Genomic DNA, 226,510 nt, shown 5'->3' with positions numbered 1-226,510 from the left:
CGCACGGCTGGCGATGTCGGCGATCGTCGGTCGCTTCACGAGGCCTCCTTGTGAACCGGTTATCTGCCCACACTCTAGGACACGCACACCGTATGACCGGCAGCGATTTCCCAGGGTCGGAGCTGCGGTCAGAACGACTTATCCGGTTCAGGAAAAGTTGTCGTCCGGCGGAGGCATAGCGGGACAGGCCGCATGGCGTCTGAGGGGTGATATCAACCCCTTGGAGGTGGTCGTGGACGCCGTGGACGAGCAAGGCTTCCGCGAGTTCGTCTCTGCGCGCTCTCCCGCCCTGATGCGGCTCGGCTTCCTGCTCACCGGTGGTGACCAGCACGGGGCCGAGGATCTGGTGCAGAGCGCGCTGGCGAAGCTGGCGGTGAAATGGCAGCGGGTCGACGCGCCCGAGGCGTACGCCAGGCAGATCATGTACCGCCAGCAGGTGAGCTGGTGGCGCGCGGCCGGTCGGCGCGGCGAGGTGGTCCAGGCGACCCCGCCCGACCTGCCGGGAGCGGACCGCACGCATCAGAGCGAGCTGCGCATGGTGCTGCGCGGCGCGCTGGCCAAGCTCACCGCGAAGCAGCGCGCGGTGCTCGTGCTTCGCTACTTCGAGGACCTGCCCGACCACGCGGTCGCCCGCGAGCTCGGCTGTTCGGTCGGCACGGTCAGAAGCACCACGCACCGATCGCTCGCCCGGCTCCGGCTGATCGCCCCCGAGTTGGCCATGGAACTGGAGGCCGCCACATGACCCGACTGCTGCGCGACACCCTGGAGGAGTGGGCCTCGGAGGCCCGGGTCCCGCACGACCTGGCGGACCGGGCGCTACGGAGGCGTGCCTGGCTGCCCATCGGCGCGAGTGTGCTGGCGGCCGGGCTGGCGGCGGCCGTCGCGGTGTTCGTCACCGGGCTGCACAGCGAGAACACAACGGTACGGCCCGCGACGGGGGTGAGCGTCCCGGTCAGGCCGACGGCGACCTCGACCGAGTTGCAGGCCGACCCCGACAACGCGCCCCCGAAGAAGCTGGTTGCGGCCGGGAACGTCGCCGTCTCCGCGTACTGGACCACCAAGGTCGAGGAGCTGCCCGACAAGTGGGAGCGATTCCGCCGGACCTGGTCGCTCTACGATCCGCGCACCGGAGGCTACGAGCAGACCTCGTGGGCCTGGGCCGACGTGGCGCCGGGACTCCAGCTCGCCGCGGTGGTCGAGGGCGACCTGATCGGCAAGCGGGTGGGCATCCTCGACATGAACACCCGGCAGGTCCTGGCCTGGATCAGCCTGGAGCACGCCGTCGGGTCGGTCGTCTGGTCGCCTGACGGCACCAAGATCCTGGCCACGGCCTATTCCGCGTATCCGGACGAGCAGGAGAAGCTGGGGATCGGGGGCGGACATCTGCGCGCCAGCCCGCGGACCGGCTACTACATCATCGACGTCGCCACGGGTGAAGCCCACTACCACGCGCTCGCGCCGATAAGCGACGACGCGTCGCCGAGCAACATCAACGCACGTCAGGATCTCGGCTGGAGCCTGGACGGGTCGATGCTCTGGGAGCCCACCGACACCATGCCGGACCGGCTGTGGCTCGATCTCGACGGTAAGCGGCGTGAGGCGCCCACCGGTGATCAGTACGTCGACTACACGGGCAGGTCGAAGGTCTCGCCCGACGGCAAGCTGCTTCTCGGCGGCGACGGCCTGCCGACCAGCATCACCAACCGGTTCGGGGTGGTCGTCGGCAGGCAGAAGGTGCTCCGGCTCCTTGCCTGGGCCGACGACGACAACGTGGTCGCGCTCGGCTGCGCGGGGAAGTGCGGGAACGAGTTCGACAACGGCCTTGTGCTGGTCAGCGTCGACGGCTCGCGGATGACTCAGCTCACCGCCACCCGTGACAGGGGCAACGAGGAATGGAACTGGGTCCTCACACCCAGGAACTGACGTGACGATCAGGACGTCGTGAAATCCTCGACGTTCTCCTTGGTCGCGACCTTCACCGGCACGGCCACGGTCTTGTCGATCTCCTCACCCTTGGCGGCCCTGACCGCGGCGGCCACCGCCTGCTGGCCGATCATCGCGGGCTGCTGGGCGACGGTGGCGTTCAGCGTGCCCGCCTGGACCGCCTTCAGGCCGTCAGGGGTGCCGTCGAAGCCGACGATCTTGACCTCCTTGCCGGCCTTGGCGCCCAGGGCCTTGATCGCGCCCAGGGCCATCTCGTCGTTCTCGGCGAACACGCCGTTGATGCCGGGGTGTGACTGGAGCAGGTTCGTCATGACGTCGAGGCCCTTGGCCCGGTCGAAGTCGGCCGGCTGCTGGGCCACGACCTGGATGTTCGGGAACGCCTTGATCCCCTCGGTGAAGCCCTGACCGCGGTCGCGCGCGGCGGACGTGCCGGCCACGCCCTGCAGCACGACGACCTGGCCCTTCTCGCCGAGTTGCTTGGCCAGTTCCTCAGCCCCCAGCTTGCCGCCCGTCACGTTGTCGGAGGCCACGGTCTGCGTCACCTCGGCCCCGTTGACGCCGCGGTCAGCCGCGATGACCGGGATGTTGGACCGCTGCGCCGCCTTGACCGCGGGCGCCGCCGCGTCGGAGTCGACCGGGTTCAGGATGATCACCTTCATGGCCTGGCTGGCGAAGTTCTGGACCTGGTTCACCTGCTGGGAGGCGTCGTTCTGGGCGTCGGTGACGGTGAGCGTGGCGCCGAGCTTCTGGGCCTCGGCCTGCGCGCCGTCACGGAGCTGGACGAAGTACGGATTGTTCAGCGTCGACACCGACATGCCGATCTTGATGTTGGCCGCCGCCGACGGGGCGGCGGAGCTGGTGGAGCCTGGCTGGCCGGACGAGCCGCAGGCGGTGAGGCCGAGTGCGAGAGCGGCGCCGGCTATGACGATTGCGGGAATCCGCATGATCTATCCCTTTCCTATGACATTCCCCTGCGCCGCAGTGTGTCGACGAGGACCGCGAGCGCGATGACCACGCCGATCACGACCTGCTGCCAGAACGCCGAGACGGAGAGCAGGTTCAGGCCGTTGCGCAGCACGGCCAGGATGAGCGCGCCGACGAACGTGCCGAGCGCCCGGCCCTTGCCGCCGGACAGGCTGGCGCCGCCGATGACCACGGCCGCGATGGCGTCCAGTTCGTAGCCGGCCGCGGCCTGCGGCTGGGCCGAGGCCAGGCGGCTGGCCAGCACGATGCCGGCGACCGTGGCGAACCCGCCGGACAGCGCGTACGTGATGAGCAGCTGCCGGCTGACCTTGATACCCGACAGCCGGGCGGCCTCCTCGTTGCCGCCGATGGCGTACATCGCGCGCCCCGCGTAGGTCCGGTTGAGGATCACGGCCGCGATGACGCCCATGACCAGCATCACGATGACGGGGACCGGCAGGTAGGTGCCGATCGTGTCGCCCAGGTGGGTGACGGCGTCCGGCATCGCGATGGGGCTGCCCTGGGAGATGACGAGGGCCAGGCCGCGGGCGATGCCGAGCATGGCCAGCGTGGCGATGAACGGCGGCAGCTTGCCGTACGCGATGAGCACCGCGTTGACCAGGCCGCACGCGACGCCGACCGCCAGCGAGACCACGGTGGCCAGCGGCCAGGGCAGGTGCGCGACGCTGGCCGTCCACGCCAGGGCGATCGCGGAGAGCGCGGCGACGGAGCCGACCGACAGGTCGATGCCGCCGGTGACGATGACGAACGTCGAGCCGAAGGCGAGGATCGCGGTGACGGCCGCCTGGACGCCCACGTTGAGCAGGTTCGTCACGCTCAGGAAGTCGGACGACAGCAGCGACAGCGCCACGACCAGCACGACGAGCGCCGCCAGCGCGCCGTTCTCGGCCAGCCAGGATCGCCGGAGGAACACGTTACTTGGCACGCGGACCCTCCACCTCGGTGACCGCCAGTGCCATCACGCCGTCCTGCGTGGCCTCGACCGCGGACAGCTCGCCTACCAGCCGGCCGCGCGCCATGATCAGGATCCGGTCGCTCATCCCGAGCACCTCGGGCAGATCGCTGGAGATCATGAGCACCGCGCGCCCCGACGCCGTGAGCTCGTTGATCAGCTGGTAGATCTCGACCTTCGCGCCCACGTCGATGCCGCGGGTCGGCTCGTCGAGGATCAGCACCCCCGCGTCGGCCTCCAGCCACTTGCCGATGACGACCTTCTGCTGGTTGCCGCCGGAGAGCGTGCGAACCTCCTGGCCCAGGCCGGTCATCCGGATGCCGAGCTGTTCCGCGACCTTCGCGGCGTCCCGGAGCTGGCCCTTCCGGTCGACGAACCCGGCGTGGGTGGCCTCGCGCAGGGTGACCAGCCCGAGGTTCTCGGCGATGTCCGCGCCCAGGACCAGCCCTTGGCCCTTGCGGTCCTCGGGGACCAGTCCGAGGCCGGCCTCCATGGCCGCGTGCACGTCCCCCGGCGCCGGGCGCCGGCCGCGCACGGTGACCTCGCCGGTGTCGTACCGGTCGGCGCCGAAGATCGCCCTGGCGACCTCGGTACGGCCGGCGCCCACCAGCCCGGCCAGCCCGACCACCTCGCCGGCCCGTACCTCGAAGGAGATGTCCTCGAACACACCCTTGCGGCCGAGCTTGGTGACCTTGAGCAGCGGCTCGCCCGCCTGACCGCGCTCGCGCGGGAAATGCTGGTCGATCGGGCGGCCCACCATGAGGCGGACCAGCTCGTCCTGCGGGGTGTCGGCGGGCACCTCGGCGACGGACCGGCCGTCGCGCAGCACGGTCACACGGTCGCCGATCGCCGCGATCTCTTCGAGGTGGTGGGTGATGAAGATGATCGCCACGCCCTCCTCGCGGAGCCGGCGGACGATCGAGAACAGCTTCTCGACCTCGCCGGTGGTGAGCACCGCCGTCGGCTCGTCCATGATCAGGACGCGGGCCTGGAGGGCGAGCGCCTTGGCGATCTCCACCATCTGCCTGCGCGCGATGCCCAGCAGGCCGACGGGCGTACGCGGATCGACGTCCACGCCCACGCGCGCCAGCAGCTCCGTGGCCTGCTCGTGCATTTTCTTGGTGTCGACGAAGCCGAACCTGCGCGGCGGCCGGCCCAGCGACAGGTTCTCGGCCACGCTGAGCTCGGGCACCAGGTTGAACTCCTGGTAGATGGTGGCGATGCCGAGCCGTTGGGCGTCGCCGGCGGTGCGGATGTTCACAGGGTGCCCGTCGAGCAGCACGCGGCCCTCGTCAGGGTGGTAGGCGCCGGAGAGCATCTTGATCAGCGTGCTCTTGCCGGCGCCGTTCTCCCCCAGCAGGACGTGTACCTCACCGGAGCGCACGGTCAGGTCGACGCCATCGAGCGCGAGCACGCCCGGGAAGCGTTTACGCAGGCCCTCGGCCCTGAGAAGCTCCACCATCAGATGGTGTCCGTCCGTCGCGCCGATGAACAACCAAAAGCGCAGGTAGAACGGCAGGGCTTTACCAGGAAAGTACCAGTCTGGGGTAAACCGCCCCGGTGGTCAGTCCCGCGCCAGCCTCGGTACGAGCCTGAGTGCGTTTCCCGTGTAGACCTGCTCCAGCACATCACGCGGCAGGTCGAGACCGGAGATCGTCCAGCGCCCCATCAGCGGCGGGTCGTCCGGCGAGTGGGCGAACGCCTCGTCGTCGGTCTCCATGAACCGGAAGTGGGTCCGGTAGACCTCCCGGCCCGGCGGGATCTCGTCGGTGCCGAACAGCACCCGGCTCGGGTGGCGCAGCATCAGCGCCCGCGTCGCCCTGGGCTGGCGGCCCAGCTCGGCGATGCGGGCGGCGATGTCGATGTGGAAGTTCGGGTACGTGTCGAGCAGCCGGCTCGCGAAGGCCAGGTTCTCCGGCCAGCAGCCCGCGTGCACGCCGATGACCGTGGTGGCGGGATGTTTGGCGATCATCGCCTCCATCGCGTCCATCAGCCGCTCGAACGGCGGGAACTCCGGCCCCGAGAAGTTCCAGTCCGGGCGGGCGGTCAGCAGTTCGAGCCGCTCGTTGCGCTCGTCGGCGGGCTCGAAGAAGGCCACCGGGTCGGCGGTGTGCAGCGCGATGGGGATGCCCGCCTCGCCGGCGGCCGCCCATAGCGGGTCCAGCCGCGGGTCGTCGAGCATCACCAGCTCGCCGCGGTCGTCGCGGACCCGCAGGCCGACGTCCTTCCAGACCTTCAGCCCCGCCGCGCCCTCGGCCACCGAGCGGCGTAGCTGCGCGGCCAGCCGCTCGCCGAAGCCCGGTTCGGCGGTCTGTGCCCAGTCGACGTGGCAGAAGGTGGCGAACCTGCCGGGGTGGGCCGCGTCGTAGCGCTCGATGTTCTCGGCCAGTTCGGCGCCCCAGCGGCCGTCGAGGTTGACCATGCCACGCAGGTTGAGCTCGTCCATCAGGTCGATCAGCGCCGGGACGTCCTTGACCATCCAGCCCCCGTCGTCGCTGAGCCACCGGCCCAGGTGGATGTGGGCGTCCACGGCGGGCACGGCGGCGCGGTCGACCTGATGGACCGCGACCCGCAGTTGGGACACTGGCCGGTATCGGGACAGCGGCGGGTCGGCAGGGCACATGGCTGCTCCTCGATCAGTCGCGGATGCCGGCGGGCAGCAGGTCGCCGTGGGCCGCGATCAGCTCGTCCACCAGCTCGCGGACCTTGCGGACCGGCAGTGTGGCGGCGGTGTTCGGGTCGAGCAGCGCGGCCTGGTAGACGTGGTCGCGCCGGCCTTCCAGCGCCGCCTTCACGGTCAGCTCGCTGACGTTCAGCATCGTCCGGTTGAGCGCGGCGACCTGGGCGGGCAGCTCGCCGATCCGCATCGGCTGCACGCCGGCGCGGTCGACGTAGCACGGCACCTCCACGCAGGCCTCCTGCGGCAGGTTGGAGATCAGGCCGCCGTTGCGCACGTTACCGTGGATCATCCTGCCGGTGCCGGTCTCCATGGAGTGGATGGCCAGCGACGCCAGCTCCTCGCCGCGCTCGATCGGGACGCCGGTCCCGGCCGCCAGCGAGCGTTTGTACGACTCGTACTCGTCGAAGCCCTCCGCCAGCCACTCCAGGTAGATGTCGACCGGAATGCGGTAGCGCTCGACCTCTTCCTCGTGGGGCAGGAACCAGGGCAGGTACTCGGATCCATGCTCGCTCGACTCAGTCGGGAAATAACCGAAATTTCGGTACACCTCCACGCGGACGCGGCGGGCCAGCTCGGGATCGCTCTCGATCAGCGCGTCGAGCCGCTGGTACAGGTTCTCCCCGCCGCGCTCGAAGCGCAGCACGAACGCCTGGTGGTTCACCCCCGCCGTGACGAACGAGATCTCCTCCTCCGGCACCCCGACCATGCCCGCCAGCGTCCGCTGGGTGTCGCGCGCCGCGTGGCAGACGCCCACCACGTTGCGGAACGGCGTGCCCGCGTAGACCGCCCACGGGATCATCGACATCGGGTTCGTGTAGTTGAACAGGGTGGCGTCCGGCGCCAGTTCGGCCAGGTCGTTGCCGATGCCGACCATGACCGGGATCGTACGCAGGGCACGGAAGATGCCGCCGATGCCGAGGGTGTCGGCGATGGTCTGCCGTACGCCGTACCGGGCGGGGATCGCGAAGTCACGCTGGACGGCGGCCAGGCCGCCGACGGCGATCTCGTTGATCACGTAGTCGGCGCCGTCGAGCGCGGCCCGGCGGTCGGCGTGCGCCTCGATCTTCGCGCCGATGCCCAGCTCACCGACCATCCAGGTGGCCATGGCCTCGGCGGTGGCCAGCCGGACCTCGTCGATGTCGTGCAGCACGATCGTGGAGGCGGACAGCTCGGGGAAGGTCAGGAGGTCGGACAGGAGATTCTTGGCGAACGTGATGCTGCCGGCGCCGACCAGGACGATGCGGGCCATGGGTTTCTACCTCGATTCCGGGGTGAGCAGGGCTTTTATGGGAAGGGCCTGCCCATGCATGAGCTGGGTGAAAATGTCGGCGCCTTCGTCGAGGGGGTAGCTGTCGACCCAGGTCAGGTCCCATCCGCTGACCAGGTCGATGGCGGCGGCGAAGTCGGTGCCCGTGTAGGCGAAGGAGCCGAGGACGCGTTTCTCGGTGCGTACGAGGTCGGCGGCGTCGAAGGCGGCGGCGGGGTCGGCCAGGCCCAGCCACACCGTCACCCCGCCGGGCCGTAGGTGGGCCACGGACTGCTCGCGGGTGGCCGGCGCGCCGACGGCGTCGAAGATGACGTCGTATTCGCCGGTCAGTTCGGTGCCGGTGGTGGTGGCGCCGAGCCGGGCGGCGGCGGCCAGCCGCTCGGGTGAGCGGTCGGCGACGTGGATGGACGCGGCCTTGCCGGTGTGGGCGGTGTGCAGGCAGGTGAGTCCGATGGCGCCGGCGCCGATGATGGCGACGCGGGCGCCGGCGGGATGGCCGGCCAGGCGCCAGGCGTGCACCGCGTTGGCCAGCGGTTCGATGATGGCGGCCGCGGTGGGGTCGATGCCGCCGGGCAGCGGGATGACCGCGGCGGCGGGGACGGCGACGCGCTCGGCGTAGCCGCCGGGCCGGTGGATGCCGATGATCTGCCGGTTCCGGCAGATGTTGGGTTGTCCCTGGGCGCACAGGTCGCAGGCGCCGCAGGACAGGATCGGGTTGACGACGACGGGTCGCCCGTCGTCCGTGTGGCCGGTGAACTCGTGCCCCATGATCAGCGGCGGTGTCCGGAAGCCGGGTCTCTTGACACCGTGCAGTTCGCTGCCGCAGATGCCGGAGGCGGTCACATGGACGAGCACCTCGCCGGCGCCGACCTCGGGCTCGGGCGCCTCGCGCAGCTCCACCACGCCCGGACCGGTGAACACCAGGGCCTTCACGCGAGCCTGCCGATGGTCGAATGCTGGCGTCTCATAGAGCTCCTGTCTTGATCGCATTCCGTATTACGGAATGTCATTCCGAATCAGCGATAGCAGATCATTGCTGGGAAGGGGATGTCAAGAGGTTGGCGGAGCCGAGAGTGGCTTTTCGCCTGTTTTGGGCTATTCCGAACAATGGAACATCTCACCACAAAGCAGAATCGTGAAACTTTCACCGATATGCCGATACTTTCAAGCGTCAAGCTGCTGAAACGACCCCGAGCTGGAGCGGGTCTTGACCCTGAAGCTGCTGCTCCATAGCGTCCCGATGGATCGAAACTTTCGGGATCGGAGGTTGGGCGCCTGTGTTTGTCTTCAGATCTCTCACCGCGGTGGCGGCGCTGCTCGTCGTGTTCCTGCTGCCGACCACCCCGGCGGACGCGTCGGCGCCGCTGCGCGTGCACGCCGCCAGTCGCGGCAAGTTCATCGGCGCCGCGCTGGCCACCACCCCGCTGGCGAACGAGAGCCAGTACCGCACCATAGCGGCCACCGAGTTCAGCCAGGTCACCGCGGAGAACGCGATGAAATGGGACTCGACCGAGCCGAGCCAGGGCCAGTTCAACTTCTCCGGCGCCGACCAGATCGTCACCTTCGCCACCCAGAACAACCAGCAGGTCCATGGGCACACGCTCGTCTGGCACAGCCAGACGCCCGGCTGGGTGCAGAGCCTCGGCGCGACCGCGATGCGCTCGGCCATGCAGAACCACATCAGCCAGGTCGTCGGCCACTACGCGAACAACGCGACCGTGACCTCCTGGGACGTGGTGAACGAGGTCTTCGACGACAACGGCAACATGCGCACCTCGTTCTGGTACAACACGCTCGGCCAGAGCTACATCGCCGACGCCTTCCGCGCGGCCCGCGCCGCCGACTCCAACGCCCGGCTGTGCATCAACGACTACAACGTCGAGGGGATCAACGCCAAGAGCACCGCGATGTACAACCTGGTTTCGTCGCTGCGCCAGCAGGGCGTGCCGGTCGACTGCGTGGGCTTCCAGGGCCACCTCGCGATCCAGTACGGCTTCCCGAGCCAGGTCCAGCAGAACATGCAGCGCTTCGCCGACCTCGGCGTCCAGGTCAGGGTCACCGAGCTGGACGTCCGGATGATCATGCCCCGCGACGCCACCAAGGACGCCACGCAGGCCACCTACTACCGCGACGTGGTCAACGCCTGCCTCGCCGTCACCGCCTGCGCCGGGATCACGATCTGGGGCTTCACCGACAAGTACTCCTGGGTGCCCGACACCTTCTCCGGCCAGGGCGCCGCGCTGATCTACGATGCCTCCTACCAGCAGAAGCCCGCGTACACCGCCGTGCACGACGCGCTGGCGGGCGGCACGAGCACCGACACCACGCCGCCGACCACGCCCGGCACCCCGGCCGCGTCGAACGTCACCGCCAACTCCGCCACCCTGACCTGGACAGCGTCCACCGACTCCGGCGGCAGCGGCCTGGCCGGCTACAACGTCTACCGCGAGCAGGGCACAACCGATCCACAGCTCGGGCAGAGCACCACCGCCTCCATCACGCTGACCGGGCTGAGCGCCGCCACCCAGTACCAGGTGTACGTACGAGCGCGCGACGGCGCGGGCAACCTGTCCGGCAACTCCGCCCTGGCCACCTTCACCACCACCACCGGAGGGGGCGGCAGCGGGCCGTGCACGGCGACCGGCACCGTGCAGACCCAGTGGGCCGGCGGCTACGTGGTCCAGCCGGTGACCGTCACCAACACCGGCTCCTCGACGATCAACGGCTGGACGGTCACCTTCATCCTGCCCGCCGGCCACACCCTGAGCGGGTCCTGGAACGCCACGCTGACCAGCAGCGGCCAGACCATCACCGCGAAGAACCTGGGCTACAACGGCACCCTCGCCCCGGCCGCCGGCACCACCTTCGGCTTCCAGGTCAGCCGCCCGTCAGGCGACACCGCGACACCGTCCGGCTACACCTGCGCGTCCCCTTGACCGCCTCGATCAGTGACGGGGGAGCGGCCCCTTCGGTGCCGCGCCCCCGTTCGCACCGTCCAGACTCCGGTCAGTGATCCACACCTCGGCGACCTGCCTGTTAGCGTTATCGCGGAGGTGGTGATCCGGATGGCTGGGGGATCGGACGGCAAGGCGCGCACCAGGCCCGCCGTGCTCGGCGACGTGGCCGCGCTGGCGGGCGTCTCGGCGATGACGGTCTCGCGGGTGCTCAACGCGCCCGACCGGGTCCGCGCCGAGACCCGGGAGCGCGTGCTGGCCGCCGTGCGTGAGCTCGACTACTGGCCCAACTCGGCTGCTCGCCAGCTGGTCACGGGCCGTTCGGGCGTGCTCGGCGTGGTCAGCATCGACACCACCCTGTACGGCCCGGCCTCCACCCTCTACTGCATCGAGCAGGCGGCCCGGCTGGCCGGCTACACCGTGAGCATCGCCAGCTTGAGCCTGCTCAACCGCAAGTCGATCGAGGAGGGCGTGCACCGCCTCCGGACCCAGTCCGTCGACGGCGTGGTCATCGTCGCGCCCCACGAGTCGGCGGTCGACGGCCTGCGTTACCTGCCGCCCGATCTGCCGGTGGTGGCCGTCGACGCGGGCAAGGACGTCCCGGTGCCGGTGGTCATGGTCGACCAGCGGGCGGGCGCCGCGCGGGCGACCCGCCACCTGCTGAGCCTCGGCCACGAGACGGTCTGGCACGTGAGCGGGCCGGTCGACTGGATCGACGCCAGCGGCCGGATCGAGGGCTGGCGGGGAGTGCTGGAAGCCGAGGGCCGGCCGGTGCCCGAGCTGTTACGCGGTGACTGGAGTCCCCGCTCGGGCTACCAGCACGGCCGGCGGCTGGCCGCCGACCCGTCGGTCACGGCCGTCTTCGTGGGCAACGACCAGATGGCGCTGGGCGTCCTGCGCGCGATGCGCGAGGCCGGGCGCCGGGTGCCGGAGGAGGTGAGCGTGATCGGCTTCGACGACATTCCGGAGGCCGCCTACTACTGGCCCCCGCTGACCACGGTCCGGCAGGACTTCCGCGAGGTCGGCAGGAGCGCCTTCCACCTGCTCCTCGACCGGATGGCGGGCGCGGAGAAGGAGACCCAGCGGCTGGTGGAGCCCGAGCTCGTGGTCAGGGAGAGCACGGGCGCCAGCCGTACACGGTGATCAGCCGAGGCGGATCACGTTCCATGAGACAGGAGGCAGCAGCACGCGGAGCGGATCGTGCTGGACGTCCGGGTTCGGCCGGGGGGCGACGGTGTCCGGCGCCTCGGCCGTGTTGCGGGCGTAGACGTCGGGGCCCGACAGCGTCGTGGCCTCGACGATGCGGCGACCGCCCAGCGACCGCGCGTCGATCTCCAGCGACAGCGGCTGGTCGGTCGAGCGGTTGACGGCGAAGATCACGGTCTCGTCGCCGGAGTGCGTGGCGACCGCGTGCAGCAGCGGCACCTCTCCATACTCCTTGGTGTCGTGGCTCGGAGAGGTCGCCTCGACGCGGAGCACGTCGCCGGCGGCGTACCGGGACGCCTGCGCGAAGGGGTGGAAGGTGGTCTGCTTCCACGCGGACCCGCCGGGCGAGGTCATGATCGGCGCGATCACGTTGACGAGCTGGGCCAGCGAGGCGGAGGTCACCCGATCGCTGTTGCGCAGGAGGGTGATCAGCAGGCCGCCGAATGCCACCGCGTCCGCCAGGTGGTAGTGGTCCTCCAGCAGCGGCGGCGCGACCGGCCAGTCGCGCGGCGGCTCGGCGGCCTGGAAGCGGGACAGGTACCAGACGTTCCACTCGTCGAACGAGAGGTTGATCTTCTTGCGCGACTTCAGCCGGGCCCCGACGTGGTCGGCGGTGGCCACGACCGAGGAGATGAAGTACTCCATGTCGGTCGAGGAGGCCAGGAAGCTGGCGAGATCGCCGTCCTTCTCCTCGTAGTAGGCATGGCAGGAGACATAGTCGACCACGTCATAGGTCTCCTCCAGCACCGTGGCCTCCCACGCGCCGAAGGTCGGCATCGACGAGCCCGAGCTGCCGCAGGCGACCAGCTCCAGCTCGCCGTCCATCGTGCGCATGGCGCGGGCGGTCTCGGCGGCCAGCCGGCCGTACTCGCGGGCGGTCTTGTGGCCGGTCTGCCACGTGCCGTCCATCTCGTTGCCCAGGCACCACATCCGGATGCCGTGCGGCTCCTTGGCGCCGTTGGCGATGCGCAGGTCCGACAGCGTGGTGCCGGACGGGTGGTTGCAGTATTCGAGCAGGTCCAGGGCCTCGGCGATGCCACGGGTGCCGAGGTTGAGCGCCATCATCGGCTCCACCCCGGCCTTGCGGCACCAGCGGACGAACTCATCCACCCCGACCTCGTTGGTCTCGGTGCTGTGCCAGGCCAGGTCCAGCCGGCGGGGCCGCTCGGCGACCGGCCCGATGCCGTCCTCCCAGCGGTAGCCGGAGACGAAGTTGCCGCCCGGATAGCGGACCGTGGACACGCCCAGCTCGCGGGTCAGGTCGAGGACGTCTCGACGGAAGCCGTCCGCGTCGGCGGTCGGGTGGCCCGGCTCGTAGATGCCGGTGTAGACGCAACGGCCCAGATGCTCCACGAACGTGCCGAAGGTACGGCGGCGTACCGGGGCCACGCGGAAGGCGGGGTCGATGGTGAGATGCGCTTCGTGCACTGTGCAGACTCCTCGAAAGTGATTCCTAAATTGTTAGCGCTCCCATAGCCCGGGTCAAGGGCTCTTGACAGCTCCGGTGTTACCGCAAACACTCGGGTAACCCGAAAAGAGGCTGCTCATGGAAGGTCCCTCATCCGTCTCCCGCCGACATCTCCTCGGCGGCGCCCTCGCTCTTCTCGGTGCCGGCGCGGCCGGCTGCGCGATCCCCATCGGCCTGGGCTCGGCCCAGCGCCGGGTCCGTTACTGGCACTTCCTCGGCGCCAGTGACGGCATCATCATGAACCGGATGGTCGGCGCGTTCGCCAAGGCCAATCCCGACGTCTTCGTCGAGGAGAACGTGCTCGCGTGGGGCGAGCCGTACTACACGAAGATCGCGATGGCTGGAGCGGGCGGGCGCTCGCCCGACCTGGCCACCTTCCACCTGGCCCGCCTGTCCGGGATCGGCGCCGGCCGGATACTCGACCCGATCAACGTCGACCTGCTCGCCAAGAACGGCCTGCGGGCCGCCGACTTCAGCCCGCCCATCTGGGAACGCGCCCACATCGACGGCGAGCTGTACGCCGTGCCGTTCGACGCGCACCCCATGGTCCAGTACTACAACACCGACATCTCCCGAAAGGCCGGCCTGCTCGGCGCCGACGGCAAGCTGAAGCCGACCACCGGGACCGACGAGCTGCTGACCATGCTGCGCACGGCCAAGGACACGCTCGGCGGCAAGCCGCCGCTGGTCTTCGACGCGCTCGGCCTCGGCACCGTGGGCCCGTGGCGGGTGTGGGAGTCCCTGTACGCGCAGAGCGGCGGCACGCTGGTGTCGGACGACGGCGCCCGGATCACCCTCGACGACGCCAAGGCGCTCGACGCGCTGCGGTTCATGCAGCTGCTCGGCAAGGAAGGGCTGTGCAGCTCGCGCACCGACTACGGCGCGTCCGTGGCCGCCTTCACCAACGGCGAGGCGGCCTTCCTGTGGAACGGCGACTGGGAGACCACCGGACTGAAGGAACGCAAGACGCCGTTCAGCATGGCCCGCTTCCCCAGCGTCTTCGGCAGCGGCGCGGCCCAGGCCGACTGCCACTCGTTCGTGCTGCCGCACCAGCGCAGCCGGGATCCGGAGACCGAGGCGGCCACCTACCGGTTCATCGCCTACCTGGTCAAGCACAGTGCCGACTGGGCGGTGGCCGGGCACGTGCCCGCCTACCTGCCCGCGCTGGAGGAGCCCTCCTACCTCGCGCTGCAGCCGCAGTCGGAGTACCGCTCGGTGATCACCGAGGTCGCCCTGGATCCGAAGGTGTGGTTCGCCGGGTCCGCGTCGCGGTTGTGGATCGAGTTCGGCGGCGCGTTCTCGCCGGTCATCAGCGGGTCGAAGACGCCCGAACAGGGTCTGGAGACGGCCAAGCAGGCGCTGCGCCGGCTCATGTCAGCCCCCAACCCCTTCCCCGTCAAGGAGGGATGATGGCCGCCACCGTCGCCGCCCCCGTCGCCACCGCTCCCGTCTCCCAGATTCACGTACGGCGCCGCTGGACCCAGCACGGGCTGCTGTTCGTCGCGCCCTTCCTGCTGATCTACGTCGTCTTCCTGGTGTGGCCGACCGTGCTCGGCTTCCGCATGAGCCTGTCGAGCGTCAACATCGCGGGCGGCAACAACGAGCTCGTCGGGTTCGCCAACTACGCCGAGGCGTTCAGCGACCCCAGGATGTGGCACTCGCTGTGGAACACGTTGGTGTTCACCGTGCTGAGCACCATCCCGCTGGTGCTGCTCGGCCTGGGATTCGCCCTGCTGGTGCACAACCTGCGCTTCCTGCAGTGGCTGTGGCGGCTGTCGTTCTTCGGGCCGTTCCTGCTGCCGTCGGCCGTCATCGCGGTGCTCTGGCTGCAGATGATCTACCCGCCCGACTACGGCCTGCTCAACGGCACGCTGGGCACCCATGTCCTGTGGCTGGGCGACCCGGACGTGGCGATGTGGTCGATGGTGCTGACCACCGTCTGGTGGACGGTCGGCTTCAACTTCCTGCTCTACCTCGCCGCCCTGCAGTCGATCCCCCAGCACCTGTACGACGCCGCCGCGATCGACGGGGCGACGGCCTGGACCAAGCTGCGCTCGATCACGCTGCCGCTGCTCGGCCGGACGACCGGGCTCATCGTGGTGCTGCAGCTCCTGGCGTCGCTGAAGGTCTTCGACCAGATCTACCTGATGACGAACGGCGGCCCCGAGGAGGCCACCCGGCCGATCATCGAGTACGCCTACGAGGTCGGCTTCTCCGGCTACCGCATCGGCTATGCGTCGGCCATCACCTACATCCTCTTCGTCCTGATCGTCATCGTGTCGCTGGGGCAGCTCCGGCTGCTCCGCAAGCGCGAGGAGGCCCTGTCATGACCAAGCGGTTCAGCCCCTCCCAGATCATCCTGCTGGTGATCGCGGCGGCGCTCGCCATCGTCTGGATCGCCCCCATCGCCTGGGCCGTCGCCACCTCGCTGAAGCCCGAGTCCGAGACCACCAAGCTCCCGCTCCAGTGGTTCGGCAGCGAGCTCACCCTGGACGCCTACCGGCTGGTGCTGGCGACCGGCGGCATCGTCAAGTGGGCGATCAACTCGACGGTCACCGCGGTCGTCGTCACCTTCATGACCGTGCTGTTCTCGGCGATGGCCGCGTACGGCTTCGCGCGCACGCAGTTCCGCGGCCAGCGGGTGCTGCTGGCGGTCATCCTGGCCGGGATCATGGTGCCGCCGCAGGTGCTCATCGCGCCGCTGTTCGCCGAGATGGTGTCGTTCGGGCTGGTCGACACCTGGTGGGCGATCATCCTGCCGCAGGTCGCGGCGCCGCTGATCGTGTACATCCTCTACAAGTTCTTCCAGGACGTGCCGCTGGAGCTGGAGCAGGCGGCCTTCGTGGACGGGGCCGGGCGCTGGCGCGTGTTCTTCACGATCGTCCTGCCGCTGTCGCGCCCGGTGCTCGCGGCCGTGTCGATCTTCACCTTCATCACGACGTGGAACAACTTCCTCTGGCCGTTCCTGGTCTCCACGGACCCCAACACGATGACACTCCCGGTCGGCCTGGCCAACGTGGTGCAGGGCACGTTCGGTCTCCGGTACGCCCAGATCATGGCCAGTGTCGTGCTCGCCGGGCTGCCGCTGCTGGTCGTCTTCGTCCTCTTCCAGCGCCAGATCATCCGGGGAGTCGCCCATACCGGCCTCGCCGGTCAGTGACATCATCAGTCCTTATGCGCTTCCAGCATTCGGACCGGATGTGGGCCGACCACCCGGAGCTCGCGGTCGGCGTGGTCTTCGCCACGGGCATCACGCCGGACGCCGAGCCGGGGGTCGGCCGCTACAACGCCGTCGCCGAGGCCCGGCTCGCGACCGGCTCGGAGTCTGAGCTGCCGGAGATCCAGGCGTGGCGGCGGACCTTCTCGAAGATGGGGCTCAAGCCGACCCAATACCGCTGCGCCTCGGAGTCGCTGCTGCGGCGCTTCAGGAAGGAAGGGTCGCTGCCTTCGATCCATCCTCTGATCGACCTCTGCAACGCGGTCTCGCTCGCGTACGCGATTCCGGTGGCCGTGTTCGATGTCGCGGAGGTCTCCGAGAGCCTGGAGGTACGGCACGCGGCCGGCGACGAGCGCTACCTGACGTTCTCGGGTGAGACCGAGCACCCCGAGCCCGGCGAGGTGATCTTCGCCGACGCCGCCGGTCAAGCCCATGCCCGGCGCTGGACGAACCGGCAGAGCGGCCGCTCCGCCGTACGGGACAAGACCACCACCGTGCTGGTCGTCGCCGAGGCGCTGCACGACACGGCGGCGGCGGACGTCCGCGAGCTCACGACCACGATCGCGGACGAGCTGAGCGCCCTGTGGGCCGCGAAACCGGAGTCCGCGCTGCTCAGCCCGTCGTCGCCGAGGTTCGAGTTCGGGGTGTGACGTCGGGCGCGCCCACCATTGACGAGTTGTCAGTAGGGAGTCTGATGACTGAACCCACGCCTGACCTGCGGATCGACCCGTCCACGGCAACCACGGCGCAGGAGTTCATTCGCAAGCTGAACGAACTGCGAACGTGGGCCGGACAACCATCGCTGGAACGGCTACGGTCGATCAGCACCACCCGCGGCACCATGGTCAGCGCGCTTGCCCCGGCCACCACATCGGAGATCCTGAACGGCAAGCGGCTGCCCCGCCTTCCACGCCTGGCCTTCGTCGAGACCTTCGTCCAGGCATGCCTCGCCGTACGCGGGAAGGCGGCATCCGCGATCGCGGCGGAGGTCGAGGAATGGGGCCGCGTGTGGCGCCGGCTGGCGGCCGCCGATCGCGCCACGCGTGACATGGGCGCGAATATGGGTGGGGACCCGGTCTCCGGCGCCGGGCGACCGGCCCCGGCGCAGCACGACGCCCCGCAGCAGTTACCGACGCCGGTGGCGGGGTTCACCGGCCGTGACGGGGAGTTGGCCGAACTCGACCGCCTCTACGCCGGCGCCGCTGATCACCCGGCGCTGGTGGTCGTCTCCGGAACCGCTGGCGTAGGCAAGACCGCGCTGGCGGTGGTCTGGTCCCGGACGATGGCCGGCCGGTTCCCAGGTGGCCAGCTTTATGTGGATCTGCGCGGCTACGATCCGGCGGCGCCGATGTCGGCAGGTGCGGCGATGGAGCACATCCTGCGCTCGCTCGGCGCTGAGAAGCTGCCCGCCGATCCCGACCACCGTGCGAGCCTCTACCAGCGCATGCTCGCTGAGCGTGCGCTGGTGCTCGTGTTCGACAATGCCAAGGTGCCCGGCGCCGTCCGGCCGCTGCTTCCCCGGAGCGGCGGGCACCTGGTCGTGGTCACCAGCCGCGACAGCATGGCGGGCCTGATCGCCCGCGAGGGGGCCCGTCGCCTCCTGCTCGGGCCGCTGTCCGACGGCGCCGCTACCGATCTGCTACGCGGGCTGATCCAGGCCGAGGACGGCACCGTCGGCGAAGCGTCCTGCGCCGAGTTGAACCACCTGTGCGCCGGCCTGCCGCTCACCCTGCGCGTCGCGGCCGAACGCCTGTCCTTCAGCCCGGGCACCACGCTGCTGGACCTGATCGCGCAGCTCCGGAGGGAAGACACCCGGCTGGACCTGCTGGACGCCGGCGGCGACACCGGCGCCGGCCTGCGCGCGGTCCTGAACTGGTCCCTCAAGGCCCTGCCGGCCGCGGCGGCTCGGCTCTTCCGCCTGCTCGGGCTGCTGCCCGGCGCCGACTTCGACGTCCACGCCGCCACCGCACTGGCCGATACGCCGCTCATCGAGACCCGCAGGATTCTGGAGGTTCTGCACAGTGGCCATCTGATCGAGGAGACGAGCCGGGGCCGTTACCGGCTCCACGATCTGCTCCGCATGTACGCCGCCGAGCAGGTCTCCGCCCTGGAGAGCACGTCTGGCCAGGCGGGCGCGCTCACCCGTCTGCTGGATTGGTACGCGCACTCGATTCAGTCCGCGGTCGAGGCGGTGGAGTCGTTCCGTCCCCCTTTTCTCCCGCCCGCCCAGTTCGACCTGCCCGCATCGTCGCTGTCGTTCAGGGCTGCCGACGCCGCGTGGGAGTGGCTGGCGGCCGAGCGCGTCAACCTGGTGGCGGCGGTACGGCTGGCGGCGGCGACAGGCAGGGCGGAGCACGCCTGGCGCATCTGCGACAACCTGGCCTGCTTCTTCTACCTGCAAGGCGGGGACGAGGACTGGATCGACCTCCACCAACGGGCGCTGGCTGCCGCCAGGACAGGCCACGACGCACTCGGCGTCGCCGTCATGACGACCGGCCTGGCCTCCGCGTACGGGATCCAGGGCCAGAGGGAACTGGCGTTGGAGCACCGGCTCCACGCGGTCTCCCTCTACCAGCGGATCGGTTTCCGCCACGGAGAGGCGGTCGCCGAGGTCTTTCTCGCTGACGCCTACTTCCGTCGGGGAAGCCTCGCCGAGGCGGAGAAGCACTGCGTGCGCGCTTACACGCTCGCCAGGACGCATGGCGACTACTTCGCGGAGATCCTCGCGCGATGGGGGCAGGCCAGGGTCCACTCCAGGACCGGCCGTCACGCCCAGGCGTGGACCGTCCAGTTGGAGCTGCTGGAACTCGCCGAGCGCACCGGGGCCGAGCAGAGCCGGGTGGCCACCCAGGTGGAGCTGGCCACGACCTATCTGCTCGCGAGCGAGCTCGCCCAGGCCATGACCCACTTCGACCAGGCGCTGCAGGCCAGCCGGCAGATCGGCGACCGGATCAGTGAGGTGCGCTGCCTGACCGGACTCGGCGCGGTGTGGACGCAGCGCAGAGACCCCGAGCGCGCGGTACGTCTGCACGAGCAGGCTCTGGCGCTGAGCGAGCGGCTCTACCTGACGATGCTGACCGCAGAGGTGCTCCAGGAGCTGGCTCAGGCTCACGATGCCTCGGGCAACCTGCCCGCGGCCGACCTCTGCCGCCGGCGGGCGGAAGAGGTCGCCGAGCACAGCGGATGACGCTGGTGATCGGTTGGCCCACCCTCACATTACCTTCTGCTGGTAGGGGTTGATCTTCCGGAGGAGCGGAGACAAGATCTAGTCGGCGTGGTTTCGCTGGTTCAGCCTGGGAGGTCGGACCGGGAGGTCGGATGGGTCTGCCCAATCTCACACGTGAAGGTGCCCGGCGGCGGGCCGAGCTCTTGGAGATCAAGTCCTACAGGGTCCAACTCGAGCTTGATGAGGGGGATGCAGAGGGATTTGGGTCGGTCGCGGCCATCAGGTTTCGGTGCCGGGAGGCGGGGGCGGCGAGCTGGATCGATCTGGTGGCCGAGGAGGTCGTGGAGGCCGTTCTCAACGGTAAGCCTCTGGACGTGTCGGGATACCGGCCTGAAGAAGGTATTGTGCTGCCTGATCTGGCCGAGGACAACGAGCTGGTGGTTCGGGCGCGCTGCGGCTATTCGGTTGCGGGCGAGGGACTGAACCGGTTCGTAGACCCGGTCGATCAGGCCGTCTACCTCTATACGCATTTTGAGCCCGCATACGCCCAGCGGATGTTCGCTTGTTTCGATCAGCCCGATCTCAAGGCCGAACACGAGCTCACAGTCATAGCGCCAGCGGGCTGGAAAGTGGTCGGCAATACTCCGGTCGAGTTCTCGCAGCCGACGCCGCAAGGCATGACCAGGCATGTTTTCGCCGCTACCCCACGGATCTCCACCTATCTCGTGGCATTGATGGCCGGCCCATGGGCGGAGTGGCACGACACCCATCACGACGAGTCCGCCACGATTCCGCTAGGGCTCTACTGCCGTGCCTCGCTGGCTCCTCACATGGACGCCGAGCGCCTGTTTACCGAGACCAAACAGGGTTTCGCCTTCTTCCATCGCACGATCGGCCTCCCGTACCCGTTCGGCAAGTACGACCAGTGCTTCGTCCCCGAGTTCAGCGCCGGTGGAATGGAGAACGCCGGATGCGTCACGCTGCTCGACGAGCTGGTGTTCCGCAGCCGGGTCGCCGAGGACAGCTACGAGCGCCGCTGCGGTGCGCTGCTCCACGAGATGGCGCACATGTGGTTCGGCGATCTGGTGACCATGCGTTGGTGGGACGACCTGTGGCTGAACGAGTCGTTCGCGACTTTCGCGGGTGTGCTCGCCCAGGCCGAGGCCACCGAGTACCGGCACGCCTGGACGTCTTTCGCCTCCATGGAGAAGGCGTGGGCCTACCGGCAGGATCAGATGCCGTCCACCCATCCCGTGGTTGCCGATGTCCCGGACGTGCGGGCCGTCGAGCTCAACTTCGACGCCATCAGCTACGCCAAAGGCGCGAGTTTGTTACGGCAGCTCGCCGCCTACGTGGGCAGGGAGTCGTTCTTCGCGGGGCTGCGCTCCTACCTCACCGAACACGCATGGGGTAACGCCTCGTTGTCCGACCTTCTCCGTGCTCTGGGTGAGGCCTGTGGCCGGGATCTGTCGTGGTGGAGCGAACAATGGTTGGAGAGCATCGGGCTCACGACGCTGCGGGCCGAGTTCGCCCTCGACGTTGAAGGCCGCTTCATCCGCTTCGCCGTAACGCAGAGCGAAGCCCGGCCCGGCGGCGGCGAACCTCGCTGTCTGCCAGTGGCGATCGGGATCTATGCGGATGACGGCACCGGTGGCCTGGTCTGTACCCACCGGGTCGAAACGGACGTCGCAGGCCCGCGCACCGAGGTGCCCGAAATGGTGGGAGCACCAGGTGGAGGTCTGGTGCTGCTCAACGATGACGAGGTCGCCTACTGCCAGACGCGCCTCGACCCCGGCTCGCTCGCCACTCTCGTCGAGCGGATCGGTGACATCACCGATCCGCTCGCCCGCACGATGTGCTGGTCCACAGCCTGGGAGATGACCCGGGACGCCGAGTTCAGGGCACGTGACTTCGTCAAACTCGTCCGGCATGGGCTGCCCGCCGAAGCCGACCCGGGAACCGTCGGCCTCCTGCTGCAGCGTGCGCACACCGCGCTCGACGCGTATGGCGACCCGGCGCGGGCGAGGCCCGGTTGGCGTGAGCACATCACGTGGCTGATGGACCAGGCCACGGCGGCAGAACCAGGCTCGGACCGCCAACTCGTCCTTGTAGGCGCGATAGCCGTAGCCGTGCTCGACGAGGACCAACTCGCCACGGTGCGAGGCTGGCTGGGCGGTTCATCGCCGCTGCCCGATCTCGCGCTCGACGGCGAGCTGCGCTGGCGGCTCACGCAAGCCCTTGTCGCGCATGACCAGGCAGGAGATCGAGAGATCGGCGCGGAACTGGAGCGCGACGCAACCTCGCTCGGAAGACTCCATGCCGAGCGGACCCGGGCTCTGATGCCCTCGCCGCAGGCCAAGGAGGAGGCCTGGCAGAACGCCTTCCGAGGCGACCTGCCCACCGCGGCCGCCGAGTCCCTCGCCTCCGGCTTCTCCCACCCGGCCCAGCGAAGGCTGCTCGAGCCGTTCGCCCCCCGGTACTTCGCCGAGATCGCAGACGCGTGGACAAGATGGGAGAGCGGCGGTGGGCGCCAGCTGGCGATGCTTCTCTTCCCCTCCTGGGCGGCCTCCACCGAGACGGTCGCGGCGGCCGACACCTGGCTCGCCGAGCATCCCCACCCGCCGTCCCTGCACAGACTGGTAGCCGAGGGCAGAGATCGGATGGTCAGAATGCTCAAGGCCCGCGCTTTCGACCAAACGGCCTGACCGCACCGGAATCAGCCGTGGGCGCCTGCCTCCACCTGGTCGGGATCACCGAGCCAGGTCGACACGCCTTCCTCAAGGGCCTTGAGGTCATGGTCGCCATCCGAGGCCCACGCGACATGACCGTCGGGACGCACCAGCAGCGCCGGCCCGTCCGAAGACTCCGCGTGGATGAGACGCCCGCGCCGCCCCTCGGCGGCCGAGGCCAGAGTGGCCGGGCCTACGAGGACGGCCTGCCCGTGCCGCATCACGTCATCGAGCCTCCCCCCGCCTGCCAGGTCGAGGTCGGGAGCACTGCGGCCGACGAGCGGGTGGTCGCCCGGCAGATCGTACCGCTGTGAGGTACCGGTCAGCTTCGTCACCATGTGGGTGGCTCCGTCCGGGGTGCCGAGCAGATCCCCCATGATCCTCCGCAGGGATTCAGTCCTCGGATCCAGCCGCATCAGCGCGATCTGCGCGCGAGTCCAGTCCAGCACCCACGCACCAACCGGATGCCGCTCCCGCGTGTAGGTGTCGAGCAATCCGCTCGGAGCCCAGCCGCGCACCGTCGCGGCGAGCTTCCAGCCGAGGTTCATCGCGTCGCCGATCCCGAGGTTGAGCCCCTGCCCGCCGAACGGGGAGTGCACATGCGCGGCGTCACCCGCCAGAATGACCCGCCCCTTCACATAGGTGCTCGCCTGACGGGCGTTGTCGGTGAACCGGGTCGCCGTCTCGATCGAGGCCACCGTGATGTCGGTTCCCGAGACTCTCCGCAGGCTGGCTTGGAGCTCCGACGGCGTGATCGGGCTGTGCCGGTCGTCGGGCGGACCGTCCATCTCGACCGTGAGGATCCGGTTGGCCAGCGGGGTGTAGACATAGAAGCCTGTCCCGGTGCGGTTCCAGCCCGCGCGCAGGACCTCCGGGTTCTCGAACTCCGCCAGCGCCTGCCGTCCGGTGATCTCAGGGTCGGTTCCCGGGAAGTCGAAACCGGCGCTCCTGCGCACCATGCTGCGGCCGCCGTCGGCACCCACGAGCCAATCGCAGCGCAGACGCTCGCCAGAGGCGAGACTCACGTCAACGCCGTCCTCGTCCTCGGTGAAGCCCGTCGGCTCCGCCCCCCTGCGGAGATCGACCCCGAGGTCGACGGCGTGTTCGGCCAGGATCCGCTCCAGCGTCTGCTGGCTGAGGGGCAACATGTCGCGCGGCATATCGGGCCCGCCGAAGCGCGGATCGCCGTATTCGACCTGGTCCCTCGGGATGGTAAGCCCCGCGAAATGGCCGGCGGCGTTCGCGAACGCCGGATCGGGCGGTGGCAGCGGGCGGCGTCGGGTGGCCAACGACGCCAGGACGTTCCGTGTGTGGAGTCGCTGCGCCTCGAGCACTCTCGGAAGCAACCCACGCCTGCGCAGGGCTTCCACGGTCGAGATGTGAAGCCCGAATGCCTTGATCGTCTGATCGGTGTCGTATCTGCGTTCGGCGACCATCACCCGCACCCGCGCCAGGGCCAGTTCGCAGGCGACCATGAGGCCGACTGGCCCACCCCCTACGATTATCACGTCAAAATGCTCGGAGAACCGCGCAGCGACCGATTTCATGTTTCCGACGATACTTGCGACACCTTGCCTGCCACAATGCGCAATGGCACAATGGTTCCGCAGGCCACGAAAATACGACATTGACGTGTGCGCTAACCGCGGAGGCCCGATGAGCGCTGATATGGCACTCCACCAGAAGATTATTTCCATGGCGGACCTGGTCACTCCTATGGCGGTGCGAGCAGCGGTCACCCTGCGCATTGCCGACCACGTAGGCACAGGTCAGCTGCCTCTTCAGGAGCTGGCGCGCCTCACTGCCACTATGCCGAGGCCGCTCGAAAAGCTGCTAAAGCACCTGGTGACCCTGAATATCCTGAGCCAAGATGGCGACCTTTATCAGCTCACCGAACTAGGCGCGGCGCTGCGTCGCGAAAATGGCCGTTTCTGGCCGTTCGAATCGCTGGACGTCGAGGGGCTAATGGGCCGGACAGAATTGTCGGCAATTCATCTCCTTCACACTTTGAGGACCGGTGAGTCGGTCTACCACGGTATGTATGGGACCGATCTATGGGCCCATGTCAATGAAGTGGGGAACGTCGAGGACGAGTTGTGGTCGCACGCGGTGCCGCCGGGCTTCGACATCGAGGTGGTCACCAGGCATCCCTGCTGGAAGGAGGCCCGCACGGCGGTGGACGTCGGCGGCCACACCGGCGCTCTGGCGGAGGTGCTGATCTCTGAATACCCGGCGCTGCGGGTGACCGTCTTGGATCTGCCGGTGTTCGCGAACGTGGCACAACGCCGCTTCAGCGCAGCCGGGACCGCCGATCGCGCGACCGCGGTGGGCGGCAGTTTCTTCGACCCGCTGCCCGAGGGCGCCGACGTCTACCTGCTGTCGGCCATCCTGGCCGACTGGGATGACGCCGACGCCGTGCGGTTGCTGCGCAACTGCGCCCAGGCCGCAGGTCCGCAGGGCAGGATTCTCGTGTCCGAGGTCTGCCTGAGCGAACGCGTCCGGGCGGTCGACACCGGTATGGCCCTGTGGCTGGAGGCGGTCATGGCCGATCCCGACAGAACCATCGACGATCTCACCGCACTCGCCGCCGAAGCGGGGCTGGAGACCGGAAGAGTCGATGAGGCGATGACCCGTGTCGCCCTCGAGCTGCGTGTCCGGTAGCACCAGCGTCATCCCGTCACCAGGCTCTGCAGCAGCGCGAGCCCGACCAGAAGCGCGGGTCCGCGGGCCAGCTGGCGCACCAGCCCCACTGGGGTCGGGCCGAAGACTCCGAAGTCGATCAGGCCGCCGCTGTAGTCCATGGGCGGTCTGGTCGCCACCCGGTAGCTCACCGCGACCGCGCCCACGGCCGAGATCACCGCGGCGATCGGAGGGATCCCCGAGATCACGGCGGTCACCGTCACCCAGATCACCGCGCCCGCCGCCGGGACCACCAGATGGGCGGCGGTGAGCAGCCGGTCCGATCCGCCGAGCGTCCGGCGGATCGCGGGCGAGCGTGAGACGATCCGCAGCCCTCCGGCGAGCCGGTCGACGGCCAGGAACGCGATGATGACCTGCAGGGCCGACAGAAGATCGGACACCCCGCTCATATGCGCCGCGTAGGGGACCGCGATCAGCGCCGCCCAGATGAACAGACCGGTACGGCCGCGGCGCACCCGGGCAAGATCGGCCCGCACCAACGCACCGAACCGGCCTCCCCTGATCGGCGCCGGACGCACCCTGGCCACCCTGCGCGCCCGCCGCTCAAGCACGACAGGCCAGAACAGGGTGGCGTCGAGTGACATGATCGACGCCCGGGTGGCGTTCGCCAGCTCCACCCCGGACGACAGGGTCGACCGCGAGACCGAGCCGAGGCCGCGCCGACCGAGGACGACCACGACCAGGAGCAGGACGACGACCATCAGCAGCGCACAGGCCTGGTACACCACGGAATCGAGCCGCTCAGGGCCCGGCAGCGGATCACCGGGGTGCGCGATCAGCGCGACCACCCCGGCACCGAAGATCGCGCATGCCACGGCGTTGAGCCACTGCTGCACCCGGGCGACCGACCGCAGCCGGGCCTGTGCCCAGACGCACACGCACGTCACGGACGAGCCGATGGTGGCCCACGACACGAGCCACGGCACGGCCGGGACGGGAAGCCCGGCCGCCGCGGCAAAGGCGACGCCCAGCAAGGTGCTGGCAATGGCGCCGACCGCCGTCGCGAGAGCGAAGCGGCCGAGGAGGAGCCGCCCCCGGTCGACCGGTGTGCTGAACAGCCAGGTGCGCTCGGGCGCATCGACATGCAGTGGCCCGAACGCCAGCAGCGCCTTCGCCAGGAACACGAGGCACAACGCCATGACGACGACCGCCATCGACCGCACAATCTCGATCGAGGCGAGCGGCTCCTTGCCCGCCGTCCCAAGCCCGGCGCCAACCAGCCGGACAGCGACAGTCCCGGGGACCATGAGGTAGAGGAGCCGCTCGAACAACAACGACGCCGTGAACGCCGTAGGCGGTCGCGTCCTCCTGGCCCGGACCCATCCGCGTAGTTCGGCCGCGCTCGGCGTCGCCCGCATGGTTTCGGTGACCCTCATTGCACGACTTCGATGATCCGGTCCGCGACGGCGTCGATCAGCTCGCGGTCATGGGAGGCGAACAGAATGCCCACGCCCGCGGCCTTCTCCGCACGCAGCCGGTCGGCCAGCCAGGCCCGGCCCTGGGCGTCCAGCCGCTGTTCGGGCTCGTCCAGGACGAGGACGCGGCGCGGTCGCACCATGCAGGAGGCCAGGCCCAGCCGGTGCCGCTGGCCGCTCGAGAGAGTGGCAGGCAACTGATCGGCTGCCCGGGCCAAGTCGAGGTCTGCCAGGATCGCCTCGACCTCAGCCTCAGGGTCAGCCGTTCCGTGCGCCCACGCGTAGAGTCGAAGATGATCGACCACCGACAGGTCGGGGAAGTAGTCGACGTCATCGAGCAGGCAGGCCATCGCCGCCCGCACCACGGGATCTGACTCGAAGAGCTCTTCCCCGTCCAGTGTGATCTGGCCTTCGTCGATGTCCTCGCAGCCGGCGACGCACTTCAGCAGCGTCGACTTCCCCGAACCGTTCGGCCCGGCGACGGCCAGCGCCTCGCCGGGACGCAGTGAGAAGCCCACCCCACGCAGGATGGGCATCCCACCGTAGGACTTGCTCAGCCCTGTGACCTTGAGAACCTCCGTCTGCCCTGCACTCTCACCGAGATCTTCGCCGGATTTCTGAACGGCTTTCACAGTGCTCACCTCGTCACGGTTTCACAGCCCTCAGCAGCAGGCGTAGGAACACGTGAACACCTCACTGCACGTGGTGAACGTCAGCATGAAAATGGGGACGCCACCGGCCTGGCGGCGCATCGTCTGCGCGAGCTGGAGCAGCCGCTGACGCTCGACCGAACTGCCGCCGATCTCGCCGGTGAAGAACGACATCATCCCGTCGACGGCCGCGTCGATGTCGACTTCCTCGCCTTTGACGAACGCCGCACCCGCTCCGATGAACTGGTCGATGCCGAGAATTCCGGCCATTGAACGCTCGAGCTGGGCCATGAGTTCCGGCAGGTCGGGCCTCTGCTTTTCCTTCTCAGACTCCACGGGGTGATGTCTCCTCTACGGAAGCGAGGCCGGACGCCTCAGGACGGTGCGGGAGCGGTAACAGCGGCGACACGATCGCCGGATCGAGCCTGCGCAGCGCGCTGTGCGCTACCCCGGCCGCGCCGAGCATGAGTCCATGCCCCGCAGGCCAGGTCAGATCGTCGTGGTAGGCCATGAGCGAGTGGTGGGTAAGCTCCCGGGCCATCCGATCGCGGTCCGGCGACGCGAACTCCGCAGGGAAGAGCGACAGCGCGTCGGCGATACCGGCCGCTCCGTGGCAGAGGCAGCTGTCGTAGATGAGCTGCGGAAACGATTCTCCGATGCGTGCCGTCTTGGCGAAGGCGATCCGGGCGTCCTGGACCACCTCGGCGGGCGCCTTGTCGCCGGGCAGAAGCAGAGCCGTGCGGGCGAGCCCGATCCCGGGAGCCCCATAGCACCAGTCGTGCCGGTAGACGTCCGGTTCCAGACGCGGATCACCGTTCTTGCCGCGTTCCTGGAGGGAGCGGACGTCTCGCCAGTCGCCCTCGGTCTGGTCGAACCAGTGCCTCTCGTAGCGGAACGCGCGCTCGGCGGCGTCGAGGAAGCGCTGTTCTCCCAGCACGCGGCCCGCCTCGCCCAGCGCGAGCCCGCAGCCGGAGGCTCCGTGGGCAAACCCGATGAAGCCCATCTCGTCGCCGCGGAGCGCGTCGAGCCAGCAGAGCCCGTCCGCCGCGTCCTCAGTGCCCAGGCGAACGAGCAGGTCGCCCAGGCGGCCGACCAGATCTTGGCCCCCGAGCGCATCGGCGCCCAGCACCGCGATCAGCGCACCGGCCACGCCCTCCACCACATCAGGGGAGACAGGGCCGTTGGCCGCGAGCAGCCGCTGCGCCGACTGGATGACCAGCGCGCAGCCGTCCTGGGCCAGATCGGAGTCGCCGAGGGCCTTCCCTGCCAGCACCACCGCCAGGCCAGCGCCTGAGACACCGCTGTACAGACCTTCGCCAGGCAGGCCGGCCGCAATGTCCAGCGTCTGGCGTGAGGCTGCCAGAGCGAGCTCGGCATGAGACCGGTCGCCCGTTTTGTCTGCGAGATGGGCGAAGAACAACGCCATCCCGGCGGTACCGCCGTAGAGGTCGGCCTCCATGGGCGTCCAGACGCTCCGGCCGCCCTCGTCCTGATGGGGCTTCAGCCAGGTGCACCGATCGCCCTGGACCAGCGCGCCGCGGGCGATCCGGGCGGCGATGCGATCCACCTGACCGAGAAGGTCGTAGTCGGACGGAGCAGCGGGCGCGACCGACCTTTGCGCCGGGACGGCCGTCAGCTCGCCGACGACCGTCTCCAGCACCGCCTCGCTCGCGTAGGGCGTGTCCAGCGACCTGCCTGCGTCGGCGAACCAGTTCGCGACGTACTCCAGCCGCTCAGCAGGTTCGGTGCGGCCCTCGACGAGCGCTCGGATCGCACCGCCCGCGATCGCCTCGCAGACGAACATGCCGTAGCTGTTGCCGCCGCCGGGGTCCTCGGCCAGCGCCAGGCCGAGGCCGACCTTGCGGGTCAGCGCGGGGACGTAGGGCCGCATGTTCGGCAGCAACCGGGCATGGATCTCCCGCAACTTCGACCAGGCCCGCACCAGGTCCAGATGGCCCATATAGAGGACGGCCGTGTCCGCGCGATCGAGGTATTGCGCGTCGGCATGTATGACCTTGAACTCGTAGCAGAGCCCAAGCTCACCCAGTTCCCGCGAGAGCAAGGAGACGAGTCCGATCGCTCCGCCTGCGGTCACGTTCCAATAGAGGCGGACGAGCCGCTGCCCGTCGGCGGACGGCGGGCCTGCGGGGCCGCGAAACAGCACGAAGCCAGGCGACTTGGTGATGGAGATGTACGGTCGGCGCACTTCGATCGTGTCAGGCGGAGAGCCGTCCAGATCCATCCGCACCAGCACGCCGTCAAGGTCGATCGCCGGCTCGCCGCGGAACTCGCCCACGGGCCGCGTGACCACCCGGGGCGGGACGTCACCCGCCGCGTAGACCGCCGCGTTGATGAACCTGGCGGACCGGCTCGACGGGAGGCCCTCCAGCATGGACTCGCGGAACGCCGCTAAATCCTTGCGCGGCCACCCGAACAGGTAGAAGCCCCGGTAGAGGAGCCGGCTGAGGAACGCGCCGGCCGCCTCCCGCATCATCTCCGCTTCTGGCAACGGGCGGATCGTGTCCACCACGTCGCCGAACCAGGCCAGCTCATAACCGCTGGAGACGGTTCCGGCTGCGAGTGCGGCCCCGGCCGCATTTCGGTACTCAGCCGACATCGCTCAACGCCAATCCGAAGAAGGTCCGGGCGGCGACCTCGGGGTTCTGGTGGAAGTTCGCCGCCATCTGCATCAGTTGCCGTGCGGTCACCTGCGGCGTGTTGCGCTGGTGGGTGTTCTCGATAGCGAAGTGCACCAGCCTCGCGGCGCACCAGGTCATCAGGTCCGACAACCCGGCCTTGTGCAGATCGAGGGAACCGGTGAGCGCCACGAGATAGCCGCCGAGGAAGACGTGGGCGAAGTCCCTGATCTCCCGCATGCCCGCGACCGCGGCCTCGTTGGGGACGACCTGCTCATTCCACGGCACCCAGAGGTCGGGGTCGGTCAGCCACCACACCAGGCGTTCGGAGAGCAGACCCGCGATATCCCAGCGCCGGTCGCCCCAGCCGCCCATCTCCCAGTCGATCAACACGGGCTCGTCGTCATCACGGAGAAGGATGTTGTCTCCGCGCAGGTCGTTGTGGGTGACCACCTCGGGGGTCCAGCGTTCCGTCACCGTAGCGAGCAACGACATCAGGGTGTCGTTCGCCTGGACAGTGCGGATGACCTCCAGCGACGCCGGGCTGTGGAACTCCACGGAGTCCAGCGTCGGATAGCCGCAGCGCAGGATCGGGGGCGGCGGCTTGTCGTCCAGGCCGAGGTCGCCCTCCAACCGGTGCAGACGGGCCAGGACGGTGCCGATGCCCAGCGCGAGGGCCGTCCGGCGTTCTGGCTCGTCCCCGTTCACCTCTCGCGGGGACTTGCTTTCGACGAACTCGGTGACGAGCAGACCGGTCTCCTCTTCATAGGCGAGGAACCCCGGCAGGTGCGGAGTGAAGGCGGTCGGCTGTAGAGCGCGGTAGACCGCCGCCTCCTGGCGCATCGACTCGCGCGACTCGGCCGTCGTGCCCTGCTTCACCACCCATCCGGCGCTACCCAGCCGGACGATCAGGCACCGGCAGCGGCGGGACTCATCGGTGATCGTGAGACGCGGGTCCGCCGCCTGCTCAGGGCGCAGCGCCCCGCACGAGATGAGGATGCGGATCGCGGCCACCTCGTCGAGCACAGGTAGCCCAGCCGTGAAAGCGGTCTTGCGGGGGACGTCGTGTTCAGGATGGACTAATACTGTCAAAACGACCCCTCAGCAACAGGCTAAAGAACAGCTGAAACCGGCTGTACATGCTGAAACGCTGACCGTGATAGCAACGAATCCGCACTGGGCCTCCACCGCCTGTGCCAGTTCGACAATTCGCTTGCGCTCGTCCGCGCCGCCATATCCGTCACCGTGCAGGAAACGCATCATCACCGCGGCGGCCTCGTCCAACTCCAGGTCCCCACGGATGAATCCTCGCGCAGCCGATACAAAGTCGGCCATTCCGTCAATGGACTCGAGTTCCTGTTTGATCTGCTCGAGTAGATCCGGGGCTTGATGGATTTTCTGTTCAGAAGACATCAGCCGACATTCCCCAGGTGATGATTGCGAAACCGAGGGATCCGCCCTGATAAATTCCGGAGCGGATCCCGGCCCGTCGTCATGGTCATACGGCGGGGTGCTGTTCATGCCCCTAGCAGCAGGCCCATGAGCAGCTGAAAGCGGGCGTACAGGCGGTCACGGTGGTGACCACGGACACCCAGCTGCACTTGGCCTCAATGGTCTGGCCCAGCTGGATAATCCGCTCCCGCTCTTCTGCGCTCTGGCAGATGTCGCCTTGAAGGAACGGGGTCATCACTTCCATCGCCTGCTCAAGGCAGAACTCACCCTTGATGAATCCTTCGGCGGCGGCAGTGAATTCGGAGAAGCCGTCGATGCCCTGCAGGGCATCGGCGAGTTCCCTCACGGTCGGTGGTTCGGACGACTGGTCGACGACGGGGGACGGCTCGTTCGTAACGGAAATCGACATTACTCACCTCCGCTGCCTAACCAATCATTGCTGCCTGTCAAAAGTCAATCGATACTGCCTATCAAAAACCATTCGATCTTGAGCCGATTTTCGCTCATGGCCACCTTGGGACACCAGGGCCACGGTCGGCAACAGTCGCATTACCGCTGGTAAGAAATCCCTGAGTTCCCTGACGGGTTGAGGGTATGCGGAAGGTCTCTTCAGATACCAGAACATGCATGGATCCAAAGACGAGCGGCGGCTTTCTGCAACGTCAGCGCACATCTCTCCGTGTATTTACTTATGGGCCCTTCAGTGCTTCAGTGGAAGTCGGTGGAATCCACGATTGCACCTTATGGCGGAATCTGGTAAATTCCGCCACCCCGATTTCGGACCTAACGCGTAACCGTCCAATGACAGCCAGTCGGCGAGCAACTCCGTTTGCTCGGGTCCACGTTCAGGAGGATGACACTCCTCTCCGGGGACCGCACGGCGCCGTCGCCGGCCTGGACCAGATGGCTGATGAAGCCCTCGGCCACCTGCCCGCGTCGTCCCCGCTCGAACAGGCCCTGGAGGAAGGACCTGAAGCGCGTCGCCAGCACGAGCCCGGCTGACGTGGCCGCGGAACCGTTGGCGGCGTACGCCTGGAACAGCGGAATGATCGCTTCCCGCCCGGCTTCCGACTCGCCCATCACATGCGCCGAGAAGGGCACCGCGAATGCCTCGATGAAGTCGACGGGCGGTCGTCGCATGCCGTCGAGCAGTTCGGAAAGGCAACGCTTCCGGTTCGCTGCTCACATGCCGAATGACAACACCGGTCTCGTTCGATTGCCATCCGCCGAATGAAACCGAATGAAACCGAAGAACCTCGAATTTGAACTGTGTGGTTAATGGCGCGAGACCGCCCTGTCCGGCCCGGCGCAGGCGGCTACGTGGCACTGGTTCGGCCCCTATGGCGCGGTCGAATGCCAGTACCGCGCGCAGCACGGCCGGCCCGCCATCCCCACCGGCAAGCTCATCCTGGACGCACTGGCCGGCATCCGGCTGATCCCGGGCACCGGCCAGTCACCCCCCGACCCACCGACCTCCAACCATCTCCTGGACATCGATCCACGAGACCTCCGCTGAAGAACACTCATATGCGGACCACGGGGCTAGCGGGGATGGCGGTCAAAGCAGCTTGTCGAGGGTGATCGGCAGGTCGCGGACGCGCTTGCCGGTGGCGTGGTGCACGGCGCTCGCGATGGCCCCCGCGACGCCCGTGATGCTCACCTCGCCGATGCCGAGCAGGCCCAGGGGCATGGTCGGGTCGGGATCGTCCAGGTAGTGGATGTCGATCGGCGGGATGTCGGCGTGCACGGGGACGTGGTAGTCGCCCAGCCCCGGGTTCATCACCCGGCCGTTGCGCGGGTCGACCAGCGTCTCCTCCGACAGCGCCATGCCGATCCCCATGACGATGCCGCCCCGGAGCTGGCTGGCCGCCGTCTTCGCGTTGATCACCCGGCCCACGTCGAACACGCCGAGCCAGCGCGACACCCGCACCTCGCCCGTGTCCTGGTCGACGCGCACCTCGCAGAACTGGGCGCCGCTCGCGGCCTTGACCCAGCGCCGCTGGTCGCTGAGGAACTTCGCCATGAACCTGACCTGCCCGGCCACCGCCCCCAGGCCCGATTCAGCCCCGGCCACGCCCTCGACGTACGGCCGGCCCGCCCTGGACAGGATGGTCTCGTAGCTCTCGCCGGCGTCCGGCCGGTCGAGCCGGTAGAGCCCGCCGTCCCTGGCCTCGACCCCGGCGAGCCGCTGCCCGCGCAACGGTGAGTCGCCGGAGCGCCTGGCCAGGCCCAGCACCTCACTCTTCAGCTTCTCGCAGGCCACCAGCAGGCCGGCCGCGATGCTCGCGGTCTGCGCGGAACCGCCCGCCATCGGGCCGGTCGGCAGGTCCGTGTCGCCGTACTCCACCTGGACCGCCTCAAAGGGCACGCCCAACTCGTCGGCGGCGATCTGCGCCTGCGCGGTCGCGCCGCCCATGCCCATCTCCTGGAAGCCGCAGCGCACCACGACCGTGCCGTCGGCCGAGAGCCGCGCGGTGACGTTGGCCGTGAACTGCACCGACGGGTGGTAGGCCGTGGCCACCCCCATGCCGACGAGCCACCTGCCGTCGCGCATCGAGCCGGGCTCCGGCGTGCGCTCGGCCCAGCCGAACCGCTCGGCGCCCAGCGCGTACGCCTCGCGCAGCATCCGGTGCGCGAAGCGCTTGCCGTCGAGCGGGCTGCGCGCGGGCTCGTTGCGCATCCGCAGCTCGATCGGGTCGACGCCGAGCTCACTGGCCAGCTCGTCGACCGCCGCCTCCAGCGCGAACGTGCCGATGGACTCGCCGGGCGCGCGCATGAACGTGTTGGGGATCAGGTCCATCTCGACGAGGTGCTGCTGGAGGAGGATGTTCTCGGCGTCGTAGAGGTGTCCCGAGGCGCGGGTGACCCCCTCGGGGCCGCCGCCCGCCTTCCCGGTCCTGGTGACGCTGGTGTGGATCAGCGCGGTCAGCCTGCCGTCCCGGCCGGCACCGAGTGCGACGCGCTGGGCCGAGGGCGTGCGCCCGCCGACCGTACGGTAGACGCCCTCCCTGGTCAGCATCATCCGCACCGGCCTGCCGGTCGCCCGGGCGGCCAGCGCGGTCAGGATCGTGCCCGGCCAGATCAGGCCCTTGCCGCCGAAGCCGCCGCCGACGTACGGGGAGGTCATGCGGACGTTCCGCTCGGGGATGCCGAACCTGAGCGCGAGGTGCTTGCGCATCCACGCGATGGCCTGGCTGCCCTCGTGGACGGTCAGCCGGTCGCCGTCCCAGACGGCCGTGGTCGCGTGCGGCTCGATCGCGTTGTGGTTGTGGGGCGGGGTGGTGAAGCGCAGGTCCACCGACACCGGTGCCGCCGCCAGCGCCGCCTCCGCGTCGCCCTTCTTGCTGCTGCCCGACCCCAGCATGCTGTTCTTCTGCGGCTTGGCGTTCGCCTGCTCCGCGGCGAAGTCCACCGCGGCCGGGAACTCCTGGTAGGTCACCTCGACCAGGGCCGCGCCGCGCCGCGCCGCCTCCAGGCTCTCCGCGACGACGACCGCCACCGGCTGGCCGTCCCAGTGCACCTCGTCGGTGTTGAGGTAGTTGACCGACGTCGGGGAGACCATCGTGCTCAGGTCGAGCATGCTCTGCGCGGCCGGCGGCTTCAGCACGGGCGCGTTCAGGTGGGTGATCACCGACAGGACGCCCGTCACCGCCTCGGCCGCCTTGATGTCGATGCCGGTGATCCGGCCGCGCGCGACCGTCGCGTGCACCAGGGCGGCGTGGGCGAGGTCCGGGTACGGGAACTCGGCCGCGAACCGGGCCTTGCCCGTCGTCTTCTCCGGGCCGTCGACCCGGTCGATCCCCTGGCCCACGGCCCGTTCGCGCGGCGGGCTCTGCGTCTCGATGGTGGTCATGCCGTCCCCCTGTCGCTGAGCCGCCGCAGTGTCGCCACGATCGTCCGTTGGGCCAGCTCGATCTTGAAGGTGTTGTCCGGCCGGCCGACCGCCGGCTCCAGCTCCGCCTCCGCCGCCCGGCGGAACGACTCCTCGGTGGCCGGGGCGCCGAGCAGCACCGCCTCGGCCTGGCGGGCCCGCCACGGCTTGGCCGCCACCCCGCCGAGCGCCAGCCGTACCTCCGTCACCACCCCGTCCGTGACCTCCAGCGCGGCGGCGACCGACACCAGGGCGAACGCGTACGAGGCCCGGTCGCGCACCTTGCGGTAACAGGAGGGCGCCGTCAGCTCCGGCACCTCGACCGCGGTGATCAGCTCGTCCGGCTCCAGCGCCGTCTCCAGATGCGGGGTGCCGCCGGGCAGCCGGTAGAAGTCGGCCAGCGGCACGCGCCGCAGGCCGCGCACGCTCTCCACCTCGACGATGGCGTCCAGCGCGGCGAGCGCGACGCACATGTCCGAGGGATGTGTGGCGATGCAGTCGTCGCTCACGCCGAGAACGGCGTGGTTGCGGTTGAAGCCGCCGATCGCGTCGCAGCCGCTGCCGGGCTCGCGCTTGTTGCAGGCCGCGGCGCCGTCGTAGAAGTAGGGGCACCGGGTGCGCTGCAGCAGGTTGCCGCCCACGGTGGCCATGTTGCGCAGCTGCGCCGAGGCGCCCGCGAGCAGCGCCTGCGACAGCAGCGGATAGCGGGTCCTGATCAGCCGGTTGGCGGCCAGGTGGCTGTTGCGCACCAGCGCTCCGACGCGCACGCCGCCGCCGGGCAGCTCCTCGATCTCGGTCAAGGGCAGCCGGGTGATGTCGACCACCGTGTCGGGCTGCTCGATGTCCTCGCGCATCAGGTCGACGAGGTTCGTCCCGCCGCCGAGGAATTTCGCGTTGGGCTCCGCCGCGATCACGCGGACGGCCGTCGCCACGTCGGGGGCGCTGACGTACGCGAACGGCTTCATCGCGCCACCTCCTTGATGGCCTCGACGATTCCGTTGTACGCGCCGCAGCGGCACAGGTTGCCGCTCATGCGCTCCCTGATCTCGGCCTCCGACAGCCCGGTGGCTCCACGCTCGGTGTCGGTGACCGCGCTGGGCATCCCCGCCCCGTGCTCGGCCAGCATGCCGATCGCCGAGCAGATCTGGCCGGAGGTGCAGTAACCGCACTGGAAGCCGTCGTGCTCGATGAACGCCTGCTGGAGCGGGTGCGAGACCCCCTCGATGGTGGTGATGTCGCGGTCCTCGTACTGCACCGCGAGAGCCAGGCAGGAGTTGATCCGCTCGCCATCGGCCAGCACCGTGCAGGCACCGCAGGCGCCCTGGTCACAGCCCTTCTTCGTGCCGGTCAGGTCGAGTCGCTCGCGTAGCGCGTCGAGCAGGCTGACCCATGGTTCGATATCGAGCGAGCGAGTTATGCCGTTCACCCGCATACGCAGCGTGACCACATGTCCCTCCGGGTGGGTTCGCGTCATATGGGGTGACGTTAACAGGACGGCGTAATCTTAACAAGAGAACGATGTTTCGTTATCTTGCTCGTATGCTTGGCTCGGAGATGACACGATCGGTATTCGTCCGGGCCAGGCGTCCGGAGCACAAGCAGCAGCGGCGCGAGGCCATCCTCGCCGCCGCGCGGCAGCTTGCCATCGAGGTCGGGGTCCGTAACGTCAGCCTGGGCGGGGTCGCGACGGCGGTCGGGCTGGCGAAATCCAACGTGGTGCGATATTTCGGGACCCGGGAGGAGATCTACCTCGAACTCGCCGTCGAGGAGTGGCTCGCCTGGTCGGACGAGGTCGTCGCCCGGCTCGCCACGGCCGCCTCGCCCGACGACGTGATCGCCGCGCTGGTCGACACGTTGACCGAGCGGACGCTCTTCTGCGACCTGCTGGGCCACGTCTCGATCACGCTGGAGCACAACATCTCGGTCTCGGCGGCCCGCGCCTTCAAGCGCGCCATGATCGGTACGGTCGACGACCTCGGAGCGCGCGTCGCCCTGGCCTACCCCGGCCTGACCACCGGCGAGGGGATCGAGCTGACCGGGGCGGCGGCCGCGCTTGCGGGCGTGCTCTACCCGATGGCGAACCCGCCGCCCGCCCTGCGGGAGCTCTACGCCCAGGACCCGGACATCGCGGCCCGCTGCCTGCCGTTCCAGCCCACCATGAAGCGCATGCTCGCCGCCCTCGCCGTCGGACTGCCCACCCAGCGCTGACCACGCGACCCAGGTCCGCGCCCGACTGTTCGCGCCCGACCGCCGGGCGGTGGCGGTCGGGCGGGTGGGTGGGTGGTCAGGGGGTGGCGAGGGCCTCGGTCGGGGAGAGGCGGGAGGCGCGGACCGCCGGGTAGAGGCCGGCGACGGCGCCGATGGCCAGGGTGGCGGCGAGCCCGCCCGCTGTCGCCCACCCCGGGATCACCGCGGGCCAGCCCTGGTACAGCGCGTACCCCATCGTGACCCCGGTCCCGATGAGCACCCCGCCCGCCCCGCCGAGCGCCGAGAGCAGCAGCGACTCGGCGAGGAACTGCGTGCGGATCTGCCCCCGGGTCGCGCCGAGCGAGCGGCGCAGGCCGATCTCCGAGCGCCGTTCCAGCACCGAGATGACCATGGTGTTGGCCACCCCGACGCCGCCCACGAGCAGCGCGACCGCGCCGACGCCCAGCAGCAGCCCGGTGAACGCCTGGCTGGTCGCCTGCTTGGCGGCCAGCGCGTCGGACGGGCGGGAGACGTCGATCTCGTTGGGCGCCTCCGGATTGGCCGTGCCCGCCAGCACCGAGCGGACCGACTCCAGGCTGGCCTCCTCCGTGCGGGTGTAGAGGGTCGTCGGGTACCCGTCGAAGTCCAGCTCGGCCTCCGCGACGGGCCAGCCGACCAGCACCGCGGTGTCCAGCTCCTCGGCGAGCGGCACCGGGTCGAGTACGCCGACGACCGTGAACCGTTTGCCGCCCACGACCACCTGCGTGTCCGGCCCCGCCGCGCCCACCCCGAGCCGCTGGGCCGCGCTCGACCCGAGCACCGCGGCCGGGTAGCGCTCGGTGGCCGTGTTGAGCCAGGTGCCGCTGCGCAGCGTCGCGCCCACCGTGGCGGGCAGGTCGAGCCGGGCGGCGTAGGTGTTGAGGCCGTTGGTCTGCGCCTTGGGCACCTCCTCCGACCGGTAGGCCTTGGCGTCGCCGACCTTCCCGGCCGCCGAGACGGCCTGGACCGGCCCGATCCGCTCGATCATCGCCTCGGCCTCGACCGGCATCTTGGCCTGCTCGCCCATCAGCGTATGCCCGGAGGAGACGGTGAGCAGGTTGGTGCCGAGAGCCGAGAGCGTACGGTCGAGCTCGGCGCCCGATGAGGACGAGATGCCGACCACGCCGATCATCGCCGCGATGCCGATGGCGATGCCGAGCGCGGACAGGAACGCCCGCAGCGGGCGGGTCCGCAGGCCGACGGCGCCGACCCGCAGCACATCGCCCGGCTTCATCCTGGCCGGAGTCAGCTTCGGCAGTCTCGCGTGCTCGATGACGGCTGCCATCAGGCCACCTTCTCTTCGGCCGCGGAGTCGGAGACGATCTGGCCGTCGCGCATCCGTACCTGCCGGGGCAGGCTCGCGGCGATCTCCCGGTCGTGCGTGATGATCACGATGGTGGTGCCGGCCGCGTTCAGATCGTGCAGCAGGTCCATCACGCCGGTCCCGGAGACGGAGTCCAGCGCGCCGGTCGGCTCGTCGGCCAGGAGCAGCGGGGGATCTCCCGCCACGGCCCTGGCGATGGCCACGCGCTGCCGTTCGCCGCCGGACAGTTCGTGCGGCTCGTGGTCGAGGCGGTGGCCGAGCCCGACCCGCTCCAGCGCGGCCGCGGCCCGCCGCCGCCGTTCGGCCCGCCCGATACCGGTATAGACGAGGCCGTCGGCCACGTTGTCGACCGCCGGGACCTTGGCGGCGAGGTGGAAGTGCTGGAAGACGAAGCCGATGCGGGTCGCCCGCAGCGCGGAGAGCTGGCCGTCCGACAGTTTCGCCACGTCGTACCCGTCGATGCGGACGGTTCCCGAGGTCGGGCGGTCGAGCGTGCCGACGACGTTGAGCATCGTCGACTTGCCCGAGCCCGACGGACCGACGATGGCGACGAGCTCGCCGCGCTCGATTTCCAGGGACACCTTGTCGAGCGCGGTGACCCCGCCGGGATAGGAGCGGGTGACGTCCGTGAGGGAGATCATCGGGGCATCCCGACGCTCATGCCCTCGGCGAGGCCGTCGCCGGAGATCTCGACCCGGCCGCCGGAGAACAGACCAGTCTTCACGCCGACATAGCGGGACTTGCCGCCTTCGACGACCTCCACGCCGTACCCGCCTTCCTGGAGCGCCACGAGCGCGGCGATCGGGACGGTCAGCACGTTCTTGCGCTTCGAGGCCGTGAAGGTCACGTCCACCGCGGCCTTGTCGAGGCCCTTGGCGGCCTTCTGCGTGCCGAGGGAGATGAGCGCCTCGACGCGCGTCTCGGGATCCGCGCCCTGCCCCTCGCCCGGCTCGATGATGGTGGCGACCTCGGTGACCTTGCCGGACACGGTCTTGCCGCCGGGCAGCGTGATCGACGCCTTGGCGCCCTTCTTCGCCACCCGCTGGTCCTCCGTCTCCAGCTTGACCGTGATCACCTTGTCGGTGCCGGTGTAGGAGAGCACCTTCTGGCCCGGCGCGGTGGGCTGGCCGGCCTCGGCCTCCAGGCTGTCCACGCGTACCTTGCCGGCGGCGAAGACGACCCGGCCGAGCTCGACGACGCCCGTCTCGTCGAGGTTCCGGTCCTCCTGCCACTCTCTGACCGCGTCGGCCGTGGAGTCGGTGTACTCGTCGTCCACGGTGAAGCCGTCGTAGCCGAGGGCCTTGAGGTTGCGTTCGAGCTGCTCGACGTCCCTGCCTTCGGTGCCGATCCGCAGGTCGCGGTAGGCGGGCGTCTTGCCGTACATCAGCACCACCGGCTTGGTGTCGAGCCGGTACAGGGACTTGCCCCTGGTGATCGTGTCGCCGCTGTCCGGCAGCCAGGTGACCGTGCCCGGTTTCCTGCTCACCGCCGTCGTGGTCGGGCCGTAGCCGAGATCGCCGTCGGCGTCCAGCGTGTCGAGCAGCGTCTGCCTGGTCACCGTGGTGGTGGCGGGCGGCAGAGCGCTGACCGTCTTGTCCGTCGTACGGTCGCCGCCCAGGAGGCCCAGGCCGTTCACGGCCACGCCGGCCGTACCGATGACGGCTACCGCGACGAGCAGGCCCGCGACCCGCCTGCCGCGACCGCGGCGGCGGCGGGGGCGATCCCCGCCCGCCGCCACCTTGTCGTCGAGGGTGGCCGTGCCCATCAGGAGCCGCCCTGGCCCATCATCCCGGGCATGAACTCCTTGCACTTCTCCTGCGCGGTCTTGAAGTCCGGGTCCTCGCCGGCCGCGCTGTCCATGCGCAGCATGCCGCCGTCAGGGTCGGGGAAGGCCTCGACGCCGTTGTCCCGCATGCACTGGGAGTACTTGCGCATCTGCTCGGCCATCTTGGGGTCCACCTTCCCGCCCGGCCCACCGCCGCTCGGCGCGAATTCCTTGCAGGCCTCCTGGGCCTTCTGCGCCGTCTCCGGGGAGATGCTGTTGTCCATCTTGAGCATGACCCCCTTGCCGGGCTCGGGGTCGTCCATGGGGACGCCGTGCTCGCGCATGCACTGGGCGAACTTGAGCCCCTTCGCCGCCCGGTCCTCGCCGGCCGAGGCGCTGGGGGCGGCGGCCGGTTTGCCGCTGCTCACGGACGCCACGTTGGCGCCGCCTCCCTCGTCCGCGCCGCATCCGGTCAGGGCAAGGGCCAGTGCCAGCGGGATCGCCGCCAGGATGCCTCGTCGCATGTTCTTCTCCTCGTACGGTGGCCGGTCCGTTTCGCCGGCCATGCGAGACGAATGCAATCGGGCGGCGCGTTTCCCCGGCGTTTCCACCGGTGCTAACGCCGAACAAACAACGCATCCGGCACGATCACCCCTGTACATGACAGAAGAGACAGGGGCCGCGATGCGCGTGTTGGTGGTCGAGGACGAGCGCATGCTCGCCGACGCGATAGCCGAGTGGCTGCGTGACGAGACGCACGCGGTCGACACCGCGCACGACGGGGAGGCGGCGCTGCAGCGGCTCGCGGTCAACGACTACGACGTGGTCGTCCTGGACCGCGACCTGCCGCGCGTGCACGGTGACGACGTGTGCAGGGAGCTGGTCGAGTCCGAGTCGACCGCGCGGGTGCTGATGCTCACCGCCGCCGCCGAGATCGGCGACCGGGTGACCGGGCTCTCCCTCGGCGCCGACGACTACCTGTCCAAGCCGTTCGCCTTCCCCGAGCTCGCGGCCCGCGTCCTGGCGCTCGGGCGGCGCTCGCGCCCCGCCGCGCCGCCGGTGCTGCGGCGGGCGGGGATCACCCTCGATCCCGCGCGCCGGGAGGTGTTCAGGAACGGCAGGTACGTGCCGCTGTCGAAGAAGGAGTTCGCCGTGCTGGCCGAGCTGCTGCTCGCCGACGGCGGCGTGGTGTCGGCCGAGCACCTGCTGGAGAAGGCGTGGGACGAGCACGCCGACCCGTTCACCAGCGCGGTGCGCCTGACCATACTCAAGCTGCGCCGCAAACTGGGGGAGCCGTCGGTGGTGGAGACCGTGCCGGGCGTGGGGTATCAGATTCCATGACGGCTCCCACGCTCCGCGGCCGGCTCACCCTGGTGTACGGCACGCTGTTCTTCGTCGCGGGACTGACGCTGCTCGGCGTCACGTACTTGCTGTTCAACCAGCAGCTCCAGCAGAAGACGGTATCCATCATCGTCAGAGGCCAGGGCCCCGGCTCGCTGGAGCGCGACACGGCCATGAACTGGATGAAGCAGCAGGAGACCCTGCTGCGCGGTGCCGCGACCACCTCACTGCTCACCCAGGGAGCGATCGCGCTGGTCGTGGTCGGCGGCGCGGCGTCAGGAGTGGGGTGGGTGGTCGCCGGACGGGTGCTCACGCCGCTCCGCCAGGTGACCGAGACCGCGCGGCGGATCGCCGCCGCGCCGGTCGCCGAGCGTGGCCTGCACGAGCGGATCGCCCTGAACGGCCCGGCGGACGAGGTGAAGGAGCTCGCCGACACCTTCGACACGATGGTCGAACGGCTCGACCACTCCTTCGACGGGCAGCGCAGGTTCGTCGCCAACGCCTCGCACGAGTTGCGCACGCCGCTCACGCTGAACCGGGCGCTGGTCGAGCTGGCCATGCACCGCCGTACGGCCTCGGCCGACGTCAAGCAGCTCGGCGAGAGCCTGCTGGAGATCAACGCCCGGCACGAACGGCTCATCTCCGGACTGCTGCTCCTGGCCCGCGCCGAGCACGAGATCGGTGACCGGTCGCCGGTGGACCTGGCCGATGTGGTGTCCCACGTGGTCGCGCAGGTCACCGCCGAGGCCGAGGAGACGAAGGTCACCCTGCAGGAAGCGGCCGGCCCCGCGCCGACCAGCGGGGACGCGATGCTGCTCGAACGGCTGGTGCACAACCTGGTCGAGAACGGCATCCGGCACAACACCGACGACGGCACCGGCTGGGTGCGGGCCGTCAGCCGCATCGCGCACGACGGCCGCGTCGAGGTGGAGGTCAGCAACACCGGGCCCGTTGTGCCGCCCTACGAGATCCCGGCGCTGTTCAAGCCCTTCCGCCGGCTCGGGCCCGATCGTGTGGTCACGGCGAAGAGCGCGGGGCTGGGGCTGTCCATCGTGCGGTCGATCGCCCTCGCGCACGGCGGCGAGGTCTCGGCCCGTCCCCGCGAAGGCGGCGGCCTGATCGTGACGGCCACCCTGCCGCGCCAGGGCTCGGCCTACCACTAGACCCGGGCCCGCTCACTGGGCACTGCCCGGCGTAGCAGAAGGCGGACTTGCCTCCGATGTGGATGGAGAGCTGGGATTTCCTGAACAACCCGCGCTGGGCGTGAACATTGGCGCGGCGCGTCGGCAAGCGAGCTGACGCGGAACGCGACGTCCATTTCGAACACCGGCAGATCAGCTGAAATTCAGCGAGAAAACGTCATTGGCCAAGGCGCTGGTATTCTGCGCCCCACGGACCCCCTAGGGTCCCTATGATTTTCCTCCAGGGCCCCTATGCATTCCCTAGGCCATGTGCGCGGCTGACCAGCGATGGTACGAAAGCGTTCGTGACCAAGCGAAAAATATTATCCCTGACATCCAGCAGAATTCTCGGCGCGGTCGCGCTCACCGCGAGCCTGGCGACCGCGGCCCCGGCGGGCGCGACACTTGCGCCGGTCTGGGACCACCTGTCCTTTCCCTACGGATACACCGAATCCGTGAAGCAACTCAAGGAACTCAACGATGTCGCCGCGCTGAGCGGCACCCAAGCTTGGGCTGTGGGGCAGGTGCGGATGGAGGGCTGGCCATACCCGCCGCCGGGTGTGGTCTGCCCCGACCTGTTCCGCTGGAACGGTCAGACATGGGTGAACGACCAGCCGGATAACACCTGCCGGGGCGCGCTGACCTCGGTGTCGGCCGCCGCGGCGAACGACGTGTGGGCCACCGGTTCGACCATCGCCTACCACTGGAACGGTACGGCCTGGACCCTCACTCCCTACCCGACCGAACAGAACAACCCTTTCTACCTTGATGACGTCGCCGCGGTGGGCGGCACCGCCTTCGCGGTCGGCAGGTCCTACCAGTCGAGCGGTGAGGTTTCCACGGCGGGCGTGATCCGCTGGGACGGCACCGCCTGGCAGAAGATGAGCCTCCCGCCGCTCGCGGGCAACACCGACCTGAGCGCGGTGCATGCTCTGGCGCCGGACGACGTCTGGGCGGTCGGCACCACCAACCGCTACGGGCCGAGCGCCGATGCGCACACCCTGGTGCTGCACTGGGACGGCCACACCTGGTCCCGGCTGCCGGATCCGCCGAAGCAAGCGCTGGTCGAGACCACCCTGGACGCGGTGGCCGCGCGGCCCGGCGAGGTGTGGGCGGCCGGTCAGCGGACCACCTACGAGGCCAACGGCATTTCGGTCAAGAAGCGCGAGGCGTTCGCCATGCGTTGGAACGGTAGCGAGTGGACGGTGACGCCGACCCCGGCGACCACCGGCTGGTACGGATCCTCCATCACCTCGCTGGCCTGGAAAGGCACCGAGGTGTGGGCCGGAGGCAGCGGGCAGGACGACGACACCGCGCGCAGCGTCGGTGTGCTGCTGCGCTGGAACGGCACCGCCTGGCAGCAGGCGCCGAAACCGCCGCTGCTCGACGACTACCGGATCAAGCAGCTCGGCGCTGTGCCGGGCGGCGTCCTGTGGGCCACCGGCTACGGCACTCGGGAGACCGACGAGCACGCCAAGGGCCAGTTCCTGGCCCGGGTCACCGGCTGAACCTTCTTTGGTCGGACGCCGGGAGCCGCGCCTGCTTTGTGAAGTACGGTTGAGTCAACTTTAGTTCGGTCAAGTATACTTCGACTTATGCGGAAGCCTCAGCATGTGTTCGACCGTGAGCGAGAGTGGGCGGGCCTGGTCTCGTTCGCTTCGGAAGTTGGCCCGGGAGCTCGGCTCGGTGTGGTGAGCGGCCGCCGCCGTCAAGGGAAGAGTTATCTCCTGCAGGCCTTGGCGAGCAGCATGGGCGGCATCTACTTCCCCGCGCTCGAGGTGACGGAGGCGGTGGCGTTGCGCCTCTTCGCGGACGAACTGATCCGATTCACCGGCGCGCCTGTTCCGGCCTTCCGCGATTGGATCGACGCCATCCCCTACCTCTTCGGTGTCGTGCGCGATCGGGCGGCGCCTGTCGTTTTTGACGAGTTTCCGTATCTTGTCAAGGCATCCCCAGAGCTTCCCTCGATCATCCAGCGGGAGTTGGGTCCTGGCGGCTCCGGAGCCGCCAGCACGGCCAGGGTGCTGCTCTGCGGTTCAGCGATGTCGGTGATGGGCGGTTTGTTGTCCGGTACGGCTCCGCTACGCGGACGCGCGGGACTGGAAATGGTCATCAGGCCCTTCGACTACCGCCAGGCCGCCCGCTTTTGGGGGATCAGCGACCCCCATCTGGCGGCCCAGGTCCACGCGGTGGTGGGTGGGACACCGGCCTACCGGAAGGAGTTCGTCCGTGGCGATGTCCCGGCCGGGCCGGCGGATTTCGACGACTGGGTGATCAGATCCGTGTTGAACGCCGAGGTCCCGTTGTTCAGGGAGGCCCGCTACCTGTTGGCGGAAGAGACGGAGATTCGCGACCCGTCGCTCTACCACTCCGTCCTTGCCGCCGTCGCCGACGGCAACACGACGTCAGGGGGAATCGCCGGCTACGTGGGGCGGAAGTCCAACGAGATCGCGCACCCGCTCCGCGTCCTGGAAGACGGCCATCTCCTGGTCAAAGAGCGCGATCTCTTCCGGCCGAACCGCAGCTACTACCGGGTGGCTGAACCGCTCATCACGTTCTATCAGGCGATCATGGTCAGGGAGTGGGCGCGGTTGGAGCGCGGGGACGCGGCGACGGTGTGGCGGGGCAGCAGGGCACGCTTCCTGTCGCAGGTCGTCGGCCCCCATGTCGAGGTGCTCTGCCGTGAGTACGCCCTGCATGCCGATACCGCGGCCGGTGAGGTGGGGAGTGGTGTCGTACCCGATCCCGCCAACCGCACGCAGATCCAGGTCGATGTCGCTGTTCTGGCGCCCGCGGATCACGGACGCCCGCGACGGGTTCTCTCACTGGGCGAGGTCAAGTGGGACAGGGCCATGGGAGCCGAGCATGTGGCCCGGCTCCGGCGCGCGCGCGATCTGCTCACGGCAAAGGGGTACGACACCCGTGACACGGTGCTCACGTGTTATTCGGGCGCCGGATTCACCCGGGGACTCGGCGCCGAACCAGGGAGCGACGTGCACCTGATCACACTTGACGACCTCTACGCTTGATCCTCGAGGGGGCTCCCCAGCTCCGGGATGATCATCGTATCGCTCAGGGGCGCGGGCCGAAGCCCTGGTCGGCGAGCCAGGTGGCGCAGAGGCCCGGCCAGGCGGACGCCGCCGGTTCGTCCTGGGCGAGCCCGAGCCCGTGCCTGCCCTCGGGGAAGACATGCAGCTCGTACGGCGTGCCGACGCGGCCGAGCGCGTCGGCGAAAAGCAGGCTGTTGGCAGCCGGGACCCCTTGATCGGCCGCCGTGTGCCAGAGGAACGCCGGCGGCGTCTCGGCCGTCACGTTGAGGTGCGCGGACAGGGCCGTCGCCTGCTCCTCGGTGCCGTCAGGGCCGAGCAGTTGCCGGCGAGACCCGGAGTGCACGCGCGACCCGGTGAGGTCGATGACCGGGTACCCGAGGATGACGGCATCGGCGCGGTCCCCCTCCTTCGAGGTGGCGAGGGTGGCGGCGAGATGGCCCCCCGCGGAGAACCCCATGACGGCGACCCGCCCGGCCCCCCGCTCCCGGACGACGCGCACCGCCTGGCGCAGGTCGTACAGCGGAGCCGGATGCAGCGGCACGCGCCCCGGCTCGTCCCCGGCCACCCGGTATCGGAGCACGTAGGCGTCGATGCCCAGCGTGACCAGCCAGCGGGCGATGTCCGCGCCCTCGTGGTCGGCCAGCCTGGCGTAACCGCCGCCGGGACACACCACCACCGCGCCCGTGGCCGGGCCGTCCGCGGCGTACAGGGTCAAGCTTGGCGACTCAAGGGTGGCCGGGCCGGGCGGAGTCCCCGGCCAGAGGGGAACGTCGATCATGCCTGGACTCTACTCTCGGGAAAGGTTAGGAAACTTTCCTAAAGTGGTTGACTGAGGCTCGTCAGGCTCGTTGGATGAGCGGTCATGACCCCCCGTATCATCGCGACCGCCGCACTTGTCGCATCCCTGGCCTTACCGCTGCCCGCTGCCGCCGCCCCAGCGACCTTCGCCCACCCCGGAGTCCTGCTCGGCCGGGGCCAGCTCGACTTCATGCGTACCAAGGTCAACGCGGGTGCGCAGCCGTGGAAGTCGGCCTACGACCAGATGATGGGCCACTCGCTGGCCTCGCTCACCCGCGCCGCCAAGCCCCGAGCGGTCGTCGAGTGCGGTCCCTACTCCAACCCCAACAATGGCTGCACCGACGAGCGCCAGGACGCGCTGGCCGCGTACACGATGGCTCTGGCCTGGTACGTCACCAGGGACGGCAAGTACGCCCAGAAGGCCATCGAGATCATGGACGCCTGGTCCGCGGTGATCAAGGACCACACGAACAGCAACGCGCCCCTGCAGACGGGCTGGGCCGGGTCGGTCTGGCCACGGGCCGCCGAGATCATCCGCTACACGTACACGAGCTGGCCGAACGTCGACCGGTTCGCCACGATGCTGCGCACGGTCTACCTGCCGAAGGTCATCAACGGCTCCAACAGCAACGGCAACTGGGAGCTGAGCATGATGGAGGCGGCCGTCGGCATCTCCGTCTTCTTGGAGGACCGGACGAGCTATGACAAGGCGATCACCAAGTTCCGCGGCCGGGTGCCGGCCTACGTTTACCTCAGCAGCGACGGCGCGCTGCCCAAGGGCGCACCCGGCAGCGGCCTCGACACCCGCGACGAGCTCGTCAAGTACTGGCAGGGGCAGACGACCTTCGTGACCGGTCTCACCCAGGAGACCTGCCGCGACTTCACCCACACCGGCTACGGGATCTCGGCCATCTCCCACGTCGCCGAGACCACCAGGATCCAGGGCCAGGACCTCTACCCGGAGGTCGGCGAGCGGCTCAGGCAGGCGCTCGGCTTCCAGTCGAAGTACCAGCTCGGCGCGGCCGTGCCCTCCTGGTTGTGCGGCGGCAGCCTGAACCTGGGCCTCGGCCCGGTCACCGAGGTCGGCTTCAACCAGCTGCACAACCGCCAGGGCATCCCGATGACGAACACCCAGACGCTCACCGAGCAGCAGCGTCCCGCCGGCACCAACCAGCTCTTCGTCGCCTGGGAGACCCTCACCCACGCGGGCGATTAAGCCTTTCCTTAGGTGAGCGTTGACAACGCCGCCGAGCAGGAGTCGGCTGAGGGCCCACCACGAGCGAGGGGGTGTCCGGATGCAGGTTCCAGCGCCGTTGGAGTACGAGCGTGCCACCAGCGTCGACCACGCCATCGGGCTGCTGGAACGGCTCGGCGGCTCGGCACGGCTCATCGCGGGTGGCCACAGCCTGCTCCCGATGATGAAGTTACGGCTCGCCACCCCCGAATATCTGATCGACATCAACGACCTGCACGCCGAGCTCGGCTACATCAGGGTCGAGCCCGGCCAGGTCCGTATCGGCGCGATGACCCGGCATCGCGAGCTGCTGGAGTCGGCCGAGCTGGCCACGACGTTCCCGATCTTCGGTGACGCCGAGCGGGTCATCGCCGACCCGGTCGTCCGCAACCGGGGCACGTTGGGCGGCTCGCTCTGCCAGGCCGACCCGTCGGAGGACCTGTCGGCGGTCTGCACCACGCTGGGCGCGAGCTGCGTGATCCGTAATCGCGAGGGCGAGCGGGTCGTGAGCATGGAGGAGTTCTACCGGGGTCCGTACGAGACCGCGGTCGAGGACGCCGAGATGCTGGTCGAGATCCGCGTACCGATCCGGCCCAACGGGTCCAGCGCGTACGAGAAGGTCGAGCGGCGGGCCGGCGACTGGGCGATCGTGTCGGCGGGCGCGGCCGTGTGGCTGGACGGCGACGTGATCTCCGACGCCCGCGTCGGGCTCGCCGCGGTCGGCCCGAACACGACGGGCATGCCCGCCGTCTCCGACGCCCTGCGCGGCAGTGAGCCCTCCGAGGCGGTCTACGAGCAGGCCGGAGAGCTGGCCGCGCAGCACTGCGACCCGGTCACGGACATGCGCGGCAGCGCTCTGTACAAGCGCCACCTCGCCAAGGAGCTCACCAGGAGGGCGCTGCGCCGCTCCGTCGCCCGGCTCAGAGAAGGGGTGTGACGTGCGCGTATCGATGATCGTGAACGGTGAGGAGGTCACCCGGGAGATCGAGGGGCGCCTGCTCCTGATCCACTTCCTGCGCGACCACCTCGCGCTGACCGGCACCCACTGGGGCTGCGACACCAGCAACTGCGGCACCTGCGTCGTCTGGCTCGACGGCGAGCCGGTCAAGTCGTGCACCGTGCTCGCGGCCATGGCCGGCGGCCACGAGGTGCGTACGGTCGAGGATCTCGAACAGGACGGCAAGCTCGACCCCGTCCAGCAGGGCTTCATGGAGTGCCACGGCCTGCAGTGCGGGTTCTGCACCCCCGGGATGATGATGACGGCCAGGGCGCTGCTCGACCGCAACCCCGACCCCTCCGAGGGCGAGATCCGCGAGGCGATCTCCGGGCAGATCTGCCGGTGCACCGGCTACGCCACCATCGTCCGCTCGGTGCGCTGGGCCGCCGCCCAGGAAGCTCAGGAGGCGACCTCGTGACCAGCACCGAACACCGGCCCGCCGGATTCGTCGACAACGACCAGAAGCCGCTCGGCCACGGCCGGATGCTCCGCAAGGAGGACCCGCGCTTCATCCGCGGCCGGGGCCGCTACGTCGACGACGTGCAACTGCCGTCGATGCTGCACCTGGCGATCCTGCGCTCTCCCGTCGCGCACGCGCGGATCGTGAGCATCGACGTCAGCGCGGCGCAGGCGCACCCGAAGGTCAAGGCGGTCGTCACCGGCGCCGACCTGGCCGCCCAGGGCCTGGCCTGGATGCCCACGCTCTCCAATGACGTGCAGGCCGTCCTGGCCACGGACAAGGTCCGGTTCCAGGGCCAGGAGGTCGCGTTCGTGGTGGCTGAGGACCGCTACTCCGCCCGCGACGCCCTGGAGCTGATCGACGTCGAGTACGACGTGCTCGACCCGGTGATCGACGCCCGCAAGGCGCTCGACCCCGGCGCGCCGGTCATCCGTGACGACCTCGACGGCAAGACCGACAACCACTGCTTCGACTGGGAGACGGGTGACGCGGCGGAGACGGCCGCGATGTTCGACACGGCCGACGTCGTGGTGAGCCAGGACATCGTCTACCCGCGCGTACACCCCGCGCCGATGGAGACCTGCGGCTGCGTGGCCGACTTCGACCGGGTCGAGAGCAGGCTGACCCTGTGGTCGACGACCCAGGCGCCGCACGCTCATCGCACGCTGTACGCGCTGGTCGCCGGGCTGCCCGAGCACAAGATCCGGATCATCTCACCCGACCTCGGCGGCGGTTTCGGGGGCAAGGTCCCGATCTATCCCGGTTATGTCTGCTCGATCGTCGCCTCGATCGTGACCGGCAAACCGGTGAAGTGGATGGAGGACCGCGCCGAGAACCTCACCAGCACCGGCTTCGCCCGTGACTACATCATGCGCGGCGAGATCGCGGCCACCCGCGAGGGCAAGATCCTGGCCATCCGGACGAATGTGCTGGCCGACCACGGCGCGTTCAACGGCGTCGCCGCGCCGACGAAGTACCCGGCGGGCTTCTTCGGGGTGTTCACCGGCAGCTACGACCTGCGGGCCGCCTACTGCAAGATGACCGCCGTCTTCACGAACAAGGCGCCGGGCGGGGTCGCGTACGCCTGCTCGTTCCGTATCACCGAGGCGGTCTACCTGGTCGAGCGGATCGTCGACTGCCTGGCGTACGAGCTGGGGATGGACCCGATCGAGCTGCGGATGAAGAACTTCATCCAGCCCGACCAGTTCCCCTACACGACCAAGACCGGCTGGGTGTACGACTCGGGCGACTACGAGCCCACCATGCGCAAGGCGATGGAGATCGCCGGGTACGACGAGCTGCGCAAGGAGCAGATCGAGCGGCGGGCCCGCGGCGAGCTGATGGGCATCGGCGTCTCCTTCTTCACCGAGGCCGTCGGCGCGGGCCCGCGCAAGGACATGGACATCCTCGGCCTCGGCATGGCCGACGGCTGCGAGCTGCGCGTCCACCCGACGGGCAAGGCGGTCGTCCGGCTGTCGGTACAGAGCCAGGGACAGGGCCACGAGACCACGTTCGCGCAGATCGTGGCCGAGGAGATCGGCATCCCGCCCGCCGACATCGACGTGGTGCACGGCGACACGGACCAGACGCCGTTCGGCCTCGGCACGTACGGCAGCCGCTCGACCCCGGTGTCCGGCGCCGCGGCGGCCCTTGTCGCCCGGAAGGTACGCGACAAGGCGCGCATCATCGCCTCCGGCATGCTGGAGGTGTCGGTCGCGGACCTCGACTGGGACAAGGGCGCCTTCCACGTCAAGGGCGACCCTGCCAAGTCCGTCACGATCCAGGACATCGCGCTCCGCGCGCACGGCGCCGGAGACCTGCCCGAAGGCATCGAGGGCGGCCTGGAGGCGCAGATCTGCTACAACCCCGAGAACCTCACCTACCCGCACGGCGCCTACATCTGCGTCGTCGACATCGACCCGGGCACCGCCCAGGTCAAGGTGCGGCGGTTCATCGCGGTGGACGACTGCGGCACCAGGATCAATCCGATGATCATCGAGGGCCAGGTCCACGGCGGCCTCACCGACGGGGTCGGCATGGCGCTGATGGAGATGATCGCGTTCGACGAGGACGGCAACTGCCTCGGCGGCTCGCTCATGGACTACCTCATCCCGACCTCGCTGGAGGTGCCCGACTGGGAGACGGGCTTCACGGTGACCCCCTCACCGCACCACCCGATCGGCGCCAAGGGCGTCGGCGAATCGGCCACCGTCGGCTCCCCGCCGGCGATCGTCAACGCGGTCGTCGACGCGCTCAAGCCGTACGGCATCCGCCACGCCGACATGCCGCTCACCCCCTCGCGGGTGTGGGACGCCATGCGCGGCGTGCCCACGCCGCCGATCTGACCTCGGAGCCGTACATGCCGCACACCAAACGCATGGAGGAACTGGTCGCCGGGCGCGTCCCGTTCGTCCACGCGGTCGTCGTCCGGGCGCAGCTGCCCACGGCGGTCAGTCCGGGCGACGACGCCATCATCCTGCCCGACGGGTCCATCGAGGGGTTCGTCGGCGGGCAGTGCGCCGAGAGCTCCGTGCGTACGGCAGCGCTCGGGGCGCTGTCGGACGGGCGGACGGTGCTGCTGCGGGTGCTGCCGGAGGGCGAGCAGGGCTTTCCCGACTCGCCCGGCGCGCAGGTCGTGGTGAACCCCTGCCTGTCCGGGGGCGCGCTGGAGATCTTCCTGCAGCCGCTGCTACCGCCTCCGGTGCTCTGGGTGGTCGGCTCCTCGCCGATCGCCACGGCCCTCGCCGCCTTGGCCGGCCACTTGGACTTCACCGTACGACTCACGACGGCCTTACCCGGTGCCCCCGGTCCGGTAGGTGCGACTGCGGCCGTCGTGTGCAGTCATGGGCGCGGCGAGCAGGAGGCGATCCGGGCCGCGCTGGAGGCCGGTGTCGGCTATGTCGGACTGGTGGCCAGCCATCGGCGCGGGGCGGTGGTGCTGGCGGAGATGGAGCTGAGCGACGACGAGCGCCGCCGGGTCCACTCGCCGGCCGGCCTCAGGCTCGGCGCCCGAACGGCACCGGAGATCGCGCTGTCGATCCTCGCCGAGATCGTGGCCGCCATCCGCACCGGCGACCTCACTGAGATCGCGACCTCCGTCCGTACCGGCGACCGCGCGGGGATCGCGGCGTCCATCCGTACCGATTCTGAGCGTCCGCGTCCCGAGGTCGCGGTCGATCCCGTGTGCGGGATGAACGTGACCGTGTCCGCCGAAACCCCGCACCTGGTCGCCCCCGACGGCGAGGACGTGTGGTTCTGCGGCCCGGGATGCCGAGACCGCTTCGCGCGAGCGGGCGGGCGGTAGGGACGTGGCGGACAACGGCGCACCCCAGCCCGGCCCTCCCGCGTTCGGCGGTGCTGACGACATCCGCAGCCGGCTCGACGAGCTCGACTATCTGGTGGACGACGGTACGGCGGCGGCGCTGTTCTTCGCCCTCAGCCTCGGCCAGCCGCTGCTGCTGGAGGGCGAGCCCGGAGTCGGCAAGACCACGGCCGCCAAGGCCCTGGCCCGCGCCCTGGCCACCCCGCTGATCAGGCTCCAGTGCTATGAGGGCCTGACCGCCGGCGAAGCCCTCTACGAGTGGAACTACCAGCGCCAACTGCTGGCCATCCGCCTGGCCGAATCCCACCACGACAGGCTGAACGACGCCGACCTGTTCAGCGAGGCATTCCTCCAGGAGCGCCCGATCCTCCAGGCCATCAGGCACCGCGGGCCGCAGCCACCCGTACTCCTGATCGACGAGATCGACCGCGCGGACGACGAGTTTGAGGCGCTGCTGTTCGAGTTCCTCGGGGAGGCGGCGATCACCATCCCCGAGCTTGGCACCTTCACCGCCGAACGCCGCCCGGTCGTCATCCTGACCTCCAACCGCAGCCGCGACCTGCACGACGCGCTACGCAGGCGCTGCCTGTACCACTGGATCGACTTCCCCGCCCCGGAGCGGGTGGCGGAGATCCTCCGGCGTACGGTCCCCGCCGCGAACGAGGCACTGATCCGCTCCGCCACCGACTTCGTCGGCCAGGTACGCCGCATCGACCTGGACAAGGCGCCGGGCATGGCGGAGACGATCGACTGGGTCTCGGCGCTGTCCTCCCTGGGTGCGACGCAGCTGGTCAGAGCGGATGTCGTACGGACGCTGAGCACCATCGCGAAGACGGTGGACGACCGCGCCGCCATCACTGAGGCGCTCGACCGCCTGGACTGCGACCTGACCTCCAGGAGAGGCGTATGAAGATCGACAACGAGTTCACGGTCAGCGTCCCCATCGAACGGGCCTGGGAAGTGCTCACGGACCTGGAGGGCATCGCCCCGTGCATGCCGGGCGCCCGCCTCACAGGTGTGGAGGGCGACGTCTACTCGGGCAAGGTACGGGTGAAGGTGGGGCCGGTCGTCTCCGAGTACGCCGGAACGGTCAGGTTCCTGGAGAAGGACGACGCCGCCCACCGTGCCGTCATCGACGCCAAGGGCCGCGACTCGCGCGGCGCGGGCAACGCCTCAGCGGCCATCACCGCCCACCTGCGCACCGACGGGCCGCGCACGGTCGTCTCGGTGGACACGGACCTGAAGATCTCCGGCAAGGTGGCGCAGCTCGGCAGCGGCATGATCAAGGAGGTCTCCAACAAGCTGCTGGGCCAGTTCGTGAACTGCCTCGAAGCCAAACTCACCGCCGAACCGGCCGCCCCGCCCCCAACCCAGCCCACCCCAGCAACCACGCCTGACTCCACCCCAGCGCCCGACCTCACGCCCCCGCCTGACCCCGCACTCTCCGACCTCGCCTCCGACCACACCGCTGCCCCCGCCGCCTCCGCCCCCGACGCGGCGCCCGCGACCGCCTCTACACCCGCCCCTGGCCCGGGGCCCTCGACCGCATCCCGGCCAGCACCCGCCTCCGCTTCCGCGCCCGCCTCCGGGCCGGCGTCCGCCTTCGACGGCGCGCCTGCCTCTGATGCCGCGCCCACCCCTGAACCCGCGCCCGTACCTGACGTCACTCCCACTCCCACCCCCACCTCCGACTCCGCCTCCACCCTCACATCCGCGGCTGAGCCAGTCGTGCCGGACACAGAGGCAGAGCAAGGCGATCGAGCCGAAGCCGACGAGCGGCCGGTCGAGGAGGCGCCGGTTTCACGTGCCATCACGCCCGATGTCGAGCCGGCGCCGCTGGACATCCTGGGCGTCGTAGGTGGGGCCGTCTACAAGCGCCTGATACCCCTGGTTGTCGGGATCGTCGTGGTCATCGTGGCCGTGATCGTCATCTGGGCCGTTGTCTCGTAGCGGGCCCGAGTCACCCGCCACGACGGCCACTTTGCTGGCAGGCGTCGACCGGGCAGCGTTTGCCGCGGCGCTGGCCGTACGGCTGAGGCGGCACGGTGTGCCCGTGGGTTTCACCGGCGTCGAGGACTTCACCCGCGCCCTCACGATCGCGCCCCCAGGCTCGCTGTCAGAGCTCTACTGGGCCGCGCGCATCAGCCTGGTGCGGCGGCAGTCGGAGATCGAGCTCTTCGACGAGGTGTTCGCCGCCGTGTTCCACGCGGCGGGGCCCGCGTTCGACCCGCATGCCCGACGCCGGCCCCTCGGCCCGGCGAACGGCGCCGCCGATGAGGCGTTCGCACCCCTGCCGACCGTGTCCCACGGCGGCGACGACCCGGGCGGACTGCCCTGGATGACGTTGCCGACGGTGGTGGCGACCGCGGAGGGTTCGGACGGCCCGGCGGTGCCGGAGCGCTTGCCGAGTGACGCCGAGGGGCTGGCCGACGTGCCGTTCGAGCAGCTCGGCGACCAGGAGTGCGAGTTGCTCGGCGCGTGGCTCGCGGCGACCGTGGCCGCCTGGCCGGTACGGCGCAGCCGAAGGCTGGCGGTGTCGTCGAGAGGGCGCGCGATCGCGGTACGTGCCACGCTGGCCCGTGCTCGCCGCACCGGCTGGGAGCCGCTCCGGCTGGCCAGGCAGCGGCCCGTCGACCGGCCCCGGCGGGTGGTCATGCTCTGTGACGTCAGCCAATCGATGCAGGCACAGGCGTCGGCGTACCTCCATCTGATGCGGGTGCTCGCGGTGGTGGCGGACGCGGAGGTGTTCGCGTTCGCGACGACGCTGACCCGGCTGACGCCGGTGCTCGCGCACCGCTCGACAGCCGCCGCGATCGAGCTGGCGTCCGAGCGGGTGACCGACCGGTTCGGGGGTACGCGGATCGCGACCAACGTACGGGCGCTGCTGGCCTCGCACCACGGCGCGAAGGTGCGGGGCGCCATCGTGCTCATCGGCTCCGACGGCTGGGACGCCGACCCACCGGCGGAACTGGCCGCCGCGATGGCCCGGCTGCGACGCCGGGCGCACCGGGTGATCTGGATGAACCCCCGAGCCGCCGCCCCCGGCTTCGAACCGCGCGTGGCCGGGATGGCGGCCGCCCTCCCGTACTGCGATGTGCTGCTACCCGCCGACACCTTCGGCTCGCTCCGCACCGTACTCACGGAGCTCGCCCACGCCTGACGCGTTGCCTACCAGGGCCGACCGTCACGGCAGGCGCGCCAGCGCGACGGACCTTGCACCCTCTGGTCACGGGGGCAGACCTTGTGTGCGTTCGCGCGCTGCCGCGCCGTCCGTCAGACACGGCGTACGGTAAATGCGTCACCTTCCGGCACCTGGAGAGGTGAGTTGCCGCCGCCATGCCCGTCTAGCGATAATCGCGCTTGCCGATAGCCGTGCTCTTGCTGCTCGTGCTCGTCAACCAGAGCGATCCAGACGAGACGCGCCTGTGAGTAGCGTCCTCTGCCCGTCTCCTCATAGCCGTGGCCATACCGGTCGCAGCACGAGGAACTCCCCGCCCTGACACACCCACTCATACGCGCCACAGCACGAGGTTTCGCCGATGCGCACCCGCTGACACCTGGACGTGTCGAACCGCTCCCAGCTGATCACACGACTCGGTAGCCGACCAACCGTGCGTCGCGGCCTCCCGGCTCCTTTCCGCTCGTCTTCGGGCACCCGCCCGGCCAGGCTCATGGACCGACCCCGAAGTTCACCTCTGACAGAACCTCGGCGATCACCGGCGACCACGGGTGACGTTCGAGCAATTCCCGGTACCGTTCGCCGACCTGTCGCGCCACCGACGACACCCCAGCAAACGGACATCCGGTGTAGACCCACCGCCCTGTCTTGGGATGAATCCGACCGGTCCACCAGATATAGCGCCAAACGCCATCAAGGCCGCACTCGACCCAAACGACCAGATCAATCCAAACTGAGATCAGCGCCACGCCGTAGCCGTCATGCACGTCCGCCGCGATCCCCTGCATTGCCAGCTCATCGCGCAACCGGTAGGCGACATCTGCCGCCGGACTCCGCGCTGCCGATCTTTCGCTTGTTGCGGCCATCACCAAACGGTCGGGGGTGCTTCTAGCCTTAGCCATAAATCAGGCCTCCTCCTGATCGAGGGAGCCGTACGGCGTGTCTGTGCCTGAGGCTCCAGCTATTCCCGGCTCTCAGCGCTCCACGTTGGAGAAGCGCACAAACCGGTTCGGGGCAGCTCTTAATGTCTTCGACCGTAGAACCATGCGAGCGACACTCACACCTATGAGAGAGTCCGCAATCAATCGGATCTCAGGGTGAACGATTGCCCATTTGGATGGGTAATCTAGGGATGAGTTCGCAAGGAGGCGAGCGATGCCCAGCCGCCCAGGAATCGGAGACAGTCCTCAAGCGCAGGGGCGCAAACTAGCACGTATCGGTAGAGATCTATGGCAAGAGCTGGGTTCGGTTAAAAAGTCGGCAATTGGGCTGATGGGCCTGCATTCCGACATACCCAGCCTTCAGGCATATCGCTATGCCTGCGGTCTCTCGCAGGTTCAAGCGGCCGAGCGGTACAACGATGTGACAGGTCATCAAACCAGTCTGGGCGGCACCACCATTAATGCCTGGGAAACATGGGCGCGTGAACGGGGAGGGGCTGGATCTCCGCCCAACTTCTCAAGCCTGCTGATCCTCGCCATCGCCTATGGCAAAGGTTCTCTAGGCGTGGCGAACGAAGACATTTCTCCCAGCGATCTAATTGCGGAAGCCTATGAGCGCCTCACGGCCGAGGACCAGATTTCGCTGAAGCAGTTCACCACAGCCAACTCAGCACGTCGGGCAGCTGGGCCGCCGACAGAGTTGGAGGGCCTGCCAGCCAACCCGGACTGGGCGGCGGTCTTTCCTGACGACAACATCACCGGCCCCGACTTCAATCTGGCAGTTCCGACTGTTGAGTACGGCAACCCGGAGATCTGCGTCTACTCTCTGCTCAACCCCAAACCGGGCCAGCTGCTAAACCTGAGCTGGTCGTCCTTCGGCTATGGACTTGAAAGGCTGATCCAGCAGATCAAGAACATAGGACGTCGCGTAGACGTGGATGCCTGCTTCGGGATCAACGAAGCCGGGCTGGTCATGGCGACATTCCTCGCATCGGCTCAATTCGGGCGTTGCCCCATCGGGTATCTCAAGTGCAACAAGAGCCGCGACTTCATCGCGCTCGATCCGGCCTCGATGTACCCGGATCTGCCAGAGGCTCCGTCGGTCGTCCTATGTGACTTCGAGGTCAAGCACGCGGACGTGGTCGGTTTCATCACCGGTGAGATCCGCAGACGCTATCCAGGCGTGGAGATCTACTTCGCCGTCTTCGGTGCCATGACCAAGGAACGGAACCTCGAAGTAGCCAGTTTCGATGACTTGACCGGCGCGGGCATCATGCGAGCAGCTGACTTCAAGGCCATATTCATCGCCGCAACGATGAGTCCACCGGGGATCGAACCACCCCTAGAACTACGCTGACAAAGCGGAGGCGCATCGTGACGTCCCAGCCCCCTCTATCCGGCATCGTCCAGCAGCTCGCGGAACTTGTGGCAACGGTCATCCGTGAGCTCCGCCCCCGGCTTATCCAAGCTGCACTATCGGGTGACCGGTCAGAGAACCAGAACATTCGACATGCCGACAACTTCCTGTCGGAGTACGACCTATGGATGCACAGGCGCTATCGGGAACTCCTGACACAGATCATTCCTTCATACGTCTATGCTTCCGAGGAAGCGGCCCCTCAGGTCATCGGCGACGATCCAGACCCAGACCTATGTGTTCTGGTCGATCCGCTCGACACGAGTGAGCTGGCAGTCCGGGCCTTGTTCGGTTACACGCATGTCCTGGTCTACTCGCGGAGCCTCGCCCGTCCGATCGCGGCCGTAGTGGGCGATATCTTCCACCACCTGCAGATCTATACTGCCGCCCGCGACGATGCCGGGCAGGAGCAAGCCTTCGTCTTCACCCAGGACGGGGCGTCCTATCCGCTGCGGCTAAACCGGTCTGCTCAGGTATCAGAGTCGCTGATCACGAACTACTTCATGAAGCCGTCCGAGCGTTTCCTACCGCTCACCCAGCAGACTGGCCTGATCGAGCACTTGGGCCAGCTCTCTCACGACGGTGTCAGCCGAGGCAGGATCGGCGTTGACTTCGGCTCGATCGGGCTGTGTCACGTCGCCGCAGGTTTCAGTGACGCGATGATCGAGTTCGCCAAGGGTTTCGCCACCTGGGATCTCGCCCCAGGCCACTACATCCTCCAGGCGGCCGGAGGGGTGGTCCTCGATCTCCAGGGCCGTCCCATTCCGCTGGACTACAGGTTCGGCACCATGGACGACATCCGGAAAGCCATGGATCACCGACGCAAGTTTGTCGCCGCCTCCAGCCTGCCCCTCGCCCGAGAGATTCTCTCCGCCATGACCCTCACCGGATAAGCATGCCGATGCGCCCCGCACCGAGCCTGCGGAGGGGACTACCTGCTGTGGGCCGCTTCGAGGTCGGACTGGTGTGCGACGGCCCAGAGGCCCAAGGCGCGTACCGGCCCCAAGAAGGAGCGGCCCAGGTCGGTGAGCGCGTAGTCGACACGCGGCGGGACTCTCGGATGGACCGTGCGGCTGATCAGACCGTCCTCTTCGAGGGCGCGCAGCGTACGGGTGAGCATGCGGCGGCTGAGCCCCTCCACGGACCTGTCCAGCTCGTTGAAGCCGTGCGCGCCGCGCTCCAGGATCGACAGGATCACGACGCTCCACTTGTCACCCACCCGGCGCAGCACGCTGGTCGCGGGGCAGTTCTCGTGCTCAGCCACCATGACGGGGACCGTGATGGTGGCAGGGGACATGAATGTGCCTTCTTTCGGACCTTTCGCCAGTTGGCCAAAGATCAGGGTACGCACATCGACCTCCAAGGGGGATTTATCGTGATCGTGGTCAGCGGAGCGTCCGGGCAGCTCGGACGCCTCACCGTCGGGCACCTGCTCCAGCGGGTGGACGCCGCCCGAGTCGTGGCGTTGTCCCGTACCCCTGATGCCGTCGCCGATCTCGGGGTGGCCACCCGGTACGCCGACTTCGACGATCCGGCCAGCCTGCCCGGTGCGCTGGAGGGCGCGGAGCGGCTGCTGATGATCAGCATGGGCTCTCTCACCGGGGCGCCTCGCGGGCACGTCAACGCCATCGAGGCGGCGGTCAAGGCGGGGGTAGGCCAGGTGATTTACACATCGTTCGCCAGGGCGGGCGAGCCGGGCCAGCCCCAGGCGCTCATCCAGAACCACGGGGAGACCGAGCGGCTGCTGGCCGAATCAGGGTTGACGTTCACGGCGCTGCGGTTCAACCAGTGGCCGGAGATGTGGAACCTCGTCGGCCTGCCCGCCATCGCCGTCGCCACCGGGGTGCTGCCCAGCAATTCGGGGGACGGCCGGGTGGGACACATCACCCGCGACGACAGCGCCGCCGTCGCCGCGGCCGTGCTGGCCGAGGGCGGCTGCGAGGGGCAACTCCTCGAGGTCACCGGCCCGGAGGCGGTCACGGACGCGGACGTGGCCGACGCGCTCGCCCAGGTCACCGGCCGCCCGGTCCGCTGCGAACAGGTCTCGGACACCGACCTGGCCGCGACGCTGTCCGGCCATGGGCTCCCCGAGATGTACGTTCAGGGATGGACGGGCCTGGGGACGTACAAGCGTGACGGCTGGTTCGACGTGACCACACACGCGGTCGAACACCTCACCGGCCGCAAGCCCACCCCGATCGCCGACTACTTCGCCGCCTCAGAGCGGACCGGGTAGTTCTGCGCGACCTGATCGCTGAGTTGCGCGTGGGCTGGCCTGCTCCCCGCCCCCTCAACAAATCCTCAACAAGTTCTCAACACCGCCCGGCGCACCATGCGGAGCGCCAGTTGGTCAACAGGACAAAGGGGGACCATGCGATTCGGGACCAAGGCGGTAGGAATGCTGGTTGTGACCAGCGCGATCATGGCGGCGACACTCGTGAACGGGCCGGCCGCGTCGGCCACCCCGTCTCCATGTTCCGCGTACGACGCCTCCATCTCCAATCTGGACGGCGGCTACGGCGTGATGAAGGGCTCCTACAACCTCAAGGAGGGGCCCTACGCGGACCGGTGCGGGAACGTGACCAGGCTCGGCAAGGGCCGGGTCATCTACTTTCACTGCTGGGTGCGGAACGGGCGCGGCAACCTCTGGGTCCATGGCCGAGTGAAGGGGACGGGGAAGTACGGGTGGATGTCGGTCGACAACTTCGGTTCCATCCGTCACTCGAACTACGAGACGTGCAGGCCGAACGCCGATCGCGATCACACATAGAAGAACCCCTCGTGAGAATCAAGAAGCAGGGCCATCAGCTTCATCCTGGCGGCGAGTCTGCTCATCCCCGGACCAGGAATGCTTGGGCTCGCGGCAACACAACGGCGACCCTTCTCTCGCTGGTCTTGGCAGCAAGCCTCGTTGCCTGTTCCTCGGCCGGCGAAGAGCGCGGACCGGGCGAAGACGCCGGTCAGAGATCTTCGGAGACTGCCACCAGTGGAGACTTCACCCAGCAGAACATGATCATTACGGCTGTCTGCTCACCGGGGAACGGCAGCGGCGGAGTCATCAGCGTCGATGGCTGGAACCCGCAAAGCTGGAAGCACCTGGCGCATGCGGAGTTCCAGCTGCCGGATACGGCGATTGTCGAGTCCGACAGGGCCACGCCGAACACCGCCGTGAGGCAACTGTGCGAGCCGGATGAGCTGCCGGCTGATGCCGGGGATGTGACCGCCATCCGATCGCTCTTCGACCAGGACTTCACGAAGATGGCCGTGGTCACCGAGGACCCGCAGACCGAGGCGGCTCATGTGGGGTACGTCGACCGTGCGGGCAAGTTCACCGATCTGACCGGGAACGAGGGCTTCGGCAACACTCCGCACGAGCACAACGCGGCCTTCTCACGGGACGGGAGCGCGGTCTGGTTCACATACGAGGCGTCCGACAGCGGGTATTACTCAACCAAGAACCGCATCGCGAGCCGAGCGCTTGCTGGGGACCACAAGGTGGTCGACCAGTTGGAGATCGGGATCGTCGGCGAAACCAACCTCATCATGGTGGGGAGAACGCCGAGCAGGGCGGTACTGGCCAGCAGCGCCTTCCTCTCGCCGGACGGCGAACGCCTCCTGGCGGAAGGTCGCGTTCTGGACGTCCCGGCGGAGGGCCAAGCGGTGGGCCCGGACCTCGTGGAAAAGGGCAGAGACATCTCTTGCGGCAGCGGCGGCTGGCTCGACAACGACACGGTGTTGTGTAGCACGGACGGCAGGTTCGCCGCGCTCGACATCGCCTCGGGGGCGAAGCCTGGGGCGCCCATAGTCCCCAGCAACGACTACAACAACCACGCCATGGTGATCTCCCCCGACGGTCAGAGATTCGCGTTTCTCTCCGAGAAGGGGGCCGCGAAAAATTACTACCTCTGCGACACCAAGCCGGGATCCACGCCCCAGAAGGTCGAGCGGACCGGGGAGTTCTCCACGCTCGGCGACACTGCCGCATTCATCGAGTGGCGCTGAAAGAGCGCGCCTCCGGCAGGGACTCCGGATCAAGGATGATCACCTGCCCGATCGCGAGCAGGAGCAGCCCGTGAGCGAACTATTTGCCGTCATCGCCACCTGGTTCGACGGCCATTCGACCACGAGCATGGTTGTGTGGGGGTGGCCCTCGCCCGTGCCCGGCTCAGGCTGGCGTGGCCCGCCTCAACACGAATGTCCGGGACCATTTCATCGCCGCATGACCGCTGGTCAGGAGACACCGCTCTGCCCCACGTGCTGCGAACAAGTCCGGCAGAACTTCTGAGCGCGTACGCTCTCGGCGTACTTGGGCTCCACGCCGGTGTTCAGCATCCGGCAGATGTCCTTGACCTTCAGCCCATCCGGAGTTTCCCGAAATGGCACCGCCAATGGTTCCTCTCACCCCGACCGACCCGCGGCGTTTGGGTCGTTACTGGCTGGCCACCCGGCTGGGCGCGGGCGGCCAGGGCGTCGTCTACGAGGGCTACGGGGAGGCGGGAGAGCGGGTCGCGATCAAGGTCCCCAGGTACGACAGCGCCGAATCACGCGCCAGACTCGCGAAGGAGGCGGCAGCGGCCCAGCGGGTGGCCTCGTTCTGCACCGCCAAGGTGATCGAGGCACAGGTCGATTCGGCGCCTCTGTACATCGTCAGCGAGTTCGTGCCAGGGCCGAGCCTGAGGCGGGTGGTGGCGGAGTCGGGGTCGTACCAGAAGGACGCGCTGCGTCGGCTGGCGATCGGGGTGGCGACCGCGCTGACCGCCATCCACCAGGGCGGGATTGTGCATCGCGATCTCAAGCCGGACAACATCATCATGGGGCCGGACGGGCCGCGCGTGATCGATTTCGGGGTGGCCCGTGAGGTGGGGCCGACGACGAGTGGGCCGATCATGGGCACGCCCGGATACATGCCGCCGGAGGTGTTCTCGGGGCGGGGCGCGAGCGAGGCGGCCGACCTGTGGGCGTGGGCGATGGTGGTGCTGTTCGCGGCCCGGGGCAAGGACGTGATTGAGGCGGGGGATCCGGCCGCCGTCATCGGGCGGGTGATGGAGTTCGAGCCGGATGTGTGCGGCCTGCCTGAACCCCTGGATGCGTTCGTGGCCGCAGCGCTTGCCCGGGATCCCACGGAGCGGCCGGCCGCCGGGGAGCTGCTGCTGCGGCTGCTGGGCCATGGCGGCGAGGCGCCGCTCCGCCGCGGCGACGACCTGCTCGAACGCGGCCTTACGCAGGCGGGTGCCCTGACCGGACGGCCCGAGCCCGACCTGGGCGCGATCGCGGAAGAGCTCTACGGCGAGCTGACCGAGGCCGAGCGGGCGACCGTGCCCGAGGTGTTCCTGCGGATGACCGACGGCGACGAACTCCGGCCCGTCGGCAGGGACGAGCTGCCGGATTCGCAGGCCGTGGACGCGATGCTCACCCTGTTCGGCGCCGCGGGCCTGGTCACGCGGTCCGGTGCCACATACGAACTGGCCAAGCCCGGCCTCCTGCACGCCTGGCCCCGGCTGCGCGACTGGGTGGCGGGCAACCGCGAAGGGCTGCCCGTCCACCGGCGGCTCGCCGAGGCGGCCGCGCTGTGGAATGAGCACGGTAGAAGACCGGCCGACCTGCTGCACGGCTCGGCACTCGACCGGACGCTGCAGTGGGCCGCCACCGCGCACAAGGACCTCACGCTGGGACGGCGCGAACGCGAGTTCCTCGACGAGGCGGTGAGCCTGGCCCGTACGAGGGCGAGGAGACGCCGTCTGGTCGCGGCGACCCTGGCCGTACTGCTCGTGGTCGCGCTCGGCGGGCTCGGCACCGCGGAGTACCTGCGCAGGGAGTCGAGCCGCCAGCGCGACGACGCGCTGGCGCGGGAGCTCGCGCTGCGAGCCGCCGACCTGCGGCAGAGCGATCCTCAGGTCGCGAAGCTGCTGAGCGTGGCCGGCTGGCGGCTGAGCCCGGAGCTGCCCGAGACCCGCGGCGCGCTCTACGACTCGCTCTCTCAGACCACGACCTCCGTCTTCCTCGACCCCGACTACACGGCCGCGACCGTGCAGAACCTCAGTCAGGACGGCCGCGTGCTCGTGTCCGTGGACGGCGGGACAGCCAGGATCTGGGACGTCACCGGCCAGCGGCGGATCGGCGTGCTGTCCGGGGTGAGCGCGGAGGTGTCCCGAGCCGCGCTCGCCCCCGACGGGCACACCCTGGCCCTCCTCGACCACGAGGGGGTACGGCTGTGGGACACGCGCACCGGAAGACCGCTCGGCGCTCCCATCGCCCGTCAAGGCAGGCAATCGGGCGGCGGCACACTGAGCTTCGACAGCTCCGGGCGCCACCTCGCCATCCCCTGGGGAGCGAAAGCCCTGCCCGAATGGTGGGACGTCGCCAAGCGTAAGCAGCTCACCGCTCCCTCGGGAGCCGCGCTCAACGCGATCAGCCGGGACGGCCGCTTCGGTTACGTGGTGAAGGGCCATGACGCGGAGTTGTGGGACCTGCGCCGGGGCAAGATGACGCCGATCCCGCCCGAGCAGGACAAGGGCGTCATCAACCAGACCACCTTCAGCGACGACGGCAAGATGATGATGACCACGGAGCTTGTGAATTCGAAAGAGACGAGCAGGATCCGTCTGTTCGAGGTGCCGTCCGGTGAGGAGGTGATGGGCGAGGAGGGCGGGGCGGGCCCGGGGGGCGGAGTGGGCTCGGAGGCCGGTTTCGTCTTCGGCGACGCTTTCATCGCCCACTGGGGCGACCGGGAGCGGCTGACCTTGCAGCCGCGCTTCACCTATGACCCGGTGCACGGCCAGGCCATGTATGACACGGTGTACAGCCAGGCCATGCCCGCCTTCGTCGGCGGGCTCCGCTTCGACCTCGCCGGCCGGGCCGTCCGCTATCTGGACGAACACGGCGCCGTCCACACCGAGGACGTCTCGATGGTGTTCGACCCGCCGATCGGCGGCGGCAGCGAGAGCGGGAACGTACGGCTGGCCCCTTCCACGCGCGTGCTGGCCGCGATCTGGGAGGACCGGATAGAGGCCAGGGACACGGCGACGGGCCGCGCTTTGATGAAACTGATCAGCCGGTCGGGCGGTGGCGGCGCGACCGCCTTCAGTCCCGACGGCCGCCGGCTCGCCCTGGCCGCCGACGACACGGTCCGCATCGTGGATCTGACCGGGTACAAGGTGTCGGCCCGGCTCAAGCTGGGGGGCGGCGTCGAGCAGGGCGCCCAGGCGCTGGCGTTCAGTCCGGACGGACGCACGCTGGCCGTGTCGCGCTATGGGGAGCACGGTCGCGTCGAACTGTGGGACCTCGAACGCGGATCTCGACGAGCGGAGACCGGGACGGGCGCGAAGGACCTCGCCTTCCGCCACGACGGACGGCTGCTCGTGACCGGAAACCCGCTCCAGCTCATCGATCCGGCGAAGGGCGCCACCCGGCCTCCCGAACAGGGCACCGGGCAGCTAGCCGGCGCCTTCGCCTTCAGCCCGGACGGCCGGCAGGTGGCCTTCTCCGGGCCCGGCAGGCTCACTCTGTGGGACGGCGACGTCAGGACCAGAATCGCCGAGTTCCCCGCGGTGCCGGGCAGCGAGGTCACCATGCTGGCCTGGTCGCCTGATGGGCGCACGATCGCGACGTACGAGAAGGGCTTGCGCGTACGTCTCTGGGACGTGCCGAGCCGGCGACCGCTGGGCCTCGTCTTCGACGGCAAGCAGGCGGCGGACGGCGCCGACGGCGGATGGGTGGCATTCTCTGCGGACGGCACGAAACTCCACACCGCCGCCCCCGACGGCACGATCCGTGTGCACGACGTGGACGAGCGGCACGTGGCCGCGATCCTGTGCGTGCGCGCCGGTCGTACGCTCACCGCCGGTGAATGGTCCCGCCACCTGCCTGACATCGAACCGTTCACGATGTGCCCCTAGCTAGTAGGGCCTCGAGGCATACCGGGGCAACCAGCCCAAAACTAGCCGAGAACCGTACCGAGACCGTCATCCCTGACGGTCAAGCGCAGCCCGCCGGGAGGCACGGTGAGGGCAATGGAGACGGTACGGGCCTGTGCCTGCCGTTCCACCTCCTGCGGAACGTCACGGATCGCGCCATGGACGATCTCGGTGATGAGGGCGGGAAGCGGCTGATTCGGCAGAGCCCATATCTCCACCGTGATCCCGGTCTGCAGCGACCATTCCGCCAGGTGATCCTCCAGAGCAGGTGCGGCCGTGCGACTGCCTGATTCAGAGCTATTGATCACCTGCTTCTTCCACCGCCCACGGTCGTTGCTCTTGTCGTGATCAACGCGTGTGTACGCGATTCGGCCTAGCGGACCATTTTGAGCCCGGTGTGCCAGACGTACCCGTGTCCCCCGCCGTTCAGGTTCCAGACTTCGGTCCACTTCCAGACGGGCTTGTTGTCCCAGCAGTAGCCGTGGAACTTGGTGCCCTTCTTGGCCACCCGATAGCCGGAGCTGAGGCTCTTGCGCTTGTGCACCTTGACCGCCCACTTCGCCTGGACGACGCAGGGCCACAGAGCGGCCGAGGCCTGGTTGGCGCCTTCGGTGGCGCTGGCGGCGTGGGCTGAGGAGACAAGAACGCCGGAGGTGAGCGCGGCCGCCACAGCCAGTGTGGCGATCTTTCCTACGGATCTCATGTCCGGAAATGTAGGCCTACAGGTGTTGAGGATATGTTGAGAATCCGTCGAGCTTCCTAGACTGGGCCGGGACAAGCCGTCACCTGAGACGCTCAGCTCCACAAGGTGATGTGGATGGACGGGCGGAAGCGGCCCACGTTCACGCCGGGGCCGCGGAGCATGGCCTGGGTGGCGCGAGGCGTGGTGACGAATCGGACCAGTTCGGCCGCCGCCGGTGCCACGCCACCCTCGGCCAGGGTCATCGTGAACCAGCCGCCGTCGAACCGCAGTGACGGCCCGGCGACGCGGACCAGCCGGCCGTTGGCGAGATCCTGTGCCACCGCGAACGAGATCGCCGGGGCCACGCCGCCGTTGCGCTGCGCCTGCTCCAGGGCGGCGGCGTGGCTCTGGTAGATCTGCTGGTGGTGCTCGGGCACGTTGAGCTTGCGCAGCATCGTCGGTACGGCGCCGAGGTCGGTCGCGGCCGAGGGGCCGAGCAGCCACACCTGGTCGCGCAGCTGGTGCGTGCCGACGTCGCGCCCGGCGAGCGGGTGCTCGGGCCCGCAGACGACGACGAGCTGGTAGTTCAGGAACGGTTTGCAGGACAGGGTGTCGTCCGCGCCGCCGCCCGGATGGGGGCCGATCGCCACGTCGACGGTCCGCGAGCGCAGCAGCGACCCGAACCGCCGCGGGTCGTGCACGCTCAGCTCCACGTCGAGGTCGGCGGCCCGCCCGGCGAACAGCCCGATCAGACCGGGCGCCGCGTACTCGGCGAACAGGCTCGACGCGGCGACGCGCAGCAGCCTGCGCCCGCGCCCGGCCTGGCCCACCTCGATGATCGTCCGCTCCTGCAGGCTGAGCAGCTCCGCCGCCCGGCTCGCCAGCCGTAACCCGCCGGGCGTGAACGCGAGCCCGGAAGCGGTCCTGGTGAACAGCCGGTCACCGAGCTCCTTACGCAGCTGGCCGACGTGCAGGGAGACGGCCGCCTCCGACACATCGAGCTCCGCGGCCGCCTGCTTGACCGACCCGAGCCGCACCACAGCCGCGAACGCACGTAGCTGCGTGGGCGTCATGAGCAAAAGCTACTGGCCGGGCTTCAAAGATCATAGAGCGCGAAAGCGGTCAGTCGCCGGTGACGCTGATCTGGGCGGTCCAGTCGGCGACGATCCGCGTTTTCTTCGACCGTGAAGCAGGCACGACGGCCGCGAACCAGCTGGCCTGGACCAGGATGACCCGGTTGCGGAACTCCTTCTTGCCGCTCAGCGCGGCGGGTTCCGGCCGGGTGAAGGAGAGTGTCGCGGCTTTGGGGCGGGCGGCGAAGGTCTGTTGCTCCCGTACGCCGTACCAGACGACGGCCCCTCCTCCGGAGGCGCGTAGCGCGTAGATCGACGGGACCACCTGGGTGCGGTCGCGTACGTCCCATTGGCCGCGCAGGAGGCGCAGGTCGGCGAGGCGGGCGGTGGCGGACTGGGTGGTGTAGCGGCCCGCGCCCAGGAGGCGGTTGGCCCGGGCGTCCTTGCCGTTGGTGGCCAGGGAGCGCGCGTGCGCGGCGGCCATCACGCGGGGGGCGACGGCGAGCTTCGTGGTGGCGTCGGCGGCGACCGCGGTCGCGCGGCCCTCGTCGTCGACGGCGATGGGCAGGGCTGCTGCCTGGAGCGGCGTGTTCGACCGGGCGACCAGGCGCCAGCCGGCGGAGGTCTCCTGGAGGATGAGCTGGGTGCGGTCGTCCTCGCCCTGCTCGGTGATCTCGGCCAGGAACCAGCGGGCTCCGGTGGGGTTCTTCGGGATGATGAAACGCGTGCTGGTGAGTTGGGGAAGGGCGCCGGGCCGGTCGCCGCGCAGCTTGGCGAGGCGGAGGTCGGCCCGGTCGAGCTCCAGCGCCAGGCCGGTGCTCGCCGCCTCCAGTCCGGCTCCGTCCTGCAGCCTGGCCTGTTGTACCTGCTCCCGGTAGCGGTCGAGGACGAGCGCGGCCTCGGGCTGCGTCAGTTCGCCCTGTGCCGGTGCGGCCGGTGAGGCGCTCGCCTGAGGTACGGAACCCACCGACCAGGCGCCGGCCTGGGGTGGTGTCCCGGAGGTGCTGCACGCGGCGACCATGGCCAAGGCCAGGCCACTCACGAACAGCTGGCGATTCACCGGCACGGATACCTCCGCGACATGCCCGTGGGAGCGTCCTGAGCTGTCTTGATGGTGTACGGCCCGCACTTGGTCCAGGTTCAATCAGCGGGCGCGGGGATGATCTCACACTCCGGCGGCGAACCGGTGCGCCGGGATGGTCGCGGGACGCTCGTCGTACGCGGGACGGGTCAGCATCGCCTGGGCGAGGTTGGCCTTGACGAGGGCGGCGCCGCGCACGACGGGCAGCAGGGTCAGCGCGAACAGGACGCCGAGCACGGTGTTGAAGACCACCAGGGTGGTGAGGTCGCTGCCGAGGCCGAGCAGACCCGGCAGGTCGCCCTGGTAGCCGGGGATGCGGGCGATGATCCAGCCGTAGAGCGGGAACGTCAGCCCGGCGATCGCCCCCGCCCACCAGACGACGGTGACGGCGAAGGTGGCGATGGCGATGGGGAAGGCGATGATGGCGTGCAGGATGTCCAGCGCCGCCTGTCCGCTGGTCAGCGGGTTCATGGTGCGGCGGAACCAGCCGGCGTCCGCCGGTGCCTGACGGTAGCGGGGGCGGGCGAGGCGGCGGCCGAGCACGTCAGGTAGCAGCACCCGCTCGACGTCGGCGAAGTTCCGTGCCATGGCGGCGGACGCGGCCAGGATGGGCAGGCCGACGAACGCGACGGCACTGCCTGCTCCGGCCGCCACGCCGGCCAGGACCAGGACGAAGGAGATCACGGCGGTGGGGAAGCCGAGCAGCACGTAGCGGGTGTCGGTGGCGATGCGGTGCCGGAGGGTCGTCATGCCGAGAACGTTACGAGCCGCGGCCTTCCAGATCGCTCCCGCTCACTGCCCTATCGGGGTAGTGCTGGCCCTACCACGCGCGTCGCGGCGATCACGTTACGGGACGCGTCCGACGCCGCCCAGGACGCCGCCCTTCTCCAGGCCGGGCGGGATGAACTGCTCGTCGTTGCGCCAGTCCTGCGCGGGCACGACGCCCGGTTCGAGGAGTTCGAGGCCGTCGAAGTAGCTGCGTACGGTGTCGCGGTCGCGCCAGATCATCGCGCCCGAGCTGGACTTCCGGTAGACATCCTGGGCCTCGGCGAGCCGTTCGGGGATGCCCTCGTTCTCCTCGATGTACCCGTGCGAGATGATCAGGTAGCTGCCCGGGACCAGCGGCTCGCGCAGGGTCCGGACGATGCGGGCCACTTCGTCGTCGTCGGCGAGGAAGTGGAACACCGCGACGACGAGGACGGCGACCGGCTGGCTGAAGTCGAGGTGCGCGGCGGCGGCCTCCAGGATGGCCTTCGGGTCGCGCGTGTCGCCGTCGAGGATCACCGTGTCGGGATTGTCGGCGAGCAGGGCGCGGGCGTGCACCAGGACGATCGGGTCGTTGTCGGTGTAGACGACCCTGGCGTCCGGGATGATGCGGTGCGCGACCTGGTGCACGTTGTTCTGGGTGGGCAGGCCGGTGCCGATGTCGAGGAACTGCCGTACGCCCGACTTGGCGACCTCCTCCACGGCGCGGATGAGGAACCCGCGGTTGGCCCGGGCGATCTCGCGGATGTCCGAGCCGGTCTCCAGACTGATCCGGACGATGTGCTCTGCCGCCTCGCGATCGGCGGAGAAGTTGTCCTTCCCACCCAGGAAGTAGTCGTACATCCGAGCGACGCTGGGGACGGTCGGGTCAACCTTCCCGGCGGGCTGCTCATCCTCGGGCACGCCTACCCCCTTCATCACGTATGCCCGCATCTTACGGTGAATAGGGATTTCTGTGGTGGTGTGTTAGTCCGGAGCCCAGTACTTCACGAGGAACCTCTCCAGCCGCTTCACCACCGGGGTCCAGGTGCGGGTCAGGGTGTAGCGGCTGACGCGGTGGCCCTTGTAGGTGAGCGTGTACTTGAGGAAGTCGGCTCCCTGCGGCTGGGCCTCGGAGTGGCCCAGGCGCAGCCGCTTCAGCTCGCCGTGCAGTTTGCGCTTCTCGGCGCTGGTGAGGCACTTGTCCACGGTCGGACCCGTACGACGGCTCAGCCGTACGCAGCCGTTGGTGTAGACGATCACCCGATTGTCGAAGCCCGCGAAGCCGCCCTGCTCGCGTAGCTCGACCAGCACCTTCTTGGCAGCGGGCGCGGCGGGCGCGGCCAGGGCGGCGGTGGGTGTCATGGTGGCGCAAAGGAGGGTGCTCACCATCAGGGCGAGCGCGATCCGCCAGATTCTCATACCTATAGGACGTCCGGGAGCACCGAAACGGCTCACCTTCGACGCCTCGGCGAGCTACGACCAGGACGTCACCGGGGCTGTCGCGGATCTCTGGGCGCCATGATCTACAGCAGGTGGCTGGTCAGCTCGTACAGGCGGCGCGCGTCACCCAGGTCCAGGGTCGGCAGGCCCGGATCGACGGGAGTGCGGCGGTCGTAGGCGAGGAGTCCCTGGCCGGACGGGTCGTCCATCAGCTCGATGATCGGTTGGATGCTCTTCCCGACCGGCTGGGCGAAGACCTTGGCCAGGGCCTTGACGATCGTCTTCGCGGGCTGCCTCAGCGAGCCGGTGCCGCTGTCGGTGAAGCCGGGGTGGTGCAGGACGTACCGCGTCCGGCCGCCCCGGTGCACGTCCGCGTAGGCGACGCCGAGCAGGTCGGTCGCGCGGCCGCCCTGCAGCATGGCCGTCATGCTGCCGAATTCCCGCTTCAGCGACAGGTCGTCCCAATGGACCCGGCCCTTGGTCATCCCGACGCCGCAGATGTTCACGATGACCGGGTTCTCTCCCTTCTCCAGTAGTTCGGTCAGGCCGTGGCCGAGGAGGAAACGGCTGACGTAGTACAGCGCGAACGTGCCCTCGAAGCCGTCGGGGGTCTCCACCCGCTGGGCGAAGTGCCGGAGGGCGGTGTTGACCAGACCGTCGAGCGAGTCGTGCGTCGCCTTGACCGCCTCGATCACGCGCCGGTTCTCGGCCACGGAGGTCAGATCCGCCTGGATGAACGCGGCCCGGTCCCGGGCGCCGAGCCGCCCGGCCTCGTCGAGGACCTGCCGCCCCCTCTCCGGATCGCTCCCCACGATCGTCACCTGGTCACCTTGCCCGAGGTAGTGCAAAGCCAGCCCCCGCCCCATCCCGGACGTGCCCCCTGCCACCACGAATTTCCTCATTTATCCTCCTTCAAGTCATCGAACGGTGACTTGTGTGGACAGTAACCGTGGGTTGCCTACAATGTCAACGGTCGATGACTCAGGAGGGCGGCGTGACCGAGGCGCGTAAGAGGGACCGGGAGGCCACCAGGGCGAAGCTGCTGGAGGTCGCCAGGCTGCGGTTCGCCCGCGAGGGGTACGACGGGACGAGCGTGCGCGACATAGCCCGCGACTCTGGCGTGGACCCCACGCTGATCTTCCGCTACTTCGGCTCCAAGAAGCGGCTCTTCGACGAGGCCACGGCCACCGGCGAGGTGCCCGCCGACCTGCTCGACGGGCCGCCGGAGGAGCTGGTCGCCCGGATGCTGCGCTCGGTCGTCTTCCAGGACTGGTCGCGGTACGGCGGCGAGCATCCCCTCGTCGCCATGCTGCGCTCGTCGGCACACGAGGACACCCGGCAGCGCATCCGCGAGGAGGTGTGCGGCACCTACGTCAAGGCACTGGAGGAGCTGGTCGACGGGCCGGACAAGGAGCTGCGGGCAGAGCTGCTCAGCGCCTGGCTGGTCGGCATCGGCATCCTGCGCTCCGTCGTCGCCACCCCGGCCCTGGCCACGGCCACGTCCGATGACGTCGCCCCCTACCTGGCGGCCGTGGCCACCAGCCTGCTGGGCCGCCCGATGTCGGGAAGCTGAGAGATCGGCATGATAAGTGCGGCTTTTATGCCTGAATAAGGGCCATTCCGATACGATCAGCTACTTGTGGTGAGTGCTCAATTTGATCCGTGCGCCGTGCCCCTGGAGGATCGCTGATGGCGAAGGTCGACCTTCACCGCCAGGCGCTCGAAGACTGTCAGTCGTCGGCGAACCGGCTGTCCAAGGAGTTCGCCGACCTCGCGGGCCAGTATCCGGCCAAGACCGCCGACTCCAAGATCTTCGGTGACCTGACCGGCTCCGCCTCACTGGCCGCCGTCCTCGACAAGATCGAGAAGGGCGTTTCGGGCGAGCTCGGGCAGGCCCAGCACAAGCTCCAGGGCGTCGAGCGGGCTCTGGAGAAGGTGGTCGACAACGTCCGTGCGGCCAACAAGTCCTCGGGCGCGGATCAGGAGTGAGTGTGGAGCTCGGCGATCTGCCCGGCGGCGACGTGCTGGCGCGCATCCTGGAGCGGGTCAGCGGTGATCCCGGCACGGTCCGCGACGTCGCCAAGCGGTGGCGCGGCGCGGGCGGCAAGACCGGCGAGTACGTCGGCCGGCTCGGCATGTCCGTCAAGGGCGTCAACACGGCCTGGCAGGGTGATTCCGCCGACGCCTTCGACAAGTACATGAGCCGCTACTCCACGGCCGGCGGCGCGCTCTACGACGCCATGACCGACAGCGCGACGGTCCTCGACGACGTCGCCCAGGCGCTGGAGACGTCCGCCTCGAAGGTACGCGGGATCTGCGGTGACGTCCTCGACAAGGCCACCGCGTACAAGACCGCCCACCCCAAGGCCACGCAGGCGGAGTTCGACAAGGCGCTCTCGCCGCACGTCACCGACGCGGTCGAGGACGCGACGGTGCACCTCAACTCCGCCAACAAGGTCGTGAACCAGGCCGTGAAGACGATCGGCGGCCATTGGGACGACCGGGAGGCGACGTTCGCGGCCATCAAGGCGCCCGGCGACCAGACGTTCGTGCCCGGGCCGGGCCACACCGTCCACTGGGACCGGACACCGCTCCCGGACTGGCAGAAGACGTCGCTGGCGAGCGCGGACGGCAACGGCGCCGGCCCCGCCCCCGCGTCGAGCCCGGGTGGCGGCTCCCCGGCGACCGCGTCTTCCGGAGGCGGAGGCGGGGGTGGGGTCGCTCAGGCCGTGCCGTACGTGCCGGGCGGCGGTTCCGGGGCCGACATCGTCAACGCCGCGCGGCAGCACCTCGGCAAGCCGTACATCTGGGGCGCCAACGGCCCGAACGCCTTCGACTGCAGCGGGCTCGTCTACTACTCGCTGAACCAGGCGGGCATCAAGATCGGCGACACCACGGCGGCGGGCTACCAGGCGAGCGGGCAACCGATCTCAGGGCCGCCACAGCCTGGCGACCTCGTCTTCTTCGGCGCCCCGCCCGACCACATTGGGATTTACATAGGCGACGGCAAGATGATCCACGCGCCGCACCCGGGAGCGAACGTCAGGGTGGGAGAGGTGGCGGTCCAGCACGGCCCGATCACCTACCGGCGCATCTCCTGAACCACGCTTCTTTGGCCGTTCTTGGGCCATTTATGGCCTGACACACGCGAACCGGGGCCCGCACCTGCGGACCCCGGCTCGTCGTGATGATGCGTCGTGATCAGACCGGGACGATGTTCTCGGCCTGCGGGCCCTTCTGGCCCTGCGTGATGTCGAAGCTCACCTTCTGGCCTTCCTGCAGCTCGCGGAAGCCCTGGGTGGCGATGTTCGAGTAGTGGGCGAAGACGTCGGCGCCGCCGCCGTCCTGCTGGATGAAGCCGAAGCCCTTTTCCGAGTTGAACCACTTCACGGTGCCAGTCGCCATGTCGATCTCCCTTGATAGGCGCAGAGCTGGGACTCGCAGGTCACGAATCCCATGTCGCCGCAATGACCCATCCGGAAATGACCGGGTGAAAACAACACGCCTTTGGGGGGCAAACCCCGTCGGGCGCGCACAGAGTTCGTGGGTACCAAAACTGCAACAGCTGCCACGCTAGCACGTGGCCTCTCGTACTCCCTCATGAAAAATGGCAGATCTTGGGGGCCGCCTGGTGGAACGGAAAATCATCGGCGCTTCCCCTGGCCGGGCACCGGTTGCTCCGTCCCCGGCCGCCCGACCGCCGCCACCTCGGCGGAGAGCGCGAGTAGTCCCGGCTTCGCCGTAGCGCGGGCTTATGTTAACCCGACATAGACAAATCAAAGCGGCATATCAGACGGCTCTAATGTTGCGTCGGCAGAGTTCAAGGCGTGCGGATGACCCATCGGGGCCGAATTCGTCGGGGGTTCGGCCAGGTCATCCAGGATTGGACGTTGATCTCAGTGCGCTTCCTGAAGCCCCTCACCGTGACCGCCGCCGCCACCGCCCTCATCGCCCTGCCGTTCGGGGGCGGCGCCTTCGCCGACACCGCAAAGCCAGGCACCGCGAAGCCGCACCCCACCACGACGGTCACGCCGGGCCCGAAGACCACGCCGACCACCCTGCCGACCGCACCGGTGAAGACCGCCCGCCCCACCCCCACGGCTGACACCCTGTACGTGCAGGAGACCAAGCGGCGCGACCACACCTCCCTCGACGTGTCCGTCAACCCCAGCCGCGTCAAGCAGGGCGCCTCCTACGGGGTGACCATCGTCGTCAAGGGCGCGCCGGCGGGCGGCACGGCCACGATCACCAGCCCTGAGGGCAAGAGCTACCGCGTGTCGCTCGACCAGCGGAAGGTCACCAAGACCCTGACCGTGCCGGCCCACGCCAAGCCCGGCACCAAGACCGTGTCCGTCAAGGTCGGCAACCGGGTCGCCACCGCCACGTTCACCGTCGTGAGCGGCGGCGCCCACCGCGATGACCACCGCCACGAGGGCAAGTAGACCCTCGTCGCGGAATCAACCCGCGCCGCGGACCGGCCGTGTCCCCGTGGCCGGTCCCGCGTGGGCGCCGCGCCGCCGTACCAGAACAGCTGGTACGGCGGCGCGGCGCGGGATCATACGCCGAACGGCGGCGCGTACCTGATGGTGCCCGCCGGCAGCGGGCTCCCGTCCAGCGACATGGCCATCAGCGCCTCGTCCGGCACCTCGAAGGACACACCGATGCCGTGCCCGGAGGCGATGGTGAATCCGAACCGCGGATAGTACTCGGGATGCCCGAGCACGACCACGGCGCTCTCGCCCCGCTCACGGGCCGCCTGAAGCGCGGCCCGGGTCACCGCCGCGCCCGCTCCCTGCCTCTGTACGGCCTGCGACACGGCCACCGGCCCGAGGGCCAGCGCGGACGCCTGCCCGATGTGGCAGCGGGTGAGCAGGGCATAGGCGACGATGTCGCCTTCAGGGGAGACCCCCACCCAGGACAGACCTGGAATCCAGGCCGGATCGCGGCGCAGCGCCTCGACGAGGTCGGCTTCCAGCGGGGTGGGGAAGGCCGACAGGTTCACCGCGCGGATGGCAGCGGCGTCTTCGGGCGTTTCCGCCCGCGGTGTGATGTTCAGCGGTGTGATGTTCAACGGAACCCTTCATCGGAAGAGAGGGCTCCCGCGGAGAACGGCCGAGCTCAGCGGCGTTGACCGGCTCCCGGGCAGCCCATAAGGACAGGGGAGGAGATGCCGCGCACAGCGGCCACCCAACGGGCGGTCATACGCTCCTCGCTCCTTTCCCTACTCACCGGCGCCTCAGCCGTCGTTCAACCGACGTTGATCAATGTACCGCATACGCCGTCCGAACCATGCAGATGGTCAGGTTTCGTCGTCCTGCAAGGAGCGGTGCAGGCGGCCGCTGGCGGCGTTCATGTGGCCGCGCATGGCCGTGACGGCCGCGGACGGCGAGCGCTGTTCGATCGCGGCCAGCACCGCCGCGTGTTCGGCGATGGTGGTCTGGGTCTCTCCTGCCTCGTGGATCGCCCGGCGGATCCAGACCCGCAGGAGCGAGCGGATGCTGCCGAGAATGTCGTCGAGGACCGAGTTGCCTGCCGCGTGCGCCAGTGTGAGGTGGAAGGCGACGTCCGCTTCCACGAAGGCCGTCATCACCGGCGCGGGCGGCGCCATGGGCAAGGTGTTCGCCCAGGTGCTGGCGAGGGAGGGCTGCGACGTCGCCGGGCTGGACCTGGCGGCCGAGGGGCTGGAGCTGTTCGGCGCGGCCGTACGTGCGACCGGGCGCGAGGCGCTGGAGCTCAAGGCCGACATCACCGACCTCGACGCGACGCTGAGCGCGGTCGACGAGGTGACCCGGGCCTGGGGCGGGGTCGACATCCTGGTCAACAACGCGGGCGGCGGCATGGTGCGGCCGTTCCATGAGATGACCGCCGACGAGTGGCGGCGGATGGTCGACGTCAACCTGACCAGTGTCTTCAACGTGACCCGCGCGGTCGTGCCGTCGATGCTGGCGCGCGGCGGCGGGCGGATCGTGAACATCGCCTCCATCGCGGCCCTGCGCGGCGGGCGCCTGGTCCGGCACGCGAGCGGTTACGCCGCCGCCAAGGCGGGCGTGGTCGGCCTGACCAAGGCCCTGGCCATCGAGTACGCCACCGACAGCATCACGGTCAACTGCATCGCCCCCGGCGCCCAGCAGACGCCGGGCCGCGACCGGGACACCCCCGAGCAGCGGGAGGCCCTGCTGGGTCAGATCCCCACCAGGACGCTCGGCCGTCCGGAGGACCTGGCGGAGAGCATCGTGCACTTCTGCCTGCCGTCCGCCGCGTACCTGACCGGCGTCATCCTGCCCCAGGACGGAGGTCACGCGATCTGATGTCCATGGAACAGGGCAAGGCGAAGTACGACGAGGTGTACGGCGAAGGCGCCGCCGACCGGCTGCTGGACATGCTGTCCGGGCCCGGCGCCGACCTCGGGCGCTACGGCGTGGAGTTCAATTTCGGCGAGATCTATTCGCGCCCCGGCCTGGACCTGCGGCAGCGGCAGATCGCCTCGATCGCCTCGCTGGTCAACATCGGTGGCGTTGAACCTCAGCTCACCGGGCACATCAACGCGGGGCTCAACGTGGGCCTCACGCCCGGCGAGATCGTCGAAGTGATCATCCACTGCGTTCAGTACGCGGGGTTCCCAAGGGCGATCAACGCGATCAATGTGGCGAAGAAGGTCTTCGAACAGAGGGGTGTGGCGTGAGATGCCGACCGTCGTACTGATCGGGACGCTCGACACCAAGGGCGAGGAGTACGCCTGGCTGCGCAACCGGCTGGTGGAGCTGGGCAGCGACGTGCTCGTGGTCGACACGGGAGTGCGCGAGCCCGGCGTCAATCTGCTGCCCGACGTCTCCAACGAGCGGGTGGCCGACGCGGCCGGAGGTGACCTGCGGGCGCTCCAGGAGGGGGGCGACCGCGGGGCCGCCGTCACCGCGATGGGTGAGGGCGCGGCGGTGATCATGGCCGAGCTGCATGGGGCGGGCCGGGTCGACGCGGTGCTGGCCGTGGGCGGTAGCGGCGGGTCGTCGATCGCCGCGCGGGCGGTCCGTGACCTGCCCATCGGCCTGCCCAAGCTGATCGTGTCCACGATGGCGTCGGGTGATGTGTCGCCTTACGTCGGGGCCAGGGACGTCACGCTGATGTACAGCGTGGTCGACATCGCGGGCGTCAACCGGGTCTCGCGGGCGATTCTCGGCAACGCGGCGGCCGCCGCGTCGGGCATGGCCAAGGCGCACCAGCTGGCCAGGGCGGTGGGGACCGCGCAGAGCGAGGATCGGCCGCTGATCGGCGCGTCGATGTTCGGCGTGACCACGCCCGCCGTGGACGCGGCGCGCGAGCGGCTGGACGAGCTCGGCTACGAGGTGCTGGTCTTCCACGCGACCGGATCGGGCGGCCGGGCGCTGGAGGGGCTGGCGGCGAGCGGGCTGCTGGCCGGGGTGCTGGATCTGACCACCACCGAGCTGGCCGACGAGCTGGTCGGCGGGGTCCTGTCAGCGGGTCCCGAGCGGTTGACGGCGGCGGGCGCGCACGGCGTGCCACAGGTGGTCGCCCCCGGCGCCCTGGACATGGTCAACTTCGGCCCGCGCGACACCGTGCCCACGCGGTTCGCGGACCGGCTGCTGTACGTGCACAACCCGACCGTCACGCTGATGCGCACCACGCCGGAGGAGATGGCCGAGCTGGGCGCTCGGGTGGCGGCCAAGCTCAGCGCGGCGACCGGCCCGACGGAGCTGTTCGTCCCGCAGCGGGGCGTGTCCGCCCTGGACGCGCCGGGCATGGACTTCCACGACCCCAAGGCCGACGAGGCCTGCTTCGAGGCGCTGGCCATCTTCCCCGCGACCCAGCGGCTCGACCTGCACATCAACGATCCGGAGTTCGGCCGGGCGATGGCCGAGCGGCTGCATCGCCTCATCTCGGAAGGGGATCCCTCGTGACCAGGCAGGAGGTGCTGGCCAGGCTCCGCCGTACCGTCGCGGAGGGGCGGCCGGTGATCGGCGCCGGCGCGGGCACGGGCCTGTCGGCCAAGTGCGCCGAGGCCGGCGGTGTCGATCTGATCATCATCTACAACTCCGGCCGTTACCGGATGGCCGGGCGCGGCTCGCTGGCCGGGCTGCTGCCCTACGGCGACGCGAACCAGATCGTCGTCGAGATGGCGTCCGAGGTGCTGCCCGTCGTCGCCGACACCCCGGTGCTCGCGGGCGTCTGCGGCACCGACCCGTTCCGGGTCATGCCGCGCTTCCTCGACCAGCTCGCCGCGATGGGCTTCGCGGGCGTGCAGAACTTCCCAACCGTTGGCCTGTACGACGGGGTCTTCCGGCAGAACCTGGAGGAGACCGGCATGGGTTACCGGCTGGAGGTGGAGATGGTCCGGCTGGCCCACGAGCGCGACCTGGTCACCGCCCCGTACGTCTTCGACGAGGACCAGGCCCGCGCCATGGCCGAGGCCGGCGCCGACGTCCTGGTGCCGCACGTCGGGCTGACCACCAAGGGCAGCATCGGCGCGGGCACCGCCCTGACCCTGGACGAGGCCGTGACCCGGGTGCAGGCCATGCGCGACGCCGCGGCGGCCGTCCGGCCCGACATCCTCGTGCTCTGCCACGGCGGCCCGATCGCCGAGCCCGACGACGCCGCCTATGTCCTGTCGCGCACCCAGGGCGTGGTGGGCTTCTTCGGCGCCTCGTCCGTCGAGCGGCTGCCGACGGAACGGGCCATCACCGAGCAGGTACGAGCCTTCAAAGCAGTCAACTTCTGAGGAGCCGCCATGCACGTCAGTCCGGACACCGTGCCCACGATGGCCTTCGACTGGGGGTCCATCAAGTGGTTCGTCACCCCGTCGGCCATCGAAGGGGCGAGCAGCACGCTGGGCGAGGTCATCATCAACCCCGGTCAGGGGCATGCCCGGCACAACCACCCGAACGCCGAGGAGATCATCTACGTCATCTCCGGGGAGGCGTCGCAGATGGTCGACGACGGTGAGCCGTTCCCGATCAAGGAGGGTGACACCGTGCACATCCCGGCGGGCGCCTACCACTCGACGTTCAACTCGACCTGGCGGCCGTTGCGCCTGATCGTCACGTACACGCCCGGTGGCGAGGAGAAGGCGCTGGAGGGCGCGCCCGACCTGCATCTGCACGAGCCCGGCAGCGTGGCGGAGTGGCGTCAGGCCTGAAGAGTCCCGGTTCGAGGTGATGCCCCGCGGCCGGGCGGCCGGCCGCGGGGCATCGTTCTTCTCGGGCGGCCGCTACTTGGCGGCGAAGTCCTGGGTCCAGTAGATCTGGCCCCGGGAGTTCTTGGCCGCGCCGACACCGATGAGGTTGTACTTGCAGTTCATGATGTTGGCCTTGTGGCCCGCGCTGTTCATCCAGCCGGTGACCACGGACGCCGGGGTCGGCTGGCCCATGGCGATGTTCTCGGCCCAGCCCGTTCCGCCGGTGAAGCCCGCCGCGCGGATGCGGTCCAGGAAGCTGCGGCCGTCCTGCGAGGTGTGGTCGAAGTAGTTCTTGGCCGCCATGTCGGAGGAGTGGCCGAAGGCGGCCGTGCGCAGCTGGGCGTCATGCTTGAGCGGCTTGCAGCCGCCCTTCGCCCGCTCCGCGTTGGTCAGCCGGACGACCTCGTTCTCGTCGGCCGTGCCGACCGTGTCCGTCGTCGGCGCGCTGGTGGTCGTGGGGGTGGCCGTCGGCGACGACGTGGGCGACCCTGTGGGCGACGGTGTGCCCGTCGGGGTGGGCGTAGGCGTGGTCGGCGTGCAGGACGGCAGCCGGACCGGCCGGGACTTGCCCGTGTTGCCCTGGTAGTCGGTGACCGACGCGTAGTAGACACCGGGGGTGCACGGCAGCGCGACGGTGACCCGCGGGCTGACGCCCCTGCCCGACGCGCTCTTGACGATCCGGTCGGGGCCGGGCACCGCGCGCTTGATGCGGACGCGGACCAGGGCGGTGCCTTCGCAACCGCGCCGGGTGGCGGAAACCTGGATCTTGCCGGCGGTGGTGACCTGCGGCTTGGCCACGGTCACGCGACATGCGGTTGGCGGCACCGTTGCGGCGTCGGCCGTGGCGATCGGCGCACCGAGGGCTGCCAGGCTCACGAGACCCGCGAGTACCCCAAGGGGTCTACGCATATGGGTGTCCTCCGTATGGAGTGGACGGTGGGTGGGCGTTCCGCATTCTGTCGGTGCCAGGTGCCCTCTGTCATGAAATTTCGGACATCAAGCTGTTACCTGGGTAAACCAGAGGGGATCCTGAGGCGTCGGGAACCCCTGCTGACACAGGCCTTTCCGACCGGAATCCAGGTCCGGGATTTTTTTTCGGGGAGACAGCCGTTCGGTCACGCTCGGTAACCGATGGGATCTGCGCCGTGGCGTGCGTACCGGCTTGACACGGCGGGCCCCGGCCGCCGGAACAGATCGAACTTGGGGGAGATGGCGGCGGAGTTCTCAGCCGCTCCGCCCCTGTTCACGGGGCTGTCCGAGCGTGGGATGGCTATTTAGCGGCGCTTGACGTGGTAATCCGTATGGCTAACACTTGCTAGTGAAATAGGGGGCAGGTCACGTTCAGTGCGCCTCCTGTTTCTCCATGGGACGCCTTGCCGGACGGCTCCGCGCTCCTCGCATCCCCAAAGGAAGTCAGCATGGAGATCTGGATCAACCCCGACTGCTCCAAGTGCCACTCCGCGCTGCAACTCCTCGACACCGAGAACGCCGAATACACCATTCGCCGCTACCTCGATGACCCGCCCAACGAGCTCGAACTCCGCGAGGTGCTCACCCGGCTCCGCCTCGAGCCCTGGGACATCACCCGGTTCGGCGAGACCACCGCCGCCGACCTCGGCATCGCCGACTGGCCCCGCGACGCCGCGAACCGCAATCGCTGGATCAAGGCGCTGGCCAGCCACCCGATCCTCATCCAGCGCCCGATCATCACCGCCGGAGACGGCGCGGCCGTGGTCGGCCGTACGACGGAGGCCGTCCGCTCCGTGCTTTCCCGCTCCTCCTAGCGGCTCAGCCCGCACCCCAGATCCGCCGGTCAGGGTCCGGGGCGGGAAGTGCGGACAGCACGGTGGTCACGTTGTCCCAGTCGGCGACCTGGACCCGGTCGGCCATGAGCCGCAGGCGCTTGGGGATCTCGTGATGGGCGTCCTGCAGATGGTCGATGCCCTCGATGATCTGGCTCGTCACGGCCTCGTATCCCATGCCGCCGCCTTCACCTTTGAAGAACATCGTCCCTTCCTTGCCGCCGCCCCAGAAATTCCCGATGGCGTTCAGCTCCGCCGCCACCGCGTTGACGAATTCGCCGAGGTCGTGTTTCTCGGTGTCGAAACCCCCGGCGACGGACCTGAGATGGCCCGGATAGATCTCCATCGGGAGGCGCAGCCGTATTCCGGTGGGTAGCGCGCCGGGATCGTCGAGGACGTCGCGGTTCGCCTGATAAATGCTCTCCCAGAGGGCGCCGTTCTCGAAGAGCTGCTCGGCGATGTCCCAGAGCGATTCGTCAGGAGCGACGGTAACCGTTTCCGGCCGCTCCGGCGGCTTCGGGTCAGGGTCAGGAGCCATGCGTCACCCCGCGGGTTTGTGGGCCATCGTGAAATAGAGCAGCATTCTGCCGAGCGTCTGTTTCCAGGTGGGGATGAGGTCCGTGCCGCTCTCCCCATTCATGGCGTCGTACGAGACGCCGTACACGGATCCGCCCGCCATACGGCTGATGAAGTACTGGACGTCGGCGTTCTTGCTCGCCGCCCTGGCCACCGGCATGGCGGCGTCGAACGCGCCATAGAACGCGACCGAGCCGGCGAATTCCTTGAGCGCCTGCTTCGCGTTGTCGCCCCACGACCCCGCGTCCTCACCGCGCGCCGCTTTCACCCCGGCCACCACGCCCACATCTCCGACCGCGAAGAAAGCGCTGCCGATGCTGTATTCGGTGAGCTTGCTGAGCAGAATCCGGGCGATGTTGTGTTCAAGCAGTTTCGACAGCAGTCTCGCCTTGGCCCGGTTCATGAGAATCTCGGTGATCTTGTAGGCGGCGCCGGCCTGCCAGGGAAAGGTGGTGATGAAGATGAAACTGGCGAAATTCGCGAGGGCGAGCGTCCAGTACGCGTGCTGCGCCGTTTCGATGATCTCCGCGTAATCCTCGCACGCCTTGGCATTCTCCCGGCAGCGATGGGCGAGCTTGTCGGCGTAGCCCACTTGTGGCGGGTTCGGATAGAGCCCGGCGGTCACCGCCGTCTTGAACGCCTCGACGCCGGCGCCGCCGTTCCGTTTCCACACCGCTTCGGCGAACGGATAGGTCCGGTCCGGACTCTGCTCGATCCGGTCCGCGAGCCGTGTCCAGACGGCGGCGGCCTGGCGCGCCTTGGCCGGATCGCCGTCCGGGTAGGGGACGGCGAGCATCTTGAACACGAAGGCGGCGATGCCGACCGTGCCGAAGCCATAGATCGCCGCGCGGGTGGGATTGATGCCCACCGGAGGTCAGCGCTCGTTCCGGGGCCGGCGCCCCGGAGTCTGGCCCAGGTCCAGCATGGTGTCCGCGATGAAGGGGTCGACCAGGTCGGTCATCCCCTCCGCCGTGTTCCGCGCCGCCGCGCCGGCCGCCTCGAGGACCGCGGCGGCCAGCTCGTCGGAGCCGAGCCGCATGGCGCGCGGATCGATCGTGAGGCCGACGAGCTCTCCGGTGGACGAGGTCTCGGCGACCACCCGCCCGTCCGCCGCCTCGCCCCGGCCGCGCACCTCGGTGATCTGGTCCCTGAGCCGCTCCACCTGCGCGACGTCGGCGTCGAACTGATCCAGCAGCCTCTCGATCTCCGGGTCGCCGCTTCCCCGGAGCGCGTCGGCGGGCGAGGTCATGCGGTCTCCTGGCCTGACATAGGTTCGTCCCTCCCCGTAGATCGCAAACCTATAGGCCATATTATCTATAGGAAATAGGGGATTCGTCCTGGCTGTCACCGGCAGAAGCCGAACACCTCCGTCGTCACCAGGGTGACGTTGGAGGTGATGCCCGGGCGCGCGCTCCCGTTGCGTACCGAGATGCCGGTCTGCTTCATCTGCGGGTTGAGGATGTTCTGCCGGTGGGAGGCGCTGCTCATCCACCAGCGCACCGCCGCCCGGGGCGTCGCGTATGTGGTGCCCCAGCCGGCGTAGACGTTCTCCAGCGCCTGCCACGTGCCCGAGGGGCAATAGCCCGCCGCGCGTATCCTGCTGCCCACGGTGGACCCGGTGCTCGGGTTGACGTGCCAGTTGGCGCCGTCCACCCACCACTTCTGCTGGATGGCCGCCTTCACGTGCGCGTCGGCCGCGTTGAACAGCCGCAGGGTGTCCTCCACCGGGGCGAGCCCGGCCTTCGCCCGTTCGGCGTTCACCAGGCAGCGGATGCTGCCCGAGGCGAACCCCTCGTTGAGCGCGACCGCGGCCTTGATCCGGCTGTCGGTCCAGTCCGGATACTGCTGCCGGTACCACTGGGGCGTCCGGACGGTGTCGTCGGCGCCGCTGCACGCGGCCGCCGCCGATCTCGCCGCCGATCTCGCCGCCGATCTCGCCGCCGATCCCGCCGACGCCGCCGAGGCGGGTGCCGTGGCCGTGATCAGCAGGCCCAGCGACAGTAGTGACGCCGCGGCAAGCTTCTGCATGCCCATGGTCGTTTCTCTCCTCATGTCGGGATTTCTCGTCAGTCCCGACTGTGCGATCCGTGGGCGCGGACCGCATGAGTAGGCCGTACTCAGGGCAGCCAGCTCACCCGGCCGTGCAGGGCGGCGTAACCGGCGAAGGCGACGGCGTCGATGAGCGTGTGCGCGACGATGAGCGGCATGGCCCGGCCCCAGCGCTGGTACAGGCGGCCGAACACCAGCCCCATCACCACGTTGCCGACGAAGCCGCCGAACCCCTGGTAGAGGTGGTACGAGCCGCGCAACAGCGAGGCCGCCACAACGGACTTCCAGGGTGTCCAGCCCGCCTGTCCCAGCCGGTGCAGGAGCCACCCGCTGACGAGCACCTCTTCCAGCACGCCGTTCTGCGCGGCGGCCAGCAGCAGGACCGGGATCCGCCACCACACGTCGGGCAGTCCGCCGGCCACCACGTTGAGGTTGATCCCGGCGGCGTACACGGCCAGGTAGAAGGCCAGCCCCGTACCGCCGATCGCGGCCGCGAGCAGGGCGCCGCGCACCAGGTCGCGCCGGGGCTCGCGGAGATCGACGCCGATGGTCCGCATCGACTCGCCGGAGCGGACCAGCAGGTAGGCGACGAGCCCGACCGGGGCCACGGAGATCGCGACGTCGACGAGCTGCAACGTCAGGTCCAGCCAGGGCCGTCCGGGAGCCAGTGATCCGACGAGTACGGCCTGCTGCCCCTTCAGCTCCCGGGGCGCCGTGAGCGCGCCGATCAGCCGGACGAGCGCCACGAGGGCGCTGGCCCCCAGCGAGACGGACAGCACCACGAAGATCTCGGCCCGGATCAGTCTCGGTCCGAGGGTCAGGGGCGGCACGGCGGGGGACTGCGTGGTCATGGCCGCAGAGTAGCCGGAAGCCGGTAAAAGGAGCCTCAGCGCGGGCGCCTTCCGGCTGACGCCCCGGCGGATGATCGCCAGGTGGGAGCTCGCCGGATCGACCGGTCATCCGCGGAAGGTAGCCTCGCACCGCAGGCCCGGGGGCACTTGAACTGTGAAGCTTGTGTTACGTCTACGTTATCCCCTTCGCTTGACACCGGAAATGTTAGCGATAACACTCGCGGGATCGGCTGTCTCCCACGACGCGTGGGCAGCCCCCATTTCCGCAAGGAGCAATATGAGATTTCCACGATTCGCGGCCGTGGTCTCCGTCCTGGCGCTAGCCACGGTCGCGACCGCATGTGGCTCGGCTGAGAAGACGGTTGACCAGCAGGCGGCCGCCAGCGCCTCCGCAGGCACGGCGGGCGCGCTGGTGGGCGTCACCATGCCGACCAAGTCATCGGAGCGCTGGATCCACGACGGCGACAACGTCAAGGCCGGGCTGGAGAAGCTTGGTTACAAGGTGGACCTGCAGTACGCCGAGAACGACATCCCGACCCAGGTCAACCAGATCGAGAACCAGATCACCAAGGGCGCCAAGCTCCTGATCATCGCCTCGATCGACGGCACGGCCATCACCACGCAGCTCCAAGAGGCCGCTGACAAGAAGATCCCGGTCGTCGCCTACGACCGGCTGATCCGCAACAGCCCGAACGTCGACTACTACGCCACCTTCGACAACTTCAAGGTCGGCGTGCAGCAGGCCACGTCGCTGCTGGTCGGGCTGAAGCTGCTGAACGCCGATGGCTCCGCGGGCAGCGCCAAGGGCCCGTTCAACGTCGAGCTGTTCGCCGGTTCGCCCGACGACAACAACGCGACGTTCTTCTTCAACGGCGCCATGTCGGTGCTCAAGCCGTTCATCGACAAGGGCACGCTTGTCGTCAAGAGCGGCCAGACGGACTTCAAGACGGTCGCCATCCTGCGCTGGGACCCGGCCACCGCGCAGAAGCGCATGGAAGACCTGCTGACCAAGACCTACAGCGGCGGCACCAAGGTCGACGGCGTCCTGTCGCCCTACGACGGCCTGTCGATCGGCATCCTGTCGGCGCTCAAGAGCAACGGCTACGGGACCTCCGGCCAGCCGTACCCGATCGTGACCGGCCAGGACGCCGAGCTGGCGTCGGTGAAGTCGATCATCGCGGGTGAGCAGTACTCCACCATCTACAAGGACACCCGGCAGCTCGCCGACGTGACGATCAAGATCGCCGACACCGTCCTCAAGGGTGGCAAGCCCGAGGTCAACAACACCAAGGACTACGACAACGGCAACAAGGTCGTGCCGTCCTACCTGCTCCAGCCGCTGATCGTCGACAAGACGAACTACGAGAAGGAACTCGTCGACACCGGCTACTACACCAAGTCCCAGCTGGGCTGACGACATGACTGATGACATCCTGCGGATGCGCGGGATCACCAAGACCTTCCCCGGAGTCAAGGCGCTGCAAGACGTCAACCTGTCCGTACGACAGGGCGAGATCCACGCGATCTGCGGCGAGAACGGTGCCGGCAAGTCCACGCTCATGAAGGTGCTGTCGGGCGTCTACCCGCACGGCTCCTACGAGGGCGAGATCTTGTTCGAGGGAGAGCCGTGCCGGTTCGCCGACATCCGTGACAGCGAGCACCGCGGGATCGTCATCATCCACCAGGAGCTGGCCCTGTGCCCGCAACTGTCGATCGCCGAGAACATCTTCCTCGGCAACGAGCAGGCCAGCCGTGGCCTGATCGACTGGAACCGGACCAACCACGAGGCGGCCGAGCTGCTGAACCGGGTCGGGCTGCGGGAGAACCCGGTGTCGCTCATCTCCGACATCGGGGTCGGCAAGCAGCAGCTCGTGGAGATCGCCAAGGCGCTGTCCAAGCGGGTGCGCCTGCTCATCCTCGACGAGCCGACGGCCGCGCTCAACGACGAGGACTCGGCGCACCTGCTCGACCTGCTGCGTGGCCTGCGTGACGAGGGCATCACCTGCGTGATCATCTCGCACAAGCTCAACGAGGTCATCGACATCGCCGACTCGATCACCATCCTGCGCGACGGCCGGACGATCGAGCGGCTCGACATGGTCACCGACCACGTCACGGAGGGTCGCATCATCTCCGGCATGGTCGGCCGTGACCTGGAGAACCGCTTCCCGCCGCACGAGCCGAACATCGGCGAGGAGGTGCTGCGCATCGAGGACTGGACGGTGCACAGCCCCGCCCATCGCGGCCGGGTCGTGGTCTCCAACGCCAGCCTCAACCTGCGCAAGGGTGAGATCGTCGGTCTGGCGGGGCTCATGGGCGCCGGCCGGACCGAGCTGGCCATGAGCGTCTTCGGCCGCGCCTACGGCACCGACATCTCCGGCCGCATCTACAAGGACGGCCGGCAGATCGAGATCCGCTCGGTGCAGGACGCGATCCGGCACGGCATCGCGTACGCCACCGAGGACCGCAAGAAGTACGGCCTCAACCTGATCGAGGACATCAAGCGGAACGTCTCCGCCGCCGCGCTGCCGAAGCTGGCCAGTCGCGGCTGGGTCAACGACAACGAGGAGTACCGGGTCGCCGACGAGTTCCGCGCGAGCATGAACATCAAGGCGCCCAGCGTGCTGAGCGTCACCGGCAAGCTCAGCGGCGGCAACCAGCAGAAGGTCGTCCTGTCGAAGTGGATCTTCACGGACCCCGACGTGCTCATCCTGGACGAGCCGACCCGGGGCATCGACGTCGGGGCCAAGTACGAGATCTACTCGATCATCAACCGGCTCGCCGACGAGGGTAAGGCCATCCTGGTCATCTCGTCGGAGCTGCCCGAACTCCTGGGGCTGTGCGACCGGATCTACGCGTTGTCGGCCGGCCGGATCACCGGCGAGGTCCCGCGCGAGGAGGCCACGCAGGAGGGCCTCATGCAGTACATGACGAAAGGACTGGACGAGATCCGATGAGCAGCACCTCATCCACTGATGCCGGGCTGGCGCCCGCGGGCCAGGAGCCGCCCCCACCGCGGGGACAGGAAAGGTCCTCGTGGCTGTCGTTCAACGTACGACAGAGCGGCATCTACGTCGCGTTCGCGCTGATCGTCGTGCTGTTCGCGTTCCTCACCAAGGGGGCGCTGCTCCAGCCGCAGAACATCTCCAACATCATCGTTCAGAACTCGTACGTCCTGATCCTGGCCATCGGGATGATCCTGATCATCATCGCCGGGCACATCGACCTGTCCGTGGGATCGGTCGTGGCCGTCACCGGGGCCATCGCCGCCGTGCTCATGGTGAACTACGGCGTGCCGTGGCCGCTGGCGCTGGTCATCACGCTGGTCGCGGGCGCGCTCATCGGGGCGTGGCAGGGGTTCTGGATCGCCTACTACGGCATCCCGGCGTTCATCGTGACGCTGGCCGGCATGCTGCTGTTCCGCGCGCTCACGCTGACCGTGCTGGGCAACCAGGGCATCGGCCCGTTCCCTGACGCCGTCCGTACGCTGTCGAACGGCTTCACCGACGGCTATCTCGGCAACATCGGGCTCGGCCCGCTGGGCGGCGCCGACCTGTTCAGCCTGCTGCTCGGCCTGGTGGCGGTGGCCGGCATGGCCGCCAGTCAGTGGCGCAGCCGGATGGCGCGGCTGGGTTACCGGCAGAGCGTGGACCCGCTGCCGATCTTCCTGCTGCGCATCGCCGCGGCCGCCGCGGTCATCCTCGCGGTGGTGGTGCAGCTGGCCAGATTCAAGAACCTGCCCTGGGTGCTGATCCTGCTCGCGCTGCTGGTGCTGGGCTACTCGCTGGTGACCAGCCGGGCCGTGTTCGGCCGGCGGATCTACGCCATCGGCGGCAACCTGCAGGCGGCGCTGCTGTCCGGCATCAAGGTCAAGTCCGTCGTTTTCTGGATCTTCGTGAACATGGGCGTCCTGTCCGCGCTCGCCGGGGTCATCTTCGCCGGACGGCTCAACCAGGCCGGGCCCACGGCGGGCAACTCCTTCGAGCTGGACGCGATCGCTGCGGCGTTCATCGGCGGTGCGGCCGTACAGGGCGGCGTCGGCAAGGTGGTCGGTGCGGTCACCGGCGGTCTGATCATGGGCGTCATCAACAACGGCATGTCGCTGATCGGTGCGCCGAGCGAGCGGGTCATGTTCGTCAAGGGCGCTGTCCTGCTCGCGGCCGTGGCCTTCGACGTGTGGACCAAGCGCCGCGCGGCGACCGGCAGCCGTTGATCGGCCCGCCGTGTAGGGGAGAGTGAGCTGGGCGGTCAGCCGGTCGGTGAGGTGACCGCCAGCTCGTCCAGGACGGTGTCGGCCAGCACTCTGGCGCTCGGCTCGTAGTCGCGGGCCAGGGTGCGGAACACCTGCTCGGCCCGGATCGCCGGCCAATCCTCGGGCAGGTGTTCGGCCGGCAGGTGCGGGTCCTGGCGGACCAGTTGCAGCCAGTCGGTGTGCAGGAAAAGCTGCCGGGCCAGGTCGTCGGCCGCCGAGGGGAGGGGGTCCGGTGTGTCCCAGCGGTCGAGGAACGCCCGGTAGCGCGCGGCGATCCGCTCGGTGCTGAACGCCTTCCGCACCAGGTCGGCCGACTCGGTCGGCTTGAACGCCCGGGCCGTCATCACGGTGATGTGATCGCCGAGTTCGAGCGGGGCGAGGATGTCCGCGACGTCCTTGACGCCCGGCGCGATCCACAGCCCGCTCTGCAGCAGGCCGAACCCGGCCCAGATGAGCTGCGAGCGGAGGTCGTGCCGGGTGCTGCGCAGGCTGTCGGGGATCGAGAAGCCCACCAGGGTCCAGGCGCCGTCCCAGGCGCGGTTGACCGCGCCGGTCTCCCAGACCCGGCGGCGCCCGTCGTCGAGCACCTCCACCGCGTGCTCGGTGAGCCCGAAGTACATCCGGCGCCCCTGACGGTGCCGGGCCAGCAGCCCCCGCTTGACCATGCGGGTGAGCGTCGAGCGCACCGCCTCCTCGGTGACGCCGAGCCGGGCGAAGACGTCGATGACGCTGCCCGAATAGACGGCGGTGCCGCGCCCCAGCACGTAGACGCCGAGAAAGCTGAACATCAGGGACTGCGGACGGGCCGTCAGAGCGTCTCCATCGCCGAGCATCACAGCACCGAGGGTAGACGGATCCGTCACAGTCGGCAAAACTCTGACTCAGGTTGAGAAACTGCCCCATGTGGATGGGGTAGGTATCGGATTGACCGATGCGAGAGGCCGTACGCCCATGGAGAACGCGGGAGTGGGAGGGTGGCCGGCTCGCCGGGCCCAGATGACGCCGGACCGTACGGCGTTCGTCTTCGAAGGCCGGGCGGTCACCTACGCCGAAGTGCACACGCGGACGACGAAGCTGGCCGCGCGCCTGCGTGAGGCCGGGGTGGGAGCCGGAGACCGGGTCGCCTACCTCGGCCCGAACCACCCCGCTCTCGCGGAGACCATGTTCGCCACGCACCTGCTCGGCGGGATCTTCGTGCCGCTGAACTTCCGGCTGACCGCGCCCGAGATCGGCTACATGCTGGACGACTGCGGCCCGGCCGTCCTGATCTACGCGCCCGAGTGCGCCGAGGTGGTCCGGGCGCTCTCCGGCACCAACGCCCTGCTCGTGCCGGACTTTGAGAGCTGGCTGGCCGAGGGTGATCCCGCGCCGATCGACGTACGCGTCGGGATGGACGACCTCGCGCTCATCCTCTACACCTCCGGCACCACCGGGCGGCCCAAAGGCGCTCTGCTCAGCCACGCCAACCTGGTGTGGAACACCTTCAACATGCTGATCGGCGTCGACGTGACAAGCGACGAGATGACGCTGATCAGCGCGCCGCTCTTCCACGTCGCGGCGCTGAACCAGACGCTGCTGCCGACGTTCGCCAAGGGCGGCTGCTCGGTGATCATGCCGTCCTGGGACGTGGACGCGTGCTACGACCTCATCGAGAAGCACCGCATCACCTGGATGTTCGGCGTCACCACGATGTTCGCCGCGTTCGCCCGGTCGCCGAGGTGGGCCACGGCCGACCTGTCGTCGCTGCGCAACCTGATGTCGGGCGGCGCGCCGATCCCGGCCGCGCTCATCCGTACCTACCAGGAGCGGGGCCTGGTGTTCTGCCAGGGCTACGGGCTCACCGAGACGGCGCCGGGCGCGACCTTCCTGGAGGCCGGGCAGAGCGTGCGCAAGGTGGGCTCGGCCGGGGTTCCGGTGTTCTTCACCAACGTACGCGTGGTCCGGCCCGACCTCACCGGCACGGCCATCGGCGAGCCGGGCGAGGTGCTGGTCCAGGGGCCGAACGTGACCCCCGGCTACTGGCAGAATCCCGAGGCGACCAAGGCGGCGTTCGTGGCGGGCGGCTGGCTCCGTACCGGCGACATCGGCGCGTTCGACGGCGAGGGGCACCTGTACCTCGTGGACCGGGTCAAGGACATGTACATCTCAGGCGGGGAGAACGTCTATCCGGCGGAGGTCGAAGGCGTGCTCTTCGAGCACCCGGCCGTGGCGGAGGCTGCCGTCGTGGGGGTTCCGGACGCCACATGGGGCGAGGTCGGGCGGGCGTTCGTGGTCTGCCGGGCGGCCGTCACCGGCGAGGAGCTGCGGGAGTTCCTCGACGGGCGGCTGGCCAGGTACAAGATCCCGCGCTACTTCGACCTGGTGGACGACCTGCCCCGGACCGGCTCGGGGAAGCTCCAGAAGGCCGAGCTTCGAGGCCGCCCGCTCAACCGGCCCGGCTGAGACGCGGATCACATATCCCGGACGGATGTCACACCTGGCAGGCCCACCCGACTCTATGGAGGTGATCGCACATAGATAGGTCCCAGTGAAAGGCCGTGCAATGTTCCTCGTAACCGGAGCCACGGGCATCGTCGGACGCCCTCTCGTCGAGCTGCTCGTCAGCCAGGGCGCCAAAGTCCGTGCGGTCACCCGTGACCCGCGGGCGTCCGGTCTGCCCGACGGGGTCGAAGTCGTGGCGGCCGACCCGGCCCGGCCCAGCACGCTGGCCTCCTGCCTGGAAGGCGTCACCGGTCTGTTTCTCAACCCGCGCGCCGTGGGACTCGCCGCCCCCGAACTGCTGGCACTCGCCAAGGAACGCGGGGTGAACCGGGTGGCCGTGCTGTCCGCGGTCAATGTCGACGACGACCTCGATCACCAGCCGTCCCGGTTCAACGGGGACAGGAACAAGGAGGTCGAGGCCGCCGCCGTCGCCAGTGGCCTGGAATGGGTGAGCCTGCGGGCCAGCTCCTTCGCGGTCAACACGCTCGTGGCGTGGGGCGGTCAGATCCGCGCCGGTGACGTCGTCCGGGGGCCGTACGCGAACTTCTCCGAAGCGCCTGTCGACGAGCGGGATCTGGCCGAGGTCGGCGTCCGCGCGCTGCTGTCCGACGACCTGGTGGGCAGGAAGCTTCAGCTGACGGGACCGCAGTCCCTGACCCACGAGGAACTGGTCGCCACCATCGGTGAGGTGCTCGGCAGGCCGCTGCGGTTCCAGGAGGTGCCGCCGGAGGCCGTCAGGCAGGGCATGGTCGGGATGGGCATGAACGAGGCGTTCGTGGTGGCCCTGCTCGGCAGGTACGCCCGCGGCGCCGGCCAACCGGCGCCCGTCACCGACGAGGTGGACAAGGCCCTCGGCCGCCCCGCGCGCACCTGGGCGGAATGGGTCACCGACCACGCCGCCGCCTTCCGCGACTGACCTACGACAACCCAGAACTCGAAGGAGTACGTCATGGCAGGTGAACACGTGCTCGACGCGGTCGGGCCGAACACGACGCCGCGCTTCTTCCCCACCATGCGGATAACCGTGACCGTGCAGGCGGCCGCCATGTTGACGCAGGCCATCACGGCCGGCCTGCTGATGTCCTCGCCCGATGGCCGGGCGCTGCACGGCGCAACGGCGGTGGTGGCCGTGGCCGCGGGCGCGATCCAGCTCCTCGTCGCGATCCTGGTGTGGCGTCCGGGCGGCGGCTCGCCGCGATACATCGTCAACAGTACGTTCTTGCTGGTTCTGACATTGGCGGAGGCGGCACTCGGTGACACGCATGTTCCGGTGGTCCATGTGCCTCTCGGCGTGCTGCTGTTCGGCGGGAGCGTCGTCCTGCTCTCGCAGGTCTGGTCACGCTCGACAGGTAGTTAGCTAATTGCCATAATGCCTTCGTGGTGGATGTGGACCTGGTCAAAGCGCTGGCCAACGACAAACGGCTGCTGATCCTCGAATGGCTGCGGGAGCCCGAGCGGCACTTTCCGCCGCAGCGTGACGGTGACCTGGTCGATGACGGGGTCTGCTCGCTGTTCATCGCGGAGAAGCTCGGGGTGAGCCAGCCGACCTGCGGCGGGCATCTGAAGGTGCTCAGCGCGGCGGGGCTGGTGCGCGGCAAGAAGATCAAACAGTGGGTGTTCTACCAGCGGGACGAGGGGCGTATCGCGGCGGCCAAGGAGTCGCTGGGCGGCGACTGGTGATCCATGGACGCGGGCCGGGGAGACCGTCAGCGGTCGCCCCGGCCCGAGCCTGCGCGGCATACCGTTACGGGCAGGGGACGATCTGGTCGGCCGGCCCGCCGACCCGGGTCCAGTTGGTGCCGCCGATGTACTTGTAGACGCCGCTGCGGTCAGGGGACAGGCCGAAGATGCTGTTGTCGGTGACCGCCCAGCTCCAACCGGGGCCGCCTATGTGCTGCCAGTGGCCGGGGGCGTCGAGGTAGCGCCAGATGGCGTTGCGGTCCGGCGATGTGGCGAAAAGCCCGAAATTTCCGCCGTACAGCCAGCTGGCCGGCCCGCCGACGTTGGTCCAGTCGGTGCCGGTGCCGTTCCACTTGTAGACGCCGCTGCGGTCAGGGGACAGGCCGAAGAGGGCGACGTTGGTGACCGCCCACGTAGCGCCGGGGCCGCCCACGCGATGCCAGTTGTTCGGCGAGTTGAGGTAGCGCCAGATGCCGGCGCCGTCGGGTGACGTGGCGAACAGGCCGAAACCTCCGCCGTACAGATAGCTGGCCGGCCCGCCGACGTGGGTCCAGTCGGTGCCGGAGCCGTTCCACCTGTAGACGCCGCTGCGGTCAGGGGACAGGCCGTACAGGGAGTTGTCGGTGACCGCCCACATGAAGCCGGGGCCGCCGACGCGTTGCCAGTTGTTCGGCGAGTTGAGGTAGCGCCAGATGCCGCTGCCGTCGGGTGACGTGGCGAACAGGCCGTAGCGCCCGCCGTAGAGCGCCCTGGCCGGGCCGCCGACCTGGGTCCAGTCGGTGCCGGAGCCGTTGTAGCGCCACACGCCCGAGCCTCCTGGAGAAAGCCCGCAGATGGTGTGGGCGGGGGCGGCGGCGGAGGCCGGTGTCGCCACCAGTCCCACCATGGTCATGACCGAGGCGAAGAGCGCGGCGATCGTCCTGACAGTGCGTGTCCTCATGCTGATCCTTCCTGGGGGAAACTCAGTAAGGGTGCCATCACAGGCTGTAACCGAGCTCCAACCAGGCTGGAACGGGGTATCACACGACGGGAGAAGGGGGATCGGGATGCTGGTGAGGCTGCTGGGACCGGTTGACGTCCTGGTCGATGACATCCCTCGACCGGTGCGGGGGCTCCGCCGCACGGCTGTGCTCGCCGCGCTGGCGCTGCGGCCGGGCGCCGTGGTCGGTGTCGATCAGCTGGTCGAGGCGGTCTGGGGTACGGCGGCACCGGCCTCGGCCGCCACCACGGTGCAGTCCCATGTCTCCTACCTGCGCGGCGTGCTGAACCGCCGGGAGGCGATCACGGCCCGCAGGCCCGGCTATCTGCTGGACCTCGACGATTCGGAGGCCACCGACGTCCAGACCGCTGAGCGCCTCATCCGGCAGGGAATGGAGTCCGCGGCCCCGGCCGCGCGGGCCGCCCGGCTGGCGGCCGCGGTGGCGTTGTGGCGGGGTTCGCCGCTGGCCGAACTGGCCGGGCTGGCCTGGTTCGACGCACAGGCCGAGCGGCTGGACCAGCTGCTGCTGGAGGCGCGGCACGCCCTCATCGACGCCCGGCTGGCCCTCGGGCAGGATCTCCAGCTCGTCCCCGAGCTGACAGCACTGAGCAGGCAGCATCCGCTGCACGAACAGGTCCACGCGCAGCTGGTGCTCGCGCTGTACCGGGCCGGTCGGCAGAGTGAGGCGCTGGCCGTTTACCAACGGCTGCGGCGCACCCTGGCCGACGAGCTGGGCATCCACCCCAGCCAGCAGTTGCGGGAGCTGGAGATCGCGGTGCTGAGACAGGATCCGGCCCTGGACCTGTCTGCATCGCCCGCGTACCTGACGCGGAGCCCCGCCGGCCACTCCGGTAGCCCCGGTGATCTCGAGCGCTGCGGGGGGAGGCAGATCCGCCGACGTCCCCGTGGACACGGCCGGGGCCATCCGCACCCTTCCTGACGCGAACCAGCCCCAGGGCAGGCTCAGCCGGACGGCTGAAGTTCCTCGCGTGTCTGGCCGGATTGCGGAGCGGCCCGGGGCTCGGTTCCGGCGCGCAGGTCGAAGGCGGTCCGGGGCTCTGTCCGGGTGCGCAGGTGGAAGGCGCGCCGGTAGGCGGCGGGGGTGGTGCGCAGGACGTCATGGAAGCGGCGGCGGAGGTTGGTGGCTGAGGAGAGGCCCACCCGGGCGGCGATCGCGTCCACGGACAGGTCCGTCTCCTCCAGCAGCGCTCGCGCCCCGGCGATCCGCTGCGCGAGCACCCACTGACCGGGACTGGTGCCGAGCTGGGCGGCGAACATCCGGGCCAGCGTCCGGGCCGACACCCCGGCGCGGGCCGCCAGGTCGTCGACGGTCAGCGGTTCGCCGAGCCGCTCCGCGGCCCAGGCCAGCAAGGGGGCGAGCGAGTCGGGCACCCGGGCCCGCGATGGCGCGATGGCGTACTGGAGCTGCCCGCCCTCCCGGTGCGGCGGCATGACCATGTGGCGGGCCACCTTCGCGGCGTACGCGGCCCCGTGGTCGGCCCGGACGAGATGCAGGCACAGGTCGATCCCCGCGCTGGTGCCGGCGCTGGTGGCCACGTCGCCGTGGTCCACATACAGGACGTCGGAATCGACGGTGACGGCGGGGAAGCGTTCGGCGAGCTCGGCTGCCAGCCGCCAGTGGGTGGTGGCCCGCCGTCCGTCGAGCAGCCCGGCCTGCGCCAGGACGAACGCGCCCGAGCAGATGGCGGCGATCCGCGCGCCACGCGTGTACGCCCGGCGGAGCGCGGACAGCACGGCGGCCGGGGCCGTGCGGGTCTGCCAGCCCGGGATGACGACCGTGTCGGCGTGCTCCAGCGCGGTCAGACCCTCGGTGACCGTGATCGAGTAACCGGCCAGGGTGGGCACCGGTCCCGGAGTCTCGGCGCAGACGCGGAAGTCGTAGTGGCGAGCGAGGCCCGGCCGTACGGTGGCGAACACCTCGGCGGCGCAGCTCAGCTCGAATGTCGCCAGCGGCGGGCTGGCCAGCGCGACGACCCGATGCTCTGACGACATGGCAGAAAAGTACTCCATGACGTCTTTTCTGGCACTGGGTGGGCGCCGGTCGGGCTCGCCAGGATGGCGGCATGGAACCAGAAGCGCAGGCAGTGCACATCGATGACGTCGTACCGGTGGAAGTGGCGCCCGGCATCGTCAGGAGGCGCCTCACCGCGACCGAGGGGGCTAGGGGCTGGCTCATCGACTTCGCCCCCGGCACGCAGTGGCCCGAGGTCGACGTACACGAGGGGGAGGAGCGTTACTACGTGCTCAGCGGTGAGGTGATCGAGGGCGAGACACGGTACGGAGCGGGGACCTACGTGGTGTTCGCCGCGGGCAGCCGGCACCAGCCGCGGACCGAGACGGGAGCGAGCATGCTGGGCATCAACCTCCTGACCAACTGAGCGCCAGAATGGGGACATGACCGACTCACAGTTGACGGGTGCGATCTCTCTCCCCGACGGGACCTGGGTCCGCGGCCGTGGCCTGCTGAACGAGCCTCCTACGGGGCCCGCTCCCGACTACGGCCTGTATCTGGGCTCCTCGGGGCTGCGCAGGAAGGGTGGGGCCGGGCTGTCCTGGCCGCACGACTGGATCGACTGGCCGGACTTCCTCCTGCCCCGCGATCGTGACGACGCCGTCCGGCGGATCCGCGCGCTGTACGAGCAGGCCCGCGCCGGTGAGCGGGTCGAGGTGGCCTGCGGCCATGGGGTCGGCCGCACCGGCACCGTCCTAGCCTGCCTGGCCGTGCTCTCCGGGCTGTCCCCGGCCGAGGCGATCACCTGGGCGCGGCAGAACCACCATCGGCGGTCGGTCGAGACCCCGTGGCAACGCGGCTGGGTCGCCCGCTTTCCGGTGGGCTGAACCCCACGGAGTGATGGCTCTGCCCGTCCCGTCGGTAGGCTGGACGGCATGGTGAAGAGCGTGGCCCGGGAGCCCGTTCCAGCACGTCGTGCCGACGCCGAGCGCAACATCGCGGCGATCCTCGAAGCGGGCATGCGGCTGCTCGGCGCCGACCCGGCCGCCAGCGTCGCCGACGTCGCCAAGGCCGCGGGGGTGGGCAGGGTGACGCTCTACGGTCACTTCCCGTCTCGGGAGGCCCTGGTCGACGCCGTGCTCGATCACGCGATCGGCATCGCCGACCTGGCGCTGGGAGGCGTCGACATCGACGGGCCGCCGGCGCCCGAGGCCGTGGCGGCGCTGCTGCGATCTTCCTGGGAGGTGCTCGACCGGCATCGGCGGCTGTTCCTGGCCGGCGACCGGGTGCTGCCCATGGAGCGGATCCGCGAGCACCACGACATTCCGCTGCGGCGGATCGAGCGCCTGATCGCCCGGGGGCGGGACGACGGCGACTTCCGTACCGACCTGCCGTTGTCGTGGCTGGTGACCACGTTCTTCGGCGTGCTGCACAGCGCCGCCCAGGAGGTGGAGTCCGGCCGGCTGGAGCAGGCGGACGTCGAGCGGGTGCTCGTCACCACCATGCTCTCGCTGCTGTGCCCCTGAGGCCTTGGGTCAGAGCCGCTGGCCGATCTCTTGGAGCAGCGCGACCTCGCCCCGCTGGTGGATCACCATGTGCGCGGCCATCTTCTTGACCTCGGGGTCGGCCCCATCGGTCTGCTCGGTGCGGGCCATCTCGACCGCGCCGTTGTGATGCGCGATCATCCCCTCGACGAACAGCTTGTCGAACTTCTGGCCCTTGGCCGACTCAAGCTGCTTCATCACCTTCTCCGACAAGAGGCCCGGCATCTCATGCATCATGTGGCCGGACATCTCGGGCTTGCCCCATTTGGTCAGCCAGCCCTTCATGGTGCCGATCTCCCGCTCCTGGTCGGTCTTGATCTTCGCCGCGAGCTCCTTGATCTGGACGTCGCTCACCCGGGACGCCGCCAGGCCGGCCATCTCCACCGCCTGCTCGTGGTGCGGGATCATCATCTGCGTGAACATCACGTCGGCGTCGTTGGCCGACGGTGCCCTGGCCGCCGTCGCGGCGACGGGCTCGGCGCCCGACATGCCCTCGTGGCCGGTCATGCCGGTGCTCCCGCACGCGGTGAGCAGGGCGAACGCGCCCGTGGCGGCGGCGTACACGCGCATTCTGACCCGCAACGCGGTCACTCCCAACTAATAGGTTGGCTCAGCCCCCGCCTCTGCCTCTGTGGTGCCGCGCCCGGGTGGACGAGCGCGGCACCACAGAGGCGGAGGCGGGGCGGGGGTAGGTGCCGAGCCGGATCAGGCCGACAACGGGTTCACCGCTCGATGGTGCAGGCCGGTGACGGGGATCTCGTGCAGGCTGCCGGAGTACAGGTACTGGGTCATGCCGACCAGTAATCGCCGTACGTCCTCCTGGGGGCGGACCACCAGCCGGAGGAACTGGCTCGTCGTGCCCAGCTTGTTGCCGCACTCGCGTACGTACACGCCGTGCTCGGAGAGCAGGTGGTCGCGCAGCGGCACCCCGTCGTGCCCGGGTGGCAGCTTCACCAGCAGGAAGTTGCCCTGTGAAGGCAGGACGGAAAGCTCTGGCATCGCGCTGAGCTGGTGGTACATCGCCCTTCTGTCCTGGGTGAGCAGCCTGAGGCTCTCCTGGTACTGGGGCATGCATTGCTTCATCATGAACACCACCACCTCGGCGAACGAGTTGAGGTTCCACTTGGGCAGCGCGTCGCGTACCTTCCCGACCAGCGCCGGGTTGGCGACCATGTAGCCGAACCGGATGCCGTGCAGCCCGAAGTTCTTGCCGAGGCTGCGCAGCACGATCACGTTGGGCCGGACCGCGGCCTCAGCGGCCACGCCCGGGTACGGCTCGGCGTCCACGAAGTCGCCGAACGACTCGTCGACGATCACCAGGTCCAGGTCGATGAGCTGGTCGAGCAGCCACAGGACCTCGTGTTTGGGCAGGTAGCCCCCGTCGGGGTTGTTGGGGTTGCAGATCACCGCCACCCGGGAGCCGCGCATGCGGATGAAGCGGACGTAGTCATTGACGTCGAGGGCGAAGTTGCGGCTCTCCATCAGCGGGTACATGTCGACCCGCTTCCCGGTCTCCATCGGCTGGTCGGTCCAGCGGCCGAAAGTGGGGATCGGCACCGCCAGGCTCTCCTTCACCAGCAGGTGGTCGATCCAGGTGATCAGCTCGGTGGACCCGTTGCCCATGGCGACCGTCTGGGGATGAAGCCCCAGCGTGGAGCAGAGCTCCGCGGTGATCGTGCCCGCGTCGCTCGGATAGAACTTAAGGATCGTCTCCAGGTTCCTCCCGAGATGCTCGAATATTTCCGGGGTCGGGAAGTATGGGTTACACGGGATGCAGAAGTCCACCGGGGCACGCTGTCCCGATGATCCGCGCAGCAGTGAGAAGTACGAAGGGCTGTGCGCCTGCGCTCGCAAAAGGCTGAGCTCCACGACACCTCCTGGGGCACGTGTCCGGACGTGAGTAGGTACGCGTGGCTTTGGGAGTCGGTTCAGCCGATAACGACCTTTCGGCCCGCGCACTCGCCGGACGATCCCGCCCACAGCCCTACTTTGCGGACCACATTCCCAGGTGGGAACCCGTGTCGGACGCCTGGAGAGCGGCCGGGTCGAACGAGCGGGCGCCGTCGGTGGTCAGACCGCCGGTCGATCCGGGCAGCACCCAGGCCGCGCCGGTGCCGGTGGCCGTGCCGCTCTCTCCGGGGGCGCCGACGCCAAGGTCGGCCTTGCCGTCGCCGTTGAGGTCGCGCAGGCTGACGGAGGCGCCGAACCTGTCCCCGTTCTCGGCGGTCCCGGGCACGCCCGGACTGGCCTGCGTGAACAGCCGCGCACCGGCCGGGCCGTCCCTGCCGCCGCGGAACAGCAGCACGGCGCCGCCACCGGCCTTGCCAGGCAGCCCGGCGGCGAGGTCGGCGCACCCGTCGCCGTCCACGTCCCCGGCGGCCAGATCGAAGCCGAACTGGTCGCCGCGCACCCCCGTCCCCGGCACGCCGGGGCTGCCCTGGGTGAGGGTACGGCTGCGACGGCCGGGGCCGTCCGCCGAGCCGTACAGGACCTTGATGGTGCCCTTGTCGCTCTTGAGCGTGTCGACGGAGCCGCCGGGGGCGAGGCGCATCACCAGGTCGCCGTAGTGATCGCCGTCTATGTCGCCCACCGTGGCGGTGGTGGCGGCGTCCAGTCGCACCGGCCGTCCGGCGAGGCCCTGCGGGCCGCCCTTCCAGAACAGGGACGGCTCGGCCCGCTCCTCCCAGGCATGCATGGTGACCAGGTCGTCCTTGCCGTCGCCGGTCAGGTCGCCCGCGACCAGCCTGGTCGGCTTCTCGTAGGACCCGCCCAGGGTGACCTTGCGGGCGGGGCGGCCGTCACGCTGGAACGGGCCGTGAAAGACGTTCACCGTCCCTCTCTCGCCGGTGGCGACCAGGTCGTCACTGCCGTCGCCGTCGAAGTCCCCGGCGGCCAGCTCCTGGCCCTCGGCCCGGTCGACCAGGTCCGGCGAGACCCCGGGGCGCGGCGGGTCGATCAGCGGCGTGCCCAGCGCCAGCCCGTCCTTGCCGCCCCACAGCAGGGTGACGAACCGCCGGTCCAGATCGAACGGGTTGTACGAGCCGACGGCCAGATCGGTGTAGCCGTCGGCGTTGAAGTCGCCGGCGGCCGTGCGGGCCCCGAACGCGTCCGCGGCCACGGGGTCGTTCGGCACGTTGGAGCTGTCGAGGTGGAGGATCCGGCGCCGGGCGGGATCGACACCAGTGGCCGCCCCATACAGGATGGCGATATATCCGGCTTTAAGGGTGTGGCCGACCGTGCCCGAGGGGGCCGAGATCGCGTAGTCCTCGTAGCCGTCACCGTTGAAGTCGACGACGCTGCCCCCGTGAGGGGTCAGTACAAGGGACGCGCAGATCACCGCACTTGCGACAGCCCACACAGATCCTCCACCTGGCCCTCGATCTCAGCACGATACACAACGAGTGGTTGACACCATCCCGGTCGAGCAGAAAAGATACGGTCGTCCGTACAACTTAGGACGTGAGCGTATGACCGACTGGGAACGCCGGCTGGGTCTCGACCCGTCAGCCGCTGTGCCGCTCTACTACCAGCTCCGCGAGCGCCTGCGGGCGGTCATCCGCGACTGCGAGCCCGACACGCTGATCCCCGCCGAGAAGGACCTCATGGTCTACGCGGGCGTGAGCCGGGCGACGGCCCGCCGGGCGATCGGCGACCTGGTGCAGGAGGGCCTGCTGGTGGCCAGGCAGGGCAGCGGCACCTACACCGCCCCGCTGGCCGTGGCCCCCGAGCTGGGGGCGCGCCCGGCCGGCTTCACCGAGACGATGGCGCGGCTCGGCCGCAAGCCGACGACGCGGGTGCTCAAGGCCCATCTGCAGCCGGCCGGCGCCGACGTCGCCGTGGCGCTCGGCCTGCGCGAGGAGCAGCAGGTCGTCTTCGTCGAGCGGCTGCGGCTGATCGAGGGCGCGCCCTGCATGCTGGAGAGCGCCCACCTGCCCGCCGAGCTGGTGCCCGGCATCCTCGACGAGGACCTGACCGGCTCGCTGTACGACCTGCTGCGCATGAAGTACGGACTGACCCCCGCGAGCGGCAGGGAGACCATCGGGGCGGTCAACGCCGACTACCGGCTCGCCGAGCTGCTGCACGTCCCCATCGCCGCCGCCCTGCTGGCGACCGCCCGCAACACCTGCACCGAGAGCGGCGTCGCACTCGAATACACCATCCGCCACGCGCGCGGCGACTTCGCCGTGTTCTCCGTGGAGCTCAACGACGCCAAGAACGCCCTGATGGGCCAGTAACCCCCCTCCCACCACCCCCCAACACCTCGCCACCTCGCGGTCCGGTGGCGGAGCCCTGCCTTCCGGAGGTTGAGCATGACCATGTTGACCCGGCGCAACCTGCTCAGAACCGCCGCGCTGGCCACGGCGTCCGGCGTGCTCGCCGCCTGCGGCTCGGACCCGGTGGCCACCGTGCCGGCCGACGGGGTGCCGCGAGGGAAGATCTCCGTCTGGCTGCACCAGACCAAGTCGTACGACGCGGTCTTCACCCCGCTGTTACGCAGCTACATGCAGGAGTTCGGCGGCGTCGACATCACCCCGCTCTACGTGCCCTCGGACAAGCTCGACGCCAAGCTGCTGACCGCCTTCGCCGGCGACGTGCCACCCGACCTGTTCAAGATCGGCGGTTGGACCATCCCCGGCCACGCGCGCAAGGGTCGGCTCGCCCCGATCATCCCCAAGGCCATGGGGGTGGCCGATGAGAAGGCGCTGATCCAGGACTACGACCCGCACGCGATCGGCTCGCTGTCGTACGAGGGCAAGGTCTACGGCGTCCCCATCGACTACACGATCTGCTACCTCTACTACCGCCGGGACAGGTTCATTGAAGCCGGGCTGGATCCGGACAAGCCGCCCACGACCTGGGAAGAGGTCGCCGAGTACAGCAAGAAGCTGACCTCGGCCGACGGCAAGAAGGTGGGCCTGCAGTGGATCCTGGGCAATCCGCAGTGGACGCTGATGCAGCTGCTCGCCCTGGTCAAGGGGAAGGGCGGCGGGATACTCAGCGCCGACGCGAGCAAGGCGACGCTGGCCACTGACGCGGGTGTCGAGGCGCTGCGTTACTACGGGAGCCTGGGCAACGCGAAGCTGTCGAACCCGCTGTCCGGCTTCGGGCTGTTCGCCACCGGGGAGGCGGCCATGCTGGTCTCCGGGCTGTTCGCGATGGACCTGTTCCCCACGCTGAGCCCCAAGCTGACCTTCGGCAAGGTCTTCGACATCGCCCCGATGCCGCGCTGGGACGCCGGCCAACCCGTCGCGCCCGCCTACACCTGGGGCTGGGCGGTGGCCAAGCAGTCGAAGCTGCCGTACACCGCCTGGCACTTCGTCGACTACCTCCAGCGCGAGGACGTCGCGGCCAAGCAGCTCAAGGACGCCAGCCTGCTCACGCCGGTCAAGGGCTGGGAGAAGCTGACGGGAGCCGACCAGAAGGCGCTGGACATCATGGCGGCCGCCGCCCCGCACGCCGACTTCGGCCCGCAGACGCCGGTGTGGAACGAGATGGCCAAGTCGCTGACCGACGCCGCCGACGCGGTCGCCTTCGGCAAGAAGACGCCCGAGCAGGCGGCCGCGGACTTCGACCAGGCGATGCGGATCACGCTGTGACGGTGTCCTTACGGCTGGTGCCGCCCATCGCCCAGGTCTCGGGCAAGGGCCAGCGGTGGGCGGAGGCCCGTACCGGCGGCCTGCTGGCCCTGCCCGCGGCGGTCTACTTCACGGTCTTCTGGCTCGTGCCGTTCGTCGTGGCCGTGTATCTCAGCTTCACCAGCTACGACCTGGCCGGGACGCCCGAATGGACCGGCCTGGACAACTACCGCAGGATGCTCGGCGACCCCGGCTTCTGGAACTCGGCCCGCGTCACCGCCGCCTACACGATCGGATCGGTGGTCCCGTCGATCGTGCTCGGCCTGGCGATAGCGGTGCCGCTGAGCAAGCCGGGCAGGTACAACGCCTTCCTCCGCGGCCTGGTCATGATCCCGGCGGCGATGCCGCTGGTGGCCACCTCGATGGTGTGGTCGGTGATCTTCGCCGAGAAGGGCCTGGCGAACGCGCTGATCGGGCTGTTCGGGGCGGCGCCGAAGCCGTGGCTGACCGACGAGGGGCTCGCGCTCTGGGCCCTGGTGATCATGACGACCTGGAAGCACCTCGGGCTGTTCGTGATCATCCTGACCGCGGGGCTGCAAGGGTTGCCGCTGAGTGTGTTCGAGGCGGCCGCGCTCGACGGCGCCGGTCCGGTGCGGATCTTCTACCGCATCACGCTTCCGTTGCTGCGCCGCACGCTGCTGTTCGTGCTGGTCATCGCGGTGGTCGGGGCGATGCAGTCGTTCGTGCCCGCCTTCCTGCTGACCAAGGGCGGACCGGCCGGAGCCACCGAGGTGCTGCCGCTCTACCTGTGGGCGACCGGCTTCGGGTTCGAGCGCATGGGCTACGCCTCGGCGATCGCGATGGTGCTGCTGGTGGCCATGCTTCTGCTCTCGCTGGTGCAGTTCAGGGTGCTCAGGGGAGGCGAGGAAGGGTGAAGGTGGTCCGCGGCACGCTGCTGACGCTGGTCGTCGCCGTCCTGCTGCTGCCGGTGTACGCGATGTTCGCGGTCTCGTCCGCGTCGGACGTGACCGATCTGGGCGGGTTCGGCTTCGACGCCTCCCAGCTGGGCGCGCATGTCTCGCAGCTGTTCAACCAGGGTGACTTCCCCGTCTATCTGGGCAACAGCCTGATCCTCTCGCTCGGCATCGGCGTCCTCGAAGTGATCTTCTCCTCGGCCGCCGGGTACGCGCTCGCGCAGCTCCGATTCCCGGGCAGCCGGGTGCTGTTCGCGCTCATCGTGGGGACGCTCTCGCTGTCGCCGATCGTGGTGCTCGTGCCGATGTACCTCATCGTCAAGGAGCTGGGCTGGATCAACTCCTATCAGGGCATGATCGTGCCGTTCATGATGAGCGCTTTCGGGGTGTTCCTGGTCCGTCAGTTCGCCCTGGCGATACCGCGTGAGCTGCTGCTGTCGGCGCGGGTGGACGGTGCGAGCGAATTGCGGATCTTCGTCCGCATCGGGGCGCCGCTGTTGCGGCCCGCGCTGCTCACGCTCTTCCTGCTGCAGTTCCTCGCGCAGTGGGACAACCTGCTGTGGCCGCTCATCGTGGCCAACGATCCCGGCCTCTGGCCGCTGCCCGTGGGGCTTTCCCAGCTCCAGACGGAGTACGACTTCAGCATCGGCCTGGTCAGCACCGCGGCCCTGATCACGGCGGTGCCGCCGCTGGTGCTGATGTTCCTGCTGCAGCGCTACTACGTGGCCGGGCTGACCCTGGGAGGGGTACGGAAATGAGCGCGTTCGGGGAATGGACCACGGCGTACGGGCTGCCTGCCTTCGCGTACACGATGGACCAGGAGCGTGACCCACGCGCCGAATGGGATCCGGTCCTGGATCCGCTCACCCGCCGGCATTTCCTCCATGTCGGGAACCGGCGTATCACGTTGGTCACGGACAACTACGGGCTCAGCGACCTCTTCGACGAGCACACCGGGCTGCTGTGGCTGACCCGGGGCACGGGCGTCACCCGCGCCGGAGCCCTTTCCACCGATATTTCGGGATCGGAGCGGATTTTCGGGCCGACGTTCGCGATCGTCCGGGTCGCCGATGACCGGGTGACGCTGGAGCGTACGGTGCTGTGCCCTGAGGGCGAGTGGCCGTGGGTGCTGATCCGGCTGCGCGTACGCAACCTGCTCGACGAGCCGGTACGACTGGAGCTGACCGAGGAGTGGACGCCCGGAGCCGCCCGGGTCGAGCTCATCACCGGCGCGAAGCCGGCCGACGATCCCGGGCTGGAGCTCGAACTCATCGGCGGGGCCAGGACCGGGGCCGGCCGCCTGACCATATCCCTCGATCTGGCGGCGGGCGAAGAGCGGCTGCTGGGTCTGAGGTACGGCCTGCTGGACGGCGGGACCGCAGCCCCGCCGTCCAGCAGCGGGACACACGGCGGAGCCCTGTCGTCCAGCGGCGGGACACACGGCGGAGCCCTGTCGTCCAGCGGCGGGACACACGGCGGAGCCCCGTCGTCCAGCGGCGGGACACACGGCGGAGCCTCGGCGTCCGGCGGCTGGACGGACGGTAAGGCGAACGGCCGGGCGGACACGGCGGCGGAGGCGTTCGACGGCAGCCTCGCCGCGCTGCGTGACCGGTTGCCCAAGGCGGTCGCGGCGCGGGCACCGGAGGCCGAGCGGGAGGTCCCGTGGCACGCGGCGCTGCTGACCGGCGCGGCCTGCGCCGACGGCGTGCTCGGCGGGCACACCCTCGACCAGGGCTCGTGCTACTCCTTCCGGCACGGCTTCAACGGCGCCGCCCGCGACCCGCTCCAGCACGCGCTCCCGCTGGTGTACATCGAGCCGGACCTGGCCCTGTCCGTGCTGCGCAACACCTGCGCCTGGGGCGGCCCCGACGGCGACCTGCCTTATGCGCTCGGACCGGACAAGCGGCCATGGACCGACCTGTTCCGCCCCTCGGACCAGAACCTGTGGGCCCTGTGGCTGGCGGCCGAATACCTGAGCGCGACGGGCGACCTGGCGGCCTTCGCCGACGCCGCGCCGTACCACCCGGTCCATGGGGCCGCGCCGGTGCCGCTCGGCGAGCACCTGCGCCGGCAGTTCAGGTTCCTCACCGACGTGGTGGGCCGGGGAGAGCACGGCCACCTGCGGATCCTGAACGCCGACTGGAACGACATGGCCATCACCGAGAGCGGAGTGGACCGCGAGGTGATGATCTCGCACGGCGAATCGGTCCTGAACTCGGCCATGGCCGCCTGGGTCCTGCCGCGTTACGCGATCCTGGCCGAGCGGCTCGGCGACGACGCGACCGCGGCCGAGGCCCGCAAGCTCGGCGAGGAGCTGCGCGACCTGGTGGCGGGCGAGTGGAACGGGCGGTGGTACCGCCGCGCGTACGGCCCCGGAGCGGTCGTCGGAGAGTCTGACATGTGGCTGGAAGTGCAGCCTTGGGCCATTCTGAGCGGTGCCGCGCCGCCCGAGCGGGCTGTGGAGCTGTTGCGCACGATTGAGCGGACCGCCGCCGCCGATTCGCCGCTGGGCGCCCGGCTGCGCTGGCCCGATCGGGGCGCCTACGGTCCCGGCGGGGTCGGCACGATCTGGTACGCGATCAACATGACGCTGATCTGGGCCGCCGCCGAGCACGTTCCCGAGCTGGGCTGGCAGTGGTGGCGCCAGATGTCCCTGGCCGCCCATACGGCTGCCTACCCGGACGTATGGGAGGGCACGCTGTCCGGCCCCGACGCCTACCTGGCGCCCGAGACCGAGCGGCCGGGCCGCACGTGGGACCTGGCCGAGGTCGGCGTCGCCATGCAGGCGTACCCCGTCGCCAACCTGCACAGCCACTCCCAGCCGTTGCTGGCCTACCTGCGGCTGCTCGGCGTCGAGCCGTTCCGCCCGGCCAAGGCGCCCGATGACGCCGGGTTCGAGTCGCGAGTCCTGCGGATCGGGCCGTGACACGGCTCGGGGTCGACGTCGGCGGAACGTACATCAAATGGGTGCTGCTCGACGGGGACGACGTGGTCAGCATGGGCACCGTCCCCACGCCGCCGAACCCCGACGAGACGATGGCGTTCGTGGCCTCGCTGGCCGCCCGGCGCGTGGAGAGCATCGGGATCGGGCTGCCCGGCCACGTGGACCGGGAGACCGGGACCGCGCTGTTCGTGCCGAACCCGCCCGGAGACTGGGACGGCTATCCGGTCGGCTCGCGGCTGGGCGCCCTGACCGGGACCCCGGTGACCGTGGTCAACGACGCCCGCGCGTTCGGGCTCGCGGAGCTGCTCCTCGGGGCGGCTCGCGGGCTGCCCGACGTGCTGTTCGCGGTCCTCGGGACCGGGGTGGGCGGAGCGGTGGCGCTGCGCGGCGGGATTCTCGTCGGCCCTCGCGACAATCTCGGCGAGATCGGGCATGTCACGGTCGCCCCGTGGGGACCGGAGTGCTGCTGCGGCAACCGGGGTTGCGTGGAGACGTTCGCCGGCGCGTCCGGCATCGTGCGGGCCTTCGGCTCCGGTCCGCCCGAGGCCGTCGCCGAGGCCGCCAGGGCGGGTGACGGGCGGGCGCAGGGCGTGCTCTCCAGAGCCGGCTGGGCGCTCGGCATCGCGCTGGGCGACGCGGCGGCGTTCTTCGGCGTCAGCACGGTGGTCGTGGGTGGTGGGGTCGCCGGCGCGCTCGATCTGATGCGGTCCGCCCTGAACACGGAACTTGAGCGGCGACGTCCGCTCATCGGGGACATCGCGGTGCTACCTGCCGTACTCGGCCCGATGGCAGGGGCGATCGGCGCCGCGCTCTATGGGAGGAGATCTGGATGAAATGGATACGGCGCGCGATGGAGTTGCTCGGCGAGATCGAGCGGACACAGGAGGAGACCCTTACCGCGGCGGCGCACGTCGCGGCCTCAGCCATCGGCGGCGGGGGTGTGGTGCACACGTTCGGCACCGGACATTCGCGGATGGGTGTGGAGGAGATGTTCCCCCGCTACGGCTCCTATCCCGGCTTCCACCCGATCGTGGACCTGTCGACCACCTTCTACACCCAGGTGGCCGGGTCGAACGGGATGCGGCAGGCGATGTTCATCGAGCGGGTCGAAGGACTCGCCGACGCCATCCTGGCCAACTTCGAGCTGCGGCCGACCGACGCGGCCATCGTGTTCAGCGTCAGCGGGCTGAACGCCGTGCCCATCGAGATGGCGATGGGACTGCGTAAGGCGGGGCTGCCCGTGGTGGCCGTGACGTCGATGCGGGAGACCACGGCCGTCGAGCCCGGTCATCCCAGCGGGACCCGGCTCGCCGACCACGCCGACGTGGTGATCGACCTGTGCACCCCGGTCGGTGACGCGCTGTGCTCCGTCGACGGGCTGGCCGAGCCGGTCGGTCCGGGCAGCACGCTGGCCGCCGTCTCCGTGGTCAACGAGATCAAGGTCCGTACGGCCGAGCTGCTCGTCGCGGGCGGCTGGATCCCGCCGGTCATCTCCAGCGCCAAGCTCGTCGGCGGCCCGCGCTCCGAGGAGCTGTTCGAGGCCGCCTACCTTGAGCACGCCCGCCGCGCCGCCGACGTGCTCAGGAAACCATGAGCGCCGTACTGGTGGCCGGTTCGGACGGCGGCATCGGCCGCGCCTGCGTGGCGGCGGTCGAGGCCACCGGCGGGGCCGCCTTCGGCGTGGACCTGGCCGGTGGGATCGACATCACCGCGCCGGGGCACGCGGAGAAGGCCCTGGCCCAGGCGACGGCCGTACACGGGCAGATCTCCGGCGTCGTGCACGCGGTCGGCATGTCCGGCCGGTCGCTCGGCGACGGCGGCGTGGTCGAGTGCACCGACACGGCCTGGCACGAGGTGCACCGGGTCAACCACGAGTCGGTGTTCCGGCTGCTGCGCGCGGCGATCCCGGCGATGCGGAAGGGCGGCTCGATCGTGGTGATCGGCTCGGCGCTGGGCTCGTCGCTCGACGACGACTTCCGCACCGTGGCCTACGCCTCGGCCAAGGGCGCGCTGATCCCGCTGATCAGGACCGCGGCCCGCGAGGCGGCGCCGCACGGCGTACGGGTCAACCTGATCTCGGCCGGGCTGGTGGCCACGCCGATGAGCCGCCGCGCCCGGACCTCCGAGACCGTCAAGGCCAAGCTGCCCTCGCTGATGCCGCTCGGTGCCGGGCCGTGCGAGCCGGAGGAGGTCGCGCAGGCCGTGCTCTGGTTGCTGTCGCCGTCGTCCGGGCGGACCACGGGCGCGGTCATTCCCGTCGACGGAGGGTGGCACCTGCGATGAACGTGCTGTGGGAAGGCGACGTGGTGGTCGCGGGCGGGGGCAGCGCCGGGTGCGCGGCCGCCGTCGCCGCGGTGCGTTCCGGGGCGTCGTGCCTGCTGGTGGAGTCGGCGGGCTTCCTCGGCGGTACGGGCGCCGCGGTGCTCGACACCTTCTACGGCTTCTACGCCCCCGGCCCCGTCTCGCGGCGGGTCGTCGGCGGCGTCGGCTGGGAGGTGTGCGAGCGGCTCTTCGAGGCCGGAGCCGCCTTCGAGCGGCCCAACACCTATGGCGCGGGCACCGGGGTGACCTACGAACCCGAGGAGCTCAAGCTGGTCTGGGACGCGCTCGTCCCGGACGCGCTTTTGCACGCCAGGGTCTGCGACTTCGTGCCCGGCACCGGCGTCGTCGTGGAGACCGTGGCGGGCCGGTTCCTGGTCAAGGCCCGGGTGGTGATCGACGCCACCGGGGACGCCGAGGTGGCCTGGCGGGCCGGCGCCACCCTCGAACGCCCGGGGATGCGGCTCCAGCCGATGACGGCCACGTTCCGGCTCGGCGGGGTCGATCTGTCCGCCACCAGCACGGCGGAGCTGCACGCGCTGATGGCCGACGCCGATCTGCCGCGACGCGAGGGGTCCGTGCACAGGACCGTGCATGACGGGATCGTGCACACCAACCTCACGCGGGTGACCGGCCTCGATCCGACCGATCCGGTCCAGCTCGCGGAGGCCGAGCGGGTGGGGCGGCGGCAGGTCCGCGACTACGTCGGCTTCCTGCGGGCGAAGGTGCCGGGGTACGGCTCGGCCGTGCTGCTGAGCACGTCCGTACGTATCGGCGTACGGGAGTCACGACGCCTGGTCGGACGATATGTCCTGACTTCTGATGATGTGTTGGCCGGGAGGGATTTTCCCGACACGATCGCGCGGTGCGGCGCGCCCATCGAGGACCACGCCTCGGGGGACGCCACCCGCTGGGAGTACGTCCACGATTTCGGCACCTACGGGATCCCGTACCGGTGCCTGCTGCCGGTCGAGGTCGGCGGGCTGATCGTGGCCGGGCGCTCTTTGTCGGCCACGCACGACGCCCACGCCTCCGCCCGGTCCATGGGGCAGTGCATGGCGATGGGGCAGGCGGCGGGGACGGCGGCGGCGCTGGCCGTACAGGCGGGGGTGGAGCCCGCGGCGGTGGACGTGGAGCTGCTGCGTAAGCGGCTGCGAGAAGGAGGAGCGCTGCTGTGACGGTCCGGACCGTGCTGGGGGACGTCGAGGAGCTCGGCATCACCTACGCGCACGAGCACCTGTTCATGACCGGTGACTGGCCGGTGCGCAACGAGCCGGACTACCGGCTCGACTCCCTGGACGCCGCCGTCGTGGAGGTGACGGAGGCGCAGCGGCTCGGCCTGTCCGCGGTGGTCGAGATGACGCCGCTCGGCTTCGGCCGCAGCCCGTCGCTGATGAAGGAGCTGGCGGAGCGGACCGGGCTGCACGTGATCGCGGTGACCGGGTTCCACAAGAGCGGTTACTACAGCGACGCCCACTGGCTGCACCACTACTCGGTCGACGAGATCACCGAGCTGCTCGTGACGGAGATCGAGCTGGGCATGGACGAGTACGGGCTGGTGGGGCCGCTGGTGCGGCGGTCGTCGGCCCGCGCGGGGGCCATCAAGATCGCCACCGGGTACCACGCGTTCGGGCGCGGGGTGGCGCGGCTGATCAGCGCGGTGGCCGCTGCCGCGCGGCGGAGCGGGGTGCCGGTCGTCACCCATTGCGACAAGGGCACGATGGGGCACGAGCTGCTCGACGCGCTGGCCGCCGAAGGGGTGGCGGCCGATCGGGTCGTGCTCGGGCACATCGACCACAATCCCGATGCCGGATATCTCGTCTCATTGGCGGAGAGAGGGGCATATCTGGCCTTTGATCGGCCCGGACGTATCAAGTACGGCCCGGACAGTGACATCGTCGCGCTCGTCGCCGAGCTCGCCGAGCACGGGCTGGGGGATCGGGTGCTGTTCGGGATGGATCTGGCGCGCAGATCGTACTGGCCGAGTCTGGGTGGCGGGCCCGGCCTGCCGTACCTTCTGGAGCGGTTCGTGCCGCGGCTGGAGGCCGCGGGGCTGGGTGAGGTGGCCAAGGCGGCGCTGACCGGCAACCCGCGCGCCGCCTTCGCACTGCGCCGCTAGGGCAGGTTCTTCTCGACCTGGTTCTGCCAGTTCGTGTTGGTGTTGAGTTCCGGGGTGGTGCCGGCGAAGGCGCCCCTGGCGTAGGTGTCGCCCTGGAGCTGGTACATCAGCCAGGCCGTCACGTAACCGAGGAAGCCGCCGCCCGTGCCCTGGATCGTGTTGTGGTCGGCGCCCTTGAGCTGCGCCTTCGCCGCCGCGCCAGGGACCTGGCCGTAGTACGTCTGGAGGGCCGAGTTGGGGGAGATGAGGGTGTCGTTGGCGCCGCTGACGAACAGCACCGGGCAGGTGAGCTGGTCGACGTAGAACTTGTCTCCCGAACTCACCCAGATCGGCGCGGGCAGCGCGATGGGGATGACGGTGTCGATCAGGCCGCCGGACTTGGTGGCGGTGTTCACCGCGCCGCCGGCGCCCTGGGAGTGGCCGACCGCGCCGACCTTCGTCACGTCGAGCTTGCCGTAGAAGACGCTGGAGCTGTCGGTGTTCCTGGCGATCAGGTACTGGGCGGCGGCGATCATCTCGGATCCGGTGCCGGTCGTGGTGTCGGTCGAGGCGACCACGGCGAAGCCCCAGGAGGCGAGCTGGTTGAGCAGCCCGGGATACTGCGTGGGCACGGCGCCCGTGCCGTTGCCCCAGGTGATGATCGGATGCTTGACACCCCCGGCGCCTAAATCGGCCGGGTAGTAGAGCTTGTAGCCCGGCGCGTCGGCGGTCGCGACCGCCCAAGGACCGGCGACCTTGTAATGCGCCTCGATGGTGTCCGCGGCCTGGGCCGGTCTGGCCACGACCCCCAGCATGAGCACCACGACGGCCACGAGAAGCTTCATACGGCCTCCACAAGTTGTACGGATGACCGAAACTGTCGCTTCACAAAGGACCGCTGTCAATGGTTGGATCAGGCTCATGGAGCACGTGCCTTCCGCCGCCGAGATGCTCGGCTGGATCGAGACCGTCGTGTCGCGGGGCATCCGCCGGCCGGGCTATCCGGCCGACGGGTGGACCGAGCGGTGGCTGGCCGAGCGGCTGACCGAATTCGGGCTGGAGGTCGCGCTGGAACCGGTGGAGGTGCCCCGCTGGCAGCCCGGCACCGGGGTGCTGCGGCTCGACGACGGCACGGAGCTGGCCGGGTTCCCGCTCCCGCACACCGCGCCGACCGACGGCCTGCGCGCCAGGGTCGTGCCGCTCGCCGACGCGCGGCCCGGCGACATCGCGGTGGACGAGCTGGCCTTCACCGAGCTGCCGCAGTCGTACGTCAGCACGCTGGCGACCTCGGCCTACGACCCGGAGGGCGTCTTCGAGACGCTCGTCCAGACCATCCCGTTCGGACCCCGGATGATGGAGGTCGTCGAGCCCGCACTGGAGGCGGGCGCGGCCGGCTTCATCGGGGCGCTGACCGGGCTGCCATGGGAGACACGCGACTACTACGTGCCCTATGACGCGGTCGAGCGGCCGATTCCCGGTCTGTGGCTGTCGGGGAGCGATGGCCGGCGGCTCCTGGACCGGCTGCCCTGCATGGGCGAGCTGGTCGCCCAGTCGGTCACCGACACCGTGACCACGTACAACGTGGTCGCCACGCTGCCCGCCGACTCGCCGCACACGGTCATCGTCGCCTCCCACCACGACGGGCCGTGGGCGTCGGCCGTCGAGGACGCCTCCGGCGTCGCGCTGGTCCTGGCCGCCGCGCGCCACTGGTCTCAGGTGCCCGCCTCGGCCCGGCCGCACAACCTGGTGTTCCTGTTCACCTCCGGGCACATGGCGCACGCGGCGGGCACGAGGGCGTTCATCGAACGCCACCGCCCGCTGCTGGCCGACGTGGTGCTCCAAATGCATCTCGAACACGCCGCGCTGCGCTGCGAAGGCGTGGACGGTGCGCTCGTCCCCACCGCGGATCCCGAGGTCAGGTGGTGGTTCACCAGCCAGCTGCCGCAGCTGGAGAAGCTGGTCGCCGAGACGCTGGAGACGGAGGGACTGCGCCGGTCCTTCGTGCTGCCGCCCGACGCGTTCTCGCCCATGCCGCCCACCGACGGGGCGTTCTTCCATCCTGAGGGCGTGCCGCTCGTGCACTTCCTGTCGGCGCCGATGTACCTGTTCGACTCGGCGGACACCCTCGACAAGGTCGATGTGGCGGGGCTGGAGCCGCTGGCCCGCGCTGCCGTACGCATCGTGGCCGGGACCGCCGGGTGGTCGCCTCAGCGCTGGTGATCGAGGGCTTCCTGGTACTTCGCGGCGTCCTCCAGGCTGAGCATGGGGTGCGAGTAGATGTCGATCAGGGTCTGGGCGAGCAGACGGTCGCCCTCCGGGCTGTACACCTCGACGCCCATGGCCCGCGAGATGTGCTGGTGGAGGACGGATACCGACAGCGCCATGGCGGTGACCACCGCCGCCCGGGCCTTGCGGGGCACCTGAGGGGGATCGGGCCGGCTCCTGTCGTACTCCACGATCCACTCCTCGCTCAGCCGCACGAGCTCGTCGAAGACGGTCGCGGCCCGACCCTCGGACAGGGCCCGCGCCACATACTGTTGGTACGGCCCGAAGGTGGCCCTGGCGACGGCCACATAGTTGACGTCACTCGGTAGGGTGTCGGCCCGGACCTGGTCGTTGAGCCGGCGGACCAGCTTGGCGAGGTAGTCGTCGCAGGCATCGCGCAGCGCCTCTTTGGAGCCGAAATGGTGGCGGACCAGCCCGGATGACACTCCGGCGGTCTCGGCGATGCCCCGGATCGTGGCCCGCTCGAACCCGTGCTCACCGAAGTGCCGCAGTGCCGCGTCTCTGATCCGGGCACGGGCGGTGAGGTCTTCGGGGTCGGGTCCGATCGTCACACTGTCACCGCCGAATTGTGTAGCCCACTACTTGACCAGGAAGTCTACTATACGTAGGTATAGGGCCGGAGGGCGAGGGTAGCCGCAGCCCCGTGACACAGGCGGAGGTGGCCGAAGGCCCGACGGAGCTGCCCGAGCGCTCCTGGCGGGATGTGCTCAAGCGGACCGTCAAGGAATTCGGCGACGACAATCTCACCGACTGGGCGGCGGCGCTCACCTACTACGCGGTCCTGTCGATCTTCCCGGCGCTGCTGGTGGTCGTCTCGCTGCTCGGGGTGTTCGGCCAGTCGGCGACCCAGCCGCTGGTGGACAACCTGGGCGCCATGGCTCCGGGGCCCGCGCGGCAGATCATCGACACCGTCCTGCAGTCCTTGCAGAACGGCCGGAGCGCCGCGGGTTTCGCCACCGTCATGAGTGTCGCCATCGCCCTGTGGTCGGCCTCCGGCTACGTGGGAGCCTTCATCCGGGCCTCGAACGTCGTGTACGAGATGCCGGAAGGCCGCCCTGTCTGGAAGACCTTGCCGCTGCGCCTGGCCATCACCACCGTGCTGGTGCTCCTGATGGCGGTCGGCGCGGTCGCCGTCGTGTTCACCGGCGGGCTCGCCGACCAGGCGGGCCGGTTCCTCGGCATCGGCCAGACCGCCCTGACCGTGTGGGGCATCGCCAAGTGGCCGATCCTGGTCGTCGTCGTGACGCTGGTGCTGGCCCTGCTGTACTGGGCGGCGCCCAACGTTGTGCACCCCGGGTTCCGGTGGATCACCCCCGGCAGCCTGCTGGCCGTCACGGTGTGGGTCATCGCGTCCGCCGTGTTCGGCTTCTATGTGGCGCACTTCGCGTCCTACAGCAAGACCTACGCCGCGCTGGCCGGTGTCATCGTCTTCCTGGTCTGGCTGTGGATCACCAACATCGCGGTGCTGCTCGGCGTGGAGTTCGACGCCGAGCTCGCCCGCGAACGCGCCATCGAGGCCGGCCAGTCTCCCGAACGGGAGCCGTACGTCGAACCGCGCGACACCAGGAAGATGGACCGGCCGGACGATCAGGACAACCCCTCGACGTAGCCTTCGCTTCCGTCAGGACAGCACCTCCACATAGCCCTCGCTGCCGTTCACCCGGATGAGCTGGCCGTCGTGGATGCGCTCGGTGGCGCCCCGCACGCCGACGACCGCCGGCAGCCCATACTCCCGGGCGATCACCGCGCCGTGCGTCATCACGCCGCCGACCTCTATGACCACCCCCTTCACCGAGACGAACAGCGCCGACCAGCTCGGGTCGGTGAACACCGTGACCAGGATGTCGCCCTCTTCCACCTCGGCGTCCTCCATGCTCAGGACGACCCGCGCACGCCCCTCCACGACGCCCGACGACACCGGGATGCCCGCCAGCGCCCCCTCCGGCCGGTTGCCCGCGTCGTACTCGCCGTTGATCACCTCACCCTCCGAGGTGATCACCCGCGGCGGGGTCAGCTTCTGGTACGACTCGTGCGCCTCCCGCCGCTCGGTGATCACGGTGTAGTCCAGCCGCCCGGTGTTGACCACCTCTCTGAACTCCTCCAGAGACAGGAAGTACACGTCCTCCGGGTCCTTGATCACTCCCTGGGCCACCAGCTTCCTGGCCTCGCCCATGAGCGCCTGCTTGTACAGGCCGTACCGCTGCAGGCACGCGTGCTTGGAGTACTCCCGGTAGCCGATGAAGTGGCGCATCAGGCTCATCTGCCGCGCCGCCTTCTTCGCCTTCCGCTTGCTCGGCAGCTTGGCCAGAAGGTCGGCCATCGTACGCTCGGCCTCCGCGCGCCCCTGCTCGATCCTGCGTTCGCGCTCGCCGGGCGCGAAGTTCTTGATGTTGCCGAGGATGAGCGGGACGAGCAGCGTCGGGTCCTCGCTCCATCGTGTCCTGGTGAGGTCGATGTCCCCCTGGCAGTGCATGCCGTACTTGAGCAGGTACTCCTCGATGACGGGGCGTACGACGTCGCCGCCGTCCCGTTCGGAGAGCCCGCTGAAGAACGTGTCGCGCTCGGCTTCACCTTCGCCGAGGTAGTCGATGACGTCCGGGTACCGCCGCACCACGTCGGACACGTACAGCAGGTCGAGTCCCATCGCCGCCACGACGTTGTGGTCAGCCGATTGACCGACGGCGTCGGCGGCGTTCTTGACGCCCAGCCAGGCGTTCATGTGCTTGTTGACCCAGTTCACCGACTGGATGCCGAGGAACGCCGCGGCCACGCTCCGCGGCTCGAACATGATGTCGGTCAGCTCGCGGTGGTCCTCGATGATGAACGCGAACACCTCGTCACCGGACTTGCCGGCGATCGCCTCCCGGAGCCGCGCCACCGACGCCTCGTTCTGTGCGATGAGCTCCGGGACGACGCGGGGATCGTCCTCGCGGGAGAGCTTGAGGTACTGGCGGGCCATCGGCAGCGGGCCGCCTTTGCCGAAGTTCATCACCGACGTCTTGCCGTGAGCCAGGGACTGGACGAAGTCCTTCCTGCTCAGCACGGTCCGCAGGGCGTTGGCCATCAGCACGTCGACCTGGCCGAGGCTCTTGAGCGTGACCGGCCTTGCCCACGTCGACGAGAGCTCGTTGGACATGTCCTTGTAGAACCGGTTCCCGGCCACGTCCATCTTCGGCCGGCCGAGCCACTCGTCCAGCAGGAGGAAGAACGACAGGCCGAGCGGGGTGAACGCGTCGGTCATCATCTGCCGGTGCCCGTACGAGATGTAGACGTGGTTCTTGCCGTCGTGCGAGACGGGAACGGGGTACAGCGTGGTGATGGGACGGCTCTGCAGCACGTGGAACACGCCGTCGGACAGCCCCCACTCGATGTCCTGCGGCCGGCCGAAGTGGGCCTCGATCCGCCGCCCGAGGGTCTCCAGCTGGAGAATCTGCTCGTCGGCCAGGGTCTGCGCGTTCTGCCGCGCGGCCTCCACCGGCCGCTCCTCCGTGCCGCCGCCCGCCGAGGCACGCAGCTCCATCGTCTGCGTGGAGACCACCTTGTCGATGATCCGTCCCGCCTTGACCCGGTAGGTGTCGGCGTTGACCAGACCGGACACCAGTGCCTCACCCAGGCCGTAGCCCGCGTCGATCGAGACCACCCGGCGGTTGGACGTGACGGGGTCGGCGGTGAACATGATGCCCGCCGCCTCGGGGAAGACCATCCGCTGCACGACCACCGACACCTGGACCGCGCGGTGGTCGAAGCCGCTCCTGATGCGGTACGCCACCGCGCGGTCGGTGAACAGCGAAGCCCAGCACCGCCTGACGTTGTGGACGACCGACCCGGGCCCCCGGACGTTCAGGTAGGTGTCCTGCTGGCCGGCGAAGGAGCTCGACGGCAGGTCCTCGGCGGTGGCGCTCGACCGTACGGCGCAGGGGACGTCGCCGAGCTCAGCCAGGTGGGTGACGATGTCGCGTTCGATCTCCGCCGGCACGGCCAGGGCCTCGATCGCGGCGCGAAGGCGGGTGCAGGCGGCGGCGATGGCCGGGCGGTCGTCGGCCCGCAGGCCGGCCAGCCCGTCGATGAGCGCGCTGACCGTGGGGTCCTGCTCCACGACTGCCCGATACGCCGCAGTGGTCACGCAGAACCCGTCAGGCACGCGAACACCGTCGATGCCGGACAGTCCGCCGAGGTTGGCGCCCTTCCCGCCGACCTGGGGGAGCTGGGTTTTGTCGATCTCGTGGAAGCCGAGTACGTAGGCGCTCATCGCTGAATCCCATCTGCCCTCTCGTACGGAGGGCTACGAGCTACTAGCAATACAGTACAGTACTGTATTGAAATCAAACCGCAGGAGGCCCCATGCCCTTCGATCACCCCGGTTCGCCGCTCGGGCCGGTCCGGCGACGTGCGGCTAGAATGCGGCCGTGTCGCGCCCCTTCGCCGGCGCCTTCGTCCGCACCTTCGCCGGTACGTTCGCTGGCGCCTCACCCGGCCCGTACGCCGGGCCCTTCGCCGGCCGCTGGCCCGCCATCTTCGCTCGCCGCTTGCCCGGCACCTTCGTCGGCGCTTTCGCCGGCCGCTTGCCCCGCGTCTTCGCGAGCATTTTCGCCGGCGCGTTCATCGGCGCTGACGGGATGAGCGTGGTGACTCTCCCCGAGTGGTCGACATGACCGGCACCGCAGCCTCGCAGCGGCCGGCCGGTCGGCCGCGCAGCCAGGAGGTGGACGCGGCCATCCTCGCCGCCGCGCTGGACCTGCTGATCGAACGAGGCGCCGTGCTCACCAGCATCGAGCAGGTCGCCCAGCGGGCCGGCGTGACCCGGGCCACCGTCTACCGGAGATTTCCCGACAAGACCTCACTGCTGATCCAGGCCATCGAGTCGGTCCACCAGGCGCCCGAGTCGGAGATCCTCGACTGGCCGGACATCGACCGGATGCTGACCGACTGGGCTACCTATCTGAGCATGCCCCGCAACCGCTGCATGCTCCGCCGGCTTTATGGCGCGGTGGACGACTATCCCGAGCTGCTCCAGACGTACCGCAACTCCCGCAGCGGCCCCCGCGCCTCGGCCGAACTCGCGACACTGAGCCGGGCCCGCGACAACGGCCAACTACCGCCTGACAGGGACCTGAACATCATCCAGCAGGTGCTGACCGGCGCGATACTGCACCATCTCGGCGCCTACCCGGACTCGACGAGCGCGGACGACGTCAAGGCGTACCTCACGGCCGTACTCCAGCAGGTCGGCTACCACCCCTGACAGGCAAGGGCCTCCCTCTTTGGGCGCTTCGCGCTACGGAAGGTCGGGCTGTGTTCAATGGGGGGCTGCGCCCCCATGCCCCCACAAAAGCATGGTCCTCGCTCCGCGCGGGCGCTCTTATTGGGGGCTTCGCCCCGGGCGAGGGGCTTGCCAGCCCCTCGCGCTCCCCAGCGGTCAGCCGATTCGGCTTCGTCCACTATCTGTCCAGCATCTCGGCGGTAGAAAACGAGCCGCGCAAGTTGCTGCCATAAACGCAAGGCATTAAGATCATCGGCAGATTATTTTCGCCGAGCAAAGCTTCGGTGTGACCGCTCCCGCGCCCATGCGCGTTCGAGGGCCGGTCGAGCATTGCCATATGTTCGGAGCGTCGGGCACGCAAAGTGGTTAATCGATGTTCTCCCTCTGATCCGAAGGTTTCTCATGGATATTTCGAGAGTCGCCCGTTCCGCCGTGATGGTCTTAACGACCGTTGCCCTGGTCTCGACAGCTTCTGCCTGCGGAGGCAGTGCCGACACCGCAAGCAGTGCCGACACCGCAGGTAGTGCCGACACCGCAGGTAGTGCCGACGCCAAGCCCGTCGACAAGGCAGCCCTGATCGACGCCATGACGAAGAAGGCGCCGGAGACCAAGGATCTCCCGGCTTCGACCCTCGACTGCATGGTCGGCGCGATGATGAAGTATGGCGACCAGGCCACGCTGCAGGGCATCGTCGACGGCAAACTGGACGTCAGCAACGACTTCAAGGCCTTCGGCGCAAAGGAGAAGCAGGTGCAAAGAGAAGTGAGCGATTGCTAGCGCTGCCCCCACCCCGATGGTCAACCGACCTTAAGTTCCGCTGGTAAATACCCCCACAAGCAAGGACCTCCCTTTGGGCGCTTCGCGCTACGGAGGTCAGGCTGTGTTTTATGGGGGGCTCAGCGCCCCCCATGCCCCCACAAAAGCATGGTCCTCGCTCCGCTCGGGCGCTCTTATTGGGGGCTTCGCCCCGGGCGAGGGGCTTGCCAGCCCCTCGCGCTCCCCGACGATTGGCCAATTCGGCTTCGTCCAGTACATCTCCGGTAGAAAACGAGCAGCGTCTTGCAAGGAGGCGCCGGAGTTGGTCGGCAGCGAAACTGAGGTGTTCGGCGCTCTTGAGTGGCTCCGGAAGATCGATTGAGCGGAGCCTCCGCCGGAGGCTTGGTCGAGCATCACGTCACTGGCCGTCCCCTCCCGGTGAGGAGCGCCCTGCCGGGAGGTGCTTCCAGTTTTAGACGGTCACGTCGAACTCGCCGTCTTTGACTCCCGAGACGAAGGCGTCCCACTCGCTTGGCTTGGGTGAAGATCGACGCAGGGCCGTTCGGGGCCTTGGAGTCTCGGACCGCAACAAGCCGGCCCTTTGTCCGTCGAGACGACGGCCATTTTCACGGCAATGTGCTGGCTGAAACCCCGATAGGTGCGAGGCGGTGACGGGAAGATCAGCCGCAATGAGGCCCAGCTCGATGCGCCGGGTGAAGTTCAAAGATGATCGCTTGTAGGTCGCCCCACGGCGCGCCGCGATGAGGCCCAGCTCAATGTGGCCCCTGAGAGCCGCTCCAGGAAGAGAGAGCCCTCGCCGATGGCAGTGTGACCGCGAGCACCGTGCCGCCTGATACGACGGCAAAGCCCGTATGCTCCCGAGTTGTGCTGCACATTCAGGCCGCCGAGGACCTGCTGGCCACCGCCAGTTTGGAGGTTGGCCGAGAGCAAGCGCCAGTGGCCGCGAGACAGGATCGGATCGGGATTGAACTCCCCACGGCAGTGGCCGAGTGGTTCGCTGGGCTGGATCGCCCGACGAGCAGTATCAAACCGACTGAACTTGGTCTGGCGCTCGGGTTGTGAAGCGGATCGGTGACTGCACGGAGGCTGATCGCGCTCGGCGGGTTGCAGTTCATTCGCCGGACAGCTCTCCGGCCGGGAAGACCGTCATTCATGAGAGCGATCGCTGGTGGCCCGGTGAATAGTTCTCGTCCGCCCTGATGTCGACCGGCCATGAGCGGTCAGCCCCAAAGCCGGATCGTCTGCCAAACCTCTTGAACATCGCGCGGCTGTCCCCGGCTCGACTCCGTGACGACAGTCCGGCCGTTCGTCCGCTCGGTATCGCGCTCGACATCGTCCTGGAGGTGAAAGACGACGGCAGCCCGCTGCTGACCCCTATCAGCGCAATCATCGTGACGGTGAAATAGATTCGGCCCAGCCGTCAACCTGGCGGGCCGCCGGAGGCATCCACCAGGCGTGAACACCGACGAGGAGTACACCGCGTACGTCAGCGGACGCCTGCTCTGGTTACGCCGGATCGCGTACGCCCTGTGCCGGGACTGGCATCGGGCCGACGACCTGGTGCAGACGGCGATCACGCGGCTGTACGTCAAGTGGCGCCACGCCCGCGAGGCCGCCGACCTGGACGCGTACGTACGGGTGATCCTGGTCCGGGTCTTCCTGAAGGAGCAGCGGGCCGGCTGGTTCTCCCGTACCAGGCTGAGCGCGGCACCGCCCGAGGCAGCGGCCCGCGCGGGGGACGCGGACCTCGCCATGGATCTGCACCGCGCGCTGGACCTGGTGTCACCGCGGCAGCGGGCCACCTTGGTGCTGCGCTTCCACTGCGACCTGAGCGTGGAGCAGACCGCCGCGGTGCTCGGCTGCTCCACCGGAACCGTCAAGACCCAGACCGCCCGCGGACTGGCGGCCCTGCGTGTGCTGCTGGACATGGCGGCGACCAAGGAGGATCGCTGATGGACCTCAAGCCAATATTCGACACGCTGGTGCCGGAAGAGCAGCCACCCTCGCGGGTGGACGTGAAGGGCGCCATCCAGGCGGGACGCAGGCTCCGCCACCGCCGCCGGGCGCTGGCGGTCCTGGTGCCCGTCGCCGCCGCAGCCGCCACCGCGCTGGTGCTGGTGACCGGGTCGCTGACCGCGCCCGGCCGACGGGACGTGGCCACCAGCCCTTCACCCACGCGCACCGGTGAGCTCCGGCCCGCCGCCGAGGTCTGGCCGTCCGCGGTCACCACCATCCCCGCCAAGGCGGCGGACGGCTGGACGTACCGGCCCGTCACCGCGATGAGCGCCACCGAGTTGTTGCTGCGGGCGGACAAGTCACCCCAAGAGGGGCGCAGGCTGGAGGTGTACGACACGGCGCGGCGAAAAGCCACGATCCTGGGCGAGATTCCTAACGTGCGGGACTACTCCTTCCCCCAGGGCGTCGAGCTTGGTCCCACGTACATCCTCTGGTGGGCCACGGTTCTGAACGCGCGCGACGCCGTCGATCTGTGGGTGCTGCCCCGCTCGGGCGGAACGGCGGCCAGAGTGGCCCGGATCAGCGGGCCACCGAGGTCGATCGACCGCATCGGGGTCCTGCGTGACCGCGTCGTCTGGTCGGTCAAGGAGGGCGGGCTGTACTCGGTCCCGATCACCGGAGGCACGGCGCGGGCCATGCCCGGCACCGATGGCCTGCACCTGGTGTCCTGGCCCTGGGCGGCCGACGCAGGGCAGGTCATCGACCACCAGGTGAACCAGCGCGTGCTGGTCAACCTGGAGACCGGCAAGCGCACTCCTCTGCGCGCGCCGAAGGGAGTCAAGCAAATGCGCTGCGCCCCGACCTGGTGCGCGGCCATGCAGGGCGAGCAGGCGGTGGCGTGGCGCCGCGACGGCGGTCGCCCGCAGCCCTTGCACGGCACCTTCGACGCGATGTTCTCGCAGATCCGAGGGGATCGGTTCGTGAACACCGGCCCGCAGGTGTACGACCTCGCGACCGGGCAGGGCGCCGAGATCGGCTGGAAGACCGCGAAAGGTTTGATAGCCATGAGTTTGGGCCTTTCATCCTCACCCAGCCTGGTGATCAGTTGGGACGCGCAGCCCTGCGCGAACCCCTGCCTCCAGGGGAAGGCCCCCGAACTGACGGTGCTCAACCTGGCAGCTGTGCCTGGCTGATCAGGCGCCCCGGGATCCGGCGGGTGAGCAGCACTCCCCAGCTCAGCACGATGAACACGTGGACCTGCGTCTGCGTGACATCGGGCAGCTCACCCAGCCGCAGGGCCATCGCGTCGTCTTCGCCAATCCCGACGGACAGCGACCGGGACAATTCACCCAAACCCGGTCGAGGCCCGGATCCGGCGGCCTGCGCGTGCGTGTCCACGACTGAGGCGCCCTCGCTATGACCTATCGGACGGCTCCATCCAGCAGGTCGGCCCAGAGGGACCACGCGTCGTTGATCGACATCGGCTGTGTCTCATGCACTTGATGTCCGCCATCGAGTTGGACAGTTCGGCGGAGGAGCCCGCGGCTGCCGCTGGAGCAGAGCTCGTAAACCGTGGCTCGGCAGGCGCATGTCCAGGCGAGAGGGCGAAGGCGCTCAAGGGTGCCGCAAGATGGCTCCCATTCCAAGCGCACGTGATCTTTCCGTGGTGTCGATACGTGTCGGCTCACGCACTGACCGAGCGCGATTGCAGCCAGCTCCGATGGCGTCATGGCCGCATCATAAGCCAATAAAGCTATAGCGCGCCATAGCGTACCTAGCGCGCTGTCCATCGCCATGGCGCGGCATGTCTCCCTAACGTTGCTGCAATGGTGGAGTTGAAGGCGAATCAGCCCAGGTGGCGGCAGGTGCACGCGATCATCACCGAGCGCATCCGCACGGGCGAGTACAAGACGGGAGAGCGCATCCCGTCCTTGATCGACCTCATCGAGGAGTTCGGGATCGCCAACGCCACCGGCCAAAAGGTCATGCGAGCTCTCCGCGCTGACGGACTGATTCGCACGGAACCTGGCATGGGCAGTTTCGTGACCACCCCTGAAGAGCGCCAGGAGATCAAGGTGGAGCGGGCGATGCGCTCGCAATCTGAGTGACCAACTGGGTGGCAACGGCCACGGACGGGCTTGGATCCCTGCGTCTGTCTACGCGTGAAAGATCAGGTGAGTGGGAGTATTGCTCGTCCTCCCGCGCCGCACCCTGGCGATCGACTTCGAAGGGCTGCGGCCGAGGGACTGGCGATTCGCGAGGATGGACAGCGCCTGACATGCCGTCCGCTGTTCGACAGATACTGCATGCCGCCAGTTCTCGTGCGACCCTAGGTGCATGTTCGGTCACAAACGCCAGGGCTTCTACTTCCGGCCGAGCCGACGGCGCTGGTTCTGGCACCGGCCCGTCCATGCGTTCGCAGATGACCCGCCAGCGGAAGGTGACGAGCAGGTGTGGCGGGTCGCCTGGTGGCACGGCGGCTGGGGCATATGGTCGGCCGACGCTGATCTGATGGCAGCCGAGCCCATTTACACGACAGGGAACATCCCGCAGGCCGATTCGGACGCGGCCTGCTGCTGGGCGGCAGGCGTGGTGCCCGCGCACCCGCGCCTGCACATCTCGTGCTCGCACCGGGGCGACCCAGCAGCGCCCTTCATGTGAGCGGCTCGGAGTTGTCGCAGTCCACGCTGGTACTGCTGCTCTCGTCGGTGACCTTGTAGGGGCTGCCGTCGGTAAACGTGCCGGAGATCGACGCTCGGGCGCGGTTCCAGCCATCCCGACACGGCCGCGACAGCAACGGGTAGGAGTGAGCGAGTGGTAATGGTCGTAGTTGACCTCGTACCAGTCGGCGAAACGACCGTCCTTGTGGTCGATGGCGATCCTGGCCATGAACGTGGTGATCACCTCCTGGTCGCACCTGACGCGAAGGCTCGCTCGGACGCGGGGTTCGGCGGTGCCGAGCTGGACGACGGTGAGCGGTCCCCACGAGTTGACGCAGCCGTGGCGGCCTGCGGGGTGGGTGGTGCTGCCTTTGCCGCAGTCAGCTGGTGTGGTGGCCAGGGTCAGGGCGGTGGCGATGGCGGCGGCGTGTTTGATCCACACGGCGGGGGCTCCATAAGTGGCGGGTGATCCGGCGTCTGGAACGGTAGCCGCGCTAGATACGCTGTGTATTGAAAAATTCACTCTCCGCATGTTCATTCGCGTTCGGATGCGGGCGTCGCGGCGGCCCGCCTGGCATTACCACCAAGGGCGACGGCTAGTACTCCAGTGACACTTTGCGATCATGGTTCGGATCTGCGCTAGTAGTGGTGGCGGCGCCAGTGTGACCAGCGCAGAACGTCCGCGGTGGAGCGGTTCTGGGCCAGTACGAGTGCGGCGAGCAGCCGGCGATCTCGGGCAGCATCGGCGGGATACGGTCCTGGCCGCTAGTGGTCTGTCTCATCGTGGAGTCGCTTGATCTCCCACATGAAGTCGTCCTCGAAGGACTCGTCATCGACGAAGCGCCCGACCCAGTTCGCGAACCGTGCGGCGAACTGCTTCTCCGCCGCCGTCACCAGGGCGTTGGGGTTTTCCGCAGGCACGAGGCCGAAATGCTGCTCCAGCCACGTGACGTACTCCGCATGGTGGTCGTACTCCTGGTCCTTCTCCTCTGGGTCGTCCTCGTCATCGAACCCGGCGTCAAAGTCGCCCACGTACAACGCCTTGTCACATGCGAGCTGTCGGAACAGCTCCCGCAGATTTCGCGCGACGAGACCGATTCCGCCTTCGTCCCCGAACACCACGACCGGCAGGTTTGCCAGATCCGTACGGTCGTCAACGCGCCAGATCGCGTAGATGGACCCGCTGGCGTTGGCGTTCGCGAAGGAGTGGAAGCTGTCGAGGAACGCCGGATCCTTGGACCACGTGTCGATCCCAACCGTGCGCCCGAACTCGCCGAGGTGGAAGCCGACCGAGATGTTTCCCCCTCCGATGCGGCCTTCCAACTGCTTGAGCAGGTTCAGTTCAGGCACGGGCGAGTAGGCGTCGCTCATCCGGTCATTATCGCCGAATACCTCAGACAAACTCGCGATTTTGAGGCGTTGGGATCGCATGGCGACGGCCACCGCGTGATCATTCGGAGTTTGTGAAGACAACCAAAGATCATGCGGTGGCTGCGGACCTCAGCGTAGACCCTGACGGCTGGATGGTCATCTTCAACGAGCTGATGGCCAGGATCGCCGGCCGGTTCGGCCGCGTCGAGCCACGCCGGGCCGTGACCGCTTATGTACGCGGGCTGCTGGCCGACATCGACCGCAAGAACTGCTGGAACCTGGCCGAACACACCGCACTGATCGGTCCACAGGGGCTGCAGCGGCTGCTGCGCACCGCCCGCTGGGACGCCGACGCCGTGCGTGATGATGTTCGTGCCTTCGCCGTCGACCGGCTCGGCCCCGACGGGGTGCTGATCGTGGATGAGACCGGGTTCGTCAAAAAGGGCACCCGCTCGGCCGGGGTACAGCGGCAATACAGCGGCACCGCAGGCCGGATCGAGAACTGCCAGATCGGCGTGTTCCTGGCCTACGCCACCCCACGCGGCCGGGCACTGCTGGACCGGCGGCTCTACCTGCCCGAACACACCTGGCTGGCCGACCCCGGCCGCTGCCAGGGGGCCGGGGTCCCGGACGAGACCGGCTTCGCCACCAAGCCCGCCCTGGCCACGGCGATGCTCCTGGCGGCCCTGGAGGCCGGCGTGCAAGCGGCCTGGGCGACCGGCGATGAGGTCTACGGCCAGGACCCGCACCTGCGCACCGCTCTGGAAGCACGCCGGATGGGCCACGTGCTGGCCACCGCTGGCAACCGGCGCGTCGAACTGGAGGGCATCGTGCTGAGCGCAGCCGAGGTCGCCGCAAAGGTGACCGACCGGCACTGGCACCGCTACCGCGCTGGTCAGGGGGCCAAGGGACCACGCTGGTATGCCTGGGCCTGGGCCCGCATCGACGAAGGCCAGGCCGACGGGTTTCGGTGGCTGCTGATCCGGCGCAACCTGAGTACCGGCGAGCTGGCCTTCTACCGCTGCTACGCCCCCGACCGTCAGCCACTGATGGCCCTGGTCAAGATCGCCGGTATCCGGTGGGCGGTGGAGGAGTCCTTCCAAGCCGCCAAGGGACAGGTCGGCCTGGACCGCTACCAGGTGCGCGGCTGGACGCCCTGGCACCGACACATCACCCTGGCCATGCTCACCCTGGCCATGCTCGCCCTGGCCCTGCTGGCAGCCATCACCGCCGCCCAGCCACCCAGCACTGACGACGACCGCATCCCACTGACCCTGCCCGAGACCCGCCGGCTCCTGGCCGCACTCATCCTGACCCGACACCACTCCACCACGAACGTTCTGCGCTGGTCAGACTGGCGCCGCCGCCACCAAGCAACAGCCCGCCGCTGCCACTACCAGCGCAGATCCGAACCATGATCGCAAAGTGTCACTGGAGTACTAGCGGCGCCGTGGGGCTGCCCGTCGTGAGGCGCTGGCGACGCGGCAGGCCAGAATCGCGGCGTGGACGCGCTGCTCGCAGTGCGGTGCGCTGGTGTGGGCGGGGGTGAGGCGCCGCGCGGACGCGGTGTAATTGCTCGGCGCGATGCCGGACGAGGGCTTGGAGGTCGCGGCGGGACGGGTAGGACTCGCCAGCAAGAATCGCGCCACACGGCCCAAACGAGCTATCCCGGAGGCGTAATCGAACAGCCGATAACGGCTAGGAACATTCCATTCCGCAATGATCAGGCGTCGCGCCGGTCGATCGTGTACCGCACCTCGAATCTGCAAGACCTGCGCTGGCACCGGCCAGAAGACCGGCGCTTACGTAGAGTAAACACTCTCGGCGCGCAAAGGTCCCCGTCAGTCAGCCTGACGGGGACCTTCTCCGTTCCTGGAACTCGGGGGGAGTGTTCGCTCCAACCACGCTAGACGAAACCCCTACGCCTTACGCAGTGTCACGGGGCGCCAATTGGGAGACGCGCTGAGGCGACAAGCTCAAGGCCCCCCCGCATCCCGCACCGTCCACCCCTTGCCAGTAAGCAGACGGGCCGCATGGGTGGCCGCGTCCCGCTCCGCCTGCTCGGCGTCCGCGCGGGCAGTGCGGGCGGCTGTGACGGCCTTGAGGGCGGCGACGGCCTCAGGATCGTCTGGGCTCAGGCGGATGCCGACGGTATGCGGCTCGACTCCGAGCAGCGAAACGATGGCGGCGTGCGTGTTCCGGTGAGCTTCGGTCCAGTACGCGCCCTGGGCCAGGACGCTTCACACTCCGCGCGCCGCGATCAAGGGCGCCGGCTGAGGACCTCGGGTACCCGGCTGTGGTGCCGCACCATGGTCGCCAATCCCGCGTCGACGTAGCCGAGACACCGCAGGATCGCCTCGTGGTCGGCGACGAGGTGACGATGGTGGATCGGTTCGTGATGAGCGATCTTGTTACGGAAGATCCTGAGGTGATCGACCTGCTGGTGCAGGAGCCGGCGGCCGCCGCTGTAGCCGGGGAAGGCCCGGTACAGGGCGGTGCGCCATAGCCGCTGGTCGTAGCCGTTGCCAGGACCCAGCAATGAGACGTAGAAGCCGAACGGCAGCTCTTCGCTGATCATGTGGCGTGGGGGTCAGGCCGATGCGCCGCAACTGCTGCTCGGCTTCGCTGATGCGCTGGCGGCCGCCGTAGGTGAGCTGAGGGCGCGGATCGTTCCACCAGTCCTCACGCCCCAAGTAGCCGGTGAGCTGGCGCGTCAGGCATTACCTGCTCACACGAGTTCATTGGTATGGTCCCGGCTCAGCTCGCGATCGGGACCTCGTCGTACCGGCGACGTATGAAGCCGAGCATGTCCTGCAATTCCGCGGCGCCGATCCGCCGTCCGTGGGCATGTGTCGACGTCACCGCCATCCGGCCGGCATAGGCCCACTTGAGAAGACCATCATGGGATATTTCCGTACGAGCGTGATTGGCATTGTCGGGATGGAGACAGAAAGGGATGTCGAGGATCCCCGACTTGAAGGCTCTCAAGATGGCCGAGGGGACGGTGGGAGCTAGCCCCAGGACTGCTCCCAGCATCGCCTCAGCTTCGCTGAAAATCTCCTTCTCCAGCACCTCGGAAAGCCCGTCTTCCAGCGTCGGGTATGACCCCGGCGGCTGTTCGCCGGCAAGTTTGAGCGCGGCTATGTTGTCACTGACGAGAGGTATTCTGAAAGCTTCAGAAATGGTCTTCACAACGAGCCGATCGGCTCCTGCTTCGCGCGCCAGGCGGGCGCTGTCGAGAATCAGCCGACGAGCTCCCTCGGCGCTTTGCGGAAAAACGCCCATGTAGGTGTAGATCACGAAGTGGATATCCGTCTCGGGCAGGAATGCCGTCGTGAGTCGGCGAAGCGCGCGGATGGCCGCGATGTCCTGCCAGGGATTGATCTGCTGTGCGTAGCTCAAAGAAAGGCTGCGGATCCCATAAGAGGTTGCGAACAGCCCTTCGAGAATGCTCAGAGCCACCAGCAGCGACGGTGGGCACAACTGGCCGAGCATGCAGCCGGCAAATGATTCGAGGTGCACCTCCGCCGGCCACGAGGCGAGCAGTTCACTCGCTCGCGCCCATTCCGCGATCGCCGTGTTCAGCGGAGTCCGGCCATAAGGGAAGCAGTAGGAGATGGGGCCGCCCTCCGTCGCGTGGATGCCAGCCTCGAGCATCGACGCGAAGATGTCGACAGGCGTTGGGGAGCCATGCCGCAATTGCACGGGGAAATCCGGACGCAACGATGCCAGCAGGCCGGAGGTCCGGACAGGGCCATGTGCAAGAAGCGGATACCCGTTGAGCGACCAGCCGTTGCGCACCGCATCGTGCGCCGCCTCGTACTGCCTGGTCCGCGTATAGCTGTCGAGCGTGATCGTCCCGACCGTGTACGGCAGCGCCGCGACGGCCTGCAGCCCCGCCCGCATCTTGTCGACATCGGAAAAGCCCATACGCGGCTGCACGACGAGGTGACCGGACCCGCTGGCATCGCGAACCGCTCGCGAGAAGAGATTGCGGACGTCGGCCATGGTCACTCTCGCGTGGTGAGGGCGTGGTGGTGAGCGTTCTCGAAGCGGCGGAGGAACTCGTCTAACCGGTTGATGGAGTCCGGGGTGTCGAAAACCGCGTCGTAACCCAGACGCAGCAGCTCCTGTGTCTGGTCGGCGGGGAGAGGACCGGCCACGCCCAACTTTCCGCCTACGACCACCTGGAGGCCGGCAAGTCCAGGGGCCCGGCGAATGGCGCGAATGTAGGAGGGTGCCTCTATGACACCGTGACCGTTGACGGTGCTTAGGACGAGCAAGCTCGCATGCTCGGCCGAGCAGCCTTCGATGATCTCCTCCACAGGGGTGCAGGGTCCCAAGTTCGTCACCTGGTGACCGTGTTCCTCGAGCAAGAGTTGGAGATACATCAAGTTCCAGGTGTGCGCGTCGGACGAAATCGTCGCAACGACGGTGCTCAGAGCGCGACTGACCACGGCGTCCGGCAGTGACCTCGCCGTTTCTGTTTCCACGTTTGTTACTCCTTCAAGACCACGGTGACACGGCACGCTCGAATTACCGCAGGGGAACGAATGGCCCGCCATCGTCCGGGGTTCAGGCCTCATAAGGCGATGGGTGCCCGGCGCGATGACGCAAGGTGCCTCAGAACACCGCGGAGTCCATCGTCGCGAACAGTTTCTCGGCCTGTTCGGGGAACTGGGTCCCTTCGGGCAGGTCGCTCGCCGCCACGCAGTACGCGATGTCTCCCACGTATGGCTCGAAGGGGGTCGTGAGGATGACCCACTTCTGCTCCTCCTGGTCGTAGGCCAGGCCGGCGTCCCGCACTGCCGAAAGGGTCTCCGCGAACGAGGGAACCTTCCAGGTCGTCCTCTCCAGGATGATCCGATCGTGCTCGTACCGACTGTCAATGATCTTCTTGCCGATGATCTCGTATATATGTCGAGCCGCTGGTGCGTCCGTTGCACTCGGTGAAGAGGACTTGTCCTTCGGGAGTCACGATCGCGCCGGAGCTGAAATAGCCTCATGGTTGATGCCGTCCCCTCGCGGAAGGCATCGATCAGATAGCGCACCAGGAATAGTAGGGGGAGGGAGTCGGCGGCCAGACGCATTCCTCGGTAGTGAATCCCCGTTTGAAGTAGAGACTAGGTGTCGACTGGTAGGACTTGGGAGCGCCGAAGGCGACGAGGGCCGCTGTCTGTCGTACGTCCGCTTCGTAGTACGACTTGCCCACCCAGGTTGCCCGCCAGTCAGGAATCCCCGGGCTTGAGGTTTCCGACGGGACGATCTTGTCGCAGCTGTTGATGTTCCAGGTCGTCGAGAACGGGCCTACAGAGAGGCCGATGGGAATAGATCCACAGGGATTGAATTCCAGGGTCGCCTTGGGATCCCAGTCATTCCACACAATGTTCGGGTCGTTCCCCCAGGGCTCTGCAGCCACGTAACACGAGTTGACCTGATCGAAGGCGTGACCTGCCACCGCATGACATGACGCGTACATGCGGAAGCCGTAGTTCTTGTGCGTTGCCGCCGCGTAGTCCATGCGGGCCCACTGACCGCAAGCTCTCATCCAGCCAATATGCTCCGCGTCCTCCCATTCATAGCAACTGGGTTCTTGCCAAACCACCTCCTGCTGGATCGTCGCGTCTCCGTCCGTGGGCAATGCTGAAGCCGGCATTGTCTCGACCGTGGTCATGCTCGACGTCGTCGAACCATCGGATCGCGCCTCGGCCCCACTGGTGACGGGGCGAGCCCCCTTGGGCTGGATGACACATTCGCTGCCCTGCGCCTGAACCTCGTAGTTGCGGGCCTTGACGTCGAGATTCCAGTCCTTCTTGATGCCTTCCACGAAGTCGCGGATGGCGGCGTCCTTGTCACCGATGTGATCGCACACGGACGGCGACGTGCGCGAGGCCGTCGCGGACCCGGCAGGCGCCAGCGCGGTGACCAGCGTGACTGCGGCGGCTAACGCCACGGTGGAGAGTAACTTTCCCATGGAAACCCCTTTCTAATGTCTTCATGCTCTTCTCAGGTTCCTGTCTTCGGGTGAACGTGAACAGGACACAAGGAGGGCATGTGCAGGACAAATGCGCCATCAGCGTGCTGATGGGTCAGGTCAGCTCAGGGGTGCCCATCAGCTTGCCGAGATCGCTGACCGCTGCCCGGAGTTGCCCGGTCAGCGACTCGCCGTCGTCCGCGGACCAGCCGATGGCGTATCCGGCCCTGGCCCAGTTCGCGGTCAGCGGCGGAATGCGGGAGCCGGCCGGGACGAGCTGCCGTACGATCTTGACATTCGTCAGCCCGTCGAGCACCTCGACCGGGGCGACGTTCCGACGGACGGTCCCGGAGGCCAGCAGAAACCGCACCTCCGCCCGCCGGGCGCGGGCTGGGCCGTCCGGCGCGAGCGGTTGGCCCAGCGCCAGGTGCGCCTGGTCGAGGTAGAGGTCGCGGCCGTGCACCACGGACACCAGTTCGGTGATGTAGTCGCCGGCCGGTCGTACTGTTGCCTCCAGCAGGACGGGGCGATCGTCGTCGAGCTTCGCCTCGACGTGCAAGATGGCCGACTCGACCCGCCAGGCGGCGATCAGGTCGCGGACGAGCGCGTTGACGGCGGTGTCAGGACGATCGGCACGGTCGGTGGTGTGGGCGACCTCGAGGAAGCCGGTGGGGCCGCCGGTCTGCTTGCGGGTCAGTGAGGAGAAGACCGTCTCGCCGTCCCGCACCACGGCCTCGACGCTCGCCTCCGCCCCTGGCAGATACTCCTCCACGATGCCGGTACGACTCGGCGAGATCGCTCGTACTTGCGGCCACCGGTCCAGGGCCTCCTTGACATCCTGGACGGCGAACACGGAGGCGCTCGCGGAGGCGTCCGCCGGCTTCAGCACCGCGGCCTGGACACCGGCGGCGAAGAACCGTACGAGATCGTCGGGGCCGGTGACGGCCGCGTGCCGGGGGCCGGTCAGGCCGTGTCTCTCCCCGGTCTCACGCTGGCGGATCTTGCTGCGGGCGATGCGCGCCGCGCCGACGCCGGGGCCCGGCAGTCCCAGCTCCCGCGCTACCGTCGCGGCGGTGACCAGCGATCCCTCGGCCAGCGCGATCACCCCGTCGTGGCCGGCCGCCATCCGGACGAGCGACTCCACGTCGGCCCGCTCGTCGCGCACCTCGACCGGATGGAAACGATCGACCGCGTGCTCGAAGCAGCCGGCGGTAACCCCGTCCGCGAGGGTGACCGACAGGCCGGCGCGCAGCCACGTGGAAAAGGCCCTCTCACGGCGCGGGTCCGCGCCGATGACGAACAATCTCACCGCTCCGCACTCCCAACCGTCCGGGCCGCGTCTTCGGCGAACCGGTCAAGGTTTGCGATGGTTCTCTCCCAGAGCGCGAGGACGTCTGCCTCGCTGTAGCGTTCTGGCTGATACCGCAGAGCCACCCGTAGGCCGCCGTCGTCGTCCTCCGTCCAGTACGTCAAGAGCGCCCCGTCCGGCCGGCTGAGGTGGACCGGAAACTCCTCGATCTCGGTGTTGGCGAAGGGAACCAGTGGCACGGCCGCGCGCATTCCCAGCGACTGGGCGTTGAACGACAGGTACGGCAGCGACGTCGGGCGGCTGAACCGTTCCGGCACGCTGTCCGCGACGACCAGGGGCCAGGGAACGCGCGCCGAGTTCAGCGCCGCGACGAGCGCCTCGCGGAACGACCGCAAATGCTCGCCTGGATCGGCGCTCCGGCCCTGGTGGGGGATGGCGACGTGATCGGCGAGCCAGCCCACTGCCCCGCGCAGGTCAGGCCGTGGACGTCCGGTGACCATCATGAGTGTCGCGGTGGGGAAGTGTTCCGCCAGCTCGGCCGACGCCGCGTCCAGGGCGGCCAGGACGAGCTGGAGCCGGGTCAGCCGGTGTTGCCTCGCGGCCGGCAGCAGGCGCTCGTACCAATCCGCGTCGAGTTGCCGCGGGATCCGTGGGATCTCCGCCCGGCCGGTGGGCCCCTCCTGGGGGAGGATGACGTGCCGCGCGAGCTTCCGGCGCAGGTTGAGGCCGGCCGTGGACTCCAGGTAATTGTTCTGGCGTTCGAGCCAGCCGAGGTACGCGTTCGGCGCCGGGGGCAAGGTCTCGGTCGACGCGCCGATCTCCAGGTTGTAGAGGCGGTACAGGTCGGCCACGAGGATCCGTCGCGACCACTGGTCGGAAACCAGGTGGTCGATCACCAGCCCGAGCATCATCTCAGCGGCGTCCGGAAGCGGGATGACGATCAGCCGGGCCAGCGGACCCCGCTCCACGTCGAACGGCCGCTCGGCCTCCCGTGTCAGCGCCTGCTGGGCGTCGGCGGGGGGCTGCAGCCGTATCAGGTCGACCGGGTCGGCCGGGTCCAGCCGCCACAGCGGCTTCCTTGGGTCGAAGGACGTGAGCAGGGTCGGTTGCCGTCGTTGCAACCGGATCCAGGCCCGGTTCAGCGCGGAGAGGTTCAGCTCACCGCGTACGCGCAACGCGGAGATCGTGTGCTGCGGCCGGTAGCGTCCGGCCTCGGCGTCCTCGACCAGCCGGAGCAGGCGGCTGCGCTGGGTCCACGATGGTGTGATCGGGCCGTTCATCCCAGGCTCCGGTCGGCGAGGTAGCGGGAGATCTCTTCGACGGTGGGATGGTCGAAGACCAGACCGTACGGGATCTCGGCTTCCAGCGCGTCCTCCAGTCGTGCGGCGATCTCCATCGCGGACATCGAATCGACGCCGAGCTCGAAGAGATCCGCGGTGAGCGGGACGGACTCGACACGCAGGACCCGCCGGCAGGTTTCTACGACCAGCGCGTTCCCCTCGCCTTCGGATCCGGTCGAAGCTTCGGGGCCGGTCGCGGCTTCGACCGGTTTGGCGGAGGCCTGGTCGCGTAGGTCCGCACGGTCGATCTTGCCGCCCGGCAGCAGCGGCAGATCCGTACGCGTGACGAACTCCTGCGGGACCGCCGCGGCCGGCAGCTCCCGCAGGATCGCCTCCCGCAGCACACGAACCGGAGGCGGAGCCGGATCTCCCACGAGATAGGCGACCAGCCGTACGTCCCCCGCGTCGACGACGTCGATGACGGCGACCTCACGGACGCCGGCCACACCGCGCAGCACCCGTTCGACCTCCGGCAATCGCAGCCGGACCCCGCGCACCTTGACCTGCTGGTCCAGCCGGCCGAGCAGGTGCAGCAGTCCTCGCTCGTCCCATCGCCCCATGTCGCCGGTGCGGTAGACCTGCTCACCCGTGGGAGCCGTCTCGAACGTATTGTCCGTGCCGAGGTATCCCAGCGAGCGATACGGCGTCGTCAGCACCACCTCGCCGACATCAGCGGGCTGCCAGGACCCCGGGCGCAGCACGCTGACCGAGCACTGGGGCAACGGCCGGCCGACCGGCAACGGGCCCGCGCCCGGCTCGTCGGGAACCTCGAAAGAGCACTGGGCCAGGGTGGTCTCGGTCGGCCCGTACAGGTTGACCACCCGGCAGCTGGGCGCCACCCGGCCGCGCCAGTCGTTCACCAGCTCCGCGTGCAGTGGCTCGCCGGCGAAGAAGGCGGCCCGCAGGCTCGGCACCGCGGTGTCCACGGCGGCGGTCGCCAGCCATCGCCTGACCAGCGACGGAACCGTGTGGACCAGCGTGATCCCGTACGCCCGCGCGAACGAGAAGACCCGCCTGGCGTCCCGCGACCGCGACCCAGGCAGGCAGAGCGTGGCGCCGCTGATCAGCGGGGTGAAGATGTCGCGCAGCACCACTTCGAAGGACCAGTTCGACAGTTGCGCCACTCGGTCGCCGGGCCCGACCTCGAAGGTGTCCCGCTGCCAGCGGAGGAAATGGGCGAGCGAGTCGTGCGCGCCCAGCACGGCCTTCGGACGCCCGGTGCTGCCAGAGGTGAAGGAGACGTAGGCGGCCGAGCGGGCGTCGAGCCTGGCGGGCTCGGCCAACGGCTCCACCTGGTCCGGGACGGCCCTCGGCCGGGTCTGCCCGTGCTCGAAGATCTGCCGGTCGTCACCGTCGGCACGTACCAGAAAGCGTGCCACGTCGGTCATGGTGTCGCGGAGCTCCGGCAACAGCGTCGGATCGATCGGGAGGATCACGCAACCGGCGTAGAGCGTGCCCAGAAGGGCGGTCACCGACGCCGGTGTTCCGTCGTCCTCGACGGCCACCACGTCACCCGGCGCGGCGCCCAGCTCGCGCAGCAGTCCCGCGAAGCCGCGTGCCTGCCCGAGGAGTTCCTCGTACGAGAGAGCGCCTGTCGGGCCGACGATGGCCAGCGCGTCGGGATGCGCGGCTGCCGCCGTTTCGATCAATTGAGGGATAAGCAGTTGCGGGATAAGCGTTTGCGGGATAAGCGTTTGCGGGATAAATGTCATCGTCAAATCCGTCCGTCGGTGTCATGTGTACGGGCCCGCCGCGCCTGCAGCGTCAACACGGCCGTGGCCACTGCCAGCCAGCCCAGGCCGACGGCCGCCTCAGCGGCGGCGTGGCCCAGCCATGGTCCGCCCGAGAGCGCACCGCGTATGGCGAGCAGCCCGTTGGTCATCGGCAGTCCGTGTGCCAGTGCCTCCAGCGCGTCCGGCAGCCGTTCGAGCGGCGCGACCGCGCCGGTCAATGCCAGTAGCAGGTAGCTCACGAGGTTGGTGATGAACGAGTCGACGCGCTGTGTCATCGCGACCGCCGCGACGGCCATCCCGAGCGCGCTGGTGGACAGCGCCACCAGCAGCACCAGCCCGGTGGCCGCCCAGATGCCCGCCATCAGCGCGGGCAGGTCGAAGAGCAGGCATGCCGCCGTCGCCGCCACCATCCCGCCCAGCACTCCCTCCGCGGTGAAGACCCACCATCGGGTAGCCGCCACCACCGGCAGCGGGATCCACGCCAGCCGCGTTCGGTAGAGGGTGCCGAAGAGCCGATCTTCGACCAGGATGTCGGCGGCCTTGATCACCGTCGCGATGGTGACCACCTGCATGGCCCCGCCGACCAGTGCGAAGTCCCGCCCGGCCGGACCGGCCGCGATGAGGCCGAGGTACGCGACGAACAGCGTCTGCAGGATCGCCCGCGGCAGCGAGCTCGCCAGCACCACCCGCAGTGGGTAGACCGCCCGGTATTCGCGCCACGAAAGGGTCGCGATCGTACGCAGCGCGGTGGCAGTATGCCGTGCGCTGGCAGTGCGCCGGGCGGTGGGATCAGACCAGCTCAAGGGTGCCCTCCGCGTGGATCCGCCGCAGTACGACCCGCAGGCTGACGACGGCGGCCACCGCGTAACAGGCGGAGGTCGCGGCCAGCAGCAGCCAGTCGCCAGGCTGCTGTCCCCGTCCTGCGGCGGCGTCGAGCAGCAGCTCACTCGCCCACCGCAGGCTGATCAGCGTGGAGAGCTGTTGTGCCCAGCCCGGTAGCAGGGCGGTCGGCACGAGCAGCCCGCCCAGGATGAACACGGGATAGATGAGCGTCTCGGCGATCCGCACCGCCGAGCGGGCCAGCAGAAACACCGAGCACAGCAACAGCCCGAGCGTGGTCGCGGACACCAGAGCGGCCAGCGCGGTGAGCGTGAAGACGACCGGTGCGGCGATGTGGACCGGATGCCCGGCCAGTGCCGCCACCACCCCGACGGTCAGCACCGTCAGGGCCGCCGACCGTAGCACCGCGCCGAGGCTCTTGCCGATCAGCACCACGACCAGCCCGGTCGGCCTGCTCACGATGCCCGGAAGGATGCCGCGCTGCCGCTCCTGTCGCAGTACCAGCCCGAATCTCCACACGATCGCGCCCCACAGCCCGAGCAGTCCGCAGCCGATCGCGGTACGGGCGCCGGCCGCGGCCTGTCCGGCGGCCAGCAGGGTGACCGCCATGAACACCGCCGGCTGCACAACTCCGGCCATCACGCCGGCCAGCCGGGTCTCGCTCTTGAGCTGGACCCGGGCGCTGGCCAGCAGAGCACGCGCGATCATCGACCGCCGCCCTGGCCGAGGTCGCCGCCCGCGCTGAGCCCGGCGCCCCTGCTGAGCTCGGCGTCTTGGCTGAGGTCTCGGAACACTTGTTCCAGACCCACTGGCTCGACGCGGACGTCGGCGATCTCGCCGCGCGGCCACCGCCGGGCAAGTTCGGTGAGCGTCGCCGGCTCCCAGCGGGCCACCTCGTAGCGGGCCGTCCACCTGCCGACTCCGGCCGGTTGGGAGTCCACCAGCCGTACACCGGACTGTCCGGCGCCGTCGTCCGGCCACGTCGGTTCGTCCCCCCGCACGATCACCGTCACCGCGGCGGCCGAACCCGCCTGGCGCAGCAGCTCCTTCAGGGGCAGGTCATGGGTGAGCCGGCCGTCCTGCAGGATCGCCACCCGGTCCGCCAAATCCTCGATGTCGCGCAGGTAATGGCTGGTCAGCAGGATGCACGGCCGATAGCCCGCGGCCCCGGCGGCCAGCTCGCCGATCACCCGGCGCAGCCGGTCCGCCTCGATGGGGTCGAGCCCGACGGTGGGTTCGTCCAGCATCAGCAGCTTCGGGGCGGCCATCAGCCCGATGGCCAGGTGCAGGCGTTGCTTCATGCCCCGCGAATACGTCTCCACCGGCCGGTCCGCCACCTTGTCCAGGGCGACCATGGCGATCGCCTCGGCGGCCCGCCGCTCCAGGCGCCGGTGGTCCAGGCCGGACAGGGTGCCGAAGAAACGGGCGTTGTCGCGGCCCGACAGCCGGCCGTAGAGACCCTGCTCCCCGCCGAACACCACGGACAGCAGGTGCCGTACATGCCGGGTCCGGGTGACCACGTCGGCCCCGCCCACCCGGACGCTGCCGGAGCTCGGCAACAGCAGGGTGCTGATCACCTTGATCAGGGTCGTCTTCCCCGCACCGTTGAGCCCCAGCAGGCCGACCACCTCGCCCGCCTCAGCCGTGAAGGAGACCTCACGCAGCGCCTCGACGGTCCCCGACCCGGTCTTGAAGGTGCGGCTGACCGCGTTCACCTCCAGCGCACTCATCGTGGGGTTCACCAGGGCACGTCCCAGTCCTCTGAAGGCAGCACCCGCTCGTCGTAACGCTCTGGCCACGCGCGCCGCCCGGCGGCGCAACGCTCCGCTGGGACGAGGGCCGATCCGTCACACGGCACCGCCACCGTCCACAGCGGGTGGAGTCGCGCGCCCCGCTCGGCCTTCACCTCCGCCGACTCGATGCCCAGATGCAGGTGGTGCAGTCCGGCCCGTTCCATGTACTGAACAGGCAGGTAGTAGGACAGGTTGAAGTATTCGTACGCGTTCAGCAGCCGGGCGTAGTCGAAGCCGATCATCCGGGCATAGAGCGTGTCGCCGAACCGGTACTGCAACCCGCCGGCCACCGGCTGCCCCTCCCGGCGCACGGTGAACGCCACGCTGTCGTCATCGAGGAACTCGGCCTGCGGGATCAGCACCTGCCGCATCGACTCCGGACTGGTGCGATGCCCGTACTTCTGTTGCAGGTTGGCGACCAGCGTGGCCAGCACCGGCAGGCACTCGCTCAACGGCTGCTCCGCCAGCTCGTAGCCGGCCTGCTCGAAGCGACGCCGCTCCCGCATCGTGCTCTTGCGCCGCCGGCCGCCGAGGCCGGCCAGGTAGCCGTCCCACCCGTCGGCGGTCAGACACCCCTCGACCGTGTCGAACGCCACCGACCCGCCCTCGGCGTGGAGCCACCTGGTGACGCGGGTCGGCGCGAACATCCACACCAGGCCACGGGCGTCCCGCTCAGCGGCCAGCCGGAGCCCGGCCTCCAGCAGCGCCCGCAGCGCCGACCGGCGCTCCCGCTCGTCGCCGGACAGCAGGATCCCGCTGTGGTGGCCGCGGCGGCCACCCGCCAGCAGCCAGTGGCCACCCCTCGTCAGGGCCTGACGGTGCCGTCTCGGTGCGTAGAAGCTGCTGCCCTCCACCCGGATGTCATAGACCGGCAGCGCGCCGACCAGGGAGCCCTCATCGCGGGCGAGCACGTACCGGACGCTCGCGAACGGATCGCCCTCCAGCGTCCGCAACCACCTGTACGACAGGTAGAAGTCGTCGCGGGCCACCAGCCGATCCCAGTCTGGCTGCCCGACCTCGTCCAGTCCCTCCATCACCGAGATGTCCAAGCCCACCAAGCCGCTCCAGGCCTCGTCATTCCGAGCGCATTCCGCGGAACAATCTTCATGAAGTCGAGTTTGGCCGCCCGGTCTGCGCAGAACCAGGGCAGGGACCGGACATCGATCGGACATTTCCGTAGGCGCCCGCCCGCCCGTATGGATTCTCCGCCTCGACGTCTCATGTCCGGCGAATGACCGCCTGCTGCCCTGGCCCGGCGCCCGATGATTTGGAAACCTGGCTTTCCAGGAGCCCACGTGAGAGTGGCATCTCGGGGGACAACACAGAGTTCGCGCGTCAACGCACGCGCGGAAAGTGAGGTGAAAAGAATGGGTAGCCCCGCCGCGCAAGTCGCCCATTTCGCGGGAGCTGTGCCACCGGAGTCATATTCGTCGGCGAATCGGCAGCATGGCGCATGAATAATGCCTCAGGACAGGAGAAGCCTACGTCCGGCACCCTGCTTTCCCAACTTATCGAGACCGACCCGATTCTGCGACTGCATTGCGCCGTGGAGCGTGACGGCGTGCCATATCCCGACCACCCCGTCCATGAGAAGGCCACCCGCGTCGTGGACGCGGACGGTGTCCAGGCGGGCGCCGACGGGTTGCCCACCTCGCTGGCCCGGGTGTTCAGGATCGGCCTCGACAGGTACGGAATCGGCATGGACAGGCCCCGCTTCGAAGTGGCGCCCGGGGGGCGGGCGACGGGCCGGATAGTGATGCCGGACGTGACCATGGAAGGGTCGGACGAGGCAGCGGCCCGGCGAGGTATGGCGGAGCTGGCCGATATGGCCGTGCTCTTGGGGCGGACCGCCGGCATGCCGGCACATGCCGTACAACGCATCCTCGCGACCGAGTTGCGCTTCCTGTCCCCTCGCGCCGCGTCGCTGCTCGACGCCTCAGGGGAGGGCCCGGTTCATACGGTGGACGGCCGCCAGCACACCGTGCTGGTGGAGGTGCTGCGCCGGGTTGCCGAGCGTGCTCGCCTGCGGCGGGATGATCCCACGATCAAACCGCCGGCCGTGATGCTCGACATCGACATGTGTGCGCTTGATCCCCGCGCCCGGGTCGTCCACGCCCTCAGAGCCGTAGGCGTCGATCCGGACGGGCTCGGGGCTCTGCCCTCGTATCATCGGCCGGCCTGGGACCTGTGGATTCAGGAGGCCGACGCGGAGGTCGACCACAAGGCCTTCTGCCGCGCTCTCTTCCGGCCGTGGGAGAACCTGCGTTGGGACACGCCGGTGCCCGGACTGGCCCGCTTCGTGTGGGACGTGTACGACGTCGGCGGCCGCGTGGTCTTCAACACGGGACGGCGTGAGCGGGTCCGCGGGTACACCGAGCACGCGCTGGCCTACGCGGGCATCACAGGGCCACGCATCGCCTTCCTGCGGGACGACCGCTCGCGGCCCGTTCACGAGTTGAAGGCCGAGAGTCTGCGGGCCTTCGCCGACCTGGACATCGTCGCCGTATTCGACGACATCTGCGAGAACCGGCAGGCGATGGCCAAGAAACTCACGGACGCTCTCTTCGTCGCGGTGGCCCTGCCCGGCTACGCCCACGAGCGACCCTATGACGGTGCCGAGGTCGTCCAGTCCTTCGAGACCATTCCACGCTGCGCCCGCACGGCGCGGGCCACGAGACTTCCGGCGCTGTCACATGCAAACTCGCTCGCCGAACTGCCGCTGGCCGAGATGTCGGAAGGAGAACTCTCCTTGGAGCACGCCGTACGGCTCAGCGAGCGCGACTCCCTGGAAATGGTCGGCACGCTGCTCCAGGGCGCCGAACGCGCCGCGATCCATACGGCCGAGCGTGCCCCTCGGACAGACGATCTCGCGGCCGATATTTATCACCTGCTCACCCGGCCGCAGTTCCGCAAGGGAGCACGGGCGACCTATCCCTTGGCCACGGCGAGGCGTGAGATCCGGTCCCATCTGGCCGACGGCGCCCCCATTCCCATCATCACCAGGGGATTCCCGCTCAAATTCCACTACAACAAGCTCAAGACGATGGGAAGCCTGCCCGACCTGTCAGAGCTCGCCGCCATGATCCGGCTCCGCGAGCTGCAACGTACGGTGCAGCAGGTGTATCCGCCGGGACTGGCGATCACCGTGCTCGGCGACGGCAACCATTTCCGGCCGCACCCTCGAAGTCTGCTGCGCGCTTACCGGGAGAAACTGCTCTCCTATCACGCTCTCGTCGGCGGGACGGAGATTCTCACGATCGCGGATCTGAACGAGGTCGCCGAACAACGCATGGGACCCCTCGCCATGCGGCAGCATGCCCTCCTCGTCCCGCGACGAGTGGCGGAAATCCATGACGCCCTCGTCGGATTGGACATCGTCTCGACCCCGGTGCGCGCACTCGAGCAGGCCACACTCCGCACAGCCGGAGTGATCGGCGACAACCGCAGTGGTGGAACGGCGATGCCGAATTTCGAGAGCCTGTTCCGATCGCTGATGTACACGGTTTCCGCGACACAAGGCCACGCCGCCGCTCTCGCCAGGCACATCTACGCCGATCTGTTCAACGTGACCGACCCGGCGCTTTCCGTGCCAATCGCCGCCGAACGTCGCGCGGTGCTGGTCAAGGCGTGGCATGACACCATCCAGTACATGGCGGTCCTGTGGGTCGATCGTGACCTGGGATTCGACGCGGCGATGTTCTCCAACCAAATCCGGCTGACACCCAACCCGCGCAGCGGCTGTCTCGGCTTCACCTACCTTGGCGGGGCGTCTGTCCTCCCCTGGCATGGCATGGCGGCTCTGGACGCCTTAGGCCGTGTGTCGACCGATTTCGCGGTGTCCCTGCTCGATCAGGGCTTTGTTCCGGCGTACTCGCCTCTCCTCGGCCCGGCCCAGCCATGGATGATGGTCCCGGTCACCGCCACCGAAGGCGGCCGCCTCGACCAAGGCTTCCGCGCCGCAGTGCGGCTCAGACGCCGCTGAGCGCTCACCCTTGACCGTGGAAGGCGGCTTTTGACCGTTCTCGTTCAGCGCGGCACGCGTTCGTACAGGGACAGCTGTCTGGTGCGGAACGACCAGTAGCCGATCCGCCGGAATCGTGGATCGTCGCGAACCACGCTGGTACTGCTGCTCTCGTCAGTGACCTTGGAGGGGCCAGGACGCGCTTCGAGGGCTGATCAGCCGACGACCACGTCCAGGAAGATCGGCTCGTCCCCCTGCGCGCCTGATGGCCCCGGTAATTCCGGCATCTCCACCTGACCTGTCCGGCACCGTCATCCGGCCGTGCCGACGAGTCCGGCATGACCTGTGCCACCTAAGAGCAAATGAGATTACCTGGATTGTCCGAATACGTCCTGAAATCTGAGGTTTACTTGGGTGCCTTGGTCATTCACCCGCGCAGGCCCGGAAGCCGTACTCCGCCGCGAAGGATCGCAGCGCCTTCTCGTTCTCGTCCGGTGCCAAGGACTGCTCCACCGCCTTCTTCGCCTCGGCCTCCCTGTCCGCGCGCATGGCCGCCTCCGCGCTTCCGCTGAGTTCGCGCAGGCTCGCGGTCAGCGCCCTGGCGGGCACGAAGAACTTCTCCCGCACCCGCGCGACGTCACCACCGGGCGGCGCGATCGCTTCTATCGCGGTGATGGTGCCGGCCATCGACTCCGACGCGCGGCGGAGTTCGTCCACCTCCTCGCGCAGGTTCGCGGGTGGTTCCTCGCGGAGATCCGACTGCCGGGACGCTTCCTCGCACACCGCGTCCACGGCGGCGATGTACTGCCTTTTTACGTCCTCGTACGGTTGCTCCTCCGCCACCGAGACCGTCGCCCACAGCGCCAGAGCCAGAGCCGGCACGACCCCGGCGACGATCACGCGCCACGCCGGGACGTGCCTTCTCTCACGCGATCCCATCCGCCGCTCACTCCTTCGGAAGAAAACTTCGGAAGAAAACGCCCTTGGCGCTCTCGCGAGCGCCAAGGGCTGAAGTCCGGCCGAGCTACGTCCCCGTCCCAGCCCGGGATCAACACTTGATCCGGCGCTCCTGCGTCCGCTTGTACAGGGTGGCCACTTCGCTGCCGCGCAGGAGGGAGTAGAGATGCACCTTCGTCTGGTTGCGGTAGAGCTGACTACCGCCGGAGCACTTCCACGAAGGGGTCGTCGTCACGTTGAACGCCGCCCTTCCCTTCTTCACCTCCGAGGTGGCCTTCGTCCGCCAGAAGCCGAGGCCGCGATACTGCTGGAGAGTCGTCTTGACCACGGCCCGGCGGCCCCACTCGCCCTTCTCGCAGTGGACCTGCCTGCTGGTGGTGATGCGGTCGCCGCTCCTGTACGGGGTGATTATCCGCTGCCAGCCTTTGCAGCGGTCGTGGTACCCGATTCCCAGGTAGGCCTTCGCCGACCAGCCCGGCGCCAGGACGGCCGAGTCGTCCGAGACGGCGGTGACGCCCAGCCCTGCTTGCGCCGACGCCGACGCCGACGACCCTCCCATAAGGGCGGTCGCCGTCAGACCAACGACGAGAGCCGCGCCTGTAATCCCTTTTCGTCCGATCATCGGATCTCCTTTCAAAGAAATCCTCTGTACTTTCCGACTCGGGAGTCCCCGATCGACCGCGTACAGCCATTCAGAGGAATATCCGTATGCCTGCCGATGGCGCCGATGCCGAACACCGGTGCTTGGGAACGGCGCTACTCTGACCGTCAATGCCCGGCAATGGCAAGCGATCTAACTCGTCCGATCATCCAGACGTTGTCCAGAGATATTAGGACAATCAAATTAGCAGGTCAGGAATCTGCGACAGGGGTTCAACGCACCAGCGGAATCTTTCCTGGACCCGCCCGACGAGCCCCCTCTTGGGCGTCGCAGCAATTGTGGCATTCCCATGATTAAGAATCGGGTTGATATGGCCATGGCCTGGTGTTTCGCTAATTGGTCGAGCCGCCGCCGGCCCCCGCAAGCGACGGCGGCGGGTGATCACAAATGGATTGGTGAGCGACTCAGCCCCGGTGCGCGGGCAGTTGCGGGCGTTCGTCGGTCCAGCCGATCGCCTGGTACGAGGTGGAGACACGGAGCTCCGCCTGCCGCCCGTTCGCGAGCTTGGTGGTGTTCGTCCTCACCTGGGCAAGAAGCAGCCCGGTGCCAGGCTCGACCACGATCCGAACCTGGGTGAACAGACCCGGCTCTATTTCCTCCTGATAGCTGAGCGCCTGCCCGCGTCGGCCCAGCGGGTCCGTCATCTCCCCCTCAGCCTGAATGCCGGGCAGAGACGCGAGGATCCGGTACGCGGATGCCCGAACCTCGGGCGAGGCGGGCAGGCGACTGATGATGTCCTCACAGGCCTGCACAAGGAGGTACCACGTCGCCTCCGCCACGTCGTACCCGGCGTCCGCCGTCAAGCGCCGGGTGATGTGCTCTTCCAGGTAGCTCCTGAGCTTGTCGGGCTCGCTCGGGATCGCGCGCACCTCCTCCCAGGTCATCGATTCCCCCGCCAGGTCACCGGCCGTGCCCTTCCACTTGCCGTAAAGCCGTTCGGCGGTTCGCTCACCCGCCGCCGCCTCCAGCGGCCCGAACGGGACGGCGAACAGGTTCTCCGTCTTCATGTTCTTGGGGTATCGCCAGCTGGTGGGCGCCCCCGCAGCCCGCCATGCCGCCTCGTCCTGCGGGGTCGCGGGCTTGACACCGAGATCCTGCCGGATGCGCCAGCTCCGCAGATCCGTCCGCTTCGCCAGCCACAGCTCTCCAGACCGCCCCTCCTCGAGCACATAGCTGCGCGTGGGATCGGTCAGCATCCACCGGGTGACGCCCGCGGTGTGCCAGTAGTCGCCGCTCGCAGGGGCCTTCTCCATGGCGACGGCAGCGGCGAGCAGGATCTGCCGGGCATTCGGTTCGGCCGTCGTGGACACCGACGCGTTGGGTTGAGGTACGACGGAGATCGTGCTGTCCGATCGCATCGTGGGGGCGATGACCACTACGGCGGCGGCAGTGGCGAGGCTCAGCCCGGCGGCGAAGCTCACCGCGAGCCGCCGTCGTACCTTCGGGCGCGGCCGCGCCGCGGCCACCGGTTCCCGTTCCTCGGACATGATCGCGTGCATCAGCATCCGCGCCTCCGGTGCGGACGCCTCTCCGGCGAGGTCCTTGTCACGCACGCGGGCGAGATCGGTGAGGTTCACAGTGAGCTCCCTTCCAGAGCGACGGCACGAGGGTGGTCGATCCCGGCTTTCGCCAGCTCCCGGGCGAAACGCTTGCGGGCGCGATACAGCCTGATCCGCACCGCGTTGCGGGAGACGCCGAGCATGCGGGCGATCTGCCCGTGGTCGAGCCGCTCCCAGGCGACCAGGGAGAGTAACTCCCTGTCGTCGTCGGTCAGACCGCGGAAGACCCGTCCCATCTGCGAGATCTCGTCCTCCGGCGGGCGGGCCAGCGCGGGGAAGGCGGCGAGCCGATCACGCAGGGCCGCCGTACGCTGCTCGTGGCGCCGCTCGCCGCGCCGGTGGTTGGCGAGCACCCGGCGCGCCACGCCGTACAGCCACAACCTTGCCTCGTCGCCCTCGGGCAACTCCTCGATGCGACGCCACGCCGTGGTGAACGTCTCGGCCACCACGTCGGCGGCGTCCTCCGGGTGCGGGCAGCGGCGCAGGACGTAGCCGAGTATGGGTTCGTAGGCGGATTCGTAGATCTCCACGAACCGGCTGTCGGGATCGACTCCCATCCGGTCTCCTTAACTGGATCATCGGTCATCTACGTCCATGTCCGGAATCCTGGAGGCATTTCTGGAAGGTCTCGCGGCTACTGGAGACGCGCGAGATGATGATCAAAGCCGGTTCACCACCACATGGCAACGACGTCGGCTTCGAGCCGACCGGCAGCGTCGCCTTGCACGCCGGGCCGGGATGAGATCGAGGAACTGCCAAGGAAAGTCGACGCCCTACATCGGGTGAAGCGGGCCAATCGGCACGTCAAACGCTTCGGCGGAGAGCTCCAGCCCTTCCGGCACGCTTCTGACCCTGGTCAGCTTCACATCGAACGGCAGTTCCCCCTTGAACGGGATCGGGTAGGAGATCAGCTGTGCGACCTGGTCCGGTATGGGCACGCCCTGGATCTTGTCGGCCTGGATCTTGATCTTCCCGTCAGCGACCTCGACCCGCACTTCGGCGTTGAACTTCACCTTGTTCGCCCCGATCGCCACCTCTCCCGAAGCAGTGAGCTGCCCCCCGTTGCCGCCGATCTTCACGCCACTCGGGGCGTATTTGTCGATCGTCGCTTTGGTGAGGGTGCCGCTGATGCTCACGCGACCGGCCCGGATATGGGCTTGGTTCTGCAGGACGTCGGCCAGGGGTGCCCTCACGTCGTACGCGGCGCCCCGCAAGTTCGTGACCGGCACGCCGCCATAGCTGAAGGTGCCGAGATCGAACCGCACTTCTGGATAGCGCCCCGACACGGCCTGGGTGAGAAACGGGATGCCCTCGATTGACACAGCCGGCGTGCCGGAGAAGTTGGGGACGGCGGCGATTCTGTTCGCCAGGTCGCGCTCGACGCTTGCCACGGCGACTCGGTCGATGATGAGGAGGACGACGAGCGCGATCAGGAAAACGATCACCTTGCGCATGGGGCACTCCGCATGCGTTGGCGGCCGTGTGTTGGCCGGCGAAGTAAGCAGCGGTCAGGGATCGCCCGCGTCGGTGGTTCAGGAGGGCGGGCGGTCTTGGCCGCCATACCAGCGTCACTCACCGGTCGATCTTGGCCCTCTGCGTGAACGACCTGGAGCGGAAGGCGGCGACCAGGAACCCGGCCGACCCCAGCCCCAACAGCCCGATCCCCCACAGCCCAATAGTCATGACCTGCGAAAACATCGCCAGCATGAACGGTGAGAGCACCATTACGCTCCTACGTCCCACCGGAGACCGTGCGGCTACTCCGCAGACCACCGCACTCAACCCGAGCGTGAGCAAATCAGGCGGCACTGCGGTCTCCCACGGGATCACCCACGGCTGCCGGGCCACGACGGCCACCGTCAGAGCCGCCCCGGACCAGGCCAGTATCCGTCCGCGCCCGACCAGCGACAGCCCTCGCCGCGGCTGTGCCACCCCGGTCAGCACCGCCGCCACCAGCACAAAGGAACCAACGATGCCTCCGAGTGCCACGCCCGTGTCCAAGGAGACGCCCCTGGCCGACAACATCCACGCGCCGACCATGCCCACGCTGGACAGGATCGCCCAGATCCACGCGACCGCCGCAGCAGGCCGGCGGCGATTGGTCCAGGCCAAAAAGACGATCAGGATGCCAAACAGAAGCGTCGGACCGCTGAATCCCAACTGAATCTGGTAGGCAAGCAGCACTATGGGGCCGACCACCGCGACGACGCGCATCGCATCCCGCCACCGCGCCGCAGACTCCGGCCCGAACGCCCAGCGCGCGTGGATCGCGGCGGCCCCCTTGACGAGGTCGAGGACGTCACGCGGCTCCGGACGACTCTGCCCCGGCCGCGCCGCCGCCATCAGCACACTGAGCATCTCCTCCTCGTGCCGCTCTCGGTGCTCGCGCGGATACCAGCGGAGAAGGCGGCGGTAACGCTGTTCGAGGTCGCTCACGCGACACCTCCGGCGGGGCGCGTGCGCAGCCGGGCGGCGGCGGTCCGGGTGTTGCGCCGCAGTCGTTCGACCTCGGCGGCCAGACGGGCGCTGCCCTCGTCGGTGAGCCGGTAGTAGCGCCGCAACCGCCCGCCGACGATCTCCTCCCGGTCCTCCCCGATCAGTCCCTCGGATTGGAGCCGGTCCAGGGCGGCGTACAGGGTCCCGGCTCGCAACCGGACCTCGCCCTCGGAGATGCGTTCAACGTCGGTGATGACGCCGTAACCGTGCTGAGGCTCGGCGGCCAGCGCGGTCAGGATGAGGAACGAAGGCTCCTGCAAGGACCGTAACTTAGACACAGGATCTTTATATACCGATCGTCGGCATATTTGAAGATCTAGAAGTTGACTCCGAGGTAAGTGATCATACTTGTCCATTGCGACTACTCATGTTTTAGTACTCATATGCGAGCAACACGCCTGTTCATTCTCGGCGCCCTGGCCGACGGCGGCCCCATGCACGGGCACAAGATCCGCGCCGCCGCGCAACTCGACCGGGTCGAGCTATGGGCGGACATCAAGCCCGGATCGCTGTACGGCGCGCTGCGCCGGATGGCGGACGAGGGCGTCGTCGAAGTGGTCCGCACCGAGCAGGAAGGCAACCTCCCCGCCCGCACGGTGTACGGGATCACCGACAAAGGTCGGACCGAGCTGGTCTCGGTGATCAGGTCCGTCCTGGCCGACACCGCGCTCCGGCCGGATCCGATCCAACTGGTGCTCCTGCACGTCGGCGAGATCGGTCTCGACGAGTTGCGTACCGCTGCCCAGCAGCGGCGCGACTCGTACGCAGTCCAACTCGACTTCTGGCGCAATCTGCGCAGCCAGGCCGAGCCCTACCTCACCAGGCTGGAAGCCATCGCCTTCGACCAAACCCTGATGCGGCTTGAGACGGAGGTCACCTGGCATGACCGCCTGCTGGCGGAGCTCGCGGACATGGCCGGCGAACCTGACAGCGCGCCCCCTACCGGAAAGTAGGAAACTCCATGTCACCTCGACGCTTGGACGTCGCCGTGATCGGCGGCGGGATCGGCGGGCTCTGCCTGGCGCAGGGCCTGAAGCGAGCCGGCGTGCGCGTCACCGTCTACGAACGGGACCGCACGCCCGACTCGCGACTCCAGGGCTTCCGGCTGAACATCGAGCCGACCGGGAGCGTAGCCCTGCACGCCTGCCTGCCACCCGCCTTATGGGAGCTGCTGGTGGCCACCGCGGGCGATCCGGGGCCCGGGATCGGCTTCCTCGACGAGCGGATGCGACCGCTCATCCTCATCGGGCAGAACGGCCCGGATCGTGACCCCCTCGACCCCACGGTGAGCGAGCACGCGGTCAGCCGCGTCACCCTGCGCAAACTGCTGCTGGCCGGCCTGGACGACGTCGTCCGCTTCGGCAAGGAGTTCACCGGCTTCGCTCGGGCGGACGACGGGACGGTCACGGCGAAGTTCGCCGACGGCACCACCGCGACCGCGGACGTGCTCATCGCGGCCGACGGCGCCAACTCCCGGGTGTGGGCCGAGCTCCACCCGGCGGCGGGCCGCACCGCACTGCCGGCGATGGCGGTCGCCGGCAAGGTGTTCCTCACCGAGGAGAACCGCCGATGGCTGCCGGAGCGGCTGCTGGCCGGCAGGAACGTCTTCTGGCCACGCCGGGACTTCCTGTTCACCGCGATCTTCCGCAGACGCGAGGACCCTGCGGCGATCATCGCCAGACTCGGCGACCGGATACGCGCGCTCGGGCTCGACCCGGAGCACCTGCTGGCGGACTCGCGTGACGACGACTATGTCCTGTGGGCGTTCATCACGCACCGCGACTCCCTCCCGGCGAGTTTCACGTCGAAGACTCAGGACGATCCGGCCGTGGTACGGGAGTTGCTGGCCGAACGGACGGCCGGCTGGCATCCTGACCTGCGCCGCCTCGTCACCGCCTCGACCCCGGACACCCTGTACCAGACCGGGTTCAGTGCCGCCGAACCGCTCGATCCGTGGGAGACCGGCAACGTCACCGGGCTCGGAGACGCCGTCCACCACATGCCCCCGGTCGGCGGGCTCGGCGGCAACACGGCGCTGCGCGACGCGCACCGCCTCTGCGCCGCGCTCACCGCGGCCGACCGCGGCGAGGAGCCGTTGCCGCAGGCGTTGCGCGCGTACGAGGCGGACTTGCTGCGCTACGGGTTCGAGACGGTCCGCGAGGTCGTACGCAACACCGAAGGCGCGATCACCACAAGCACGCTGAAGCGATCAGCGGCTCGATGGTTCTTCCGCACCTGCGGAGCCGTCCCGCCCCTCGGCCGCGCGGTGTTCGGGGAGCGCTGAGTCCGCCGCGGTCCTTGGCCTCAGGTTCGGTGGGCTTGTCGAGCGGGAGCGCGGCTCGGCTGAGCGCGTGCGCTTCATCGGGGAGCTATCGGCTCAGGCCGGCGACAAGGTTGATGGCGAGCGCGACGATGACCGTGCCGAACAGGTACGACAGCAGGGCTTGGCGGAGCGCGGTCGCTCGGAACGTGGCGCTGCGCAAGTCGGTGTCGGAGACCTGGAACGTCATGCCGATGGTGAAAGCCAGGTAGGCGAAGTCGGAGAACTGCGGCTGGGCATCGGGTTCGCTGTAGTGGAAGTCCACGCCGCCGCCAGCCGAGTAGTACAACCGGGCGTATCGCAAGGTATAGACGGTGTGCACCACCGCCCACGAGGTGATCACGCTGGCGACACCGAGCGCCGCGTGCAGCACGACCACGGACGGCTCGGTGGTGTCACCCTGGACGATCATGTAGCCGACGGCCATCAGGCTGGCCACCGCAGCGGTGAGTAGCAGCAGATCCGCACCCGCGCGAGTCGAGTCTTCCCGTAGCGCGTCGGCAGCGGTCGCGGCACCGTCGAGCCGGGCGATCCGCCACCAGGTCACGAGCAGGAACACCAACGCCGCCATGTCCCAGCCGATCAACGGCACAAATGGCAGCGGTACTACCACCGCGGCCACAGCCAAGGCCAGCAACCCGCTGGCGGCCGCGATCAGCGCAGTCCGGCGCGGTGAGATTCCGGCCGGCCCTGACGCCACCTTCGGCCACATCACGGGTCACCCCCCTCCGACCAACTCTTCTCAGAGTAGGGTCTTCAGGCAATCCGGCCTGTGACGGGGTCGCCCTGGCCGCCTCATCGCCGAACGGCGCCGGGAAGGTGGTCTGGAGAGGTTCGGCTTCTGTCCACCTCGCCGCTCGCCTCCCGGAGGATCGTGCTGCGTCATGGCCGTTGCCTTCAGGGCGTGCTTCGCCCCCGCGGGAGCACACCCTGAAGCTCGTGTTCCGTTCGCTGGTGTCAGCCGGTCGCGCAGCCCGACTTCTTGTTCAGCGACGCCACCATCTCGGAGGACATCGGTGCGTCGCCGACGGTGAGAGAGACCATGCCGTATTGGCTCAGATGGCCGCCGGTCACGTACATGGAGTCGGGCACCGACGTCCTGACCTGTGGTTCCTTGCCTGGCTTGGCTTGGTCGGAGATCACGTACTGGTCGACGGCCAGCCCGCGCCCCTTCAACAGCGCCCGTACCTCGCTCACGGGCCTGTTGTAGAAGGGCACGCAGTGCAGGGGCTCACCAGGCGAGTCAAGGCCCGCGACGATCTGGTATTCCTCGCCGGGACGGGCTTCGCGGCCGAGCGTGATCATCGTTGAGCCGGCGAAGTCCTTGGCGATGGTGATACCGATCGGGCAACTGCGGTGCAGGTTGCACTGTTCAGGCCGGTCGATGGTCTTGATCTTGTCCTGAGGCTCGTGCGCGCCCGGGTTGATCTCGCCGACGAAGCTCGGCGTGGCGGGTACGACATTCAGCGAGATGTCGAGACCGGCCCCCCGCAGCTGGCTCTCGTAGACCTCCGGGTTGGCGTTCAGGTCCTTGACCTCGATGACGTAGTGGTCGCCCTCCTCTTTGATGTCGAGCGCGGAGGCGGGTGCGGGGGTCAGGACCGAAGGGATCACCCAGGCTGCCGAGATGACCGCCGCGGTGATCGGGAGCGCGAGGAGTGGGCGCCATCTCGTACGGATGACAGGTGCGGGCGCGGGCTCCGCGTCCATGATCGCGTTCATCATCTCCCGCGCGACCGGGGTCAGGCCGGGGCCGCGGCCGGGGGCGAGGTTCCTGATGGCTTCGTCGACGTTGGTGTTCACGCGCTCTCCTCCGCGAGCTTCACGGCTCGCGAGCCGTACCTGTTGAGATCGACATCGATGGCGGCCAGTTCGGCCGCGAAACGCTTGCGGGCGCGGTGCAGGCGCTGCCGTACGGCCATGCGCGTGCAGCCCAGAACCTTGGCGATCTCGGCGTTGCCGAGCCCCTCCCATCCGACAAGAGACAGCAACTCCCTGTCGTCCTCGGACAGGCGCATGAAGGCCTCGCGCGTCGCCCCGGGGGCCTGGCTCACCTCCGGGTCGAGCCAGGCGGCGAGCTCTTCGCTCAGGCGCGACGTCAAGGCCGTCCTGCGCGACTCGCCGCGGCGGTGGTTGGCCAGGGTGCGCCTGGCCACGCCGTACAGCCAGAGTCTGGCCCGGTCATCGGGCGGCACGTGGTCGAGCCGCCGCCACGCTGTCGTGAACGTCTCGGCGATCACGTCGGCGGTGTCGTCGGGGTGGTCGGTACGTCGCCGGACGTAGGCGGAGACGGCCGCGTAGTGCTCCGTATAGAGCGCCTCGAAACGCCGCCGAGGCTCCACTGCTCCCACGTCGTCGTCCTTCCGATAAGGCAATGTCACATGAGAGTAGGTGTCCGGATATTTCCGCCTGTGACACGACACTTCGTGGTCGCCGTGACTCCCGGTCTCCCCACTGGGGCGTTTGGCCGGGTGAACCCCCGATGGGAAAGATGGCATAAGGGCGTGTCACGATGGCCGCCTGCCGTGATCACCGAGTGACGATGGGACCCCTGATGCGTATCGACCGCCTCGATCACCTGGTGCTGACCGTCGCCGATCTAGAGGCGACGGTCGACTTCTACAGCCGCGTTCTCGGCATGGAGCCGATCACCTTCGGCGAGGGGCGCAAGGCGCTCGTGTTCGGCCATTCAAAGATCAATCTGCACGAGGCGGGCCACGAGTTCGAGCCGAAGGCCGCCCACGCGGTGCCCGGCAGCGCTGATCTCTGCCTGATCAGCGCTGTCCCGCTGGAGCAGGTCATGGCCGAGTTGGCGCGGCACAATGTGGAGATCGAGGAGGGGCCTGTCCACCGTACCGGCGCCCTGGGGTCGATCGAAAGCGTCTACGTGCGCGACCCCGACCGCAACCTCATCGAAATCAGCGTTTACGTCGAGACGGTGTGATTTGCTGTTGGGGGCGGTGCGACGGAGGCCTCTGTGTGACCTAGCGGACGGCTCCATTCAGCAGCGGCCGTAGGTCAGGAACAGCGTGCCGTTCTTGCCCCGCTCGAGATCGAGCAGCTTCCACGACTGGACGTCGTCGCCCTCGAACACCCGCCTGCCGTGCCCGACCACCGCCGGTGCCACGACCAGCCGCAGCTCGTCGACGAGCCCGGCCTGCAGCAGGGAACGCGCGAGTTCGATACTGCCGTGGATGCCGATGTCACCGCCGGATCCCTGCTTCAGGGCGGTCACGTAGTCGCGCACCGGGGTGGTGACCGGGGTGGAGTTCGCCCATTCCTGGGTGGGCGCGCTGGAGGTGACGATGTGCTTGCGGGTGCCGTTGATGAAGTCGGCGAAGGGCTGGAAGTCCGACGTGGGCCAGTGGCCGGCCCAGTAGTCGTACGTCCCGCGCCCCAGCAGGACGTCGTCCTGGGTGGCGATGACCCGGCCGAGGTAGGCGACCAGTTGAGGGCCGTCGTCGGCCAGCCAGTCGCCGTCCTCGTAGGCGATCCCGTCCAGCGACATCAGGTGGTAGAGCACGACGTTGCGCATGCGGTTCTCCTAGGTTGCGTTGTAGGAGTCATGGTGTGGCCTGGTCGTGGGCCTCTGCGATACATTCGGCCGCAGCCGAATCCAAGGAGCCCCCGGGCATGCTCACACTGGCGTTCTCCGCCTATGATCTGTCCTTTCTCAGGTTCGCCTTCTCCCCGCTGCGGGAGGTCGCCGCCAGCATCCACGCGCTCCGCACACCCGCCCAACGCGCCCTGCATCTGCCCTGGTTCAAGCAGGTACGCCCGCAGCTCGGCAGTGAGCTGGGGCCGCTGCTCGACCTCATCACCGGCGGTGGCTACATCCCCGATTTCCTCTGTCCCGTCCCCACTGGTCCGGCTCCGGAACTGGCGGGGGAGCTGGCGGTGTTGCGCGCCACCCCCCACGAAGTCATCCGCGCCGACCTCGACCGCATGGCGAGCGAGCTCGGCCCGCTGACCGGCTGCGCCGCGGAGCTCCACCAGGATCCGGCCGCGGGCCTCGAACGGCTGGTGCTCGCCATCGAGACCTACTGGCAGCTCGCCTTCGCCCCGCACTGGCCACGCATGCGCAACCTCCTCGAAGGCGACTTGCTCTATCGCACCAGGCAGTACGCCGAACACGGCCCCGCCGGGGTGTTCGCGGACATGCACTCGGCCATCCGCTGGGAAGGCCGCAACCTGCACCTGGAACAGCGTCCCGAGGAGATGTCCCGGGTGCTGGCCGGCGAGGGGCTGCTGCTGGCCGCGTCCATCTTCGTCTGGCCCGGCCTGTTCTACCGCACCGACTCACCCGGCCAGCCGATCATCACCTATCCGGTACGCGCCATCGCCACTCTGTGGGAGCGCGGCACCGCGCCCGCGCCCGACGCGCTGGCCGCCGTCATCGGCCGCTCCCGAGCCCTGCTGCTCACCGAACTGGACGCACCGGCCTCCACCACCGACCTGTCACGCCGTACCGGCCTGTCGCCCGCGAACGTCTCCGAGCAGCTCGCGCTCCTGCTGTCGGCCGGCCTGGTCACCAAGCACCGCGTCGGCCGGGCCGTGCTCTACGTGCGCACCCCTCGCGCCCACGCCCTGATGGACGGTTGATTCGGCGGGGGCCGAATGTGTCGCTTCACCCCGCAGGCCGCCCGCACCATGCTGGCATGACGATCACGGCTCCCGCCCGCCCCACCGTGTTCCAGGGGCTGCCCAAGGTGTTCTGGCTGCTGTTCTCCGGCCAACTGGTCAACCGGTTCGGCGGGGTCGTGCTGCCGTTCCTGGTGTTCTACCTGACCGGCCGGGGGTACGCGGCCGCGCAGATCGCCGCCGTCATCTCGGCGTACGGGCTGGGTGGCCTGGGCGGGCAGCCCCTGGGCGGGTACCTGGCCGATCGGTTCGGCCGCCGTCTCACCCTGATCGGCGGCCTACTGGCCACCGCGACCTGCCTGATCCTCATCGGCGTCGCCGGCAGCCTGGCCTGGCTCATGGCATCGGCCGTGGCCATGGGACTGGCCGGCGACGTCTACCGGCCCGCCGCCTCGGCGCTGGTCGCCGAGACCACCCCGCCGCACCTGCGGCCCAAGGCGTTCGGGCTCATGCACTGGGCGGTCAACGTCGGCACCGCCGCCGCCGGCGCCATCGCCGGCCTGCTGCTCGCCCACGGGTTCTGGCTCCTGGTGATCCTGGACGTCACCACGAGCGTCGCGTTCGCCGTGATCGTGTACGTTGGCATACCGCGCGGCCACGACAAGGCCGCGCCCAAGCCCGCGCGCAACGGGTACGCGATCGCGGCCCGCGACCGGGTGCTGATGGCCGCGCTGATCTTCCTGCTGATCGGCCTGATCCTGTACGCGCAGGCCTCGTACGCGCTGCCCCTGGCCCTGGCCGCCGACGGGCTCCCGGCCTCCTTCTACGGGCTGCTCATCACCGTCAACGGCGCCATCGTGGTGATCTTCCAGCCGCTGTTCATCACGTGGCTGTCCCGCCTGCCCCGCCTGCCGGTCCTCGGCGTCTCCATGACCGTGGTGGGCGTCGGCCTCGCGCTGACCGGCGTGGCCAGCCAGCCTTGGCACTACGTGGCCACGGTGGTGCTGTGGTCGATCGGCGAGATCGGCATGGCGGGCTTCGAGGCGGCACTGATCGCCGACCTCACCCCCGACGGAGCACACGGCACCTACCAGGCGCTGTACGGCTGGACCACCGCCATCGCCCGCTTCGCCGGGCCCGCCGTCGGCGCCATTCTGTTCCAAGCCCACGCGCTGTGGTGGGCCTGCGCCGCGACGGGCATCCTGTGCGCCGTGTTCGCCTTCACCCTGATGCCGGCCGTCGCCCGCCGGTCCAACTGACCTCCGCCGGTCAGCGCAGCCACCGTAGAGCCGCGTCGGCGCAGTCCTCGGGGCTGCTGTTGAAGGCGATGGCCGCGTCGGGCGCGTGCTGCCGGACCAGGTTGACCACCTTCTCGAAGAATTCGAGTAACGGCTCGTGCTTGCGGATGCCGCCCCCGATCACCACGCAGGCGTAGTCTCCGCGGGTCAGCGCCTCTACGAGCGCTCCTTCGGGGTTCTTGTCGAGTGCCAGCAGGCACCAGTCGGCCTCGATGCCATGATCGTCGAAACGGGCCTGACCGCGTGCTATCGCCGCCTGGACCGGCTCCGGGTCCCAGCCCTGGATCTCGGCGGGATCGAGGCCGACCACAATTACTCGTGCCACTGCCACGCATCCTCCCTCTCGCAGAACGTCTCCACGCTGGCGCGATGGTCGAAGGTGGTGCCTGAGACCTCCGAAGGCGCCACGTTATCCCGATCTTGCCACTCGCGCGCTCTCGTCAGAGTCACAGGACATCGCGCGCTGCGACGCGCTGCCCGATCGGTCCCCGCCGACCATCTCCGACTAATAGGGTGAGGCGTCCGTGGTGTGACGACGGTATGGCGACACGGTGAGCGGTAGCCGAACGAATCACCTGTGACCATGACGTCGTCGGTACCAGCGCGCCTGAGGCAGCAAAGGAAGACCGGTGAACACTGGCACCCCGCGCCCCACAGTCGGCGCCGTGGTCCTGACCATGAACGACCGGCCAGCAGAGTTCTCCGTCGCCATGAGCTCCCTGCTGTCCCAGCAAGGCGTCGACCTGGACGTGGTGGTGGTCGGCAACGGCTGCACGCCGGAGCAGGTGCCGGACGGCGTGCGGACCGTCGAGCTGCCGACGAACGTGGGCATTCCCGAGGGGCGCAACGTGGGCGCCGCCAACGTGAAGGGCGACCTGATCTTCTTCTTCGACAACGACGCCGTACTCCCCACCCCCGACGCGCTGCTCCGCCTCGCAGTGGAGTTCACCCGCGACCCACGCCGCGCCTACGTCCAGCCGCGCATCGCCGACCCGGTCACCGGTCGCACCCTGCGGCGCTGGGTGCCCCGCCTGCGCGTCTCCCGCCCCGACCGGAGTGGCACCGTGACCGTCATGGCCGAAGGCGTCGTCATGGTCCGCCGCGACGTGTTCGAGGCCGTCGGCGGATGGCCCGGCCACTTCTTCCTCTTCCATGAGGGAGTCGACCTGGCCTGGCGGCTGTGGGACCGCGGTTGTATCGGCCACTACGCGCCCGACGTCATCGTTCATCACCCCGCCACCGACCCGGCCCGCCATGCGGCCTTCTACCGGCTCAACGCCCGCAACCGGGTCTGGCTGGCACTCCGCAACCTGCCCGCCCCGCTGATCCCCCTCAACCTCGCCACCTGGGCCCTGACGACCTTGTGGCGCTTCCGAGACCCTGCGGCGTTACGCGCTTCGCTTGCCGGACTCGCGGAGGGGCTGCGCGGAGGGTACGGCGCCCGCACACCGATGCGCTGGTCCACGGTGGCACGGCTGGCCCGGGCGGGACGGCCCCCTGTCTGCTGACGATCACTCGACGTCCGGGTAGCTCCCGGCCTTACTGGCCGGTGCGGCTCAGAACCCGCTGGAAGATTTCGGCGAGTCGGTTCAGGTCGTCCGGCTCGCAGCCGGCGAACGGGGTTTGGGCGAGCGTCACGTCGATGACTCGCTCGCGTACCCGCCGACCCTCCTCGGTCAGCACGACAACCCGCGAACGCCGGTCGCCGGGGTCGACGGCACGCTCGACGTACCCGCGATCGGTCAGCTGGTTGACGACGAAACTGAGGTTGGGCGCGTTGCAGAACAGCCGGCCCGCCAGCATCCTCATCGACGGCGCGGGCTCTCCGGGATCGATCGCCCACAGGGCCTGCGCCGTCGCGTGCGTGAGCCGGAGCTCCTCTAGTGCCTTGGCGATGCGGTCGCCGGTCAGCATGAAGACCTCATGACTGGCCCGCACTACCTGCTCCAGCGCCTGGTTCGTCATGCCTTGAGGGTAGCAGTTTGTTTCGAGGCTCGAAGCTGTTAGCCTGCTTTTGTTTTGAGGCTCGAAGTAAATGAGGTTGGGGATGGTCATGTACAGGTACCGCGGTGTCACCGCGCTCGTCACTGGCGCATCCAAGGGACTCGGCGCGGCCTACGCGCGCGAACTCGCGCGGCGAGGCGCTCATCTCGTGCTCGTGGCCCGCTCCGGCGACGCGCTGCGCCGGGTCGCCGACGAGATCCGCGAGGCGCACCAGGTCGACGTGGACCCCGTGACGGCCGATCTCACCGCTCCCGACGGGGTGACGGGCCTGATCGCGGAGCTGGACCGGCAGGGCTCTACCGTCGATCTGCTGGTCAACAACGCGGGAGCGGGCGCCGTCGGCCCGTTCCTGAGCACTCCGCTCCAGAGGAACGTCAGCTCCGTCGAGTTGAACGTCACCGCCCTGATGAGCCTGACCCACGTGTTCGGCGGCCGCATGGCCGAGAGAGGCCACGGTGGGATCATCAACGTGGGCTCCACGGCCGCCTTCCAGCCGATGCCGTACCAGGCCGGCTACGCGGCGACGAAGGCGTTCGTGCTGTCGTTCACCGAGTCGCTCGCCGAGGAACTCCGCGGCACTGGCGTACGCGTCATGGGAGCCCACCCCGGAGCCACCGACACGGGGTTCTTCGACGGCACCTCCGTCACCATGAATCCGGCGTTCACCGACGCGCCGGAAGGCGTCGCGGTCAAGACCCTCGACGCCTTCGCCAGGGGCGCGGTCAACTCCTATCCGGGGCGGGCGATCAACAGGGTTGCGTCGTGGGCTCCTCGGGTGCTGCCCCGCATCACGGTCACCCGGCTGACCGGGCACCTGAACCGGAGGCTGGGCCTGCACCGTGCCCACGACATCGGCTAGAGGGTGGCGTGCAGGTGGCGGGCGACGTTGTCCACGGATTCGGTGACCGTGGGCTCGGTGTCGTAGAAGTCGAACTGGCCGCGGCCCTCCAGCCAGACCAGCTCCCTGGCCCCGGTCAGCCGGTCGGCGAACCGGCGCGCGCCCACCGGGATCCCGGCGCTCTCGCTGTGCACGATGAGCACGGGCGCGGTGATGCGGTCCGCGGACGGTTGCGGCTCGAAGGTCAGCCATTCGGCCCAGGCCATGGTCGCCCACCTGTTCCCCCACTCGGGGATGGCGCCTCGGGCGGGGTCCAGATAGTAGGCGTACGGGCCGAACATCGCAGCCGTGGAGTCGGTCTCGCTGACTCCGAGCACGTACTCGACCTCGCCGGTCGCCTCGAAGTGCGCGCGGGCCCGCTGCCCTGCCGCCAACCGCGCCGTGAAGGCCTCCTCGCCGCCCAGGGCGAGCCGCATCAACTCGCCGTCCTGCAGACCGGGCGCGACCAGCGCCAGTGAGGCGATGCGGGGATCGTCCGCGGCCGCCACCGCGGCGAACGCGCCACCGGCGCAGATGCCCAGCGCGCCGATCCGGGCGGGCGCCACCCGGTCCAGGGAGGAGAGGAAGCTCACGGCGTGGCTCAGGTCCCTGAGCTTCAGCGAAGGCGACTCCACGTCACGCGGCTCACCGCCCGACTCGCCGAACCCGGTGAAGTCGAAGGCCAGCGCGGCGAAACCGCGCTCGGCCAGTCTCCGCGCGTACAGCCCGGCCATCTGCTCCTTCACCGAGGTCCACGCACCTGCCACCACGACCGCGGGCAGTCCGCGGTCGGCCGTGGCGGGCAGGTGCAGGTGCCCGGCGAGGGTGACGCCGTCGGCGTCGAAGGTCACTTTTTCCACAGTGGTCTCTGTCATGTGGACAACGGTGCTGGATCTCGACTGCCAACCGACTGCCACGCGACCGTCAGAGCAACGCGCGTACGTCCGCCGCTTCGGGGACGTCGAGGCGCTCGAAGATCTCCAACGCCTCCCGCAGCCGGGCTCGGCCGCTCTCCTCCTGGCCCAGTTGCGACAGCGCCTTGCCGAGTGTGGTCAGCGCCCGAGCCTGTTCCCAGACGGCGTCGATCTCGACGTTCACCGCCACGGCCTCTTCCGCTCGTGCCCTGGCCTCATCGAACAGGCCCGCCGCCAGATGGCATTCGGCCAGCCGGAACAGGGCGCCGCCCTCCATCAGGCGATCACCGGCGGCCCGGTGCCGCGTCAGCGATTCCGCCCAGGCCTCGGCCGCCTCGTCGCACCGACCGACCCCGTGCAGCACGATGCCGAGGTCGTACAGCCGGGTGCCGAGATCCCGCGAGCGGCCCGTCTCCCGTACCAGTTCCACGCCCTGCCTGGCCAGGTCGACGGCCTCGTCCTGCCTGTCCAGCGCCAGGCAGGCCCGGGACAGGATCCCCAGCGCCGCCCCTACTCCCGCCACATCGCCCAGTTCGCGATGGAGGGGGAGCGCCTCGGTGAGATGACCGATGGCGCTCTCGTAGTCACGCCGGATCATCGCGGCGGCGCCGAGTACCTGCAGGTTCTCCACCACGATCACCGGGTCGCCTATCGCCCGGCCCAGCGCGAGGGCCGCCGTCCCCTCCTCGACCCCCTCCTTGAGCGACCGCTGGTAGATGAGCATCGCCGCGACAGCCGTACGGGCCAGCCCGTGGCTGCGCCGGTCGCCTCGCTCGGCCGCGGCCCGGGCGATCGCCTGGGCGATCTGCCGGATCTGCTCCCATCGCAGGTGCACCCGCGCCACGTACAGCAGCACGTACAGCAGATCCGCCACGGCCGGATCGGAGGCGGCCTGCAGGGTCGTGTGGAACAGGTTGGCCACCTCGGCGTCCAGCCACCCCGCCACCGCCGGATGGCCGGCGAAGGCCAGGCCGGGCGAGGCGGTGGGCGACTGCCGGGCGGTCGAGAGCGCGTCCGGCTCCAGCACTGACTGCGCGCTTCTGGCGGTGGCCAGGTAGAAGTCGACGAGCCGGTGCAACGCCGCGTCCCGGTCCTGCTCGGGAAGGCCGCGAGCGTACAGTTTGAGCAGGTCGTGGTAGCGGTATCGGCCCGGACTCGGCGCCTCCAGCAGCCCGGCGTCCGCCAGCGACTCGCACAGATCTTCCGCCGCCCACTCTTCCAGATCCAGCACGGCCGCCGCCGCGGCCACCGAGAAGTCATCGCCATCCGGTACGGCCAGCAGCCGGAACGCCCTGGCCTGGCCGACGTCCAGCTGGCCGTACCCCAGGGAGAAGGTGGCCTCCATCGCCAGGTCGCCAGTGCGCAGCTCGGCTAATCGGCGGCGCTGGTCGGCGAGCCGGGCGACCAGCGAGGCGATGGTCCACCCCGGCCGGGCTGCCAGCCTGGAGGCGGCGATGCGGACCGCGAGCGGCAGGCAGGCGCAGGCGGCGACCACCTGCTCGGCGGCCTGGCGTTCGGCGGCGACGCGGGCGGTCCCGACGATGCGGGTGAACAACTCCAGCGCCTCGCCGGTCGTGAGCGCCGCCAGATCGATCATCCGGTCGGCGTTGAGGCCGATCAGCCTGGCCCGGCTGGTGATGACGACCCCGCTGGCGGTCGCACCCGGCAGCAGCGGGCGGACCTGGTCGGCGTCGGCCGCGTTGTCCAGGACGACCAACATCCGCAGGTTCGCCAGCGTGGTGCGGTACAGCGCGGCCCGCTCGTCCAGGTCCTCGGGGATGGTGTCACCGGAGACGCCCAGCGCGCGGAGGAACGCCGCGAGCACGGCCGCCGGCGCCAGCGGGGCCGCCTCGACGCCGCGCAGGTCCACGTACAGCTGCCCGTCGGGATAGCGGTCGCGGACCAGATGGGCCACGTGGACGGCCAGCGCGGTCTTGCCGACGCCGCCGATCCCCGACACCGAGGAGATGACCAGGCTCGCGCCCTCGTGAAGCAGGCCGGTCAGCTCCCCGACCAGCGCCTGCCGTCCGGTGAAATCGACGACGTCGGCGGGAAGCTGGGCGGGAGCCGTACGGGCAGGCGCCTGAACAGGAGCGGCCAGTGCCGGGTCGGCGCGCAGTATCGCCTGGTGGAGGGTGGTGAGTTCGGGACCGGGGTCGACGCCGAGCTCGTCGGCGAGCAACCCGCGCGTGGCGGCGTGGACCGCCAGCGCCTCGGCCTGGCGTCCGGACCGGTACAGCGCGAGCATCAACAGCACCCGCAGGCGCTCCCGCAACGGGAACTCCTCGGACAGCGATGTCAGCTCCGCGACCAGCCGCTGGTGACGACCCAACTCCAGGTCCAGCTCCAGCCGCTGTTCCAGGGCCAGCAGCCGTCGTTCGGTCAGCTGGGCTCGATGTGCCTCGGCCTGCGGTCCAGGCAGCCCCAGCAACGGGACGCCGGACCACAGCGCGAGCGCCTCGGAGAGCAGGTCCCTGGATCGGCTCAGCTCTCCGGCGGCCCGGGCCTTGTCGGCCGCCTCCATCCGTTCCTCGAACACCGCGGCGTCCAACGCGCCCGGCGGAAGCCGCAGCGCGTAGCCGCCGGAGACCGTGGTCAGCACCTTCCAGGGTGACCCGTCCGGCTCCAGAACCGGCCGCAACCGCGAGACCAGAATCCGCATCGCGTGCGTCGGGCGCGCGGGCGGCGCCTGACCCCACAGCCCGTCCACGATCGCCTCATCGGACAGTGCCCGGCCCTGGCGCAGCAGCAACAGCGCCAGCAACGCCTGCTGCTGTGGGCGACCGAGATCCAGCGGTTTCTCGCCTCGCCAGCCCCGCAACGGGCCCAACACGGCGAACCGCAGATCCATGGTCATCAGCTCTCCTCCGAAGGGCTATTTTCCAGGGCAGATCACCGCTTTGGCCGCCTGGTCGATGGCGTCTGGGGAGTATTCCATGTTGCTGACGTTCAACGTGGCGGACACGGCGAACTGCAGGCGGCCGTCGAGCGAGGTGAAGGTCACGGCCATGAAGCCGGGCCCGCTGCCCGCGATCGCCTGCACCAGGGGCTCGCCGCCGCACAGGCGGCTGCCGGGAGCAGGCTGGGGCGGTGCGTCCTCCGGCGGGTCGGTGATCACCTTCTGCAGCTCCGCCGGCAGCAGGTTGCCTTGGACGAACACGCGCCGGAAGGTGCTGGCGTCACGGGCGGTAGAGATCACCCCTCCGGCCGCGTACCCGAAACTCGCGTTCTGCCGGTCCACGTCGCGCGGCTTGCCTTGGGAGTCGGGGAAGTAGCCATGCCCGTGCGGGCCCTTGATGCCCGCAGGTGGCTTGGTGGGCAGATAGGTGTGGCTCATCCCGAGGGGGGCGAAGATGCGCCGGGTGAATTCGGCGGGCAGGGGATGGGCGCTCACCTTCTCGATGATCATGCCGAGGAGCATGTAGTTGGTGTTGGAGTAGGTGAACTTCTCTCCCGGCTCCCCTGTCCGGGGCAGACCGCGTGCGGCCTTCACCAGCTCGATCGGAGGGTGGTAGGTCGTGAAGTCGAAGTCGTCGAAGCGGCCGGAGGCGAAGAGGTCGGGGATGCCGGAGGTGTGCCGGATCAGCTGCCGTACGGTGATCTCGTCGGCCCGCTCCACCGCGTCCTGCTGAGCCACTTCCGGCAGGACATCGCTGAGCTTGTCGTCCAGGCCGAGCTTGCCTTCCTTGACCAGTTGCAGCAGGACCGTGGCGGTCATCTGCTTGGTCTGGGATCCGATGCGGTAGCGGGCGTCGGCGGGGATCTTTCCGCCCTTGCCGTTGAGAAGGCGGGAGCCGGCCGAACCCTGGCCGACGCGCTTGCCGTCGACGTACAGCTCGCCGATGGCGCCGACCACTCCAGTGGTCTTCGCCAGGGCGTTCAGCGCCTCCTGCACGTTCCCGGTCTGCTGCCGATCGGCAGCGGTGGCGGGCGCGGCGATGCTCAGAGTCAGCATCGCGCAGGCCAGACCGGCGAGACGAGCACGATTCACAACCATGGTCCTTTCCTCGTGGGAACGCGCTGGGAGCGTCTGCTAGGGCACAGACGCTCCCAGCGCGCCGACGTTCAAGGACTTTGTAGGCCTGCAGGTGTTTCCTCGCCGTTTCTGCGGGCCGTGGGTGGAATCAGTGCGTCAGTTCCGCGATCAACTTGCTGTAGGTGGAGAAGGCCGGCTTGGGCGTGTAGTCGTCGCGCAGCAGACCGAACCGGTCGTACAGTCCCTCGCCCGCGCTGTTGGCGTCGCGCAGGCCGAACAGGGAGTAGCCGGTGATGTTGAGGTCGCCGCGGAGCTTGTCCAGGGTCCGGATCACTTCCTCGATGACCTCGGCCTGGCGCTCCTCGCCGCGTTCCGGGCCGGTGGGCCAGCCGTGCTCGCAGACGCGGATCGGCACGCCGCCGCCGATGCCGGCCTTGGCCAGGTCGGCGGTCCGCAGCCCCGTGAGCACCGCTTCGACCGCCGCCGCCAGCTGCTCGGCGGGGATGGGCCGGAAGACGTCGGGGAAGAAGTCCAGGCCGACGTAGTCCAGTGCCTGGTGGAAGCGGTCGTCGGCGACCGCGCCGAGGTCGTTCCAGAAGGTGTCGGCGGGGTTGAAGGTCGGCACCACGTTGAAGCCGACGGCGAGGTCATGTCCGCGGGCGCGCGCCTCCTCCTTGGCCGCGATCACGCCCTGCACGAGCGCCTGGTGGACGTTGGGCATGCTGCCGTCCAGGACCGGCAGGTTCGCGTTGGGTTCCTCGCAGATCTGCAGGCTCGCCAGCCGTGCCCCCTCGTCCCGCACGGTGGCCCGGATGAAGTCCAGCCAGCCCTCCAGGGCGCCCGTCGGCTCTCGGAAGGTGACGACCAGGTCGAGTGCGCGGCCGTTGGCGAGGTAGCGCTCCGGGTCGGCGGGGGTGGGCGGCGCGTCGGGTGCGACGGTGGCCGCGTACGAGCAGGGTCGGCGCGTCAGCCTGCAACTGCCGCAGCGCTTCCTCGATCCGCTCCGGATGATCGGGGTGGGCGAGGTGTACGGCGCCGGTGGCGGTGCCCAGCAGGGCGCCGGGATAGATGCCGAAGGTGAACGTCATGAGGCGTCACCCTAGCCATAAATTTGGTGTCGCTACAACTTTGATGTCGCTTAAAAATTGACCGTCGGTTTGGGGTCAGGGCATGCCAGGTCGCTCCTCATGGTGCCGGCGGTGTGAGAGATTATAAGGATTCGTGAAGGTCTCACCGATGCATGGGGAGTGCCGTAGGTGAAGTCACGCGCGGCCGGTGGGGCCACCAGGCGCCAGGCCATGGCGGAGCATGTCCTGCGGCAGGGCTCGGCCTCGATGACGGAGCTCGCCGAGGCGTTCGGCGTGAGCGTGATGACCGTCCATCGTGACCTGGATCTGCTGGAGAGCCAGGGCATGGTGCGTAAGTATCGCGGTGGCGCGAGTGCCCAGGCGTCCAGCATCTTCGAGAGCAACATCGCCTACCGCAAGACCGCCCAGACGGCGGAGAAGGAGGCGATCGCCCGGCATGTGGTGGGGCTGATCGAGCCGGGCAGTTCGGTCATGATCGACGACTCCACGACCGCGCTGGCCGTAGCCCGCCATCTAGACGAGGCGGCGCCGCTGACCGTGGTGACGAACTTCCTGGAGGCGATCAAGCTGCTCGCCCCCATGCCGGGCATCCGGCTCATGGCGCTCGGCGGCGAGTACTACCCGACGCACGACTCCTTCCTGGGCGTGGCCTGTGTCGACGCGGTCGAGGCGATGAACACCGACACGGTCGTCGTCTCCACCTCGGCGATCTCCGATCGGCTCGCCTTCCATCAGGAGCAGGAGATCGTGCTGGTCAAGCGGGCCATGGTGGCCGCGGGGACGCGCTGCATCCTGGCGGTCGACCACACGAAGCTCGACCGGGTGGCCTTGCACAGGGTCGCTCCTCTCGAGGCCTTCGACGTCATCGTGGTCGATTCGGACGCGCCTCCCGAGGCCGTACAACGGCTCCGGGATCGGCATCACCGGGTCGACATCGCCCAGGTCGGCTAGTGCGCTGTCCACGAACGTGCACCGGCTGCCAGGTGACAGGGAGCCGGTGCACGCCGTAGATGGTCATGTCCGTACGGCATGGGCACCTCCTCCGGCGGCACCGCCAGTCGCAGGGTGGGGAAGCGCTCGAACAGCGTGGTCTGTTCCACCGGGAGGCGGGACAGACGCCGGTTGTACTGCCGCCGGAAGCCGTGTCCCCCGTCCCTACCTGTCGATGTGCCTGTTCTGGTGCGGATGCGATGTTGGATCTGTCGCATTACGGTTCCGGCAGTTCCGTATAAGCTCCGTCGCATGAGCCAACCAGTGGGTCGTCCCAGGGACGGCCGGGTGGACGGGGCCATTGCCGCGGCGGCCAGGGAACTGCTGGCCGAGCAGGGGTACGCGCGACTCACTGTGGACGCCGTGGCGGCCAGGGCTGGAGTCGGCAAGGCCGCGATCTACCGCCGCCATGCCACGAAAGAACAGATGATCTTCGCGGCGGTCATGCACGACCTGGACCTCGCGACTCCACTCGACGCGGGTTCGCTGGCCGCCGACCTGGCCGCGGTCGCCCGAGACATTGTCACCAGCCTGGCCACGCCGTCACCGGGAGTGGTGCCGGGTTTGCTGGCCGACGTACATGCGGATAGTGCCATGACCGCCACGTTCGTGGGAACGTTCGTCAAAGCCGAGCGCGACTGTGTCATGGAGGTGCTGGAACGGGCGGTGGATCGTGGCGAGTTGTCACGGCTCCCCGATCCGGCAGTGGTGCACGCGCTCCTGCTCGGCCCGATCTTCGCCTGGCTGTTCCTTCTCCTCGAGGAACGCGAGCGGCTGCCGGCATTCGCCGACACGCTGGCCCATGGGGTGGCTTACGTGCTGCAAGGCGGTGGCAGCCGCGAATGCGGCTCCGGCGACGGCTTGCCGATTGGCTAGGCAGCACCTGCGCCCGAAGCCTAAAATTGTCCGCGGCCGCCGGGAGAGTAGCGAAGCCCTGGCCATGAGCGGACGCTGCCGCTGGTGCCGCGTCCTCCGTTCCGGGACCCCTGGTAGTGCTGGCCTCACCACGGATAAGCGGGACGGCATGACTGATCTCGGAGTCCAGAAATCCAAGGATTGGGACATCACCTCAGGTACAAGGAGATGTCCCAAATGCGTAAGTCCCTTGCCGCCGCCGCAGCAGCAGCCGTCCTGCTGGGCGCCGCCTCGCCCGCCATGGCCACCGCCGTCCCGGCCTCAGACAAGACCGTGCAGCGGCAGGTGGACCGGCTGACCAGGCAGGACGGCCTGGCCGGTGCGGTGCTTTCGGTGCGTGACAGTAACGGTCGCACGACGACATGGACCTCCGGTACTGCGCAGCGCGGCACCGGCAAGCCGATGGTCGGTGGCGACGGCCGGTTCCGCGCGGCCAGCATCACCAAGCCGGTCATCGCGGCGACGGTGATGCGCTTGGTCGCCGATGGCAAGGTGAACCTGGACGAGCAGGTCGAGCACTACCTGCCGAGCTCGCTGCACGGCGCGCGGGTCACCGTCCGCCAGTTGCTTCAGCACACCAGCGGCCTGCCCGAGTACTTCGACCTGGTCGACTGGACCAAGCCCGCCATCCCCGCCGACCACCTCGCGCTCGCCATGACCCGCCCGTTCGTCGGCAAACCGGGCGAGCGGTGGTCCTATTCCAACACCAACTACCTGGTGGCGGGCCTGCTCATCGAGAAGGTGACCGGCAAGGATTTCCGTGAGGTGAGCGAGGACGGCGTGCTGAAGGGCCTGCCTGGCACCTACTGGCCGAAGAACGGCGAACTCGGCATCCGGGGCCGGCACGCTCACACGTACGGCGTCAGCCCCGTGTCCCCAAAGTCCGGGGAGACGGACACGACCCAGATGCCCGGCTATGCCTTCGGTGCCGGCGGCGGCCTCATCTCCACGCCGGATGACCTCAACCGCTTCTGGCAGGCCATCCCCGAGCCGACGTTGCGCACTATGCTCGCCGGCCCGGTCCCCGCATCCGACCCCAAGGGCAGCCGCTACGGCCTCGGCCTGTACACGTACCCGCTGAGCTGCGGCCCTGCCTGGATGCACGACGGCGGCCTGCCGGGGGTCCGCGTGCTCAGCGGACGCAACCGCACGGGCAGGGCCGCCACCGTCTACGTCACCGGCACCCCAAAGGACGACAAGCACCTCTTCGCTACCCTCGACGCCGCTCTCTGCCTCCCCTCACGCTGATCCGCCGCCATCGGCTCCTGTCACACGCGCCGCCGACACCAGCCCTGGCCGCTGCAGCAATGGCCCCGTCAACCCGGCTGTCCCTGATGCGATGGAGCTAATACGGAACTGTCGGCTCCGTAATGTGACAGATCCAACATTGCATCCGAACTAGAACAGGCCCATGATTCGAAACCATGAGTTCCGATACTTTCATTACCGTAAAAGGCGTGGTGTGGGCCGGTCGGATCCTGGTGTTCCTGGCCTGTCTCCATCTGCTGGCCATGTCGCTGCTGAGCGCGGACCACATCCCGGGCTGGCTCGGGGGAGAGCTGTGGTTCTTCCCGCCGAATCTGGACGATCTGGCTCGGCCGACTCCGAGCATGGGCGCATTCTGGCTGGCCTGGGGTAGCTTCGCTGTGCCCCTAGGGCTGATCGGGGCACTGGTCGTCGGGTTCGGGCGGCGCGGGCAGGTGCCGCCGCCCTACCTCGGGATCGGCGTGGCCCTGTGGGCGCTGGTCGGTGCCGCCGTATTCGAGCCTTCGCCGTTCGTCCTCGGCGTCGTGCCTGCCGCGCTACTACTGGGCGCCGCGCGCAGGCGCCGGGCGGTGGCCGCGTGAGTCCCACGGTCATCCACAACGTGCGGATCTTCGACCCGACCGGCACCAGCCCAACGCCTGGACGGCGGGCGTGGTGGTCAATCCTCTTCGGAAGGCTTGGGCCGCCTGTTCCGCGGGGGAGGCGGTGGGAGGGTGAGGGCGCCACGGACCGCGGCTTCCAGGCGTTCTCGGCTGTCGGATCCGATCACGGGCCGGCCGTCCGCGGATGGCTCGGTCAGCGCGCGGCGGAACACGGCCGTCGGCAGGTCGACCACGCACAGTGTGATCACCTCGACGCTCGCTCCGTCGGCTCGGCCCCACAGCCCCCGTGCCAGCCGGACAAGCAGCGCCACCAGCCGCTGGTCCAAGGCGAACATCTCCTCGGCCAGCTCATCGGGCACCTGAGGGCCGAGCAACTGGTCGCGGCGCACCGCCATGAGCATCCGCACCGCGGCGGGGCGGCGGTCGGCGAACACCGCGGGCGCGCCCGCCGCCGCCACCACCGCCGCGATCGCCGTCTCGCGGTCGCCCCCTTGCACCGCGTCGACGAGCTCGACCTGCAGATCCAGAAATTCTCCCGCCGCCCTCATCCACAACCGTCCGAGCAGCACTGGCAGCGACCCGAACGCGTGGTAGATCGCCCCGTTCGACACCCCGGAGGCCTCCGCCAGCGCTCGCACCGTGAACCGCTCCGGACCGCCGTCGGCCACCAACCGCTCGGCGACATCCAACAGCTGGTCGAGATCATGAGTGCGAGGACGAGCCATGCCCGCCACAATAGCGGAGCGCCCGCTCTGAAATGGTCCACGGCAGCGCTGTCCCCGGCGCGGGCATGTAGCCGTAGTCGAGGATGCGGACGCCGACCCAGTCCTCGCTCCAGAGCGTCTGGGTGATGAACGCCTCCTCGAACGCCGGCATCGTCGGCCAGCCGCGCTCGGTCCGCCGGACCACCTCGCGGATGAACAAGGCGCCGGCTCCGTACAGGGGAAGTACGGCGAGGAGCCCCACGACAGCGATCGGACTGGCGATAGGAACCAGCCGCCCTGCGATGAGCGCGGTGACCATGCCCAAGATTCGCCGCCTGTCGGCCGCGCTCATCCTCGCCAGGCACGTGCAATGTCACTGGAGACGTAGTCGGACAGCCGGACGGGGAGCTTGGCGAGGCGCCAGGACCACGGCACGTACTGCCGCTCCGGTTCACCGGCCAGGGCAAGGCCGGGGAACCGGCGGAACAGCGCGTTGAACGCGATCTCCACCTCGTTGCGCGCCAGTGCCGCGCCCAGGCAGTAGTGCGGCCCGTGGCCGAAGCCCACGTGCACCTCGCGCCGGGAGTCCTGCTCACGGGTCACGTCGAGCCGTTCGGGGTCGTCGAAGCGGCGCGGGTCGTGGTTGGCGCTCACCAGGACCGGGATGACGCCCTCGCCCTTCTTGATCGTCTGCCCGTCGATCTCGACGTCCTCTGCCGCGTACCGCATCTGGGCGCCGTGTACCGGCCCGCACCAGCGCATCAGCTCGGGTATGGCACGCGACCACAGCCCCGGGTCCTTCTTCACCAGGTCAAGCTGGTCGGGGTGGGTGAGCAGGGCCAGGGTGCCATTGCCGATCAGGTGCGTGGTCGTCTCGTGCCCGGCCAAGATGAGGGTGATGATCATGGTGATCAGCTCGCGGTCGCTCAGCCGGTCGCCGTCCTCGTCGTGGGTGCGGATCAACGCCGACAGCAGGTCGTTCCCCGGGTTCGCGCGTCGCCGTTCGATCAGGTCCCGGGACAGTTCGATCATGCCCCGCCACGGTGCGTTCACCGCGCCGGGCGTGCGGGTCATGAGGGCCTCGCCCTGCTCGCGCCAGGCAGGACGGTCCTGCTCCGGTACGCCCACCAGCTCGCAGATGACCGTGATCGGCAGCGGGTAGGCGAAGTTCTCGATCAGGTCGGTCTCGTTGTCCAGCAGGTCGAGCAGCGATTCGGTGATCTCGGCCATGCGGGGGCGCAGGTCGATGACCCGCCGGGCGGTGAACTCGCGGGAGATCAGGCGGCGCAGCCGGAGGTGGTCGGCGTTGTCCACGTCGAGGATGGAGTCAAGGAGGTACGGGACCACGTCCTGGTCCATACCCCTGGCCGCCATGAGCTGCTCGCGGATGTTGTCCACCTCCATCCCGGGTACGCTCGCCGGATTGTTGACGAACCGGGTGTCGCTGAGCACGCTCCGCACGTCCTCGTAGCGGGTGACCAGCCACATCGGAGGGCCACCTCCCGGATAGGAGCCCCTGACCATCGGCCCCTCCTCCCGGATCCGAGCGAAGCCGCCGAAAGGGTCCTGCATGAGCGCCGGGTCTGTCAGGTTGACGACGTTCACGATTCCTCCACTCGGGTGAGGTTCAGGTGATGGTCTGCTGGTTCGTCTCCTTGGCCAGCAGTTCGCGCATGTTCCGATAGAGCTCGAGCACCCGCGTCGTCGCAGAGTGACGTCCTCAAGGATACATAATTCTGGAGCATCTGCTCTGTTATTGTGCCGGACATGCCTGGTCCTCGGATGCAGGGTCTCGATCGACGCCTGGCATTCCTTCCCTCAGGGGACCGTCACCCCGCAGGTGGCGCGGGGTCAGGCCCGCGACGCCCACTTGTCAAGGAGGGTCCATGAACACCCACGACGCCCAGTCCTCGCTCGACGGCATTCGCCGCCTCCAGGACAGGACCCACAACGAACTCGTACGCCAGTACTTCGTGCTCCCCCAGGTCGCCACCTCGCTGTTGGTGGTCTTTCTCGTGTTGGCGTCGTTCGATTTCCCGGAGCCATGGGCCACCGCTGCCCGTGTGCTCGGATGCGCGGTGGCTGGGGGAGCGCTGATCGTTCAGCACCGGAGGTCTTCCGTCCGCAGGACGCCCACCGACCGTGAACTCGTGCTCTACGCGGGATGGGGGGTCAGTTACATAGTGGTGTTCGTAGCCTTCCGGATCACCACCTGGGCACTCGATCTGCCCGCCCCCGCCACCATCGCCGCTGCGGCGACGGTCGTCACCGCCATCCCGGCCAACCCCCTGATCCGCCGCATCTACAGGGGGGTCATTCAGCAGGACCGCAGGCACGGGCTGATGGACCCCTTCTTCAACGGGTTCCTGCACGTCCCGGCCCGGCTGTCGATCGTGGCGCTGCTGGCCCCGGCCAGCGGGGTGGAATTCGGCTTCCTGAGGGACACGATCAAGACCGGCGACTCGGCACTGTCCGAGCAGATCTCGGCCTTGGCCGAGGCCGGCTATGTCTGGGTACGCACGAGCCAGGAGACGGGGACCCGACGCACGTACGTACAGCTGACGCCGGAAGGACGGCGAGCCTTCGAGCGACACGCGGCGGCCTTGGAGCGAATTGTCGCGGTCGCTCAAGCACAACCGCAGCCTCACGCCGGACGCTAGAGGGCCCAAGACCACAGGTGTGGGCCGGGAGGAGAGCACGGGGGCTCACCCTCCTCCCGGCGACGGGCGACGGGCGACGGGCGACGGGCGACGGGCGACGGGCTAGGGGAGTGCGGTGCGGGGGAAGGCGAAGATGGTCCGGCCGCAGTTCAGCGGGGTGGCGGTTTCGGTGGCGCACTGGTTCTTGGTCCACTCGGTGAGCGACCAGACCAGGCCCGTGGCGTAGTCGTAGGTGAGCGACTCGGGGTGGAATCCCCAGCACTCATACTGCGAGCTGTAGGGGTTGGTGCAGGTGTGGGATCTGCCGGTGGAGGTGTTCAGGGCCCACAGCTCGCCTCGTTCGTCGGCCCAGCTGTGCGAGACGTACCAGGTGCCGTTCCACGACAGCACTCCCTGCATGTTGCCGACCCGGGTGCGGTACGCCTGGGCCGCCGGGGTGTAGCCGCTGGCGTTGGCGCTCAGCAGGAAGTTCGCGCCGCCGAGGTTGTAGCGGTAGACCCTGCCGTGCAGGGCGGGGTCGCTGAAGTACTCCACGGCGGTCAGGGAGTCGGGGCTGGTGCTGCGGTCCAGGGAGATGGAGGCGAAGCACGGCACGCCCGTGTCGGTGCTCATGGTGCAGGTGCCGCTGGCGTAGCTGTAGAAGCCGACCTCCGGCATCACGTACTGGTAGCCGTAGGCGGCGTACCCGCTGCTCGTCTTGCCGATGGCCGAACTCGGATCGTTCACCTGCAGGATCTCCGACATGCTGAAGACCCTGATGCCGGTGGAGTTGGCTCCGGTCGCGCTGACGTACAGCTTGTCGCCGTACCAGGCCATGCCGCCCATGTGCGCTTTCGCTGGGCCGAAGGTGTTGTTGGAGTAGCTGGTGACGTTCGGGTTGGTGGTGCCGTCCGTCGGCGCGACCAGGTAGACCCAGCGGTACTTCGGCGCCGCGGGGTTGGTGTAGTCGATGAAGGCGACCCTGGCGTCGTTGTTGCGGAGGTTCGCACCGCACTCGCCGGCGTTGCAGTAGTTCCAGCCGCTGATGATGGCCTTGTACGCGCCCCAGGTGCCGTCGTCGTCGGCGTCCCCGGAGGTGGTGAGGCTCTGCGGGATCCAGGTCGTGGTGCTCGCGTCACCGCTGTCCCAGCACCAGCTGACCGTGGCGGCGGGCTTGATCGGCAGCCCGGCGGCCTCGGTGCTGTCGCAGGTGCGCATGGGGTGGTTGGCGCTCGTCATGACGTCGGCGAAGTCGACCTGTGTGAGGCCCGACTGTGCCTTGAGCGTGCTCAGCCCGGTCGTCGGATGCCAGTTGACACCGGCTCCGGAGACGGCGACGAGCGGGGTTCCGTAGGCGGAGTCGTCGACGGGGTCGGCCTGCGCCGCCGTGGCGGCGGCGAGCGGGGCGGTGGCTAGCAGGAGGATGGCGGCGATTCTGGCCACGGCTCTGGACAAGGGGCGTCCTCTCCATCCGGCTCATGTGTTGAGAGGCGGACAGCAGAAAGCATGAGAGCCGGAACGCTCCGGAGATAGCACTAAACACGTCTGAGTCGGACGAAATTGATGCCAATTCACGTGGCTAAGGTGGCTGCTGTGATGGCTACTCCCCTGAAGTTGTCGCGTGGCCTGCTCTTCATCTCCGACGGCTCTCCCGCCTACGCGCGGCGATACACGCACCAGGGCGAGGAGCCCGTGCACACGCACAGCTTCGTGGAGATCGCCGTCGTGGTCGCCGGGACGGCCGTCCACCTTTCCTCGTCGGGACGGCAGGAACTGCAGGTCGGGGACGTGGTCCTGCTGCGTCCGGGCGTCTGGCACGGGTACGAGGACTGCGCGCGGCTCGCCCTGTACAACTGCTGCATAGGCACCGACCTCCTCCGCAACGAGCTGTCGTGGACGCGCGAGGATCCCCGGCTGGGTTACCTGCTCTGGACCGGGCCGCACTCGTTGCAGCGTCGCGGCCTGCTGACCACTCACCTGGACGAAGTTGATCTCCGTACGTGCGTCGGCTACCTGGAGGCGCTCGACCGGCTGCGCGATCGCAGCATCCAGAAGCACCGGGCCGACGTCATCGGCTGGCTCTCGCTCTTCCTCGGGCACCTGTCCCGCACGGTCGACACCGGGCAGGACGAGGCCGTTGCCGACTGCTCGGTGACCCATCCGACGGTCATGCGCGTCGTGGGCATGGTGGAGGGAGACCTCGCCCATGACTGGACGCTGGCCGAGCTGGCCGGGGCCGTCGCGCTCAGCCCCGCCTACCTGGTGCGGCTCTTCAAGTCGGCCACCGGGCTGCCGCCGATGGCCTACCTGGGCCGGCTGCGGGTCGAGACCGCGGCCGACCTGCTGCTGCGTACCGACGAGCCGGTGACGTCGATCGCCCGGGCGGTGGGCTGGCCGGACCAGAGCCACTTCGCGCGCCGTTTCAAGGCGTACTTCGGGCTTAGCGCGACCACTTACCGGAACCGGTTTCGCACCTAGACGGCTGGCCTACGTTCCCGCACTCCCCGCCGTACTTCGGCTGGGGTCCTTCGGGGAGTGGGGAGGGCGATTGGTTGTGGTGTCGGTGGCGGAGCGGTAGTTGTGGAGGCGCGTCTAGCCGAGTAGCAGGCGGGCTGGACCGTACAGGCCGCTCGCTCGCTGGCCCGGGAAGACGAAGTGGGTGGGGCTGACCGCGTCGAGGTGCGGCGCGAGTGTGCCGTACACCTCGACCTCGACCGTGTTCTCGCCGGCCCGCAGTGCCGCGCCGACGTCGAACCGGTACGGCGAGCACACCCTGATCCCGCACGAGTGGCCGTTGACCCGCACCTCCGCGGTGCCGCGCACCCGGCCCAGGTCCATGAGGCCGGTGTCCGGGCGCTCGTCGAGACGTACGGTGCGGCGGTAGCGGACGCCGCCGCTGTACTCCGGCAGGCCGGCCCGCTCCCAGTCGCCCAGCTCGATCGGGCCGGGGCCGGTCTCGATCTCGATCGGGCCGGTGAGGATGGCGCCGCCGGTGTACCCGGCCTCGGTCACCACTCTCAGCAGGGCCTCGCGCGGCCCGGCCCGTCCGTCGAGGGACGCCTCCAGACAGCCGGCGCCCTCCGCCACCGTCTCTCCCTCTACCAGTAGCTCGGCCGCGCCGCGCAACGGCACCCGGAGGGCGGTCGCGCCCGGCGGGACCTCGAAGCGCAGCCACTCGACGCGCCCCGCCGTCCCCTCCTCCGCCATCACGACCGGAAGCACGACCGGCGAAGAGACCGGTTCGTCCCCTGACAGCCAGGCGGTGCCGGGGAGCGGGTGCGGGCGGCGTGGCAGGTGCAGGGCGGCGGGATCGTGGTACTGCGTCCTGCGGGTCTCGGCCGGGGCGCGTTCGCCGTCGTGCGCCGCCCACCAGCCGGGCCCGGAGGTGACGCAGCCGTCGACCAGGACCGGCTCGGCACCGTCCCCCACGCGGACGGTCACCTCGTTCGCGCCGGGCCGGAGCACTCCGGCCAGGTTGTAGCGGCGGACCCGGGGCTTGCGCTCGTCGGCGTACGGGTCGAACCCGCCCTGCCGGCCCATCTCCACCCCGTTGACCAGCACCTGGCAGGCCGTCATCGCGGCCACCTGGAGCACCGTGCCCTTCGGCGTGAACGCGGCGGTCAGCTCGACCGGCCCTGCCGGACCGGTGATCCACTCCGGGCGCAGGTAGTGCTCAGGGCTGGTCACGACGGCGACGTGCGCGCGCAGCCACCCGTCGTCCTCGGGCACCAACCGGACCTCCAGCAGGTGGTTGCCGGGCGAGAGCGGCCGGCGGGCGAGCGCCAGGTAACCCCTGTCGTCCAGCTCGACGTCATGGCCGTCGACCCGCACCGCCTTGGCGGCCGCGGCGCCGATCGCGAGGAACCCGTGCTCCGGCACGGTCAGCTCGGTCCTGAACCAGGCGCTCTTCCCCATGGCCACCTCGCCGAAGTCCAGGAACTCCTCCGGCACGTGACCCTTGGGCCCGAGGGTGCGGCGGTGGACGGGGTCCTTCCTGATGCCGCGCGAGGCCGAGAACACCGCGGGCCGCCACTCGCCGCCGTCGATCCGCGAGCTGCCGTGCGACCCGTACGTCGCGTACGCGGGCCGCCACTTCAGCCCGTCCACGCGGTGCTCGACCTCCCAGCGGTGCAGGACCGGCCCGGAATGGCCGAGGTCGCCCCAGGTGTCGTCCAGCGTGGGTACGAGCTCCATCTCCCAGCCGGCGCCGAGATCGAGCTCCCGCGTGGGGGGCGCGGCCGGTTCGGGCGTCGCCACCTGCTCGCCGGTGAAGACGAGCAGCGCGGCGGGACCGGCGTCGAACGGCACGACGACCTCGGTGTGCTCGCCCTCCACCGTGTACGGCAACGCGCGCACCCCACCCCCGAACGGGTCCACCAGCAGCGGCGTCCCCGAGACGCCGCGCACGCGCACCGGCATCTCGGCGGCGTACCGGCCGGGGTCGAAGTCGATGGTGGCCGAGTCCCAGCCCAGGTCGGTGCCGCGGTCGTCCGGTCGTTCGACCGCCACTCGGCTCGCCATGGGGAAGGTGGCCTGGAGGTAGACGATGGTGGTGCCGTCGAACTCCCGTACCAGCGGGGGGACCGGCGCCTCGACCCGGCGCAGCGGCGACAGCAGCGGGCCCAGGTCGGCCGTCGTCGCGGCGAAGCGGACACGCGAGCGCAGCGGGCCCTCGGGGCGCGCGCCGACGGCGACGACCAGGCCGCCCTCGTCGAGGAACGCCACGAGCGCCGCTTCCGTGGCCGGATCGAGCGTGACGCACGCGGGCAGCACGATCGCGGCATAGGACTCGTCGGCGACCTCCAACCGAGTCCGGGTCGTGCCGGGCCGGACGGTGGCCCGCTGGAGCGAGTCGTCGTCGATCACGTCGGCGTCCAGGCCGAGCCGGTCCAGGGTGCCGGGCAGCATCCTGAACCACGCCATCTCGCCCACGATCTCGCGGTAGACCTCCTGCGCCCGCGCGGCCTCCGCCGCCACCCCGTCGAGCCTCGTGCTCGCCTGGACGGTCGCGGTGGGCATGAGGACCGCCAGGTCGCAGGCGTGCCGGCCCAGCGAGAGGATCGCGCACAGCCGGGTGACGGCGTCGGCGAAGACGCGGTGGTGCCGCCAGTACGGCTGGCGCCAGTCCGTGGACGGCGGCGCCCACTCCCACCATCCGGCCTTGGTCGTGTAGTAGACGGCGTGCGGGTTGTAGAGCGTGGCTCCGGCCCGCAGCCAGGGGAGCAGCCAGTCGAAGGTCTCCTCCAGCGTGCCGCCCCAGCCGCTGGAGTGGAACGCCTCGATCCAGGTGCGCGGCCGGTCGTACAGGTGGGCCAGCGAGGAGTGCACCCGCGCGTCACCGTGGTGGTCGGAGCCCGGCGCACTGAACCAGCGGTGGGTGCGCGCGTAGTCGGCGTACAGCTGGACGCCCTCCACCGGATATCCGGCGCGGGCGGGATCCTGCTGGTCGCAGCCGCTCAGCAGGCCGTGGCGGTCGTGCCAGGCGGCGAGCGGGCGGAAGAACGCCTCCTCCGCCAGCTCGGCCCGGGTGCGCTGGTAGTCGCGGCGTACCTCACCCGCGCCTTCCTCGTCCGCCCACAGCAGCGGCAGGTGAGGGGTGAGGTCGTAGCCTCGGCGCTTCTCGAACTCCACGGCGAAGGTGTCGGACCAGGTGGGGAGCGAGGGCAGCTCGTCCTGGAAGGAACCGGCGATGACCGTGCCCAGCCGGTGCCCCAGCCGACGCTCGAACTCGCCGTGCACCCGGTCGATCAGCGCCGCGCACGCCTCTGCGGACAGGTAGTCGAAGCCGCGGGTGGTCACCGAGCCGTCCGGGGACAGCCACCGGCCGGCGAAGCGGGGCTCCTCGCTGACCAGCCGGGCCTGGAGGTCGGCGCCCGAGAAGCCGAGCTGGTCGTAGAACCACAGGGAGATCCCCAGCTCCTCGGCGTCGGCGCACACCTGCTCCAGCAGGGTCCACCAGTCCTCGGAGAAGAACGGCGGGTCGTCGGCGTCGGAGCCGAACATCGGTCCCGACGGCGCCAGGTTGAGTATCACGAGGTTCCACACGCCGCCCTCGGCGAACCGCTCCAGTTGCCAGCGCAGCCGGTCGTGTCTCAACCGCTCGCCGCTCCACCACCAGATGGCCGCGGGGGAGTACGCCCGGGGCGGGTGGCGCAGGATGTCAGCGAGCTCGGCCGGCAAGGTCATGGCAGCTCCAAAGGGGAGGTGGGCACAGCCACCACGTCGTAGGACAGGTTCAACTCGTCGAGGCCGGACAGCGCCTCCGGCCGGGCCCCGTCGTCCACGATGACATGGTCGAACGACTTGAGGCTCGTGACCCGGTACAGCGCGGTCCTGGCCAGTTTGGTGTGGTCGATCAGCAGCACGCTGCGGGTCGCGGAGGCGAGCATCGCCCGTTTCACCGGCACGATGTGCTGCTCCTGGTGGTAGGCGTACTCGCCGGTCACCGCCGAGGTGGAGACGAAGCACAGGTCGGCCTGCAAGGCCGCGACCGCGTCGGTGCAGGAGACGCCGAGGAAGGAGTTGTGCAGCATGTCGTAGTCGCCGCCCAGCGCGATCAGCCGGATGCCGGGCATGCCCGCGACCAGCTCGATCGTCGTCAGGAAGTTGGTGACGACGGTCAGCGGCGCCAGCGGCTCCAGCTTCCTGGCCAGTGCCAGGCTGGTGGTGGAGTCGTCGAGTATGACGGCCATGCCGGGCTCGATCAGCTCCACCGCCCTGGCGGCGATCGCGTCCTTCTCCCTGCGCATCGACTTCTCGCGGAAGGCGACGTTGCTCTCGAAGACGCTGGACGGCTGCGCGGTGACGCCGCCGCGCAGCTTGCGTACGATCCCCTGGCGTTCCAGCTCGTTGAGATCGCGGTGGATCGTCATCACGCTGACGTGGAACAGCTCGGCCAGCTCGGCGGCCGCGAGCTCGCCCTTGGCGTGGATCCGCTCCGCGATGGCCTCCTGCCGCCGCGCGGGTCCCCGCGGGGCTTCCCTGTCGTCGGTCATCATGGCTGTCTCCGGAGGGGGTTTCCGCGAAGCGGAGGGAGCATAACGCGGCCTAACATTGACATGTGATTCTCACGCTGTCCAGCGTTACAACGCGCACCATCTCGTAACACCCTGCTGGAGCTGAAGAGCGGTCCAGGAGGTGAAGCCCCAGCTCAGCCCGGATTGGGATACTCGGCAGGGGGAGTGCGCGGCGGCTGTTATTTTCACATCTTGCTTGATAGGTTGCCCGCCGCGATATATACGTTTTCTTGACGCCCTCACCAGGCAAAACACCCATCTCCCCTCACTAGTGTGCCTAGTGCGCGATGTTGATGGAGGGTGACCGGGATGGTGCTGGCGAAACGGCCGGTCGCTACGGAGGGGACGCTGCGGTCGTGGCTGCTGGAAGGGCTGCAGACCGACCGCAAGCAGATCGAGCACGGCCCGCACGTGAAGCACTCGTGGTGGCGGGTGATGTGCCTGACCGGTGTCGACTACTTCTCCACGCTCGGCTACCAGCCGGGCATCGCCGCGCTGGCGGCCGGGCTGCTGTCGCCGCTGGCCACGCTGTTCCTGGTGGCCCTGACGTTGTTCGGCGTGCTGCCGGTCTACCGGCGGGTGGCCGAAGAGAGCCCGTACGGGCAGGGCTCGATCGCGATGCTGGAGAAGCTGGCGCCGCAGTGGTGGGGCAAGATCTTCGTGCTGGCCCTGCTCGGGTTCGCGGCCACCGACTTCGTGATCACGATGACGCTGTCGGCGGCCGACGCCACCGCGCACCTGCTGGAGAACCCGTTCGTGCCCGACTTCCTGGCCGGACAGCGGGTGATCGTCACGCTGGTGCTGCTGGCGCTGCTCGGCGGGGTGTTCCTGATGGGGTTCAGCGAGGCGATCGGCATCGCCGTCCTGCTCGTCTTCGTCTATCTCGGCCTGAACGCGGTGGTGGTGGCCACCGCGATCGCGCACGTGCTGGAGGCGCCAGGGGCGGTCGTGGACTGGAAGCAGGCGCTCAGCACGAGTTACCGCAGTCCGCTGGCGATGATCGGGCTGTCGCTGCTGGTGATGCCCAAGCTCGCGCTGGGCATGTCCGGGTTCGAGACCGGTGTGGCGGTGATGCCGGTGGTCAAGGGGGACATCCCGCAGCGGATCGCGGGGACCAGGCGGTTGCTGACGGTCGCGGCGCTGATCATGAGCGTGTTCCTGATCTTCTCCAGCTTCGTGACCACCGTGCTCATCCCGCACCAGGAATTCGAGGAGGGAGGCAAGGCCAACGGGCGCGCGCTGGCCTACCTGGCCCACCAGTACCTGGGCAACTGGTTCGGCACCGCCTACGACGTCAGCACGATCGCGATCCTCTGGTTCGCCGGGGCCTCGGCGATGGCCGGCCTGATCAACCTGGTGCCGCGATATCTGCCCCGGTACGGCATGGCGCCGGAGTGGACCGGGGCCGTGCGGCCGCTCGTGCTGGTCTTCTCCGCCATCGGGTTCGCCATCACGATCATCTTCCAGGCCGACGTCGACGCCCAGGGCGGTGCGTACGCCACCGGCGTGCTGGTGCTCATGCTGTCGGCGGCGGTCGCGGTGACGCTGTCGGCGCGGACCAAGAGGCAGCACCGGGCGACCGCGGGGTTCGGCGTCATCGCGGCCGTGCTGGCGTACACGCTGGTCGACAACGTCTTCGAGCGGCCGGACGGCGTGAAGATCGCCTCGTTCTTCATCGCCGCCATCGTCGTCACGTCGCTGATCTCGCGGGCCACGCGCTCCACGGAGCTGCGGGTCACCGAGGTGCGCCTGGACCCGCTGGCGGAGGAGTTCGTCAATGACGCGTGCGGCGAGATCCATGTGCTCGCGAACGAGCCGCACCAGCGCGACCAGAACGAGTACAACGACAAGCTGCGCGAGACGTGGATCAACCACCGGCTGCGCAGCTCCGAGCCGTGCCTGTTCGTCGAGGTGTCGGTGCCGGACGCGTCGGAGTTCGAGACCGAGCTGCACGTCAAGGGTGAGGAGCGGTACGGCCACAAGATCCTCACCATCGAGAGCTCGGCCGTGGCCAACGCGCTGGCCGCGCTCCTGATCTACCTGCGTGACCGCACCGGAGGCGCGCCGCACATCTACTTCCACTGGACCGAGGGCAACCCGATCGTGGCGATGCTGCGTTACCTGGTCTTCGGCGGCGGCGACGTACCGGCGCTGACTCGTGAGGTCCTCCGCAAGGCCGAGCCGGACCTCGAACGCCGACCGCACGTCCACGTCGGCTGAAGCACCGGGCTTCCGGGGCCGGCGGCTACTTGCCGGGGAGTCCGGGCCTCGGCCGGTCGCGCTCGACGGCGAAGGAGACCGAGGCAGGGCCCGCCGCGAGGGGGAGCCGGATCTCGAAGACGGCCCCCGGGTTCGCGGGTCGTGCGCGCGCGCTGCCACCGTGGGCCTCGGCCACGGCGGCCACGATGGCCAGGCCGAGACCGGCGCCGCCACGGGTCCGCGCGGGGGCGGCCCGGTAGAAGCGCTCGAAGACGTGCGCCGCCTGTTCGGCGGTAAGGCCGGGCCCTTCGTCGCGCACCTCGACGACCACCTCTCTGATATCCGCGCCGCCGTCTGTCCGTACGGTGATCGTCGCCGGAGTGCCCGCCGGAGTGTGCGTACGGACATTGGCCAGCAGGTTGTCCAGCAGCTGCCGCAACCGCGTGCGGTCACCACGGACGAGCAGCTCCCCGTGGCCGGTCACCAGGCGCAATGGCCGGGCGGGCGCCACCGCCCGGGCCGCTTCCAGCGCCTCCGCGGCCAGGCCGGTCAGGTCCACCGGCCCGCTCTCCAGCAGGCGCCCCTCGTCGAGGTCGGCGAGCAGCAGGAGTTCGTCCACGAGGACGCCCATGTGGGAGGCCGTCGACTCGATCCGCGTCATGATCTTGGCCAGGTCCTCGGCGCTGTCCGAGCCACCACGGCGGAACAGCTCCGCGTACCCGCGTACGGTCGCGACCGGGGTACGCAGCTCGTGCGAGGCGTCGGCGACGAACCGGCGCAGCCGCTCCTCCGACGCGGCGCGCTCACGGAAGGCGACCTCGATCTGGCCGAGCATCGCGTTCAGCGCCAGCCCGAGCCGGCCTGCCTCGCTCCACGGTTCGGCGGGTTCCACGCGCTGGGTGAGATCGCCGTTCCCGATGGCCTTGGCGGTCTCGGCGATCTCGTTCAGCGGACGTAACGCACGGCGGATCGCGCGGAAGGCGATGACGGCCAGCACGATGAGCGCGAGCAGCGTGATGGCGCCGAGAACGCCGGCCAGCCGCCCGATGAGCGCGTCGTACTCGGTCGCGCGGACCCCGGTGGTCAGGATCCGCCCGTCGGGTAGCCACGAGACGCGCAGCCACCAGTCACTCGCGCGACCGAACGGACCGTCCCTGACGGACCCGTCATCGCCGGCGTCGGGAACCTCGTCGGGCGCGTCGTCGTCGCGGAAGAACACCGCCCCGTCCGGGACGTCCGTCGTACGCGCCTGAGGCCACCTCGCCCGGGCCGCGCCGGCCGGTGCGCCGGTGGGGGCGACAGTCTGGATCACCTGACCGTCCGCGCTTCGGAGCTGGAGGAAGGACGGCGATTCGCCGGTCCGCAGGGCGATGGAGAGCAGCCTCGCCGCGTCCCCTTCCGGCAGCGCGAGCGTGCGCCCGCCCGGCAGCAGCCCGGTCACGTCACGCGCGAAGCGGTCGAGCTGGGCGTGGGCCCGTCCCGAGCCGGTGTCCCGTATGACGCCCCAGGCCGCCATGGGCACCCCCACCAGCCCCGCCGCCAGCAGGGCCAGCACGGTGAGCCCCAGCCGTACCCGCAACGATCTCGGCGCCCGCAGCCGAATCATGGGCGCATCAGCCGTAACGCGTATCCGACCCGGGGCACGGTGTGGATCAGCGGTTCGCCGGTGTCGTCGACCTTCCGGCGCAGGTAGCTGATGTATGTGTGCACGACCCCTTCACTCCCGCCGGAGTCGTACTCCCAGACGTGGTCGAGGATCTGCCGCTTGGTCAGCACCCGTCCCGCGTTGGTCACCAGATAGCGCAGCAGCTTGAACTCGGTCGGGGTGAGCTCGATCAACCGGCCGCCGCGCCGCACCTCATAGGCGTCCTCGTCGATCTCGAGGTCGGCGTACGAGAGGCGGGCCGCCTGCCGGGTACGGCCGAGCACGGCCCGCGCCCGCGCGATCAGTTCCTCCAGGCTGAACGGCTTGGTCACGTAGTCGTCCCCGCCAGAGGTGAGACCGGCGATCTTGTCCTCGGTACGGCCCTTGGCGGTCAGGAAGATGACCGGCACCTGGTGCCCCAGTCGTCGCAGCCGCCGGCACGTCTCCAGCCCGGAGATGTCGGGCAGCATGATGTCCAGCACGACCAGGTCGGGCGCGAAATCGGCGACGCGGGCGACCGCCTCGGCTCCGGAACCCGCGGCGACGGCTTCGAAGCCCTCGTACCGCATGGCCATCACCACCAGATCGGACAGGTTGGGATCGTCGTCCACGACGAGGATGCGGGCGCTCACTCCTTCAGTGTCGTGCCGCGGTCTTAGAAATCTCTGTGGACTCCAAGAGCGGTCACAGAGCCCCTGAAGATCAGGCGGTTGGACTGGCCGTATGGAGCGATTCGGCTTTTTTATCCTTCAGCACAAGGTGCTCGTCGTCCTCGCATGGCTGGCGCTGGCGGTCATGGGCGGGTTCGCGACGATCGGTGTCGGTGATCGTCTGACGGAGGATCTCGCCCAGCCGGGCCGGCCGGGATACGAGGCGAACCAGGCCATCCACCGGCTCTACGGCACGGGCGGGGACGATCCGCCGCTGGTCGCTGTCATCACCCTGCCCGCCGGCCGGACGGTGGACGACCCGGGGACGCGGGCGCTCATCGCCCGGCCGTTCGCGGTGGCGGCCGCGGCGATGCGGGTCCGCGTCGTGTCGTACGCCGACACCGGGGACCGGCGCTTCGTCGGCGCGGACGGGCGGACGACGTTCGGGCTGGTGTTCACCGAGCCGACCCGGGGCATGAACGCCGACCTGAGCGGACCCCTCCTGCGGGTCATGCGACCGGCCATGACGGGCGGCGCGACACTCCGCGTGACCGGCCTCGAAGCCCTGGCCGCCGTCGAGGCGCGGGGCGTCAGCGTGCTCGCCGAGACGCTGATCGGCGGGGTGGGCGCGCTCGTGGTGCTCGCCTTCGTCTTCGGCTCGGTGCTGGCCCTGGTCCCCGTCCTGGTCGCCGCCGTGTCGATCCCGGTGACCTTCCTGGCGGTGTACGGCCTGGCCGGAGTGACGGACGTGCACATGATCGTGCAGTTCATCGTCGCCCTCATCGGGCTGGGGGTGGCGATCGACTATTCGCTCCTGCTCATCACCCGCTGGCGGGAGGAGCGGGCGCTGGGGTACGAGGGGGACGACGCCGTCATGCGCGCGCTGGTCACGGCCGGGCGCTCCGTGGTGATCAGCGGGGCCACGGTGGGCATCGGCCTGATCGCCATGGTGGTCATCCCAGTGCCGTTCCTGCGCAGCATCGGGTACGGCGGGATCCTGGTCCCGCTGGTGAGCGTGGCGGTCGTCCTGACCCTGCTGCCCGTGTTGCTGGCGAAGGGCGGAGCCCGGCTCGACCGGCCGCGCCGGCGCCCGCGCGCCGAGGCGTGGCGCTGGGCGGCCTGGGCGCGCGGCGTGATCCGGTTCCGGTGGCCGGCGCTGATCGCGTCCACCGGCCTGCTCGCGGCCCTCGGCTGCGCGGCCTTCGGGCTCCAGCTCGGCCAGCCGACGAGTCCCTCGCTGGCCGGATCGGGACCGGCGTACGAAGGGCTGACCGAGCTGCGGCGCGCGGGGATCCCGAGCGGGGTGCTCACGCCGCTCGACGTGATCCTCCCCGCGGGCGCCGATCCGGCCGCCGAAGCCGCCCGGCTGGCGTCGCTGCCGGGAGTCGCCACGGCGGTCGCCCCTCCGGCCTGGCGCGGCGGCGGAACGTCCCTGATCACCGTGATCCCCGCCGACGAGACGGGGACCGCGGCCGGGAAGGACACGATCACCCGGATCCGCGGGGCGGTGCCTCCCGGGGCCCAGGTCGCCGGTGAGGCCGCCCAGAGCATGGACTTCGTGGCCGCGGTCTACGGTGCCTTCCCGGTGATGCTCGCGCTGATCGCGATCATGACATTTCTCCTGCTCGCCCGGACGTTCCGGTCACCGGTCCTGGCGATCAAGGCGGTGGTGCTCAATCTGCTCTCACTGGCCGCGACCCTGGGCGCGGTGGTCCTGGTCTGGCAGTACGGCTACGGCTCCGCGCCGATCTGGGGCCTGCCCGGGATGGGTGCCATCCCGGAGTTCATCCCCGCCATGATCTTCGCGTTCCTGTACGGCCTGTCCATGGACTACGAGGTGTTCATCCTGGCGCGGATGCGCGAGGCGTACGACAGGACGGCCGACACGGAGGAGGCGATCGTGGTGGGCATCGGCCGGACGGGTCGCCTGGTCACCAGCGCTGCCCTGATCCTCTTCCTGGCGTTCGCGTCTCTGGCCGCCGCTCCGCAACCGGAGATCAAGATCTTCGCGACCGGGCTCGGCATCGGCGTGCTGCTGGACGCGACCGTGGTCCGGGCACTGCTCGTGCCCGCGCTCGTCGCGGTGATGGGCCGGTGGAACTGGGTCACCGGTCGTCGAGGGCTCAGGGGCGGAACGCCCTGAGTGTGAGCTCCACCAGGGCGTCGGCGTACTCGGGCGTGAGCGGTCCGGAGCGGTGCAGCCAGCGCTGGTAGAGGGGGGCGTACAGCAGCTCAAGTGCCAGGTCGAGATCGGCGTCCGCGGCAAACTGGCCCGCCCGCTGCGCGCTGCGCAGTCGCGCCTTCTTGGCCTCGTCCACGGGTCCGGCCAGTTTCTCGCGGTATTGGGCGGCGAGCTCCGGATCGTTGATGATCTCCATGTTGAGCGCCCGGATCGGCGCCTCGAAGCCGGGGTCGGCGAACTCGGCGACGGTGGCGCGCATGACGGTCTTGAGGTCGGCTTCGATGTCGCCCGTGTCGGGTAGCGCGAGCCCTTCGGCCCCCTCGCTGAGCGCCAGGAACGAGTCGAAGATCACGGCTCCTCGGTTGCGCCACCAGCGGTAGATCGTCTGCTTGCCCACCCCTGCCCGTGCGGCGATGGCTTCGATCGTGACCTTCGCGTACCCCACCTCGGTGACCAGTTCGCGGGCCGCGTCGAGGATCGCCTGGCGCGATCGCTCGTTGCGGCGGGTGGGGTCCGGCTGTTTCGCGGTGGACATGCCGGTGAGGATAGCAGCCCTTGGAGACGAGACGTTCCGTCTTGACGAATGGGGAAGGCTGATGCAAGCTGTGTCTTGCGAGACGAACCGTCTCGTCTCAAATATGAGGAGGTGGGGTCTGTGACGAGTACCCGAGTGTGGTTCATCACCGGAGCGTCCCGGGGGTTGGGCCGGGCGTTCGCGGAGGCGGCGCTGGCCGCGGGAGACCGGGTCGTGGCCGCGGCCCGCGATGTCGATCCGCTCGCTGAACTGGCGGAAGAGCATCCGGGCCGTCTTGTACGCCTGTCCATGGACGTCTCCGATCGCGCGGCGGTCCGGGAAGGCGTGGACCGGGCGGCGGCGGCCTTCGGGCGGCTCGACGTCGTGGTCAACAACGCCGGAGGGCTGCTGTTCGGCATGGTGGAAGAGGCCACCGAGGAGCAGATCCGGGCCCATCTCGACGTCAACCTCTTCGGCGCGATCTGGGTCGCCCAAGCCGTCGTCCCGTACCTGCGGGCGCAGGGTTCCGGGCGCATCCTCCAGGTCACCTCGATGGGCTCCGGCGGGGGATTCGCCTCGGTCGGCCTGTACGCGGCGGGCAAGTCGGCGCTCGACTCAGTCAGCCAGGCGCTGGCGATGGAGGTCGAGCCCTTCGGCATCAAGGTCACCATTGTGCAGATGGGCGGCTACAACACCGGGCTGTTCACGACGGGCACCACGACGACCGAGCCCCTTCCAGAGTATGAGTCCCTGCGCAAGAAGCTGGCCGAGATATGGGGCGACGACGCGGGACCTGACCCGAGTACGGCCGCACCCGTCATCATGGACTTGGTCGACCTGCCGAATCCGCCGCTGCGGCTGATCGTCGGCAGTAACTCCTACGACCTTGTCCAGCAGATGGACCAGGCCCGAACGGAGGAGTACCGCGCCTGGGAGCACCTCAGCCGCAAGGCGCAAGGTTGAGCGCCCCATACGCCCGGTTGTCAGGAAAAATACGTGTATGAGACAGCCCGTCCTGGGCGAGGCCCCTGGCAGTACGCTGCTCTGCATGCGCAGACGGGTGATCGACGACCGGTTCGAGCTGGTGGAACGGCTCGGCGGCGGCGGCATGGGCCTCGTCTGGCGGGCCTGGGACGTGGCCCTGCACCGGGAGGTCGCGCTCAAGGAGGTACGGCCGCCCGACCCCGACATGGACGAGCGCGACCCTGAGGCCGCCCGCGAGCTGCGGGCCAGAGTGCTCCGCGAGGCCCGCGCCCTGGCCCGGCTGAACCACCCGCACGTCGTGACCATCCACCACATCGTGGACAACGGCGACAGCGGCTACCCGTGGCTCGTCATGGAGCTGGTCTCCGGCGGCTCGCTTCAGGAACGCCTCGAACACGGCCCGATGACGCCGCAGGAGACCGCGCGTCTCGGCCGCGAGATCCTGTCCGCGCTGCGGGCCGCGCACGCCGTCGGCATCCAGCACCGCGACGTCAAACCCGCGAACGTCCTGCTGCGGCCGGACGGCCGGTCGGTGCTCACCGACTTCGGCATCGCCGCGGTACGCGAGTCCACCAGCCTGACGGCGACCGGCTCGTTCATCGGCTCGCCCGAGTACATCGCGCCGGAACGCATCAACGGCTACGAGGGCGACCCGGCCTCGGACCTGTGGTCGCTGGGGATGCTGCTGTACGTCGCGGTCGAAGGCCGCCATCCGCTCCGCCGGGCCACCACGCTGGCGACGCTGGCCGCGGTGCTCAACCAGGACGTGCCGCCGCCGCAGCGGGCCGGAGCGCTCGGTCCCGTGCTCGGCCGCGTGCTCACGCGCGATCTGGCCGCCCGGCCGGACGGCGAGACGCTGGACCGCATGCTCGCCTCGGTGACCGACGCCCCCGCGTCGATGCCCGCGCCTCCTGGCTGGGCCCCAGGTCCGCCACTCGCACAGCCGCCGAACAGCGGCCCTCCGTTTCAGCAGTCGCCCACTGGCCCGTCGTTCCCGCAGCCGCACATGGGCCCGCCTATGGGCTCGCAGCCCGGCATGGGCCCGCAGCCGAACATGGGGCAGCAGCCGAACATGGGCCCGTACTCGGCCATGGGGCCGCAGGTGGGCACCGGTCCGCAGTACCCCCCGCTGAACACCAGCCCGCCGCTCCCGCGCTCGGTCACCGGAGCCACGCGTCGCCGCACGCGGCGCAGCGCGGCCCCGGCCATGGTCGCGGTGTCCGCCGCCGTGGTCGTGGTGGTCGGCGTGCTGGTGTGGACGTTCTTGCCCGCGCTGAACGGCGACGCCGACGACGACCCGCAGGCACTGAATTCCGCAACACCGACCAGCTCCGCCACCAAGTCCACGAAGAAGAGCACCAGCAAGCCCACCGAGGCCGCCGCCGACCCGGGCAACCTGCTGACCCCGGCGGGCATGCGGACCATGATCTCCAAGTTGAAGCCGGTGATGGGCGGCACCAAGGTCTTCCGGATGACGGTGTACCCGGAGTACGCGAGCATTGAGGGGCTGGTCAAGGGCGAGAAGGACATCTACGACCGCTTCACTTACCGTGACGGCGTAGCCGAGCGCCAGGGCCCTGGCGGCACCGCGAACGACGCCGCGGTGGACCTGGCCAAGTTCAACTGGGACGCCCTCCCTGCCCTGTTCCGCAAGGCGGACAAGGATCTGCGCATCCGCAAGCCCACCACCCACTACATGATCGTGGATCCCGCCTTCGCCTTCGTGGGCGGCGTCCGCGAGTCGATGATGATCTATGTGGGCGACGAATACCGAACGGCCTACCTGGTGGCCGACGTCAACGGCAAGGTGATCAAGACCAATCCGGCGTGACCGGCATCTCCCGCTGCCGCCGCAGCGGTGAGAACACCAGCCAGAGCACCGCCAGCCAGGAACAGCTCACCGCGACGGCCAGGGTCGCGCGGGCGCCGAGCCAGGCGCCGAGGATCCCCGCCAGCAGACCGCCGATCGGCATCGCGCCGCGGATCATCCACCGGATGCTCGCGTTCATCCGGCCGAGCAGCTCGGGCGGGCAGATCGACTGCCGGAAGGCGATCTGCAGCACGTTGTACGCGACGGTGGACAACCGCGAGGCGAACAGCCCCGCCGCGACGGCCAGCACTCCCCAGCCGGGCCCGCCCACCGGGACCAAGAGCGCGAACCCCCCGAGGTACAGCTTCCCCGCCCATAACGCCCGGGCCCCGCCCACCCATCGCGCGAACGACGTGGCGAGCACGCCGCCCACGATCCCGCCGGCACTGCCCAGCCCCAGCACCAGCCCGAGCGTGGCGGGGTCGGTGCCGAGGTCGCCGAGCAGGAAGACGACGACGAGCGTGGTGACCATGGCGTCGCAGAGGTTCGAGATCGCGCTGCACGCCACGACGCGCCGCAGCACCGGGTGCCGCAGGACGAAGGTGATCCCCTCGGCCGCCTCCCGGCGCATGCTCCGGTCCCCGCGGTCGGCGGGCCGCGGTTCGGGACTGCGGATCAGCAGCAGGGTCACGATGCCGATCACGTACGAGAGGCAGTCCACGACCATCACCCGTGCCGCGCTGTGCAACAGCGTCATCAGGCCGCCCGCCAGGGAGGGACCGCCGGCGACGGCTACCGCGTTGGTCGTGGCGATCTTGCCGTTGCCCTCGACGAGCCGCTGCCGCGACATCAGGACCGGCAGGTAGCTCTGGCAGGCGATCTCGAAGACGACATTGATCGAACCCACGAGGAAGGCCACCGCGTACAGGTGAATGATCGTCAGCCCGCCCAGCGCCGCCGCGACAGGGACCGAGGCCACCACCACGCCCCGCGCCACCCCGCAGCCGATCATCAGCGGGCGCTTGACGACGCGGTCGACGATCATCCCGGCGGGCAGCGTCATGACCAGCCAGGCGGCCGTGCTGCAGGCGGTCAGCAGCCCCACCTCGAAGGTCGAGGCACGCAGCATGGTGATGGCGGTGAGCGGCACCGCCAGCGTCGTGACGGCGGCGCCCAGATCGCTGATGCTCTGCCCGGTCCAGAAGAGCATGAAGTCGCGATTTTTCAGGAGTGTGCCATCTTGTTCGAGCGCCTGCCGGTTGAGGGTCACGCCATTGACCGTACGGAAAGCGGTCTCCGCGATACGGCCATATGTCCGGATTCGACGGGCGGACTCGTGGTTTCGCTGGTGGTCACCGTGTCGACGTCAGGAGCACAGCGCCATACACCACGCACGCGGCGAGGATGACGATCCCGGCCCGCCCCGTCGGCGATCAACTGTGTCGGGTCGGCCGATAGGTCAGCACCTGCGTGTGGCCGTCGAAGGTCCGGGCCTCGAGCAGTTCGAGGTCGAAGTCGTCCGCACCGTCGAAGATCCGGTCCACGCCGGTCGTCCCGGAGATCACGGGGAAGACCGTCACCTCGATGGTGTCGATCAGGCCGGCGTTCAGCAGCGCCCGGTTGAGCGTGAGGCTGCCGTGGGAGCGCAGCGGCACATCGGATTCGGCCTTGAGGCGCGTGACCACCTCGACAGGATCGCCGGACTCGATGGTCGTGTCCGGCCACTCGAGCGGCTCGGTCAGCCGGCTGGAGAGCACCGTGACCGGGGAGTCGAACATGCGCGTGATCCACCCGTCGAACAGGCTGCGGTCGAAGCCCGCGTCAAGGAACGGCGCGTTCGACGAGTAGGTCTTGGCCCCGAGCACCATGCGCAGCGGGTCGCGGTAGGCAGCCGCGCGGTAGGCGAGGAATTCGGGGCCCTGCTTGCCCCAATAGCCTCCCCAGTCGCCGTTGTGGTTGGCGAAGCCGTCGAGCGTGGAGAAGATGTCGAAGGTGTACGTGGCAGTCATGGTGTCTCCTTGCGGGACGTTGGTCGCGCGCGCCTTGTGGCGGCCTCACTCCCGCTACGAACACCACCGCCCCGATCCGACACGCCTCCCGGATTTCTTGCACAACTTTCCGAGCTGACCCACCGCCTCCAGACCAAGCTCGTCGAGATCCGGAAGAGCGCCTTACCCGCATCTAACACCTGATCCGCCATGCTCGACGGGACCGGAAGGGGTCTTGTCGTGAAACAGCGGGCCTGGGGCCGGGTACTCCCGTGGAACCGGCTGGGGCTCCGGATGCGGCTCACGCTCCTGTACGGCTGCTCGTTCTTCGTGGCCGGCTCGCTGCTGCTCTGGTCGACGTACCTGATCACCGGGCAGGCGTTGGACCAGCAGTTCTCCCCGGGGCCCAGGGTGGTCAGCGGCGAGCGGGCCGAGGGGGTGCCGGGGGACGCGGTCAAAGGCGAGGTGTTCCTTCAGCGGGTCAACGTCAAGCAGCGGGCGGACGGCGTGCTCGACGAGATGCTGCGCTCTTCGCTCATCATCATGATCCTGATCGGGGTCATCGCGTTCGTGCTCGGCTATTTGATGGCTGATCGGGCGTTGCGGCCGTTGGATCGGGTGACGGAGACGGCGCGGCGGTTGTCGGAGAGTACGTTGCATGAGCGGATCGGGTTGCGGGGTCCGCATGATGAGGTGAAGCGGCTGGCCGATACGTTCGATGCGATGTTGGATCGGTTGCATCGGGTGTTCGAGGCGCAGCGCAGGTTCATCGGTAATGCCTCGCATGAGTTGCGGACGCCGTTGGCGATCAACCGGACGATTCTGGAGGTGTCGCTGGAGGAGCCGGCGGCCTCGCCGGATCTCAAGGCACTGGCTCGGGCGCTGCTGGGCACCAACGCCCGTTACGAGCGGCTGATCGAGGGCCTGCTGCTGCTCGCGCAGTCGGAGCAGGAGCTCGCCGTCCGCAAGAGCATCGACCTGCGGCAGGTGATCCGGGCCGTGGAGGAGCAGCTCGACCTGCAACCTCGCAAGCGGCCGGTCACCCTCCACCAGGACCTGCGCGCCGCCCTCGCGACGGGCGACCCGCTCCTGCTGGAGCGGTGCGTGTACAACCTGCTGGAGAACGCGATCAAGTACAACGTCCGCGACGGTGACGTGTGGCTGCGCCTGCGTGAGGAGGGCGAGGAAGCGGTCGTCGTGGTGGAGAACACCGGGACGCCCGTCCCGCCGTACGACGTGGACGACCTGTTCGAGCCGTTCCGCCGGCTGCAGGGCGACCGGATACGGTCGGCTCGCGGCGCGGGGCTGGGACTGTCGATCGTCCGGGCCATCGTCGACGCGCACGGCGGCACGGTCACCGCCGAGGCGCGGCCGGAGGGCGGTCTGACCGTCACCATGCGGCTGCCCCGGCTGGAACGCCAGGCTGCCCTGCGCGCCTGAGCTGAACCGGCGCGTACGTAGATTTTCCGATGTGCGGAATGCGCCCTATGTCTACTGTCTGCCGCATCGAGCGCCGTCCAAGCAAGGTAGGTTCATGCGCGCGCTGACCGTCTTACTCTCCACTGTCCTGGTTTCCGCGACCCTGGCCGCTCCCGCGCCTGGCCTCGCCGCCACGCGACCCGAGGCGGCCACGGTGAACGTCGTCTATCAACGAGCCGACTTCGCCTCCGGTACGCCCGAGGGAACGGTTTCCGGCGACGGCCTGTCGTTCGCCTCCGCGGCCGGTACCACCACCTATACGGACGCGCTCGGCACCAAGAGCTGGGAGTACGCCCGCTGGACCGGGCCGGAGCGGACGATCGACTTCGCCGCCACCCAGCTGATCGCCTCGTGGACCGCCGACGTCCCGGCGGGTAGCTGGCTGCAGGTCGAGGCCCGTGGTCGTCATGCGGCCGGGCTGACCAAGTGGTACGTGCTCGGTCGCTGGGCGTACGGGGAGGGTGACATCCGCCGCACCTCGGTGCCCGGCCAGGCCGACGCCGACGGCACCGTCTCCGTCGACACGTTCGTCGCGGCGACGGGCAAGCAGATCAACGCCTACCAGCTACGCCTCACCCTCTACCGGACGCCGGGCTCCGCCGTGACGCCGACCGTACGGATGCTGGGGGCGATGGCCTCGAACGTGCCCGAGCGCAAGACCGTGCCGGTCAGCCCGGGCGGCGGCGCTTGGGGCACCGAGCTGACCGTGCCGCGCCGCTCCCAGAACGTGCACGAAGGCCACTACCCGGAATGGGACGGCGGCGGTCAGGCCTGGTGCAGCCCGACCTCGACCACGATGGTCCTCGGCTACTGGGGCAAGTGGCCCAGCGCGCAGGACACCTCCTGGGTCGATCCGACCGACCCGAACCCGGAGGTCGACTATGCCGCCCGCTACTCCTACGACCACGCCTACCAGGGTGCGGGCAACTGGCCGTTCAACACCGCCTACGCCGGACGCTACGGCCTGGACGGCTTCATCACCCGCCTGCGGTCGCTGACCGAGCTGGAGCGGCTGATCAGCGCCGGCATCCCGGTGATCACCTCGCAGTCCTTCAAGAAGGGCGAGCTGCCGGGCGCCGGATACGGCACGAACGGGCACATCATGGTGGTCGTCGGCTTCACCGCCACCGGTGACGTGATCGCCAACGACCCGGCCTCCGCCAGTAACGACGCCGTGCGGCGCGTCTATCCGCGGGCCGACTTCGAGAACGTCTGGCTCCGCAGCTCCAGCAGCGGCGGCATCGCGTACGTCATCCACCCGCCCGGCCACGCCCTGCCCGCGACCACGCCGGGACTGCCCGCCAACTGGTGACCCTCGTTGCGAAGAGCCCGGCTATTCGCGGTAGCGGGCGAGCGCGGCGTGGGCCTGCGCGGTGATCGACTCGATCACCGTGGCCGCCGGTTCGATCGAGTCGACCAGGCCCACGCCCTGCCCCGCGAGCAGCGCCATCTCTTCCAGGTCGCCGGTGGTCAGACCGCGCATCGGGACCAGGAAGGAGAACTTGCGCATGTCCACCCGATCCCCGTTGAGCGTCGTGTGCCCGATGACCTCCAGGCCCGAGGTGTCGCGCGGCACCTCGTCCGCCCGGTCGTGCCACTCGCGGACCACCCGGTTACGCAGCACCCGCGTCGGGTTGAACTGCGGGGTCTCCGGGCCGAACACCCGGGTACGCGCGGTGTCGGTGCCCCGCGCCGCCACCAGCCGGCTCTTGTAGCCTTCGTGCGCCGCCGACTCGGCCGTGGCCGCCAGCCGCGTGCCGATCCAGGCGCCGTCGGCCCCGAGCATGAGCGCGGCGGCCAGCCCCCGGCCGTCCGCGATCCCGCCGGAGGCCAGGACCAGCGCCGGGGCGACCGCGTCGACCACCAGCGGGACCAGCGCGAACGTCGGCAGCGTCGCGTAATTGTGCCCGCCCGCCTCCAGCCCCTGCGCCACCACCACGTCCACGCCGTCGTCCACCGCCCGCTTGGCGTCGTCCACCGACCCGATCTGCTCGAAGACCCGTACGCCCGCGCCGTGCAACTGGCGGATGAAGCTCGTCGGCGGATGCCCCCAGTGGAACGACGTCACCGAGACACCGGCCGAGCAGATCGCGTCGATCTGCTCGGGCTTGGCGAAGGGGGTGATGAGGTTGACGTTGAGCGGCCCGGTCGTGCCGGCCCGTACCGCGCCGATGGTCTCGACCATGGCGGCGGTCGGCATCAGCCCCACTCCGAGCGACCCCAGCGCCCCGGCATTGCTCACCGCGATCGCCAGCTCCGGCAGCGCTCCGACGAACGCCATGCCGGCCTGCGCGATCGGGGTGGTCAGACCGTACGTGTCGGTGAAGCGTGTCCGCAGATTCATGCCTTAGAGGCGTTCCATCCCGTTCCACGACGTTCGCCAAGAGAACACATCCGACCTATTGACTCGCCCGGCTGCCGGTGGTCATATCGAGAAATATTAGGAAAGTTTGTTAACGAGCGCACGTCACAGGGAGCTGCGCCATGTCCAGAACGGTGCCTGTCTTAGCCGTACTCGCCTTACTGGCAACGGTATTGATCGGAGGTATAGCGCAGGCAGCGACCACCACCCGCTACGAGGCGGAAGCCGCCACGATCTCCAAGGGCGTCTTCGAGGCCAGCCACACGGGCTTCTCCGGCACCGGCTACGTCAACGGCGACAACGTCTCGGGCAGTTACCTGGAGTTCTCGGTCACCGCACCTTCGGCCGGCCCCGCGACCCTCGCCCTGCGCTACGCGAACGGCACCACTGCCAACCGTCCCGCCACCATCACGGTCAACGGCACGGCCATCGCCACCGGCCAGGCGTTCAACGGCACGGGGAACTGGGACACCTGGGCCACCGCCACACTCACCGCGACGCTGCAGGCGGGCGCCAACCCGGTCAGGATCACCGCGACCACCGCCAACGGCAACCCCAACCTGGACTTCCTCGACGTCACCATGTCCAGCACCCAGGACATCGCCTACCAGGCCGAGACCGCCGTACTCTCCCAGGCGGCGGTGGCGAGCAACCACACCGGCTTCACCGGCACCGGCTTCGTCGACTACGTCAACACGACGGGCGGCTACATCGAGTGGACGGTGAACGTGCCCGAGGCGGCCAGAACGACACTGACCCTGCGCTACGCCAACGGGACGACGGCCAACCGCCCGCTGGACATCTCGGTCAACGGCACCGTGGTCGCCGCAGGCCAGGCGTTCAACCCCACGGCGAACTGGGACACCTGGGCGGACCTCGCCATCACCGCCTCACTCAATGAAGGGACGAACACGGTCAGGGCGACCGCCACAGGCGCCGCCGGCGGCCCCAACCTCGACAAGCTCACCGTCTCCGGGCCCATCGACTCCCACCCGCCCACGGCACCCGGACAGCCGAGCCAGACGGACATCACCTCGGCGAGTGTCACGGTGACCTGGGCCGCCTCGGCCGATGACGTGGGCGTCGCCTTCTACGACCTGTTCGGCGACGGGCGGGCGTGCGGCACCGTCTCAGGACAGACCACCACGGGCACCTGTACGGGCCTGAGCGCCGACGCCGACCACGTCATCCACGTCGTCGCGCGGGACGCGGCCGGCAACGTCTCCCCGCCGAGCCCCGATCTCACCGTGCACACCCCCGTCGCGCAGAACCCGTACGGCGACCCCTACCTGGTCTCCATGTTCGACGGCACCACGCTGGACGGCTGGACCCCGCACGCGGCGGCCGGCTGGACCGTGAAGAGCGGCGCCATCCACGGCACCGGTACGGCAGGCAGGGGCTGGATCTACTACAACAAGCAGCAGACCGGCACCTTCCGCTGGATCTTCAACGTCCGGCAGGTGTCGGGCGACCACGCGCCGACCGTGCTGATCTGGGGCACCACCACGCCGATCAGGGACGCGCTCAGCGCCATCCAGTTCCAGCCGCCCAACGGCGGCCACTGGGACTACCGCCCCGGCCACAACAACGGCGGCGGCAGCCTGTTCACCCAGTTCCCGCACACCAAGTGGGACATCCACAACTGGAGCCAGTGCGAGCTCGTGGCCGACCAGAGCACGGGCCAGGCCAGGATGGCCTGCTGCCCGCTCACCGCGAGCGCGCCCACGTGTACGGCGGTCGAGGTGCTGGCGTTCAAGGACACCACCGCCGGGCAGGTCGGCCCGCTGGCCATCCAGATCCACAACAGCGGCATCCAGGACGAGTACCGCGGCCTCTACCTGGAGTCGCCGGTGGTGGTGAACCCGGGCGGCTTCATCACGACGGGCTAGCGCCCGGACGTCCCCGGCTGCCCGATGATCTCGGGCGGCCGGGGACCCGGGATTCCGAGTGCTGAGACCGGACTTGTATCCCAGAACAACAACGAGCGGCTGGTCGCCTGCCTGATCGGGGCCGCTACCGGAAGCGGCGGCTCTTCGACCGGGCCAGCAGGGTGAGCACTCCAGCGGCGGCGACGAGTGCCGCACCGCCCACCGCCCACGGCAGGCGGCCGTTCCCGGCGGATGCGGGCCCGGCGGCCGAGGCCTCGGACAACGCGGCGGGTTCGGGTTTGGAGCGCGCGGCGGCGGTCTTGGCGCCCCGGAAGACCACGTCGGAGCAGGAGTAATAGGTGTCCGGTGTGTCGGAGTTCTGCCAGATCGTGTAGATCAAGTGGCGGCCGGTCTTACCGGCGGGCAGGCGGCCCTTCATGACGTACGAGCCGTCTGCCATCGCCGGGTCGGTGACCTTGAGGAAGGGCTTCTTCTCCAGGTCGGACCACTTGAGCGGACGGGACGGGTTGTAGCCGTCCGTGGTGACGTACAGCCGGAAGGTCCCCTTGTGCGGGATGGTGCCGCGGTATTTGAAGGTGAAGCCCGCTCCGGCCGTCAGCTTGGTGGCGGGCCAGTCCTTGCGGGCGAGGTCGAGGCCGCTGTACCCCTTGATGCCGCCACTGCACAGTTTCCCGTCGGGGATCACCTGGCGGTCCCGGCCGGCGACGTCGGCCACCCTGAGGTTGTCCCACCCGCGGGGCAGCGCCGTACCGCTCACCGCCAGGGCGGCTTTGCAGGCGGGCGACTTGGCCGTCCGTGGGCTGTCGGCGCCGCAGGCCGCCGCCCGGCTGAGGGGGTTCTCCAGTGCCCCGTGGGCACCGGCCGGCCCGGCGGGCAGCAGCAGGCCCACGCCGAGCACGGCGACCGCCACGCTCGCGATCCGGCGACGCATGACCACGTGGCAGTCCTCCTCGGCTCGCGAACTCCGTCCTGCGTACAGGTACGGACGCCCGGCCCTGCGGGTTCACCCGGGCTCGGCGGAGAACCGGTAGAACTCCTGGAGCACCCGCGCGGCCTGGTCCGCGCCTACCACGGGGCAGACGTACCCACCGGCCGCGATGTGCGCGCACAGCTCCGGGTCCGGCCGCAGATGGTGGGTGCGCAGGTAGTAGGTGACCGTGTCGGTCCAGACGTAGGTCCCGTCGGTGCGGAAGCTCAGCGGCACCACGTCGCCACGCTCCGGTTCGACCCGGTCCACGTCCAGCCCGGTGGTGCCCAGGATCGGCATGCCCGCCTCCAGGTAGGCGGCGAGCCGTTCGCGTTCTCGCGGGCTCTCCACCAGGGGATGGCCGGGCTCGAAGTACGGCACGCCGTTCCTGACGCCGTCGAAGACCCGGGCGACCGCGATCACGGCCTCCCCCCTTCCTGGCTGTACCGTGCGAGAACGGACGGCTGCCAGCCGGTGATCGCGTAGAGGCTGATGAGCTGCTCCTTGTCGAGGTGGTCGTCGGCTCGCCCCCGCACACTGGCCATGCTGACCGCGTTGGTGGGCCCGTTCGCGTCGATCAGGGCCTGGAAGTGGTACGGCCTGAGCCCTGGTCGCGCCACGTTGGGCATGCAGTACTCGTAGCCCCGGTGCAGGCCGCCCTCGGCGGCCGGGTTCTGCGCCAGCCTGTACAGGATGTCCTGGTGCCCGCGGAAGGCGTCGAGGAGTTTGAGGTAGTTGATCACCTCGCGGTAGTCGGGCGTGCCGACGTGGATGTGCCCGCCCACCCCCGGCCCCGGCTCGCCGCCGTGCGCCCGGATGATCTCGACGACCTGGTCGACCCGGCTCCAGGTCTCGGGCGTGTCGCGCAGGATCGGTGAGACGACCTCGCCGGCCACTGCGGTCGTACGTTCCCGCTCCACCCACCAGCCGTCGGCGGCTTCGCCGTAGCCCCGCTCGTGGCCTGTGTGGCGGGCGAGGACTCCGGACTCGGCGGCGAGGCCCGCCTTGTGCAGGGCGCGGGCTGTCTGCTCGTTCACCTTGGCCTGGGATGGTCGCTGTAGGAGCCGCCGAAGTGGTGGACGGGCTCATGACTCAACGGCACGTCACCGGTCGCGTGCTCGCCGATCTGGTACAGGTTGTCGAGCAGCTGGTCGTGCCACGCCTCGCGGCCCAGCTTCGCGAACTCCGGCCGCAGCGCCTCGATCCGCTCGGTGAACAGCTCGATGTCCTGACGGGTGAGCTCGTTGTCGATCCACTCGCCCTCCACGTCCATGTAGTGATCGGCGAAGTCGTTCAACATGTACTCGTCCTTCGCCAGCCCGAAGCTGAAGGATCTGCTGAGGTCGATCCCGTGGACGCCGTCCTGGCCGTGGGCGAGCCAGTTGCCGCCCCTGCGGTCGGTGTTGGCGACCAGCGCGTCGAGCAGGCCGAGCAACCTCCCCGACGTGCTGGAGATGAAGGGGTGAACGCTGCCCTTGAGCTGGGACGGGTCGACACCGTCCATGAACTGCATGTAGACGGCGTCCGGGTTGGTGGGATCTCTGATGATGTGGGGCACGGGAGCACCGATCGCTCGCCCGACGAGCGAGGCGAGCAGGTCCTTTTTCACCGTGACATGCCCGAAGTTATGCACTTTCCTGATGAGGAAGGTGCCGTCACGGAATCGGATTTTTTGCACGATTCCATGCTGGCCATCGCCTATGACCTCGATCCTTGGTTGCTCCCGCTCCAGTTTCGCCTTCAGCGTCTCCTCGTTGAGCGGCCCCGGCGGGAGCTCGTGGCTCGGCCGGGCCACGTCCACCGGGGCGGTCGGCTGCTGGTGCGGCTGCTCCGGCTGGGTGTGGTGCCACTGGCCGTCCTCGCGGAAGATCGGCCGGCCGTCCTGGCGGTACTGGGGGATGCTCCCCGTGTGCGCCAGCCGGTCGGCGCCGATGTAGACGAACTTGTCGGCCGTGATGATCTCCCGGCCGACGATGTCGGCGACCTGCTTCACCGCGACGGGGTTCTGATAGAGATCGCAGCCCAGGATGCGCAGTTTGGCGTTGGGATCGGCCATCACGACCGGGTCGTAGGCGAGCATCGTGCCCACGTCGTGGCCCGACAGCCGCTGGTCGCCGAGGTAGAACCCGTTGCGGTCGGCGCTGATGCCCACGTCGATGACTCCCGGTGTCTGCCGCAGCAGCCGCATGTCCGCGCTGGGCATGACCGCCTGGCCCGGATTCCGGTACCAGACGCCCGAGGCCACCTCGTGCCTGCTCTGCCGGATGATCTCCCGATGCCTGGGCGTGAGCTCCGGCACGGCCCGGCCATCGCTCCCGCGCGCCCCACCGGGCTCGCCCCCTCCGCTCCACTCGTGCGGCGCCCCGCCAGCACCCTCGCGGGACGCCCCGCCCGCGGCGTCGCGTGGGCGCCCGCCCGCACCCTCGTGCGGCAGTCCGCCCGCGCCGTCGTGCGGGTCCGGGCCGAAGTGGTACGCGGGCACCCGCTGATCAGCCGGTCGCGGCGCCTCTCCAGGGATCCGCGCGTCCGCCAGCCGGGTGCCGCCCGGCTCTCCCAGTCGTGGCACCTCTCCCAGCCGAGGCACGCGGAGGCCCTCGGCGGCCCGCGGGCCCGCGTAGCCCGCCCGGCCGTCGATGCCGCCCACGAAGCCCGCCACCGCGGCCTTGCCCAGCGCCTCGGGAGTGAGCTGGCCGTTCTCCACCAGCATGGGGACCGAGCCGATCACCGACGCGACGCTGCTCTGGGTGGCCACCCCGCCCACGGTCTGGGTCAGGAACGCCGCCACCCGCTCACGTGCCGTCATCTCCTCCTTCAGCACGACGCCACCCAGCAACCGCGGACCGCCCAGCTTGGCGATGAGCCCGCCCAGCCCGGCGAACGCCAGCCCGGTCAGCAGCCCGCCCTCCACGGCCGCGGTCGTCTTGTCGCCGTCCCACTCGTCCCGCCTGCCCTCGGCGAACTGCCAGAGCTGGGTGCCGCCGTCCAGGCCGACCATGAACGCGATGCTCATCAGCAGCAGCTTGGCGATCGTCCTGACGTTCAGCCTGGCCATCGAGCAGGCGGGCCCGATCGACAGGAACGAGGCGCCGCCTGACGCGGGCCCGAACGCGTAGGACCGCAGCAGCAGGAAGGCCAGCAGGATCAGGCAGAGCGCGATGTACTTCTGCGTGTAGTCGGTGTCCAGGCCGTACGCCTCAAGCTGTTTCGCCGCGCTCTCGCAGGACTTGGCCAGCTCCTCCACGTACGCGGGGTCATCGGTGGAGAACTTCCCCCAGTAGGCGCTCAGCGCGGAAGCCGCGGGGCCCATGGCGTAGGCGAGCACGTTGCTGAGCGTTTCGTCGCCCTCGCAGGCCGCCGTACGGCACTTCGTGGCCGCGGTACGCAGGTCGGCGGCTCCCGCCAGGCTCTGCTCGCCGTCGCCCTCGGGGTAGTCCAGGCCGACGACCCAGCCGAGTACCGGTTCCACGTACGGGAACGCGGGGCCGAGCAGGGTCTGCAGGTCCACGCCTCAGACCTGCGGGTACAGGTGGTTGGCCCGCTCGTAGTTGCGGGCTGCCAGGTCGACCTGCTCCTCCAGATCGTCGATGCAGTTCGCGCCCTGGCCGCAGCCCTGGAGGAGGTCTTCGAGCGTGCCGACGAAGCCGGCGGCGAACTGCCGGCCGTACTGGTCCTGGCCCCACGGGGCGCTGTCGAGCACGGACCGCACGAGCCCGTGCGCGCCACGCATGGTGTCGGCGGGGGCGCACCAGCCCGTGCCCGCCCGGCGCATGTGGTTCCAGGCGACGTCGAACCCCTGCGCCCACTCGTTCATCGAGCCTCCCGGCGCTTGGCCGGTGTCCGGAAGGGCGTCTCCGGCAGCAGCCCGTCGAGGTCGAACTCGCCGCCGAACAGTTGCTCCGCCGCCATCCCCTCGGGTACGAGCGGCGCCATCAGCACCCGCGACTCCTCGGCGACCTGCGTGTTGGCCTTGGCGACCTGATCGAGAACAGCCTGGGCCAGCTCTGACGGCGAGAGCCTGCTGTAGACGCGGGGGTGGAAGGTGATCTCGTCGATCCTGCCCTGCGGACCCGCCGTCACGGTCACATTGCCGTCAGATACCGTGGCCGTTACTTCCCGGAGCTGGGCGTGTGTCTCCCGGACCTGGCGGACTTGCCTGCCGAACTCCGCCACCAGATCCTCGATGGCTGCCTGCAGGTCATCGTGCATCAACCGCACCCCTTTGCTACCAAGATTCACCATGTTCCCATATGTAACGATGTTTAACAGGAGTGGCACGTGAAGCGAGTGCATTTCGGCGCCGACTACAACCCCGAGCAGTGGTCGCCGGAAGTGTGGCGCGAGGACGTCCGTCTCATGCGCGAGGCGGGGGTCACCATCGTCACGCTCGGCGTCTTCTCCTGGGCCCTCGTCGAGCCCGAGCCGGGGGTCCACGACTTCGCCTGGCTGGACGAGGTCATGGACCTGCTCGGCGACGCGGGCATCGAGGTCAGCCTGGCCACCGGCACCGCGTCACCGCCCGCCTGGCTGTCGCGCCTGCACCCCGAGACGCTGCCGGTCACGCGCGACGGCGTGCGCCTGTCGCCCGGCTCCCGCCAGCACTACTGCCCCAGCTCGCCCGTCTACCGCGAGGCGGCCGCGGACCTGGCCGTACAGCTGGCCAAGAGGTACGGCCGGCACCCCGCGCTGGCCATCTGGCACGTCGGCAACGAGTACGGCTGCCACATCCAGGAGTGCTACTGCGACGTCTCAGCCGAGGAGTTCCGGACCTGGCTGCGTGAGCGCTACGGCGACCTCGACGCGCTCAACGCCGCCTGGTCCACCACGTTCTGGAGCCAGCGGTTCACCGACTGGGCCGACGTGCTGCCGCCCCGCACGACCCCGACGCTGCGTAACCCCGCGCAGGAACTCGACTTCCGCCGCTTCAGCTCCGACGCGCTGCTGGCCTGCTACCGGGCCGAGCGGGCGGTGCTCCGGGAACTGACCCCCGACGTGCCGATCACCACGAACATCATGGGCATGTGGGAGCCGGTCGCCGACTACGCCTCCTGGGCGGCCGACTTCGACGTCGTGGCGCTCGACATCTACCCCGAGCCGAAGGACCCCGGCGCGCACATCGACGCGGCCTTCTTCCACGACCAGATGCGCTCGCTGGGCGGCGGTCGGCCGTACCTGATGATGGAGACCGCGACCAGCGCGATCAGCTATCGCCCGCCGAACCGGCCGAAGCGGGACGGACTCAACCGGTTGTGGAGCCACCAGGCGGTCGCGCGCGGCGCCGACGCGGTCATGTACTTCCAGTGGCGGGCCTCGGCGGGCGGCGCGGAGAAGTTCCACTCGGCGATCGTCTCGCACGGCGGCGCGGACAACCGGATCTTCCGTGAGGTGGCCGGGCTGGGCGCCGAGCTGGCGGAGCTGTCCGGCGTCGCGGGCTCGCGGGTGCGGGCCGACGTGGCGATCGTGCACGACTACGCCAACTGGTGGGCGCTGGAGCTGGACGCCAGGCCGGGCGAGCTGAAGATCCCCGAGCGGGTACGCGCCCACTACGCGCCGCTCTGGCGGGAGAACGTCACGGTGGACGTGGTGACCCCCGAGGCGGACCTGTCGTCGTACAAGCTGGTCGTCGTGCCGAACCTCTACCTGTGCACCGACGCGGCCGCGGCCAACCTCTGCGGCTACGTCGAGGGCGGCGGGCACCTGCTGATGTCGTTCTTCAGCGGGATCGTCGACGAGTGCGACCGCGTCCGGCTGGGTGGGTACCCGGGCGCCTTCCGGGAGCTGCTCGGGCTGCGGGTGGCGGAGTTCTGGCCGCTCAGCGAGGGCGAGAGCGTGGATCTGACCTCGGGCGGGAGCGCCGACCTGTGGGCCGACCACGTCGTGCCGGAGGGCGCCGACATCCTGGCCGCTTACACCGACGGCCCGCTTTCCGGGTCGCCGGCGATCACCAGGAACGCCTTCGGCCTGGGCACCGCCACCTACCTCGGCACGCGCCCCGACGAGCGGACCATGCGCGAGCTCGTCCGCGACACCCTGCGGCTGGCGGCGGTCGCGTCTGTTCTGCCGGGGTTGCCCGACGAGGTGGAGGCCGTACGGCGCGGGAAGCATCTGTTCTTGCTCAACCACGGTGACCGTTCTGTGAGCGCCGCCGGGGTGGAGCTGGCTCCTCATGACGTCGTCGTGGTGGCCGAAACCGGGGCGTGACACGGGTTCCGACGCGCGGAGAGCTGGGACATTCCCGGGGTTGATGCGTTTTGGAGTGGATTTGTAGAGCTCTCGACGAACGTTCTCCTTGCCTGCCCGACCAACGCAAGGAGAACAGCCGTGTTGGACATCGTCCTCATGTCCGACCCGCGGGTCAGCGAGATGCCCGTCGAGGATCGAGGAGAGCCGCTGGTCGACCTTCGCACCGTACCCGAGCTGCGGCTGGACGGGCGCATGGCCGATCCGGAGGGCGCGTACGCGCACATCCGCCAGGGTCACGTCGAACGCCTCCTGCACGCCCAGAGCCTGCTCCCCCCGGGGCTGCGCCTGCTCATCGTGGAGGCGTACCGGCCGCCGAAGCTGCAGGAGCGGTACTTCCGGCGGTACGCGGCCACGCTGAGCGAGGCCAACCCGGACTGGCCGCGGGAGCACGTCTACGTGCAGGCCAGCCGCTCCCTGGCCCCGCCGCACATCGGCCCGCACGTCTGCGGCGCGGCGGTGGACCTCACCCTGTGCACCCAGGACGGCACGGAGCTGGACATGGGCACGGAGGTGAACGCCGGCCCGGAGGAGAGCGACGACGCCTGCTACACGGCGGCGACCAACATCTCCCACCAGGCCACCACCAACCGGGACATCCTCGGTGACGCCATGTCCGAGGCCGGTTTCGTGAACTATCCAACGGAGTGGTGGCACTGGTCGTACGGCGACCGCTACTGGGCCCTGGCCACCGGTGCTCCCGCGGCCGTACACGCCCAGCTCACCTGGCCGCTTCCCCGATCTTGACCGGGGGCAGGCCGAGGCCGCCGTCGCTCGCTGCGGGGCGACGGCGGCCTCGGCCTCCATAATCAATCGTGCTGGTAAGCAGACGGATCATCTCTTGGACTTCTGGCTCGTCCTGTCGCAGGGTGGAGACATGACGACCTTCGTGCTTGTTCCCGGCGCCTGCCACGGCGCGTGGTGCTTCGAACCGCTGGCGCGTCGGCTCCGGCAGCACGGCCACGAGGCCTACCCGATCACGCTGACCGGACTGGGGGCCAGGAAGCACCTGCTCAACGCCTCGGTCAACCTCGACACGCATGTCGATGACGTGGTGAATCTCCTGGAGGACGAGCAGGTCACCGACGCCGTGCTGGTCGGGCACAGCTATGCCGGAATGGTGATCACCGGCGCGGCCGACCGCGCCCCCGAACGCGTCGAGGGCCTGGTCTACGTCGACGCCTTCGTGCCCCGGGACGGGGAATCCTGCTGGACCCTGGCCCCGGGCGGCACGCGCGAGTGGTATCTCAGCGACGCCGGCACGAACGGCTACACGACGCCACCGCTGCCGTTCTTCGATCCGCGAGCCACGCCGCACCCGCTGGCGTCCCTCCTCCAATCGATCCGCCTGCGTGGCGACCTCGACCGGTTCCGGCGCAAGGAGTACGTGTACGCGACCCTGTCGGAAGGGGAATCGCCGTTCAAGGCCACCTATGAGCAGGTGCTCAACGATCCCTCGTGGCGAGTGCACGCCCTCGCGTCCAAGCACAACGTGATGCGGGACGCGCCCGAGGAACTGCTGAAGATCCTCCTGGCCACGGACTAAGCCGGCCCGGACTTCCTGCTGGTGGGAGCCAAGGGCCCGGCCGCCTGTGTGGGTTTGTCCGGGTGCGCCGGTGGTGCCGCATCCGGACCACGGGGGAGCTCGGGTGGAGCGTCCCGGAAGAGCTCGGGCACCGACCGATACAGGATCGCGGCGATCGGCACGGCCACGACCGCGCCCGCGATCCCGGCCAGGATGCCGCCGACGGCGAGCACGATGATGATCGCCAGCGGGTGGAAGTGCAGCACCCGGCCGACGATCAGCGGCTGGAGCACGTGGTTCTCCAACTGCTGCTCGACGAGCAGGATGCCGAGGAAGATCAGCGCGTAGATCGGGCCCTTCGCACCGAGTGTCACCAGCGTCGCGACGGCTCCGGCGAAGAAGATACCGACGATCGGGATGAAACTGGCCAGGAAGATCAGCACGGCGAGCGCCGCCCACAGCGGGACGCCCATGACCGCCAGCACGATGCCCATGAGCACGCCGTGCACCGCCGCCACGGCCACGGTGCCCTGGACGTAGTGCGAGAGCGTGACCCAGGCGGTCCGCCCGGCTCGATCGACTCGTGGCGCGACCGTGCCGAACGCCTTGAGGAACCAGGCCCAGATCCCTTCGCCATCCTTGAGCAGGAAGAACGTCACGAAGAGCAGCAGGACGATCGAGGCCAGCACTTCGAGCAGCACGACGGTGCCGGCGAGCACCGTCGTGGTGATCTGCCGCTGCTGCGCGGTGACCAGGTTGGCGATGTCATCGACCCATTTGCTGAGCTGGTACGGCTGCAGATGCAGCGGGCCGGTGTAGAGCCAGCCCTCCACCGTCTTGGCGGTCTGCTGGACCTGCTTCACCAGGCCGGGGAACTCCTCGTTGGCGCGTACCCCGATGATCCAGCCGGTCCCGCCCAGTACGGCGAACGCGACCAGCATGGTGACCCACGTGGCGTAGATCGCCCGCAGCCCCGCCGCGCGCAGCCGCCTGGTGAGGGGGAACAGCAGCGCGGTCAGCAGCAGCGCGACCGCGACCGGCAGGGCGACGATGCGCATCGTCGCCACGATGCCGAACACGTAGTTGGCCACGACCCCGATGAAGATCAAGCAGGCGCTCCACGCGGCCATCTTGGCCAGCGTGGGCGGCACCAGCCCCCAGAGGGGCTCTTGATCCGGCTTCACACCTTCAGACTCTCATCTCCGGCCCTGATAGGCACGGCTCACACCTGCCCAGTAAGGTGCGGCCGAGACAATGAGACACGCGTTGACCTCGCGTTCGCGGGGGCAGAGTGAAGATTTCCGGCGGTTCCACCCGCGACCAGCACGAAACGGTACGGTGAACAACCTCAAGTGACACGACAGCGGCTGGCGGCGGCCTGGCAGCGGGCGAGAAGCCGTCATGGCTGGCTGGATCATCTGGTCCGGGCCGTGATCCGCTACGACAAGACGGACGCCGGCCGGTTGTCGGCCGCGCTCACGTACTACTCCTTCTTCGCCACCTTCGCGTTGGCGCTGCTGGGGTTCGCGATTCTCGGTCGTTTCCTGGACTATCCGCCGGTGCTGCTCGCGGTGCAGCACTACCTGAGCGAGAACCTTCCGCGGCTGAACGTCCAGGCGTTGATCGACGCGCGCGGGACGGCCGGGTTGGTGGCGTTCGTCGCGCTGCCGTTGACGGGCTTGTTCTGGATGGACACCTTGCGCTCGGCCAGCAGGGCGATCTGGCGGCTGGAGCAGTATCCGGGACACTTCCTCCTGCGTCAGCTCATCGACCTGGGCGTGGTGGCCGGGCTCGGGCTGCTGCTCCTGCTGTCGGTCGGCGTCGCCTTCGCCGCTGAGTGGCTGCTGAGCTGGCTGGCCGTGCACACCGTGGGCACGGACGCCATCTCGGCCCAGTGGGTGCTGTCCGCGGCCGCGTTCGTCATCGGTCTCGGGGTCAACACCCTGCTGGCCATGGCGTTGCTGACCGCTCCGCCACGGCTGCACCTGCCGCTGCGCAGGGTGATCGGCCCCGCGCTCGTCATCGTGATCGGCCTGGAGGTGCTCAAGACCCTCGGGCAGGTCTACCTCAACCTGACGGCGGCCAACCCCGCCTACCAGGTCGTCGCCGGCGCCGTGGGGATGCTGGTGTTTCTCAAGATCCTCAATCAGCTCATCCTGTTCGCCGTCGCTCTGGCGGCCACCAGCACCACAGGACGGGTCAAGGACCTGGCTGCTTAGGACTCCGTTTCCTTGCCCCATTTGAGGGGAGAGGGGAGGCCACGGTCAGGAAGAGGGAAGGAGAACCTATGCGCTTAGGATCGATAGTGGTGATCCTTTGGCTGGTCGTCGGCGCCTTCGCGGCGGCCCAGCGCGACTACTACACGAAACCGATCGATGACTGCAACCAGGTGGCCACGATCGCCGTGACGATTCTGGCGGGTCCCCTCAACTATCTCGGCATGAACCCGAAGATCGCTTGTCAGACCCCCCAGCCCAGCAAGTGACGCCTGCTGACGATTCCCAAGACGTTCTACAGTGGTAGGACGATGGTCGGTATCGGCGCCGCCCGGCTTGGGAAGAGGTGGCGGCCATGGAGCTGCGCCAACTGCGCTATTTCGTGACGCTCGCTGAGGAACTGCATTTCGGCCGGGCGGCGGCCCGGGAGCACATCGTGCAGTCCGCGCTGAGCCAGCAGGTGCAGCGGCTGGAGCGGGAGTTAGGGGTGCGGCTGCTGGACCGCAGCACCCATCACGTCGACCTGACACCCGCGGGTGTGGCCTTCCTCGTCGAGGCGCGCCAGATCCTCGACCACGTGAGCAGGGCCAAGCAAGCCGCCCGCAACGCTGTGGCGCCATCGCCGACGCTTCGCGTGGGCATCATCGACGCCGCCTACGACTCCATGCCCCAGATCCTGCGCGAGGTCCAGCGCAGCCATCCGGATTTCACGATCCACCAGGTCGAAGCGGGCACCCCTGAGCAGTACCGGCAACTGGCCGACGGGCGCCTGGACATCGGCATCGGTCGTGCCTCCCAGACCCGGCCCGGCGTGGCCGCCGAACTGATCCGGCTCGATCCGCTCGGCGTGCTGGTCGCCGATGACCACCGCTTCGCCGGCCGCGACGCCGTGCCCGTCACCGCCCTCGCCGACGAGCTCCTGCTGCTCGGCGAGGAGAGCCAGACGCCGGAGCTCAACCAGTTCGTCATCGAGCTGTGCCGGTCGGCCGGATTCGCGCCCACGGTCTACGAGGGCACGGTCGAGAGCACCCGCGCCGCCGCCGACCTCGTCCTCCAGCACCGCTGTGTGCACTGCATCCCCTCCTCCTCCCGCACGTCCAACCGGCCGGGCACCACGTGGCGGCCGCTGGCCGAACCCGTCACGCACTACCCCTGGTCACTCTTGTGGCGCGACGCGAACCCCTCCCGCCACCTGGCCGACGTCATCGACAGCGCCAGACGACTCGCCGAGCGGCTCGGGTGGCTGCGACCGATCGCCGGGGCTTCGATAGCTGTCGACCGCGGCGATGACGAGGAGACCGCCTGATCCACGCCACGGTGATCGATTGTGGTGATGGCCTCATCCGAGATCGGCTGTTTCCATTAAGAACGTCTGGGTGTTGGGTCGAAGCGAACAAGTGTGACAGTCGGCGCCAGCAATTCCGCGGCGGCCGGCTTCCTGCTTCGACCGGTCCGGAAGGCCGATCCTCGCAGACCTCGATTCGCTGCAAGAGGAGTTCGGTCATGGGCATCATCGCCTGGATCATCCTCGGACTGGTAGCCGGAATAGTGGCCAGAGCTCTGGTCCCCGGCAAGGATCCGCAGGGTTTGATCATCACCTTCGTACTCGGCGTCGCAGGGGCACTGCTGGGCGGCTTCGTGGCCACACAGGTGTTCCACGTCGCCGGTGTGCAGGGCTTCTTCAACCTGTCCACCTGGGTCTGCGCCATCGTCGGGGCGGCAGTCCTGCTCTTCGCCTACAACGTGCTCACTGGGCAGCGTCCGCACCGTCGGGTCGGCCGCCGATGACCCTGATCGGCTCGCCCACGCGCGCATGGTCCTGCCACGGCATGGGCGATGCGTGATGCCCGTCGCCGGTGCCATCGCGGTCATCGTCGTCGGCGCCATCCTCACCTTCGCGCTGACGAACGGCTCGATCGGCGGCCTGGACCTGCGCATCGCGGGCGTCATCCTGATGCTCGGCGGAGCCGTCGGGCTGGTGCTGCCGCTGCTGCTGCGTTCGAGATCACGCTGGAGCGAGTCGACCGTCCGCAGCCGACAGGACGTCATCGATGACGGTCCGCCGCCGACCCTGGTGGACCCTCCCGGGTTTATGGCCCCGGACGATCGCCGGCTCTGAGACGGCCGTCGGGCCAGAGTTCAACCCGTTGCCTTCTCCGCGCGAACCGGGGCCGTGCGGAGAAGGCAACGAAAGTTCGAGGAGCCAGAGATGTCCACCATGACCTTGCCCGATTCGCCGCGCTTAGGCGGGCGAGGGTAGCTCCGTGGGGGCGACGCTCTGCCCGGGGCGAGGGAAAAGGACGGCCGCCAGCGGATCCGTCGCGGCCTGCAGGCGAAGACGGGGCGCCTCGCCCCAGCCGGTGAGGTTGAGCAAGCGGCACACCTGCGGCGGCGCGGATCGCAACGTGAGAACGTGTCCGTCGTCCCGCTGAGCGGCGACGTTGACCAAGACCCGCAAGGCGCCGACGTCGATGAACTCCAGGTGCGCCAGATCGACGCAGACTCCGCCACCACCCGTGATCGAGGCCAACGCACCGACCAGGACGTGCAAGGTGACGCAGTCCAGATCGCCCATGACCCGCAGCTCCCGCAGATCGAGATCATGCCTTATGCGCAGGCGACCATTGCTGAACGCGACGAACTCGATGATGGGACTACAGCCGGCCATGAATTGATCATCCGGTAGTTCCGAGGGGACGGAAATGGCCAATCCCAGATGAACTCATCGTCAATCACGTATGTGCATCCCCGTCAGCGACCGCCGACGCTCTGAGAGTCGCGGGAAGTACCACTGACAGCTCGCACGCTCGCCGGGCTTGTCCAAGGCGACCACAGTGGACCCGCGGGGGGTTGAGGTGTTCCCCGAAGCGTTTGATCGTGCCGCCCTTGCCCGCGGCGTCGCGTCCCTCGAAGAGGCCGTCGCGGCCGGCGGCAGGTGCGAGGGGGCCGACCGGGACGGTCAACGACTGCCGCGCCCCTGATTCATACGCCATTCCGGCGGACCAAGCCGCGCCTGCCGTGAGCAGCGCGAACAGGCCGACCATCAGCGCCCAGCGGGCCTTGCTCCTGCCGAGCTGGGGTTCTCTCATCGACGGCGTGGCGAATCCGGGCACGAACGGCAAGGTCTCTTCCACTCGGGTGCGCACGAGGGGGGTCGCCGTCCGCTCCTCCGGCGGCCATAAATCCGCCACGTGCCGGAGCTGCTCGCGTACGCGGACCGCGTCTGGCCGCATGGTGGGGTTCTTGTGGAGCAGCCCGGCGAGTACGACCGCCAGCGGTCCAGCCCTTTCGAAGGGATCAGGCGGGTCGGCGAGCACCGCGGCGAGAGTGTGAATCGCCGTGTCACGGGAGAAAGGAGGCCGTCCTTCCACCGCCAGGAAAAGGGTGGCGCCCAGCGACCACAGGTCCGACTGCCGGCAGGCATCGCCGGTGACCCGTTCGGGAGCGAGATAGGCCATCGTGCCGGTCAGCATCCCGGCCTGGGTAATGGACGCCTCGCTGTCCATCACGGCGATGCCGAAGTCGGTCAGGACCACACGACCGTCCTGAGCCAGCAGCACGTTGTCCGGCTTGATGTCCCGGTGCAGAATCCCGGCCGCGTGAGCGGCGCACAGACCGTCGAGCACGGCCAGCCCGATCTTCGCCACCGCGCATGAAGACAGCGGGCCGTCCTGGGCGACCACTTGACCAAGGGTTCGAGAGCGCACCAGCTCCAGCACGATCCAGGGCTGTCCGGCCACTTCGATGACGTCGTACACGCCCGCGACATTGGGGTGGCTGATGCGTGCCGTGGCGCGGGCCTCCCGCCGCGTACGCTCGGCCAGGATCGTCCGTTCGGGCCCGGGGGGCAAGGGCACTTCCTTGATCGCGACCTCGCGAGCCAGCAGCTCGTCACGACCATGCCAGACCGTGCCCATGCCGCCTCGCCCGAGCGGTTCGAGCAGCCGGTAGCGGCCGGCGAGAAGAGACGCGTCCAACGACGCGTCGAGCGTCCGATGCCCATCCGCCGCCACCGACATCATGGTCTCGACCGACATAGCCGCCTCCGCCCGGTATCGACGCCGACGTATGCCGCCTCAGGACGGGTAGCCAGATACTGTCAGTCAATGCCGCCGACCGGGATACGGATACATGCGTTCCGAGCAGAGCTCATCGCGATAACTGATCACAGATGAGGAGCCGCTACGACGGTCGTCGCAGCGTATTGACGCGAGACTGCGGTTGGCCGGTCAGACTCGGCGGTTGGCGTCCTCGAGGAAGTGCAGGACGGCGGTGACGCGCCGGTCCGCTCGGTCGGTGGGCGCCAGGTCGAGCTTGGCGAAGATGCTGCGGATGTGCTTGTGTACGGCGCCGTCGGTGACGAAGAGCCGTTCGGCGATGGCCGTGTTGCCCAGACCTTCGGCCATCAGGGCCAGCACGTCACGCTCCCGAGGGCTCAGGCGGTCCAGCCGGGTGTCGGGCCGGGTGCGTACGAGCAGCTGCGCCACGACATCCGGATCGATGGCCGTACCGCCGTCCGCCACCCGGTGCAGCGCGCTCAGGAACTCATCGACCCGCCCGACCCGCTCCTTCAGCAGGTACCCGAGTCGGGAGCTGCCATGGGAGAGCAGTTCGGTGGCGAACGCCTGCTCGACGTAGGCGGACAGCACGAGCACGGCCAGGTCCGGCTGGCGTCGCCTGGCCTCCACGGCGGCGACGATCCCCTCGTCGGTGTGGGTCGGCGGCATCCGTACGTCGACGATCGCGACATCCGGTTCGTGGACGCCGATGGCCTCCAGGAAGCCGGCGGGGTCGCCGGCGGTGGCCACGACGTCGAGCGACTCCGCGCGCAGCAGGAGCGCGAGCCCTTCGCGCAGGAGCGCGTCGTCCTCCGCGATCACGATCCGCATGGCAGGCTCACGGTCACGGTGGTGGGTCCCCCAGGAGGGCTGTTCAGCATGAATGTCCCATCGTGCGCTTCGGTACGGCGGCGGATGCCGACGAACCCTGATCCGTTGCGTTCGTCCGCCCCGCCCTGGCCGTCGTCGGTGATCTGTAGGTCGAGCCGGTCGTCATCGAGGCGGGCCGTGACGGTGGCGTGCCGGGCCTGGCTGTGCTTGGCGATGTTCGTGAGCGTCTCGGCCACCACGAAGTAGGCCGTCGCCTCGACGGAGGAGGCGCACCGGACGGGGAGGTCGGCGTCGATCCGGCAGGGCACCGGGCAGGCCGTGGCCAGGCCGGTGAGGGCGTCGGCGAGGCTGCGGTCGGTCAGTACCGGCGGCAGGATGCTGCGGACGACCCCGCGAAGCTCGGCGAGCGCCTGTTCGGCGGCGTCCTGCGCGCGTTCGAGAATGGCCTCGGCGCTGGCCGGATCGCGGGTCAGCGCCCGGCGCGCCGCGCCGAGCAGGACGTTGACGGCGACGATCCGGTTCTGCGTCCCGTCGTGCAGCGATCGTTCGATGCGCCGCAGCTCGGCGGAGTGCGCGTCGAGCGCGGCGGCGCGGGTCGCGGTGAGCTGCACGACCCGCAGTGCGAGGTCGGTGCCGGAGACCGGTGCCAGGAGCCGCCGGCCGGGCCAGGCCTGCAGCCGCGCCATGCCCGGGAGGACCGCCCCGCAGAGGATGATCCAGCCCAGGCCCAGCAAGGTGACGGCGAAGGCGCCGGACCAGCCCTGCACGGTCCAGATCCCCATGGCCCCCGTGGCCGCCTCTTCCGGTGGCAACAGCCACCAGTACAACGGGAAGAAGGTGTCCCGCACCACGTAGATGGGCAGTGAGATACCCACCCCACCGAGGAGCAGGCCGAAAATGCCGTGGGCGGCCATCCAGCCCAGTTCCCTGCGTACGGCCGAGTCGGCGAGGGCGGCGCGCAGCCCGTGCGGCATCGGCGCCGGGCCGACGACCTCCGGACCCCAGCGGGACAGCCGCCCGCGTTCCCGGTCGGCGACGACCCGCACCACGCGCAGCGTCACGGGCGCCAGCAGCAGGCCCACACCGATGAGGCAGGTCAGCGCGGTGGCGATCACCAGCACGAGCGCGACGAACGCCAGGACCGCGGTGCCGAGCCCGCCGACGATATGTTCGAGCGCGTCCAGGACTGCTCGGGCGCGGGCGAACGCGAACGCGTCCCATCCACGGGCCGCCCGCCGGTCGGCCGTGGGGTCGTGGGTGGACATAGCCCAGGACAATAAGGCATCACCCGGGCGGTCGACAGATCGTCGGCCAAGGAGTACAGCCTGCTGTACCACGCCTGTCTCGCTGGTGGGATCGTGGTCGGCGGTGATCGCTCGTAGCTTCGATGTGTGACAGCCCGTCGAGTGAGGAGCACACCATGACCGAGTCATCCCGTTCGGCCCAGACCGCCCAGCGCGGGATGTTGCGTCCCGTGCTGTGGGTCCTGCTCCTGATCAGCGCGGTGCTCAACATCGTGACCTCGAACATCAACATCTTTGTCGGCATCGGATTCGGTCTGGCCACCCTCGCGTGCGCCGCCGGCCTGGTCGTCGACCACTACCGGCACCGGCGCCCATGAGTGTGCAGAACGGCCCGGGCGATCAGGGTCGCCCGGGCCGCTCTCAGCTCGTCAGACGAGTTCGTAGAGAGCCTGACCGCTGCTGTCGGTGCCTCCGTAGGAGGACGCGTCCACCAGGGTGCCGTTGGCCTTGACCCACTCGGTCACCGAAGAGCTTCTGCCGTCGGTGATCAGGATGTACTTGAGCGTGCCGTCGGCGACGTACCCCTTGAGCTTGGCGACGGTCATGGCCGGGTCGCTGCCGGTGAAGCCGCCCATGGCGATGACGGCCTTGCCGCTGGACAGGATGATCGAGGACGCGCTCTGCGCGCTGTCAACGGCCACCAGCCAGGTGGCGTCGCCCTGGTTGGCCTTCAGGTACGCGATGAGCTGAGTGCTCACCTGCCCACCGCCGCCGGGCCGGCCCGTACGTTGGTCGGCCGTACGTTGCTGGGTGCCACCGGGTCCGCCGCCCATTCCGCCCATTCTCCCCATCCCGCCGCTGCCGGCCGGGCCCGCGGTCGGGTTGGTGCCCTGGACGGCCGAGGTCAGCGGGGTCACCGCGTACGCGGCCGGTCCGGCGAGACCGCCGAACAACCCCGCGACCAGGGCCACGGCGGCCAGCCGCTTGGCGCCGAACGCGACCGCCAGGAGCCCGAGCACCGCCACCGCCGTCGCGCCGGCGACCACCCACGGCAGCCACGACACGAAGTCGGTGGTACGGCGGAGCACCACGAAGGACCAGCCACCGGTGACGGCGATGCCGAGCGGCAGCGCCCACCTCCAGGCGGCCGACCGCCGGAAGGCGTGCCACATCAGCACCGCGCCGATTCCGGTGAGAGCGGCGATCGCGGGCGCCATCGCGGTGGCGTAGTAGGGGTGGAAGCCGCCTTCCGAGAAGCTGAACACCACGAAGTGGATCGCCAGCCAGCCACCCCACAGCAGCAGCGCGGCCCGGACCGGATCGGTCCGCGGCCGACGGCCGATCAGGGCAACCCCCACGGCCAGGGCGAGGGCCGCGAACGGGATCAGCCAGGAGATCTGTCCGGCCATCGTGTCGTTGAACAGCCGGGTGGCCCCGGCCTCGCCACCGAAGTTGGCGCCGCCGCCGCTGCTACCGGCGCTCGCACCGAAGATCCGGCCGAGGCCGTTGTAGCCGACGACCAGGTCCCAGACGGTGTTGTCCGCGCTGCCGCCGATGTACGGCCGGCTGCCCGACGGCCACAGATCGACGATCGCCATCCACCAGCCACTGGAGACGACGAGCACCGCGCCGGCCGCGAGCAGCCGCCCGATCCGCCGCAGCGGCCGGCCCGGTGCCGCCATCAGGTAGACGGCCGCGAAGGCGGGCAGCACCAGGTACGCCTGGAGCATCTTGGTGTTGAACGCCAGGCCGACCAGCAGCGCCGTGACCAGCAGCGTACGCGTGCGGCCGGTCCGGATCGCCTCCAGGCAGAACCAGGCCGCCGCGACCAGCAGCAGCACCAGGATGGTGTCGGGGTTGTTGTCCCGGTTGATGGCCACCGTGATCGGCGTGAGCGTCATCACCAGGGCCGCGATCAGCGCCGCGACATGGGCCAGGTGCCCCGTCCCGTCCCCGATCGGCCTGGCGGTGAGCGTACGTCGTACCGCCGAATGGACCAGGCCCACGGCGGCGACGCCCGCGACGGCCTGGGGGAGCAGCATGCTCCACGTTCCGAACCCGAAAAGGCGGGCCGACAGGCCCATCACCCACAGCGCGAGTGGCGGCTTGTCGACGGTGATGTACGAACCGGCGTCGAGGGCTCCGAAGAAGAAGGCCTTCCAGCTCTGGGTGCCGGAGTAGATCGCGGCGGAGTAGTAGTCGTTGGCGTAGCCGTTCTGGCCGAGCGCCCAGGTGTAGAGGACGGCGGCCAAGGCGAGCGCGCCCCACATCGCGGGGCGTGCCCACCGCGGGTCGCCCCGGTGGTCGGCCGGGGCGCGACGACCACTGGTCGGGCGCTCCAGCAACTGTGCGGTCATCGTGCTCATGACGCCTACGATCGACGGCGGCCCTTGAACCGCGCTGAGGCGACCATTAAGCCTCAGTGAGAAGAAACGTCAGGGCAGCGAGGGCGGCAGCCCGAAGGGCGTGAAGTGCTCGGGGCCGACGAACGAGGTGATCTCGGCGATGCGCTCGCCACGCAGGGTCAGTACGTTGATCGACCAGGCGACGTGCGCGCCGGCGTCGTCGTTCCGGAGGTAGCAGGCCACGGCCGGCTGGCCGTTCGCGGTGGCCGGCCGGTGCCGCCAGCTTCCGCATGAGGTCAGCGGGACGCGCACGGCGAAGTCGGTGACGGCCTCGAGGCCGTGGTACCAGTGCGGCAGCGGCGGCATCGACCAGGTGACGTCCTCGGTGAGGAGCGCGACCAGGGCGTCGGCGTCGCCGCGTTCCAGCGCGGTGGAGTAGCCGGCGACGATCTCCCGCACCCGGGCGTCGCCGATCTGGCGCAGAGTCTGCTGCTGGCCAAGGGAAGGCACCTTCTCCGCGACGATCTTGCGGGCGCGGGCCAGGGCGGAGTTCACCGACGTGGTCGAGGTGTTCATCGTGGTGGCGATCTCGGCGGCGGAGAACCCGAGGACCTCGAAGAGCAGCAGCGCCGCGCGCTGGTTGCCCGGCAGGTGTTGCAGGGCGGCGACGAAGGCCAGCTCGACGGCCTCGCGCTGCTCGTAGCGCTCGCCCGGGCCGGTGCCGGGATAGGGGCCCAGCCAGGCGACGTCGGTCAGCGGGGCGTCGCCGAGCACGGCGCGGTCGCTGGCCGGGCCGAGGTCCATCGGCAGGGCCCGCCTGCCCCTGGACTCGATGATGTCCAGACAGGTGCGCGTGGCCACGGTGTACAACCACGAGCGCAGTGAACCGCGGCCCTCGAAACGCGCGAGCCCCCGCCACGCCCGCAACAGCGCGTCCTGCAGGGCGTCGTCGGCGTCATGGGTGGAGCCGAGCATGCGGTAGCAGTGGGCGTGCAGCTCCCGGCGCAGCGGCCGCACGAGCCGGTTGAACGCGGCGTCGTCCCCCGCGCGTGCCCTGACCAGGTCCTCGGCGCCCTCCGCTGCCGGGTCCGCCGACGTGGCGGAAAAGACTTCGCTCACAAGCGACGATTCTGCCCCATCGCCGGAGTCACCTCTTCGACCGAAGGAGAAAACCATGAACCACATCGTCCGTACCCTTGAGATCCCCGACGCGCGCCTGCACTACGAGGTACGTGGCGAGGGCCCCCTGCTGGTGCTCGTTGGCGCCCCGATGGACGCCCGGTCCTTCGCCGCGGCGGCCGAACTCCTGGCCACCGACCACACCGTGCTCACCACTGACCCGCGCGGCATCAACCGCAGCCCCCTCCACGACCCCGGCCAGGACTCGACCCCGGGGCTACGCGCCGACGACCTGTCCCGGCTCATCACCCACCTGGACGCCGGCCCGGCCGCGGTCTTCGGCTCCAGCGGCGGCGCCGTCACCGCCCTGGCCCTGGCCGTCGCCTCCCCCGAGCAGGTCCACACTGTCATCGCCCACGAGCCGCCGTTGGTCGAAACGCTGGCGGACCGCGAGCGACTCCACGCCGGGACCGAAGACCAGATCGCCACCTACCTCGCCGGTGATGTCGTAGGGGCCTGGACGAAGTTCATGGCTCAGGCGAACATCGCCATGCCGCAGGAGGTGATCGAGATGATGTTCGGCGGGGAACGCGATCCGCAGCAGGTCGCGGACGAGCGCCGTTGGTTCGCCCACGAGCTGCGTGGCACCGTCCGCTGGCAGCCCGACCTCGCCGCCCTGCGTTCAGTGCGCACCCGCGTCGTGGTCGGCATCGGCGAGGACTCGACCGGCCAGATCTGCGACCGTACGTCGACCGCGCTCGCCGCGGCACTCGGCATCGAGCCGACGATGTTCCCCGGCGGCCACATCGGCTTCGCCGACGACCCCGACCGGTTCGCTCCCCGGCTGCGCGAGGTCCTGCGCGAGAACTGAGTGCTGACCCCCGGCAGACGACTTCAGGAGACGACGATGCCCGCGCAGCCGCTTGACCACACCTTCACCGCACGGATCGAGAAGGACGGAGCCTTCCCTACCTTCGTGACCGTGCCGGGCTCCGCCGAACTCTTCGGGACAAGGCGTCCCGTGAAGGTCGGCGGAACCATCGACGGCCACCCGTTCACCGCCACCCTCATGCCATCGGGCACTGGCCCCCACTGGCTCCCCATCAGGGCGGCACTGTGCGAGCTCATCGGTAAGGACCAAGCGGGCGTCGAGGTGGCGTTCCGCCTGGATCAGCGACTCAGCTGATCGCGCGCGGCCGGGTCGCGGTCCGTGCGTGTCTGGAGACGCGTCAGCGTGTACTGGAGATCAGGGCCATCGCCGCGCCCAGCAGCGCGATCACGGGAGCCGCCGCGGGGAGCAGGTGCAGAGTCACTGCGGCGGCGGCCGCGCCGAGTGACAGGGCGAGGAGCACGGCCACCAGCTCGGGGATGTGCGGCGGCCCCGTGCCGGGAGTGAGGTGCCGGGAGATCGAGCTGGTCAGCGCGCCGGTGATGAACGTCGTCGAGCCGATGAAGGTGTGCAGGCGGTCGGTCACCGCGCTCTGGATGCCCATGGCGAGGGCGGCGGTCGCGATCACCGGCAGGCGCGGGCCGGACAGGGCCCAGGCGAGGGCCAGCGCGATCAGCAGGACCAGCTCGGCACCCAGGGCCAGCCTGGTACGGGCGGTCCAGCCGGTGGTCGAGACGGTGAACCGGAAAGTGCCGACCAGGCCGCAGGTGAACGCGGTCAGCGCCACCAGCGAGCCCAGGGCCTCGGAGAAGTGGCCGTGACCGGCTGACACGCCGAGCAGGACCAGGTTGCCGGTCATGTTCGAGGTGAAGACCCGGCCCAGGGCGAGGAAGGTGAAGGCGTCCATGGCGCCCGAGGCCAGCGCCAGGCTCAGGACGGGCAGGCGGTTGCTGACCGGCATCCTCCCATGGTCGGCCGCACGCGCGGCCCGCTGGGGGAGGCGCGCTGATTCCGCGTTCACTGAGGGTGGGCGGGCGTGTTCGGGGGGTTCAGCCAGTCGGGGGTGCGCCACTGCTGGACGTTCGCGCGCGTGCAGGGGCGCAGTGACACCGACTGCTGGGCAGGCTCCATCTCCAGGCACAGGCCGCTGGCGACGTGCTGGACCTCCCAGTAGTGCCACCGGTTGTACGCCGAGCGGTAGCTGAAGCGCCAGAGCTGGCCGGTGGAGCCGGAGCAGGACTCGCGGGCCGGCCGTCGCTGATCCGGTGGACCGGCGGCGGTCAGGCAGCCACCCATGCTCGTGATCGCGTACTCGCCCTGGGCATTCCGTCGGTAGCCGAACGCCTGGTTGACGCCGCCGTGGCAGCCCCAGATGATCAGGTCCGCGGTGCCCGTGGCGTCCAGGCACCGGCCGTTCTCCGCGCTGGCCAGTGAGCTGCCGAGGTCCGGCAGACGGGCGGTGACCAGCCAGCGCTGGCCGGGCCGGTCGGCGGCGCAGGGCAGCAGGATCAGCGGGGTGCCCGGCTCCGCGGAGCTCTGGTTGGGCTCGGCGCACAGGTCTCCCTGGGGGGAGGCGATGGCGATCGCGTGGTCGCCGGTGAGCCGCCAGAGCTGGTCGTCGGAGTCGTCGCAGGCCGCCTCGGTCAGGTAGATCCCCTCGATGATGCGCCGGGCCTCCGGGGTCAGGCAGCGCTCGCTCAGACGGTTGCGGATCCGGTAGAGGAAGGCGCCGTCGTGCTTCTCCGGTTCGAGGTCCCACCGCTGGGCTTCGCCGAGGACCGTGTTGATGGCCGAGCCGCCCGGCCTGGCGTGCGGGGGAGCGGTGGTGGAGGTGTTGACGACCAGGGGCTTGCCGGGCGCGTACAGGGAGAGGATCGTCACGTTCGAGCGGTTGAGCGAGTCGGGGACGTGGGTGTCGACGTACACCACGTAGGTCAGGAAGGCCGCGGTCGTGAGCGCGACCGACACCACGATGCCGACGATCAGCCTGGTGCGGCGGGTGGGCCGGGCAGGCTGGGGATTGGCCAGTCTGCGGTAGGACTGGAGCCACTTGTCCGTCGCGGCGTCCGGCACGTCATGCACCAGGAGGAAGGCGCGGATGACCGGCTCGGCGTGCTCGGTGTCGGTCAGCCAGGCGGCGCTCTGCCTGGTGACCTTCTCCAGGTCGGCCCGGTCGAAGGCGAGCCCGCGCCGGGCGGCGCGGGCCTGGAGCTCGGCGAACTTGGGCGTGCTCACCTCCCTGCGCCGGTCCTTGAGCAGCCGCTTGAACGTGGGCAGGTCGTGCGCGGTGAACGGATCGGTGGCCGTCGCCGTACGGTTGGCCCAGCGTGACTGCAGGAAGCCGCCCAGCGGCGGGAGCACGGCGGCCAGGCAGGCGAACAGGATCGCGGGCACGATGTGCGCCGGGTTGAGTTCGGGTTGGCCGTCGGTGGCGAAGTTGACGTAGATCCCGGCCAGCACGGTGAAGACCGCGCTGAGCACGGCTACCGCGCCGATCACCAGGGCGAGTTCGCGTGGGGGGTTGCGCATCTGCTCCGTCCGGCACTTTGTGTCAGATCATGCTAACGGAGCGTGCGCGCGTCTTGTCCCGGCTACCGGTTCGAAACCGGGTCCGGTGCTTGGGCGTTCGTGCGGGTGCGGGTCAGGGTGGCGAGCAAGAGGAGGAGCGCGCTCTGGGCGAGCATGCCGGGCGCCAGGGGTGGCGCGGCGCCGACCGACTTGCTGACGGCGTACCACCATTGGGTCAGCGGGGACAGGGCGTCCCACGTGTCGGCGTAGCGCTGGTCGAGCAGGCCCGCGTCGTAGTTGGCGGACACGTGGGCGTACACGCCGAACGCCGCCACCAGCAGCACGGCCAGCGCGAGCACCCGCACCGTGGTCGCCGCTCCCTGAGGCCGGCCGACGGCGAGCATCGCCAGCGCGAGCGTGAGCACGGCCAGCGCTCCCCAAGGGAGTAACTGCTCCAAGGTCTGCCAGTGGCGTTCGGCGGCGAGCTCCGCGGCGGCGCCCATGATGCTGATGAGAACCAGGGCCAGGAGCCCTCTGCGCACCGTCATGGCGTCAGCGCCGAGACGATCTTGTCAACCGTGTCCTGGCCGGGGTTGTACTTGGCCAGGTTCTGCCGCAGCGACGTGAGGTCGTTGTCGTCGGCGGCGTAGGGCCGGTATTCCATGACCTCTCTGGCCCACCGCTCGGGGTTGGTCACTCCGGCGGATCCGAGCGCGGCGGTGATCTGGGCCTCGTCGGCGGTGTTCGCCGAAACCTTCCCCGCCGAAGCTGTCCCCGCCGAAGCCGTCCCCGCCGGGGCGGACGCGCTCGCGCTGGACGTGCTCACGCCGGCGGAGGCGGTCTGGTCCGTCGTCGAGGTGCAGGCGGTCAGGGAGACCGCCGTGGCGATCACCGCCAGGGCGATCCTGATCTTGCTTGGTTTCATGCGGGCCATCCGGTACGAGGGGTTCTCAGTGGCCTCAACGTTGTCCGAGCCGTCTCAGATGGATCTCGATGAATCATGAAGATCAGGTGAGAAACGATGCTTAGTACGAAAAAAGACGAAAGCTTAATGATCGTGAGCGATTAGATCCTCCTCAATCGGCGTAAGTCGGGTTACATTCACGTTACTTTGCCCTCTCTTGTCCCCCGAGTCGACCGAAGGGAGAGGCATGAGAACGAGAACCGCAATCGCCGCCCTGACCGCTGCGGCGATCCTCATGCCGGCCGCCGTCGCGAACGCCACCGGGAGCGCCACTGGGAGCGCCACTGGGAGCGCCGCCGCTGTGGCTCCGCCGCCCGACGACCAGTTCCAGAAGGTGACACTGAACGACAATCCGGGCGAGCCGATGGACTTGGCGGTGTTACCGGATTCGAGGGTCCTGCACACCACCCGGACCGGTGTCGTCTGGTTGCATGATCCGAAGACCGGCCTCAACACGCAGGCCGCCCGGCTCGACGTCTACCGGCACGACGAGGAGGGGCTGCAGAGCATCGCCCTCAGCCCCGGCTTCGGCAAGGGCTCCAAGGCGGACGACTGGGTCTACCTCTACTACTCCCCGCCGCTCGACACCCCGATCGACGACCCGGCGACGCCGGACGTCAACGAGGGCGACGCCCCGTTCACCGGCACACCGGCGGACTTCGCGCCCTTCAAGGGGCTGATCCGGCTGTCCCGGTTCCGCTTCACCGGCGCCACCATCGATCTCCGCACCGAGCAGCGCGTGCTCGACGTGCCGGTGGATCGCGGCATCTGCTGCCACGTCGGCGGGGACATCGTCTTCGACGCCGCCGGCAACCTCTACCTGTCGACCGGCGACGACACGAACCCGTTCTCCTCCGACGGCTACGCCCCGCTCGATGAGCGCCCCGACCGGAACCCCGCCTTCGACGCCCAACGCAGCGCCGGCAACACCAACGACCTGCGCGGCAAGGTCCTTCGCATCAAGGTGCGCCCGGACGGCTCCTACACGATCCCCCGCGGCAACCTGTTCCCGTCCGGCACAGCGGGCACCCGGCCGGAGATCTACGCGATGGGCCTGCGCAATCCCTTCCGCATCGAGGTCAACCGGTCCACCGGGGACCTCTACGTCGGCGACTACTCGCCCGACGCGCGAGAGGCCGATCCCCTGCGCGGTCCGGCGGGGACCGGCAAATGGGCGCTGATCCGCAAGGCCGGCAACTACGGCTGGCCCTACTGCGCGACGGCGCGACTCCCATACGTGGACTACGACTTCGCGACCGGCGCGTCAGGCGCGAAGTTCGACTGCGCCGCACCCGTCAACGCGTCGCCGCACAACACCGGCCTGCGCAAGCTGCCGCCGGTGGCGCAGCCGGACGTGTGGTACTCCTACGGGCCATCGGCGGAGTTCCCGGCGCTGGGCACCGGCGGCATCGGCCCGATGGCCGGCCCGGCGTACCACTTCGACCCGCGCACCACGCACGGGCGCGCTCCGGTGGCGTGGCCGAAGTACTTCGACGGCGTCCCGCTCTTCTACGAGTGGACCCGTGACTACGTCAAGGCGTTCCACCGTGACGGACGGATCGAGGACGTGCTGCCGTCGTTCGTCTTCGACAACCCGATGGACATGGAGTTCGGTCCGGACGGCGCGCTCTACGTGCTGGAGTACGGCGACGGCTACTTCCAGGAGAACCCGGACGCCCAGCTCGCGCGCTACGACTACATCGGCTACACCGGCAACCACACTCCCATCCCGGCCGCCGCGGCGTCGGTGACCAGCGGCCACGCGCCGCTCACCGTCCGCTTCACCAGCGCCGGTACGACCGACCCCGACGGTGACCGGCTCCGCTACGCCTGGGACTTCAACGCCGACGGCACGGTCGACTCCCGCAGCCCCGAGGGGTCGTACACGTACCAGGCGAACGGCCTCTACAACGCCACGCTCAAGGTCACTGACAACGCCGGCATGTCCGCGGCGACGTCGGTGCGGATCGTGGTCGGCAACGCCGCGCCGGTCGTGGAGCTGATCCGGCCCGCCGAGGGTCAGGCGTTCCACTTCGGCGACGTCGTCGAGTTCGAGGTGCGGATCACCGACGACCAGCCGGTGGACTGCGCCAACGTGACCGTGGACTACATCCTCGGCCACGACGACCACGGCCATCCGCAGACCACGGCGCGCGGCTGCACGGGCTCCATCCAGACCACCGAGCCGAGCGGGCACGACCCCGAGACCGACCACCTCACCGGCGTCTTCGTCGCCGGCTACACCGACCCCGGCGGTGCCGACCTGCCCCCGCTGACCGGCAGCGACCAGGTCGTACTCCAGCCCACACGTTAGGAGATCCCCATGTGTTACGGGTACGGCCCCAGCAGGCGGTCCTTGCTCGCCGCGGGCCTCGGACTCGGGGCGGGCGCCCTGGCCGCCGCCGCCACGCCCGCCGCCGCGGCGACCCCGCGCGGCAACGGCGGTCACCGCGTCCCTCCCGACCAGATCAGCATCCAGCTCTGGACGGTCCGCGACGACCTCTCCCAGAACTACGACACCACCCTCGCCTACCTGGCCGAGATCGGCTATCCGAAGGTCGAGCTCGCGCTCGGCTACTTCGGCCGTACGGCACAACAGCTCCGTGAGTTCCTCGACGGGATCGGCATCCGGGCCAGCTCCAGCCACGACGGCCTCACCACCGACGCCGCCGGGCTGGACACGAAGATCAGCAACGCGCTGACCCTCGGCCAGTCCTTCATGATCGTGCCCTACCTGAACTCCACCAGCGAGGACGAGTGGAAGGCATGGGCCGAGCGCATGAACGTCGAGGCGGCGGCCGCCCGCTCGGCCGGGCTGCGGTACGGCTACCACAACCACGCCCACGAGTTCACGACCGACCTCGGCGGTGGGCGGACGCCGTGGGACGTGCTCACGTCCGAGCTCGATCCGCGCCTGGTCCATCTGGAGATCGACATCTACTGGGCGGTCACCGGCGGCATCGGGCGCGGCGTCGCCGACCCGGTGCGCTTCACGCTCGACGTCATCCGCAGGGCGCCGCAGCGCGTGCTGCAGTTC

The 226,510-nt window shown here is 69.2% G+C and carries 222 protein-coding genes (2 of these 222 only partly in view); 108 read left to right on the top strand and 114 right to left on the bottom strand.

Translation table 11 applies throughout. From position 1 onward, the window contains the following. On the bottom strand, window positions 1–39 hold the beginning of the coding sequence (locus AB0B91_RS17910; RefSeq protein WP_358320237.1) for a LacI family DNA-binding transcriptional regulator. Its footprint begins 981 nt before the window's first position; only the first 39 of its 1,020 coding nucleotides appear in the window; it begins with the start codon at window positions 37–39; the stop codon falls past the left edge of the window. A 193-nt stretch (window positions 40–232) separates the two neighbouring features. Here AB0B91_RS17910 and AB0B91_RS17905 point away from each other — a divergent pair, with 193 nt between their 5' ends. Together AB0B91_RS17905 and AB0B91_RS17900 are read left to right on the top strand one after the other, a co-directional pair. Continuing rightward, the gene (locus tag AB0B91_RS17905) at window positions 233–742 is read left to right on the top strand and encodes a SigE family RNA polymerase sigma factor (RefSeq protein ID WP_358320235.1); all 510 of its coding nucleotides are present in this window, start codon (window positions 233–235) and stop codon (window positions 740–742) included. Next, window positions 739–1,923, top strand: coding sequence for a hypothetical protein (locus AB0B91_RS17900; protein WP_358320233.1), 1,185 nt, complete (start codon window positions 739–741; stop codon window positions 1,921–1,923). The genes AB0B91_RS17905 and AB0B91_RS17900 overlap by 4 nt, the downstream gene beginning before the upstream one ends. Before the next feature lie 8 nt (window positions 1,924–1,931). Here AB0B91_RS17900 and AB0B91_RS17895 read toward each other — a convergent pair whose 3' ends face one another. From AB0B91_RS17895 to AB0B91_RS17870, 6 genes are all read right to left on the bottom strand, one after another. Further along, window positions 1,932–2,888, bottom strand: a complete 957-nt coding sequence (locus AB0B91_RS17895) for a substrate-binding domain-containing protein (protein ID WP_358320230.1) — start codon at window positions 2,886–2,888, stop codon at window positions 1,932–1,934. Between the two features lie 14 nt (window positions 2,889–2,902). Further along, window positions 2,903–3,853 carry an ABC transporter permease gene (locus tag AB0B91_RS17890; protein ID WP_358320228.1) on the bottom strand — a complete coding sequence of 317 codons (951 nt, stop codon included), beginning with the start codon at window positions 3,851–3,853 and terminating at the stop codon, window positions 2,903–2,905. Continuing rightward, on the bottom strand, window positions 3,843–5,342 hold the full coding sequence (locus AB0B91_RS17885; protein ID WP_358320225.1) for a sugar ABC transporter ATP-binding protein: 1,500 nt from the start codon (window positions 5,340–5,342) through the stop codon (window positions 3,843–3,845). Before AB0B91_RS17885 ends, AB0B91_RS17890 begins: the two co-directional genes overlap by 11 nt. Before the next feature lie 102 nt (window positions 5,343–5,444). After that, window positions 5,445–6,503 carry an amidohydrolase family protein gene (locus tag AB0B91_RS17880; RefSeq protein ID WP_358320222.1) on the bottom strand — a complete coding sequence of 353 codons (1,059 nt, stop codon included), beginning with the start codon at window positions 6,501–6,503 and terminating at the stop codon, window positions 5,445–5,447. 13 nt (window positions 6,504–6,516) lie between these two features. After that, window positions 6,517–7,809 (bottom strand): alpha-galactosidase, encoded by a 1,293-nt coding sequence (gene melA / locus AB0B91_RS17875; protein ID WP_358320219.1) that lies wholly within the window; start codon window positions 7,807–7,809, stop codon window positions 6,517–6,519. 6 nt (window positions 7,810–7,815) lie between these two features. After that, on the bottom strand, window positions 7,816–8,760 hold the full coding sequence (locus AB0B91_RS17870) for an alcohol dehydrogenase catalytic domain-containing protein (RefSeq protein WP_358320217.1): 945 nt from the start codon (window positions 8,758–8,760) through the stop codon (window positions 7,816–7,818). 344 nt (window positions 8,761–9,104) lie between these two features. Between AB0B91_RS17870 and AB0B91_RS17865 the strand changes: the two genes are divergently transcribed. Continuing rightward, window positions 9,105–10,763: an endo-1,4-beta-xylanase gene (locus tag AB0B91_RS17865; protein ID WP_358320214.1), complete on the top strand. Its 1,659-nt coding sequence runs from the start codon at window positions 9,105–9,107 to the stop codon at window positions 10,761–10,763. Between the two features lie 129 nt (window positions 10,764–10,892). Continuing rightward, a complete protein-coding gene (locus AB0B91_RS17860; RefSeq protein ID WP_358320211.1) occupies window positions 10,893–11,924 on the top strand; it encodes a LacI family DNA-binding transcriptional regulator in 1,032 nt (343 codons plus the stop codon). On the opposite strand, the gene AB0B91_RS17855 is transcribed toward AB0B91_RS17860, so the two are convergent. After that, window positions 11,925–13,415 carry an alpha-N-arabinofuranosidase gene (locus tag AB0B91_RS17855; RefSeq protein ID WP_358320209.1) on the bottom strand — a complete coding sequence of 497 codons (1,491 nt, stop codon included), beginning with the start codon at window positions 13,413–13,415 and terminating at the stop codon, window positions 11,925–11,927. 118 nt (window positions 13,416–13,533) lie between these two features. Here AB0B91_RS17855 and AB0B91_RS17850 point away from each other — a divergent pair, with 118 nt between their 5' ends. The 6 genes from AB0B91_RS17850 to pepN all read left to right on the top strand — a co-directional run bounded on the left by AB0B91_RS17850 (window position 13,534) and on the right by pepN (window position 22,543). Further along, window positions 13,534–14,865 carry an extracellular solute-binding protein gene (locus AB0B91_RS17850; RefSeq protein ID WP_358320206.1) on the top strand — a complete coding sequence of 444 codons (1,332 nt, stop codon included), beginning with the start codon at window positions 13,534–13,536 and terminating at the stop codon, window positions 14,863–14,865. Continuing rightward, entirely contained in the window at window positions 14,865–15,785 is a 921-nt protein-coding gene (locus AB0B91_RS17845) for a sugar ABC transporter permease (RefSeq protein ID WP_358320203.1), read from the top strand. The genes AB0B91_RS17850 and AB0B91_RS17845 overlap by 1 nt, the downstream gene beginning before the upstream one ends. Further along, window positions 15,782–16,615, top strand: a complete 834-nt coding sequence (locus AB0B91_RS17840; RefSeq protein WP_358320200.1) for a carbohydrate ABC transporter permease — start codon at window positions 15,782–15,784, stop codon at window positions 16,613–16,615. Before AB0B91_RS17845 ends, AB0B91_RS17840 begins: the two co-directional genes overlap by 4 nt. Window positions 16,616–16,629: 14 nt before the next feature. After that, the gene (locus AB0B91_RS17835; RefSeq protein ID WP_358320197.1) at window positions 16,630–17,322 is read left to right on the top strand and encodes a phenylalanine--tRNA ligase beta subunit-related protein; all 693 of its coding nucleotides are present in this window, start codon (window positions 16,630–16,632) and stop codon (window positions 17,320–17,322) included. Window positions 17,323–17,366: 44 nt separating this feature from the next. After that, window positions 17,367–19,859, top strand: a complete 2,493-nt coding sequence (locus tag AB0B91_RS17830) for a tetratricopeptide repeat protein (RefSeq protein WP_358320194.1) — start codon at window positions 17,367–17,369, stop codon at window positions 19,857–19,859. 131 nt (window positions 19,860–19,990) lie between these two features. Further along, complete coding sequence (pepN, locus tag AB0B91_RS17825) at window positions 19,991–22,543, top strand: aminopeptidase N (RefSeq protein ID WP_358320191.1); 2,553 nt, start codon at window positions 19,991–19,993, stop codon at window positions 22,541–22,543. A gap of 11 nt (window positions 22,544–22,554) precedes the next feature. On the opposite strand, the gene AB0B91_RS17820 is transcribed toward pepN, so the two are convergent. Continuing rightward, window positions 22,555–24,195 (bottom strand): FAD-dependent monooxygenase, encoded by a 1,641-nt coding sequence (locus tag AB0B91_RS17820; RefSeq protein ID WP_358320188.1) that lies wholly within the window; start codon window positions 24,193–24,195, stop codon window positions 22,555–22,557. Window positions 24,196–24,223: 28 nt separating this feature from the next. Between AB0B91_RS17820 and AB0B91_RS17815 the strand changes: the two genes are divergently transcribed. Beyond that, window positions 24,224–25,228 (top strand): methyltransferase, encoded by a 1,005-nt coding sequence (locus tag AB0B91_RS17815; protein ID WP_358320185.1) that lies wholly within the window; start codon window positions 24,224–24,226, stop codon window positions 25,226–25,228. Window positions 25,229–25,236: 8 nt separating this feature from the next. Here the strand turns inward: AB0B91_RS17815 and AB0B91_RS17810 are convergent, their stop codons facing one another. From AB0B91_RS17810 to AB0B91_RS17760, 11 genes are all read right to left on the bottom strand, one after another. Then, a complete protein-coding gene (locus AB0B91_RS17810) occupies window positions 25,237–26,643 on the bottom strand; it encodes a DUF6297 family protein (RefSeq protein ID WP_358320182.1) in 1,407 nt (468 codons plus the stop codon). After that, on the bottom strand, window positions 26,640–27,218 hold the full coding sequence (locus AB0B91_RS17805) for an ABC transporter ATP-binding protein (RefSeq protein WP_358320179.1): 579 nt from the start codon (window positions 27,216–27,218) through the stop codon (window positions 26,640–26,642). The genes AB0B91_RS17810 and AB0B91_RS17805 overlap by 4 nt, the downstream gene beginning before the upstream one ends. A 126-nt stretch (window positions 27,219–27,344) precedes the next feature. Beyond that, window positions 27,345–27,668, bottom strand: a complete 324-nt coding sequence (locus AB0B91_RS17800; protein ID WP_358320177.1) for a hypothetical protein — start codon at window positions 27,666–27,668, stop codon at window positions 27,345–27,347. Next, window positions 27,658–29,949, bottom strand: a complete 2,292-nt coding sequence (locus AB0B91_RS17795; RefSeq protein WP_358320174.1) for a lanthionine synthetase LanC family protein — start codon at window positions 29,947–29,949, stop codon at window positions 27,658–27,660. Before AB0B91_RS17795 ends, AB0B91_RS17800 begins: the two co-directional genes overlap by 11 nt. Next, window positions 29,939–31,060, bottom strand: coding sequence for a phosphotransferase (locus tag AB0B91_RS17790; protein ID WP_358320171.1), 1,122 nt, complete (start codon window positions 31,058–31,060; stop codon window positions 29,939–29,941). Before AB0B91_RS17790 ends, AB0B91_RS17795 begins: the two co-directional genes overlap by 11 nt. A 9-nt stretch (window positions 31,061–31,069) precedes the next feature. Continuing rightward, window positions 31,070–31,381 (bottom strand): hypothetical protein, encoded by a 312-nt coding sequence (locus AB0B91_RS17785; protein ID WP_358320168.1) that lies wholly within the window; start codon window positions 31,379–31,381, stop codon window positions 31,070–31,072. Between the two features lie 112 nt (window positions 31,382–31,493). Then, window positions 31,494–31,829 (bottom strand): hypothetical protein, encoded by a 336-nt coding sequence (locus AB0B91_RS17780; RefSeq protein ID WP_358320165.1) that lies wholly within the window; start codon window positions 31,827–31,829, stop codon window positions 31,494–31,496. A 374-nt stretch (window positions 31,830–32,203) separates the two neighbouring features. Further along, a complete protein-coding gene (locus tag AB0B91_RS17775; protein ID WP_358320162.1) occupies window positions 32,204–32,560 on the bottom strand; it encodes a hypothetical protein in 357 nt (118 codons plus the stop codon). Between the two features lie 418 nt (window positions 32,561–32,978). After that, window positions 32,979–35,273: a xanthine dehydrogenase family protein molybdopterin-binding subunit gene (locus AB0B91_RS17770; protein WP_358320159.1), complete on the bottom strand. Its 2,295-nt coding sequence runs from the start codon at window positions 35,271–35,273 to the stop codon at window positions 32,979–32,981. After that, on the bottom strand, window positions 35,270–36,256 hold the full coding sequence (locus AB0B91_RS17765; protein ID WP_358320157.1) for a xanthine dehydrogenase family protein subunit M: 987 nt from the start codon (window positions 36,254–36,256) through the stop codon (window positions 35,270–35,272). Before AB0B91_RS17765 ends, AB0B91_RS17770 begins: the two co-directional genes overlap by 4 nt. Further along, window positions 36,253–36,765 carry a 2Fe-2S iron-sulfur cluster-binding protein gene (locus AB0B91_RS17760; RefSeq protein WP_358320154.1) on the bottom strand — a complete coding sequence of 171 codons (513 nt, stop codon included), beginning with the start codon at window positions 36,763–36,765 and terminating at the stop codon, window positions 36,253–36,255. Before AB0B91_RS17760 ends, AB0B91_RS17765 begins: the two co-directional genes overlap by 4 nt. A gap of 80 nt (window positions 36,766–36,845) precedes the next feature. Between AB0B91_RS17760 and AB0B91_RS17755 the strand changes: the two genes are divergently transcribed. After that, window positions 36,846–37,499: a TetR family transcriptional regulator gene (locus AB0B91_RS17755; protein ID WP_358320151.1), complete on the top strand. Its 654-nt coding sequence runs from the start codon at window positions 36,846–36,848 to the stop codon at window positions 37,497–37,499. Window positions 37,500–37,575: 76 nt separating this feature from the next. On the opposite strand, the gene AB0B91_RS17750 is transcribed toward AB0B91_RS17755, so the two are convergent. From AB0B91_RS17750 to AB0B91_RS17735, 4 genes are read right to left on the bottom strand one after another with little or no spacing between them, the layout of a single operon-like run. Beyond that, a complete protein-coding gene (locus AB0B91_RS17750) occupies window positions 37,576–38,802 on the bottom strand; it encodes an ABC transporter permease (protein ID WP_358320149.1) in 1,227 nt (408 codons plus the stop codon). Beyond that, the gene (locus AB0B91_RS17745; RefSeq protein WP_358320146.1) at window positions 38,802–39,482 is read right to left on the bottom strand and encodes an ABC transporter ATP-binding protein; all 681 of its coding nucleotides are present in this window, start codon (window positions 39,480–39,482) and stop codon (window positions 38,802–38,804) included. The genes AB0B91_RS17750 and AB0B91_RS17745 overlap by 1 nt, the downstream gene beginning before the upstream one ends. Beyond that, window positions 39,479–40,606 (bottom strand): peptidoglycan-binding protein, encoded by a 1,128-nt coding sequence (locus tag AB0B91_RS17740; RefSeq protein ID WP_358320143.1) that lies wholly within the window; start codon window positions 40,604–40,606, stop codon window positions 39,479–39,481. The genes AB0B91_RS17745 and AB0B91_RS17740 overlap by 4 nt, the downstream gene beginning before the upstream one ends. Then, on the bottom strand, window positions 40,606–41,130 hold the full coding sequence (locus AB0B91_RS17735) for a hypothetical protein (RefSeq protein ID WP_358320140.1): 525 nt from the start codon (window positions 41,128–41,130) through the stop codon (window positions 40,606–40,608). The genes AB0B91_RS17740 and AB0B91_RS17735 overlap by 1 nt, the downstream gene beginning before the upstream one ends. 160 nt (window positions 41,131–41,290) lie before the next feature. On the opposite strand from AB0B91_RS17735, the gene AB0B91_RS17730 reads away from it, so the two are divergent. The 4 genes from AB0B91_RS17730 (at window position 41,291) to AB0B91_RS17715 (ending at window position 46,157) form a co-directional block, all read left to right on the top strand. Next, window positions 41,291–41,947: a response regulator transcription factor gene (locus tag AB0B91_RS17730; protein WP_358320136.1), complete on the top strand. Its 657-nt coding sequence runs from the start codon at window positions 41,291–41,293 to the stop codon at window positions 41,945–41,947. Continuing rightward, window positions 41,944–43,110, top strand: coding sequence for a HAMP domain-containing sensor histidine kinase (locus AB0B91_RS17725; RefSeq protein WP_358320133.1), 1,167 nt, complete (start codon window positions 41,944–41,946; stop codon window positions 43,108–43,110). The genes AB0B91_RS17730 and AB0B91_RS17725 overlap by 4 nt, the downstream gene beginning before the upstream one ends. Window positions 43,111–43,433: 323 nt before the next feature. Continuing rightward, on the top strand, window positions 43,434–44,636 hold the full coding sequence (locus tag AB0B91_RS17720) for a hypothetical protein (protein WP_358320130.1): 1,203 nt from the start codon (window positions 43,434–43,436) through the stop codon (window positions 44,634–44,636). A gap of 228 nt (window positions 44,637–44,864) precedes the next feature. Next, window positions 44,865–46,157 (top strand): ATP-binding protein, encoded by a 1,293-nt coding sequence (locus AB0B91_RS17715; RefSeq protein WP_358320127.1) that lies wholly within the window; start codon window positions 44,865–44,867, stop codon window positions 46,155–46,157. A gap of 43 nt (window positions 46,158–46,200) precedes the next feature. On the opposite strand, the gene AB0B91_RS17710 is transcribed toward AB0B91_RS17715, so the two are convergent. Next, complete coding sequence (locus tag AB0B91_RS17710; RefSeq protein WP_358320124.1) at window positions 46,201–46,956, bottom strand: alpha/beta hydrolase; 756 nt, start codon at window positions 46,954–46,956, stop codon at window positions 46,201–46,203. 84 nt (window positions 46,957–47,040) lie between these two features. On the opposite strand from AB0B91_RS17710, the gene AB0B91_RS17705 reads away from it, so the two are divergent. The 8 genes from AB0B91_RS17705 (at window position 47,041) to AB0B91_RS17670 (ending at window position 56,149) form a co-directional block, all read left to right on the top strand. Next, window positions 47,041–48,192, top strand: a complete 1,152-nt coding sequence (locus AB0B91_RS17705) for an alginate lyase family protein (protein ID WP_358320121.1) — start codon at window positions 47,041–47,043, stop codon at window positions 48,190–48,192. Window positions 48,193–48,271: 79 nt separating this feature from the next. Next, window positions 48,272–49,147, top strand: coding sequence for a xanthine dehydrogenase family protein subunit M (locus tag AB0B91_RS17700; RefSeq protein WP_358320119.1), 876 nt, complete (start codon window positions 48,272–48,274; stop codon window positions 49,145–49,147). 1 nt (window position 49,148) lies between these two features. Then, window positions 49,149–49,625, top strand: a complete 477-nt coding sequence (locus AB0B91_RS17695; RefSeq protein ID WP_358020277.1) for a (2Fe-2S)-binding protein — start codon at window positions 49,149–49,151, stop codon at window positions 49,623–49,625. Beyond that, window positions 49,622–52,012: an aerobic carbon-monoxide dehydrogenase large subunit gene (locus AB0B91_RS17690; RefSeq protein ID WP_358320116.1), complete on the top strand. Its 2,391-nt coding sequence runs from the start codon at window positions 49,622–49,624 to the stop codon at window positions 52,010–52,012. The genes AB0B91_RS17695 and AB0B91_RS17690 overlap by 4 nt, the downstream gene beginning before the upstream one ends. Window positions 52,013–52,026: 14 nt before the next feature. Then, window positions 52,027–52,971 carry an XdhC family protein gene (locus tag AB0B91_RS17685; protein WP_358320113.1) on the top strand — a complete coding sequence of 315 codons (945 nt, stop codon included), beginning with the start codon at window positions 52,027–52,029 and terminating at the stop codon, window positions 52,969–52,971. A gap of 4 nt (window positions 52,972–52,975) precedes the next feature. Then, window positions 52,976–53,899, top strand: a complete 924-nt coding sequence (locus tag AB0B91_RS17680; protein ID WP_358320111.1) for a MoxR family ATPase — start codon at window positions 52,976–52,978, stop codon at window positions 53,897–53,899. Beyond that, window positions 53,896–54,939: an SRPBCC family protein gene (locus AB0B91_RS17675; RefSeq protein ID WP_358320108.1), complete on the top strand. Its 1,044-nt coding sequence runs from the start codon at window positions 53,896–53,898 to the stop codon at window positions 54,937–54,939. The genes AB0B91_RS17680 and AB0B91_RS17675 overlap by 4 nt, the downstream gene beginning before the upstream one ends. Window positions 54,940–54,970: 31 nt before the next feature. After that, on the top strand, window positions 54,971–56,149 hold the full coding sequence (locus AB0B91_RS17670) for a VWA domain-containing protein (protein ID WP_358320105.1): 1,179 nt from the start codon (window positions 54,971–54,973) through the stop codon (window positions 56,147–56,149). Between the two features lie 509 nt (window positions 56,150–56,658). Here the strand turns inward: AB0B91_RS17670 and AB0B91_RS17665 are convergent. Continuing rightward, on the bottom strand, window positions 56,659–57,033 hold the full coding sequence (locus AB0B91_RS17665) for a hypothetical protein (protein ID WP_358320102.1): 375 nt from the start codon (window positions 57,031–57,033) through the stop codon (window positions 56,659–56,661). Between the two features lie 289 nt (window positions 57,034–57,322). Between AB0B91_RS17665 and AB0B91_RS17660 the strand changes: the two genes are divergently transcribed. Both AB0B91_RS17660 and AB0B91_RS17655 read left to right on the top strand, forming a co-directional pair. Beyond that, entirely contained in the window at window positions 57,323–58,465 is a 1,143-nt protein-coding gene (locus tag AB0B91_RS17660) for a hypothetical protein (RefSeq protein ID WP_358320099.1), read from the top strand. Between the two features lie 17 nt (window positions 58,466–58,482). Continuing rightward, the gene (locus tag AB0B91_RS17655; RefSeq protein WP_358320096.1) at window positions 58,483–59,418 is read left to right on the top strand and encodes an inositol monophosphatase family protein; all 936 of its coding nucleotides are present in this window, start codon (window positions 58,483–58,485) and stop codon (window positions 59,416–59,418) included. Between the two features lie 38 nt (window positions 59,419–59,456). On the opposite strand, the gene AB0B91_RS17650 is transcribed toward AB0B91_RS17655, so the two are convergent. Beyond that, window positions 59,457–59,822: a helix-turn-helix domain-containing protein gene (locus tag AB0B91_RS17650; protein ID WP_358320093.1), complete on the bottom strand. Its 366-nt coding sequence runs from the start codon at window positions 59,820–59,822 to the stop codon at window positions 59,457–59,459. A 78-nt stretch (window positions 59,823–59,900) separates the two neighbouring features. Here AB0B91_RS17650 and AB0B91_RS17645 point away from each other — a divergent pair, with 78 nt between their 5' ends. From AB0B91_RS17645 to AB0B91_RS17635, 3 genes are all read left to right on the top strand, one after another. After that, complete coding sequence (locus tag AB0B91_RS17645; RefSeq protein ID WP_358320091.1) at window positions 59,901–60,761, top strand: NAD(P)H-binding protein; 861 nt, start codon at window positions 59,901–59,903, stop codon at window positions 60,759–60,761. A 162-nt stretch (window positions 60,762–60,923) separates the two neighbouring features. After that, entirely contained in the window at window positions 60,924–61,295 is a 372-nt protein-coding gene (locus AB0B91_RS17640; RefSeq protein ID WP_358320088.1) for a hypothetical protein, read from the top strand. 11 nt (window positions 61,296–61,306) lie between these two features. Continuing rightward, entirely contained in the window at window positions 61,307–62,527 is a 1,221-nt protein-coding gene (locus AB0B91_RS17635; protein ID WP_358320086.1) for a hypothetical protein, read from the top strand. A gap of 228 nt (window positions 62,528–62,755) precedes the next feature. Here AB0B91_RS17635 and AB0B91_RS17630 read toward each other — a convergent pair whose 3' ends face one another. Further along, window positions 62,756–62,908, bottom strand: a complete 153-nt coding sequence (locus AB0B91_RS17630) for a hypothetical protein (RefSeq protein WP_358320084.1) — start codon at window positions 62,906–62,908, stop codon at window positions 62,756–62,758. A 38-nt stretch (window positions 62,909–62,946) separates the two neighbouring features. Here AB0B91_RS17630 and AB0B91_RS17625 point away from each other — a divergent pair, with 38 nt between their 5' ends. Beyond that, window positions 62,947–66,420: a serine/threonine-protein kinase gene (locus tag AB0B91_RS17625; protein WP_358320081.1), complete on the top strand. Its 3,474-nt coding sequence runs from the start codon at window positions 62,947–62,949 to the stop codon at window positions 66,418–66,420. A gap of 41 nt (window positions 66,421–66,461) precedes the next feature. Here AB0B91_RS17625 and AB0B91_RS17620 read toward each other — a convergent pair whose 3' ends face one another. The 8 genes from AB0B91_RS17620 to AB0B91_RS17585 form a co-directional block, all read right to left on the bottom strand. Continuing rightward, window positions 66,462–66,746 carry a hypothetical protein gene (locus AB0B91_RS17620; RefSeq protein WP_358320078.1) on the bottom strand — a complete coding sequence of 95 codons (285 nt, stop codon included), beginning with the start codon at window positions 66,744–66,746 and terminating at the stop codon, window positions 66,462–66,464. Window positions 66,747–66,811: 65 nt separating this feature from the next. Then, window positions 66,812–67,141 (bottom strand): hypothetical protein, encoded by a 330-nt coding sequence (locus AB0B91_RS17615; protein WP_358320076.1) that lies wholly within the window; start codon window positions 67,139–67,141, stop codon window positions 66,812–66,814. A gap of 92 nt (window positions 67,142–67,233) precedes the next feature. Further along, a complete protein-coding gene (locus tag AB0B91_RS17610; RefSeq protein WP_358320073.1) occupies window positions 67,234–68,193 on the bottom strand; it encodes a LysR family transcriptional regulator in 960 nt (319 codons plus the stop codon). A 49-nt stretch (window positions 68,194–68,242) separates the two neighbouring features. Further along, complete coding sequence (locus AB0B91_RS17605; protein ID WP_358320070.1) at window positions 68,243–69,259, bottom strand: hypothetical protein; 1,017 nt, start codon at window positions 69,257–69,259, stop codon at window positions 68,243–68,245. Between the two features lie 99 nt (window positions 69,260–69,358). Beyond that, entirely contained in the window at window positions 69,359–70,024 is a 666-nt protein-coding gene (locus AB0B91_RS17600; protein ID WP_358320067.1) for a sensor domain-containing protein, read from the bottom strand. A gap of 96 nt (window positions 70,025–70,120) precedes the next feature. Beyond that, the gene (locus AB0B91_RS17595) at window positions 70,121–70,942 is read right to left on the bottom strand and encodes an SAM-dependent methyltransferase (protein ID WP_358320064.1); all 822 of its coding nucleotides are present in this window, start codon (window positions 70,940–70,942) and stop codon (window positions 70,121–70,123) included. A gap of 63 nt (window positions 70,943–71,005) precedes the next feature. Continuing rightward, window positions 71,006–71,440, bottom strand: a complete 435-nt coding sequence (locus tag AB0B91_RS17590) for a hypothetical protein (RefSeq protein WP_358320061.1) — start codon at window positions 71,438–71,440, stop codon at window positions 71,006–71,008. Window positions 71,441–71,544: 104 nt separating this feature from the next. Continuing rightward, window positions 71,545–72,363: an SDR family NAD(P)-dependent oxidoreductase gene (locus AB0B91_RS17585; protein WP_358320059.1), complete on the bottom strand. Its 819-nt coding sequence runs from the start codon at window positions 72,361–72,363 to the stop codon at window positions 71,545–71,547. 92 nt (window positions 72,364–72,455) lie between these two features. Here AB0B91_RS17585 and AB0B91_RS17580 point away from each other — a divergent pair, with 92 nt between their 5' ends. From AB0B91_RS17580 to AB0B91_RS17570, 3 genes are all read left to right on the top strand, one after another. After that, window positions 72,456–73,034, top strand: coding sequence for a TetR family transcriptional regulator (locus AB0B91_RS17580; RefSeq protein ID WP_358320056.1), 579 nt, complete (start codon window positions 72,456–72,458; stop codon window positions 73,032–73,034). A gap of 116 nt (window positions 73,035–73,150) precedes the next feature. Further along, on the top strand, window positions 73,151–73,450 hold the full coding sequence (locus AB0B91_RS17575) for a hypothetical protein (RefSeq protein WP_358320054.1): 300 nt from the start codon (window positions 73,151–73,153) through the stop codon (window positions 73,448–73,450). Window positions 73,451–73,452: 2 nt separating this feature from the next. Next, window positions 73,453–74,562 (top strand): NlpC/P60 family protein, encoded by a 1,110-nt coding sequence (locus AB0B91_RS17570; RefSeq protein WP_358320051.1) that lies wholly within the window; start codon window positions 73,453–73,455, stop codon window positions 74,560–74,562. Between the two features lie 100 nt (window positions 74,563–74,662). Here AB0B91_RS17570 and AB0B91_RS17565 read toward each other — a convergent pair whose 3' ends face one another. After that, window positions 74,663–74,866, bottom strand: coding sequence for a cold-shock protein (locus AB0B91_RS17565; protein WP_219533118.1), 204 nt, complete (start codon window positions 74,864–74,866; stop codon window positions 74,663–74,665). 485 nt (window positions 74,867–75,351) lie between these two features. Here AB0B91_RS17565 and AB0B91_RS17560 point away from each other — a divergent pair, with 485 nt between their 5' ends. Then, window positions 75,352–75,903 (top strand): hypothetical protein, encoded by a 552-nt coding sequence (locus tag AB0B91_RS17560; protein WP_358320049.1) that lies wholly within the window; start codon window positions 75,352–75,354, stop codon window positions 75,901–75,903. Between the two features lie 113 nt (window positions 75,904–76,016). Here AB0B91_RS17560 and AB0B91_RS17555 read toward each other — a convergent pair whose 3' ends face one another. Both AB0B91_RS17555 and AB0B91_RS17550 read right to left on the bottom strand, forming a co-directional pair. Then, window positions 76,017–76,532, bottom strand: a complete 516-nt coding sequence (locus tag AB0B91_RS17555) for an N-acetyltransferase (protein ID WP_358320046.1) — start codon at window positions 76,530–76,532, stop codon at window positions 76,017–76,019. A gap of 228 nt (window positions 76,533–76,760) precedes the next feature. Then, complete coding sequence (locus tag AB0B91_RS17550) at window positions 76,761–77,069, bottom strand: FCD domain-containing protein (protein ID WP_358320043.1); 309 nt, start codon at window positions 77,067–77,069, stop codon at window positions 76,761–76,763. On the opposite strand from AB0B91_RS17550, the gene AB0B91_RS17545 reads away from it, so the two are divergent. From AB0B91_RS17545 to AB0B91_RS17525, 5 genes are read left to right on the top strand one after another with little or no spacing between them, the layout of a single operon-like run. Beyond that, entirely contained in the window at window positions 77,068–77,769 is a 702-nt protein-coding gene (locus tag AB0B91_RS17545; protein WP_358320040.1) for an SDR family NAD(P)-dependent oxidoreductase, read from the top strand. The genes AB0B91_RS17550 and AB0B91_RS17545 overlap by 2 nt on opposite strands. Further along, a complete protein-coding gene (locus tag AB0B91_RS17540; RefSeq protein ID WP_358320037.1) occupies window positions 77,769–78,143 on the top strand; it encodes a carboxymuconolactone decarboxylase family protein in 375 nt (124 codons plus the stop codon). The genes AB0B91_RS17545 and AB0B91_RS17540 overlap by 1 nt, the downstream gene beginning before the upstream one ends. Window position 78,144: 1 nt before the next feature. After that, the gene (locus tag AB0B91_RS17535; protein ID WP_358320034.1) at window positions 78,145–79,374 is read left to right on the top strand and encodes a Tm-1-like ATP-binding domain-containing protein; all 1,230 of its coding nucleotides are present in this window, start codon (window positions 78,145–78,147) and stop codon (window positions 79,372–79,374) included. Beyond that, entirely contained in the window at window positions 79,371–80,192 is an 822-nt protein-coding gene (locus tag AB0B91_RS17530; RefSeq protein WP_358320031.1) for a phosphoenolpyruvate hydrolase family protein, read from the top strand. Before AB0B91_RS17535 ends, AB0B91_RS17530 begins: the two co-directional genes overlap by 4 nt. Before the next feature lie 9 nt (window positions 80,193–80,201). Beyond that, window positions 80,202–80,609 carry a cupin domain-containing protein gene (locus tag AB0B91_RS17525; RefSeq protein WP_214640920.1) on the top strand — a complete coding sequence of 136 codons (408 nt, stop codon included), beginning with the start codon at window positions 80,202–80,204 and terminating at the stop codon, window positions 80,607–80,609. Between the two features lie 72 nt (window positions 80,610–80,681). Here the strand turns inward: AB0B91_RS17525 and AB0B91_RS17520 are convergent, their stop codons facing one another. Beyond that, window positions 80,682–81,557, bottom strand: coding sequence for a CAP domain-containing protein (locus AB0B91_RS17520; RefSeq protein WP_358320028.1), 876 nt, complete (start codon window positions 81,555–81,557; stop codon window positions 80,682–80,684). A gap of 509 nt (window positions 81,558–82,066) precedes the next feature. On the opposite strand from AB0B91_RS17520, the gene AB0B91_RS17515 reads away from it, so the two are divergent. Beyond that, a complete protein-coding gene (locus AB0B91_RS17515; RefSeq protein ID WP_214640918.1) occupies window positions 82,067–82,432 on the top strand; it encodes an ArsC/Spx/MgsR family protein in 366 nt (121 codons plus the stop codon). A 4-nt stretch (window positions 82,433–82,436) separates the two neighbouring features. On the opposite strand, the gene AB0B91_RS17510 is transcribed toward AB0B91_RS17515, so the two are convergent. The 5 genes from AB0B91_RS17510 to AB0B91_RS17490 all read right to left on the bottom strand — a co-directional run bounded on the left by AB0B91_RS17510 (window position 82,437) and on the right by AB0B91_RS17490 (window position 85,926). After that, a complete protein-coding gene (locus AB0B91_RS17510) occupies window positions 82,437–82,988 on the bottom strand; it encodes a hypothetical protein (protein ID WP_358320025.1) in 552 nt (183 codons plus the stop codon). Between the two features lie 3 nt (window positions 82,989–82,991). Continuing rightward, window positions 82,992–83,894 carry a hypothetical protein gene (locus AB0B91_RS17505; RefSeq protein ID WP_358320022.1) on the bottom strand — a complete coding sequence of 301 codons (903 nt, stop codon included), beginning with the start codon at window positions 83,892–83,894 and terminating at the stop codon, window positions 82,992–82,994. A 6-nt stretch (window positions 83,895–83,900) separates the two neighbouring features. Beyond that, complete coding sequence (locus AB0B91_RS17500; protein ID WP_358320020.1) at window positions 83,901–84,275, bottom strand: YbaB/EbfC family nucleoid-associated protein; 375 nt, start codon at window positions 84,273–84,275, stop codon at window positions 83,901–83,903. A 95-nt stretch (window positions 84,276–84,370) separates the two neighbouring features. After that, entirely contained in the window at window positions 84,371–85,078 is a 708-nt protein-coding gene (locus AB0B91_RS17495) for a CAP domain-containing protein (protein ID WP_358320019.1), read from the bottom strand. A gap of 65 nt (window positions 85,079–85,143) precedes the next feature. Then, window positions 85,144–85,926, bottom strand: coding sequence for a CPBP family intramembrane glutamic endopeptidase (locus AB0B91_RS17490; protein ID WP_358320016.1), 783 nt, complete (start codon window positions 85,924–85,926; stop codon window positions 85,144–85,146). A gap of 277 nt (window positions 85,927–86,203) precedes the next feature. Here AB0B91_RS17490 and chvE point away from each other — a divergent pair, with 277 nt between their 5' ends. Genes chvE through mmsB form a run of 3 tightly spaced genes read left to right on the top strand, consistent with a single transcriptional unit; the run spans window position 86,204 to window position 90,139 of the window. After that, a complete protein-coding gene (chvE, locus tag AB0B91_RS17485; protein ID WP_358320013.1) occupies window positions 86,204–87,340 on the top strand; it encodes a multiple monosaccharide ABC transporter substrate-binding protein in 1,137 nt (378 codons plus the stop codon). 4 nt (window positions 87,341–87,344) lie between these two features. Beyond that, window positions 87,345–88,883 (top strand): multiple monosaccharide ABC transporter ATP-binding protein, encoded by a 1,539-nt coding sequence (mmsA, locus tag AB0B91_RS17480; RefSeq protein ID WP_358320010.1) that lies wholly within the window; start codon window positions 87,345–87,347, stop codon window positions 88,881–88,883. After that, window positions 88,880–90,139, top strand: coding sequence for a multiple monosaccharide ABC transporter permease (gene mmsB, locus AB0B91_RS17475; RefSeq protein WP_358320007.1), 1,260 nt, complete (start codon window positions 88,880–88,882; stop codon window positions 90,137–90,139). Before mmsA ends, mmsB begins: the two co-directional genes overlap by 4 nt. Before the next feature lie 35 nt (window positions 90,140–90,174). Here the strand turns inward: mmsB and AB0B91_RS17470 are convergent, their stop codons facing one another. Next, window positions 90,175–91,011 carry a PaaX family transcriptional regulator C-terminal domain-containing protein gene (locus AB0B91_RS17470; protein ID WP_358320814.1) on the bottom strand — a complete coding sequence of 279 codons (837 nt, stop codon included), beginning with the start codon at window positions 91,009–91,011 and terminating at the stop codon, window positions 90,175–90,177. A 91-nt stretch (window positions 91,012–91,102) separates the two neighbouring features. On the opposite strand from AB0B91_RS17470, the gene AB0B91_RS17465 reads away from it, so the two are divergent. The 4 genes from AB0B91_RS17465 (at window position 91,103) to AB0B91_RS17450 (ending at window position 94,339) form a co-directional block, all read left to right on the top strand. Beyond that, on the top strand, window positions 91,103–92,620 hold the full coding sequence (locus AB0B91_RS17465; protein WP_358320006.1) for a long-chain fatty acid--CoA ligase: 1,518 nt from the start codon (window positions 91,103–91,105) through the stop codon (window positions 92,618–92,620). A 100-nt stretch (window positions 92,621–92,720) separates the two neighbouring features. Further along, window positions 92,721–93,575 (top strand): NAD(P)H-binding protein, encoded by an 855-nt coding sequence (locus AB0B91_RS17460; RefSeq protein WP_358320003.1) that lies wholly within the window; start codon window positions 92,721–92,723, stop codon window positions 93,573–93,575. Between the two features lie 33 nt (window positions 93,576–93,608). Beyond that, complete coding sequence (locus tag AB0B91_RS17455) at window positions 93,609–94,016, top strand: hypothetical protein (RefSeq protein WP_358320000.1); 408 nt, start codon at window positions 93,609–93,611, stop codon at window positions 94,014–94,016. A 20-nt stretch (window positions 94,017–94,036) separates the two neighbouring features. Beyond that, a complete protein-coding gene (locus AB0B91_RS17450; protein WP_358319997.1) occupies window positions 94,037–94,339 on the top strand; it encodes a winged helix-turn-helix domain-containing protein in 303 nt (100 codons plus the stop codon). 64 nt (window positions 94,340–94,403) lie between these two features. On the opposite strand, the gene AB0B91_RS17445 is transcribed toward AB0B91_RS17450, so the two are convergent. Then, window positions 94,404–95,279 (bottom strand): hypothetical protein, encoded by an 876-nt coding sequence (locus tag AB0B91_RS17445; protein ID WP_358319995.1) that lies wholly within the window; start codon window positions 95,277–95,279, stop codon window positions 94,404–94,406. A 106-nt stretch (window positions 95,280–95,385) separates the two neighbouring features. On the opposite strand from AB0B91_RS17445, the gene AB0B91_RS17440 reads away from it, so the two are divergent. Then, window positions 95,386–96,258, top strand: a complete 873-nt coding sequence (locus AB0B91_RS17440) for an AfsR/SARP family transcriptional regulator (RefSeq protein WP_358319993.1) — start codon at window positions 95,386–95,388, stop codon at window positions 96,256–96,258. Window positions 96,259–96,281: 23 nt separating this feature from the next. Here AB0B91_RS17440 and AB0B91_RS17435 read toward each other — a convergent pair whose 3' ends face one another. Then, window positions 96,282–97,331: a helix-turn-helix domain-containing protein gene (locus AB0B91_RS17435; RefSeq protein ID WP_358319990.1), complete on the bottom strand. Its 1,050-nt coding sequence runs from the start codon at window positions 97,329–97,331 to the stop codon at window positions 96,282–96,284. Window positions 97,332–97,402: 71 nt separating this feature from the next. Here AB0B91_RS17435 and AB0B91_RS17430 point away from each other — a divergent pair, with 71 nt between their 5' ends. The 3 genes from AB0B91_RS17430 to AB0B91_RS17420 are packed head-to-tail and all read left to right on the top strand — an operon-like array spanning window position 97,403 to window position 98,816. Continuing rightward, window positions 97,403–97,717, top strand: coding sequence for a cupin domain-containing protein (locus AB0B91_RS17430; protein WP_358319987.1), 315 nt, complete (start codon window positions 97,403–97,405; stop codon window positions 97,715–97,717). Window positions 97,718–97,733: 16 nt separating this feature from the next. Next, window positions 97,734–98,177, top strand: coding sequence for a protein-tyrosine phosphatase family protein (locus AB0B91_RS17425; RefSeq protein WP_358319984.1), 444 nt, complete (start codon window positions 97,734–97,736; stop codon window positions 98,175–98,177). Window positions 98,178–98,225: 48 nt separating this feature from the next. Beyond that, the gene (locus AB0B91_RS17420; protein ID WP_358319983.1) at window positions 98,226–98,816 is read left to right on the top strand and encodes a TetR/AcrR family transcriptional regulator; all 591 of its coding nucleotides are present in this window, start codon (window positions 98,226–98,228) and stop codon (window positions 98,814–98,816) included. A gap of 9 nt (window positions 98,817–98,825) precedes the next feature. Here AB0B91_RS17420 and AB0B91_RS17415 read toward each other — a convergent pair whose 3' ends face one another. The 3 genes from AB0B91_RS17415 to AB0B91_RS17405 form a co-directional block, all read right to left on the bottom strand. Next, entirely contained in the window at window positions 98,826–99,425 is a 600-nt protein-coding gene (locus AB0B91_RS17415; RefSeq protein WP_358319980.1) for a DUF305 domain-containing protein, read from the bottom strand. 114 nt (window positions 99,426–99,539) lie between these two features. Next, entirely contained in the window at window positions 99,540–100,703 is a 1,164-nt protein-coding gene (locus AB0B91_RS17410; RefSeq protein WP_358319979.1) for a histidinol-phosphate transaminase, read from the bottom strand. 115 nt (window positions 100,704–100,818) lie between these two features. Next, window positions 100,819–102,192 carry an FG-GAP-like repeat-containing protein gene (locus tag AB0B91_RS17405; RefSeq protein ID WP_358319976.1) on the bottom strand — a complete coding sequence of 458 codons (1,374 nt, stop codon included), beginning with the start codon at window positions 102,190–102,192 and terminating at the stop codon, window positions 100,819–100,821. Window positions 102,193–102,301: 109 nt separating this feature from the next. Here AB0B91_RS17405 and AB0B91_RS17400 point away from each other — a divergent pair, with 109 nt between their 5' ends. The 10 genes from AB0B91_RS17400 (at window position 102,302) to AB0B91_RS17355 (ending at window position 112,766) form a co-directional block, all read left to right on the top strand. Beyond that, entirely contained in the window at window positions 102,302–103,069 is a 768-nt protein-coding gene (locus tag AB0B91_RS17400) for a GntR family transcriptional regulator (RefSeq protein ID WP_358319973.1), read from the top strand. Between the two features lie 75 nt (window positions 103,070–103,144). After that, window positions 103,145–104,431: an extracellular solute-binding protein gene (locus AB0B91_RS17395; protein ID WP_358319970.1), complete on the top strand. Its 1,287-nt coding sequence runs from the start codon at window positions 103,145–103,147 to the stop codon at window positions 104,429–104,431. A gap of 2 nt (window positions 104,432–104,433) precedes the next feature. Beyond that, window positions 104,434–105,345, top strand: coding sequence for a sugar ABC transporter permease (locus AB0B91_RS17390; RefSeq protein ID WP_358319968.1), 912 nt, complete (start codon window positions 104,434–104,436; stop codon window positions 105,343–105,345). Beyond that, window positions 105,342–106,142 carry a carbohydrate ABC transporter permease gene (locus tag AB0B91_RS17385; RefSeq protein ID WP_358319965.1) on the top strand — a complete coding sequence of 267 codons (801 nt, stop codon included), beginning with the start codon at window positions 105,342–105,344 and terminating at the stop codon, window positions 106,140–106,142. The genes AB0B91_RS17390 and AB0B91_RS17385 overlap by 4 nt, the downstream gene beginning before the upstream one ends. Continuing rightward, complete coding sequence (locus tag AB0B91_RS17380) at window positions 106,139–108,310, top strand: hypothetical protein (protein ID WP_358319964.1); 2,172 nt, start codon at window positions 106,139–106,141, stop codon at window positions 108,308–108,310. The genes AB0B91_RS17385 and AB0B91_RS17380 overlap by 4 nt, the downstream gene beginning before the upstream one ends. Then, window positions 108,307–109,161: an ROK family protein gene (locus AB0B91_RS17375; RefSeq protein ID WP_358319961.1), complete on the top strand. Its 855-nt coding sequence runs from the start codon at window positions 108,307–108,309 to the stop codon at window positions 109,159–109,161. The genes AB0B91_RS17380 and AB0B91_RS17375 overlap by 4 nt, the downstream gene beginning before the upstream one ends. Further along, on the top strand, window positions 109,158–109,922 hold the full coding sequence (locus tag AB0B91_RS17370; protein ID WP_358319959.1) for an SIS domain-containing protein: 765 nt from the start codon (window positions 109,158–109,160) through the stop codon (window positions 109,920–109,922). The genes AB0B91_RS17375 and AB0B91_RS17370 overlap by 4 nt, the downstream gene beginning before the upstream one ends. After that, entirely contained in the window at window positions 109,919–110,611 is a 693-nt protein-coding gene (locus AB0B91_RS17365) for an SDR family oxidoreductase (protein ID WP_358319956.1), read from the top strand. The genes AB0B91_RS17370 and AB0B91_RS17365 overlap by 4 nt, the downstream gene beginning before the upstream one ends. Then, window positions 110,608–111,825: an FAD-dependent oxidoreductase gene (locus tag AB0B91_RS17360; protein ID WP_358319954.1), complete on the top strand. Its 1,218-nt coding sequence runs from the start codon at window positions 110,608–110,610 to the stop codon at window positions 111,823–111,825. The genes AB0B91_RS17365 and AB0B91_RS17360 overlap by 4 nt, the downstream gene beginning before the upstream one ends. Next, complete coding sequence (locus AB0B91_RS17355) at window positions 111,822–112,766, top strand: hypothetical protein (protein WP_358319951.1); 945 nt, start codon at window positions 111,822–111,824, stop codon at window positions 112,764–112,766. The genes AB0B91_RS17360 and AB0B91_RS17355 overlap by 4 nt, the downstream gene beginning before the upstream one ends. On the opposite strand, the gene AB0B91_RS17350 is transcribed toward AB0B91_RS17355, so the two are convergent. Beyond that, entirely contained in the window at window positions 112,763–113,590 is an 828-nt protein-coding gene (locus AB0B91_RS17350; RefSeq protein WP_358319948.1) for an alpha/beta hydrolase, read from the bottom strand. The genes AB0B91_RS17355 and AB0B91_RS17350 overlap by 4 nt on opposite strands. Window positions 113,591–113,666: 76 nt before the next feature. Here AB0B91_RS17350 and AB0B91_RS17345 point away from each other — a divergent pair, with 76 nt between their 5' ends. After that, window positions 113,667–114,965 carry a M28 family peptidase gene (locus tag AB0B91_RS17345; protein ID WP_358319946.1) on the top strand — a complete coding sequence of 433 codons (1,299 nt, stop codon included), beginning with the start codon at window positions 113,667–113,669 and terminating at the stop codon, window positions 114,963–114,965. Here the strand turns inward: AB0B91_RS17345 and AB0B91_RS17340 are convergent. Further along, window positions 114,953–115,582 carry a helix-turn-helix domain-containing protein gene (locus AB0B91_RS17340; RefSeq protein ID WP_358319943.1) on the bottom strand — a complete coding sequence of 210 codons (630 nt, stop codon included), beginning with the start codon at window positions 115,580–115,582 and terminating at the stop codon, window positions 114,953–114,955. The two genes, AB0B91_RS17345 and AB0B91_RS17340, sit on opposite strands and share 13 nt — an antisense overlap. Before the next feature lie 92 nt (window positions 115,583–115,674). Here AB0B91_RS17340 and AB0B91_RS17335 point away from each other — a divergent pair, with 92 nt between their 5' ends. Continuing rightward, window positions 115,675–116,640, top strand: coding sequence for a YihY/virulence factor BrkB family protein (locus AB0B91_RS17335; protein ID WP_358319940.1), 966 nt, complete (start codon window positions 115,675–115,677; stop codon window positions 116,638–116,640). 12 nt (window positions 116,641–116,652) lie between these two features. Here AB0B91_RS17335 and rph read toward each other — a convergent pair whose 3' ends face one another. Further along, window positions 116,653–119,280 carry a rifamycin-inactivating phosphotransferase gene (gene rph, locus AB0B91_RS17330; protein WP_358319937.1) on the bottom strand — a complete coding sequence of 876 codons (2,628 nt, stop codon included), beginning with the start codon at window positions 119,278–119,280 and terminating at the stop codon, window positions 116,653–116,655. A gap of 157 nt (window positions 119,281–119,437) precedes the next feature. On the opposite strand from rph, the gene AB0B91_RS17325 reads away from it, so the two are divergent. The 7 genes from AB0B91_RS17325 to AB0B91_RS17295 all read left to right on the top strand — a co-directional run bounded on the left by AB0B91_RS17325 (window position 119,438) and on the right by AB0B91_RS17295 (window position 124,217). Then, a complete protein-coding gene (locus tag AB0B91_RS17325; protein ID WP_358319935.1) occupies window positions 119,438–119,683 on the top strand; it encodes a hypothetical protein in 246 nt (81 codons plus the stop codon). Continuing rightward, window positions 119,680–120,273 (top strand): TetR/AcrR family transcriptional regulator, encoded by a 594-nt coding sequence (locus tag AB0B91_RS17320; protein ID WP_358319933.1) that lies wholly within the window; start codon window positions 119,680–119,682, stop codon window positions 120,271–120,273. The genes AB0B91_RS17325 and AB0B91_RS17320 overlap by 4 nt, the downstream gene beginning before the upstream one ends. A 420-nt stretch (window positions 120,274–120,693) precedes the next feature. Beyond that, window positions 120,694–121,068: a hypothetical protein gene (locus AB0B91_RS17315; protein ID WP_358319929.1), complete on the top strand. Its 375-nt coding sequence runs from the start codon at window positions 120,694–120,696 to the stop codon at window positions 121,066–121,068. An 864-nt stretch (window positions 121,069–121,932) separates the two neighbouring features. Then, window positions 121,933–122,130, top strand: a complete 198-nt coding sequence (locus AB0B91_RS17310; protein WP_358319926.1) for a hypothetical protein — start codon at window positions 121,933–121,935, stop codon at window positions 122,128–122,130. Window positions 122,131–122,321: 191 nt separating this feature from the next. Continuing rightward, window positions 122,322–122,474: a hypothetical protein gene (locus AB0B91_RS17305; RefSeq protein WP_358319923.1), complete on the top strand. Its 153-nt coding sequence runs from the start codon at window positions 122,322–122,324 to the stop codon at window positions 122,472–122,474. A gap of 49 nt (window positions 122,475–122,523) precedes the next feature. Then, on the top strand, window positions 122,524–123,021 hold the full coding sequence (locus AB0B91_RS17300) for a sigma-70 family RNA polymerase sigma factor (RefSeq protein WP_358319920.1): 498 nt from the start codon (window positions 122,524–122,526) through the stop codon (window positions 123,019–123,021). Then, window positions 123,021–124,217, top strand: coding sequence for a hypothetical protein (locus tag AB0B91_RS17295; protein WP_358319917.1), 1,197 nt, complete (start codon window positions 123,021–123,023; stop codon window positions 124,215–124,217). The genes AB0B91_RS17300 and AB0B91_RS17295 overlap by 1 nt, the downstream gene beginning before the upstream one ends. On the opposite strand, the gene AB0B91_RS17290 is transcribed toward AB0B91_RS17295, so the two are convergent. Then, on the bottom strand, window positions 124,192–124,326 hold the full coding sequence (locus AB0B91_RS17290) for a hypothetical protein (RefSeq protein WP_358319914.1): 135 nt from the start codon (window positions 124,324–124,326) through the stop codon (window positions 124,192–124,194). The genes AB0B91_RS17295 and AB0B91_RS17290 overlap by 26 nt on opposite strands. A 524-nt stretch (window positions 124,327–124,850) precedes the next feature. Between AB0B91_RS17290 and AB0B91_RS17285 the strand changes: the two genes are divergently transcribed. Together AB0B91_RS17285 and AB0B91_RS17280 are read left to right on the top strand one after the other, a co-directional pair. After that, complete coding sequence (locus AB0B91_RS17285; RefSeq protein WP_358319911.1) at window positions 124,851–125,132, top strand: winged helix-turn-helix domain-containing protein; 282 nt, start codon at window positions 124,851–124,853, stop codon at window positions 125,130–125,132. Window positions 125,133–125,361: 229 nt separating this feature from the next. After that, on the top strand, window positions 125,362–125,685 hold the full coding sequence (locus AB0B91_RS17280; RefSeq protein ID WP_358319908.1) for a hypothetical protein: 324 nt from the start codon (window positions 125,362–125,364) through the stop codon (window positions 125,683–125,685). 764 nt (window positions 125,686–126,449) lie between these two features. On the opposite strand, the gene AB0B91_RS17275 is transcribed toward AB0B91_RS17280, so the two are convergent. After that, on the bottom strand, window positions 126,450–127,127 hold the full coding sequence (locus AB0B91_RS17275) for a hypothetical protein (protein ID WP_358319906.1): 678 nt from the start codon (window positions 127,125–127,127) through the stop codon (window positions 126,450–126,452). A 101-nt stretch (window positions 127,128–127,228) separates the two neighbouring features. Between AB0B91_RS17275 and AB0B91_RS17270 the strand changes: the two genes are divergently transcribed. After that, window positions 127,229–128,473, top strand: a complete 1,245-nt coding sequence (locus tag AB0B91_RS17270; RefSeq protein ID WP_358320811.1) for an IS701 family transposase — start codon at window positions 127,229–127,231, stop codon at window positions 128,471–128,473. A gap of 842 nt (window positions 128,474–129,315) precedes the next feature. Here the strand turns inward: AB0B91_RS17270 and AB0B91_RS17265 are convergent. The 12 genes from AB0B91_RS17265 to AB0B91_RS17210 form a co-directional block, all read right to left on the bottom strand. Further along, window positions 129,316–129,633 (bottom strand): hypothetical protein, encoded by a 318-nt coding sequence (locus AB0B91_RS17265; RefSeq protein WP_358319904.1) that lies wholly within the window; start codon window positions 129,631–129,633, stop codon window positions 129,316–129,318. Window positions 129,634–129,812: 179 nt separating this feature from the next. Beyond that, the gene (locus tag AB0B91_RS17260; RefSeq protein WP_358320809.1) at window positions 129,813–131,063 is read right to left on the bottom strand and encodes a methylaspartate mutase; all 1,251 of its coding nucleotides are present in this window, start codon (window positions 131,061–131,063) and stop codon (window positions 129,813–129,815) included. A 2-nt stretch (window positions 131,064–131,065) separates the two neighbouring features. Then, window positions 131,066–131,548 (bottom strand): cobalamin-dependent protein, encoded by a 483-nt coding sequence (locus AB0B91_RS17255; RefSeq protein WP_358319902.1) that lies wholly within the window; start codon window positions 131,546–131,548, stop codon window positions 131,066–131,068. Window positions 131,549–131,678: 130 nt separating this feature from the next. Then, on the bottom strand, window positions 131,679–131,861 hold the full coding sequence (locus tag AB0B91_RS17250) for a peptide ligase PGM1-related protein (RefSeq protein WP_358319900.1): 183 nt from the start codon (window positions 131,859–131,861) through the stop codon (window positions 131,679–131,681). Window positions 131,862–132,093: 232 nt separating this feature from the next. Then, the gene (locus AB0B91_RS17245) at window positions 132,094–133,029 is read right to left on the bottom strand and encodes a hypothetical protein (RefSeq protein WP_358319898.1); all 936 of its coding nucleotides are present in this window, start codon (window positions 133,027–133,029) and stop codon (window positions 132,094–132,096) included. Between the two features lie 115 nt (window positions 133,030–133,144). Then, on the bottom strand, window positions 133,145–134,338 hold the full coding sequence (locus AB0B91_RS17240; RefSeq protein ID WP_358319895.1) for an ATP-grasp domain-containing protein: 1,194 nt from the start codon (window positions 134,336–134,338) through the stop codon (window positions 133,145–133,147). Next, window positions 134,335–135,618, bottom strand: a complete 1,284-nt coding sequence (locus AB0B91_RS17235) for a condensation domain-containing protein (RefSeq protein WP_358319892.1) — start codon at window positions 135,616–135,618, stop codon at window positions 134,335–134,337. Before AB0B91_RS17235 ends, AB0B91_RS17240 begins: the two co-directional genes overlap by 4 nt. Continuing rightward, window positions 135,615–137,327, bottom strand: coding sequence for an AMP-binding protein (locus AB0B91_RS17230; RefSeq protein WP_358319889.1), 1,713 nt, complete (start codon window positions 137,325–137,327; stop codon window positions 135,615–135,617). The genes AB0B91_RS17235 and AB0B91_RS17230 overlap by 4 nt, the downstream gene beginning before the upstream one ends. Before the next feature lie 65 nt (window positions 137,328–137,392). Continuing rightward, window positions 137,393–138,214 (bottom strand): ABC transporter permease, encoded by an 822-nt coding sequence (locus tag AB0B91_RS17225; protein ID WP_358319886.1) that lies wholly within the window; start codon window positions 138,212–138,214, stop codon window positions 137,393–137,395. Beyond that, window positions 138,201–138,959 carry an ABC transporter permease gene (locus AB0B91_RS17220; RefSeq protein ID WP_358319883.1) on the bottom strand — a complete coding sequence of 253 codons (759 nt, stop codon included), beginning with the start codon at window positions 138,957–138,959 and terminating at the stop codon, window positions 138,201–138,203. The genes AB0B91_RS17225 and AB0B91_RS17220 overlap by 14 nt, the downstream gene beginning before the upstream one ends. Beyond that, window positions 138,956–139,981 carry an ABC transporter ATP-binding protein gene (locus AB0B91_RS17215; protein ID WP_358319880.1) on the bottom strand — a complete coding sequence of 342 codons (1,026 nt, stop codon included), beginning with the start codon at window positions 139,979–139,981 and terminating at the stop codon, window positions 138,956–138,958. The genes AB0B91_RS17220 and AB0B91_RS17215 overlap by 4 nt, the downstream gene beginning before the upstream one ends. Before the next feature lie 8 nt (window positions 139,982–139,989). Further along, on the bottom strand, window positions 139,990–141,099 hold the full coding sequence (locus tag AB0B91_RS17210; RefSeq protein WP_358319877.1) for a GNAT family N-acetyltransferase: 1,110 nt from the start codon (window positions 141,097–141,099) through the stop codon (window positions 139,990–139,992). Between the two features lie 506 nt (window positions 141,100–141,605). Between AB0B91_RS17210 and AB0B91_RS17205 the strand changes: the two genes are divergently transcribed. After that, window positions 141,606–144,026, top strand: a complete 2,421-nt coding sequence (locus tag AB0B91_RS17205; protein WP_358319874.1) for an L-tyrosine/L-tryptophan isonitrile synthase family protein — start codon at window positions 141,606–141,608, stop codon at window positions 144,024–144,026. Window positions 144,027–144,428: 402 nt separating this feature from the next. Here the strand turns inward: AB0B91_RS17205 and AB0B91_RS17200 are convergent, their stop codons facing one another. From AB0B91_RS17200 to AB0B91_RS17170, 7 genes are all read right to left on the bottom strand, one after another. Next, window positions 144,429–144,944: a hypothetical protein gene (locus AB0B91_RS17200; protein WP_358319871.1), complete on the bottom strand. Its 516-nt coding sequence runs from the start codon at window positions 144,942–144,944 to the stop codon at window positions 144,429–144,431. A gap of 109 nt (window positions 144,945–145,053) precedes the next feature. Beyond that, entirely contained in the window at window positions 145,054–145,584 is a 531-nt protein-coding gene (locus AB0B91_RS17195; protein WP_358319868.1) for a hypothetical protein, read from the bottom strand. Window positions 145,585–146,027: 443 nt separating this feature from the next. After that, on the bottom strand, window positions 146,028–147,200 hold the full coding sequence (locus tag AB0B91_RS17190; protein ID WP_358319865.1) for a CU044_5270 family protein: 1,173 nt from the start codon (window positions 147,198–147,200) through the stop codon (window positions 146,028–146,030). Further along, a complete protein-coding gene (locus AB0B91_RS17185) occupies window positions 147,197–147,739 on the bottom strand; it encodes a sigma-70 family RNA polymerase sigma factor (RefSeq protein ID WP_358319862.1) in 543 nt (180 codons plus the stop codon). Before AB0B91_RS17185 ends, AB0B91_RS17190 begins: the two co-directional genes overlap by 4 nt. Window positions 147,740–147,955: 216 nt before the next feature. Next, entirely contained in the window at window positions 147,956–148,636 is a 681-nt protein-coding gene (locus AB0B91_RS17180; protein ID WP_358319859.1) for a DUF2993 domain-containing protein, read from the bottom strand. Between the two features lie 118 nt (window positions 148,637–148,754). Next, window positions 148,755–149,618, bottom strand: a complete 864-nt coding sequence (locus AB0B91_RS17175; protein ID WP_358319856.1) for a hypothetical protein — start codon at window positions 149,616–149,618, stop codon at window positions 148,755–148,757. Then, window positions 149,615–149,938, bottom strand: a complete 324-nt coding sequence (locus tag AB0B91_RS17170) for a helix-turn-helix transcriptional regulator (RefSeq protein WP_358319854.1) — start codon at window positions 149,936–149,938, stop codon at window positions 149,615–149,617. The genes AB0B91_RS17175 and AB0B91_RS17170 overlap by 4 nt, the downstream gene beginning before the upstream one ends. Window positions 149,939–150,061: 123 nt before the next feature. On the opposite strand from AB0B91_RS17170, the gene AB0B91_RS17165 reads away from it, so the two are divergent. Next, window positions 150,062–150,631 (top strand): PadR family transcriptional regulator, encoded by a 570-nt coding sequence (locus AB0B91_RS17165; protein WP_358319851.1) that lies wholly within the window; start codon window positions 150,062–150,064, stop codon window positions 150,629–150,631. Between the two features lie 8 nt (window positions 150,632–150,639). Further along, window positions 150,640–151,962 carry an NAD(P)/FAD-dependent oxidoreductase gene (locus AB0B91_RS17160; RefSeq protein WP_358319849.1) on the top strand — a complete coding sequence of 441 codons (1,323 nt, stop codon included), beginning with the start codon at window positions 150,640–150,642 and terminating at the stop codon, window positions 151,960–151,962. An 85-nt stretch (window positions 151,963–152,047) separates the two neighbouring features. On the opposite strand, the gene AB0B91_RS17155 is transcribed toward AB0B91_RS17160, so the two are convergent. The 3 genes from AB0B91_RS17155 to AB0B91_RS17145 all read right to left on the bottom strand — a co-directional run bounded on the left by AB0B91_RS17155 (window position 152,048) and on the right by AB0B91_RS17145 (window position 154,349). Continuing rightward, a complete protein-coding gene (locus tag AB0B91_RS17155; RefSeq protein WP_358319847.1) occupies window positions 152,048–152,584 on the bottom strand; it encodes a DUF1345 domain-containing protein in 537 nt (178 codons plus the stop codon). 371 nt (window positions 152,585–152,955) lie between these two features. Beyond that, window positions 152,956–153,801, bottom strand: coding sequence for a hypothetical protein (locus AB0B91_RS17150; RefSeq protein WP_358319844.1), 846 nt, complete (start codon window positions 153,799–153,801; stop codon window positions 152,956–152,958). Beyond that, window positions 153,798–154,349 carry a sigma-70 family RNA polymerase sigma factor gene (locus AB0B91_RS17145; protein WP_358319841.1) on the bottom strand — a complete coding sequence of 184 codons (552 nt, stop codon included), beginning with the start codon at window positions 154,347–154,349 and terminating at the stop codon, window positions 153,798–153,800. Before AB0B91_RS17145 ends, AB0B91_RS17150 begins: the two co-directional genes overlap by 4 nt. Window positions 154,350–154,552: 203 nt before the next feature. On the opposite strand from AB0B91_RS17145, the gene AB0B91_RS17140 reads away from it, so the two are divergent. Continuing rightward, window positions 154,553–154,942, top strand: a complete 390-nt coding sequence (locus tag AB0B91_RS17140; RefSeq protein WP_358319838.1) for a VOC family protein — start codon at window positions 154,553–154,555, stop codon at window positions 154,940–154,942. Between the two features lie 57 nt (window positions 154,943–154,999). Here AB0B91_RS17140 and AB0B91_RS17135 read toward each other — a convergent pair whose 3' ends face one another. Continuing rightward, window positions 155,000–155,533, bottom strand: coding sequence for a dihydrofolate reductase family protein (locus AB0B91_RS17135; protein ID WP_358319835.1), 534 nt, complete (start codon window positions 155,531–155,533; stop codon window positions 155,000–155,002). Between the two features lie 98 nt (window positions 155,534–155,631). On the opposite strand from AB0B91_RS17135, the gene AB0B91_RS17130 reads away from it, so the two are divergent. Beyond that, window positions 155,632–156,600: a winged helix-turn-helix domain-containing protein gene (locus AB0B91_RS17130; RefSeq protein WP_358319832.1), complete on the top strand. Its 969-nt coding sequence runs from the start codon at window positions 155,632–155,634 to the stop codon at window positions 156,598–156,600. Between the two features lie 56 nt (window positions 156,601–156,656). After that, window positions 156,657–157,838, top strand: a complete 1,182-nt coding sequence (locus tag AB0B91_RS17125) for an MFS transporter (RefSeq protein ID WP_358319829.1) — start codon at window positions 156,657–156,659, stop codon at window positions 157,836–157,838. A 10-nt stretch (window positions 157,839–157,848) separates the two neighbouring features. Here AB0B91_RS17125 and AB0B91_RS17120 read toward each other — a convergent pair whose 3' ends face one another. Then, complete coding sequence (locus AB0B91_RS17120) at window positions 157,849–158,202, bottom strand: hypothetical protein (protein ID WP_358319826.1); 354 nt, start codon at window positions 158,200–158,202, stop codon at window positions 157,849–157,851. A 304-nt stretch (window positions 158,203–158,506) separates the two neighbouring features. On the opposite strand from AB0B91_RS17120, the gene AB0B91_RS17115 reads away from it, so the two are divergent. Further along, window positions 158,507–159,385, top strand: coding sequence for a glycosyltransferase (locus AB0B91_RS17115; protein ID WP_358319824.1), 879 nt, complete (start codon window positions 158,507–158,509; stop codon window positions 159,383–159,385). Window positions 159,386–159,416: 31 nt separating this feature from the next. Here AB0B91_RS17115 and AB0B91_RS17110 read toward each other — a convergent pair whose 3' ends face one another. Continuing rightward, a complete protein-coding gene (locus AB0B91_RS17110; RefSeq protein ID WP_358319821.1) occupies window positions 159,417–159,842 on the bottom strand; it encodes a MarR family winged helix-turn-helix transcriptional regulator in 426 nt (141 codons plus the stop codon). Between the two features lie 82 nt (window positions 159,843–159,924). Between AB0B91_RS17110 and AB0B91_RS17105 the strand changes: the two genes are divergently transcribed. Beyond that, window positions 159,925–160,740: an SDR family oxidoreductase gene (locus AB0B91_RS17105; protein ID WP_358319818.1), complete on the top strand. Its 816-nt coding sequence runs from the start codon at window positions 159,925–159,927 to the stop codon at window positions 160,738–160,740. Here the strand turns inward: AB0B91_RS17105 and AB0B91_RS17100 are convergent. From AB0B91_RS17100 to AB0B91_RS17085, 4 genes are all read right to left on the bottom strand, one after another. Further along, a complete protein-coding gene (locus tag AB0B91_RS17100) occupies window positions 160,737–161,633 on the bottom strand; it encodes an alpha/beta fold hydrolase (RefSeq protein ID WP_358319815.1) in 897 nt (298 codons plus the stop codon). The two genes, AB0B91_RS17105 and AB0B91_RS17100, sit on opposite strands and share 4 nt — an antisense overlap. Before the next feature lie 49 nt (window positions 161,634–161,682). Next, entirely contained in the window at window positions 161,683–164,529 is a 2,847-nt protein-coding gene (locus tag AB0B91_RS17095) for a BTAD domain-containing putative transcriptional regulator (RefSeq protein WP_358319813.1), read from the bottom strand. A gap of 18 nt (window positions 164,530–164,547) precedes the next feature. Then, on the bottom strand, window positions 164,548–165,663 hold the full coding sequence (locus AB0B91_RS17090; RefSeq protein ID WP_358319810.1) for a serine hydrolase domain-containing protein: 1,116 nt from the start codon (window positions 165,661–165,663) through the stop codon (window positions 164,548–164,550). 133 nt (window positions 165,664–165,796) lie between these two features. Further along, entirely contained in the window at window positions 165,797–166,450 is a 654-nt protein-coding gene (locus AB0B91_RS17085) for a hypothetical protein (protein WP_358319807.1), read from the bottom strand. Between the two features lie 136 nt (window positions 166,451–166,586). On the opposite strand from AB0B91_RS17085, the gene AB0B91_RS17080 reads away from it, so the two are divergent. The 5 genes from AB0B91_RS17080 to AB0B91_RS17060 all read left to right on the top strand — a co-directional run bounded on the left by AB0B91_RS17080 (window position 166,587) and on the right by AB0B91_RS17060 (window position 170,488). Continuing rightward, on the top strand, window positions 166,587–166,751 hold the full coding sequence (locus tag AB0B91_RS17080) for a hypothetical protein (protein ID WP_358319805.1): 165 nt from the start codon (window positions 166,587–166,589) through the stop codon (window positions 166,749–166,751). Between the two features lie 153 nt (window positions 166,752–166,904). Continuing rightward, on the top strand, window positions 166,905–167,687 hold the full coding sequence (locus AB0B91_RS17075; RefSeq protein WP_358319802.1) for a DeoR/GlpR family DNA-binding transcription regulator: 783 nt from the start codon (window positions 166,905–166,907) through the stop codon (window positions 167,685–167,687). 291 nt (window positions 167,688–167,978) lie between these two features. Beyond that, window positions 167,979–168,602 carry a TetR/AcrR family transcriptional regulator gene (locus AB0B91_RS17070; protein WP_358319799.1) on the top strand — a complete coding sequence of 208 codons (624 nt, stop codon included), beginning with the start codon at window positions 167,979–167,981 and terminating at the stop codon, window positions 168,600–168,602. Between the two features lie 216 nt (window positions 168,603–168,818). Next, window positions 168,819–169,889: a serine hydrolase domain-containing protein gene (locus AB0B91_RS17065; RefSeq protein ID WP_358319796.1), complete on the top strand. Its 1,071-nt coding sequence runs from the start codon at window positions 168,819–168,821 to the stop codon at window positions 169,887–169,889. 209 nt (window positions 169,890–170,098) lie between these two features. Continuing rightward, the gene (locus AB0B91_RS17060; RefSeq protein ID WP_358319793.1) at window positions 170,099–170,488 is read left to right on the top strand and encodes a hypothetical protein; all 390 of its coding nucleotides are present in this window, start codon (window positions 170,099–170,101) and stop codon (window positions 170,486–170,488) included. 77 nt (window positions 170,489–170,565) lie between these two features. Here AB0B91_RS17060 and AB0B91_RS17055 read toward each other — a convergent pair whose 3' ends face one another. The 3 genes from AB0B91_RS17055 to AB0B91_RS17045 are packed head-to-tail and all read right to left on the bottom strand — an operon-like array spanning window position 170,566 to window position 172,818. Further along, window positions 170,566–171,234 (bottom strand): helix-turn-helix domain-containing protein, encoded by a 669-nt coding sequence (locus AB0B91_RS17055; protein WP_358319790.1) that lies wholly within the window; start codon window positions 171,232–171,234, stop codon window positions 170,566–170,568. Then, a complete protein-coding gene (locus tag AB0B91_RS17050; RefSeq protein ID WP_358319787.1) occupies window positions 171,212–171,532 on the bottom strand; it encodes a hypothetical protein in 321 nt (106 codons plus the stop codon). The genes AB0B91_RS17055 and AB0B91_RS17050 overlap by 23 nt, the downstream gene beginning before the upstream one ends. 29 nt (window positions 171,533–171,561) lie before the next feature. Then, the gene (locus AB0B91_RS17045) at window positions 171,562–172,818 is read right to left on the bottom strand and encodes a cytochrome P450 (protein ID WP_358319784.1); all 1,257 of its coding nucleotides are present in this window, start codon (window positions 172,816–172,818) and stop codon (window positions 171,562–171,564) included. A 281-nt stretch (window positions 172,819–173,099) separates the two neighbouring features. Between AB0B91_RS17045 and AB0B91_RS17040 the strand changes: the two genes are divergently transcribed. Continuing rightward, a complete protein-coding gene (locus tag AB0B91_RS17040; RefSeq protein ID WP_358319782.1) occupies window positions 173,100–173,873 on the top strand; it encodes a transcriptional regulator in 774 nt (257 codons plus the stop codon). A 102-nt stretch (window positions 173,874–173,975) separates the two neighbouring features. Here AB0B91_RS17040 and AB0B91_RS17035 read toward each other — a convergent pair whose 3' ends face one another. Further along, window positions 173,976–175,307 carry a hypothetical protein gene (locus AB0B91_RS17035; protein WP_358319780.1) on the bottom strand — a complete coding sequence of 444 codons (1,332 nt, stop codon included), beginning with the start codon at window positions 175,305–175,307 and terminating at the stop codon, window positions 173,976–173,978. Between the two features lie 141 nt (window positions 175,308–175,448). Between AB0B91_RS17035 and AB0B91_RS17030 the strand changes: the two genes are divergently transcribed. After that, on the top strand, window positions 175,449–176,330 hold the full coding sequence (locus AB0B91_RS17030) for an AraC family transcriptional regulator (RefSeq protein WP_358319777.1): 882 nt from the start codon (window positions 175,449–175,451) through the stop codon (window positions 176,328–176,330). A gap of 114 nt (window positions 176,331–176,444) precedes the next feature. Here the strand turns inward: AB0B91_RS17030 and AB0B91_RS17025 are convergent, their stop codons facing one another. Together AB0B91_RS17025 and AB0B91_RS17020 are read right to left on the bottom strand one after the other, a co-directional pair. Beyond that, on the bottom strand, window positions 176,445–180,038 hold the full coding sequence (locus AB0B91_RS17025) for a glycosyl hydrolase (protein WP_358319774.1): 3,594 nt from the start codon (window positions 180,036–180,038) through the stop codon (window positions 176,445–176,447). After that, the gene (locus AB0B91_RS17020; protein WP_358319771.1) at window positions 180,035–180,850 is read right to left on the bottom strand and encodes a DeoR/GlpR family DNA-binding transcription regulator; all 816 of its coding nucleotides are present in this window, start codon (window positions 180,848–180,850) and stop codon (window positions 180,035–180,037) included. Before AB0B91_RS17020 ends, AB0B91_RS17025 begins: the two co-directional genes overlap by 4 nt. Window positions 180,851–181,177: 327 nt before the next feature. Between AB0B91_RS17020 and AB0B91_RS17015 the strand changes: the two genes are divergently transcribed. Then, the gene (locus AB0B91_RS17015; protein WP_358319768.1) at window positions 181,178–183,088 is read left to right on the top strand and encodes an amino acid transporter; all 1,911 of its coding nucleotides are present in this window, start codon (window positions 181,178–181,180) and stop codon (window positions 183,086–183,088) included. A 25-nt stretch (window positions 183,089–183,113) separates the two neighbouring features. Here the strand turns inward: AB0B91_RS17015 and AB0B91_RS17010 are convergent, their stop codons facing one another. Both AB0B91_RS17010 and AB0B91_RS17005 read right to left on the bottom strand, forming a co-directional pair. Continuing rightward, window positions 183,114–184,673 (bottom strand): HAMP domain-containing sensor histidine kinase, encoded by a 1,560-nt coding sequence (locus AB0B91_RS17010; RefSeq protein ID WP_358319765.1) that lies wholly within the window; start codon window positions 184,671–184,673, stop codon window positions 183,114–183,116. Beyond that, window positions 184,670–185,344 carry a response regulator transcription factor gene (locus AB0B91_RS17005; protein WP_358319762.1) on the bottom strand — a complete coding sequence of 225 codons (675 nt, stop codon included), beginning with the start codon at window positions 185,342–185,344 and terminating at the stop codon, window positions 184,670–184,672. The genes AB0B91_RS17010 and AB0B91_RS17005 overlap by 4 nt, the downstream gene beginning before the upstream one ends. A 127-nt stretch (window positions 185,345–185,471) precedes the next feature. Here AB0B91_RS17005 and AB0B91_RS17000 point away from each other — a divergent pair, with 127 nt between their 5' ends. Further along, a complete protein-coding gene (locus AB0B91_RS17000; protein ID WP_358319759.1) occupies window positions 185,472–187,505 on the top strand; it encodes an MMPL family transporter in 2,034 nt (677 codons plus the stop codon). Here AB0B91_RS17000 and AB0B91_RS16995 read toward each other — a convergent pair. Next, on the bottom strand, window positions 187,486–188,079 hold the full coding sequence (locus AB0B91_RS16995; RefSeq protein WP_358319757.1) for a TetR/AcrR family transcriptional regulator: 594 nt from the start codon (window positions 188,077–188,079) through the stop codon (window positions 187,486–187,488). The genes AB0B91_RS17000 and AB0B91_RS16995 overlap by 20 nt on opposite strands. 120 nt (window positions 188,080–188,199) lie before the next feature. Between AB0B91_RS16995 and AB0B91_RS16990 the strand changes: the two genes are divergently transcribed. Together AB0B91_RS16990 and AB0B91_RS16985 are read left to right on the top strand one after the other, a co-directional pair. Further along, window positions 188,200–189,021, top strand: coding sequence for an SDR family NAD(P)-dependent oxidoreductase (locus AB0B91_RS16990; protein ID WP_358319755.1), 822 nt, complete (start codon window positions 188,200–188,202; stop codon window positions 189,019–189,021). Window positions 189,022–189,058: 37 nt separating this feature from the next. Beyond that, window positions 189,059–190,873, top strand: a complete 1,815-nt coding sequence (locus AB0B91_RS16985) for a protein kinase (RefSeq protein WP_358319752.1) — start codon at window positions 189,059–189,061, stop codon at window positions 190,871–190,873. Here AB0B91_RS16985 and AB0B91_RS16980 read toward each other — a convergent pair. Beyond that, window positions 190,854–192,122, bottom strand: coding sequence for an MFS transporter (locus AB0B91_RS16980; protein ID WP_358319749.1), 1,269 nt, complete (start codon window positions 192,120–192,122; stop codon window positions 190,854–190,856). The two genes, AB0B91_RS16985 and AB0B91_RS16980, sit on opposite strands and share 20 nt — an antisense overlap. 163 nt (window positions 192,123–192,285) lie before the next feature. Then, complete coding sequence (locus AB0B91_RS16975; protein ID WP_358319746.1) at window positions 192,286–192,861, bottom strand: dihydrofolate reductase family protein; 576 nt, start codon at window positions 192,859–192,861, stop codon at window positions 192,286–192,288. A 219-nt stretch (window positions 192,862–193,080) separates the two neighbouring features. Between AB0B91_RS16975 and AB0B91_RS16970 the strand changes: the two genes are divergently transcribed. Both AB0B91_RS16970 and AB0B91_RS16965 read left to right on the top strand, forming a co-directional pair. After that, entirely contained in the window at window positions 193,081–194,280 is a 1,200-nt protein-coding gene (locus AB0B91_RS16970) for a HAMP domain-containing sensor histidine kinase (RefSeq protein WP_358319743.1), read from the top strand. A gap of 94 nt (window positions 194,281–194,374) precedes the next feature. Continuing rightward, window positions 194,375–195,631: a C39 family peptidase gene (locus AB0B91_RS16965; RefSeq protein ID WP_358319740.1), complete on the top strand. Its 1,257-nt coding sequence runs from the start codon at window positions 194,375–194,377 to the stop codon at window positions 195,629–195,631. Window positions 195,632–195,652: 21 nt separating this feature from the next. Here the strand turns inward: AB0B91_RS16965 and AB0B91_RS16960 are convergent, their stop codons facing one another. Then, entirely contained in the window at window positions 195,653–196,663 is a 1,011-nt protein-coding gene (locus AB0B91_RS16960; RefSeq protein ID WP_358319737.1) for a nitronate monooxygenase family protein, read from the bottom strand. 140 nt (window positions 196,664–196,803) lie between these two features. On the opposite strand from AB0B91_RS16960, the gene AB0B91_RS16955 reads away from it, so the two are divergent. Beyond that, window positions 196,804–198,570 (top strand): carbohydrate-binding protein, encoded by a 1,767-nt coding sequence (locus AB0B91_RS16955; RefSeq protein WP_358319734.1) that lies wholly within the window; start codon window positions 196,804–196,806, stop codon window positions 198,568–198,570. A 124-nt stretch (window positions 198,571–198,694) separates the two neighbouring features. Here the strand turns inward: AB0B91_RS16955 and AB0B91_RS16950 are convergent, their stop codons facing one another. The 6 genes from AB0B91_RS16950 to AB0B91_RS16925 all read right to left on the bottom strand — a co-directional run bounded on the left by AB0B91_RS16950 (window position 198,695) and on the right by AB0B91_RS16925 (window position 203,743). After that, on the bottom strand, window positions 198,695–199,501 hold the full coding sequence (locus tag AB0B91_RS16950) for a lytic polysaccharide monooxygenase (RefSeq protein ID WP_358320806.1): 807 nt from the start codon (window positions 199,499–199,501) through the stop codon (window positions 198,695–198,697). Between the two features lie 72 nt (window positions 199,502–199,573). Beyond that, complete coding sequence (locus AB0B91_RS16945) at window positions 199,574–199,960, bottom strand: hypothetical protein (protein WP_358319731.1); 387 nt, start codon at window positions 199,958–199,960, stop codon at window positions 199,574–199,576. After that, entirely contained in the window at window positions 199,957–200,574 is a 618-nt protein-coding gene (locus AB0B91_RS16940; RefSeq protein WP_358319729.1) for a hypothetical protein, read from the bottom strand. The genes AB0B91_RS16945 and AB0B91_RS16940 overlap by 4 nt, the downstream gene beginning before the upstream one ends. Beyond that, a complete protein-coding gene (locus AB0B91_RS16935) occupies window positions 200,571–203,042 on the bottom strand; it encodes a hypothetical protein (RefSeq protein WP_358319726.1) in 2,472 nt (823 codons plus the stop codon). Before AB0B91_RS16935 ends, AB0B91_RS16940 begins: the two co-directional genes overlap by 4 nt. Window positions 203,043–203,045: 3 nt before the next feature. Then, entirely contained in the window at window positions 203,046–203,348 is a 303-nt protein-coding gene (locus tag AB0B91_RS16930; protein ID WP_358319723.1) for a hypothetical protein, read from the bottom strand. Continuing rightward, window positions 203,345–203,743 carry a YbaB/EbfC family nucleoid-associated protein gene (locus AB0B91_RS16925; protein WP_358319720.1) on the bottom strand — a complete coding sequence of 133 codons (399 nt, stop codon included), beginning with the start codon at window positions 203,741–203,743 and terminating at the stop codon, window positions 203,345–203,347. The genes AB0B91_RS16930 and AB0B91_RS16925 overlap by 4 nt, the downstream gene beginning before the upstream one ends. Window positions 203,744–203,812: 69 nt before the next feature. Between AB0B91_RS16925 and AB0B91_RS16920 the strand changes: the two genes are divergently transcribed. From AB0B91_RS16920 to AB0B91_RS16910, 3 genes are all read left to right on the top strand, one after another. Continuing rightward, window positions 203,813–205,735 (top strand): beta-galactosidase, encoded by a 1,923-nt coding sequence (locus tag AB0B91_RS16920; RefSeq protein WP_358319717.1) that lies wholly within the window; start codon window positions 203,813–203,815, stop codon window positions 205,733–205,735. Window positions 205,736–205,855: 120 nt separating this feature from the next. Beyond that, window positions 205,856–206,521 (top strand): M15 family metallopeptidase, encoded by a 666-nt coding sequence (locus AB0B91_RS16915; protein ID WP_358319714.1) that lies wholly within the window; start codon window positions 205,856–205,858, stop codon window positions 206,519–206,521. A 130-nt stretch (window positions 206,522–206,651) separates the two neighbouring features. Next, window positions 206,652–207,320, top strand: a complete 669-nt coding sequence (locus AB0B91_RS16910) for an alpha/beta fold hydrolase (protein ID WP_358319711.1) — start codon at window positions 206,652–206,654, stop codon at window positions 207,318–207,320. Here AB0B91_RS16910 and AB0B91_RS16905 read toward each other — a convergent pair. Continuing rightward, window positions 207,317–208,483, bottom strand: a complete 1,167-nt coding sequence (locus tag AB0B91_RS16905) for an AI-2E family transporter (protein ID WP_358319709.1) — start codon at window positions 208,481–208,483, stop codon at window positions 207,317–207,319. The two genes, AB0B91_RS16910 and AB0B91_RS16905, sit on opposite strands and share 4 nt — an antisense overlap. 168 nt (window positions 208,484–208,651) lie before the next feature. On the opposite strand from AB0B91_RS16905, the gene AB0B91_RS16900 reads away from it, so the two are divergent. The 5 genes from AB0B91_RS16900 to AB0B91_RS16880 all read left to right on the top strand — a co-directional run bounded on the left by AB0B91_RS16900 (window position 208,652) and on the right by AB0B91_RS16880 (window position 211,634). Next, complete coding sequence (locus tag AB0B91_RS16900; protein WP_358319706.1) at window positions 208,652–209,518, top strand: YihY/virulence factor BrkB family protein; 867 nt, start codon at window positions 208,652–208,654, stop codon at window positions 209,516–209,518. 68 nt (window positions 209,519–209,586) lie between these two features. Continuing rightward, entirely contained in the window at window positions 209,587–209,784 is a 198-nt protein-coding gene (locus AB0B91_RS16895; RefSeq protein WP_358319703.1) for a hypothetical protein, read from the top strand. Between the two features lie 86 nt (window positions 209,785–209,870). After that, the gene (locus tag AB0B91_RS16890; RefSeq protein WP_358319700.1) at window positions 209,871–210,821 is read left to right on the top strand and encodes a LysR substrate-binding domain-containing protein; all 951 of its coding nucleotides are present in this window, start codon (window positions 209,871–209,873) and stop codon (window positions 210,819–210,821) included. Window positions 210,822–211,018: 197 nt separating this feature from the next. Further along, entirely contained in the window at window positions 211,019–211,303 is a 285-nt protein-coding gene (locus AB0B91_RS16885; protein WP_358319697.1) for a GlsB/YeaQ/YmgE family stress response membrane protein, read from the top strand. Between the two features lie 55 nt (window positions 211,304–211,358). Next, on the top strand, window positions 211,359–211,634 hold the full coding sequence (locus tag AB0B91_RS16880) for a hypothetical protein (RefSeq protein ID WP_358319695.1): 276 nt from the start codon (window positions 211,359–211,361) through the stop codon (window positions 211,632–211,634). A gap of 123 nt (window positions 211,635–211,757) precedes the next feature. On the opposite strand, the gene AB0B91_RS16875 is transcribed toward AB0B91_RS16880, so the two are convergent. The 4 genes from AB0B91_RS16875 to AB0B91_RS16860 form a co-directional block, all read right to left on the bottom strand. Beyond that, a complete protein-coding gene (locus AB0B91_RS16875) occupies window positions 211,758–212,183 on the bottom strand; it encodes an STAS domain-containing protein (RefSeq protein WP_358319693.1) in 426 nt (141 codons plus the stop codon). 64 nt (window positions 212,184–212,247) lie between these two features. After that, window positions 212,248–213,552 (bottom strand): protein kinase, encoded by a 1,305-nt coding sequence (locus AB0B91_RS16870; RefSeq protein WP_358319690.1) that lies wholly within the window; start codon window positions 213,550–213,552, stop codon window positions 212,248–212,250. A gap of 192 nt (window positions 213,553–213,744) precedes the next feature. Next, on the bottom strand, window positions 213,745–214,404 hold the full coding sequence (locus tag AB0B91_RS16865; protein WP_358319687.1) for a response regulator transcription factor: 660 nt from the start codon (window positions 214,402–214,404) through the stop codon (window positions 213,745–213,747). Next, complete coding sequence (locus AB0B91_RS16860; protein ID WP_358319684.1) at window positions 214,392–215,669, bottom strand: sensor domain-containing protein; 1,278 nt, start codon at window positions 215,667–215,669, stop codon at window positions 214,392–214,394. The genes AB0B91_RS16865 and AB0B91_RS16860 overlap by 13 nt, the downstream gene beginning before the upstream one ends. A 155-nt stretch (window positions 215,670–215,824) precedes the next feature. On the opposite strand from AB0B91_RS16860, the gene AB0B91_RS16855 reads away from it, so the two are divergent. Continuing rightward, entirely contained in the window at window positions 215,825–216,025 is a 201-nt protein-coding gene (locus tag AB0B91_RS16855; RefSeq protein WP_358319681.1) for a hypothetical protein, read from the top strand. A gap of 51 nt (window positions 216,026–216,076) precedes the next feature. Here AB0B91_RS16855 and AB0B91_RS16850 read toward each other — a convergent pair whose 3' ends face one another. Then, entirely contained in the window at window positions 216,077–218,014 is a 1,938-nt protein-coding gene (locus AB0B91_RS16850) for a glycosyltransferase family 39 protein (protein ID WP_358319678.1), read from the bottom strand. Window positions 218,015–218,083: 69 nt separating this feature from the next. Further along, entirely contained in the window at window positions 218,084–219,112 is a 1,029-nt protein-coding gene (locus tag AB0B91_RS16845) for a sigma-70 family RNA polymerase sigma factor (protein WP_358319675.1), read from the bottom strand. Window positions 219,113–219,167: 55 nt separating this feature from the next. Here AB0B91_RS16845 and AB0B91_RS16840 point away from each other — a divergent pair, with 55 nt between their 5' ends. Together AB0B91_RS16840 and AB0B91_RS16835 are read left to right on the top strand one after the other, a co-directional pair. Beyond that, window positions 219,168–219,983 carry an alpha/beta hydrolase gene (locus AB0B91_RS16840; RefSeq protein WP_358319672.1) on the top strand — a complete coding sequence of 272 codons (816 nt, stop codon included), beginning with the start codon at window positions 219,168–219,170 and terminating at the stop codon, window positions 219,981–219,983. 36 nt (window positions 219,984–220,019) lie between these two features. Further along, complete coding sequence (locus AB0B91_RS16835; protein ID WP_358319669.1) at window positions 220,020–220,298, top strand: DUF1905 domain-containing protein; 279 nt, start codon at window positions 220,020–220,022, stop codon at window positions 220,296–220,298. Between the two features lie 43 nt (window positions 220,299–220,341). On the opposite strand, the gene AB0B91_RS16830 is transcribed toward AB0B91_RS16835, so the two are convergent. The 4 genes from AB0B91_RS16830 to AB0B91_RS16815 form a co-directional block, all read right to left on the bottom strand. Beyond that, the gene (locus tag AB0B91_RS16830; protein ID WP_358319666.1) at window positions 220,342–220,962 is read right to left on the bottom strand and encodes a YoaK family protein; all 621 of its coding nucleotides are present in this window, start codon (window positions 220,960–220,962) and stop codon (window positions 220,342–220,344) included. A 56-nt stretch (window positions 220,963–221,018) separates the two neighbouring features. Continuing rightward, window positions 221,019–222,530, bottom strand: coding sequence for a ricin-type beta-trefoil lectin domain protein (locus AB0B91_RS16825; RefSeq protein ID WP_358319663.1), 1,512 nt, complete (start codon window positions 222,528–222,530; stop codon window positions 221,019–221,021). A 62-nt stretch (window positions 222,531–222,592) separates the two neighbouring features. Continuing rightward, window positions 222,593–223,057, bottom strand: coding sequence for a hypothetical protein (locus tag AB0B91_RS16820; RefSeq protein WP_358319660.1), 465 nt, complete (start codon window positions 223,055–223,057; stop codon window positions 222,593–222,595). Continuing rightward, a complete protein-coding gene (locus tag AB0B91_RS16815; RefSeq protein WP_358319657.1) occupies window positions 223,054–223,434 on the bottom strand; it encodes a hypothetical protein in 381 nt (126 codons plus the stop codon). Before AB0B91_RS16815 ends, AB0B91_RS16820 begins: the two co-directional genes overlap by 4 nt. Window positions 223,435–223,660: 226 nt before the next feature. Between AB0B91_RS16815 and AB0B91_RS16810 the strand changes: the two genes are divergently transcribed. Both AB0B91_RS16810 and AB0B91_RS16805 read left to right on the top strand, forming a co-directional pair. Next, window positions 223,661–225,787 carry a PQQ-dependent sugar dehydrogenase gene (locus AB0B91_RS16810; RefSeq protein WP_358319655.1) on the top strand — a complete coding sequence of 709 codons (2,127 nt, stop codon included), beginning with the start codon at window positions 223,661–223,663 and terminating at the stop codon, window positions 225,785–225,787. A 9-nt stretch (window positions 225,788–225,796) separates the two neighbouring features. Then, window positions 225,797–226,510: the 5' portion of a sugar phosphate isomerase/epimerase gene (locus tag AB0B91_RS16805; RefSeq protein ID WP_358319652.1), read on the top strand. 183 nt of this gene lie beyond the right edge of the window; 714 of the gene's 897 nt are visible here — the first part of the coding sequence; its start codon is at window positions 225,797–225,799; its stop codon lies off the right edge, out of view.

Source organism: Nonomuraea sp. NPDC049141, assembly GCF_040648415.1.
Classification (GTDB): domain Bacteria; phylum Actinomycetota; class Actinomycetes; order Streptosporangiales; family Streptosporangiaceae; genus Nonomuraea.
Note: the sequence above shows the minus strand (reverse complement) of the source record. Positions and strands in the feature narration are given on the sequence as shown.

Bases quoted from the DNA above. Each gene is read 5' to 3' on its own strand.
- AB0B91_RS16985 (WP_358319752.1), top strand. From the start codon at position 189,059: ATGAGACAGCCCGTCCTGGGCGAGGCCCCTGGCAGTACGCTGCTCTGC.
- AB0B91_RS17165 (WP_358319851.1), top strand. From the start codon at position 150,062: ATGCGAGCAACACGCCTGTTCATTCTCGGCGCCCTGGCCGACGGCGGC.
- AB0B91_RS17040 (WP_358319782.1), top strand. From the start codon at position 173,100: ATGAACACCCACGACGCCCAGTCCTCGCTCGACGGCATTCGCCGCCTC.
- AB0B91_RS16950 (WP_358320806.1), bottom strand. From the start codon at position 199,501: ATGCGTCGCCGGATCGCGAGCGTGGCGGTCGCCGTGCTCGGCGTGGGC.
- AB0B91_RS16910 (WP_358319711.1), top strand. From the start codon at position 206,652: ATGACGACCTTCGTGCTTGTTCCCGGCGCCTGCCACGGCGCGTGGTGC.
- AB0B91_RS17795 (WP_358320174.1), bottom strand. From the start codon at position 29,949: ATGTCGGCTGAGTACCGAAATGCGGCCGGGGCCGCACTCGCAGCCGGA.
- AB0B91_RS17270 (WP_358320811.1), top strand. From the start codon at position 127,229: ATGGCCAGGATCGCCGGCCGGTTCGGCCGCGTCGAGCCACGCCGGGCC.
- AB0B91_RS16855 (WP_358319681.1), top strand. From the start codon at position 215,825: ATGACCGAGTCATCCCGTTCGGCCCAGACCGCCCAGCGCGGGATGTTG.
- AB0B91_RS17100 (WP_358319815.1), bottom strand. From the start codon at position 161,633: ATGACAGAGACCACTGTGGAAAAAGTGACCTTCGACGCCGACGGCGTC.
- AB0B91_RS17650 (WP_358320093.1), bottom strand. From the start codon at position 59,822: ATGTCCCCTGCCACCATCACGGTCCCCGTCATGGTGGCTGAGCACGAG.
- melA (WP_358320219.1), bottom strand. From the start codon at position 7,809: ATGGCCCGCATCGTCCTGGTCGGCGCCGGCAGCATCACGTTCGCCAAG.
- AB0B91_RS17420 (WP_358319983.1), top strand. From the start codon at position 98,226: ATGGTGAAGAGCGTGGCCCGGGAGCCCGTTCCAGCACGTCGTGCCGAC.
- AB0B91_RS17365 (WP_358319956.1), top strand. From the start codon at position 109,919: ATGAGCGCCGTACTGGTGGCCGGTTCGGACGGCGGCATCGGCCGCGCC.
- AB0B91_RS17785 (WP_358320168.1), bottom strand. From the start codon at position 31,381: ATGTCTTCTGAACAGAAAATCCATCAAGCCCCGGATCTACTCGAGCAG.
- AB0B91_RS17900 (WP_358320233.1), top strand. From the start codon at position 739: ATGACCCGACTGCTGCGCGACACCCTGGAGGAGTGGGCCTCGGAGGCC.
- AB0B91_RS17160 (WP_358319849.1), top strand. From the start codon at position 150,640: ATGTCACCTCGACGCTTGGACGTCGCCGTGATCGGCGGCGGGATCGGC.
- AB0B91_RS17110 (WP_358319821.1), bottom strand. From the start codon at position 159,842: ATGACGAACCAGGCGCTGGAGCAGGTAGTGCGGGCCAGTCATGAGGTC.
- AB0B91_RS16875 (WP_358319693.1), bottom strand. From the start codon at position 212,183: ATGGCCGGCTGTAGTCCCATCATCGAGTTCGTCGCGTTCAGCAATGGT.
- AB0B91_RS17880 (WP_358320222.1), bottom strand. From the start codon at position 6,503: ATGTGCCCTGCCGACCCGCCGCTGTCCCGATACCGGCCAGTGTCCCAA.
- AB0B91_RS16815 (WP_358319657.1), bottom strand. From the start codon at position 223,434: ATGAAACCAAGCAAGATCAGGATCGCCCTGGCGGTGATCGCCACGGCG.
- AB0B91_RS17105 (WP_358319818.1), top strand. From the start codon at position 159,925: ATGGTCATGTACAGGTACCGCGGTGTCACCGCGCTCGTCACTGGCGCA.
- AB0B91_RS17370 (WP_358319959.1), top strand. From the start codon at position 109,158: ATGAAATGGATACGGCGCGCGATGGAGTTGCTCGGCGAGATCGAGCGG.
- AB0B91_RS16955 (WP_358319734.1), top strand. From the start codon at position 196,804: ATGTCCAGAACGGTGCCTGTCTTAGCCGTACTCGCCTTACTGGCAACG.
- AB0B91_RS17220 (WP_358319883.1), bottom strand. From the start codon at position 138,959: ATGATCGCGCGTGCTCTGCTGGCCAGCGCCCGGGTCCAGCTCAAGAGC.
- AB0B91_RS17675 (WP_358320108.1), top strand. From the start codon at position 53,896: ATGAAGATCGACAACGAGTTCACGGTCAGCGTCCCCATCGAACGGGCC.
- AB0B91_RS16960 (WP_358319737.1), bottom strand. From the start codon at position 196,663: ATGAATCTGCGGACACGCTTCACCGACACGTACGGTCTGACCACCCCG.
- AB0B91_RS17180 (WP_358319859.1), bottom strand. From the start codon at position 148,636: ATGCGCAAGGTGATCGTTTTCCTGATCGCGCTCGTCGTCCTCCTCATC.
- AB0B91_RS16965 (WP_358319740.1), top strand. From the start codon at position 194,375: ATGCGCGCGCTGACCGTCTTACTCTCCACTGTCCTGGTTTCCGCGACC.
- AB0B91_RS17470 (WP_358320814.1), bottom strand. From the start codon at position 91,011: ATGCTCGGCGATGGAGACGCTCTGACGGCCCGTCCGCAGTCCCTGATG.
- AB0B91_RS17295 (WP_358319917.1), top strand. From the start codon at position 123,021: ATGGACCTCAAGCCAATATTCGACACGCTGGTGCCGGAAGAGCAGCCA.
- AB0B91_RS16890 (WP_358319700.1), top strand. From the start codon at position 209,871: ATGGAGCTGCGCCAACTGCGCTATTTCGTGACGCTCGCTGAGGAACTG.
- AB0B91_RS16865 (WP_358319687.1), bottom strand. From the start codon at position 214,404: ATGCGGATCGTGATCGCGGAGGACGACGCGCTCCTGCGCGAAGGGCTC.
- AB0B91_RS16820 (WP_358319660.1), bottom strand. From the start codon at position 223,057: ATGACGGTGCGCAGAGGGCTCCTGGCCCTGGTTCTCATCAGCATCATG.
- AB0B91_RS17815 (WP_358320185.1), top strand. From the start codon at position 24,224: ATGAGCGCTGATATGGCACTCCACCAGAAGATTATTTCCATGGCGGAC.
- AB0B91_RS17740 (WP_358320143.1), bottom strand. From the start codon at position 40,606: ATGGGCACGGCCACCCTCGACGACAAGGTGGCGGCGGGCGGGGATCGC.
- chvE (WP_358320013.1), top strand. From the start codon at position 86,204: ATGAGATTTCCACGATTCGCGGCCGTGGTCTCCGTCCTGGCGCTAGCC.
- AB0B91_RS17705 (WP_358320121.1), top strand. From the start codon at position 47,041: ATGACCCCCCGTATCATCGCGACCGCCGCACTTGTCGCATCCCTGGCC.
- AB0B91_RS16810 (WP_358319655.1), top strand. From the start codon at position 223,661: ATGAGAACGAGAACCGCAATCGCCGCCCTGACCGCTGCGGCGATCCTC.
- rph (WP_358319937.1), bottom strand. From the start codon at position 119,280: ATGAGCGCCTACGTACTCGGCTTCCACGAGATCGACAAAACCCAGCTC.
- AB0B91_RS17860 (WP_358320211.1), top strand. From the start codon at position 10,893: ATGGCTGGGGGATCGGACGGCAAGGCGCGCACCAGGCCCGCCGTGCTC.
- AB0B91_RS16850 (WP_358319678.1), bottom strand. From the start codon at position 218,014: ATGAGCACGATGACCGCACAGTTGCTGGAGCGCCCGACCAGTGGTCGT.
- AB0B91_RS17025 (WP_358319774.1), bottom strand. From the start codon at position 180,038: ATGACCTTGCCGGCCGAGCTCGCTGACATCCTGCGCCACCCGCCCCGG.
- AB0B91_RS17185 (WP_358319862.1), bottom strand. From the start codon at position 147,739: ATGGGAGTCGATCCCGACAGCCGGTTCGTGGAGATCTACGAATCCGCC.
- AB0B91_RS17050 (WP_358319787.1), bottom strand. From the start codon at position 171,532: ATGGTCACCGCGCTCATCGCAGGGCGGCTGGTTCCTATCGCCAGTCCG.
- AB0B91_RS17350 (WP_358319948.1), bottom strand. From the start codon at position 113,590: ATGAAGCTTCTCGTGGCCGTCGTGGTGCTCATGCTGGGGGTCGTGGCC.
- AB0B91_RS17830 (WP_358320194.1), top strand. From the start codon at position 17,367: ATGACTGAACCCACGCCTGACCTGCGGATCGACCCGTCCACGGCAACC.
- AB0B91_RS17265 (WP_358319904.1), bottom strand. From the start codon at position 129,633: ATGATCAGCGAAGAGCTGCCGTTCGGCTTCTACGTCTCATTGCTGGGT.
- AB0B91_RS17360 (WP_358319954.1), top strand. From the start codon at position 110,608: ATGAACGTGCTGTGGGAAGGCGACGTGGTGGTCGCGGGCGGGGGCAGC.
- AB0B91_RS17055 (WP_358319790.1), bottom strand. From the start codon at position 171,234: ATGGCTCGTCCTCGCACTCATGATCTCGACCAGCTGTTGGATGTCGCC.
- AB0B91_RS16895 (WP_358319703.1), top strand. From the start codon at position 209,587: ATGCGCTTAGGATCGATAGTGGTGATCCTTTGGCTGGTCGTCGGCGCC.
- AB0B91_RS17765 (WP_358320157.1), bottom strand. From the start codon at position 36,256: ATGAAGCCGTTCGCGTACGTCAGCGCCCCCGACGTGGCGACGGCCGTC.
- AB0B91_RS17065 (WP_358319796.1), top strand. From the start codon at position 168,819: ATGCGTAAGTCCCTTGCCGCCGCCGCAGCAGCAGCCGTCCTGCTGGGC.
- AB0B91_RS17745 (WP_358320146.1), bottom strand. From the start codon at position 39,482: ATGATCTCCCTCACGGACGTCACCCGCTCCTATCCCGGCGGGGTCACC.
- AB0B91_RS17235 (WP_358319892.1), bottom strand. From the start codon at position 135,618: ATGAACGGCCCGATCACACCATCGTGGACCCAGCGCAGCCGCCTGCTC.
- AB0B91_RS16840 (WP_358319672.1), top strand. From the start codon at position 219,168: ATGAACCACATCGTCCGTACCCTTGAGATCCCCGACGCGCGCCTGCAC.
- AB0B91_RS17020 (WP_358319771.1), bottom strand. From the start codon at position 180,850: ATGATGACCGACGACAGGGAAGCCCCGCGGGGACCCGCGCGGCGGCAG.
- AB0B91_RS17345 (WP_358319946.1), top strand. From the start codon at position 113,667: ATGGAGCACGTGCCTTCCGCCGCCGAGATGCTCGGCTGGATCGAGACC.
- AB0B91_RS17140 (WP_358319838.1), top strand. From the start codon at position 154,553: ATGCGTATCGACCGCCTCGATCACCTGGTGCTGACCGTCGCCGATCTA.
- AB0B91_RS17845 (WP_358320203.1), top strand. From the start codon at position 14,865: ATGGCCGCCACCGTCGCCGCCCCCGTCGCCACCGCTCCCGTCTCCCAG.
- AB0B91_RS17320 (WP_358319933.1), top strand. From the start codon at position 119,680: ATGACCGGCACCGCAGCCTCGCAGCGGCCGGCCGGTCGGCCGCGCAGC.
- AB0B91_RS16930 (WP_358319723.1), bottom strand. From the start codon at position 203,348: ATGAACGAGTGGGCGCAGGGGTTCGACGTCGCCTGGAACCACATGCGC.
- AB0B91_RS17215 (WP_358319880.1), bottom strand. From the start codon at position 139,981: ATGAGTGCGCTGGAGGTGAACGCGGTCAGCCGCACCTTCAAGACCGGG.
- AB0B91_RS17440 (WP_358319993.1), top strand. From the start codon at position 95,386: ATGCTGGTGAGGCTGCTGGGACCGGTTGACGTCCTGGTCGATGACATC.
- AB0B91_RS17195 (WP_358319868.1), bottom strand. From the start codon at position 145,584: ATGATCGGACGAAAAGGGATTACAGGCGCGGCTCTCGTCGTTGGTCTG.
- AB0B91_RS17885 (WP_358320225.1), bottom strand. From the start codon at position 5,342: ATGGTGGAGCTTCTCAGGGCCGAGGGCCTGCGTAAACGCTTCCCGGGC.
- pepN (WP_358320191.1), top strand. From the start codon at position 19,991: ATGGGTCTGCCCAATCTCACACGTGAAGGTGCCCGGCGGCGGGCCGAG.
- AB0B91_RS17840 (WP_358320200.1), top strand. From the start codon at position 15,782: ATGACCAAGCGGTTCAGCCCCTCCCAGATCATCCTGCTGGTGATCGCG.
- AB0B91_RS17565 (WP_219533118.1), bottom strand. From the start codon at position 74,866: ATGGCGACTGGCACCGTGAAGTGGTTCAACTCGGAAAAGGGCTTCGGC.
- AB0B91_RS17500 (WP_358320020.1), bottom strand. From the start codon at position 84,275: ATGACCTCGCCCGCCGACGCGCTCCGGGGAAGCGGCGACCCGGAGATC.
- AB0B91_RS17615 (WP_358320076.1), bottom strand. From the start codon at position 67,141: ATGAGATCCGTAGGAAAGATCGCCACACTGGCTGTGGCGGCCGCGCTC.
- AB0B91_RS17770 (WP_358320159.1), bottom strand. From the start codon at position 35,273: ATGACCACCATCGAGACGCAGAGCCCGCCGCGCGAACGGGCCGTGGGC.
- AB0B91_RS17455 (WP_358320000.1), top strand. From the start codon at position 93,609: ATGGCAGGTGAACACGTGCTCGACGCGGTCGGGCCGAACACGACGCCG.
- AB0B91_RS17460 (WP_358320003.1), top strand. From the start codon at position 92,721: ATGTTCCTCGTAACCGGAGCCACGGGCATCGTCGGACGCCCTCTCGTC.
- AB0B91_RS17725 (WP_358320133.1), top strand. From the start codon at position 41,944: ATGACGGCTCCCACGCTCCGCGGCCGGCTCACCCTGGTGTACGGCACG.
- AB0B91_RS17775 (WP_358320162.1), bottom strand. From the start codon at position 32,560: ATGCGACGACCGCCCGTCGACTTCATCGAGGCATTCGCGGTGCCCTTC.
- AB0B91_RS17640 (WP_358320088.1), top strand. From the start codon at position 60,924: ATGCTGGTTGTGACCAGCGCGATCATGGCGGCGACACTCGTGAACGGG.
- AB0B91_RS17895 (WP_358320230.1), bottom strand. From the start codon at position 2,888: ATGCGGATTCCCGCAATCGTCATAGCCGGCGCCGCTCTCGCACTCGGC.
- AB0B91_RS17735 (WP_358320140.1), bottom strand. From the start codon at position 41,130: ATGCGACGAGGCATCCTGGCGGCGATCCCGCTGGCACTGGCCCTTGCC.
- AB0B91_RS17510 (WP_358320025.1), bottom strand. From the start codon at position 82,988: ATGGCTCCTGACCCTGACCCGAAGCCGCCGGAGCGGCCGGAAACGGTT.
- AB0B91_RS17520 (WP_358320028.1), bottom strand. From the start codon at position 81,557: ATGCGTAGACCCCTTGGGGTACTCGCGGGTCTCGTGAGCCTGGCAGCC.
- AB0B91_RS17280 (WP_358319908.1), top strand. From the start codon at position 125,362: ATGTTCGGTCACAAACGCCAGGGCTTCTACTTCCGGCCGAGCCGACGG.
- AB0B91_RS17095 (WP_358319813.1), bottom strand. From the start codon at position 164,529: ATGACCATGGATCTGCGGTTCGCCGTGTTGGGCCCGTTGCGGGGCTGG.
- AB0B91_RS17070 (WP_358319799.1), top strand. From the start codon at position 167,979: ATGAGCCAACCAGTGGGTCGTCCCAGGGACGGCCGGGTGGACGGGGCC.
- AB0B91_RS16870 (WP_358319690.1), bottom strand. From the start codon at position 213,552: ATGTCGGTCGAGACCATGATGTCGGTGGCGGCGGATGGGCATCGGACG.
- AB0B91_RS16925 (WP_358319720.1), bottom strand. From the start codon at position 203,743: ATGCACGATGACCTGCAGGCAGCCATCGAGGATCTGGTGGCGGAGTTC.
- AB0B91_RS17525 (WP_214640920.1), top strand. From the start codon at position 80,202: ATGCACGTCAGTCCGGACACCGTGCCCACGATGGCCTTCGACTGGGGG.
- AB0B91_RS16825 (WP_358319663.1), bottom strand. From the start codon at position 222,530: ATGCGCAACCCCCCACGCGAACTCGCCCTGGTGATCGGCGCGGTAGCC.
- AB0B91_RS17585 (WP_358320059.1), bottom strand. From the start codon at position 72,363: ATGAGGAAATTCGTGGTGGCAGGGGGCACGTCCGGGATGGGGCGGGGG.
- AB0B91_RS17125 (WP_358319829.1), top strand. From the start codon at position 156,657: ATGACGATCACGGCTCCCGCCCGCCCCACCGTGTTCCAGGGGCTGCCC.
- AB0B91_RS16885 (WP_358319697.1), top strand. From the start codon at position 211,019: ATGGGCATCATCGCCTGGATCATCCTCGGACTGGTAGCCGGAATAGTG.
- AB0B91_RS17015 (WP_358319768.1), top strand. From the start codon at position 181,178: ATGGTGCTGGCGAAACGGCCGGTCGCTACGGAGGGGACGCTGCGGTCG.
- AB0B91_RS17245 (WP_358319898.1), bottom strand. From the start codon at position 133,029: ATGGGAAAGTTACTCTCCACCGTGGCGTTAGCCGCCGCAGTCACGCTG.
- AB0B91_RS17850 (WP_358320206.1), top strand. From the start codon at position 13,534: ATGGAAGGTCCCTCATCCGTCTCCCGCCGACATCTCCTCGGCGGCGCC.
- AB0B91_RS17730 (WP_358320136.1), top strand. From the start codon at position 41,291: ATGCGCGTGTTGGTGGTCGAGGACGAGCGCATGCTCGCCGACGCGATA.
- AB0B91_RS17130 (WP_358319832.1), top strand. From the start codon at position 155,632: ATGCTCACACTGGCGTTCTCCGCCTATGATCTGTCCTTTCTCAGGTTC.
- AB0B91_RS17665 (WP_358320102.1), bottom strand. From the start codon at position 57,033: ATGGCCGCAACAAGCGAAAGATCGGCAGCGCGGAGTCCGGCGGCAGAT.
- AB0B91_RS17010 (WP_358319765.1), bottom strand. From the start codon at position 184,673: ATGATTCGGCTGCGGGCGCCGAGATCGTTGCGGGTACGGCTGGGGCTC.
- AB0B91_RS16830 (WP_358319666.1), bottom strand. From the start codon at position 220,962: ATGCCGGTCAGCAACCGCCTGCCCGTCCTGAGCCTGGCGCTGGCCTCG.
- AB0B91_RS17535 (WP_358320034.1), top strand. From the start codon at position 78,145: ATGCCGACCGTCGTACTGATCGGGACGCTCGACACCAAGGGCGAGGAG.
- AB0B91_RS16880 (WP_358319695.1), top strand. From the start codon at position 211,359: ATGCCCGTCGCCGGTGCCATCGCGGTCATCGTCGTCGGCGCCATCCTC.
- AB0B91_RS17810 (WP_358320182.1), bottom strand. From the start codon at position 26,643: ATGAGGGTCACCGAAACCATGCGGGCGACGCCGAGCGCGGCCGAACTA.
- AB0B91_RS17760 (WP_358320154.1), bottom strand. From the start codon at position 36,765: ATGACGCGAACCCACCCGGAGGGACATGTGGTCACGCTGCGTATGCGG.
- mmsB (WP_358320007.1), top strand. From the start codon at position 88,880: ATGAGCAGCACCTCATCCACTGATGCCGGGCTGGCGCCCGCGGGCCAG.
- AB0B91_RS17425 (WP_358319984.1), top strand. From the start codon at position 97,734: ATGACCGACTCACAGTTGACGGGTGCGATCTCTCTCCCCGACGGGACC.
- AB0B91_RS17835 (WP_358320197.1), top strand. From the start codon at position 16,630: ATGCGCTTCCAGCATTCGGACCGGATGTGGGCCGACCACCCGGAGCTC.
- AB0B91_RS17750 (WP_358320149.1), bottom strand. From the start codon at position 38,802: ATGGCAGCCGTCATCGAGCACGCGAGACTGCCGAAGCTGACTCCGGCC.
- AB0B91_RS17030 (WP_358319777.1), top strand. From the start codon at position 175,449: ATGGCTACTCCCCTGAAGTTGTCGCGTGGCCTGCTCTTCATCTCCGAC.
- AB0B91_RS17540 (WP_358320037.1), top strand. From the start codon at position 77,769: ATGTCCATGGAACAGGGCAAGGCGAAGTACGACGAGGTGTACGGCGAA.
- AB0B91_RS17550 (WP_358320043.1), bottom strand. From the start codon at position 77,069: ATGGCGCCGCCCGCGCCGGTGATGACGGCCTTCGTGGAAGCGGACGTC.
- AB0B91_RS17780 (WP_358320165.1), bottom strand. From the start codon at position 31,829: ATGTCGATTTCCGTTACGAACGAGCCGTCCCCCGTCGTCGACCAGTCG.
- AB0B91_RS17575 (WP_358320054.1), top strand. From the start codon at position 73,151: ATGGCGAAGGTCGACCTTCACCGCCAGGCGCTCGAAGACTGTCAGTCG.
- AB0B91_RS17710 (WP_358320124.1), bottom strand. From the start codon at position 46,956: ATGATCGACGTTCCCCTCTGGCCGGGGACTCCGCCCGGCCCGGCCACC.
- mmsA (WP_358320010.1), top strand. From the start codon at position 87,345: ATGACTGATGACATCCTGCGGATGCGCGGGATCACCAAGACCTTCCCC.
- AB0B91_RS17820 (WP_358320188.1), bottom strand. From the start codon at position 24,195: ATGTCGTATTTTCGTGGCCTGCGGAACCATTGTGCCATTGCGCATTGT.
- AB0B91_RS17400 (WP_358319973.1), top strand. From the start codon at position 102,302: ATGACCGACTGGGAACGCCGGCTGGGTCTCGACCCGTCAGCCGCTGTG.
- AB0B91_RS17285 (WP_358319911.1), top strand. From the start codon at position 124,851: ATGGTGGAGTTGAAGGCGAATCAGCCCAGGTGGCGGCAGGTGCACGCG.
- AB0B91_RS17490 (WP_358320016.1), bottom strand. From the start codon at position 85,926: ATGACCACGCAGTCCCCCGCCGTGCCGCCCCTGACCCTCGGACCGAGA.
- AB0B91_RS17395 (WP_358319970.1), top strand. From the start codon at position 103,145: ATGACCATGTTGACCCGGCGCAACCTGCTCAGAACCGCCGCGCTGGCC.
- AB0B91_RS17700 (WP_358320119.1), top strand. From the start codon at position 48,272: ATGCAGGTTCCAGCGCCGTTGGAGTACGAGCGTGCCACCAGCGTCGAC.
- AB0B91_RS16860 (WP_358319684.1), bottom strand. From the start codon at position 215,669: ATGTCCACCCACGACCCCACGGCCGACCGGCGGGCGGCCCGTGGATGG.
- AB0B91_RS17610 (WP_358320073.1), bottom strand. From the start codon at position 68,193: ATGACGCCCACGCAGCTACGTGCGTTCGCGGCTGTGGTGCGGCTCGGG.
- AB0B91_RS17435 (WP_358319990.1), bottom strand. From the start codon at position 97,331: ATGTCGTCAGAGCATCGGGTCGTCGCGCTGGCCAGCCCGCCGCTGGCG.
- AB0B91_RS17445 (WP_358319995.1), bottom strand. From the start codon at position 95,279: ATGAGGACACGCACTGTCAGGACGATCGCCGCGCTCTTCGCCTCGGTC.
- AB0B91_RS17545 (WP_358320040.1), top strand. From the start codon at position 77,068: ATGGGCAAGGTGTTCGCCCAGGTGCTGGCGAGGGAGGGCTGCGACGTC.
- AB0B91_RS17805 (WP_358320179.1), bottom strand. From the start codon at position 27,218: ATGCCCATCCTGCGTGGGGTGGGCTTCTCACTGCGTCCCGGCGAGGCG.
- AB0B91_RS17315 (WP_358319929.1), top strand. From the start codon at position 120,694: ATGGATATTTCGAGAGTCGCCCGTTCCGCCGTGATGGTCTTAACGACC.
- AB0B91_RS17260 (WP_358320809.1), bottom strand. From the start codon at position 131,063: ATGGCCGACGTCCGCAATCTCTTCTCGCGAGCGGTTCGCGATGCCAGC.
- AB0B91_RS17685 (WP_358320113.1), top strand. From the start codon at position 52,027: ATGCCGCACACCAAACGCATGGAGGAACTGGTCGCCGGGCGCGTCCCG.
- AB0B91_RS16835 (WP_358319669.1), top strand. From the start codon at position 220,020: ATGCCCGCGCAGCCGCTTGACCACACCTTCACCGCACGGATCGAGAAG.
- AB0B91_RS17290 (WP_358319914.1), bottom strand. From the start codon at position 124,326: ATGGCCCTGCGGCTGGGTGAGCTGCCCGATGTCACGCAGACGCAGGTC.
- AB0B91_RS17600 (WP_358320067.1), bottom strand. From the start codon at position 70,024: ATGACGACCCTCCGGCACCGCATCGCCACCGACACCCGCTACGTGCTG.
- AB0B91_RS17430 (WP_358319987.1), top strand. From the start codon at position 97,403: ATGGAACCAGAAGCGCAGGCAGTGCACATCGATGACGTCGTACCGGTG.
- AB0B91_RS17495 (WP_358320019.1), bottom strand. From the start codon at position 85,078: ATGAGGAGAGAAACGACCATGGGCATGCAGAAGCTTGCCGCGGCGTCA.
- AB0B91_RS16975 (WP_358319746.1), bottom strand. From the start codon at position 192,861: ATGACTGCCACGTACACCTTCGACATCTTCTCCACGCTCGACGGCTTC.
- AB0B91_RS17515 (WP_214640918.1), top strand. From the start codon at position 82,067: ATGGAGATCTGGATCAACCCCGACTGCTCCAAGTGCCACTCCGCGCTG.
- AB0B91_RS17660 (WP_358320099.1), top strand. From the start codon at position 57,323: ATGCCCAGCCGCCCAGGAATCGGAGACAGTCCTCAAGCGCAGGGGCGC.
- AB0B91_RS17135 (WP_358319835.1), bottom strand. From the start codon at position 155,533: ATGCGCAACGTCGTGCTCTACCACCTGATGTCGCTGGACGGGATCGCC.
- AB0B91_RS16995 (WP_358319757.1), bottom strand. From the start codon at position 188,079: ATGTCCACCGCGAAACAGCCGGACCCCACCCGCCGCAACGAGCGATCG.
- AB0B91_RS17590 (WP_358320061.1), bottom strand. From the start codon at position 71,440: ATGAGAATCTGGCGGATCGCGCTCGCCCTGATGGTGAGCACCCTCCTT.
- AB0B91_RS17755 (WP_358320151.1), top strand. From the start codon at position 36,846: ATGACACGATCGGTATTCGTCCGGGCCAGGCGTCCGGAGCACAAGCAG.
- AB0B91_RS17200 (WP_358319871.1), bottom strand. From the start codon at position 144,944: ATGGGATCGCGTGAGAGAAGGCACGTCCCGGCGTGGCGCGTGATCGTC.
- AB0B91_RS17380 (WP_358319964.1), top strand. From the start codon at position 106,139: ATGAGCGCGTTCGGGGAATGGACCACGGCGTACGGGCTGCCTGCCTTC.